This window comes from Kitasatospora setae KM-6054, from assembly GCF_000269985.1.
GTDB classification, from domain to species: domain Bacteria; phylum Actinomycetota; class Actinomycetes; order Streptomycetales; family Streptomycetaceae; genus Kitasatospora; species Kitasatospora setae.
The window spans coordinates 744,972-972,502 of the sequence record NC_016109.1 but is presented as its reverse complement, the minus strand read 5'-3'; the positions used below and the strand labels follow the sequence as shown (position 1 = coordinate 972,502).

Annotated in this window: 199 protein-coding genes and 3 pseudogenes (2 of these 202 cut by a window edge); 69 read left to right on the top strand and 133 right to left on the bottom strand. The window is 74.7% G+C overall.

Annotation, left to right across the window (positions count from 1 at the left end):
- Both KSE_RS04245 and KSE_RS04240 read right to left on the bottom strand, forming a co-directional pair.
- Positions 1 to 161 carry the 5' end (the start) of a type 1 glutamine amidotransferase domain-containing protein gene (locus KSE_RS04245; RefSeq protein ID WP_014134037.1) on the bottom strand. Its footprint begins 550 nt before the window's first position, so 161 of the gene's 711 nt are visible here — the first part of the coding sequence; its start codon is at positions 159 to 161; the stop codon falls past the left edge of the window.
- A 152-nt stretch (positions 162 to 313) separates the two neighbouring features.
- On the bottom strand, positions 314 to 1,555 hold the full coding sequence (locus KSE_RS04240; RefSeq protein WP_014134036.1) for an NADH:flavin oxidoreductase/NADH oxidase family protein: 1,242 nt from the start codon (positions 1,553 to 1,555) through the stop codon (positions 314 to 316).
- Positions 1,556 to 1,646: 91 nt separating this feature from the next.
- Between KSE_RS04240 and KSE_RS04235 the strand changes: the two genes are divergently transcribed.
- Both KSE_RS04235 and KSE_RS04230 read left to right on the top strand, forming a co-directional pair.
- Positions 1,647 to 2,255, top strand: coding sequence for a TetR/AcrR family transcriptional regulator (locus KSE_RS04235; protein WP_014134035.1), 609 nt, complete (start codon positions 1,647 to 1,649; stop codon positions 2,253 to 2,255).
- Positions 2,256 to 2,350: 95 nt separating this feature from the next.
- Positions 2,351 to 2,973 (top strand): annotated as a pseudogene (locus KSE_RS04230) (GNAT family N-acetyltransferase).
- On the opposite strand, the gene KSE_RS04225 reads toward KSE_RS04230, so the two are convergent.
- The 6 genes from KSE_RS04225 to srmL form a co-directional block, all read right to left on the bottom strand.
- Positions 2,961 to 4,778, bottom strand: a complete 1,818-nt coding sequence (locus KSE_RS04225) for a tetratricopeptide repeat protein (RefSeq protein ID WP_014134033.1) — start codon at positions 4,776 to 4,778, stop codon at positions 2,961 to 2,963. The pseudogene KSE_RS04230 and the gene KSE_RS04225 overlap by 13 nt on opposite strands.
- A 94-nt stretch (positions 4,779 to 4,872) precedes the next feature.
- Positions 4,873 to 6,048, bottom strand: coding sequence for a Wadjet anti-phage system protein JetD domain-containing protein (locus KSE_RS04220; protein ID WP_157850062.1), 1,176 nt, complete (start codon positions 6,046 to 6,048; stop codon positions 4,873 to 4,875).
- Positions 6,032 to 10,498, bottom strand: a complete 4,467-nt coding sequence (locus tag KSE_RS42680) for a coiled-coil domain-containing protein (protein WP_014134031.1) — start codon at positions 10,496 to 10,498, stop codon at positions 6,032 to 6,034. The genes KSE_RS04220 and KSE_RS42680 overlap by 17 nt, the downstream gene beginning before the upstream one ends.
- Positions 10,491 to 11,327 carry a membrane protein gene (locus KSE_RS04210; protein WP_014134030.1) on the bottom strand — a complete coding sequence of 279 codons (837 nt, stop codon included), beginning with the start codon at positions 11,325 to 11,327 and terminating at the stop codon, positions 10,491 to 10,493. Before KSE_RS04210 ends, KSE_RS42680 begins: the two co-directional genes overlap by 8 nt.
- Entirely contained in the window at positions 11,324 to 12,775 is a 1,452-nt protein-coding gene (locus KSE_RS04205) for a hypothetical protein (protein WP_051055691.1), read from the bottom strand. The genes KSE_RS04210 and KSE_RS04205 overlap by 4 nt, the downstream gene beginning before the upstream one ends.
- A 495-nt stretch (positions 12,776 to 13,270) precedes the next feature.
- Positions 13,271 to 14,455, bottom strand: coding sequence for a PheS-related mystery ligase SrmL (srmL, locus tag KSE_RS04200; protein ID WP_014134028.1), 1,185 nt, complete (start codon positions 14,453 to 14,455; stop codon positions 13,271 to 13,273).
- 352 nt (positions 14,456 to 14,807) lie between these two features.
- Here srmL and KSE_RS04195 point away from each other — a divergent pair, with 352 nt between their 5' ends.
- Entirely contained in the window at positions 14,808 to 15,494 is a 687-nt protein-coding gene (locus KSE_RS04195) for a class I SAM-dependent methyltransferase (protein ID WP_269450285.1), read from the top strand.
- A gap of 119 nt (positions 15,495 to 15,613) precedes the next feature.
- Here the strand turns inward: KSE_RS04195 and KSE_RS04190 are convergent, their stop codons facing one another.
- Together KSE_RS04190 and KSE_RS04185 are read right to left on the bottom strand one after the other, a co-directional pair.
- Positions 15,614 to 16,267 carry a hypothetical protein gene (locus KSE_RS04190; protein ID WP_014134026.1) on the bottom strand — a complete coding sequence of 218 codons (654 nt, stop codon included), beginning with the start codon at positions 16,265 to 16,267 and terminating at the stop codon, positions 15,614 to 15,616.
- Between the two features lie 148 nt (positions 16,268 to 16,415).
- Positions 16,416 to 17,228, bottom strand: coding sequence for an alpha/beta fold hydrolase (locus tag KSE_RS04185; protein WP_033258694.1), 813 nt, complete (start codon positions 17,226 to 17,228; stop codon positions 16,416 to 16,418).
- 155 nt (positions 17,229 to 17,383) lie between these two features.
- Between KSE_RS04185 and KSE_RS04180 the strand changes: the two genes are divergently transcribed.
- Positions 17,384 to 17,965, top strand: a complete 582-nt coding sequence (locus KSE_RS04180; protein WP_014134024.1) for a hypothetical protein — start codon at positions 17,384 to 17,386, stop codon at positions 17,963 to 17,965.
- 72 nt (positions 17,966 to 18,037) lie between these two features.
- Here the strand turns inward: KSE_RS04180 and KSE_RS04175 are convergent, their stop codons facing one another.
- Positions 18,038 to 18,664 carry a helix-turn-helix domain-containing protein gene (locus KSE_RS04175; protein ID WP_014134023.1) on the bottom strand — a complete coding sequence of 209 codons (627 nt, stop codon included), beginning with the start codon at positions 18,662 to 18,664 and terminating at the stop codon, positions 18,038 to 18,040.
- A 167-nt stretch (positions 18,665 to 18,831) separates the two neighbouring features.
- Here KSE_RS04175 and KSE_RS04170 point away from each other — a divergent pair, with 167 nt between their 5' ends.
- Complete coding sequence (locus KSE_RS04170) at positions 18,832 to 19,320, top strand: YbaK/EbsC family protein (RefSeq protein WP_014134022.1); 489 nt, start codon at positions 18,832 to 18,834, stop codon at positions 19,318 to 19,320.
- Positions 19,321 to 19,417: 97 nt separating this feature from the next.
- On the opposite strand, the gene KSE_RS04165 is transcribed toward KSE_RS04170, so the two are convergent.
- Positions 19,418 to 20,044 carry a MarR family winged helix-turn-helix transcriptional regulator gene (locus tag KSE_RS04165; RefSeq protein WP_014134021.1) on the bottom strand — a complete coding sequence of 209 codons (627 nt, stop codon included), beginning with the start codon at positions 20,042 to 20,044 and terminating at the stop codon, positions 19,418 to 19,420.
- A gap of 68 nt (positions 20,045 to 20,112) precedes the next feature.
- On the opposite strand from KSE_RS04165, the pseudogene KSE_RS04160 reads away from it, so the two are divergent.
- Positions 20,113 to 20,732, top strand: a pseudogene (locus KSE_RS04160) (SDR family NAD(P)-dependent oxidoreductase).
- A gap of 17 nt (positions 20,733 to 20,749) precedes the next feature.
- Here KSE_RS04160 and KSE_RS04155 read toward each other — a convergent pair.
- Positions 20,750 to 21,046, bottom strand: a complete 297-nt coding sequence (locus KSE_RS04155; RefSeq protein WP_014134019.1) for a hypothetical protein — start codon at positions 21,044 to 21,046, stop codon at positions 20,750 to 20,752.
- Positions 21,047 to 21,185: 139 nt separating this feature from the next.
- On the opposite strand from KSE_RS04155, the gene KSE_RS04150 reads away from it, so the two are divergent.
- Positions 21,186 to 22,622 (top strand): DUF2254 domain-containing protein, encoded by a 1,437-nt coding sequence (locus tag KSE_RS04150; RefSeq protein WP_014134018.1) that lies wholly within the window; start codon positions 21,186 to 21,188, stop codon positions 22,620 to 22,622.
- A 96-nt stretch (positions 22,623 to 22,718) separates the two neighbouring features.
- On the opposite strand, the gene KSE_RS04145 is transcribed toward KSE_RS04150, so the two are convergent.
- The 16 genes and pseudogenes from KSE_RS04145 to KSE_RS04065 all read right to left on the bottom strand — a co-directional run bounded on the left by KSE_RS04145 (position 22,719) and on the right by KSE_RS04065 (position 40,087).
- The gene (locus KSE_RS04145) at positions 22,719 to 23,675 is read right to left on the bottom strand and encodes a cytochrome c oxidase assembly protein (protein ID WP_014134017.1); all 957 of its coding nucleotides are present in this window, start codon (positions 23,673 to 23,675) and stop codon (positions 22,719 to 22,721) included.
- A 207-nt stretch (positions 23,676 to 23,882) separates the two neighbouring features.
- Positions 23,883 to 24,056, bottom strand: coding sequence for a hypothetical protein (locus tag KSE_RS42675; RefSeq protein ID WP_014134016.1), 174 nt, complete (start codon positions 24,054 to 24,056; stop codon positions 23,883 to 23,885).
- Positions 24,057 to 24,180: 124 nt separating this feature from the next.
- Positions 24,181 to 24,681, bottom strand: coding sequence for a DUF5709 domain-containing protein (locus KSE_RS04140; protein WP_014134015.1), 501 nt, complete (start codon positions 24,679 to 24,681; stop codon positions 24,181 to 24,183).
- Between the two features lie 54 nt (positions 24,682 to 24,735).
- Positions 24,736 to 25,845 (bottom strand): annotated as a pseudogene (locus tag KSE_RS04135) (peroxidase family protein); the annotation flags it as partial.
- Positions 25,846 to 25,857: 12 nt separating this feature from the next.
- Positions 25,858 to 26,685 (bottom strand): alpha/beta fold hydrolase, encoded by an 828-nt coding sequence (locus KSE_RS04130; RefSeq protein WP_014134013.1) that lies wholly within the window; start codon positions 26,683 to 26,685, stop codon positions 25,858 to 25,860.
- A gap of 740 nt (positions 26,686 to 27,425) precedes the next feature.
- Positions 27,426 to 27,953: an AfsA-related hotdog domain-containing protein gene (locus tag KSE_RS04125; RefSeq protein WP_014134012.1), complete on the bottom strand. Its 528-nt coding sequence runs from the start codon at positions 27,951 to 27,953 to the stop codon at positions 27,426 to 27,428.
- A gap of 115 nt (positions 27,954 to 28,068) precedes the next feature.
- Positions 28,069 to 28,605, bottom strand: coding sequence for a hypothetical protein (locus KSE_RS04120; RefSeq protein WP_014134011.1), 537 nt, complete (start codon positions 28,603 to 28,605; stop codon positions 28,069 to 28,071).
- Between the two features lie 174 nt (positions 28,606 to 28,779).
- Positions 28,780 to 29,964 carry a hypothetical protein gene (locus KSE_RS38105; RefSeq protein WP_148283056.1) on the bottom strand — a complete coding sequence of 395 codons (1,185 nt, stop codon included), beginning with the start codon at positions 29,962 to 29,964 and terminating at the stop codon, positions 28,780 to 28,782.
- 215 nt (positions 29,965 to 30,179) lie between these two features.
- Complete coding sequence (locus KSE_RS04110; RefSeq protein WP_051055097.1) at positions 30,180 to 30,503, bottom strand: hypothetical protein; 324 nt, start codon at positions 30,501 to 30,503, stop codon at positions 30,180 to 30,182.
- A 403-nt stretch (positions 30,504 to 30,906) separates the two neighbouring features.
- Positions 30,907 to 31,899 carry a 2-hydroxyacid dehydrogenase gene (locus tag KSE_RS04100; protein WP_014134008.1) on the bottom strand — a complete coding sequence of 331 codons (993 nt, stop codon included), beginning with the start codon at positions 31,897 to 31,899 and terminating at the stop codon, positions 30,907 to 30,909.
- Positions 31,900 to 32,126: 227 nt separating this feature from the next.
- Positions 32,127 to 33,152: a 6-phosphofructokinase gene (locus tag KSE_RS04095; RefSeq protein ID WP_014134007.1), complete on the bottom strand. Its 1,026-nt coding sequence runs from the start codon at positions 33,150 to 33,152 to the stop codon at positions 32,127 to 32,129.
- 335 nt (positions 33,153 to 33,487) lie between these two features.
- Positions 33,488 to 34,213 (bottom strand): type 1 glutamine amidotransferase, encoded by a 726-nt coding sequence (locus KSE_RS04090; protein ID WP_033259030.1) that lies wholly within the window; start codon positions 34,211 to 34,213, stop codon positions 33,488 to 33,490.
- Between the two features lie 284 nt (positions 34,214 to 34,497).
- On the bottom strand, positions 34,498 to 35,754 hold the full coding sequence (locus KSE_RS04080) for a Mur ligase family protein (protein WP_014134005.1): 1,257 nt from the start codon (positions 35,752 to 35,754) through the stop codon (positions 34,498 to 34,500).
- Between the two features lie 237 nt (positions 35,755 to 35,991).
- On the bottom strand, positions 35,992 to 37,362 hold the full coding sequence (locus KSE_RS04075; RefSeq protein WP_014134004.1) for a GNAT family N-acetyltransferase: 1,371 nt from the start codon (positions 37,360 to 37,362) through the stop codon (positions 35,992 to 35,994).
- Between the two features lie 106 nt (positions 37,363 to 37,468).
- Positions 37,469 to 38,917, bottom strand: a complete 1,449-nt coding sequence (locus KSE_RS04070; RefSeq protein WP_106437587.1) for a pyridoxal phosphate-dependent decarboxylase family protein — start codon at positions 38,915 to 38,917, stop codon at positions 37,469 to 37,471.
- A gap of 48 nt (positions 38,918 to 38,965) precedes the next feature.
- Positions 38,966 to 40,087 carry a hypothetical protein gene (locus tag KSE_RS04065; RefSeq protein WP_033259032.1) on the bottom strand — a complete coding sequence of 374 codons (1,122 nt, stop codon included), beginning with the start codon at positions 40,085 to 40,087 and terminating at the stop codon, positions 38,966 to 38,968.
- A 321-nt stretch (positions 40,088 to 40,408) separates the two neighbouring features.
- Between KSE_RS04065 and KSE_RS04060 the strand changes: the two genes are divergently transcribed.
- Positions 40,409 to 40,684, top strand: a complete 276-nt coding sequence (locus KSE_RS04060) for a hypothetical protein (protein ID WP_014134001.1) — start codon at positions 40,409 to 40,411, stop codon at positions 40,682 to 40,684.
- A 55-nt stretch (positions 40,685 to 40,739) separates the two neighbouring features.
- The gene (gene glmS, locus KSE_RS04055; RefSeq protein WP_014134000.1) at positions 40,740 to 42,581 is read left to right on the top strand and encodes a glutamine--fructose-6-phosphate transaminase (isomerizing); all 1,842 of its coding nucleotides are present in this window, start codon (positions 40,740 to 40,742) and stop codon (positions 42,579 to 42,581) included.
- A gap of 20 nt (positions 42,582 to 42,601) precedes the next feature.
- Here the strand turns inward: glmS and KSE_RS04050 are convergent, their stop codons facing one another.
- From KSE_RS04050 to KSE_RS04035, 4 genes are all read right to left on the bottom strand, one after another.
- Positions 42,602 to 43,054, bottom strand: coding sequence for a hypothetical protein (locus KSE_RS04050; RefSeq protein ID WP_014133999.1), 453 nt, complete (start codon positions 43,052 to 43,054; stop codon positions 42,602 to 42,604).
- On the bottom strand, positions 43,051 to 44,652 hold the full coding sequence (locus KSE_RS04045; RefSeq protein WP_014133998.1) for an alpha/beta hydrolase: 1,602 nt from the start codon (positions 44,650 to 44,652) through the stop codon (positions 43,051 to 43,053). The genes KSE_RS04050 and KSE_RS04045 overlap by 4 nt, the downstream gene beginning before the upstream one ends.
- The gene (locus KSE_RS38095; RefSeq protein WP_014133997.1) at positions 44,649 to 44,981 is read right to left on the bottom strand and encodes a hypothetical protein; all 333 of its coding nucleotides are present in this window, start codon (positions 44,979 to 44,981) and stop codon (positions 44,649 to 44,651) included. Before KSE_RS38095 ends, KSE_RS04045 begins: the two co-directional genes overlap by 4 nt.
- A 180-nt stretch (positions 44,982 to 45,161) precedes the next feature.
- Positions 45,162 to 46,265, bottom strand: coding sequence for a calcium:proton antiporter (locus KSE_RS04035; RefSeq protein WP_014133996.1), 1,104 nt, complete (start codon positions 46,263 to 46,265; stop codon positions 45,162 to 45,164).
- Positions 46,266 to 46,361: 96 nt separating this feature from the next.
- Between KSE_RS04035 and KSE_RS04030 the strand changes: the two genes are divergently transcribed.
- Positions 46,362 to 47,198, top strand: coding sequence for a polysaccharide deacetylase family protein (locus KSE_RS04030; RefSeq protein ID WP_014133995.1), 837 nt, complete (start codon positions 46,362 to 46,364; stop codon positions 47,196 to 47,198).
- Between the two features lie 79 nt (positions 47,199 to 47,277).
- Here KSE_RS04030 and KSE_RS04025 read toward each other — a convergent pair whose 3' ends face one another.
- From KSE_RS04025 to KSE_RS04005, 5 genes are all read right to left on the bottom strand, one after another.
- Positions 47,278 to 48,390 (bottom strand): serine hydrolase domain-containing protein, encoded by a 1,113-nt coding sequence (locus KSE_RS04025; RefSeq protein ID WP_014133994.1) that lies wholly within the window; start codon positions 48,388 to 48,390, stop codon positions 47,278 to 47,280.
- On the bottom strand, positions 48,387 to 49,319 hold the full coding sequence (locus tag KSE_RS04020; protein WP_014133993.1) for a DUF6895 family protein: 933 nt from the start codon (positions 49,317 to 49,319) through the stop codon (positions 48,387 to 48,389). Before KSE_RS04020 ends, KSE_RS04025 begins: the two co-directional genes overlap by 4 nt.
- Positions 49,316 to 50,071, bottom strand: a complete 756-nt coding sequence (locus KSE_RS04015; protein WP_014133992.1) for a hypothetical protein — start codon at positions 50,069 to 50,071, stop codon at positions 49,316 to 49,318. Before KSE_RS04015 ends, KSE_RS04020 begins: the two co-directional genes overlap by 4 nt.
- Positions 50,072 to 50,142: 71 nt before the next feature.
- Positions 50,143 to 50,352: a hypothetical protein gene (locus KSE_RS04010; protein ID WP_014133991.1), complete on the bottom strand. Its 210-nt coding sequence runs from the start codon at positions 50,350 to 50,352 to the stop codon at positions 50,143 to 50,145.
- 153 nt (positions 50,353 to 50,505) lie between these two features.
- Entirely contained in the window at positions 50,506 to 51,774 is a 1,269-nt protein-coding gene (locus tag KSE_RS04005) for an MFS transporter (RefSeq protein WP_014133990.1), read from the bottom strand.
- Between the two features lie 106 nt (positions 51,775 to 51,880).
- On the opposite strand from KSE_RS04005, the gene KSE_RS04000 reads away from it, so the two are divergent.
- On the top strand, positions 51,881 to 52,780 hold the full coding sequence (locus KSE_RS04000; protein ID WP_014133989.1) for a winged helix-turn-helix transcriptional regulator: 900 nt from the start codon (positions 51,881 to 51,883) through the stop codon (positions 52,778 to 52,780).
- On the opposite strand, the gene KSE_RS03995 is transcribed toward KSE_RS04000, so the two are convergent.
- Together KSE_RS03995 and KSE_RS03990 are read right to left on the bottom strand one after the other, a co-directional pair.
- Entirely contained in the window at positions 52,702 to 53,343 is a 642-nt protein-coding gene (locus KSE_RS03995; RefSeq protein ID WP_014133988.1) for a DUF6629 family protein, read from the bottom strand. The two genes, KSE_RS04000 and KSE_RS03995, sit on opposite strands and share 79 nt — an antisense overlap.
- A gap of 61 nt (positions 53,344 to 53,404) precedes the next feature.
- A complete protein-coding gene (locus tag KSE_RS03990) occupies positions 53,405 to 53,794 on the bottom strand; it encodes a VOC family protein (protein ID WP_014133987.1) in 390 nt (129 codons plus the stop codon).
- Between the two features lie 60 nt (positions 53,795 to 53,854).
- On the opposite strand from KSE_RS03990, the gene KSE_RS03985 reads away from it, so the two are divergent.
- From KSE_RS03985 to KSE_RS03965, 5 genes are all read left to right on the top strand, one after another.
- Positions 53,855 to 54,310, top strand: a complete 456-nt coding sequence (locus KSE_RS03985) for a MarR family winged helix-turn-helix transcriptional regulator (RefSeq protein WP_014133986.1) — start codon at positions 53,855 to 53,857, stop codon at positions 54,308 to 54,310.
- A gap of 167 nt (positions 54,311 to 54,477) precedes the next feature.
- Entirely contained in the window at positions 54,478 to 55,134 is a 657-nt protein-coding gene (locus tag KSE_RS03980; protein ID WP_014133985.1) for an NADPH-dependent F420 reductase, read from the top strand.
- Positions 55,135 to 55,204: 70 nt separating this feature from the next.
- Positions 55,205 to 55,966, top strand: a complete 762-nt coding sequence (locus KSE_RS03975) for a PIG-L deacetylase family protein (RefSeq protein WP_014133984.1) — start codon at positions 55,205 to 55,207, stop codon at positions 55,964 to 55,966.
- A gap of 100 nt (positions 55,967 to 56,066) precedes the next feature.
- Positions 56,067 to 56,669, top strand: coding sequence for a hypothetical protein (locus tag KSE_RS03970; protein WP_148283055.1), 603 nt, complete (start codon positions 56,067 to 56,069; stop codon positions 56,667 to 56,669).
- A gap of 81 nt (positions 56,670 to 56,750) precedes the next feature.
- Complete coding sequence (locus tag KSE_RS03965; protein WP_014133982.1) at positions 56,751 to 57,215, top strand: hypothetical protein; 465 nt, start codon at positions 56,751 to 56,753, stop codon at positions 57,213 to 57,215.
- Between the two features lie 30 nt (positions 57,216 to 57,245).
- Here the strand turns inward: KSE_RS03965 and KSE_RS03960 are convergent, their stop codons facing one another.
- From KSE_RS03960 to KSE_RS03950, 3 genes are all read right to left on the bottom strand, one after another.
- Entirely contained in the window at positions 57,246 to 57,968 is a 723-nt protein-coding gene (locus tag KSE_RS03960; RefSeq protein ID WP_014133981.1) for a DedA family protein, read from the bottom strand.
- 54 nt (positions 57,969 to 58,022) lie between these two features.
- Positions 58,023 to 58,214 carry a DUF1918 domain-containing protein gene (locus KSE_RS03955; RefSeq protein ID WP_331457811.1) on the bottom strand — a complete coding sequence of 64 codons (192 nt, stop codon included), beginning with the start codon at positions 58,212 to 58,214 and terminating at the stop codon, positions 58,023 to 58,025.
- A gap of 110 nt (positions 58,215 to 58,324) precedes the next feature.
- A complete protein-coding gene (locus KSE_RS03950) occupies positions 58,325 to 58,999 on the bottom strand; it encodes a TetR family transcriptional regulator (RefSeq protein ID WP_014133979.1) in 675 nt (224 codons plus the stop codon).
- 71 nt (positions 59,000 to 59,070) lie between these two features.
- On the opposite strand from KSE_RS03950, the gene KSE_RS03945 reads away from it, so the two are divergent.
- Positions 59,071 to 59,871, top strand: a complete 801-nt coding sequence (locus KSE_RS03945) for an adenosylcobinamide amidohydrolase (protein ID WP_033259033.1) — start codon at positions 59,071 to 59,073, stop codon at positions 59,869 to 59,871.
- A gap of 41 nt (positions 59,872 to 59,912) precedes the next feature.
- Here KSE_RS03945 and KSE_RS03940 read toward each other — a convergent pair whose 3' ends face one another.
- Complete coding sequence (locus KSE_RS03940) at positions 59,913 to 60,119, bottom strand: DUF6011 domain-containing protein (RefSeq protein WP_014133977.1); 207 nt, start codon at positions 60,117 to 60,119, stop codon at positions 59,913 to 59,915.
- A 239-nt stretch (positions 60,120 to 60,358) separates the two neighbouring features.
- Between KSE_RS03940 and KSE_RS03935 the strand changes: the two genes are divergently transcribed.
- The 8 genes from KSE_RS03935 (at position 60,359) to asnB (ending at position 69,729) form a co-directional block, all read left to right on the top strand.
- Entirely contained in the window at positions 60,359 to 62,041 is a 1,683-nt protein-coding gene (locus KSE_RS03935; protein ID WP_331457810.1) for a purple acid phosphatase family protein, read from the top strand.
- A gap of 118 nt (positions 62,042 to 62,159) precedes the next feature.
- A complete protein-coding gene (wecB, locus tag KSE_RS03930; protein ID WP_014133975.1) occupies positions 62,160 to 63,323 on the top strand; it encodes a non-hydrolyzing UDP-N-acetylglucosamine 2-epimerase in 1,164 nt (387 codons plus the stop codon).
- Positions 63,323 to 63,967, top strand: a complete 645-nt coding sequence (locus KSE_RS03925; protein ID WP_014133974.1) for a PIG-L deacetylase family protein — start codon at positions 63,323 to 63,325, stop codon at positions 63,965 to 63,967. The genes wecB and KSE_RS03925 overlap by 1 nt, the downstream gene beginning before the upstream one ends.
- Complete coding sequence (locus KSE_RS03920) at positions 63,964 to 64,668, top strand: HAD family hydrolase (protein ID WP_014133973.1); 705 nt, start codon at positions 63,964 to 63,966, stop codon at positions 64,666 to 64,668. Before KSE_RS03925 ends, KSE_RS03920 begins: the two co-directional genes overlap by 4 nt.
- A complete protein-coding gene (locus KSE_RS03915) occupies positions 64,665 to 66,005 on the top strand; it encodes a glycosyltransferase (protein WP_014133972.1) in 1,341 nt (446 codons plus the stop codon). The genes KSE_RS03920 and KSE_RS03915 overlap by 4 nt, the downstream gene beginning before the upstream one ends.
- A gap of 14 nt (positions 66,006 to 66,019) precedes the next feature.
- Complete coding sequence (locus tag KSE_RS03910) at positions 66,020 to 66,598, top strand: exosortase/archaeosortase family protein (protein WP_014133971.1); 579 nt, start codon at positions 66,020 to 66,022, stop codon at positions 66,596 to 66,598.
- A 35-nt stretch (positions 66,599 to 66,633) separates the two neighbouring features.
- Positions 66,634 to 67,569, top strand: coding sequence for an ATP-grasp domain-containing protein (locus KSE_RS03905; protein ID WP_014133970.1), 936 nt, complete (start codon positions 66,634 to 66,636; stop codon positions 67,567 to 67,569).
- Between the two features lie 306 nt (positions 67,570 to 67,875).
- Positions 67,876 to 69,729: an asparagine synthase (glutamine-hydrolyzing) gene (asnB, locus tag KSE_RS03900; RefSeq protein WP_014133969.1), complete on the top strand. Its 1,854-nt coding sequence runs from the start codon at positions 67,876 to 67,878 to the stop codon at positions 69,727 to 69,729.
- A 41-nt stretch (positions 69,730 to 69,770) separates the two neighbouring features.
- Here the strand turns inward: asnB and KSE_RS45600 are convergent, their stop codons facing one another.
- Positions 69,771 to 73,634 (bottom strand): nSTAND1 domain-containing NTPase, encoded by a 3,864-nt coding sequence (locus KSE_RS45600; protein ID WP_014133968.1) that lies wholly within the window; start codon positions 73,632 to 73,634, stop codon positions 69,771 to 69,773.
- 352 nt (positions 73,635 to 73,986) lie between these two features.
- Between KSE_RS45600 and KSE_RS03890 the strand changes: the two genes are divergently transcribed.
- The 4 genes from KSE_RS03890 to KSE_RS03875 all read left to right on the top strand — a co-directional run bounded on the left by KSE_RS03890 (position 73,987) and on the right by KSE_RS03875 (position 78,485).
- Entirely contained in the window at positions 73,987 to 74,802 is an 816-nt protein-coding gene (locus KSE_RS03890) for a glycoside hydrolase family 25 protein (RefSeq protein WP_014133967.1), read from the top strand.
- A gap of 53 nt (positions 74,803 to 74,855) precedes the next feature.
- Positions 74,856 to 75,446: an NlpC/P60 family protein gene (locus KSE_RS03885; RefSeq protein ID WP_014133966.1), complete on the top strand. Its 591-nt coding sequence runs from the start codon at positions 74,856 to 74,858 to the stop codon at positions 75,444 to 75,446.
- A 251-nt stretch (positions 75,447 to 75,697) separates the two neighbouring features.
- Entirely contained in the window at positions 75,698 to 77,761 is a 2,064-nt protein-coding gene (locus KSE_RS03880) for an alpha-galactosidase (protein WP_014133965.1), read from the top strand.
- 103 nt (positions 77,762 to 77,864) lie between these two features.
- Positions 77,865 to 78,485 (top strand): response regulator transcription factor, encoded by a 621-nt coding sequence (locus KSE_RS03875; protein ID WP_014133964.1) that lies wholly within the window; start codon positions 77,865 to 77,867, stop codon positions 78,483 to 78,485.
- A 7-nt stretch (positions 78,486 to 78,492) separates the two neighbouring features.
- Here the strand turns inward: KSE_RS03875 and KSE_RS03870 are convergent, their stop codons facing one another.
- Positions 78,493 to 80,298 (bottom strand): histidine kinase, encoded by a 1,806-nt coding sequence (locus KSE_RS03870; RefSeq protein WP_148283054.1) that lies wholly within the window; start codon positions 80,296 to 80,298, stop codon positions 78,493 to 78,495.
- Between the two features lie 117 nt (positions 80,299 to 80,415).
- Here KSE_RS03870 and KSE_RS03865 point away from each other — a divergent pair, with 117 nt between their 5' ends.
- The 3 genes from KSE_RS03865 to KSE_RS03855 all read left to right on the top strand — a co-directional run bounded on the left by KSE_RS03865 (position 80,416) and on the right by KSE_RS03855 (position 85,312).
- A complete protein-coding gene (locus KSE_RS03865) occupies positions 80,416 to 82,368 on the top strand; it encodes a serine hydrolase domain-containing protein (protein WP_014133962.1) in 1,953 nt (650 codons plus the stop codon).
- A gap of 147 nt (positions 82,369 to 82,515) precedes the next feature.
- Positions 82,516 to 84,054 carry an alkaline phosphatase D family protein gene (locus KSE_RS03860; protein WP_014133961.1) on the top strand — a complete coding sequence of 513 codons (1,539 nt, stop codon included), beginning with the start codon at positions 82,516 to 82,518 and terminating at the stop codon, positions 84,052 to 84,054.
- Positions 84,047 to 85,312, top strand: coding sequence for a hypothetical protein (locus KSE_RS03855; protein ID WP_014133960.1), 1,266 nt, complete (start codon positions 84,047 to 84,049; stop codon positions 85,310 to 85,312). The genes KSE_RS03860 and KSE_RS03855 overlap by 8 nt, the downstream gene beginning before the upstream one ends.
- Before the next feature lie 55 nt (positions 85,313 to 85,367).
- On the opposite strand, the gene KSE_RS03850 is transcribed toward KSE_RS03855, so the two are convergent.
- Entirely contained in the window at positions 85,368 to 86,072 is a 705-nt protein-coding gene (locus tag KSE_RS03850) for a LamG domain-containing protein (RefSeq protein WP_033259035.1), read from the bottom strand.
- Positions 86,073 to 86,204: 132 nt separating this feature from the next.
- Positions 86,205 to 87,230, bottom strand: a complete 1,026-nt coding sequence (locus tag KSE_RS03845) for a HEAT repeat domain-containing protein (RefSeq protein ID WP_014133958.1) — start codon at positions 87,228 to 87,230, stop codon at positions 86,205 to 86,207.
- Between the two features lie 79 nt (positions 87,231 to 87,309).
- Between KSE_RS03845 and KSE_RS03840 the strand changes: the two genes are divergently transcribed.
- Positions 87,310 to 88,371, top strand: a complete 1,062-nt coding sequence (locus KSE_RS03840) for a helix-turn-helix transcriptional regulator (RefSeq protein WP_014133957.1) — start codon at positions 87,310 to 87,312, stop codon at positions 88,369 to 88,371.
- On the opposite strand, the gene KSE_RS03835 is transcribed toward KSE_RS03840, so the two are convergent.
- A complete protein-coding gene (locus tag KSE_RS03835; protein ID WP_014133956.1) occupies positions 88,362 to 89,321 on the bottom strand; it encodes an SDR family oxidoreductase in 960 nt (319 codons plus the stop codon). The two genes, KSE_RS03840 and KSE_RS03835, sit on opposite strands and share 10 nt — an antisense overlap.
- 397 nt (positions 89,322 to 89,718) lie before the next feature.
- On the opposite strand from KSE_RS03835, the gene KSE_RS03830 reads away from it, so the two are divergent.
- Complete coding sequence (locus KSE_RS03830) at positions 89,719 to 90,891, top strand: magnesium and cobalt transport protein CorA (RefSeq protein ID WP_033259036.1); 1,173 nt, start codon at positions 89,719 to 89,721, stop codon at positions 90,889 to 90,891.
- 52 nt (positions 90,892 to 90,943) lie between these two features.
- On the opposite strand, the gene KSE_RS03825 is transcribed toward KSE_RS03830, so the two are convergent.
- From KSE_RS03825 to KSE_RS03815, 3 genes are read right to left on the bottom strand one after another with little or no spacing between them, the layout of a single operon-like run.
- The gene (locus tag KSE_RS03825; RefSeq protein ID WP_014133954.1) at positions 90,944 to 92,074 is read right to left on the bottom strand and encodes a hypothetical protein; all 1,131 of its coding nucleotides are present in this window, start codon (positions 92,072 to 92,074) and stop codon (positions 90,944 to 90,946) included.
- The gene (locus tag KSE_RS03820; RefSeq protein WP_033259037.1) at positions 92,071 to 92,370 is read right to left on the bottom strand and encodes a helix-turn-helix domain-containing protein; all 300 of its coding nucleotides are present in this window, start codon (positions 92,368 to 92,370) and stop codon (positions 92,071 to 92,073) included. The genes KSE_RS03825 and KSE_RS03820 overlap by 4 nt, the downstream gene beginning before the upstream one ends.
- Positions 92,367 to 93,119: a hypothetical protein gene (locus tag KSE_RS03815; RefSeq protein ID WP_014133952.1), complete on the bottom strand. Its 753-nt coding sequence runs from the start codon at positions 93,117 to 93,119 to the stop codon at positions 92,367 to 92,369. The genes KSE_RS03820 and KSE_RS03815 overlap by 4 nt, the downstream gene beginning before the upstream one ends.
- A 212-nt stretch (positions 93,120 to 93,331) precedes the next feature.
- Here KSE_RS03815 and KSE_RS03810 point away from each other — a divergent pair, with 212 nt between their 5' ends.
- The gene (locus tag KSE_RS03810) at positions 93,332 to 94,531 is read left to right on the top strand and encodes an IS110 family RNA-guided transposase (protein WP_014133951.1); all 1,200 of its coding nucleotides are present in this window, start codon (positions 93,332 to 93,334) and stop codon (positions 94,529 to 94,531) included.
- 5 nt (positions 94,532 to 94,536) lie between these two features.
- Here KSE_RS03810 and KSE_RS03805 read toward each other — a convergent pair whose 3' ends face one another.
- The 8 genes from KSE_RS03805 to KSE_RS03770 all read right to left on the bottom strand — a co-directional run bounded on the left by KSE_RS03805 (position 94,537) and on the right by KSE_RS03770 (position 104,140).
- A complete protein-coding gene (locus tag KSE_RS03805; protein WP_014133950.1) occupies positions 94,537 to 94,830 on the bottom strand; it encodes a hypothetical protein in 294 nt (97 codons plus the stop codon).
- On the bottom strand, positions 94,827 to 95,618 hold the full coding sequence (locus tag KSE_RS38085; RefSeq protein WP_014133949.1) for a hypothetical protein: 792 nt from the start codon (positions 95,616 to 95,618) through the stop codon (positions 94,827 to 94,829). Before KSE_RS38085 ends, KSE_RS03805 begins: the two co-directional genes overlap by 4 nt.
- Before the next feature lie 85 nt (positions 95,619 to 95,703).
- A complete protein-coding gene (locus KSE_RS03795; protein ID WP_014133948.1) occupies positions 95,704 to 96,444 on the bottom strand; it encodes a Crp/Fnr family transcriptional regulator in 741 nt (246 codons plus the stop codon).
- Between the two features lie 106 nt (positions 96,445 to 96,550).
- A complete protein-coding gene (locus KSE_RS03790; RefSeq protein WP_014133947.1) occupies positions 96,551 to 100,996 on the bottom strand; it encodes an ATP-binding protein in 4,446 nt (1,481 codons plus the stop codon).
- Positions 100,997 to 101,138: 142 nt separating this feature from the next.
- Positions 101,139 to 101,852, bottom strand: a complete 714-nt coding sequence (locus tag KSE_RS03785) for a hypothetical protein (RefSeq protein WP_014133946.1) — start codon at positions 101,850 to 101,852, stop codon at positions 101,139 to 101,141.
- Positions 101,853 to 101,923: 71 nt separating this feature from the next.
- The gene (locus tag KSE_RS03780) at positions 101,924 to 102,667 is read right to left on the bottom strand and encodes a sigma 54 modulation/S30EA ribosomal C-terminal domain-containing protein (RefSeq protein WP_014133945.1); all 744 of its coding nucleotides are present in this window, start codon (positions 102,665 to 102,667) and stop codon (positions 101,924 to 101,926) included.
- A 42-nt stretch (positions 102,668 to 102,709) separates the two neighbouring features.
- Positions 102,710 to 103,267: a hypothetical protein gene (locus tag KSE_RS43545; RefSeq protein ID WP_014133944.1), complete on the bottom strand. Its 558-nt coding sequence runs from the start codon at positions 103,265 to 103,267 to the stop codon at positions 102,710 to 102,712.
- Positions 103,268 to 103,651: 384 nt separating this feature from the next.
- The gene (locus tag KSE_RS03770; RefSeq protein WP_014133943.1) at positions 103,652 to 104,140 is read right to left on the bottom strand and encodes a hypothetical protein; all 489 of its coding nucleotides are present in this window, start codon (positions 104,138 to 104,140) and stop codon (positions 103,652 to 103,654) included.
- Positions 104,141 to 104,449: 309 nt separating this feature from the next.
- Between KSE_RS03770 and KSE_RS03765 the strand changes: the two genes are divergently transcribed.
- Complete coding sequence (locus tag KSE_RS03765) at positions 104,450 to 105,790, top strand: GH1 family beta-glucosidase (RefSeq protein ID WP_014133942.1); 1,341 nt, start codon at positions 104,450 to 104,452, stop codon at positions 105,788 to 105,790.
- A gap of 196 nt (positions 105,791 to 105,986) precedes the next feature.
- On the opposite strand, the gene KSE_RS03760 is transcribed toward KSE_RS03765, so the two are convergent.
- Positions 105,987 to 106,775: a response regulator gene (locus tag KSE_RS03760; RefSeq protein ID WP_014133941.1), complete on the bottom strand. Its 789-nt coding sequence runs from the start codon at positions 106,773 to 106,775 to the stop codon at positions 105,987 to 105,989.
- A gap of 114 nt (positions 106,776 to 106,889) precedes the next feature.
- Between KSE_RS03760 and KSE_RS03755 the strand changes: the two genes are divergently transcribed.
- The 3 genes from KSE_RS03755 (at position 106,890) to KSE_RS03745 (ending at position 111,330) form a co-directional block, all read left to right on the top strand.
- Entirely contained in the window at positions 106,890 to 108,527 is a 1,638-nt protein-coding gene (locus KSE_RS03755) for a sensor histidine kinase (protein ID WP_014133940.1), read from the top strand.
- Entirely contained in the window at positions 108,524 to 109,735 is a 1,212-nt protein-coding gene (locus KSE_RS03750) for a PP2C family protein-serine/threonine phosphatase (protein WP_014133939.1), read from the top strand. Before KSE_RS03755 ends, KSE_RS03750 begins: the two co-directional genes overlap by 4 nt.
- Positions 109,736 to 110,082: 347 nt before the next feature.
- Positions 110,083 to 111,330 carry a serine/threonine-protein kinase gene (locus KSE_RS03745; protein WP_014133938.1) on the top strand — a complete coding sequence of 416 codons (1,248 nt, stop codon included), beginning with the start codon at positions 110,083 to 110,085 and terminating at the stop codon, positions 111,328 to 111,330.
- Positions 111,331 to 111,435: 105 nt separating this feature from the next.
- Here the strand turns inward: KSE_RS03745 and pcaB are convergent, their stop codons facing one another.
- The 3 genes from pcaB to KSE_RS03730 all read right to left on the bottom strand — a co-directional run bounded on the left by pcaB (position 111,436) and on the right by KSE_RS03730 (position 116,392).
- A complete protein-coding gene (pcaB, locus tag KSE_RS03740) occupies positions 111,436 to 112,890 on the bottom strand; it encodes a 3-carboxy-cis,cis-muconate cycloisomerase (RefSeq protein WP_014133937.1) in 1,455 nt (484 codons plus the stop codon).
- Positions 112,887 to 114,782: an FAD/NAD(P)-binding protein gene (locus KSE_RS03735; protein ID WP_014133936.1), complete on the bottom strand. Its 1,896-nt coding sequence runs from the start codon at positions 114,780 to 114,782 to the stop codon at positions 112,887 to 112,889. Before KSE_RS03735 ends, pcaB begins: the two co-directional genes overlap by 4 nt.
- Before the next feature lie 368 nt (positions 114,783 to 115,150).
- Positions 115,151 to 116,392 (bottom strand): cytochrome P450, encoded by a 1,242-nt coding sequence (locus tag KSE_RS03730; RefSeq protein ID WP_014133935.1) that lies wholly within the window; start codon positions 116,390 to 116,392, stop codon positions 115,151 to 115,153.
- A gap of 332 nt (positions 116,393 to 116,724) precedes the next feature.
- On the opposite strand from KSE_RS03730, the gene KSE_RS03725 reads away from it, so the two are divergent.
- Positions 116,725 to 118,188 carry an MFS transporter gene (locus tag KSE_RS03725; protein ID WP_014133934.1) on the top strand — a complete coding sequence of 488 codons (1,464 nt, stop codon included), beginning with the start codon at positions 116,725 to 116,727 and terminating at the stop codon, positions 118,186 to 118,188.
- A 71-nt stretch (positions 118,189 to 118,259) separates the two neighbouring features.
- Here KSE_RS03725 and KSE_RS45595 read toward each other — a convergent pair whose 3' ends face one another.
- The gene (locus KSE_RS45595) at positions 118,260 to 118,868 is read right to left on the bottom strand and encodes a TetR/AcrR family transcriptional regulator (RefSeq protein ID WP_014133933.1); all 609 of its coding nucleotides are present in this window, start codon (positions 118,866 to 118,868) and stop codon (positions 118,260 to 118,262) included.
- Between the two features lie 232 nt (positions 118,869 to 119,100).
- Here KSE_RS45595 and KSE_RS03715 point away from each other — a divergent pair, with 232 nt between their 5' ends.
- A complete protein-coding gene (locus tag KSE_RS03715) occupies positions 119,101 to 120,285 on the top strand; it encodes an acetyl-CoA C-acetyltransferase (protein ID WP_014133932.1) in 1,185 nt (394 codons plus the stop codon).
- Between the two features lie 39 nt (positions 120,286 to 120,324).
- On the opposite strand, the gene KSE_RS03710 is transcribed toward KSE_RS03715, so the two are convergent.
- From KSE_RS03710 to KSE_RS03700, 3 genes are all read right to left on the bottom strand, one after another.
- The gene (locus KSE_RS03710; protein ID WP_014133931.1) at positions 120,325 to 120,777 is read right to left on the bottom strand and encodes a hypothetical protein; all 453 of its coding nucleotides are present in this window, start codon (positions 120,775 to 120,777) and stop codon (positions 120,325 to 120,327) included.
- Between the two features lie 142 nt (positions 120,778 to 120,919).
- Complete coding sequence (locus tag KSE_RS03705) at positions 120,920 to 122,083, bottom strand: NADH:flavin oxidoreductase (RefSeq protein WP_014133930.1); 1,164 nt, start codon at positions 122,081 to 122,083, stop codon at positions 120,920 to 120,922.
- A 232-nt stretch (positions 122,084 to 122,315) separates the two neighbouring features.
- Positions 122,316 to 122,957 (bottom strand): carbonic anhydrase, encoded by a 642-nt coding sequence (locus KSE_RS03700; RefSeq protein WP_014133929.1) that lies wholly within the window; start codon positions 122,955 to 122,957, stop codon positions 122,316 to 122,318.
- A gap of 224 nt (positions 122,958 to 123,181) precedes the next feature.
- Here KSE_RS03700 and KSE_RS03695 point away from each other — a divergent pair, with 224 nt between their 5' ends.
- On the top strand, positions 123,182 to 123,856 hold the full coding sequence (locus KSE_RS03695) for an HAD-IA family hydrolase (RefSeq protein ID WP_014133928.1): 675 nt from the start codon (positions 123,182 to 123,184) through the stop codon (positions 123,854 to 123,856).
- A gap of 39 nt (positions 123,857 to 123,895) precedes the next feature.
- Here KSE_RS03695 and KSE_RS03690 read toward each other — a convergent pair whose 3' ends face one another.
- From KSE_RS03690 to KSE_RS03640, 11 genes are all read right to left on the bottom strand, one after another.
- Positions 123,896 to 124,987 carry a hypothetical protein gene (locus tag KSE_RS03690; RefSeq protein WP_014133927.1) on the bottom strand — a complete coding sequence of 364 codons (1,092 nt, stop codon included), beginning with the start codon at positions 124,985 to 124,987 and terminating at the stop codon, positions 123,896 to 123,898.
- A gap of 150 nt (positions 124,988 to 125,137) precedes the next feature.
- Positions 125,138 to 125,416 carry a hypothetical protein gene (locus tag KSE_RS41940; protein ID WP_014133926.1) on the bottom strand — a complete coding sequence of 93 codons (279 nt, stop codon included), beginning with the start codon at positions 125,414 to 125,416 and terminating at the stop codon, positions 125,138 to 125,140.
- Between the two features lie 242 nt (positions 125,417 to 125,658).
- On the bottom strand, positions 125,659 to 125,940 hold the full coding sequence (locus KSE_RS03680; RefSeq protein WP_014133925.1) for a hypothetical protein: 282 nt from the start codon (positions 125,938 to 125,940) through the stop codon (positions 125,659 to 125,661).
- An 85-nt stretch (positions 125,941 to 126,025) separates the two neighbouring features.
- Complete coding sequence (locus KSE_RS03675) at positions 126,026 to 126,307, bottom strand: hypothetical protein (RefSeq protein ID WP_014133924.1); 282 nt, start codon at positions 126,305 to 126,307, stop codon at positions 126,026 to 126,028.
- A gap of 104 nt (positions 126,308 to 126,411) precedes the next feature.
- A complete protein-coding gene (locus KSE_RS03670; RefSeq protein ID WP_014133923.1) occupies positions 126,412 to 126,702 on the bottom strand; it encodes a hypothetical protein in 291 nt (96 codons plus the stop codon).
- A 754-nt stretch (positions 126,703 to 127,456) separates the two neighbouring features.
- On the bottom strand, positions 127,457 to 128,095 hold the full coding sequence (locus KSE_RS03665) for a YoaK family protein (protein ID WP_014133922.1): 639 nt from the start codon (positions 128,093 to 128,095) through the stop codon (positions 127,457 to 127,459).
- 99 nt (positions 128,096 to 128,194) lie between these two features.
- The gene (locus KSE_RS03660) at positions 128,195 to 130,696 is read right to left on the bottom strand and encodes a DUF7507 domain-containing protein (RefSeq protein WP_014133921.1); all 2,502 of its coding nucleotides are present in this window, start codon (positions 130,694 to 130,696) and stop codon (positions 128,195 to 128,197) included.
- The gene (locus tag KSE_RS03655; RefSeq protein WP_014133920.1) at positions 130,693 to 131,346 is read right to left on the bottom strand and encodes a DUF6923 family protein; all 654 of its coding nucleotides are present in this window, start codon (positions 131,344 to 131,346) and stop codon (positions 130,693 to 130,695) included. The genes KSE_RS03660 and KSE_RS03655 overlap by 4 nt, the downstream gene beginning before the upstream one ends.
- 160 nt (positions 131,347 to 131,506) lie before the next feature.
- A complete protein-coding gene (locus tag KSE_RS03650) occupies positions 131,507 to 131,938 on the bottom strand; it encodes an HAD family hydrolase (RefSeq protein ID WP_014133919.1) in 432 nt (143 codons plus the stop codon).
- A 205-nt stretch (positions 131,939 to 132,143) separates the two neighbouring features.
- Positions 132,144 to 134,417, bottom strand: coding sequence for an MFS transporter (locus KSE_RS39655; RefSeq protein WP_014133918.1), 2,274 nt, complete (start codon positions 134,415 to 134,417; stop codon positions 132,144 to 132,146).
- Between the two features lie 141 nt (positions 134,418 to 134,558).
- Positions 134,559 to 136,007, bottom strand: coding sequence for an FAD-dependent monooxygenase (locus KSE_RS03640; protein WP_014133917.1), 1,449 nt, complete (start codon positions 136,005 to 136,007; stop codon positions 134,559 to 134,561).
- Between the two features lie 552 nt (positions 136,008 to 136,559).
- Here KSE_RS03640 and KSE_RS03635 point away from each other — a divergent pair.
- Positions 136,560 to 138,053: a SulP family inorganic anion transporter gene (locus KSE_RS03635; protein WP_014133916.1), complete on the top strand. Its 1,494-nt coding sequence runs from the start codon at positions 136,560 to 136,562 to the stop codon at positions 138,051 to 138,053.
- 72 nt (positions 138,054 to 138,125) lie between these two features.
- On the opposite strand, the gene KSE_RS03630 is transcribed toward KSE_RS03635, so the two are convergent.
- The 3 genes from KSE_RS03630 to KSE_RS03620 form a co-directional block, all read right to left on the bottom strand.
- On the bottom strand, positions 138,126 to 138,698 hold the full coding sequence (locus KSE_RS03630; RefSeq protein WP_014133915.1) for a dihydrofolate reductase family protein: 573 nt from the start codon (positions 138,696 to 138,698) through the stop codon (positions 138,126 to 138,128).
- 88 nt (positions 138,699 to 138,786) lie between these two features.
- On the bottom strand, positions 138,787 to 139,560 hold the full coding sequence (locus KSE_RS03625) for an SRPBCC family protein (protein WP_014133914.1): 774 nt from the start codon (positions 139,558 to 139,560) through the stop codon (positions 138,787 to 138,789).
- A 4-nt stretch (positions 139,561 to 139,564) separates the two neighbouring features.
- Positions 139,565 to 140,182 carry an ArsR/SmtB family transcription factor gene (locus KSE_RS03620; RefSeq protein ID WP_014133913.1) on the bottom strand — a complete coding sequence of 206 codons (618 nt, stop codon included), beginning with the start codon at positions 140,180 to 140,182 and terminating at the stop codon, positions 139,565 to 139,567.
- Positions 140,183 to 140,355: 173 nt separating this feature from the next.
- On the opposite strand from KSE_RS03620, the gene KSE_RS03615 reads away from it, so the two are divergent.
- The gene (locus KSE_RS03615; protein ID WP_014133912.1) at positions 140,356 to 141,375 is read left to right on the top strand and encodes a helix-turn-helix domain-containing protein; all 1,020 of its coding nucleotides are present in this window, start codon (positions 140,356 to 140,358) and stop codon (positions 141,373 to 141,375) included.
- Between the two features lie 126 nt (positions 141,376 to 141,501).
- On the opposite strand, the gene KSE_RS03610 is transcribed toward KSE_RS03615, so the two are convergent.
- The 4 genes from KSE_RS03610 to KSE_RS03595 all read right to left on the bottom strand — a co-directional run bounded on the left by KSE_RS03610 (position 141,502) and on the right by KSE_RS03595 (position 146,115).
- Positions 141,502 to 141,819 (bottom strand): hypothetical protein, encoded by a 318-nt coding sequence (locus KSE_RS03610; RefSeq protein WP_014133911.1) that lies wholly within the window; start codon positions 141,817 to 141,819, stop codon positions 141,502 to 141,504.
- Positions 141,820 to 142,232: 413 nt separating this feature from the next.
- Positions 142,233 to 143,441, bottom strand: a complete 1,209-nt coding sequence (locus tag KSE_RS03605; protein WP_014133910.1) for an LLM class flavin-dependent oxidoreductase — start codon at positions 143,439 to 143,441, stop codon at positions 142,233 to 142,235.
- Positions 143,438 to 144,868 carry an NtaA/DmoA family FMN-dependent monooxygenase gene (locus tag KSE_RS03600; protein WP_014133909.1) on the bottom strand — a complete coding sequence of 477 codons (1,431 nt, stop codon included), beginning with the start codon at positions 144,866 to 144,868 and terminating at the stop codon, positions 143,438 to 143,440. The genes KSE_RS03605 and KSE_RS03600 overlap by 4 nt, the downstream gene beginning before the upstream one ends.
- 29 nt (positions 144,869 to 144,897) lie before the next feature.
- The gene (locus tag KSE_RS03595; RefSeq protein WP_014133908.1) at positions 144,898 to 146,115 is read right to left on the bottom strand and encodes an MFS transporter; all 1,218 of its coding nucleotides are present in this window, start codon (positions 146,113 to 146,115) and stop codon (positions 144,898 to 144,900) included.
- A 75-nt stretch (positions 146,116 to 146,190) separates the two neighbouring features.
- Here KSE_RS03595 and KSE_RS03590 point away from each other — a divergent pair, with 75 nt between their 5' ends.
- The 3 genes from KSE_RS03590 (at position 146,191) to KSE_RS03580 (ending at position 147,296) form a co-directional block, all read left to right on the top strand.
- The gene (locus KSE_RS03590; protein ID WP_033258801.1) at positions 146,191 to 146,568 is read left to right on the top strand and encodes a MerR family transcriptional regulator; all 378 of its coding nucleotides are present in this window, start codon (positions 146,191 to 146,193) and stop codon (positions 146,566 to 146,568) included.
- A 93-nt stretch (positions 146,569 to 146,661) separates the two neighbouring features.
- Positions 146,662 to 146,952: a DUF427 domain-containing protein gene (locus tag KSE_RS03585; protein WP_014133906.1), complete on the top strand. Its 291-nt coding sequence runs from the start codon at positions 146,662 to 146,664 to the stop codon at positions 146,950 to 146,952.
- Between the two features lie 107 nt (positions 146,953 to 147,059).
- Positions 147,060 to 147,296: a DUF6296 family protein gene (locus KSE_RS03580; protein ID WP_014133905.1), complete on the top strand. Its 237-nt coding sequence runs from the start codon at positions 147,060 to 147,062 to the stop codon at positions 147,294 to 147,296.
- A 45-nt stretch (positions 147,297 to 147,341) separates the two neighbouring features.
- Here the strand turns inward: KSE_RS03580 and KSE_RS03575 are convergent, their stop codons facing one another.
- Positions 147,342 to 147,875: a type 1 glutamine amidotransferase domain-containing protein gene (locus KSE_RS03575; RefSeq protein ID WP_033258802.1), complete on the bottom strand. Its 534-nt coding sequence runs from the start codon at positions 147,873 to 147,875 to the stop codon at positions 147,342 to 147,344.
- 200 nt (positions 147,876 to 148,075) lie between these two features.
- Between KSE_RS03575 and KSE_RS03570 the strand changes: the two genes are divergently transcribed.
- Positions 148,076 to 150,598: a SpoIIE family protein phosphatase gene (locus tag KSE_RS03570; RefSeq protein ID WP_148283053.1), complete on the top strand. Its 2,523-nt coding sequence runs from the start codon at positions 148,076 to 148,078 to the stop codon at positions 150,596 to 150,598.
- Between the two features lie 147 nt (positions 150,599 to 150,745).
- Here the strand turns inward: KSE_RS03570 and KSE_RS03565 are convergent, their stop codons facing one another.
- The 7 genes from KSE_RS03565 to ddaH form a co-directional block, all read right to left on the bottom strand.
- The gene (locus KSE_RS03565; RefSeq protein WP_014133902.1) at positions 150,746 to 150,976 is read right to left on the bottom strand and encodes a DUF6213 family protein; all 231 of its coding nucleotides are present in this window, start codon (positions 150,974 to 150,976) and stop codon (positions 150,746 to 150,748) included.
- 46 nt (positions 150,977 to 151,022) lie between these two features.
- Positions 151,023 to 151,340, bottom strand: coding sequence for a CDGSH iron-sulfur domain-containing protein (locus tag KSE_RS03560; protein ID WP_014133901.1), 318 nt, complete (start codon positions 151,338 to 151,340; stop codon positions 151,023 to 151,025).
- Entirely contained in the window at positions 151,327 to 151,992 is a 666-nt protein-coding gene (locus tag KSE_RS03555; RefSeq protein WP_014133900.1) for a methyltransferase, read from the bottom strand. The genes KSE_RS03560 and KSE_RS03555 overlap by 14 nt, the downstream gene beginning before the upstream one ends.
- A gap of 127 nt (positions 151,993 to 152,119) precedes the next feature.
- A complete protein-coding gene (locus KSE_RS03550; RefSeq protein ID WP_014133899.1) occupies positions 152,120 to 153,313 on the bottom strand; it encodes a carboxylate-amine ligase in 1,194 nt (397 codons plus the stop codon).
- Positions 153,310 to 153,906 (bottom strand): flavin reductase family protein, encoded by a 597-nt coding sequence (locus KSE_RS03545; protein ID WP_014133898.1) that lies wholly within the window; start codon positions 153,904 to 153,906, stop codon positions 153,310 to 153,312. Before KSE_RS03545 ends, KSE_RS03550 begins: the two co-directional genes overlap by 4 nt.
- A complete protein-coding gene (locus tag KSE_RS03540; RefSeq protein WP_014133897.1) occupies positions 153,903 to 155,015 on the bottom strand; it encodes an iron-containing redox enzyme family protein in 1,113 nt (370 codons plus the stop codon). The genes KSE_RS03545 and KSE_RS03540 overlap by 4 nt, the downstream gene beginning before the upstream one ends.
- A complete protein-coding gene (gene ddaH, locus KSE_RS03535; RefSeq protein WP_014133896.1) occupies positions 155,005 to 155,913 on the bottom strand; it encodes a dimethylargininase in 909 nt (302 codons plus the stop codon). Before ddaH ends, KSE_RS03540 begins: the two co-directional genes overlap by 11 nt.
- A gap of 221 nt (positions 155,914 to 156,134) precedes the next feature.
- On the opposite strand from ddaH, the gene KSE_RS03530 reads away from it, so the two are divergent.
- On the top strand, positions 156,135 to 157,274 hold the full coding sequence (locus KSE_RS03530) for an AI-2E family transporter (RefSeq protein ID WP_014133895.1): 1,140 nt from the start codon (positions 156,135 to 156,137) through the stop codon (positions 157,272 to 157,274).
- 70 nt (positions 157,275 to 157,344) lie between these two features.
- On the opposite strand, the gene KSE_RS03525 is transcribed toward KSE_RS03530, so the two are convergent.
- Genes KSE_RS03525 through KSE_RS03515 form a run of 3 tightly spaced genes read right to left on the bottom strand, consistent with a single transcriptional unit; the run spans position 157,345 to position 158,605 of the window.
- On the bottom strand, positions 157,345 to 157,689 hold the full coding sequence (locus KSE_RS03525; RefSeq protein WP_014133894.1) for a hypothetical protein: 345 nt from the start codon (positions 157,687 to 157,689) through the stop codon (positions 157,345 to 157,347).
- A gap of 5 nt (positions 157,690 to 157,694) precedes the next feature.
- The gene (locus tag KSE_RS03520) at positions 157,695 to 157,895 is read right to left on the bottom strand and encodes a hypothetical protein (protein ID WP_148283052.1); all 201 of its coding nucleotides are present in this window, start codon (positions 157,893 to 157,895) and stop codon (positions 157,695 to 157,697) included.
- 23 nt (positions 157,896 to 157,918) lie between these two features.
- A complete protein-coding gene (locus tag KSE_RS03515; protein ID WP_014133892.1) occupies positions 157,919 to 158,605 on the bottom strand; it encodes an HAD family hydrolase in 687 nt (228 codons plus the stop codon).
- A 178-nt stretch (positions 158,606 to 158,783) separates the two neighbouring features.
- On the opposite strand from KSE_RS03515, the gene KSE_RS03510 reads away from it, so the two are divergent.
- Complete coding sequence (locus tag KSE_RS03510) at positions 158,784 to 159,353, top strand: DUF6328 family protein (RefSeq protein ID WP_014133891.1); 570 nt, start codon at positions 158,784 to 158,786, stop codon at positions 159,351 to 159,353.
- Positions 159,354 to 159,769: 416 nt separating this feature from the next.
- Here the strand turns inward: KSE_RS03510 and KSE_RS44180 are convergent, their stop codons facing one another.
- The 3 genes from KSE_RS44180 to KSE_RS03495 all read right to left on the bottom strand — a co-directional run bounded on the left by KSE_RS44180 (position 159,770) and on the right by KSE_RS03495 (position 164,729).
- Entirely contained in the window at positions 159,770 to 160,159 is a 390-nt protein-coding gene (locus tag KSE_RS44180) for a hypothetical protein (protein WP_014133890.1), read from the bottom strand.
- 497 nt (positions 160,160 to 160,656) lie between these two features.
- On the bottom strand, positions 160,657 to 163,716 hold the full coding sequence (locus tag KSE_RS03500) for a hypothetical protein (RefSeq protein ID WP_014133889.1): 3,060 nt from the start codon (positions 163,714 to 163,716) through the stop codon (positions 160,657 to 160,659).
- A gap of 254 nt (positions 163,717 to 163,970) precedes the next feature.
- Positions 163,971 to 164,729 (bottom strand): hypothetical protein, encoded by a 759-nt coding sequence (locus tag KSE_RS03495; RefSeq protein ID WP_014133888.1) that lies wholly within the window; start codon positions 164,727 to 164,729, stop codon positions 163,971 to 163,973.
- A 164-nt stretch (positions 164,730 to 164,893) separates the two neighbouring features.
- Here KSE_RS03495 and KSE_RS03490 point away from each other — a divergent pair, with 164 nt between their 5' ends.
- Together KSE_RS03490 and KSE_RS03485 are read left to right on the top strand one after the other, a co-directional pair.
- Positions 164,894 to 166,243 (top strand): sensor histidine kinase, encoded by a 1,350-nt coding sequence (locus KSE_RS03490; RefSeq protein WP_081539301.1) that lies wholly within the window; start codon positions 164,894 to 164,896, stop codon positions 166,241 to 166,243.
- On the top strand, positions 166,236 to 166,937 hold the full coding sequence (locus KSE_RS03485; protein WP_014133886.1) for a response regulator: 702 nt from the start codon (positions 166,236 to 166,238) through the stop codon (positions 166,935 to 166,937). Before KSE_RS03490 ends, KSE_RS03485 begins: the two co-directional genes overlap by 8 nt.
- A gap of 40 nt (positions 166,938 to 166,977) precedes the next feature.
- Here KSE_RS03485 and KSE_RS03480 read toward each other — a convergent pair whose 3' ends face one another.
- Positions 166,978 to 167,388 carry an SgcJ/EcaC family oxidoreductase gene (locus KSE_RS03480; protein ID WP_014133885.1) on the bottom strand — a complete coding sequence of 137 codons (411 nt, stop codon included), beginning with the start codon at positions 167,386 to 167,388 and terminating at the stop codon, positions 166,978 to 166,980.
- Between the two features lie 1,059 nt (positions 167,389 to 168,447).
- Here KSE_RS03480 and KSE_RS03465 point away from each other — a divergent pair.
- Positions 168,448 to 168,699 carry a GntR family transcriptional regulator gene (locus tag KSE_RS03465; RefSeq protein WP_106437847.1) on the top strand — a complete coding sequence of 84 codons (252 nt, stop codon included), beginning with the start codon at positions 168,448 to 168,450 and terminating at the stop codon, positions 168,697 to 168,699.
- A gap of 109 nt (positions 168,700 to 168,808) precedes the next feature.
- Here the strand turns inward: KSE_RS03465 and tgmC are convergent, their stop codons facing one another.
- The 9 genes from tgmC to KSE_RS03415 form a co-directional block, all read right to left on the bottom strand.
- Complete coding sequence (tgmC, locus tag KSE_RS03460) at positions 168,809 to 169,942, bottom strand: ATP-grasp peptide maturase system methyltransferase (RefSeq protein WP_014133881.1); 1,134 nt, start codon at positions 169,940 to 169,942, stop codon at positions 168,809 to 168,811.
- Positions 169,939 to 170,907: an ATP-grasp ribosomal peptide maturase gene (tgmB, locus tag KSE_RS03455; RefSeq protein ID WP_033258789.1), complete on the bottom strand. Its 969-nt coding sequence runs from the start codon at positions 170,905 to 170,907 to the stop codon at positions 169,939 to 169,941. Before tgmB ends, tgmC begins: the two co-directional genes overlap by 4 nt.
- Positions 170,907 to 171,185, bottom strand: a complete 279-nt coding sequence (tgmA, locus tag KSE_RS03450; RefSeq protein ID WP_014133879.1) for a putative ATP-grasp-modified RiPP — start codon at positions 171,183 to 171,185, stop codon at positions 170,907 to 170,909. The genes tgmB and tgmA overlap by 1 nt, the downstream gene beginning before the upstream one ends.
- 962 nt (positions 171,186 to 172,147) lie before the next feature.
- On the bottom strand, positions 172,148 to 172,408 hold the full coding sequence (locus KSE_RS03440; protein WP_014133876.1) for a hypothetical protein: 261 nt from the start codon (positions 172,406 to 172,408) through the stop codon (positions 172,148 to 172,150).
- A gap of 306 nt (positions 172,409 to 172,714) precedes the next feature.
- Positions 172,715 to 173,938, bottom strand: a complete 1,224-nt coding sequence (locus KSE_RS03435; RefSeq protein WP_014133875.1) for a helix-turn-helix domain-containing protein — start codon at positions 173,936 to 173,938, stop codon at positions 172,715 to 172,717.
- A gap of 620 nt (positions 173,939 to 174,558) precedes the next feature.
- Entirely contained in the window at positions 174,559 to 175,056 is a 498-nt protein-coding gene (locus tag KSE_RS03430) for a hypothetical protein (RefSeq protein ID WP_014133874.1), read from the bottom strand.
- Positions 175,057 to 175,058: 2 nt separating this feature from the next.
- Positions 175,059 to 175,214: a hypothetical protein gene (locus tag KSE_RS42670; RefSeq protein WP_157850065.1), complete on the bottom strand. Its 156-nt coding sequence runs from the start codon at positions 175,212 to 175,214 to the stop codon at positions 175,059 to 175,061.
- Positions 175,215 to 175,637: 423 nt separating this feature from the next.
- On the bottom strand, positions 175,638 to 177,278 hold the full coding sequence (locus tag KSE_RS03420) for a recombinase family protein (RefSeq protein ID WP_158413047.1): 1,641 nt from the start codon (positions 177,276 to 177,278) through the stop codon (positions 175,638 to 175,640).
- An 80-nt stretch (positions 177,279 to 177,358) separates the two neighbouring features.
- Positions 177,359 to 177,787 carry a VOC family protein gene (locus tag KSE_RS03415; protein ID WP_014133871.1) on the bottom strand — a complete coding sequence of 143 codons (429 nt, stop codon included), beginning with the start codon at positions 177,785 to 177,787 and terminating at the stop codon, positions 177,359 to 177,361.
- A 322-nt stretch (positions 177,788 to 178,109) separates the two neighbouring features.
- On the opposite strand from KSE_RS03415, the gene KSE_RS38070 reads away from it, so the two are divergent.
- Entirely contained in the window at positions 178,110 to 178,631 is a 522-nt protein-coding gene (locus tag KSE_RS38070) for a cupin domain-containing protein (protein ID WP_051055094.1), read from the top strand.
- Positions 178,632 to 178,682: 51 nt separating this feature from the next.
- Here KSE_RS38070 and KSE_RS03405 read toward each other — a convergent pair whose 3' ends face one another.
- The 3 genes from KSE_RS03405 to KSE_RS03395 form a co-directional block, all read right to left on the bottom strand.
- On the bottom strand, positions 178,683 to 179,234 hold the full coding sequence (locus KSE_RS03405) for a hypothetical protein (protein WP_041293878.1): 552 nt from the start codon (positions 179,232 to 179,234) through the stop codon (positions 178,683 to 178,685).
- A 135-nt stretch (positions 179,235 to 179,369) separates the two neighbouring features.
- Complete coding sequence (locus KSE_RS03400; RefSeq protein WP_051055093.1) at positions 179,370 to 179,750, bottom strand: hypothetical protein; 381 nt, start codon at positions 179,748 to 179,750, stop codon at positions 179,370 to 179,372.
- A 5-nt stretch (positions 179,751 to 179,755) separates the two neighbouring features.
- Positions 179,756 to 180,079 carry a hypothetical protein gene (locus KSE_RS03395; protein ID WP_014133867.1) on the bottom strand — a complete coding sequence of 108 codons (324 nt, stop codon included), beginning with the start codon at positions 180,077 to 180,079 and terminating at the stop codon, positions 179,756 to 179,758.
- 562 nt (positions 180,080 to 180,641) lie between these two features.
- Between KSE_RS03395 and KSE_RS03390 the strand changes: the two genes are divergently transcribed.
- The 7 genes from KSE_RS03390 (at position 180,642) to KSE_RS03360 (ending at position 191,077) form a co-directional block, all read left to right on the top strand.
- Complete coding sequence (locus KSE_RS03390; RefSeq protein ID WP_014133866.1) at positions 180,642 to 181,487, top strand: SigB/SigF/SigG family RNA polymerase sigma factor; 846 nt, start codon at positions 180,642 to 180,644, stop codon at positions 181,485 to 181,487.
- An 84-nt stretch (positions 181,488 to 181,571) separates the two neighbouring features.
- Positions 181,572 to 182,063 carry an STAS domain-containing protein gene (locus KSE_RS39285; protein ID WP_063747440.1) on the top strand — a complete coding sequence of 164 codons (492 nt, stop codon included), beginning with the start codon at positions 181,572 to 181,574 and terminating at the stop codon, positions 182,061 to 182,063.
- Positions 182,063 to 182,572 carry an ATP-binding protein gene (locus KSE_RS03380; protein ID WP_014133864.1) on the top strand — a complete coding sequence of 170 codons (510 nt, stop codon included), beginning with the start codon at positions 182,063 to 182,065 and terminating at the stop codon, positions 182,570 to 182,572. Before KSE_RS39285 ends, KSE_RS03380 begins: the two co-directional genes overlap by 1 nt.
- A 143-nt stretch (positions 182,573 to 182,715) precedes the next feature.
- Positions 182,716 to 186,684, top strand: a complete 3,969-nt coding sequence (locus KSE_RS03375; RefSeq protein WP_014133863.1) for a HAMP domain-containing protein — start codon at positions 182,716 to 182,718, stop codon at positions 186,682 to 186,684.
- Positions 186,685 to 186,688: 4 nt separating this feature from the next.
- Entirely contained in the window at positions 186,689 to 189,043 is a 2,355-nt protein-coding gene (locus tag KSE_RS03370) for a SpoIIE family protein phosphatase (RefSeq protein ID WP_014133862.1), read from the top strand.
- 88 nt (positions 189,044 to 189,131) lie between these two features.
- A complete protein-coding gene (locus KSE_RS03365; protein WP_014133861.1) occupies positions 189,132 to 189,311 on the top strand; it encodes a hypothetical protein in 180 nt (59 codons plus the stop codon).
- A gap of 242 nt (positions 189,312 to 189,553) precedes the next feature.
- Positions 189,554 to 191,077: an MFS transporter gene (locus tag KSE_RS03360; protein ID WP_014133860.1), complete on the top strand. Its 1,524-nt coding sequence runs from the start codon at positions 189,554 to 189,556 to the stop codon at positions 191,075 to 191,077.
- Between the two features lie 116 nt (positions 191,078 to 191,193).
- On the opposite strand, the gene KSE_RS03355 is transcribed toward KSE_RS03360, so the two are convergent.
- From KSE_RS03355 to KSE_RS03340, 4 genes are all read right to left on the bottom strand, one after another.
- Positions 191,194 to 192,081: a spherulation-specific family 4 protein gene (locus KSE_RS03355; protein ID WP_014133859.1), complete on the bottom strand. Its 888-nt coding sequence runs from the start codon at positions 192,079 to 192,081 to the stop codon at positions 191,194 to 191,196.
- Between the two features lie 409 nt (positions 192,082 to 192,490).
- A complete protein-coding gene (locus KSE_RS03350) occupies positions 192,491 to 194,248 on the bottom strand; it encodes a glycoside hydrolase family 64 protein (protein ID WP_014133858.1) in 1,758 nt (585 codons plus the stop codon).
- Between the two features lie 414 nt (positions 194,249 to 194,662).
- The gene (locus KSE_RS03345; RefSeq protein WP_033258790.1) at positions 194,663 to 195,976 is read right to left on the bottom strand and encodes a glycoside hydrolase family 16 protein; all 1,314 of its coding nucleotides are present in this window, start codon (positions 195,974 to 195,976) and stop codon (positions 194,663 to 194,665) included.
- Positions 195,977 to 196,231: 255 nt separating this feature from the next.
- Positions 196,232 to 197,146 carry an amidohydrolase family protein gene (locus KSE_RS03340; protein WP_014133856.1) on the bottom strand — a complete coding sequence of 305 codons (915 nt, stop codon included), beginning with the start codon at positions 197,144 to 197,146 and terminating at the stop codon, positions 196,232 to 196,234.
- Between the two features lie 162 nt (positions 197,147 to 197,308).
- Here KSE_RS03340 and KSE_RS03335 point away from each other — a divergent pair, with 162 nt between their 5' ends.
- The gene (locus KSE_RS03335; RefSeq protein WP_033258819.1) at positions 197,309 to 197,821 is read left to right on the top strand and encodes a hypothetical protein; all 513 of its coding nucleotides are present in this window, start codon (positions 197,309 to 197,311) and stop codon (positions 197,819 to 197,821) included.
- Between the two features lie 60 nt (positions 197,822 to 197,881).
- On the opposite strand, the gene KSE_RS03330 is transcribed toward KSE_RS03335, so the two are convergent.
- Entirely contained in the window at positions 197,882 to 198,499 is a 618-nt protein-coding gene (locus KSE_RS03330) for a GNAT family N-acetyltransferase (protein ID WP_014133854.1), read from the bottom strand.
- 163 nt (positions 198,500 to 198,662) lie between these two features.
- On the opposite strand from KSE_RS03330, the gene KSE_RS03325 reads away from it, so the two are divergent.
- From KSE_RS03325 to KSE_RS03305, 5 genes are all read left to right on the top strand, one after another.
- Positions 198,663 to 198,965 carry a hypothetical protein gene (locus KSE_RS03325; RefSeq protein ID WP_014133853.1) on the top strand — a complete coding sequence of 101 codons (303 nt, stop codon included), beginning with the start codon at positions 198,663 to 198,665 and terminating at the stop codon, positions 198,963 to 198,965.
- Positions 198,966 to 199,117: 152 nt separating this feature from the next.
- Positions 199,118 to 200,806 carry an AMP-binding protein gene (locus KSE_RS03320; protein WP_014133852.1) on the top strand — a complete coding sequence of 563 codons (1,689 nt, stop codon included), beginning with the start codon at positions 199,118 to 199,120 and terminating at the stop codon, positions 200,804 to 200,806.
- A gap of 236 nt (positions 200,807 to 201,042) precedes the next feature.
- Positions 201,043 to 202,881 (top strand): pectate lyase family protein, encoded by a 1,839-nt coding sequence (locus KSE_RS03315; RefSeq protein WP_014133851.1) that lies wholly within the window; start codon positions 201,043 to 201,045, stop codon positions 202,879 to 202,881.
- 363 nt (positions 202,882 to 203,244) lie between these two features.
- Positions 203,245 to 205,179, top strand: coding sequence for a discoidin domain-containing protein (locus KSE_RS03310; protein WP_014133850.1), 1,935 nt, complete (start codon positions 203,245 to 203,247; stop codon positions 205,177 to 205,179).
- Positions 205,180 to 205,329: 150 nt separating this feature from the next.
- Positions 205,330 to 206,637 carry a hypothetical protein gene (locus KSE_RS03305; RefSeq protein ID WP_014133849.1) on the top strand — a complete coding sequence of 436 codons (1,308 nt, stop codon included), beginning with the start codon at positions 205,330 to 205,332 and terminating at the stop codon, positions 206,635 to 206,637.
- 63 nt (positions 206,638 to 206,700) lie between these two features.
- Here KSE_RS03305 and KSE_RS03300 read toward each other — a convergent pair whose 3' ends face one another.
- The 14 genes from KSE_RS03300 to KSE_RS03235 all read right to left on the bottom strand — a co-directional run bounded on the left by KSE_RS03300 (position 206,701) and on the right by KSE_RS03235 (position 222,716).
- Complete coding sequence (locus tag KSE_RS03300; RefSeq protein ID WP_014133848.1) at positions 206,701 to 207,570, bottom strand: hypothetical protein; 870 nt, start codon at positions 207,568 to 207,570, stop codon at positions 206,701 to 206,703.
- A 168-nt stretch (positions 207,571 to 207,738) separates the two neighbouring features.
- Entirely contained in the window at positions 207,739 to 208,839 is a 1,101-nt protein-coding gene (locus KSE_RS03295) for an LLM class flavin-dependent oxidoreductase (protein ID WP_014133847.1), read from the bottom strand.
- A complete protein-coding gene (locus tag KSE_RS03290; RefSeq protein WP_014133846.1) occupies positions 208,830 to 209,345 on the bottom strand; it encodes a flavin reductase family protein in 516 nt (171 codons plus the stop codon). The genes KSE_RS03295 and KSE_RS03290 overlap by 10 nt, the downstream gene beginning before the upstream one ends.
- Before the next feature lie 48 nt (positions 209,346 to 209,393).
- Positions 209,394 to 210,299: an alpha/beta fold hydrolase gene (locus tag KSE_RS03285; RefSeq protein ID WP_014133845.1), complete on the bottom strand. Its 906-nt coding sequence runs from the start codon at positions 210,297 to 210,299 to the stop codon at positions 209,394 to 209,396.
- Positions 210,296 to 211,432: an LLM class flavin-dependent oxidoreductase gene (locus KSE_RS03280; protein ID WP_014133844.1), complete on the bottom strand. Its 1,137-nt coding sequence runs from the start codon at positions 211,430 to 211,432 to the stop codon at positions 210,296 to 210,298. Before KSE_RS03280 ends, KSE_RS03285 begins: the two co-directional genes overlap by 4 nt.
- Before the next feature lie 64 nt (positions 211,433 to 211,496).
- Positions 211,497 to 212,675: an acyl-CoA dehydrogenase family protein gene (locus KSE_RS03275; protein ID WP_014133843.1), complete on the bottom strand. Its 1,179-nt coding sequence runs from the start codon at positions 212,673 to 212,675 to the stop codon at positions 211,497 to 211,499.
- Complete coding sequence (locus KSE_RS03270; protein WP_014133842.1) at positions 212,672 to 215,098, bottom strand: molybdopterin-dependent oxidoreductase; 2,427 nt, start codon at positions 215,096 to 215,098, stop codon at positions 212,672 to 212,674. The genes KSE_RS03275 and KSE_RS03270 overlap by 4 nt, the downstream gene beginning before the upstream one ends.
- 29 nt (positions 215,099 to 215,127) lie before the next feature.
- Positions 215,128 to 216,084, bottom strand: a complete 957-nt coding sequence (locus KSE_RS03265) for an ABC transporter ATP-binding protein (RefSeq protein ID WP_014133841.1) — start codon at positions 216,082 to 216,084, stop codon at positions 215,128 to 215,130.
- 117 nt (positions 216,085 to 216,201) lie between these two features.
- The gene (locus KSE_RS03260; RefSeq protein ID WP_033260197.1) at positions 216,202 to 217,263 is read right to left on the bottom strand and encodes an ABC transporter ATP-binding protein; all 1,062 of its coding nucleotides are present in this window, start codon (positions 217,261 to 217,263) and stop codon (positions 216,202 to 216,204) included.
- A complete protein-coding gene (locus KSE_RS03255) occupies positions 217,241 to 218,170 on the bottom strand; it encodes an ABC transporter permease (RefSeq protein WP_014133839.1) in 930 nt (309 codons plus the stop codon). The genes KSE_RS03260 and KSE_RS03255 overlap by 23 nt, the downstream gene beginning before the upstream one ends.
- On the bottom strand, positions 218,167 to 219,261 hold the full coding sequence (locus KSE_RS03250) for an ABC transporter permease (protein ID WP_014133838.1): 1,095 nt from the start codon (positions 219,259 to 219,261) through the stop codon (positions 218,167 to 218,169). Before KSE_RS03250 ends, KSE_RS03255 begins: the two co-directional genes overlap by 4 nt.
- The gene (locus KSE_RS03245; protein ID WP_014133837.1) at positions 219,258 to 220,814 is read right to left on the bottom strand and encodes an ABC transporter substrate-binding protein; all 1,557 of its coding nucleotides are present in this window, start codon (positions 220,812 to 220,814) and stop codon (positions 219,258 to 219,260) included. The genes KSE_RS03250 and KSE_RS03245 overlap by 4 nt, the downstream gene beginning before the upstream one ends.
- Positions 220,815 to 221,334: 520 nt before the next feature.
- On the bottom strand, positions 221,335 to 222,282 hold the full coding sequence (locus KSE_RS03240) for a DsbA family protein (protein ID WP_014133836.1): 948 nt from the start codon (positions 222,280 to 222,282) through the stop codon (positions 221,335 to 221,337).
- Positions 222,279 to 222,716, bottom strand: a complete 438-nt coding sequence (locus KSE_RS03235; RefSeq protein WP_014133835.1) for an RrF2 family transcriptional regulator — start codon at positions 222,714 to 222,716, stop codon at positions 222,279 to 222,281. The genes KSE_RS03240 and KSE_RS03235 overlap by 4 nt, the downstream gene beginning before the upstream one ends.
- A gap of 213 nt (positions 222,717 to 222,929) precedes the next feature.
- Here KSE_RS03235 and KSE_RS03230 point away from each other — a divergent pair, with 213 nt between their 5' ends.
- Entirely contained in the window at positions 222,930 to 223,469 is a 540-nt protein-coding gene (locus tag KSE_RS03230; RefSeq protein WP_014133834.1) for a cupin domain-containing protein, read from the top strand.
- Between the two features lie 63 nt (positions 223,470 to 223,532).
- Here KSE_RS03230 and KSE_RS03225 read toward each other — a convergent pair whose 3' ends face one another.
- A complete protein-coding gene (locus KSE_RS03225; RefSeq protein ID WP_014133833.1) occupies positions 223,533 to 225,737 on the bottom strand; it encodes a M4 family metallopeptidase in 2,205 nt (734 codons plus the stop codon).
- A 208-nt stretch (positions 225,738 to 225,945) separates the two neighbouring features.
- On the opposite strand from KSE_RS03225, the gene KSE_RS03220 reads away from it, so the two are divergent.
- On the top strand, positions 225,946 to 227,531 hold the 5' portion of the coding sequence (locus KSE_RS03220) for a helix-turn-helix transcriptional regulator (RefSeq protein ID WP_269450283.1). 1,150 nt of this gene lie beyond the right edge of the window; only the first 1,586 of its 2,736 coding nucleotides appear in the window; the start codon lies at positions 225,946 to 225,948; its stop codon lies off the right edge, out of view.

The following is a 227,531-nucleotide window of genomic DNA, read 5'->3' as shown; positions in this document are numbered from 1 at the left end:
CCCGGGGTGGCCAGTGTGATCCGCCAGCCCGCCGCCGCGAACTCCCGGTGCGGAACGGCGAGTTCCTCACCCCAGAAGCCGGACGGGTGGCGGGTGCCGTCGCGCAGCGTCCAGTGGTCGGCGGCGGAGACGACGAAGAGGGCGCGGCCGGGTGCGGTCATGTCCGGAGACTCCAGGGATGCGGGTGCGGGTGCGGTGGCGGGTGCGCCGACGAGCCTGTCGGCACCGAAGCTACGGCCGCCGGGAGCGGAACCGGCCGACGGCGCGCCGGGCGTCGCGGGACGCCGGGCCGGGGGCGGGGCCGGGTGCGGGTTCAGGCGGCGGGCCGGGCGGCGAGCCACTCGCGGTAGCGGCGCAGCGCCCTGTGCTGCTGCACCTGCTCGGCGAGCAGCGCCACGGCCGGGCGGGTGCGGGGCGCGGGGGAGCGGCCGTCGGCGAGGCGGCGCAACTGGTGCCGGACGAGGGCCATGCTCGCGGCGGACGCCAGCGCCTTGTCCGACCAGGTGACCGGCCGCAGCGCGCCCGCCGCCTCGGCGCCGGCGCCCCAGCGGTGCGGCAGGTCGGGGGTGACGGCGAGCGCGGTGCCCAGGCCGACCACGGCGACGCCGTCCGCGAGGACCTGTTCGGCGCTCGGGCGCCGGGTGATGCCGCCGGTGAGCATCAGCGGCAGCGGGCTGGTGCGGACCAGGTCGGCGGCCAGGTCGAGGAAGTACGCCTCGCGGGAGCGGGTGCGCGCGTCGGCCGGGCGGCCGGTCATCGCGGGGCTCTCGTAGCTGCCGCCGGAGAGCTCGACCAGGTCGACGCCGAGCGGGGCGAGCAGCGCGATCACCTCGCGGGCGTCGTCGGTGTCGAAGCCGCCGCGCTGGAAGTCCGCCGAGTTGAGCTTGACCGCGACGGCGAACGCGGCCGGCACGGCGTCCCGGACGGCGCGCACCACGTCCAGCAGCAGCCTGGCGCGCCCGGCGGGGGAGCCGCCCCAGGCGTCGGTGCGGGTGTTGACCAGCGGGGAGAGGAACTGCGAGAGCAGGTAGCCGTGCGCGGCGTGGATCTCCACCCCGTCGAACCCGGCCTCGGCGGCGCGCCGCGCGGTGGTGGCGAAGCGCTCGACGGTCGCGGCGATCTGCGCGGGCGTCATGGCGGTGGGGCGGCCGAAGCGCCCGCTGTGCCGCCCGAGGTCGACGCCCCGGTCGGTGGGGCCCCACACCACGCCCGGGAGCCCGGACGGGACCTGCCGGCCCGGGTGGTTGATCTGCATCCAGGCCGCGCTGCCGCCGGACTTCGCGGCCCGGGCCCATGCGGCGAACGGCTCCAGCGGCGCGGCGGCGTCCAGCACCACGCCGCCGGGGCCGGTCAGCGCCTCGGCGTGCACCATCACGTTGCCGGTGATCAGCAGCCCGCTGCCGCCCGCCGACCAGGCCCGGTAGAGGTCGAACAGCCGCCGGTCGGGGAGCTGCCCGGGGCCGGCCAGGTTCTCCTCCATTGCGGCCTTCGCGATCCGGTTCGGCAGGGTCGCGCCCGAGGCCAGGCGCAGCGGGGCGAACAGTTCGTCGCTCATCGAAGGGTGTTCCTCGTCCTCGACTAGAATGTTTACACCACTCACATTAGGTGGGTGATGTAAGCACCGCAAATATCAGGATGGGTGACGCATGCCACAGCAGACCGGCCCCTACCACCACGGCGACCTGCGCGCCGCCTGCCTGCGCGCCGCCCACGACCTGCTGGAACGGGACGGCAGCGGCTCCCTCTCGCTGCGTGCCGTCGCCCGCGAGGCCGGCGTCTCGGCCACCGCCCCCTACCGCCACTTCGCCGACCGCGACGCGCTGCTCTCCGCCGTCGCCGCCCAGGGCTACCGGGCCCTCGCCGCCCAACTCGCCGCCACCCACCCGGCCCCCCGTGACCCCGACGACCTGGCCGCCGTCGCCGCCGCGTACGTCCGCTTCGCGGTCGACCGGCCCGCGCTGTTCCGGGTCATGTTCGCCGAACCCTGCGACCCCGCCGACCCCGAGCGCGCCGCCGCCACCGCCGCGATGTGGGACTACGTCGGCGCGATCGTCCGCGAGGTCTTCCCCGGCGCCGACCCCGACCCGATGGCCACCGCCGTCTGGGGCCTGGTCCACGGCCTCGCCTTCCTCCACCTCGACGGCAAACTCGACCCCACCGACCCCGCCGCCACCGACACCCGCGTCCGCACCGCCGTCCGCGCCCTGCTCGGCGCCGGCACCCGACCGGCGCCCGCCCGGACGTCCACGGAGTGAAAAGGCTTTGACGCCGCGTCAGCCCGGCCGGTTCGCTGCTGCCCACGAAGATCCCGAACGGATCCCGGGACGGATCCGGAGCGAACGGAGCGGACATGGGTTACCGGCTGGAAGGCCCCGTGCTGGAGGGCACCCGGGTGCGGCTGGAGCCGCTGGAGCAGCGGCACGCGCCCGACTTGGCGCGGGCGGCAGAGGAGAGCCGCGACAGTTACGGGTTCACCTGGGTGCCGCGCGCCGACGAGGTCGCCGACTACATCACCACCCAGCACGGGCGCGTCGCCACCGGCCGGCTCGCCCCGTACGCGCAGATCTCGCTGGCCACCGGCCGGGCCGTCGGCGCCACCGCGTTCTGGGAGCCGCGCACCCTGCCCGACACCGACGTGCTGTACGCCGTCGAGGTCGGCTTCAGCTGGCTCGCGGCCTCCGCGCAGGGCACCGGCATCAACGCCGAGTCGAAGCTGCTGCTGTTCCGGCACGCCTTCGAGCAGTGGAACGTCCGCCGGGTCGACCTCAAGACCGACGCCCGCAACGAGCGCTCCCGCGCCGCCATCGCCTCCGTCGGCGCCCGCTTCGAGGGCGTCCTGCGCAACTGGTCGCGCTCCTGGGCCCCGGCGAGGACGGCGCCCTGCGGGACGCGGCGATCTTCTCGATCACCGACGACGAGTGGCCGCAGGTGAGCACCGCCCTCCAGGAGCGCGTCGCCCGCTACCAGAACTGACGGCGGGCGGGTGGGGGCGCTCCCCGGAAGTGGGCCTCCAAGGCGTCCGCGCTGGCCAGGGTGTCCGGGTGCCGCACGCCGAGCGCGGCCGTCCGACCTGCAACGGCCGCCTCGAAATGCTGCTTCGCCAATGCGTCCTGACCGCTCTCCGCGTAGGCGAAGGCAAGCCGGTCCAGGGTGGAGAGCGCGTCGGGATGATCGGCGCCCAGAGAGTCGGCCTGGGCGTCGAGGAGCCGCAGCAGGTCGTTCACCGGTTTCACCGGATGGTGGAAGGCCAGCTGCACCGCAGCCTTGAGGGAGCGGATCCGAAGCGCCAGCTGGTCGTGCTGTCCGGCCTCGGCGCTTTTCTGCAGCGTGGTCAGGTCGGCGAGGAGGGTCCGGCCGTCGTCGGTGTGAGGGCTGGCCAAAAGCATGTTCAGCGCGCTGGAGATGGCGTCGCGGTGGTGCTCGGCCTGGTGCCGTCGACGCCATCGGTGGGCGGTGGCGGCGTAGCGCCAAGCTCGCGGGTCCCCGATCCGGCGGGCGGCCTGGGAGAGGAGGTCGAGCAGGCGCAGCCGAAGCTGCAGCGGCACGCTGGGTGAGTTCACCCGGCCCGGCTGCCAACTGGCGCGGAGGGCCGACAGCCGCTCGTGGGCCTCTTGGTAGCGGCCGTGGAGCAGCAAGTAGCTGGCGGCCCCGAGCAGGCAGTAACGGCCCTGGAGAGAGAGCACGTTCGCCGGGTCCACCGCCAGGAGCGACTCCAGGCACTTCGCCCAGCAGGCTCGATCAGACCACCTGGCTTCACCTTCGTTGAGGGGGAGGCTGTTCAACAGCATGGACTCGGCCAGCTCGGAAAACCGGGGGAGGGGGCCCGGGCCGAACAGGAACAGCGTCAGATCGCCTTTCAGCGGTGTCATCTCGAATCGATCGCCACGCTCTTGGACGAGACCGCGCTGCCCCAGGGATCGGTACTCCTTGCGTACTTGGTAAGGGGGAGGCGGTTGCCGGTTCGCCGGCAGCGTGAGGGCCGCCGGGCGCCACAGGGAGCGCTGCGGCTGCATGCTCGTGCCCGGAACCGTCAGCGGCCCGCCACGTAGGACGGCGAGTGCTCCCAGGAGGTCGTGCGCCAACGGACTGACGGACGATGCCAGGGCCGCGAGGTCCTTCTCGATTTCGGCCAGCAGCGATGACGGGTGATCGTCCGGGCCCTCGCCGCCGAACACCACGTGAGGGTACTGCCTGGCGGTGCGGAGGAAGCTTTCGATGGGCAGGTCCCGGCGGAGGCGACGGAGGAACGCGACGGCGTGCCTGAGTGCCAACGGCGTGTCGTCGAGGTATTCGGCGGCCTGTCCGGCGTCCCTGCCGGACAGACCCCTGACGGAGTGTGTCAGGTACTCGACGGACTGAGAGCGGGTGAAAACTCCGACCGGTACGACGAGATCCGGCAGCGCCCACTGAGTGCCGTGGCGGGAGGTGGCGACGACCTGGACTCCGGAGTCCCGCAGGATGTCCGGAATATCGTCGGGACCGAGATCGACGGTGGGCAGCAGGACGACGGGCCGGGGCAGCCGGGGGAGCTTCGTCGCCACGAAATTTTCCAACTGCCATGCCAGATCCCCGACCGGCTCGGGAGCCCAGGTGTAAGGCCACAGCTGTCTGGCAGCGAGCGCGGCGGACAACTCCTGGCGGACCAGGGAGCTCTTTCCGACTCCGATTCCCCCGACCAGTACCACCACGCATGCGTGTTCGAGATAGGACAGCACCTGGGACACGAGCTGCGGGCGATCGATCCGGATCCGGACTTGATGCGCTCTGGTCGGCGTCATGCGGTGCGTTCCTCCGTGGCTCTGGCAGTCGGCACGCTGGTGATTCCCGCAGGGCCGGATGAATGATGAACGAGGCCGGAGGGCCGGGGTTACGTCAACGCACGTCCGCGTACCAACTCGTTTCAGTACTGAGGTAGTCGAGGCTGACCCACTCCTGAGCGAGCCGCTCGCCTCGAAGTAGTAGGGCTTCGGCTTTCGCACGGTGCTGAGGAGCCAGCCAGTCGGTGATCCGACGGGCCTCCGCGGGAGTGATCCGGGCCTCCTTGGGCATGGCTTTCCCGGGATGGCCGTGGCGTAGCAGCATGTCGTAGAGGCCGACCGCGGGCCGGATGGAGTCCAGCCAGGGAAGCCTCCGTCGGAGCGCTCCCAGTGGAATGCGCAGACCGGTGGCATCGAGGTCGCCGAAATACACCACGTGGGATATTCCGTCCTGCGGGCCGATGCTGCCGACGGAGGCGGTGAAGGTGTTTCCGATGCCCCAGGCCACGTGTCCGATGCCGTGGTCGATGTGCTTGAGCATGTGGGAGAGCGACCAGTAGGTCGTGGCGTTCTCGATCACCAGGAGGCCGCGTCCCGGTCCGGTCCGGTGGTATCCGCTCTCCTCGTCCAGAGGGACGGTGTCGAATGCGCGGGTGAGTAGCGGAGGGTCCACGTGGAAGGCGTTGATCAGTGGCATCAGTTCGGCCGGGTCGGACAGCATCGGCTTGGGCTTCAAATCATCGAAGACCTTCTCCCCGGGGTGCTTGGCCTGCTGGAAGAAGGGATCCCGGCCGAAGATCTTCAACGCCCGCTCGCGGACGGGCAGGGCGAGCCCGCTCTGCCCGCCGAGGAACCAGCTGTTCATCGCCGAATAGGCGGCACGGATGGGAGGAGTGGTGTAGTGCATCCCCCAGTAACGGGAGGCCCACGACATGAAGCTGTGCCACACCGGCTCCGGCGGAACGATTCGTACGGTGGAACGGAACGGCATCAGGTGCGTCCGGAGCGGCAGCGATGACTTCTCCCGGTCCGTCCTGGAAGCGGAGTAGACCACCTTCTCATGGGCCTTGAGCTCTTCCAGGTACTCCATGAGGGGATCCCGGCGGTAGCTGCGTTGGAGCTCGGGCGGGAGGGAGAGTTTCCGGGCGGCGGCGAGGAGGTCGTTGGTCGTCAGGGTCGTGCGCCGGGTACCGGCCCATCCGGCTTCCGCGGCCCGGGTGCGCAGCGCCTCCAGCAACTCCGCCGCTTGTCTGCTCAGTTCCTCCTGAGAGTGGTCACTCTGCTCCGCCATCACCGACGCTCTTTTCCTTGGAGAAGTACCGGGCCGCGCTGATGATGCTGTGCCCGTCGGATCGGATGAGTTGGTCGTCCAGGTAGCGGCCGAAGACGTCCTCCACGGAGAGGTACTTCCGTTTGGCGCGGAGGTCCGCGTCGTTCCGCATCCTGATGACCAGAGGAAAAGCATTCAGCACGGTGGTGTCGAAAATCCCGGTGGTGTAGACGAGTTGAACGCCGAGGGAAGTCGCGATCGACTGCTGCAGGCGTAGCAGGTAGGCGGCGGAGGCCCGTCCGATCGGATTGTCCAGGAAGAGCGTGCCGGAGTGGTGGTTCCCCAATCGGCCACGGTCGTTCGCGCGGAGCGCCGCCATGGTGCAGTAGAGGATGATCGCGGTGGTGAGGATCTGCCCGCCGGAGAACACCGACCGGATCTCCGAGACGGGAACCCGCTCGGCCCGCAGCACCGCGTCCGGTTTGAGGATGGATACCGTGAACCCCTCCGGAGCGGCGGCACTCGCCACCCCGCGGAGAATCATGGAGGTGCCGGAGCGGCGTAGCTCACGGCCCGACTCGAGGGCCTTCACCGTCTCCTGGGCGAGGTCGTCGACGATCTCGCCCATGCGGTCGTGGAGCACTGCTTCGTTCGGTTCCTTGAACCTGATCTGCAGGAACTGCTGTCCGGACCAGTCCCCCAATCCCTTGGGCAGACGGGAGAACCGCTGGGCGCGCTTCAGGATCTGCAGTGCTTCGCGGACCTGCTGCGCGAACTGGTTGACGATCTGGGTGCGGTGCCGGTCGATCTTCGACAGGTCGTCGGTCAGCGATCGGAGCCGGCGGGTCATGGCGGCGGCCCACTCCGCGGCGAAACCGGGCAGTTCGCCGCGATCCGTGTTCAGCATGATCTGGTGGCTGGCTGTCCCCAGCAGGAGGAACCGCTGCTGCCCGGCATGCCGGGCGAGGCTGTCGGCCTGCTTCCGCTCGGCCTCCTGTGCGACGGCCGCCCGCCGCTTGGCCTCGTCGTAAACTCCCCGGACCGTACGGTGCCGCGACTGCGCGACTTCCAACTCCCCTTCGAAGGGGTGCGCGTCGATCAACTCGGCAGGCTCGGCGGCAGCGAACTCGGGCCACTCCGCGTGGAACACGGTGAACGACCGATGAGACTCCTTGGCCGCGGCCAACGCATGCCCCAACTGGATCCGATGGGCCTCCATCTCCCGTAGGGTCTGAGCGGCCGCGTCGCGCGCGGACTTCGCTTCGGTGATCTGCCGAACGCCGTGGGAGATGTGCCGCGGTTGCTCGAACGGGGAGAGGTCGACTGCCTCGGCGGGAACCGGGAAGCGCTCGTACTCCTCGCGGCGGATGGTCAGTTTGGCCTGCAACTCGGCGGCGCGTTTGGCGAGTTCCGGAGCGGCCAGCTCGGCGAGCCGGTACGCGGCCTCCCGGGAAGCATGGTCGGTGCCTTCGGGCGAGGCCAGTAGTTCATGGGCGCGTTTCCGTACATCGGCCGGTCGGCGCTTGAGTTTGCTTTCCAGCTCCGTGCTCTCCTGCTCCGCCCGACGGAGATCCACCAGCAACTGATCGCCGACAGAAGCCCGCAGGTACGTCTCGGCGGCGCTCGCATGGATGCTCCGCAATACCTCCAGCGGCTCGGTGGGTTGCTGGTCCGCAGGAACGGGGGCAACCGTTCCGAGAGTCGTCGACTCTTCGGTGAGCCGGCTCACCGAAGCGCGGTGTCCGTCGGCCTGGCGCACCAGGTCGGCGGCCCGGGCGCGGAACCGTACGGCGGACTCCTCGGCCGCGCGGGCGATGCCGCGTTCTTGCTCGGCTGCGGTCTTCTCCCGTACGACGACCTCCTGCCAGGCGGGGATTTTCGTTTCCCGGGCGGCGAGTTCCGCGAGTTGAGCGGCCGTCTTCTCCAAGCCGGGTTGAGCCGACCGCAGTGGTTTGACAGCGGCTTTCACCGCGGTGCGCCGCTCGCCGATCTGGTCGAGGGTTCCCTGCAGCGTCTTCACCTCGAGTTCGCCGGAGGCAGCCTGTTCGGTGGCCGTATCCAGTTCCGCCTGCAACTCGGTGAGCCGCCCCGGGGGGAAGGTCTTTCGCCACTCCCGGAGCCTGACCAGGAGGGCGGCGGCGGAGTCCCGGTACGTCGAGCGTTCGGCCAACAACTGCTGTCGGTGGGCATGCTGCTGCTGTAGCCGCCGGCGCTCGGCGTCTGCGGCCTGCTCGTCGTAGAGCGCGGGGTGCGGAGGAACGACGAAGTCCACGCCGCCGGGGGGCGAAAACTCCGCGGCCATGGCCGCGGTGGTGCTGACCGGCAGATAGCCGATCGGGTGCAGTTCGCTCGCTCCGAGCAGTTCCTGGGCCCTGGGCAACTGCGCCGGATCGTTGAGCAGTACACCGACGGCGAGGTGCGGCAGTTTCTCGGCCAGGGCGCGGCGCCGGCCCACATCGGGAATCGCGGCCAGGTACTGCCACCCCGTCCAGGCGGTGATTCCCTCGTCCGCCAGGGCACTCCGTGCCTGCACGGTGTCCGGTCCGGCGGGCAGCAGTTCGTTGGTCTCCAACGCGGTGCGCCGGGGTTCGTCCTGCTCGTCGGCAACCTGGAGCTTGACGATCGTTTGGGCGGCTCTGCCGTGCGCTTCGACGAGTGCGGTGATCAGGGTGTCGGCCGCCGTGTCCAGCGCATCCGCAGGGTATCCGAGCAACTCGGTGAACGCCGGGTCGGTGCGGAGCGCGTCGGTGCGGGCGCTCGCATCGCGGAAATCGCGGTCCGCGTTGTCACGGCGCCGCACTTGTTCGGCGTGCCGGGCCTGGCCGGCTTGCAGGGCGAGGAGCGCCTGCCGGTGGTCCTGTTCCAGCTGGTCGTCCTCGGCCTCCAGCACGGAGATCCGGACGGCGTTGGCCTCTGCCGCCGCTGTCGCCTGCTCCAGGGCGGCCGAGACCGGAGTGGCGACCGGGAGCAGCCCCGACGCGGTGGCGGCGTCAATGGCCTCCCGCACTTCGCGGATGAGCTTCTCGGTCGCCGCGACTGCCGAGTCGTGCCTGGCAGCCCGAGCGACAGCCTGGTTGTGGCTTTCCTGAGCGGTCCCCGCCTGCTCGATGCTCTCTGCTGCCGACTTCTCAGCGGTTTCGGCCTGGCGAGCCAACGTCCGCGTAGCGGTGTCCAGTGCTGCGGCGAGCCGGGATGCGGCGTGGTCACGGGCGATCAGGGCAGGTCGGGCGGCTTCCTCGGCGGCCTCGACCACGGCGCGCATGTCCTTGAGGCGCTGTGCGGAGGCGAGGTGGTCGAGCAGCGTGGGCATGACCTCCCAGGCTTTGACGGTCCGCGCGGCCAGTGCGGCGTCCTGTTCGGCCTTTGCGCAGTCGCCGACCGCCTCTTCCAACCGCAGACCCGCGACCAGGCGTTCCAGTTCCGCCGTCACCGCGCAGAGCCCGGAGTGCTCCCGTTGCTCCTGGGCGAGGTCGACGACGAGTTGCCCGATCTCGGTGTCCAGCCTCCGGACTGTCTCGGCTTCGGCTGCGGCCCGTGCCTCCAGCCCCTTCAGGAGTACGGCCATCTCCCGGGCCGCGCCGCGTTTGTGCCGTCTGGCTTCTTCGGCATCGCTCCGGGTCTGGGCCAGTTCAGCGAGGATGCCGACCGATCCCTCGACGAACTCGCGTTCCAGAACGAGTTGGCCGCGTTGGCTCACCTGTCCCGCGTAGGTGTCGAGCAACTCCGCGAGGTGGCGAGGCGGGTCGGTAGGCAGCACGGCGTTCAGCAGGAACGTGACGAACGCGGCGCTGCTGGTGAAGGAGAACGCCTCGGCGGCTTCGCCCTCGTCGGCGTTCATGCTGCGTTGGTAGCGGAACAGCTCCGGGTCGAGCCCGAGGTCGGTGAGGCGGTCCGTCCACTCGCGGTGCCGGTCGAACTGGTCGTACTCCATTCCTGGATCACTGTCGGCGATCTTGAGCGCCTCCAGGTAGGAGGTCAAACGGAGGTAACGGTTGTCGTCGGCAGTGGGCAGGTTCTCCAGGCCGAGGGCGGCAGTGGGGCGGAAGTGGTACCACCGTTCGACGAGGTTGCGGGAATCGGAGCTGGGCCTCAGGTCCCTCCATTCGGAAACCTTGCCAGTGATCAGTCGCCGCCCGCTCCGCACGTGGGTCCACTCGAGCACGACGTGGGCGGTGTCGCCTTCCAGGACGAATCGCTCCAGGACGCCGCCGGCCGCCGAGCCCAGAGCGTTCCGGCGCCCGGGCAGGACGACGGAGAAGATCAGCTTCAGCAGGACCGATTTGCCGCCGCCGTTCTCGAGGAACAGCACGGTCGCGGGTGAGGGGCGTCTGGCGGTCGTCCCGGTTCCGAAGAACGCCAACTGGTCGTCCGCCACCGGGCGGCCGACTCCGCTGAGGTCGAGCAGCACGTCCTGGTAGCGGGCTCCGGCCGGTCCGACGGATTTGAGCAGGACGCGGGAGAGTTCATACATCGGTGGTCACCTGCGCCGAACTGTCGATCGTGGTGTCGGGGAGCGTGCCGATCCGCAAGGTCCCTTCCGGCTCGGTGATGGCGGGTACGACTTCCAGGTTCAGCAGCTCCTGGAAGGCCGAAGTGGAAGCCAGTTCGCGGATCTGGACGGTGTAGCGAGGCGTGCTGCGGTAGACGATCTCACCGTCGACTTCCGCGAGTTCCACCAGCAGACCCTGTTCGGTGAGAAACTTCAGCACACGGCCGATGATGCTGGTGGTGGAGTTCAACGATGCACGCTTGTCCTTGGTGCTGGACACCGGAGGCCGCCGCGAGTACGCGCGCCAGGCACGCTCCAGTTCGGGGGTGTCGGTGGGAGCGTCGAGGGAGTGCTCGACCTGTTCGGAGCGGGCCTTGAGCTTGCGGCAGATCTCTCGGACGGTCTGGTCCACGACGCGTGCGGTGACCCGTCCGGTGTACTCGTCATCGGCCAGATCGGCGGGGCGCGGATAGACCAGCGCCGCCACAGCGAGGTGGATGATGCCATGGAGGACCCGCTCATTGGGTTTCTGTGCCGCTACCGAGCGGGAGTAGTCCTCCATCCGGATCTCGAACACGGAGCCTTCGGTGGAGGCGAGTACCACGCCGGTCTCGGGGGACACCTTGACCACGCGCAGGCCGAGGCCGGCCGCGATCCGCGTGGTCAGGAGCTGGAAGCCCTCGTCCTCGCGGTGCCGCCTCACCAGGTCCTGGTAGTCGGTGTCCTGAGTGGGGTGATACCTCGGCCTCAGGCCGAAGCCGATCAACTGCGCGGCTTCCTCAGCGGTGTACGCGGTCGTGCTGTCGATCATGAGGGGTTCTCCTCGTCGGCGAGGCCGTCGGTGTCGTGCGAGTCCGCGTCGTCCGGGAGGCCCAACAGTGCGATCTGAAGCAGCAGGTCGTCCCCGCCGAACCGTGGAGTGTCGAACTCGTCCCCGGTCCGGACGGCGATCAGCGCATGAGGGTCTCCTCGGTCGACGTGCTGGCCGATCTGGGGACTGAACGCGTGAACCGCGCGGTGGAGCAGGAGGGCGGCGGCAGCGGGAGAGATCTCCTCGGCCTCGGCCAGTAGTCGGCTCAGCCGACGGGGCCGGCGGTGCAGGCTGAGGAGCGCATCGGTGGTGTTCCAGTCGTCCACCGAGAACGGCGCGTGGTCCTCGGTGCGTTGGATCTCCGGGTCAGGGATCTCGATTCCGAGGTGCTGTCGCTCGGGTGCGGGCCGGAGCAGCCGGGTGACGAACGAGGGGAGGCCGAGTGCGGACGTCCGCTTCAAACCCCCGGCATCACGGAAGAAACTGGTCCCGAGCTCCACCGCGTCCCGGATCGGGAGGCCGAGCATCGGAGTCAGCAACTGTCCGTGCAGGTCGATCGTGGCGGTCCGGGGAGGCTCGACGAACTGCTGCCTGTCCTGTTCCGAACGGAACAGCTCACCGGCCGTGAGCAGCCGTTTCTGCAACTGCATGTGGCGCCGGATGCAGTCACGGACGATCACCACCAGCTCGGCGGCCCGCTGCTTGTGCTGCTCGTCGTCCGACCGGTCGCGCGCCTCGCTGATGTTGGTCAGGATGTGGTGCTCGGCGTGGTAGCGCTGCTCGATGTGGTCGAGGGCCTCGCCGAGCAGCAGCGGAACCTCGTGCTCCCAGTCCACGGCCCTGACGTTGCGGGTGGTGGCCTCGAGGAGCTGGCGGAGCATCTCTCCGTACTGCACGGTACGGTACCTGGCTTGCTCGGCAGCCATCTTGGCCTCTGCCAGCCGGCCGCGTTTGATCAAGTTATCGAGCTTGACCTCGGCCGCGACCTGAGCGGATTGCACATCGGTGTCGAGCGCCCCGACCAGGACGTTGATGGCTTCGTCGGTGGCGCGAAGGTAGATCCTGTTGTCGGAGCCGGCCCGTTCCACCAGGAGGTTGAACTCGAAGGTGAAGCGTTGGTAGACACCGTTGTTGTCCACCGTGCCGTAGACCTGACTGAAGCTGCGGTCCACTGTCCCGACGTTGATCAGGCGTTGCAGGACGTGTAGGGCGATCTTGTGGTGTTCGTCGTCCGACCGGTCAGGAGCTTGAAGCGCGACGAAGCGTGAGGTCTGACTCAGTACACGATCCTGATCGGCGCCGGAGTCGAAGTCCATCGAGACGGTAACCTGGTCGATGGTGTGCAGTGCGACTTCGGCAAGCTGGTAGATCTCTGCATCGGCCCAGCGCAGGCTGCCCTTGTTCTCGTCCAGGGCCTGCAACGGGGCCGTGCAGGCAAGCGCCTTCATGCGGCGCGCCAAGCCCTCGTCCCACGAGTTCTTCGGTGAGGGGTTCTTGCTGTCGAACACAGAACGACACGTTAGTCACACGGTTGGGCTGCTGGTGCTGGAGATGCGGAAAATTCAGGCTTGCAGGCGAAATTGGCAACAGGAAACCCGATCAATTTAGGTGTAAAGGGGAACCCGGAGCCGCTGGATCGGCATGGTGCTCCAGTAATCGACAGGCAGGTGGGTGAAGGATCGCTCCGGGGAAGCGGCGTCGGCGGAGAGACCGGCTCACTTCCCGTGCGGGGGAGGGGGGTTGGCCGGGCCGGGCGGCGGCGGGGGCGCCCCGCCGATCCCGGTCGGCTTGCCGGACGGAGCCTTCTGCGGTGCCACGGTGCCCCTCCTCGGTGCGCGCGGCCGGCGGGGTGGTCCGCCGGTCACCGGCTGAATGCCCACCCCGCGCCCGTCTGATGCGGCAGTGCCCCCGCGCGCCGCCCCGCCCCCGCCCCCGCCGCACGCTCAGGGGGTGGCGGCCCACTGGTGCGCCGCGCCCTGGTGCAGGGCCGCGTAGACGCGGTCGCGCAGCACGTTGGCGTCCGCGTCGGTGAGGGTGCTGCCCAGCGGGCGCAGGACCACCTTGACCAGCAGGTTCTGCTGCTCGGGCCGGGCCCCGAGGCGGGCCAGGGCCTGCGGCGGGAGGTCGCGGCAGGGGGTGGCGCTGAGGATCTCCACGCTCTCCACGCACTCGGCGTCCGCGCCCAGCGCGTCCCGGACGCGGTCACCGAGGTCCTCGGCGAGGTCGGCGCCGTCCACCGCCACCGACAGGTCCCGCCGGACGGCGGGCAGCGCCGAGACCGGACGGTACGGGGCCAGGTCGGTCAGCTGGGCGGCGACCGCGGGCACGGTGGAGCGCAGCAGCCGGATGTCCGGGACGCCCTTGAGCAGCATCAGCACCCGGTCCAGCCCCATGCCGAGCGCCAGCCCGCTCCACTCCGGCCCCAGCCCGGCCCCGGCCAGCACCCCGGGGTGCGCGACCCCGCACTCGGCGACCTCCACCCACCCGTCGTCCCCGCCGGCCGCACCGCCCCCGTCGACCGGACCGCCCCCGCCCGCCGCGACGTCCAACTGCCGCCCCGCCAGCGTGTACGGGTGGACCCGCTCCTCGGTGCGGTACGCCGCGCCCGGCAGCAGCGCCGCCACCAGCGCCGCGATCATCCCGGTCAGGTCGTCCGGCCCGGTGGGGGACGGGCGCCGGGTCAGGTACCACAGGTCCAGCTGGTGCGGGGTGCCGCTGTGCAGCCGGTCGATGCTGTCGCGCCGGTACACCAGCCCCGGGCAGACCAGCAGCACGCTCTCCGGCGCCCCCGCCCCCTCGGCCGCCAGTGCCCGCAGCGCGCCCGGCACCAGCGCGCTGGAGTGGCTGCGCAGCATCCGCCGGTCGTCGACGTACCGGGTGTAGCGGGCGTCCCGAGTGACGTCGTCCGCACGGTAGTTGAGGTGGTCGTAGTTGTCGGCGACGGTCACCGCGCGCTCGCCCCGGTGCACCCGCACCGGGCAGGACCAGCGCTCGGCCAGCGCCGTCGCGGCGCGCTCGACGAGCAGTTGCAGGGCGTGCGGACCGGCCGCCGGGTCGGTCAGGTCGCGGACGGCGAGGTCACGGGCGAGCTGCTCGGCGGACAGGTGACGGACGGGGGAGCGGGACATGGCGGCCTCCGGGCCAGAGCGGAAGGGACGAACGAGGGGGGAACACCACACCCCCCCGGCCCCTGGGCACGACCCGCCACCGGGGCCGACCCGCTCCGCCGGACGCGAACTTCCTACCGGCGCGACGGAACCCGCCCCCTGCGGCACCCATCGGGAGCCGGGGGGCCGGTAAATCGGCGAGAGATCGTCACGACGGCCATGCCCGGAGTCTAGACACCCCACCGGCCCCGCCCGCAACGCGTTTTCGCGCCCCGGCCCACCACCGGGCTCCGGCTCCTGTGGTTGGTTGGGCCCCGGCCCGACAGGCCCGACAGGCCCGACAGGCGCGACGGGCACGACGGACGCGACGGGCATGACGGGCACGAGGGGTGCGATGGGCGCGAGGACGGGGGCCGGACCGATGGCGGACGGCGGGATCGGGGCCGCGTACGACGCGGTGGCGGAGCTGTACGCCGACCTCTTCCGGGGCGAACTCGCCAGGAAGGAAGCGGAGTTGGCGGCCATCCGGCAGCTGGTCGCGGGGCCGGCGGTGGCGGTGCGCGGACTGCCGGTCGGCGACCTCGGCTGCGGGCCGGGGGAGGCGACCGCACTCCTCGCCGGGCTCGGCGTCCGCGCGTTCGGACTGGACCTCTCGGCCGGCATGCTGGCCCAGGCCCGCCGGGACCGCCCGCGACTGCCCTTCCTGCGGGGCACCCTGGCGGCGCTCCCGCTCGCCGACGGCAGTCTCGGCGCGATCCTCGCCCGCTACTCGCTGATCCACCTGTCGCCACCCGAACTCCCCGGCGCACTGGCCGAGTTGCACCGGGTGCTGGCCCCGGGCGGGCTGCTGCTGACTGGCTTCTTCGCCGCCGACCCCGCGCTCGGCGACACCGACCGCCCCACCCCCTTCGACCACAAGGTGGCCACCGCCCACCGCTGGCCGGTCGACACCCTCGCCGCGCTCCTCCGCCAGGCCGGCTTCACCGAGAACGCCCGCACCCTGCGCCCCCCACTGCCCGGCGAACGCTTCCCGCAGGCCACCCTGCTGTGCGCCGCCTGAGCACCACCGCCACGGCCCGCTACCCGCACCGGCAGCACCCATGCGTACGCCGTACGCGACCGACGCGCGGACGGTAGCGCTCCCGTCCGCCCGCCTCGGCCCGTCGGCCGGACGGTCCGTCAGCTCGCCAGCCAGGGCGCGAACTGCTCCGCCACCAGCGCGGCCACCGCCGGGGCGTCCCGGCTGCCGTCCACCTCGATCACCGGCACGCCGAGCCGGCGGGCGGTGCGGGCCGCGTCCTCGGCCACCAGCCGGTCCCGGGCGACCCGGTTGGCCTGCCCGCGGGCCGGGTCGCGGAGCGGGACGTCCAGCCTCCCGGCGCGCGGCACGGTGCGCAGCTGGTGCTGCCGGAACTCCTCGGTGGGGACCAGGACGACCATCCGGCGCGGCGAGTCGACCAGTGGCGCGACCAGTTCCGGCCGCAGCCCCCAGCCCTCGGCGATCACCGGGCGGGCGGCGAACAGCCCGCGCAGGTCGTCCAGCACCCACGCGAACCGGGTCGGGAACCCGGCCAGCGTCTCGGCCGCCATCTGCGCCGGCTCGTGCTCCGACCAGAACAGGTCGGGCGCCGGGTCCGCGACCGGCGCGCCCTCGGCGACCCGCCGCGCGACGCGGCGGTCGTGGTGCCCGCGTGAGTCGTGCCAGTCGTAGTGGTACACCGTCAACCCGTGGGCCTCGGCCACGAGTTCCGCGACGGTGCTCTTGCCGGCCCACTGCGCGCCGCCGATCCACAGCGCGCGGCGCAGGGTGCCGTGCGGGTCCTTGGAATCCACTGCTCGTTCCTCCCCATCCGGCCCGGCGTCCGCCGTGGCCACGGTCAAGAGTGTCCGGGCCGGAGCAGTGAAATTGCAGTCTTGTTCTGGCGGCCCGGGTGATGGAGAGTGGACTCAAGGGGGAGTGGATCCAAGGGGGAAGCCGGCCTCAGCGGCGCTCCAGCTCGGACAGGAACCCGGCGAACAGGCGGTGCAGTTCGGCCGGGCGCTCCAGGTGCAGGTCGTGGCCGGTGCCCGGCACGCTGACCGCGCGGATCCCGGGGCGCAGCGCCAGCATCCGGTCGACCTCGGCGGGCGGGATGATGCCGCCCTGGCCGAGCACCAGCAGGGTCGGGCAGTCGATCGCCGCCCAGTCGTCCCAGTGGTCGCGGGCGCTCAGCGGGGCCAGCGAGGCGACCATCAGCTCCACGTCGAAGCTCGGCCACCAGCCGTCCGGGCGCCGCTCCAGTCCGTCCGCCCAGACCTCGCCGACCGGGCCGCCGCCGAAGAAGCCGACCGCCGCCGCCCGGTCCGGGAACGGCAGCGGCCAGCCGCGCAGCATCGCGCCGACCTGCTCCGGGCCGTCCGCGTTCCGTCCGGCGGCGGCCTCCAGGAGCACTAGTGCACCGAACCGGTCCGGGTGCGCGGCGGCGGCCAGCAGCGCGGTGTGCCCGCCGAGCGACTGCCCGGCCAGCAGCGGCCGCTCCAGCCCGAGCGCGTCCGCGACGGCGAGCACGTCGGCGACGTACGCGGCCCGCTCCACGCTCGCCGGACGGCGGGTCGAGCGCCCGTGCCCGCGCTGGTCGACCGCCACCACCCGGCGCCCGGGCGCCAGCGCCCCGGCCAGCGCGTCCCACTCGCCCGCGTGCCCCGCCAGCCCGTGCAGCAGCAGCACCGGCCGCCCGGCCGGATCCCCCGCCCAGTCCCGGCAGTGCAGTTCCACGTCCTCGCGCGCCACCGTCCGCGCCGTCCAACCGGCCATCCGCACCCCCGCCTTCCGTCACGTCGACGGCCGAGGATCGCACACGAACCCGACCATGATCAACGGGCGGGCGCAGATCCTCCTCCGGGCGTACGAAACCGCCCGGCCGGGCCGGAAGCATGAGGGGGATCCGACAACCGTACGCGGGAGGCACGATGAGACGACGGACGCTGCTGGGGATCGGGCTGGCGGGAGCGGTCGGCGTCGCCGTCGGCCCGCGGGTGCTGGGCGCCGCGCTCGCGGTGGCGCTGCCGAGCGACAGCGGCGTGGGCGAACGGGTCGCCGACGAGCGGCAGTTCGAGGAGACCGGTTCGAGCTACGTCTCCAGCGGGGTCCGCACCGAGACCGACCCGATGGCCCGGCTGTTCGACCGGTTCGGGCCGATCGAGCAGGCCCACTGGGTCCTGGAGGGCCCCGGCCCCGCCCACCGGCCGCTGCGGGCCGGCGACGCCGCCGTGTACGCGCTGCTCCGACTGCCCGCCGGGGCGGTCGCCGGGCTGCTGCTCGGCCGCCCGACCGAGCCGGCCGGTCCGCTCCCGGCCCGCGACCACGACCGCCCCGTCGCCGACGACCGCGCCCCGCACGCGCTGGCCGCCCTCGCCCCGGCCGGCGCGGCCTGGGAGACCGCGCCCGGCTACCCCCGGACGGCGAACGCCGAGAGCGCGTCCGTCCGGTTCGACCGGGCCACCGACACCCTCTACGCCCGGGCGATCCGGCCGCAGGTGCCGATCGGCTGACGGGTCGTCGCGCCGGTCAGCGCCGGTCAGCGCCGGTCAGTTCGGTTCCCCGGGGCCGGCGGGGTCGCGCTGTCACCCGTGCGGGTGGCGCACCACCAGCACCGCTTCGACGTCCGGGCCCACCGCCTCGTAGTGGTGCGGCACGTCCGCCGCCCAGGTGTGGTGCCCGCCCGGGCCGACCGTGACCGGGGACGCCGCCGTGCCGACCAGCGCGGTGCCCGACAGCACGACCAGGTGCTCCACCGTCCCCGCCGGGTGGGCGGCCGAACGCCGGGCCCCGCCCGGCCGGATCCGGATCCGGTACGTCTCCGACACCGCCGCCGCGTCCTCGAACCGCTCCAGCAGCACCGCGTCCAGCACCCGCCCGGACACCCCGACCCCTGGAGCGCCGCCAGAAGCCACCGCCGCCCGGTCCGCCGCCGCCCGCTCCAGCGCCCGGCCGGTCGCGGCCTCCCGGACGGCCTGCTCGGGGGCCTGTAGCGCGGCGCTCAGCGGGAGGCCGAGCGCGGTGGTCAGCGCGTACAGCGTCTCCAGGGTCGGGTTGCGGGTCCCCGACTCCAGGCCCGACAGGGTGGCCTTGCCGACGCCCGACCGGCGGGCCAGCTCGGAGAGCGAGAGGCCGCGGGCCACGCGCAGCTCCCTCAGCCGTAGGCCGACCCGGGCCGCCAGCTCGGCACTCGCCACCGGCGCGGGGCCCACCGGTGCGGGGCCCACCGGCGCGGGGCTGGCCGGCGCGGGGCCGGAGGGAGCGGCGTCCGGGGGAGCGGTATCCGGCGAATCCGGTTGATCCGTTGCTCGCATGCGGTCTATCGTTCCACACACGGAACGTTCCATATACGGAACGCAGACCCCTCGAGGAGCCCCCTGTGGAACCCGCCGTCACCGCTCTCCCCGCCCGTACCGCCCAGGTCGCGGACGCCCTCGCCGCCGCCGGAGCCACCGGCGCGGTCCGCGTCCTGGCCGACTCCACCCGCACCGCCGCCGAGGCCGCCGCCGCGCTCGGCTGCGAGGTCGGCGCGATCGCCAACAGCCTGGTCTTCCTCTCCGACGGCGAGCCGGTCCTGGTCCTCACCAGCGGCCGCCACCGCGTCGACACCGCCGCCCTCGCCGCCCGCTGGGGCCGGGGCCCGCTGCGCCGCGCCACGCCCGAGCAGGTCCGCGAGGCCACCGGTCAGGCGATCGGCGGGGTGGCCCCCGTCGGCCACCCCCGCCCGCTGCCCACCGTCGTCGACCTGGCCCTCACCGACTACCCCCGCCTCTGGGCCGCCGCCGGCACCCCGCACGCGGTGTTCCCCACCACCGCCGAAGAACTGCTCCGCCTCACCGGCGGCACCCTCCTCCCGGTCGGCCCCTGAGCCCACCCGCCCCCTGAGACTGCCCGCTCCCTCGACCCGCCCGCTCCCTGGGCCCATCCGGCGCCCGCCCGCCCACGCGGCGCCCGCCCGTACGGGCTCAGTCGGTGGGGCCGATCCGTCCGCGCAGGTCGGTCAGCAGGCGGTCCAACAGTCCGGAGAGCTCGCCGCGTTCGGTCGCGGACAGTCCGGTGACCAGCGCCGCCTCCCGCCCCAGGACGGCGTCCACCGAGCGCTCCACCAGGGCGTGCCCGTCCGGGGTGAGCGCGACCAGCACGGCCCGCCCGCCCGCCGGGTCGGGGCAGCGGCGGACCAGCCCCTCCCGCTCGGCGCGGGCCACCCGCTGCGAGATCGCCCCTGCCGTGACCAGCGTCCGCCGGGTCAGCTCACGCGTCGTCAGCTCGTACGGCGCCCCGGCGCGGCGCAGTACCGCCAGCAGGTCCAGCGTCGCCGCGTCGATGCCGGCCGCCCGCAGCACCCGGTTGCGGTCGTCCGCGAAGAGCTTGGCGAGCCGCCAGATCGGTGTGACGATCTCGATCGAGTCGGTCGGCGTCCCCGGCCGCTCCCGCTGCCACGCGGCCGCGATGCCCGCCGCGGAACGCTCGCCCGCCGCCGACGCCTCGTCCGCCGCCGCGCCGTCGCCCCCGTCCGCCGCACCGCCGTCGTCCGCCGCGCCGACGCCGTCCTCGGGTGGTTCCGCTCCGGTGCGGTCTCCCGGTTCGGCCATGGGATTGCCTCCTGCTCCTGGTCTATGTTTAGCTCTAAACGTATCAGTCGGATCCAGAGGGGGACACCGTGAGCCGCACCACGACCCGCACCGTGCTCGTCACCGGAGGCACCAGCGGCATCGGCCGCGCCGTCGCCGCCCGGTTCGCCGCCGACGGTGCCGAGGTGCACCTGACCGGCCGCCAGCCCGACGCGGTGGAGCGGGCGGCCCGCGAGCTCGGGGTGCGCGGAGCGGTCTGCGACGCCACCGATCCAGTGGCGACCGCCGCCCTGGCGACCCGCTTCGACACGCTGGACGTGCTGGTCAACGCGGCCGGCGGGCTGCCCGCGAGCCCCGCCACCGGCACCCCGCTGGGCGACCTGCTGGCGGCCTGGCAGGCCGGCCTCGCGCAGAACCTGCTCGGCGCCGTCCTCACCACCGAGGCCGTGCGCGGCGCGCTGGCCCCCGGCGGCAGCGTGATCAGCCTCGGCTCGATCGGCGCGGAACGGCGCGGCGGGGCGTACGGGGCCGCGAAGGCCGCGCTCGCCGCCTGGAGCGCCGCCGCGCGCTGATCGAGGAGACCCACGACAAGCGCCCCGGCACCGTCGAGGACATCGCCGCCACCGCGTACTTCCTCGCCTCGCCCGGGGCCCGTCACCTCACCGGCCAGACCCTGCACGTCAACGGCGGTGCGTACACCACTCGTTGACGTGCGGGAGGGCGGCGTCAGTCGTCCGAGCGGATCTTCCGCTCGGTGCCGCGCAGCAGTTGGGCGGTGGCGCCGAGCTGCCTGGTCACGTCGCTCAGGGTCCCCCCGGCCTCGGGGGTGTGGCGGCGGTCGCCCGCGACCTCGGTGAGCTCCTGCACCGACTCCACCAGCCCGGCGATCGCCCCCAGCAACTGGTGCTCGTCCGCCAACGGGACCCGTCGGCGCCGGCTCCGGAGCGGGGCCAGGGCGTCCTCGCGGAGCGTGGTCCGGCTCTCCGCCAGCCCGGTGACGACCTTCTGCAGCTCGGCGTCCATGCCCGCTCCTCTCCGCCCCGAACGGTTCGGACACCGTCCGGCTCCACTGCGATCTACCCGTTGGTGGATCATCGCACCCCCTCCAACGCACGCCGCGTCCTTCCCGTGCCCGGCCACCACCCACGGCTAGCCTGACCCGATGAGCAGCGAACGCGACGGCGGACCGGACGGCGGACCGGGCGGCGAGGGCGGGAACGGCGGGCGCGGCAACGAGCTGGCGGGGGCAGGGCCGGCGGGGGCAGGGCCGGACGCCGACCGCCACCACCGGAGCCGCGGCCGGGTTCGGCGCCCGCGCTACCGCGCGCTCTCGCCGCTGCGCGAGCACCTGCGCGAGGCGTTCTGGTTCGCCCCGCTGCTGACCTGCGTCGGCGCGGTGCTGCTGGCCGGCCTGACCGACCTCCTCGACCAGGAGATCTTCGCCGAGGCGTCCGCCGCGCAGACCGCCGACACCCTGCTCTCGTTCAGCTCGGCGGCCAAGAGCGTGGTCTCCACGGTCAGTTCGGCGATGCTGACGTTCATCGGCGTGGTCTTCTCGATCTCGCTGGTCTCGCTGCAGATGGGCGCCAGCCAGTTCAGCCCCCGGGTGCTGCGCCTGTACGTGCGCAGCCGCCTGATCAAGGCGACGTTCGCGACCTGCCTGGCGACCTTCGTCTACACCCTGCTCGTCCAACTCGGCTACGACGACACCACCGACCCGTCCCGCGCGGTCTCGGTGCCGATCGTCTCCACCATCGTCGCGCTCGCGATGGTGATGCTCAGCCTGGCCCTGTTCGTGCTGTACGTGCAGGCGACGATGCGCCTGCTGCGGGTGCCGCACGTCATCGACCGGGTCACCCGGGAGTCGCTGCAGGTGCTGCAGGACTACCGCTGGCTGTCCCCCGAGACCGGCCCGACGCCCGGCGCGGCGGTCACCGGGCCGACCCTGCTGCACGAGGGACGCGGCGGCGTGCTGCGGGACGTCAACATCCGCTGGCTGCTCCGGGTCGCCCGGCGGCACGACACGGTGCTGTACCTGGTGCCCCGGATCGGCGACTTCATCGCCCCCGGCACCCCGACCGTGGTGGTGGTCGGCGGCACCCCGCCCCGGCCGCGCCGGATCACCACCGCGCTGAACGTCGGCGTGGACCGCACCATGCACCAGGACCTCAGCTTCGGCTTCCGGCAGCTCGTCGACATCGCGATCCGCGCGCTGTCGCCCGCCGTCAACGACCCGACCACCGCCGTCCAGGCCGTCGACCGGATCCACCAGCTGCTCGCCGTCCTCGCCCCCGTCCCGCTCGGCGAACTGCGCCACCGCGACAAGGACGGCGCCGTCCGGCTGGTCCAGCCGGTGCCGGGCTGGGAGGCCACCGTCGACCTGGCGTTCACCGAGATCCGGATCTGCGGCGCCGGCCAGCCCCAGGTCACCCGCCGGCTGGTCGCCGCCCTCGACGACCTGCTCCGGATCACCCCCGAACCGCGCCGCCCCCCGCTGCTGCTCCAGCGCCACCTGCTCACCCGCGCCGTCGCCGAGTCCGTCCGCGACGACGACAACCGCGCCTTCGCCCTCGCCCCCGACCGCCAGGGCATCGGCTGACCGGCAGGCCCCGCGCACGACGAACCGCCCGGAACGGGAGGCCGTTCCGGGCGGTTCGCTGTCGTAGGAGGACGGGGGACGAACGAGGACGGGGGCTCAGCCCGCCGTGCGGTTGGCGGCCTTGTCGAGCGAGGCCAGGTACTGGTTGTACGCCACCAGCTCGGCGTCGCCGTCCCGGTCCGCGGCCCGGTCGCGGCGGCGGGCCTGCCGCTCCTCGGACTTGGCCCACTGCAGGGTCAGCGCGATCAGCACGATCGCGGTCGGGATCTCGCCGAACGCCCAGGTGATGCCGCCGGCCAACTGCTGGTCGTCGTGCAGGTTGGTGCCGAGCGGCGCCGTCTCGGCGCTGAAGGTGGAGACCAGCTGCCCGGAGGCCATCATCACCGCGACGCCGAAGAACGCGTGGAACGGCATGCCCATGAACAGCTCGATGATCCGCATCACGAAGCCGGGGCGGTGCGGGCCGGGGTCGACGCCCATGATCGGCCAGAAGAACAGCATGCCGACGGCGAGGAAGTGCAGCATCATCGCCAGGTGCCCGAGCCGGTACTGCATCAGGAAGTCGAACAGCGGCGTGAAGTACAGCACGTACAGGCTGGCGATGAACGCCGGGATGGTGAACGCCGGGTGCGAGACGATCCGCACGTAGGTGGAGTGCAGCAGCGCCACCAGCAGTTCGCGCGGCCCCTTCCCGCTGCCCTTCCGGGCCGGGCGCAGGGAGCGCAGCGCGAGGGTGATCGGGGCGCCCAGCAGCAGCAGGATCGGCGACAGCATGGAGAGCACCATGTGCTGCGTCATGTGCGCGCTGAACAGCACCATGCCGTAGTCGTTCAGCCCGGTGTTGGTGACCAGCAGGATGGTGCCGACACCGGCGGTCCAGGCGACCACCCGGCCGGCCGGCCACTTGTCGCCGCGCCGCCACAGCCGGACCGCCCCCGCCAGGTACAGGCCGAGGGCGAGCGCGCAGAACACCAGGTAGGGCCAGTCCGGAGACCACTCCAGGGCGCGGGAGAAGGAGAAGGGGGGGAGTGGTCCGCCTCCGTGGTGGTGCATCCCCGTCATGCCGTCGCCCATCGGGCGGCCCCGCTTTCGTCCATGCCGCCCGGCGCCGCCCGAGCGGCGGCCCGGGGCGGCCCGGTGTGGCCCGGTCCGGTTTGGTCCGGTTTCGTTCGGGCCCCAGCCTAAGCCGCGCTTACCGCGCCCGGGCGGGCGCCCCCGCCGCCCGGGCCCGCGCCCCCGCCGCCCGGGCCCGGCCCGGGGTCAGCTCTTCGGCACCAGGGTGTTCCCGCTGGTGCGGCCGGCGGCGTAGTCGTCGATGTTGCGGGCGGTGGCGTCGATGATCCGGCCGACCACGGCCCGGTGGTAGCAGCGCTGGGAGTCCTCGGCGCACTCGTCACTGACCTGCTGGACGGGACGACGCAGCGACAGGTCCATCGCGATCCCGATCGGGTGGGGGTGCGACGTGGCCGCCGTGGCGGTGCGCCGCAGCTCCCGTGAAAGGCCGGGTCCCGCGGTGCCGCACGTCGGTCCGCAGCCCGGCGGACCCGAGGACCGGGAGTCAGCGGTAGTCGTCCCCGGCGTCCGGGTCGGCGTCGCGCAGGTCGTCCGCCGCCGTGAACCGCAGCGCGTCGGCCAGGGACTCCTCGTCGTCGCCGTCGTCGAACTCGGCGGCCTCGTCGGCGTCCTCGTCGGTGAGGTGGACGGCGGCCTCCTCGGCGCCCGCCGCGCCGCCGTCCGCGCCGCCGTCCTCGGCGAACAGGTCCGTCCCCGCCTCCACCAGCCGTCCGGCCCGGGGGCCCGGGCCGCCGGACCAGCGGTCGTCGACGTCTGGGGCAGGCGTGTCGGGCTCCTCCTCGGCGAGCAGCCGGTCCAGGGACTCCCCGGTGGCGGCCTCGGCGGCGGTGGTGCCGTACTCGGTGGCGCCGCGGTAGCCGTCGGCGGTGACGATGCCGGTCTCCAACGGGTCGTCGTCCAAATCGTCGGTCTCCAGCGAGTCCGCCGGGTCGAGGACGCCGTCGTCCTCGGCGGGCAGCGGGTCCTGGGCGTCGGGATCGGTCACGGCACTCCCTTTCGGAACGGAACGGGTGGGCGCCCCGGAGAGGGGCAACCGCGGTCAGCTGTGGTGGCTGGGCAGGTCGTAGCGGTCGAGGTCCATGACCTTGGCCCAGGCCGCGGCGAAGTCGGTGGCGAACTGCTGCTCGCCGCCGGCGGAGGCGTAGACCTCGGCGAGGGCCCGCAGTTCGGCGTTCGACCCGAAGACGAGGTCGGTGCGGCTGGCGGTCCAGCGCAGGGAGCCCCGGGCGTCGCGGCCCTCGAAGAGGGCGGGGTCGTGGGCGGTGGGTGTCCAGGTGGTGTCCTGGTCGAGGAGGTTGACGTACCAGTCGTTGGTCAGGACGCCGGGGCGGGCGGTGAGCACGCCCAGGTCGCTGCTCTGGTAGGTCGCGCCGAGCGTGCGCAGGCCGCCGACCAGCGCGGTCAGTTCCCGGGCGCTCAGCCCGAGCAGGTCGGCGCGGTCGACCAGGCGGTACTCGGCGGGCAGGGTGTCGTCCTTGCCGAGGTGGTTGCGGAAGCCGTCGGCGGTCGGCTCCAGGTGGGAGAAGCCGTCGATGTCGGTGTGCTCCCGGGTCGCGTCGACCCGGCCGGGGGTGAACGGCACCCGCAGCTCGTGCCCGGCGTCGGCGGCGGCCTTCTCCACGGCGGCGGTGCCCGCCAGCACGATCAGGTCGGCGAGTGAGACGCCGTGGCCGGCGGGCCGGGAGGAGGCGAACGCGGTGCGGATCTCCTCCAGCCGGGCGAGCAGGCCGGCCAGCCGGTGGGGCTCGTTGACCTCCCAGCCGTTCTGCGGCTCCAGCCGGATCCGGGCGCCGTTGGCGCCGCCGCGCTTGTCGCTGCGGCGGAAGGTCGACGCGCAGGACCAGGCGAGCCACACCAGGTCGGCGACCGGGATCCCGGCGGCCAGCACGCGGGACTTGAGCTGTCCGACGGCGTCGGCGTCGAGCGGGGCCTCGGCGGGCTCGGGGAGGGGGTCCTGCCAGATCAGGTGCTCGGCGGCGACCTCGGGGCCGAGGTAGCGGGTGATCGGGCCCATGTCGCGGTGGGTGAGTTTGTACCAGGCGCGGGCGAAGGCGTCGGCGAACTCCTCGGGGTGTTGGAGGAAGCGGTGGCAGATGCGGGCGTAGTCGGGGTCGACGCGCATCGCGACGTCGGTGGTCAGCATCGCCGGGGTCCGGCGGGGTCAGGTCTTGAGGAAGTCGAGCAGGTCCTGGTTGAAGCGCTCCTTGTCGCCGGGGACGACGGCGATGCCGTGCGAGCCGCCCTCGTAGACCTTGAGGACGGCGCCGGGGACGAGCTTGGCGGTCTTGCGGCCGGTGGCGTCGATCGGGACGACCTGGTCGTCGTCGCCGTGGACGACCAGCAGCGGGATGTCGAACTTCTTCAGGTCCTCGTGGAAGTCGGTGTACGCGAAGGCGTCGACGCAGGCGACGCCGCCCTGGATGGTCTCGGCCATCGCCATGTACCAGAAGGCGTCCTTGTTGCCCTCGGTGGCCTTGGTGCCGGGCCGGTTCGCGGACAGGAACCCGACCGCGGTGTCCTTCCAGAACTGCGAGCGCTCGTTGACGATCCCGGCCTTGATGCCGTCGAAGACGGACTCCGGGACGCCCTCGGGGTTGTCCGGGCCCTGGAGCATCAGCGGCGGGATGGCGGAGAGCAGCACGGCGGAGCGGACCCGGCCGGTGCCGTGCCGGCCGATGTAGCGGGCCAGCTCGCCGCCGCCCATCGAGTGCGCGACGAGCGTGACGTCGCGCAGGTCGAGGCTGGTCAGCAGGTCGTTCAGGTCGTCGGCGAAGGTGTCGAAGTCGTAGCCGTCCCAGACCGGGGTGGAGCGGCCGTGGCCGCGCCGGTCGTGGGCGATGCCGCGGTAGCCGGCGTCGGCGACGGCCTTCAGCTGGTCCTGCCAGGCGTCGCCGTTCAGCGGCCAGCCGTGGATGAAGACGACCGGGCGGCCGCTCCCCCAGTCCTTGTAGAAAATCTCCACGCCGTCGCGGGTGGTGCAGTGGGGCATGAGTGACTCCGGATTCGGTCTCGGGAACGGCCGGACGTGCCGACCGGAAGCCGCACCGGCCCCCGTGCAGTACGGAGGCGGAACGGGGGTCGACGCGGGACCCAGCCAACCCCACGACCGCTACGCCCTGCATCCGACACACCGCGCCACTGCGCCGACAGGGTGTCCCCCGGGGGACCGGGCGACGACCCTGCGTGTTCACGGGGCGGCTCGGCGGCTTTCCCGCCCCGCGCCCCCGCCACTACCGCACCGCCTCCGAGGGGAGGCGGCCACGGGTACGGTGCGCCCACTCGCCAGAACCCTCGCACCGGGTCCCCGGAGACCCACCCGCGAGGGCCTGGAGGCCCGGCCGGGCTCAGTCGGCCGGGCCCCGGATGTGCGGAACGACGCGGGTGAGGACCAGGACGCCGGCCCCGATCAGCCCCGGCCCCGATCAGCCCCGGCCCCGATCAGCCCGGGAACGAGGTACCGGCCGGCGAGCGGGCTTGCGGGGCGTTCTCCAGCAGCGTGAGCGCCGCGATGCCGGTGAGCGCGAAGCTCCGTACGGTCCTCGGCTGGCCACGGCCGCGGGGCCGGCGGCGGGTCCGCCGTGATGTGCCGGCGCTCCGGTCGGCACACCACGCCGTGTTCGGGCCCCGCAGGGCCACGTCCGGGGCGGGCAGCCGACCGACACGGTGACGCGGGCCGCGCGCTTCGGGTTCCGGCCGCACGGGAACGCTCGCGCCGCACCTGCGCGTCGGTCAGACCCCCGTCTCGACGCGCCCGGTGCACACGGTGGCGCCCGCCTGGGAGAAGAGGACGCGCCATCGGGCGGACGCCGGTGACCGCGGGCACGGAACGGCGCGCACCCGCACGGGGGCGTCCAGGGTGCACAGCCGGGGGAACGACAGGTGCAGCGTTCGCACTCCGTTGCCGTCCGGCGCGCACGCACCGAGCACGAGCTGCCGGGTCGCCTCCGCGAACAGCCGCCCGGTCACGTGGTCGGCGGACGCGGGCAGCAGGTAGGGGTGCGGACCGGACAGGCGCAGCACGGCATGGGCGCCCCCGTCCTCCCGCCCGATCCGAGCCAGGACCTGGTTCTCCGGCCGGGACCTGACCCGCCCCGCGCGGGCACGGGGTTCGCCCGGGGCGGTCGGCAGCTGTCCGGCCCGGACGACTCCGGCTCCCCGCCAGTTCCGGTAGAGGGTGCCCTCCAGGACCCCCGCGGTCGTCTCGCCGTCCGCCACCACCCGTCCGTCCGGCGCCCGGAGGACGCAGGAGGCGATCACGCGCCGGGTGCGTCCCGTCCGGCTCGTCCGGAGCTGTTCGACAAGGCAGGTCGCCAGCAGTCCCCCGGGGAGGGGGCGCAGGGGCCGGCCCGTCCCGCGCGGGACGGGCGACGGCTCAGAAGGGCTGGGTGAGCGTGAGGACCAGCTCTCCCTGGCTGGACGTGACCCCCTGGGGGGTCGCACAGGCGAGCGGGTCCGATCCGGGGTACGTGCCGACGAGATGGACGAGGTAGCCGTTGAACTGGCCCGCCGTCACCGTGCCGACGGAGGTCCCCACGGTCTGGCCCGCGGGCCTGGTGACCACGAAGGTGGAGGTGATCTCGGAGTCGGGCCCCTCGTTCCAGTCCAGGACGCTGATCCCGGTCGTCACCGGGGACGAGGTCGGAAGGCAGCCGGCGTCCACGGTGTAGTCGAAGCCGAGCCGGGCCGTGTCCACCGAACCGGCGCCCGTGCAGGCGTAGGTGGCGCTCGCCGTGATGCGTGTCGGGCGGGAGACGAGCGTGAGCCCGGGACTGTAGTGCTGCGTGGCGGTGGTCGTGCAGACGACGGCCGGCGGGTCGGCGGCCCGGGCCGAACCGCCGGAGGTCACGAGCGCCCCGAGCGACACGAGGCTCAGCGCGAGCGGCGGGACGAGGCGGCGGAAACCGGTCACGGCTTCTCCAGGAGGGAGTGGGGAGCACACCGGGCGCGGGGGCGCACCCTCCCCTCCTCGACCGCCCCGTCGAACCCGGGGCTCCGACCAGCGCTGCCCCAGAGACCCGGTCCACCTCCGGTGGAACACCATCGGCATCCGGAGCCCCCTGGGGAGCTGTGACGCGTGGTCAGTTCACGTCGGTGGTGCCCCGCCGCCAACGCCTCCGCGGTCCTCCGAATCGCCGACCCGCCTCCTGCTGCGCCCGCCGTCCGGACCGCTCGCGCTGATCGGCTCCGAGGGTTCGTCCGCGCCACCCCGGGCACCGGGTGAGTGCTGCTCCCGCGACGGCCGGTGAGGGTGGATCAGGGCCATCCGGCGTTCCGACATCTGGCGCACGACAGCCGCCGCCGCGCTGGTGCTGCTCCCGTCCTTGTGGTGCGCCTCCATGAGGAGGCTGGGCTTGGTCTCACCGCCGAACTTGGCGCAGACGAACTCGTGCGCCGCGAAGAGCCGCTCGGCGGCGGATTTGAAGCTGTCGTAGGGATAGCGTGCGCGGTCGATCGAGCCGAAGACCGGGCGCAGCGCGCGGAGCACCTCGACAAGCACCTGGTGATCGCGACCTTGTACGCCGCTGAACCCGGGTTCCACGTGCGGCGGCATCATGCTGGGTCTGACGTCGTTCTCGTAGTGCGCCGGGGAGAAGTCGGCGGTGAACCGCAACGCGGCAGCGGCTGCGGTCATCAAGGAGGTGGCCAGTTCGAGTGAGTCCGCGGATTCGGCCTCGTCCCTCCGTGCCGTCGCCGCGGCGAAGCAGGACAGGGCCGTGGTGATGCTCTGGGTGAGGGAGAAGAAGAGACGGTGACCCACCTCCCAGCGGATTCCGGGGCGTTCTTCCCCGTTCCCCGTTCCCGTTCGCGGCTGCTCGGGCGTCGGGCCGTCAGCGGAGAGAGCCCGCCCGGAAGAGAAGCGGATCATTTCGGTCGGGCCTCGGAACAGGTCCCGCCAGTCCTGTTCCGACAGCGAGCAGCCGGTCGCCCGGGAGTGCTCGACGGCCTCGACGTAGGAGAGCAGGACGCCGCCGAGCAGGATGCCGCCAGCATCTCCCGTTGCCCGCACCACGCCGAAGAAGCGGTCCTGTTCACGGGCCGGCGCACTCCATCCTCGACCGGCCGGATGGAGCAGGAGCTCGACCAGTGAACCCTCGTACAGAGCCGTGATCTTTCCCCGGGCGCGGCGTAGGTCCTGGCCGGGCCCGCTCAGCAGGTCGACCTCCAGTCCGGCCGCGGCCATCAGCCGTGCTGCCTCTCGGAACTCGGCCCGGCCCCGCGGTAGGAGTTCGGGTAATGGGAGGACGATCCGCTCGGTCATCTTGCTCATGATCATGAGGACTCTTCATCTTGCTGTTGCTGTCCGGTTCGTGCCCGGGGTCCGTCCGGTGACGGTGAAGACGCTGCTGGGCACGTTGCCGACTGTCCGTGTGCACGGGAGCGGGGGATGGCTCCTCGGGCGCCGGAAGGACATTCTCATGGTTGCCCCGTGAGGGGCCGACGACCAGAAGCCAGGGTGGGATTCTCGCTAAGTTTCAGAGGGCGTTAAGTCCGTTTCCAGTAGCGGCTTCGTCCGGGCTGGTCGAGGAGTTCGTGTACTTCACCGACTCGGAAGACCTGCCGGGGATCCTCGTTGAAGGCGGTCACGATGCGCTGGTGGACGGGGGCGGTCTCCGCAGTGGCCGGTTCGTTGTCGAGCAGGCCGAGGCCGTCGATGACCTTGCCGCTGGTGACCATCCCCGCGAGGCGGGCCTCGACCTCGGCCGGCGCACTGGTGAGTTGGTCGATCTGTTCGCGCAGGTGATCGGCGCGTGCGGCGCTCTCGTCGTGTTCGGCCTGCGGCAGCCGCAGCAGTTCGGGGACGTTCACGCGGCCGGCTCGGCCTCGTCGCGCCAGGCGGGGGTGGGGGTGGTGAGGTGGCGGAGCATGCCGGCGGTGGAGCATGGGAGTGGAACACCGCCGACCAGACCGGTGAGTACCGGTGAGTCATGCGGTGGGAGCCGCCGCTGGCAGCCCGTCCGGCTCCGGTACAGCAGCGCGTTCACGACCTCGCGCAGATCGCACGAGCCCGGGTCCCCGGTCGCCGAGCACAACACCCGCTTCTGCTTCCAGGCGGTGACCAACGGCTCGACCAAGGGCCCGCTGTTCGTCGGACGAGTCCGTCGAGTACGGCATCCATTCCCTGGGCTTGAACCGGTTCGACGGGCGGGGGGTCCGGCCGCTGGACACCCCCGGGGAGCGAGGTGGGGCCGTTGGCCGGACGGGTGCTGGGTCAGCTCTTCGGCACCAGGGTGTTCTCGCTGGTGCGGCCGGCGGCGAAGTCGTCGATGTTGCGGGCGGTGGCGTCGATGATCTGGCCGACGGCGGTGCGGGTGTAGTAGGCCTGGTGGCTGGTGACCAGGACCTGGGGGAAGGTGACGAGGCGGGCGAGGGTGTCGTCGGTGACGCCCTGGATCGACTGGTCGGTGAAGAAGACGCCGGTCTCCTCCTCGTAGACGTCGAGGCCGACGCCGGAGAGGCGGCCGGCGCGCAGGGTCTCGACCAGGGCGGTGCTGTCGACCAGGCCGCCGCGGCTGGAGTTGACCAGGATCGCGTCGTCCTTCATCCGGGCCAGCGCGGCGGCGTCGATCAGGTGGTGGGTGGCCGGCAGCAGGGGGACGTGCAGGCTCACCAGGTCGGCGCGGGAGAGGAGTTCGGGGAGTTCGGTGTAGGTCATGCCGAGTTCCAGGCAGGCGGGGTTCTCCGCGACGTCCCAGCCGAGGAGTTCGGTGCCGAAGCCCGCCGCGATCCGGGCGAAGCACTCGCCGATCTTACCGGTGCCGATCACGCCGACGGTCATGCCGTGGATGTCGCGGCCCATCAGGCCGTCGAGCCGGAAGTCGAACTCGCGGGAGCGGGTGGTGGCCCGGGTGAGCCGGCGGTTGACGGCGAGGGCGAGGGTCCAGGCGTGCTCGGCGACCGCGTACGGGCTGTAGTAGGAGACCCGGGCGACGGTCAGGCCGAGTTCGGCGGCCGCGGTCAGGTCGATGTTGTTGAAACCGGTGGACCGCTGGGCGATCAGCTTGGTGCCGCCGGCCGCGAGCAGCGACAGCACCCCGGCGTCCAGGGTGTCGTTGACGCTGCTGGAGACGACCGGGAAGCCGGCGGCCAGCGGGGCGGTGTCGGCGGTGAGGAAGACGTCCAGCATGCGCAGCCGGTGCTGTTCCAGCGCGTCCTGGAGCAGCGGGCGTTCGTCGGACAGGACGCCGTAGGCGAGGATCTCCATGCCGCGAGGCTATCGCCGGGGGCGTGCGCCGCCGGGCGCGACGCGCCCCGGGCGGGGGAGGCGAAGAGGTCCGGGAAAGCGAAGATCCGATCATCACAGGATGACGGTCCGATGATCGACGGGCGATACATCGTTCCATCATCTTGTGATGATCGGATCATTCACTGCGACCGCTGCAAGCAGTGCGGCCACTGCGGCCACTGCGACCGCTCGGCCGACCGCGCCCGTCAGATGACGGTCTCGGCCTCCTTGTAGCGCTCCGCCGGAACGGTCTTCAGCTCGGCCACGGCCTCGCCGAGCGGGACCAGCTTGATCTCGGTGCCCTGCAGCGCCGTGATGTGCCCGAAGGCGCCCTTGTGGGCGGCCTCCACCGCGTGCCAGCCGAAGCGGGTGGCCAGGACGCGGTCGTACGCGGTCGGGGTGCCGCCGCGCTGGGTGTGGCCGAGGATGACCGGGCGGGCCTCCTTGCCGAGGCGGTGCTCCAGCTCGCGGGAGAGCTGGGTGGCGATGCCGGTGAAACGCTCGTGGCCGTACATGTCCTTGGTGCCCTCCTCCCACGGCATGGTGCCGGGCTCGGGCTTCGCGCCCTCGGCGCAGACCACGATCGCGAACTTCTTCTGCCGGTCGAAGCGCTCGCGCACGACCTCGGTCAGCTTGTCGATGTGGAACGGCCGCTCCGGCACGATGATGGCGTGCGCACCGGCCGCCATGCCCGCGTTGAGCGCGATCCAGCCGGTGTGCCGGCCCATCACCTCGACGACCATCACCCGCTGGTGCGACTCGGCGGTGGTCTTCAGCCGGTCCAGCGCCTCGGTGGCCACCGAGACGGCGGTGTCGAAGCCGAAGGTGACGTCGGTGCAGGCGATGTCGTTGTCGATGGTCTTCGGCACGCCGACCACCGGCAGGCCCGCGTCGCTCATCAGCTTCGCGGCCTTCAGGGTGCCCTCGCCGCCGATCGGGATGACCGCGTCGATGCCGAGGTCCGCGCAGTGCTGCTTGGCGCGCTCCACGCCGTCGCGCAGGTGGCTGGGCTGGACCCGCGAGGAGCCCAGGATCGTGCCGCCCTGGGCGAGGATGCCGCTCACCGAGTCGAGCGTCAGCGGACGGTGCACGCCCTCCAGGAGACCGCGCCAACCGTCCTCGAAGCCGATGATCTCGTCGCCGTGGTCGACCACCCCCCGGTGGACCACGGAACGGATGACGGCGTTCAGGCCGGGGCAGTCACCGCCGCTGGTCAGGACACCAATACGCATTGCTTTGCCAACTCCCGAGCAGATCGGACGGCCGGACTGGTGGGTGTGAATCGGACATAAAGCCCGAAACTGACCTGCTGCACAGCATACGGTTCCTGCGTCCGGCCGGGCCGAAACCGACGCGGGGGCGGCGTCCTCGACGCACCACGCGTAACTGCGGCCCGACCGCCGAGGAGGGTGTTGCGCCCGGGCTCTCCTATTCTCCTATGAAGTTGTCCCGCGACGGGACGGCTGACCACATGGCGGTCAGCCGTCCACCGTCGTGACCTCGGATGACGCGCCGATGAACGCGTGTCGAGGAATCCGGGGACCGCCACGGGCCCCCGGGGCTCCGGCTACGCCGGGCGGGCCGCGGCGATCCGCTCCGCGCGCAGCGCGTCGTACCAGGTGGTGTCGGCCGGCGGGAGCGCGTTCACGTCCAGCGCCAGCTTGATCAGCATGTCGGCGACGGCGGGGTTGCGGGCCATCACCGGGCCGTGCAGGTAGGTGCCGAACACCGTGTCGCGCCAGGCGCCCTCGGTGCCGTCGCCGGTGCCGTTGCCCCGGCCGACCTGCACGGTGGCGAACGGGCTGACGCCCTCGCCCAGGTGCGTGACGCCCTGGTGGTTCTCGAAACCGGTCAGCTGCGGCAGGTTGAGCTGCGGGTTGACGTCCGCCAGCACGTCGCCGACGCAGCGCGCGCCCTCGCCCCGGACGGTCCACACGTCCAACAGGCCCAGGCCCGCCTCGCGCTCGCCCAGGTCGTTGACGAACTCGTGGCCCAGGATCTGGAAGCCCGCGCAGACCGAGAAGATGATCGCGCCGTTCTCGGCCGCCCGGACCAGCCCGCCGTCGTTGCGCAGCCGCTCCGCCGCCAGCCGCTGCGGGCGGTCCTCGCCGCCGCCGATCAGGTAGATGTCCCCGCTGGTCGGCACCGACTGGTCGGAGCGCACGTCGATCCGCTGCACCCCGAGGCCGCGCTGCTGCGCCCGCCGCTCCACCACCAGCGCGTTGCCCCGGTCGCCGTACGTCGACAGCAGGTCCGGGTACACCCAGACCACCCGCAGGCTGCTCTCGCTCATCCTCGAAGACCTCCCGAACTGCTGCTGGGGCGCGGGCGGCTGCGCGGCCTCCCCGCCGTACTGCTGCTGGTGCTGCTGCGGTTCGCCGTACGCCGGCTGCTGCGGCTGTGGCTGCTCGTACTGGCCGTACTGCTGCTGCTGCGGCTGCCCGTACTGCTGGGGCTGGGGCTGCTGCGACGGCTGCCCGTACTGGTCGTACTGCGGCTGCTGGCCGTAGCCGCCCTGCCCCGGCCCCTGGCCCTGGTCGCCGAACTGCGGCTGCTGCCCGTAGTACTGGTCGCTCATCAGGCCACCACGGCCTTGCGCAGCTGCTGGAAGGCGGTGTAGTTGGCGATGGCCTCGATCCGGCCGCCGGGGGCGGCGTCGACCGCCTGGGCGAGCGAGTCGACGACCTGGAACTGGAGGTTGGCGACCTCCAGGCGGACCGCCAGGTCGAGCTTGCGCTGGCCCATCACGAAGATCGGGTGCCCGGCGAGGCGCTCGTAGTCGACGTCCCACAGCCAGGAGGTGTCGGTGCCGTCGGCGTCCATCGCGTTCACCGAGAGGATCACCGGGGCGGGCGGGCCGTCGATCAGCGAGAAGGTCTCCAGCCAGCCGGCCGGGTTCTTGGCCAGCAGCAGCCGGATGTCCCGGCCGCGGTACTGCACCACGTCGTAGCGGCCGGCCACCGCCGCCACCGACTGCATCCGCTGCAGCGCGACCTGCGGGGCGACCCCGAAGACCGCGGCGACGGCGGCCGAGCTGGTGGCGTTCGCCAGGTTGGCGCGGCCGGGCAGCTGGAGCTGGATCGGCCAGGCGCCGCGGTGCGGGTCGATCACGTGGGTGCCCTGGAGGGCCCAGTGCGGGTTCGGGCGGCGGAAGCCGCACTCGCCGCAGAACCAGTCGTCGCCCGGGCGCTGCATCACGCCGCCGCAGGACGGGCACGACCAGGCGTCCTCCTTCCACGCCTGCCCGGCGGCCACCCAGACCACCTTCTTGCAGGAGGAGGCGGCCCAGGTCACCAGCGGGTCGTCCGCGTTGGCGATGATCACCGCTTCGGTGTCCCTGAGGCCCTCGCGCCACTTCTCGGCCATCATCCGGGTCTCCGCCGCGCGGTCCAGCTGGTCGCGGGAGAGGTTCAGCAGCGCTATGGCCTTCGGCCGGGTGTCCCGGGCGACCATCGGCAGGTACTTCTCGTCCACCTCGATGACGCCGAACCGGGCGCCGGTGCCGCCGGCCAGCGCGCCGGTGATGCCGGCGGGCATGTTCGCGCCCAGGGCGTTGGAGACCACCGGGCCGGCCGCCCGCAGCGCCTCCGCGATCAGCCGGGTGGTGGTGGTCTTGCCGTTGGTGGCGCTGACCAGGACCACGTCCAGGTGCTCGGTGAGGGTCGCCAGCAGGTCCGGGTCGAGCTTGAGCGCGACCTTGCCGCCGATCACCGAGCCACTGCCGCGGCCCGCCTTCTGGGACAGCGCGGCGGCCATCTTGCCCGCCGTCACGGCGATCTTCGCGCGAGCGGGCAGCGAGGCGTCGCGCGGGGCTTCCGAATCGGTGCCTGGCATGCTCAGGGGTTCCTCCTTGCTGCGGCACCGCCCGGGCCGTTCGACGACCCACGGGCGGCGGGGACGGGCTCAGCCTACCGACTCCCGCCCGCACACTTGAGCAGGGGCGACAAGCTGCGCCGCGAGCCCCCGCCCCGGGCGGAGGAACGGGCGGAGGAACGAGCGGAGGAACGGGCGGAGCAACGACAAGGCGCCCGCCGGGGACGGCGGGCGCCGGAACGCGGGTCGGGTCCTTCCTCAGCGGGTGGTCGGCCAGGGGGTGGGCAGCTTCTCGGTGGCTTCGGCCAGGTGGGCGGTGATGACCAGGGTGCCGTCCTCGACCTGGTAGTCGAGCGGGGCGGAGAGCCGGCGCATGGTGGAGATCAGGCCGGTGTTGGCGGCGGTGGTGACGGCGTAGACGGTGCGGACGCCGGCCTCCAGGGCCAGCGCGGCCATCCGGCGGACCAGGTCGACGCCCAGGCCGCGGCGCTGCCAGGCGTCCTCGACCAGCAGGGCGATCTCGGCGCCCTCGTCGTCCCACATCAGGTGGGCCAGCGCGACCAGCCGGCCGTGCGCGGTCTCCACGGCGAGGGTCTGGCCGTGCCGGGGGTCGAGCAGGTGGTCGAGGTAGCGGTCGGCGTCCTTGACCGGGCCGTGGTAGCGGCGGCGCAGCGACTCCGCGGAGCAGCGGGCGTGCATGGCCAGCGCGGCGGGCTTGTCCTCGGGGGTGGCGCGGCGGACGGTGAGCTCGGCGCCGTCCGGGTGGCCGATCCGGGCGGCGACGGCGGGCACGCGCGGGCCGAGGACGGTGTCCAGCTCGACCAGGGCGCGGGCGCGGGCGAACTCGGTGGGCGTGAACGGGAGGTGCGGGCGGGAGAGTTCGAGCAGGTCGCCGCCCGGGAGGGGCAGTCGCATCAGGTGTCCTTCCACCCCGGCGGGGGTGCTGTCGCCGCGGCCGGGGTACTGCCGGATGGCGGCCCGTCCGAACAGCTGGCGCAGCGCGACCGGGAGCTCGGCGGCGTCCAGCGCGGTGCGGGTGGCCAGGGCGAGGACCTGGCGGGGGACGTCGACGAGTTCGTGGGCGTCGGCCCGGTCGGTCCAGATGTCCCAGCCGCCGCCGGCCGCGACGGCCGCGGCCAGCTCGGTGCGGGAGAGCGCCCCGGGGGCGCGGACGATGAACTCGTCGACGGTGTGGTCCGGCAGCGGGTGCGCCTGCATGGAGACGATGTTGACCCGCAGCTCGGCCAGGGCCGCGCACACCCGGGCCAGGCTGCCCGGGGCGTCCGAGACGCTGGTGCGCAGCCGCCACAGGGCGGTGGGCTCCTCGTCGGCGGGGGTCACCGCCGCACCGCCCGGCGGCGCGGCGGGGCCGGGCGGTCCGTGCGGGTGCCGGTGGGCGAGCCAGCCGCGGAACAGCGCGGTGGCGAGCATCGCGGCGGCCGAGGCGACCAGCAGCACCGGTCCGTCGTGGCCGTGCACGACGATGTTGGCGACCAGGTCGGCGGCCGCGACGGCGGCGAAGACCGCCGCGAGCTCGACCGTCTCCTTGCGCCAGCGGTGCCCCCGGCCGCCGCGCCGGGCCCGCCGCTCGTCGATGACTCTGTCGTGGGTGTACGCCATGTTGTCCATGCCTGCATGGTGGCGCTCCGCTGTTTCACGATCACGAATCCCCCGTGACCTGACGGTTAATGTCTCCGCGGGTCACCTTCGGATCGGCGCTGATCCGGGCCCGCGATCAGTTGGACGTACGGCACCGGTCCAGGAGTTCCGCGCCGGCCGACTTGACCTCGTCGAGCAGCAGCCGCAGGTCGGCCTCGGTGGTGGCGGAGTTCAGCAGGCAGGCCCGGAGCATCTCGCGGCCCCGGTACACGGCGCCGGTGACGAAGACCCGCCCGCGCCGCTGGAGGGCCACCGGGAGCAGCGAGTTGAGCTGCTGCAGGCCGGCCTCGTCGAGTCCGGCGGGGCGGTGGCGGAAGGCGACGATGGAGGTCTCGACCGGGGCGACCAGCTCCAACTCCGCGTCCCGCTCGATCCATTCGCCGAGCTGCCGGGCCTGGGCGGTGCAGTGCGCGATGTCCCGGGCGACGCCGGAGCGGCCGCGGTGGGCGATGGACGCCCAGACCTTCAGCGAGCGGAACGGGCGGGTCTGCTCGGTGCCGTACTCGGAGAACCAGCCGAGGTCGCCGGCCGCGTCGTCGCGCAGGTAGGACGGGACGAGGCTGAAGGTGCCGCGCAGCTCGTCGGCGTCGCGGACCAGCGCGCAGCCGCAGTCGACCGGCACGCCCAGCCACTTGTGCGGGTCGAGGGCGAGCGAGTCGGCCCGGTCCATCCCGGCGTAGCGGTGCGCGATCGCCTCGTCCAGGACGCCGAACGCGCCGTACGCGCCGTCGACGTGGAACCACAGGCCCTCGCGCTCGGCCAGGTCGGCGACCGGCTCGAACGGGTCGACGGCGCCGGTGCCGACGGTGCCGGCCGAGGCGACCACCAGGAACGGCAGCCGGCCGGCCGCCCGGTCCTCGGCGACCGCGGCCGCCAGGGCGTCCAGGACGAGGTGGCCGTCGGCGTCGGAGGCGACGGTGCGCAGGTTCCGGGAGCCGAGGCCGAGCAGTTCGGCGGCCTTGCGGACGCAGCTGTGCGCCTCGCCGGTGACGTAGCCGACCAGCGGGGGCATCCCGGCCAGGCCGTCCTCCCGGACGTCCCACCCGGCCCGGCGGGCGGCCCGGTTCCGGGCGGCGGCCAGGCAGACGATGGTGGCCATCGAGGTGCCGGAGGTGAGGAGGCCGCCGCCGGCCGGGTGCGGGAAGCCGACCAGTTCGGCGATCCAGCGGACCACGGCGCGCTCCAGGTGGACGTCGGCGTGGTCGCCGCCGGCCGAGCTGGGGTTCATCGCGCTCGCCGCCAGCGTGGCCAGCACCCCGGCGGGCTGCGGGGCGGAGTTGACCCAGCCGAAGAAGCGCGGGTTCCCGTTGCCCATCGGGTGCGGCATGATCCGCCGCTCGACGTCCGCCAGCAGCTCGGCCAGCGGGGCGCCGTGCTCGGGCAGCGGCAGGTCGAGCAGCGCGGCCCGCTCCGCCGGGTCCATCGGCTGCCAGACCGGGCGGTCGGGCAGCGCGTCGAGGTAGTCGGCCACCAGGTCTGCGGCCGCCCGTGCGGCCCCGCGGAAGTCGTCGTTCACACCGGGCATGGTATGCGCAGGTGGGCGCTGCCCGGCGGCGCCCACCTGCGGAAAGGGTCAGTCCAGGGTGCTGGAGAGGCCGCCGGCCGAGCGGCAGTAGCCCTGGATCTCCTTGTTGGTGATCTTGGCGCAGAGCCGGCCGGCCGCGCCCGCGTCGGTGTAGTTGACCGTGTAGTAGCTGACCAGGCCCTGCGCGCACGCCTTGCGCTGCCAGCCGTCCTTGGCGGTGGCGCACTGGTCGGCGGCCCAGTCCTCGCGGTCCAGGTTGTACTTCATGGTGCGCGAGCCGACGCCGCGCGAGCAGTCGTTGGCGCCGCCGCTGGCCTGCGCGTTCAGGCACCACTGGAGGGCCTGGGAGAACGCCTCGGGGTGGTTGGCGTAGTCGTGCGAGGAGAGGAAGAAGGTCGGCGCGTAGAAGAAGCAGGCCGACTGGTAGAGCGCGGGCTGCTCGGGGCAGGGGTAGAGCGGCTCGGCGGCCAGCTTGTCGGCGGGGAGGTTGGCCTTGGCCTTCTCGTCCTCCTCGTCGGGCGCGAACAGCTGCATGAAGACGCCCTCGGAGCAGGTGATCCTGCGGTTCTGGCTGGGGAACTTGTCGCACAGGGCGCGGGCCGCCGGGATGTCCTGCTTGGTGACGAACATGATGCCGTGGCCGACGCCGTGGATGCACGGGCCGGTGTTGGACGGCGCGCACAGGGTGAGGATGTCGTGCTGCGGGTCCTTGGAGTTGGCCAGCATCTCCTCGACCGCGCCGTGCAGGTAGCCCGCCGCGCAGGTCTCGTGCGGGAAGGAGATCACCTTCTGGAAGTCCTGGTGGTAGCGCTGCACCGCGGCGTGCCCGAGCTCGTGCGCGATCGGGTGGCAGAACCGCACGGTGTACGGCTTGTCCTTGGAGATCTTGTCGAGGTCGGCGAGGGCGACCCCGGGGTCGGTGGAGTCCATCTCCGCCATCAGCTTGTTGCGCAGCGTCGAACGGGTCCACACCGCCGGGTCGCCGGTGGGCGACGGTGACGCGGCCGGCGCGCCGCTGGTCGCGGGCACGGCGCCGGGGCGCTGGGCCCCGGCGGTCGGCGCGGTGGCCGCGCTCGCGGACTTCGGCGTCCAGTCGGTCACCAGGACCGACCCGAGGCCGAGCACGGCCAGCAGGACGGCGGTGACGACGGCGAACAGACGCGGTTGCATGACGGACGTTCCCCCTGAGATCGACACGGACAGTACGCGGCCCATCCTGCGGGGTGACCGCCGGAAACCCGGACATGGACACCGCCGACGGGGTCACGGGCCCGGAACGATCACCCGAACACCGTCCGCACACCGTCTTCCAACGACGGCCCCACATCATAGGTGCGTCCGCACCCCGGTGTTCGACCGCCGTCCATGAGGACGCCGCGGGCCCCCGAAAGGTCGCACCGGGCGCTCCGGCGGCGGCCGGAACGGGCGGGCCTGCCCGAAATCGGGCAGGATCTTTGGCAAATGGACACTCCACGCCTAGGCTCCCGATCCGTGCCTGCCTCACCGCACCCTCATGAGGACCTGCTCGCCCACCTCGCCAGGACCACGGCCCTGGCCCCACCGGACGCGGCGCGGGTCCTGGCGGAGGTGCTGGCGTACTTCGCGGAGACCACCGAGGAGTACGTCCGCCGCCGCCACGGCGAGCTGCAGGCCAGGGGCCTGACCAACGACCGGATCTTCGCCCGCCTCGACGGCGAGCTGGCCGCCCGCCGGGTGGCCGCCCCGCGGCTGTCCGCCCGGCAGCTGCGGCGGATCGTCTACGGCTGACCGGCCGGCCCCGCCCACCACCCCGGACGACCAGACAACGACAGGAGCCCGCGACATGTGCGGAATCGTGGCCTACATCGGCCCCAAGGACGCCACCCCCTTCCTGCTGGAAGGACTGCAGCGGCTGGAGTACCGCGGCTACGACTCGGCCGGCGTCGCGGTGCTCGCGCCCGGCACCAAGGCCGCCCCCGGCCGGCTCCGGGTCCGCAAGGTCAAGGGCCGGGTCGCCGACCTCGCCGCCGCGCTCCCCGCCCGCTTCAAGGGCACCGTCGGCATCGGCCACACCCGCTGGGCCACCCACGGCGTCCCCTCCGACGCCAACGCCCACCCGCACACCGACAACGCGGACCGGATCGCCGTCGTCCACAACGGCATCATCGAGAACGCCGACGAGCTGCGCGCCAAGCTCGCCGCCGACGGCGCCGTCTTCCGCTCCGAGACCGACACCGAGGTGCTCGCCCACCTGATCGCCGCGCACCGCGCCGACGGCGGCGAGCTGGAGGACGCGGTGCGGGCCGCGCTCAAGCTGGTCGTCGGCACCTACGGCATCGCCGTGCTGGACGCCGAGCAGACCGACCGGATCGTGGTCGCCCGCAACGGCAGCCCGATCGTGCTCGGCATCGGCGAGAAGGAGATGTTCGCCGCCTCCGACGTCTCCGCGCTGGTCCGCTACACCCGCCAGGTCGTCCACCTGGAGGACGGCGAGCTCGCCACCGTCCGCGCCGACGGCTTCCGCACCTTCACCGAGGACGCCCGCACCGTCACCCGCCAACCCTCCACCGTCGACTGGGAGGTCGGCTCCTACGACACCGGCGGCTACGCGCACTACCTGCTCAAGGAGATCCACGAGCAGCCCGGCGCCGTCGAGCGCACCCTGTCCGGCCGGCTCGACGAGCGGTTCGCCACCGCGCACCTCGGCGGCCTCAACCTGGACGCCCGGGAGCTGCGCGAGATCCGCCGGGTGAAGATCCTCGGCTGCGGATCGGCCTACTACGCGGGCGAGATGGGCGCCCAGCTGATCGAGGAGCTGGCCCGGATCCCGGCCCACTCCGAGCCCGCCTCCGAGTTCCGCTACCGCAACCCCGTCATCGAGGCCGACACCCTGTACGTCGCCGTCAGCCAGTCCGGCGAGACGTACGACACGCTGGCCGCCGTCCAGGAGGTCAAGCGCAAGGGCGGCCGGGTCCTCGGCGTCGTCAACACCGTCGGCTCGGCGATCGCCCGCGAGTGCGACGGCGGCATCTACCTGCACGCCGGCCCGGAGATCTCGGTCGCCTCCACCAAGGCGTTCACCTCCACCGTGGTCGCCTTCGCGCTGCTCGCCCTGCACTTCGGCCGGATCCACGACCTCTCGCCCGCCGACGGCCGCCGCATCGTCGCCGCGCTCAAGGCCCTGCCCGACCAGATCCGGGCCGCGCTGGAGCAGGAGAAGGAGATCGAGGCGCTCGCCGCCGAGTACGCCCACAGCCAGGGCATGATGTACATCGGCCGGGTCCGGGGCTACCCCGTCGCCCGCGAGGGCGCGCAGAAGCTCAAGGAGATCTCGTACGTCCACGCCGAGGCGTACCCCGCGAGCGAGCTCAAGCACGGGCCGCTCGCCCTGATCTCCCCCGAGCTGCCGACCGTCGCCCTGGTGCCCGACGACGAACTGCTCGACAAGAACCTCACCGCCCTCGGCGAGATCAAGGCCCGCGAGGGCCGGGTGCTGGCCGTCGCCCACCGCCCGATCGAGGCCCGGCTCGCCGATCACTGCCTGGTCGTCCCCAAGAGCGAGCCCGAACTCGACCCGCTGCTGCTCAACATCCCGCTCCAACTCCTGGCCTACCACGCGGCGGTGGCCCTCGGCCGGGACGTCGACAAGCCGCGCAACCTGGCCAAGAGCGTGACGGTCGAGTAGCGGCCGCGGCCCCGGCGGCGTCACGGCGGGGGCAGCAGGACGGGGGTGCGGACGGTGAAGGTGAGGCGGTCCCCGCCGCCGCCGGTGCCGACGTCGAGGAAGTAGCCGCCCTCGGGGTGGCGGGCGTAGAGCAGGGCGTCGGGCTCGCCGCCGACGGTCTCCCGGTAGGCGGTGACGGTGAAGCCGTCCCGCTCCAGGGCGGCGCGCAGGGCCCGGACGGCGGCCGGGTGGCGGGGCGGCGGGACCGAGCCCTCGGCGTGCAGGGCCAGCGCGTAGCGGCCGTCCGCCGGGGGCCCGCCGCCCGGGGAGAAGAACGCCCGGGTGCGCTCCCCGGCGAGCGGGACGGCCGCCCGGTCGGCCAGGTACGCGGCGAGCCGCCGGGCCCAGTCCTCGGCGGCGGCCCGGGCCATCACCGGCAGCCACCCGTCCCGGCCCGCGTCCGGGCTCGTCTCCCGGCCCGCGCCCGGGCTCACGGCGCGTCCGCCGCGGTGGCCGGGGTGCGGCCGGCGATGATCCGGCCCTGGTTGGCCAGGCTCTCGCTGCCCGCCGCCCAGTAGCCGCTGTGGCCGGAGGTGTCGACGCCGAAGGTCCGCCCGCCGAAGTCGGCCCCGGTCGGATCGGCGCCCAGGGTGGTGCCGGTGGCCAGCCGGACCCGGTCGTCGGCCGCGGTGCCCGCCCACACGTGCGCCGGGTCGATGTGCAGGTCGGCGGCCCGGGCGGCGGTCATGCCCGGGCTGGCGACCGCGACGATGTCGTCCGCCCCCAGCCCCGCCCCGCCGGCCGCCGCCGCGCCGACCGTCGTCGTCCCGTAGCTGTGCCCGATCACCGTCAGGTGGCCGGGCCGCCCGCCCCGCGCGGTCCGCACGCCCTCGGTGAAGCGCCGCAGGTCCGCCGCGCCCTCCTCGGCCCGGGCCGCGGTCAGCACGCTGGCGTCGGCCTCCGGCGCGTCGTAGCCCAGCCAGGACACCACGGCGACCCGCTGCCCCGGACCGGCCTGTGCCGCCGCCGCGTCCCGCAGCCGGTCGATCCGCTCCACCTGCCCCGGCACCGAGGCCAGCGTCGTCGCGGTGCCCGGCACCAGGACGGCGGTGTGGTCGGCGCCGTCCGGATCGCCCGCCGCCACCACCGCCCGGCCGTCGCCGCGCGGGTCGAGCGCCAGCAGGAACAGCCGGTCCGCGCCGCCGCGGCCGTCCAGCCGCTCGCGCAGCGCGCGCAGGTCGCGCTGCTCCCGGTTCCACTCCTCGTAGGTGAGGCCCGAACCCGGGGGCGCGCCGCCCTCCAGGGCGTCCAGCCGCTGGTCCAGGGCCAGCCGGTTGGCCCGGTCGCGGACGGCGGCGGGCAGGCCGTCGAGCCGGCCGACCCGCTCCGGGGCCAGGGTCAGCAGGCTCTGCCGCTCCGCCGGGGAGAGCGCCTCCCACCAGGCCGCGGACGCCCGCGGGTCGGTGTTCTCCGGGACGTACGGGACGGCCAGGCCGAGCGCCAGGGCCGCCGACCGGGCGTTCGCACCCGACCCGTCCAGCGTGCCGGGCGCGCCGAACGTCCGGGGCAGCACGTCCGCGCCGAGCCGGCCGAGCGCCCCGGCCCCCTGCTCGGCGGCCTCGCGGGCGGCGGCCAGCGCCGCGTCCACCCGCTGCTGGAGCTGCCCGCGCAGCACCGAGCGCCGCTGCCGCTCGGCCGGGGCGTCCGGGTCGTGCCGGTCGGCGGCGGACAGCGCGGGCAGGCCGACCGCGCCCCCGTCCGACACCGGCAGGCCCCACTCCTCGGCCCGGCGCAGGGCGTTCAGCAGGTTGGTGGCGGCCTGCTCCATCCGCCCCGCGACGGTCTCCAGCACCACCGCGACCGACCCGGCCTCGACCCGGACCGCCTCCAGCCGCCGCTCGGTGCCCGCGAACGCCGCGAACGCGGCCTCGGCGTCCCGCCCCCGCCAGGGCCCGTGCAGCGGACCGCCGACCCGCAGCCGGTGCCCGTCGCACGCCTCCTCGGCCGCCGCCGAGAGCCGCCGCCAGGCCCCGGCCGCCCCGCGCAGCCCCTCCGGGTCGAAGCGCCGCAGCAGCGCGAACGCGTCACTCACCGCCAACTCCCGGCCAGCCGCCCGTCGTTGCGCTCGTGCCCGCACGCCGACGCCTCCAGCGCGTCCGCGCTCGCGGCCGGCTCCGCCGCGAGCGCGCGCAGCACCGGCTCCCACCCGTGCGCGAGCGCCGCCAGCGCGGGGCCCAGCGGCCACCCCGCCAGCTCGCCGGCCGCGCCGAGGGCGGCGGCCGGAGCGGCGGCCGACGGCGGGCCGAACTCCTCGGCGAGGGTCCGCGCGGCGGCGGCGGAGGCGCGCAGCTCGTTCGGGTCGACGCTGAGCAGCGGACCCGCCGGTTCCGGTTCGGCGACCGGTTCGATGATCGTGGACACGGAGGGTGACCCTAGTGCGGCGCCCGGGTGGGCCGTACCCGCACGGCCGCCCGCGGACGGGGTCACCCGGACGGGGAACGGGCCGTGCGGACAAGCGGCGGGCCCCGGCCGCCCGGGCAGCCGGGGCGGGGGCGCGGACGGGCGCCGCCTTCACGCTTTCGGGCGGAAGCGCCCCGGCCCTCAGGGGCTGACCGCGAGCACCAGGTAGGCGCCGAGGATGGCGAGGTGGACGCCGCCCTGGAGGGGCGTGGCGCGCTTCGGGATCACGGTCAGGGTGCCGACCGCGACGGTGAGCGCCAGCAGGATCATGTGGTTCGCGCCCAGGCCGAGTTCGAGCGGCCCGGACAGCCAGGTGGAGGCCACGGCCACGGCCGGGATGGTCAGCCCGATGGAGGCGAGGGCGGAGCCGAGCGCCAGGTTGAGGCTGATCTGCACCCGGTTGCGGACGGCGGCGCGGACGGCGGCGATCGACTCCGGCAGCAGCACCAGCAGCGCGATCACCACGCCCACCACCGCGTTGGGCAGGTCGGCGGCGGCGACCCCGCGCTCGATGGTCGGGGAGACGCCCTTGGCCAGGCCGACGACCGAGACCAGGGCGACCGAGAGCAGCGCCACGCTGGTCATCGTCTGCCGCAGGGTCGGCGGCTCGGAGTGGTCGTCCATCGGGTCGACGATCTCCCCCGCCGGGGTGACCGGCAGGAAGTAGTCGCGGTGGCGGACCGTCAGGGTGGAGACGAACAGGCCGTAGATGACGATCGAGGCGGTCGCCGCGAAGACCAGCTGGGTGGTGGAGAACTGCGGGCCGGGCTGCGAGGTGGTGAAGGTCGGCAGCACCAGGCTGAGGGTGGCCAGGGTGGCGATCGCGCCGAACGCCGCGCCGGTGCCCTCCGCGTTGAAGACGGCGACGCGGTACTTCAACGCGCCGACCAGGATGGACAGTCCGAGGATCCCGTTGCAGGTGATCATGACGGCGGCGAACACCGTGTCGCGGGCCAGCCCGGCGCTCTTGTCGCCGCCGTCGGCCATCAGCGTCACGATCAGCGCGACCTCGATGATGGTGACGGCCACCGCCAGGACCAGCGAGCCGTACGGTTCGCCGACCCGGTGCGCGATGAGCTCCGCGTGGTGCACGGCCGCCACCACCGACACCGCCAGGAAGCAGGCCACCAGCGCCACCACCGGCCACGGCAGGTCGCGGTGCCAGGTCGCCAGGAGCAGCAGGAACGCCAGCACCGGGGCGACGGTCGTCCACTGCAGGTAGTGCGGTCGAGGGGAGGAAGCCATACGGCCGAGCTTCGCAGATGGCACCGGCCGGGCCCGGAAGTGACACTCGTGGCGGTGGTCACGAAGAACGGCGAAGAACGGCGAGGAGCGGCGGAGATGATCGGACGGCGGACGGCCCTGGCGGCGGCGCTCGGACTCGCGGCGGGCTGCGCGGCCCCCGCCCGCCCGGCCCCGCCGGCCCCGCCGGGCACCCCGCCCGGACCGACCGGCACCCCGCCTGCGGCCCGGCCGCCCGCGCAGCCGACCCGCGAACAGGTGCTGGCGCGCTACGCCGACCAGTCGCCGCACGCCTGGGGGACGGACCTGCCCGGCGTGCGGGCGACCGTCCCGGACGGGGCGCTGGCGCTGACCTTCGACGCGTGCGGCGGACCGGGCGGCGACGGCTACGACGCGGCACTGATCGGCATCCTGCGCCGGCTCCGGGTGCCCGCCACGCTGTTCCTGAACGCCCGCTGGGTGGACGCCAACCCGGGCCCGGCCGGCGAGCTGGCCGCCGACCCGCTGTTCGAGATCGGCAACCACGGCACCGCGCACCGCCCGCTCTCGGTGACCGGCCGCCCCGCCTACGGCATCACCGGAACGGCCGACCCGGCCGCCGCCTACGACGAGGTGGCCGGCAACCGGGCGAAACTGACGGCCCTGCTCGGCGGCCGGGCCCCGGGCTGGTTCCGCTCCGGGACGGCGCACTACGACGAGGTCGCGCTGCGCCTGGTGGGTGAACTGGGCGAGCGGGTCGCCGGGTTCGCGGTCAACGCGGACGGCGGCGCCACGTTCACCCCCGCCCAGGTCGCCGGGGAGGTGGCCGCCGCCCCGCCCGGCTCGGTGCTGATCAGCCACTTCAACCACCCGGCCGCGGGCACCGCCGAGGGCTACGCCCGGGCGCTGCCCGCCCTGCTGGACGCCGGGCGGCGGTTCGTCCGACTGTCCGACTGACGGGCGGTCCGACTGCCGGGCTGCCGGGCTGCCGGGTCAAGGGCAGCTGACCAGGACGGCGGGGGCCTTTGCGCCCCCCTCAGCACGTCCCGCCCCAGGCCCGCAGCAGGTCGTAACCGGCCTGCACGAAGCGGCCGTTCACGGACGGGCCGGTGTTGGTCAGGGCGGCGACCGCGACCGGGGCGCGGGAGGCGGTGGCGGGGGAGAAGCCGACGAAGGAGGTGCAGCCGCGGGTGCCGCCGGAGTGGAAGTAGACGTCCCGGTCGGCGGCGTGGCGGCGGGTCCAGACCAGGGCGAGCAGGTCGGCGGAGCCGGGCAGCCGCAGCCGGGGGTGCCGGACGTCCGCCAGGGCGGCGGCGAGGACGGCGTCGGCGGCGGGCGGGGCGAGGTGGGCCCCGAGGTAGCGCAGCAGGTCGGCGCCGGAGGAGCGGACCGCGCCGGCCGCCGGGAGGGCGGGGATCCGCCAGGGCGGCAGCGGGCGGCCGTGCCGGTGGCCGGTCGCCCGGTGCGGCGGGTCCGGGGCGCAGGTGGTGGCGGTCAGGCCGAGCGGGGCCAGCACCCGGTCGGCGAGCAGCGCGCCGTAGGGCAGCCCGGCGCGCTCGGCCAGCGCCCGGCCGAGCAGGCCGACGCCGTAGTTGGAGTACCGGTAGTGCCGGCCCGGCTCGGTGCGCACGGTGGTCGCGGCCAGCGCGGCGCGCAGCCGCGCCTCGTCGAAGGCCGCGTACGGGTTGCTGTTCCAGGCGGGGAGGGCGGAGGCGAGCAGGCCCGGCGGGAGGCGGGGCAGCCCGGAGGTGTGGGTGGCCAGGTGCAGCAGCCGGATCGGCTCGGCGGAACGCACGGCCGGGGCCGGCCAGTCGGCGGGCAGCAGCCCCCGCAGCGGTTCGGACAGGGCGAGTTCGCCGCGGGCGGCCATCGCGGCGAGCAGCAGCGCGGTGAACGTCTTGCTGACCGAGCCGAGCTCGAAGACGGTGTCCGGGGTGCAGGCGGGCGCCCGCCCGCGCCCGGTCCGCCCGAAGCAGTGGACCTCGGCGCGGCCGCCGGCCAGCACCGCCACCGTGACGGCGGTCGCGGACGCGTCCCGGGCCGCCCGGACCGCCGCCGCGAGGGCGCGCTCCGCCGGGGCCTCCACGCGGTTCTCCGCCGGGGCGGCGCGGCGCTCGGCCACGGCGGCGCGGCCCTCCGCCGGGTTCACGCGGCCGCCGTCGCCCGGAGCGCCCGGGCGAGCGTGACGTCGCCGGCCACCACCGCGACGACCGCGGTGTGCTGGTGGTCCAGGAAGGCCCGCTCGCGGTCCTCCTCGTCGACCGGGTCGCTGTCGCGCGGCAGCAGCCCGTCCGGGTGCTGGGCGGCGGCCAGCGCGTCCCAGCCCTGCCGGCCGGTGGTCGGCTCGCCGAAGCAGGCGTCCACCACCAGCAGTTCCGCGACCAGGTCCCACTGGCCGACCTCGGCCCAGGCGTCCAGCCAGACCGGCAGCCAGTCCCGGACGTAGTCGCGCATCGGCTCGGGCAGGCCGTCCGGGCGGGCGCCCCAGTCGGTGAGGTGGAAGACGGTGTGGGTGATGTCGTAGCCGGTCATCCAGTTCACCGCCCAGGGTTCGGGCCGGGCGCCCAGCCAGGTGCCGAGGGCGAGCGCCTCCCAGTCCGGCCGGTGGCCGAGCCCGACCACCCGGCGGGCGTTGGCGACGCCCAGGCGCCGGTTGGCCCGGATCTCCTCGGCGTGCGCGGCGCGCGTCCGGCTGAGCGAGTCGAGCAGTTCCTCCAGCGGCGGGTGCCGGTAGCCGGCCCGGGCGAAGTGGCCGTAGGTCTCCAGCGGGTCGGTCATGGTGAAGTGGTGCAGCTGCCGCTCGTACAGCAGGTCGCCGCCGCGCAGCTGCGTCCAGCAGCCGTCGATCAGCTCGCGGGCGGCCCGGGTGTCGGCGGGGCCGCTGACGCCGTCGCGCAGGACCAGCGAGGTGGCCAGGGCGACCTCGCCGAGCGGCTTGTAGGCGTTGTCGGCGTCGCCGAAGTCGATCACGGTGTTGTCGGGGATCCGGCCCAGGCCGTCGCGGTGGGCGGCGTGCAGCCAGGAGAGCGCGCGGGAGCCGAGCCGCTGGGCGGTGGCGAGGACGTGGGTGTCGATCACGCGGCCCGCCTCCCGCCGCTGGTGCCGGTGCCGCCGCCGGTGCCGGGGACGCGCTCGGCGAGGCGGTGGGTGATGGCGAGGGTGAGCGCGGTGCGGGCGCTGCCGTCGCCGGCCAGCCGGATCCGGTCCAGGACGGGCGCGGTCTCCAGGTGCGGGGGCAGGCCCTGGGACTCGGTCCAGGCCAGCCAGCGGGTGAGGCGGGCGGCGGTGGCGGGGTCGCGGCGGAGCAGCGCGCGGGCGGTGCCGCGGGCGAGCGGCAGCGGGTGGGCGCGGGCGGTGTCGTGCAGCGGGCCGTCCAGCCTGGGCAGGGCCAGCGCGGCGAGCTGGGACATCCGTACCGACCAGGTCTGCCAGCCGAGTTCCGCCGGGTCCGGCGGGGCGGGCGGTGGCGGGGCGTCGCCGAGCAGCCGTCCGGTGGCCCAGTCCTGCCAGGCGATCACCAGGGCCGCGCCCGGGGTCGGGGCGGCCGGGGCGGGCAGGACGCGGCGGGCCTCGGCGAGCAGCGCGGCGGTAGGGGCGTCGGGTGCGGCGCCGGCCAGCAGCCGGGGGGCGAAGAGGTCGGCGCCCAGGACGCGGGCCGCGGCCAGCAGCGGCCGGTCGGCTCCGGCGGCTCCGGCCGGGCCCGCGGCGGTGGTTCCGGCTTCGGCGGGCGGGGGCGCGGTGCCGTCCTGGAGGGCGTCCAGGACGCGGCGCGCCAGGCGGTCGACGGCGGCGGCGTACTCGTCACGCAGCGGAGTCTCGGCGAACGGCATGGCCAGGTTCCTCCTGGTGCGGTGCCGGGCCGGTCCGCGCGCGGACCGGCCCGGTCGGGAGACCTTCCCGGTCAGCGGGTCGGCTTCGCTTCCTTCGGGGGCTTCGGCGACAGCAGCAGGCCGAGCACCAGCAGTCCGATGCCGGCGGCCTCGGGCGAGTACGTGGGCGCGTCGGACACGGCGGCCTCGTCCTCCACCATCAGGCTCGCCAAGTCGGCGGCTTCGGTCGACGTCGCGGTGTGTGACCGCGGCGCCGTTTCGGTCCGGAACTGAGTAAGCATCAGGTGTGCCTCCTCGTCTGGATTTCATCGCCCGTTCGGGTGACGCCCCCTCTTTCGACGGTACGAGCACGAAGGGATCCGTGCACCCGCTGGGGGCGGATTTCCCGAAGTCGGGCCGTTCGGGCGGTGACGTCGGTCGGGCGGTGCTGTCGGTCAGGCGGCGACGTCGGTCAGGTCGCGGGCGCCGCGCAGCTTCGAGGCGAACAGCAGGGCGGGGGAGAGCGCGGTCAGCGCGCAGGCCAGGGCGAGCGCGGTGCGCGGGCCCCAGAGCGAGGCGGCGGCGCCGGCCGCCAGCGCGCCGACCGGGATGGCGCCCCAGGAGACGAACCGGACGGTGGCCATCACCCGGGGGAGCAGCGCGGCGGGGGTGGTGGACTGGCGGTGGGTGCGGGTCAGGATGCTGAGCACCACCACGGAGGCGCCGAAGCCGGCGTTGCCGAGCGCGAACAGCAGCAGGCCGGGGCCGCCGGGGGCGAGGGCCATCAGCGGGGCGGTCAGCACGCCGAACAGCGAGCCGTACCGCAGCGCGCGGGCGGTGCCCAGGCGGGCGGCCAGCCGGGGGGTGAGGGCGGCGCCGACCAGGCTGCCGACGCCCTCGGCGGCCATCAGCAGGCCGACCAGGCCGGCCGGGGCGTGCGCGGTGCGGACCAGGAACAGCGGGATGACGGCCATCAGCGCGCCGCAGACGAAGTTGACGCAGGTCGCCTCGGCCAGGCACGGCCCGACCACCGGGTGCCGGGTGCAGTACCGCCAGCCCTCGCGGATCTGCGCGCCGAAGGACGGCCGGTCGGCGGCGGGCGCCGGGCGCTCGGCGGCGGACCGGGGCAGGGTGCGCAGCAGTGCGGCGGAGCACAGGAAGCTGACCGCGTCGACGACCAGGGCGGTGGCGGCGCCCAGCAGTTGGACCAGCAGGCCGCCGAGCGAGGGCCCGGCGAGCTGGTTCACCGCGTGGGTGGCGGAGGTCAGGCTGTTGCGGGCGGTGAGCTGCCCGGGCGGGACGACGCTGGGCAGGAAGGTCGCGTTGCCGACGTCGAAGACCACGCTGGCGAAGCTCAGCACCAGCGCGGCCGCGACCAGCTGCGGCAGGCCGAGGACGCCGAACGCGGCGGCCAGCGGGACGGAGGCGATCGCGGCGGCGCGCGCCAGGTCCATCGCGATCTGGGTGCCGCGCAGCGGCAGGCGCTGCACCAGGACGCCGGCCGGCAGGCCGATCACCAGCCAGGCGACGTACCCGGCGGCGGTGACCAGGCCGACCTGGAGGCCGCTGGCGTGCAGCACGGTGACGGCGGTCAGCGGCAGCGCGATCTGGGTGACGCAGTCGCCGAGGCCGCTGGTGGTGGAGGCGGCCCAGTAGCGCCAGAACGCGGAGGCGGGCGCGGCCGCCGGGGCCCGCAGGGGGCGGTCGGTGCTGGTGGTGCTCATGTGGTGTTCCCCCTGGTGGCGGGCGGTGGCAGGTGTCGCCGACGAGTGAGTTCCTTTTGGGAACTCACTATAGGCGGTGCGGCGACGGCAGTGGCAAGGTGGTGCCATGCGCTACACCGACGTCGGCGACACCGACTGCTCCATCGCCCAGGCGCTGTCCGTGGTCGGCGACTGGTGGACCCTGCTGCTGGTGCGCGACCTCGCCGGCGGCACCCACCAGTTCGACGCCCTGCACGAGTCGCTCGGCATCAGCCGCAAGGTGCTCACCGCCCGGCTGCGCGCCCTGGTCGACGACGGCGTGGTCGAGAAGCGCCTCTACCTGGCCCACCCGCCGCGCTACGCCTACCACCTGACCGAGCGCGGCTGGGGCCTGCTGCCGGTGCTGGTCGCCCTCCAGGACTGGGGCGGCCGCCACCTGCTCGGCGACGGCACGCTCACCGCCACCGCCGACGCCGACTCCGCCGAGGCCCGCCGGGTGCACGCCCTGGTCGGCACCCGCGTCCCCGAACTCGCCCTGCCCGCCGCCTCCGCCGGCCCCCGCCCGCCGCTCGCCGACCCGGTCGGCGCCACCCCCTGGACGGTGCTGTACTGCTTCCCCGGCGCGTACGCCCCCGGCACCCAGGGCTACCCGCCCGGCTGGGACGACATCCCCGGCACCGTCGGCTGCACGCTGGAGTCCTGCACCTACCGCGACCGGCTGGACGCGTTCACCGCGCGCGGCGCCACCGTGCACGGCGTCTCCACCCAGCGCCCCGACCAGCAGGCCGCGTTCGCCGAGCACCAGCGGATCCCGTTCCCGCTGCTCTCGGACGCCGGACTGCGGCTGGCCGGCGCCCTGCGGCTGCCCACCTTCCGGGCCGGCGGCGCCGAGCGGCTCAAGCGGCTCACCCTGGTCGTCGACGCCGACCGGACCGTGCGCGGCGTGCTCTACCCCGTCCCGGACCCGGGCGGCTCGGTGGCCGAGGCCCTGGCGCTGCTCGACGCGCTGACGTCCGCCCAGCGGTAGAGCAGCACCGAGGCCACGGCGGCCAGCGCGCACCAGGTCGACACGAACGCCAGCCGCCACAGCAGCCCGCACACCAGCGCGCCCAGCCCCGCGATCCAGCCCAGCAGCCGCAGCCGCCGGTCACCCGAGCACAGCAGCGCGCCCAGCACCGCCACCAGGTACCCCGCCAGCAGCGGGCCGGACGCCGGCACCCCGACCGCGTACACCAGGGTGTGGCCGTGCGGGCGCGCCGCCACCGGCCGCCGGGCCAGCGCGACCGCCAGCGGCACCGCGACCGCCGCGCCCAGCAGGGTGAACCGGGCGGCCGCGCGGCGGCGGGTCGCGCACCACACCGCCGCCGGGACGTACAGCGGCAGCAGCGGCAGCGCGACCACCGCCCACACCGTCCGGGCCCAGCCCCAGCCCGCCCAGACACCCGCCTCCACCAGCTGGTGCGCGCCCAGCAGCAGCGGCAGCGCCGCCAGCGGCAGCCGCCGCGACCACCCGGCGCGCAGCGCCGCGCCGACGCCGACCGCCGCCACCGCGCCGCCCGCGACCAGGTCGGCCTCCGCGCTCCAGCACATCCGGCCAGCGTACGAGCGGACCGGCCGTCAGCACGACCGGAACGTCAGCACGACTGGAACGTCAGTACGACTGGAACTCGATCAGCCGGCCCTCCGGGTCGCGCAGGTGGGCGGTGCGCAGCCCGGCGCCCCACTCCGGCCGGTCGGCGGGCGGCAGCACCGAGACGCCCCCGGCGCGGACGGCCAGCGCGTGCGCCGCCGCCACGTCCGCGACCCGGCAGACCGTCATGTCGCCCGCGGGGGCGGGGATCCGGTCGCCCAGCGCCCCGGCCATCGCGGCGCGGTCGAACAGGACCAGCACGGCCTGGCCGTCGACGTCCCAGTGCGCGTAGGGCCCGCCCGCCGAGCCCTGGACCAGCCGGGCGCCGAGCAGCGGCGGCAGGACCGCGTCGTAGAAGGCGAAGCAGGCCGCGAAGTCGGCGACCAGCAGGCGGGGGTGGAGCGCGTCCACGGAGCACCTCCGAAATGATGGGTTGTCACCCACTATAGGGGGTGACCTATGATTGTCGGCATGGTCGACCCCGCCCAGGCCCCGCCCTCCCTCCTCGAACTCACCGCCTACCTGCTCTCCCGCACCGGCAAGGACGCCCGCACCCGGGTCGCCGACCGCCTCGCCGCCGACGGCCTGCGCCTGCACCACCACGCCGCGCTCGCCGCGCTCGCCGACTTCGGCCCGCACACCCAGCGCGAACTCGCCGCCCGGCTGCGCCTCGACCCCAGCGACCTGGCCAAGGCCGCCGACCTGCTCGACGCCGCCGGCTGGATCGACCGCACCCGCGACCCCGCCGACCGGCGCCGCCTCACCCTCACCCTCACCCCCGCCGGCCGCACCCGCCTCGCCGAACTCCAGGCCGGGGCCCGCGCCGCCCAGGACGAGCTGCTCGCCCCCCTCGACCCCGCCGAACGCACCACCCTGCACGTCCTGCTGCTCCGCCTGCACGCCGGGGCGGCGGAGCAGCAGGGCTGAACCCTCCCCACCGCCCGTCCCCACCGCCCGTCCCCGGCGGGGCGCGGAACGGAAACCGGTGCCCAGGAGTTGATCACCCGTCACGATGCCCTCTTGTAGGGTGCGTTCGGATCACCGGGCCCGCCCGGCGGTCCGCCACGAACGGACACGGGGACGGAGCAGCAGGAATGCGCATCGGAATCATCGGCACCGGAGCGGTCGGCCAGACCCTGGGCGGCAAGCTGGTCGCCCTCGGCCACGAGGTCACCCTCGGCTCGCGCAGCAAGGGCAACGCCGCCGCCGAGGACTGGGCGGCCCGCACCGGCCCGCTCGCCCACCCCGGCACCTTCGCCGAGGCCGCGGCCTTCGGCGAACTCGTCATCAACGCCACCAGCGGCACCGTCGCCCTCGCCGCCGTCGAACTCGCCGGCGCCGACAACCTGGCCGGCAAGACCCTGCTGGACGTCTCCAACCCGCTGGTCTTCGGCCCGGACGGCCAGGTCACCCTCGATCCCGTCAACGACGACAGCGTCGGCGAGCGCCTCCAGCGCGCCCTGCCCGACACCAAGGTCGTCAAGGCGCTCAACACCGTCAACAACGAGGTCATGGTCGACCCCGGCCGCGTCCCCGGCGAGCACCAGCTGTTCATCGCCGGCGACGACGCCGACGCCAAGGCCCGGGTCACCGCCCTGCTCGGCGAGTTCGGCTGGCCCGCCGACGCCGTCCTCGACCTCGGCGGCATCGACGGCGCCCGCGCCCTGGAGATGCTGATGCCGTTCTGGCTGCGCCTGATGCGCCACTACGGCCACGCCGACTTCAACTACGCGATCCGCACCGCGCGCTGACCCTCCCCGCGCACCGGCCCCGCCCCCGGCGACCGGGGGCGGGACCCGACCGAAAGGCACCACCCGCACCATGAGCAGCGACCCGACCGAGCAGGCCCCGCCCCCGTACCGGCACCTCGACGAGGACTGGCGGACCGCGCTCGCGATCATCCCGCACCCCGACGACATGGAGTACGGCGCCGCCGCCGCCATCGCCCGCTGGACCGGCCAGGGCAAGCGGATCAGCTACCTGATGGTCACCAGCGGCGAGGCCGGCATCGACGGCATGGCCCCCGAGCAGTGCCGCCCCGTCCGGGAGCGCGAGCAGGTCGAGTCGGCCCGGATCGTCGGCGTCGACACCGTCGAGTTCCTCGGCTACCCCGACGGCGTCGTCGAGTACGGGCTGCCGCTCCGCCGCGACCTGGCCCGGGCGATCCGCCGGCACCGCCCCGACATCGTCATCACCGCCAACTACCGGGAGACCTACGGCGGCGTCTTCCCCAACCAGGCCGACCACATCGCCGTCGGCCGGGCCGCCCTCGACGCCGTCCGCGACGCCGGCAACCGCTGGATCTTCCGCGAACTCACCGCCGAGGGCCACCAGCCCTGGAACGGCGTCCGCCAACTCTGGGCCGCCGCCTCCCCCGACGGCCGGCACGCCGCCGACATCACCGACACCTTCGACACCGGCGTCGCCTCGCTGGAGGCCCACCGCGCCTACCTCGACGGCCTCGGCGCCTCAGGCGGCGAGATGGCCGACGCCGCCGAGTTCCTGGAGGGCGTCGGCCGCGAGGCCGGCGCCCGGCTCGGCACCCGGTACGCGGCCGCCTTCGAGGTGGTCCCGCTCGGCTGACCCGCGATGGCGGCTTCAACTTCCTTTGCCGGCGGCGTGGTTGGGGGTCGATCCGGGTACGGTGGGAGTGACGTCCGGGCGGTGAGGGGGTGTGCCGGGGATGCGTCGGCAGGTGACGTGGTGGCTGGCGGCGGTCGTGGCGCTGGGGGCGGCGGGGTGCACGGCGGACCCGCCCGGGCCCCCGCCCCCCGCCGGGCCGTGGGCACTGCGGGCGCTGCCGGCGCTGGAGGACGACCCGGGGCAGCGGGAGTACGTCGGCACCGGCTTCGCGCCCGTGCACGGCCGTACGCTCGGCGGCGCCGACATCGCGGGCACCAAGCTGGTGATCATGGTCGGTGACGACACCTGCACGGTGACCGTCGATCCCCGGCCGGGCGCCTCCTCCCCGGCCGGGCCGAGCGGGGAGGTGCCCGGTTCGTTCGGGTACGGCGCCGCCCGCCCGCACAGCACGGACCGGGGGCCGACGAACCCGGCGTACGCCAGGCCGTTCCCGGGCGACACCCTGGTCGGCCCCTACACGGTGGGCGCCGGGAACGCCCGGCCCGACTTCGACTACATCACCGTCGGCTGCGGGGAGGACGGCCTCGCCGTCAAGGTCGAGGGCGTCCCGGCGGACGCCGGGGTCAGGCTCGCGCCGGGCGGCCTCCGGAGCCGGCGCGAGGGCACCGACCTCTACCTCACGGTCGGCCGGGTCCGCGACTGAGCGGCCGGCGGCGGCGCCTTGACCTCAAGCGGACTCGACTTCCTACGGTGGTCGCGTTCCGTCGGACCGGAGGAGGGGCACATGGGCGCCGCGCTCAAGGAGTACTCGCAGCGGGAACTGGCCGCGCAACCCATCGGGGCGTGGGCCGGCACGGCGGCCCGGCTGGTGGTCGGGGCGCTGCGGGAGCGGTTGGCGGTGGAGGGCCTCACCCAGCCGCACTGGTGGACGCTCAACCACGTCGCCGGGGCGCCGGGCCGGTGGACCAGGGCCGCGCTGGTCGACCGGCTGGCGAAGTGGGACGACCTCGGCACCGACTTCGACGCCGTCTTCGACGACCTCGTCCGGCGCGGCTGGATCCGGGAGGACGCGGGGACGATGACCCTCACCGACGCCGGGGAGGCCGGACGGCTCCGCGCCCGGGACCGCAACCTGGAGGTGCACCGGCAGGCGCACGAAGGCGTCGACACCGCCGACTTCGTGACCGCGGTCAACGTGCTGCGCCGCATCGTCGCCAACCTGGGCGGCGACGGCAACCTGCCCGACTGACGGCACGGCGCCGGCGGCGCGGCTCAGGGCTCAGGCCCGGTCCGGCCCGTCGGTGTCGCGGTCGGTGTCGCGGTCCGTGCTCCGGTCGTTCTGGTCCTCCTGCCCGGGCTGGTGCGGGATGCGGGCGGCCGGGGTCCTCCGGTGGCGGCGGCGCAGCCAGGTGCGGACGGCGAACAGGGCCAGCAGGACGGCGACGACGGCGAACAGCAGCACCTGGTAGCGGACGGCCTGGCGGTAGAGGGCGTCGATGTTGTCGCCGGCGAAGTAGCCGACCGCCGTCCAGACGCCCGCCCACAGCGCCGCGCCCAGCGCGTTGGCGGGCAGGAAGCGCCGCCAGGGCATCTCGGTGGTGCCCGCGATCAGCCCGTTGGTCTGGCGCAGGCCGTCGACGAAGCGGGCGCCGGTGACGACCAGCGCGCCGCGGTGGCGGAAGAAGGACTCGGCGCGTTCCATCCGCTCCGGGGTGAGCCGCACGTACCGGCCCCAGCGGTGGACGGCGGCGGTGCCGCCGGTGCGGCCCAGCACGTACGCCAGGGTGTTGCCCGCGAACGCCGCCGACACCGCGACCAGCAGCAGCGCGGCCGCCGACAGCTGCCCCGCGCCCGCGTACACGGCGGCCAGCACCAGGATGGTCTGGCCGGGCACCGGGATCAGGCAGCTGTCGAGGAAGACCAGCACCCCGACCGCGAGGTAGCCGTAGTCGTCGAGCAGCGGGGCGAGGTGGGCCAGCGGGCCGGGCAGCGGCGGCGACAAGGTCGGGTGTTCCTCCTGGTCCTGGCGGTCTCGCGGTCCCGGTCGGGACCGGGGTCAGTGCTGTCCGTCGCCGGTGCGGTGCTCGACGAGGCAGTCGGGGCCCGGGTAGACGAGGCCGGCGTGCCCGTCCTCGAAGCGGACCAGGTACGGCGGTTCGCCGTCGGTGCCGCGCACCTCGACGATCTCACCCCGGCGGTCGGTCATGCCGACCGACCGGCTGTACATGTGGACGTGGTCTCCCACCATGGCGTGCATCGGACCCTCCCGCGGGCACAGGGGCGGAGGTGCGTGTGAGCTTCCCCCTCCACTGTGCGGCGGCCGCCCGGACGGCGCAAAAGCGGGCGGCCCGGTGCGGATCAGCCGGCGGGCGGGGCCGCCGCGAGGTAGCTGCGCAGCAGCCGCTTGCACTCGGCGACCAGCGCCGGGTCGCCCGCCGGGTCGGCCCGGAACGCCAGCTTGAGCACCGCGTCCGCGCACTCCATCGCCACCCGCAGGGCCAGCGCGTACCCGGGCGCGGCGAACAGCTCGCCGCCGATCGCGCGCAGCCGGGCGGCGACGGCCGCGTTGTTGTCGAGCTCGGCGTCCAGCAGGTGCGCGTCGTCGACCTCGGCGGGGACGGCGTCGACCAGGCCGAAGTCCAGGTGGCCGAAGCCGGGGACGGTGCGCTTCATCGCGACGAACTCGTCCACCGCGTGCTCGGTGAACGCGGCCACCGCGATCGGGCCGGGGGCGGCCGCGACCCGATCGGCCAGGCCGTCCAGGAAGCGGGCCAGGTTGCGTGCGGCGAGGGCGGCCAGCAGGCCCTCCCGGCCGTCGAAGAACTGGTACAGGGTGCCGATCGGCACCTCCGCGCGCAGCGCCACCTCCTTGGTGGTCAGCCCCGCCGGGCCGGCCTCGTCGAGCAGCCCCGCGCAGGCGTCCAGCAGCCGCTCGTACCGCTCCTGGCTGCGCTGCTGCACCGGCCGGCGGCGGGCCCCGGCGGCCGGGGCGCGGGAGGCGTGGGCGGCGGACGCGGCGCGCTGCGGGGTCATGGCGCCACTCTGCCGCATCCGGTCGGGGCGGGGCGAATCCCAGCCGGCCCGGTGTGGTTGGGTGTCGGACCATGGACGAGCAGCGGGCGGTGACGGTCGAGCGGGCCGGGCGGATCGAGGACGGGGCCTGCCGGCACCTGCTGCTCTGGCGGGCCGGACCGGGCTGGCGGATGGCCGGGTCGGGCGTCCTCGGCGGCGGGCTCGGCGAGCGGCACTGGGTGCTGAACGCGCAGGTCCGGGCCGGGTACGGGCGGATGGACCCGGCCGGGCACCTGGCCGAACTGGCCGCCGCGCAGGGCCTGACCGGGCCCGGCATGGGCCTGATGACAGCCGCCGAGGTCGACGCCTGCACTTGGGCCGAGGACGGCGGCGTCACCGCGCTGGCCACCACCGGCATCGGCGTCCCGACCTGGGCCGCCGCGCCCGAACCGGCCGCCGCCTACGCGCCCGGCACCATCAACGTGCTGGCCGTGGTGCCCGCCCCGGTCTCCGACGCCGGACTGGTCAACCTGCTGACCACCGCCACCGAGGCGAAGGTCCAGGCGCTGCTGGAGGCCGGGTACGACTGCTCCGGCACGCCCTCCGACGCGCTGTGCGTCGCCGTCCGGGCCGCCCGCCCCGGCGAGCCGGCCGAGCCGTTCGGCGGCCCCCGCTCGTCCTGGGGCTCCCGGCTGGCCCGGGCCGTGCACCGCGCCGTGCTGGCCGGGGCCCGCACCGACCGCGAGCGCCGCGCCGGCTGGGACGGGCCGCCGACCCACCCGGCGGCGCGGCCGGACTGCGCGTGCGACGACGTGCTGGGCGGCGGGTCGGGCGGCCGGCCGGGAGGCCGGCCGGCGGGGGAGCGGAGCGCGGGGGAGCCCTCGGCGGTGTGAGCGGGGCCTGTCGGCTGCGGGCGGCGGGCTTGAGGGGGGGCTCAGGTGCCCGGCAGGTGGTCCTGGTCGATGACGTAGACCCGGGTCGGGGCGGGGGCGTCGGCGCAGTGGCGGCCGAGCTTCTCCCAGCGGGACTCGGGGTTGCGCAGCGGGCGGTGGCAGCGGCGGCAGCGGACCACGGGCGCCGGGCGGCGGGCCACGGCGGTGCCGGGGATCGGGGGTTCGGTGCTGCCGTTCTGCTCGCTCACCGTTCAAGTTGACCATCGCGGGGTCGCGGTCGCGACAGGGGGGTGCCCGGCGGGTGGCCGGCGGGTGGCCGGCGACCACCAGCGTTCGTCCAGGTGATCTTCACCGGGCCGCCCGGTGCGATCGGACGACTGTTCACCGCACGTCTGCGAACAGGACATCTCCGGGGATGAACCTCCATCAGGCGAAGGCGAGGTTCCGCTTCCGCTTCCGCTCCACCAGACCACCGAAGGGGAAACCCGTGGACCTTCCCGGCTTCCGGGTGTCGCGCCGCCGGGCCGACGAGATGACCATCGCCGAGCAGTACGAGTACTGGCAGGACGTCCGCAAGGGCCTGTCCCGGCGCAGCGTGCTGCGGGCCGGCGTGTTCGGGGCCGCGGCCGTCGCCGCCGGACCGATGCTGCTCAGCCGCGCCGCGTACGCCGACACGCCCGGCTCGGCCGTGCTGCCGTTCGGCCGGCACCTCGCGTTCGGCAACGACCCGGCCACCCAGATGCGGGTCGGCTGGCAGCTGCCGTCCGCCGTCGCCAACCCCGTGCTGCGGGTGGGCACTTCGCCGACCGACCTGAGCCAGACCGTGCAGGCCGAGATCCGCAACCTGCGCAGCGACTACGGCACCGGGGCGCCGCTGGAGCAGTACTACGGGCACGCCGCGCTCGACCGGCTCGCCCCCGACACCACCTACTACTACGCGGTGGGCCACGAGGGCCTGGAGGCGGCGTCCGGCCCGGTCAACTCCTTCACCACCGGCCCGGCCGCCGGCGGCTCCGGCCGCAAGCCGTTCACCTTCACCGCGATGGGCGACCAGGGCGCCAGCGCCCAGGCCGCGCTGGAGAACGCGCAGATCACCGCGCAGAACCCGGCCTTCCACCTGCTGGCCGGCGACATCTGCTACGCCGACCCGAACGGCCAGGGCAAGCTGACCGACAGCTACAACCCGTCGGTCTGGGACAGCTACCTCAAGCAGATCGAACCGGTCGCCCAGTCCGTGCCGTGGATGGTCGCCACCGGCAACCACGACATGGAGGCCTGGTACTCGCCCAACGGCTACGGCGGCCACGCCAAGCGCCTCGACCTGCCCACCAGCGGCCCCGCCGAGTGCCCCAGCGTCTACGCCTTCACCTACGGCAACGTCGCCGTGCTGTCGCTCGACGCCAACGACGTCTCGTACGAGATCAAGGCCAACCAGGGCTACTCCGGCGGCGCGCAGACCACCTGGCTGGAGAAGACCCTCGCCGACCTGCGGGCCACCCCCGCGATCGACTTCATCATCGTGTTCTTCCACCACTGCGCCTACTCGGTGACCACCAGCCACGTCTCCGACGGCGGCGTGCGGGAGAAGTGGACCCCGCTGTTCGACAAGTACGACGTCGACCTGGTCATCAACGGCCACAACCACATGTACGAGCGCACCGACCCGATCCGCGGCGGCAAGCCGACCCGCGGCGCGGCCGTCGGCGACACCGTCAGCCCGGTCAGCGACGGCACCACCTACATCGTCGCGGGCGGCGGCGGCGCCGGCCTGTACAGCCTCCCCTCGAACGGGCCGGAGAGCTACGCGGGCAACGTCAAGGACGTCTCCGGCGTGGCCGGCGGCTACTTCGGGGCCGGCGGCAAGGTCACCGAGGCCGTCGACTGGTCGCGGGTCCGCTACCGCGGGCACAACCTGCTCGCCGTCGACGTCAAGCCCGCCGCCCCCGGCGGCACCGCCACCCTCACCGTGCGCGGCATCTCGGTCGAGGGCGCCAAGGCCGGCACCGAGATCGACCGGATCACCCTCGCCCGCACCGCCGCCACCGTCGACACCCCCGCGTTCGGCTCCGGCGCGCTGCTGGCCGGCGCCGCGCTCGCCGCCGGCGCCGGGTACGCGGGCTACGCCGGCTGGCAGAAGCACCGCAGCGGCCTCGACGTCCCCGTCGCCTGACGAACCGCGGCGCTGACGAAACGCAGCCCTGACGAACCGCAGCGCTGACGAACCGCAGCGCTGAGACCCGCGGCGCTGACGAAACGCAGCCCTGACGAACCGGAACCCTGACGCACCGATGAACGCCGCACCTCGGCGGACCCCGGCCGGGACCACCCGTCCCGGCCGGGCCCCGCAGCTCACCGTCTTCGCCGGCACCCGCCCCGAGATCGTCAAACTCGCCCCCGTCGTGCACGCCCTGCGCGCCGCCGGGGCGGACGTCCGGGTCGTCGCCACCGGCCAGCACCACGACCGGCGGATGGCCGGCGCCTTCTTCGCCGACCTCGGCGTCCCGCCGGACGCCGCCTGGGAGCTCGCCGGCGACGAGGCCGCCCGCACCGGCGGCCTGCTCGCCCACGCGCTCGCGCACTTCGCCGCGGGGCTGCGGCCCGACCTGGCGATCGTCCAGGGCGACACCTGGACGGTGCCGCTGGTCGCCCTCGCCGCCCGCCGGCACGGCGTCCCCGTCGCCCACGTCGAGGCCGGGCTGCGCTCGCGCAACCCGCTCTCGCCCGAGGAGAGCAACCGCACCGTCGCCGCCGGCCTCGCCACCCTGCACTTCGCCCCCACCGACGGCGCCCGCGACAACCTGCTGCGCGAGGGCGTCCCCGCCGACGCCGTGCACGTGGTCGGCAACACCGTCCTCGACGTGCTGCGCACCTCCGGCGTGGCCGCCGTGACGGTCGCCCGGCGGCGCGGCGTCCTGGTCACCGCGCACCGGCCCGGCACCGTCGACACGCCCGAGCGGCTGGCCGCCCTGGTGGCCACCGTCCGGGCGCTGGCGGAGGCCCACGGCCCGGTGGTGTTCCCGCTGCACCCGCGCACCGCCGACCGGCTGGCCGCACACGGCCTGCGCACCGCCCTGGAACACCCGGGAATCGACCTGCTGGAACCCCAACCGCACCGGCGGATGCTGGAGTTGACCGCCTCCTCGGCCCTGGTCGCCACCGACTCCGGCGGACTCCAGGAAGAGGCCGGCTGGTTCGGCGTCCCCGCCGTGGTGCTCCGCGAGAGCACCCCGCGCCCCGAAGGCGTCGCCCTCGGCCAGGCCGTGCTCACCGGCCTCGACCCGGACCGCGCGCTGGCCGCCGCCCGCCGACTGCTCGACCCCGCCGAACAGCACCGGATCGCCGCGCTCCGCTGCCCCTACGGAGACGGCCGCACCGGCGAACGGATCGCCCGACTCGTCCTCGACGCGCACCGGGCCGACCGGCTCGCACTGCGCGAACCCGGAGCGGCCTGATGCGGATCCTGGCGATCGGCTCGCACCCCGACGACATCGAACTCGGCTGCGGCGCCACCCTGTTGAAGGCCCGCGAGCAGGGCGCGCGGCTCGCCCTGCTGGTGCTCACCGACGGACGGCTCGGCCCCGGCGACCCCCACCTGCGCGACCGCGAACAGCAAGCCGCCGCGCGGCAGTTGGGCGCACGACTGTACCGGGGCGGTTTCCGCGACGGCGAGTTGGCGCACGACGCCGCGCTCACCCGCCGGATCGAGGACGTGCTCGCCGAGTTCCGGCCCGACCTCGTCCTCACCCACGCCCCCGCCGACTCGCACCAGGACCACCGCGCGGCCGCCCGGGCCACCGTCGCCGCCGCCCGCACCCACCCCCACCTGCTGCACTACGAAGGCCCCACCACCTTGGACTTCCAACCCACCGTCTACAGCGACGTCACCGGCCACGTGCCCGGCAAACTCGCCCTGCTGCGCCACCACCTCTCCCAGGTGGTCGGCTCCCGCCGGGTCGACCTCGACGCGCTCGCCGCCCAGGCCCGCTTCCGCGGCTTCCAGGGCCGACTGGAGGACGCCGAGGCGTTCACCGCCACCCGCAGCCTGCTCAGCCTCGGCGTCCCCGCCGCCGCCCTGCCCCGGCAGGTGACGGCGTGAGCGCCCGGACCCGCTGCCGGGGCGTGCTGCTCGACCTCGACGACACGCTCTACCCGCAGGCCGCCTTCCTCGCCGCCGCCTGGGACGCGGTCGCCGCCGCCGCGCCCGCCGACCTGCGGGCCCCGCTGCGGGCCGCGCTGGCGCGGGTCTGCGCGCGGGGCAGCGACCGGGGGCGGATCGTCGACCGGGCGCTGGAGCAACTCGGCCTCCCGGGAGACGAGTTGGCGGCAGAGCTGGTGGAGGCGTTCCGGGCGTTCCGGCCGGTGCGGCTCGACCCCTACCCCGGCGTCGCCGACCGGCTGGCCCGGCTCGCCGAGACCGTCCCGCTGGTGCTGCTCACCGACGGCAACCCCGCCCAGCAGCGCGCCAAACTCGCCGCGACCGGCCTCGCGCCGCTGCTGCCCCTGGTCGTCTGCACCGACGAGCTGCCCGGCGGCCGGGCCGCCCGCAAACCCGCCCCCGACGGCTTCCGGCGGGCGCTCGCCCTGCTCGGCCGCGACCCCGGCGGGGAACTGGCCCCCGGTGAGGTGCTGATGGTCGGCGACCGGCCGGACAAGGACGTGGCCGGCGCGGCCCGGCTGGGCATCCCGGTGATCCGGGTCCGGCAGGGCGAGTACCGCGAACGGCCGGACGAGGGGAGCGAGTTCGCCTCGGTGGCGAGCGTCGCGGAGGCGCTCGACCTGGTCCTGGAGGCGGTGTGAAGCGGCTCCGGCGGCTGCTCCGGCTGCCGTTCCGGCGGCTGCCGCTCCGGTGGCTGCTCCCGGCGGTCGCGGTGATCGGGCTGCTGTGCCGGCGCCCGGTCTGGGCGCACCACGCGCTGGCCGGGTTCCTGGCCGGGGTGTTCGGCCTCTACCTGCTGCGGCACCTGGTGCTGCTCGCCGGGGCGCTGCACGCGCGCCCCGAACCGCCGCGCCCCGCAGGGGAGTTGCCGAGCGTGACGGTGCTGGTGCCGTGCCACGACGAGGCGAAGGTCATCGACGGGCTGGTCCGGGCACTGGCCGCGCTCGACTACCCCGCCGACCGGCTGGACGTCGTCCTGGTCGACGACCGCTCCGCCGACGACACCGGCGAGCGGCTGGAGCGCGCGGCCCTGGGCCGCCCGAACTGGCGGGTGCTGCGCCGGAGCCCGGACGCGGTGGGCGGGAAGTCGGCCGCGCTGAACGAGGCGCTGGAACTCGTCCGCGGGGAGATCACCGTCGTCCTCGACGCCGACCACCAGCCCGAACCCGGCTGCCTGCGCGCCCTCGTCCGGGTCTTCGACGACCCCGGCACGGCCGCCGCGCAGGGCCGCTGCGTGGTGCGCAACCCCGGTGACGGCCTGATCGCCCGGCTGGTCGCGATCGACTACCTGTGCGGCTACCTGGTCAACATGGCCGGCCGGCGCAGCGCCTTCGGCCTCCCCGCGTACGGCGGCGCGAACTGCGCGGTGCGCACCCCGGTGCTGCGCGAACTCGGCGGCTGGAACACCGACTCCGTCACCGAGGACACCGACCTGACGCTGCGGGTCTGGCTCTCCGGCCGCCGGGTCGGCTACGCCGAGGACGCCGTCGACACCGAACTCGCCGTCACCACGCTGCGCGGCTACTGGCGCCAGCGCTACCGCTGGGCGCGCGGCCACCAGCAGGTCTGCGCCGACTACCGGGGCGCGCTGCTGCGCTCCCGGCACCTGGGCGTGCTCGGCAAGGCGGAGGCGCTGCTGTTCCTGTACCTGTACCACGTGCCGGTGCTGTGCGCGGTGGCGCTGCTGCTGGCCGGCGCCGAGGCGTCCTGGCCCGGGGCGGCGCTCACCGTGCCGCTGTGGCCGGTCGCGCCGCTGATGCTGGCCGGGCCGGTGCTGGAGATCGGCGGCGGGCTGGTCCGGGCCGGGACGCGGCGGCGCGAGGTGCTGTACCTGCTGCTGTTCCCCGCGCTGTTCGTCCTCTCCATGCTGCTGTGCACCCGCGCCCTGATCGACCGGCGGATCGGCTCCGCGTACTCCTGGGTGAAGACCGAGCGCACCGCCACGGCCCCCAACGCGGCGATCGGAGCCCGCCCGTGAAGCCCCGCCCGCCCGTGAGGCCCCGCCCGTCGGTCGGCCCGGCCCGGCCGCTCGCCCCGCTGCTGCGGGTCCTCGCCGTGATCGCCGCGACCCTCGCCCTCGGCCACTGGGCCGCCGGGCCGGTCACCCGGGCCGAGGCCGCCGCGACCGCGGCGGTCGCCCGCTGGTGCGGACTCGACATGGTCCGCCAGCTGCCCGGCACCGACCTGGTGCACGGCTTCCACGGCCACCAGCCGTTCTTCATCCGGATCAGCCCGTCCTGCTCCGCGCTCACCGTCGCCGCCGCCTGCGCGGGCGTCTCGCTGCTGATCCTCGGCGGGACGTGGCACCGCCGGCTGACCGGGGCGGCCGTCGCCGTCGCGGTGTTCGGCGCGGCGAACCTGGCCCGGCTGGTCGCGGTGCTGTGGGTCGGGCAGGGCTACGGCATCCCGGCGATGGTCGGGTTCCACGACTGGGGCGGGACGCTCTGGTCGTACCTGATGCTGCTGGTCGCGGTGCTGCTGATGGTCGCGCTGCGGATCCGGCGCGAACCGCCCTCGCCATCGGGGCCCGCGAGCGGGTCCGCGGGCGGGTCCGCGGGCGGGTTGCTGTGACGACCGATGATTCCTGCGATTCCTGGAGGCGTGTGATGGCGGTACGGGTGCTGGTGACCGGCGGCGGGGGGCCGGCCGGGGTGGTGGTGGCGCGGGAGGCGGCCCGGGCCGGGATGGTGCCGGTGGTGGGCGACGCCGACCCGGAGGGGGTGGGGCTGCACCTCGGCCACGAGGGCGTGGTGCTGCCCTCCGCCGGGGAGCCGGGGTTCGCGGCGGCGCTGCTGGACGCGGCGGTGGCGCACCGGTGCGGCGCGGTGGTGGTCACGGTCGGGGAGGAGCTGGAGCGGCTGGCCGGCCGGGAGGCGGCGTTCGCGGAGCGCGGCGTCGCGGCCTGGTTCCCGGCGCCGGAGACCGTCACCGGCTGCCTGGACAAGTGGGTGTTCGCGCGGGCGATCGGCGCCGTCGCCGCGCCCGGCACGGCGCTGGGCGGCCCGGGCGGGCTGCCGGGGCCGTGGGTGGTCAAGCCCCGGCGCGGGCGCGGCTCGCGGGACGTGCACGTGGTGACCGACCCGGCGGACTTCCCGACGCTGCTGCGGCGCGTCCCGGACCCGGTGGTGCAGACCCTGCTGCCGGGGCGGGAGTTCACCGCCGACTGCCTGATCGGCCGGGACGGCACCGTGCACGCGGCCGTCCCGCGCTGGCGGAGCCAGGTGCGCGGCGGGATCGCCACCCGGGGGACGACGTTCGCCGACCCGCGGGTGGACGTCCTGGTCGCGGAGCTGACGGCCGCGCTCGGCCTGACCGGGCTGGTCAACGTCCAGGGGTTCCTGGAGGCGGACGGCCCGGCCCGGGTGGTGGAGGTCAACCCGCGCTGCTCGGGCGGCCTGCCGATCTCGCTGGCGGCCGGCGCCGACCTGGTCGGCCAGTACCTGCGGCTGCTGCTCGGCGGCGAGGCCGACCCGGCGGCGCTGCGCTGGGAGCCGGGCGTGACGACGGCGCGCAGCTTCGCCGAGCACCGGGTGCTGGTCTGAGCGGGGGCCGGGCTGGCCCGTCCGGCCCCCGGGTTGGCCCGTCCGGCCCCCGGCGGGGGCGGGATCGGGCCACAAAAGTGGTGCGTGGAAGGTGAGTTGCACGGTGAGTCGGGCGGTGGAGGAGCAGGTCGGGGCGGTGCGGGCGGGTGGCCCGAAGTGGACGGCCATGACCAACGCTTGGTTGTCCAATGCACCTAACCCGCTTAGCGTCGTGCCGCCGACGCGGCCGTACGGGAGACGGCCCCGCCCCCGCCACCACCGGGGCGGCGCGGCGCCGGCCTCGTCCGTGGAAGGGCCACACCACGCATGTGCGGGATCACCGGATGGGTCTCGTTCGACCGGGACCTGAGCACCGAACACGCCACCCTCGCCGCGATGACCGCCACCATGGCCTGCCGCGGCCCCGACGCCGCCGGCGTCTGGCTCGACACCCACGTCGGCCTCGGCCACCGCCGGCTCGCCGTCATCGACCTCGACGGCGGCCGCCAGCCGATGGCCGCCGAGCACGACGGCCGCACCGTCCTGGTCACCACCTACAGCGGCGAGATCTACAACTACCGCGAACTGCGCGCCGAACTCCGCTCGCGCGGCCACCACTTCCGCACCGACAGCGACACCGAGGTGGCCCTGCGCGCCTACCTGGAGTGGGGCGAGTCCTTCGTCGAGCGGCTCAACGGCATGTACGCCTTCGCGCTCTGGGACCCGCGCACCGAGGAACTGCTGCTGGTCCGCGACCGGCTCGGCGTCAAACCGCTCTACTACTGGCCCACCGCCGACGGCGTGCTGTTCGGCTCCGAACCCAAGGCGATCCTGGCCCACCCCGAGGCGCACGCCGCCGTCGACGCCGAGGGCCTCGCCGAACTGCTCGCCTTCAGCAAGACACCCGGCCACGCCGTCTACCGCGGCATGCACGAGCTCAAGCCCGGCCACACCCTGCGCGTGCGCCGCGCGGGCCTGACCGAACGCCGCTACTGGGCGCTGGAGTCGTACGAGCACACCGACGACCTGCCGACCACCATCGCCACCGTCCGCGAACTGCTCGACGACATCGTCGGCCGCCAGCTGATCGCCGACGTGCCGCTCTGCACCCTGCTCTCCGGCGGCCTCGACTCCTCGGTGATCACCGCGCTCGCCGCCCGCGGCCTGGCCGACGCCGGACAGGGTCCGGTCCGCTCGTTCGCCGTCGACTTCGCCCGCCAGGCCGAGAACTTCACCCCCGACGCGCTGCGCCCCACCCTGGACGGCCCCTACGCGCACGCGCTCGCCGCGCACGTCGGCGCCGACCACCGCGACATCGTGCTCGACACCGCCGACCTGATCGACCGCGCCAACCGGGACGCCGTCCTCGCCGCCCGCGACCTGCCGCTCGGCCTCGGCGAAGGCGACACCTCGCTCTACCTGCTGTTCAAGGCCGTCCGCGAACACTCCACCGTCGCCCTCTCCGGCGAGTCCGCCGACGAGGTGTTCGGCGGCTACCTGTGGTTCCACGACCCCGCCGCCGTCGCCCACGACGGCTTCCCCTGGATGTACCTGATCGCCAAGGGCTTCTCCAGCGGCGCCAGCCGCCTCGGCCCGCACTCGCTGCTCGAACCCGGCCTGCTCGCCGCGCTCGACCTCCCCGGCTACCGCGACACCCGCTACCGCGAGGCGCTCGCCGAAGTCCCCCGGCTCGCCGGCGAGGAGGGCCACGAACGCCGGATGCGCGAGATCAGCCACCTGCACCTGACCCGCTTCGTCCAACAACTGCTCGACCGCAAGGACCGCACCTCGATGGCCGTCGGCCTGGAGGTCCGCGTCCCGTTCTGCGACCACCGCCTCGTCCAGTACGTCTTCAACACCCCCTGGGCGATGAAGAACTTCGACGGCCGGGAGAAGTCCCTGCTGCGCGCCGCCGCCCGCGACGTCCTCCCCGAAGCCGTCGCCCAACGCGTCAAGAGCCCCTACCCCTCCACCCAGGACCCCCGCTACGCCGAGGCCCTGCGCGGCGAACTGCGCACCCTGCTCGCCGACCCCGCCGCCCCCGCCCACGACCTGCTCGACCTCACCGCCGCCACCACCGCCGTCGCCGACGCCGCCGGCCCCGACCTGCGCAACGCCGGCGAGACCGTCCTGCTGCTGGACGGCTGGCTGCGCCGACACCGGGTCGACCTGAAGCTCTGACACCCCGGGGGCGCCCCGCCGGGCCGGCCCGGCGGGGCCGGTCAGCCGCAGGCGGGGCGGTAGGGGAGGGTGGGCAGCAGGCGCCGCCACTCGGCGGGGGGCAGTGGGGCGTGCACGACGGCGCAGGCCGCGGTGGTGGCGGCGGCGGGGTCGAGGGTCCAGACCGGGGCGGTGCCGTCGTCGCCGCCGAGCAGGGCGCGTCCGTCGGAGAGGAAGGCGAGGCCGCCGAAGGACCGGGCCGGGCCGGTCAGGGTGACCGGGGCCGACGGGGCCGTCGCGGACCACACCAGCAGGCGGCCCTCGTGGGTGGCGCCGGCGATCGAGCGGCCGTCCGGGCTGAAGGCCAGGCCCAGCAGGGTGTCCTCGGCGGTGGTCCGCTCGCCCTCGTCCTGCGGTCGGCCGGTGCCGGTGTCCCAGAGGCGGATCAGCCGGTCGTTGCCCGCCGTGGCGAGCAGTCGGCCGTCCGGGCTGAGCGCGACCCGGCGGACCAGGTCCTGGTGCAGGAGGTCGCTCTTCTCCATCGCGGGGTCCGGGGACGCGAGATCGAGCAAACCGACCCGCGGCGAGTCGTGGGCGCAGGCCAGCCGGGTGCCGTCGGGAAGGAAGACCATCGACTGGACGTGGTCGTGCCGGTCGCGCCAGCGCAGCCGCAGCGGCGTGCCGTCCGGGGCGCCGGCCAGCACGTCCCCGCCCGTCGTGCTGACAGCCAGCGCCGAGCCGTCCGGGCTCAGCGCGGCGGCCTCCGGCACGCCGTCGACCCGCTGGACTGCCCGCACCGAACCGTCCGCCGGATCGCGGACCAGGACCGACCCGTCCGCCAGCAGCTCGACCAGGGTGCGGCCGGCCCGGTCGAAGGCCAGCGCGGCGACGGGCACGCCGGACGGCACCCCGTCCGGCGTGCCCGTCGCGATCGGGCGCGGCTCCGGGCCCGCGACGTCCCAGAGCGCCAGCCGCCCGTCCGCGGTGCCGACCGCCGCCCGGTCCCCGGCCGCCGCGACGGCGGTGACCGGCGGGCGGCCCGGGGCCGGCGCCAGGTCGGTGCCGCGCCGCAGGTCCCAGAGCAGCACGGTGCCGGTCGGGGCGCTGATCCCCGCCGAGGTGACGACCGTCCGGCCGTCGCGGCCGATCGCCGCCCCCAGCACGAACGTCGGGTGGCCGCGCAGCTCGGCGGTGACCCGGCCGGTCGGCACGTCCCAGGCCAGCGCGCGGCCGTCGGCACCCGCCGAGACCAGGGTCGTGCCGTCCGGGGTCAGCGCCAGCGCGTTGACCGCGCCGCCGTGTCGGGGCGGCAGGTCGCTCACCGACCAGTCGGGCCGGGAGCCGGGGGAGTCGGGGGAGTCGGGGTCGGTGGCCGGGGGCCGCCAGAGCCGGATGCCGCCCCGCTCGTCGCCGACCGTCAGCAGCCGCCCGTCCGCCGCGAAGGCCAGCGAGCGCGGGGTCGGGGCATGCGCGGCGAGCAGCGCCGGGGCGCCGCCGGCGGCGGTCGGCGGGGCGTCCAGGTCGCGGAGCAGCACGCCGCCGTCGCTGTCGGCGGAGGCCAGCAGATGGCCCGGGCCGAAAGCCAGGCCCTGGATCGCCCCGGTGTGCTCCAGCAGGGTGCGCACCGGCGGGGCGGCGCCCGCGTCCGTCCGCCACACCCAGACCCGGCCCGGCAGGTCCGGGTCGCCGCTGCCCGCCGCGAGCAGCGCGCCGTCCGCGCTGAACGCCAGCCGCTTGGCCGAGGTCGGCTTCCCGGTGATGCTCGGCGGCATCACCGGGGAGGGCAGCGGCGCCCGGTCGGCGACCCGCCAGAGCAGGACGTGCCGGTCCTTGTCGTTGGTGAGGGTGACGGCCAGCACCGTGCCGTCCGGGCTGAACTCCACGTCCTGCACCGGGTGCCGGACCTCGCCCTGCAGCTCGGCGACCGGCGCGGTGGTGCGGGCGTCCCACAGCGAGACCCGGCCCTGCGCGTCGCCGGTGGCCACCAGCCGGCCGTCCGGGCTGAGCGCCAGCCCGTTGACGCCCCAGCGGAAACCCGGGATCCGGCCGGTCAGGTACTGCGCCTGGGTGCTCAGCACCGCGTCGTCGGCGGCCCGGCGCAGCTCCGGCACCCCGGCGTCGGCCGTCCGGTGGGCCTCCACCGACCAGAGCAGCGTCGCGAACGGGTTGCGGGCCGTGCCGAGCCGCGCGTCGGTGAGCAGGGTCAGCGCGGTCCGGCCCCGCTCGGCCGCCGTCGCGCGCCCGTGCTCCTGCCACAGCAGCCCGCCGGCCAGCCCGGCCGCGACCAGCACCAGCGCCAGCAGGCCCGCCAGCTGCCGTCGGGCGCGCAGCCGGCGCCGCTCTGTCCGCTGTTGCCGCTCCGCCCTGGCCACCGACGCGGCCAGGAACTCCCGTTCGACGGGCGTCAGTTCGGCCTCGCCGCCGGCCGCCGCCCAGTCCCGGGCGCCCGCCAGCCGACTGCCCCGGTACAGCAGCGCGTCCTCCTGCCCCGAACCCGCCCAGTGCCCGGCGTCCTGGGCCAACTGCTGGTGGGTCAGCAGCCCCGAGCGGCTCTCCTCGATCCAGCCGCGCAGCCGCGGCCAGGCCCGCAGCAGCGCCTCGTGCGAGAGCGCCGCCCCGCTGCCGTCCAGGGTGACCAGCCGGTCGGCCGCGAAGGACGCCAGCACCGCCGCGACCCGCCCCGGCTCGGCGTCCACCTCGGCCAGCCGGTCGAGTTCGGCGTGCCGCCGGGACGCCTGCCCGTCCGGCCCCAGGTGCACCAGCCGCAGCAGCACCCGGCGGGCCGTCGCCCGGGACGGCTCGTCCAACCGCGACCAGGCCCGCTCGGCGGTCAGCGCCACCGAACCGCGCAGCCCGCCGATCGCCCGGTAGCCCGCCAGCGACAGCGAACGCCCCGCCCGCTGCTGCCACACCGCGCGCAGGGTGTGCGCCAGCAGCGGCAGCGACCCCGGGTCGGCGGCCCGCGCGTCCGGTCCGCCGTGCGCGCCCAGATCGGCCAACAGGACGTCCAACAGGCCCGGTTCGAGCTCCAGTCGGGCCGTCCGGGCCGGCGCCGTGATCGCCTCGCCCAGCTCCTCCGCGCTCATCGGCCCCAGCGCGAACTGGCCCCGCCGCACCGCCCGCAGCATCCCCTCGTGCGCCAGCAACTCCCCGTACAGGTCGGCTCGCACCCCCAGCACCACCAGCCGCGACCCGTCCGGGCCGCCCTCCCGGCACAACCGGTCCAGGAACGACCGCCGCTCCTCCGGATCCGCGCACAGCGTGAACAGTTCCTCGGCCTGGTCGACCACCCAGACCGGCGCGGTCCCCGCCGCGACCGCCGCCAGCCGCTCCGACGGCTCGGCACCCGGCGCGAACACCTCGGCCGCCGCCGGCCCCAGCGCCGGCAACAGCCCGCGCCGCAGCGCCGGAGCCAGCCCCGCCCGCAGCAGCGAGGACTTCCCCGCGCCCGACGGGCCCACCACCACGACCGGACCGCCCCGGTCCGACCACCGCTCGCCGAGCAGCGCCAGCAACTCGGCCCTGGCCCGGTCACGGCCGTGGAACCAGCGCTCGTCCTCCGCCCGGAAACACGCCAGCCCCGGGTACGGGCACTGGCCGCGCACCGCCAACTCCGCCAGCGCGCCGCCGGTGCGCAACTCCCGGTCACAGGCCCGGGCGAACGCGGCGGTCGCCGGCTTGTCACCGTTCTCGACCTTGCTGATGTGGCTCTTGTCGTAGTGCACCAGCGCCGCCAGCTCGGCCTGCGACAGCCCGGCCGCCCGCCGCCGCTCGCGCAGCGCCGGGCCGAAGCCGGCCTCTTGACCGTCCGGCCGTTCCGGCTGTTCCGGCCGCGTCTGTCGTTCCGGTCGTGCCGGTCGTTCCTGGTGGTGCCTCTGCTGCCCGCTCTGCTCCGGGACCCGCTGTCGGTTGCGCTCCGTGTCCACCTGCCGCCCCTGTTCCGCTCGCCTCCCGGCAACGTAGAGGAGGCGGACCCGGCCCGGACCCGTTCGTCGCCCCGGGTCGCCCGAAAGAGCGAAGCCGCAGCTCGGAGGGGTTGTCGAGGTGCCCGCCGACGGCGACAACAGTCAACCGGTGTGCGCCCCCCGGCCGCCGGGCCATGCTTTCACCGGAGCCGATCACCGGCCGCTCCCGCCGCCGGACCCGACGCTCCGTCACCACCCGCCCCCCACCGCCAGGCCGCCTGTCGGCCGTCCGGTTCCGGGGCGCGCCACTCGGACGCCCGAGTGCCCGAGCGCCTGAACGTCCGAACGCTCGAACGCCTGAAGGAGAACCGCCATGAAGCCCTTCCCCCGCCCCGCCCGGGCCGGCCGCTCCCGGCCGCACCGCCGGGCCCCGCTCCGGGCGGCCGCCGTCCTCGCCACTGCCTGCGCGCTGGCACTGCCCGGACTCCTCCCGGCCGCCGGCACCGCCGGAGCCGCCGGCGGGCCGCAGACCTACCAGGTGCGCGGCTTCGACAGCTCGCACCACAACCACGAGACGAAGGACGCCGGGGACCGGCCCTACGACTGGCCGGCCGTCGTCCGGGGCGGGCAGGACTTCGTCTACCTCAAGGCCACCGACGGCCGCACCGGCCGGGACGGCTGGTTCTCCCGCGACCTGGCCGGGGCCCGCACGGCCGGGCTGATCCACGGCGCCTACCACTACTTCCAGGCCGGCCAGGACGGCGCCGCCCAGGCCGAGCACTTCCTCGACACGCTCCACGCGGCCGGCCACACCGGAGCCAAGCCCGGCGAACTGCCGCCCGCGCTCGACCTGGAGGAGTGCGAACGGGACGGCCACCGGCTGGAAATCGCCCAGGTCAAAGCCTTCCTCCAGCGGGTCGAGCGGGCCACCGGCAGCGCGCCCGTCGTCTACACCCGCCGCGACGTCGTCGACGACTGCCTCGGCGGCACGAAGGACCTCAGCGCCCACCCCGCCTGGCTCGCCCGCTACAGCACCACCGAGCCCCGCCCGCTGCCGGGCGCCACCGGCTGGGACTTCTGGCAGTACAGCGAGCAGACCAAGGTGCCGGGCACCGCCGGCCTGCCGATGGACGCCGACGTCTTCCACGGCGACCGCGCCGCGCTGCGCCGCCTCGCCCACCTCGACTGACCGTCACCCGTTCCTCCGCCCCGCACACCTTCCGTCCGAAAGGGAACACCGCCGTGAACCGCAACCGCCGCACCCTCCGCTGGACCGTCCCCGCCCTGGCCGCCACCGCCCTGCTCGGCTCGCTCACCCTCGCCGTCCCGGCCCCGGCCGCCGCGTTCGACCGACCCGCCGCCGTCAGCACGACGGACGCTGCCACCGCCGACGGTCCGCGGCCGCGGGTGGCCGCCCCGAAGATCAGCCGCGACGAGGAGATCCGCCGGGCCGAGGTCTGGCTGAAGGAGAAGGTGCCCTACAGCCAGGAGAAGACCTGGAAGGACGGCTACCGGCAGGACTGCTCCGGCTTCGTGTCGATGACGCTGGGGCTGCCCAAGCCCGGTCCGAACACGGTGGCGCTGAAGAACGACGGCTGGACCAAGCCGATCAAGATGTCCGAGCTGCGCCGGGGAGACCTGGTGATCAAGGCGAACAGCAGCAGTTCCAACGAGCGCCACGTGGTCATCTTCGACGGCTGGAAGGACGGCAGGAACTCCTACCTCGCCTACGAGCAGGCCGGCCACGTCGGCACCCGGCACACCGAGCACACCTACGGCCTGGAGAAGGGCGACGGCTACGCGGCCTACCGCCCGGTCAACCTCTCCGACTGACCGACTGACCGACTGACCAGTTGGCGAGCGCGGGGTGCGGGGTGCGGGGGCCGGGGAGCGGGGGCGCGCGGGTGTGCCGGGGATAGCACTTCGGTGGTGGCGGGGGAACGGGCTTCTGCGGTGTCGCATGTGACATTACACTCGCCTGCGGTCGGGCGGACCTGCACCCGCCCGGCCGTCCCCCACCCGACCGCGCGGCCCCCGGCCCACACCGGGGCGCGCCGCGTCACACCTCCGAGGAGAAGCACCGGATGGGCTCCCCACGCCGCCTGGTCCGCGCGTTCGCCGCGCTGGCCCTGGCCGCCCCCGCGCTGACCGCCGCCGGCCTCGCCGCCCCGACCCCCGCCGCCGCGCTCGGCAACGGCCTCGCCGCCACCCCGCCGATGGGCTGGAACTCCTGGAACACCTTCGGTCCCGACATCAGCCAGCAGGAGATCGTCGAGACCATCGACTTCATGTCCGCCAACGGACTGGTCGCCGCCGGCTACGACACCGTCACCGTCGACGACGGCTGGTCGCTCTGGCACCGCACCGACCAGACCGACGACATCGTGCGCGGCACCGGCGGCGCGATGCAGCTCTACGACGACGCCGGGAACCCGGTCAGCGGCACCGACGGCACCGGGAACGACCCCACCAGCGGCCACCTGATCCCCCGGCCCGACACCTTCCCGTCCCAGCAGTGGAACGGGAAGACCGTCAACGGCATCGAGTACCTCGCGAACTACGCCCACAGCAAGGGCATGAAGTTCGGCCTCTACGCCACCGACACCTACCTCACCTGCCAGATGCACCCCGGCAGTCTCGGCCACGAGGGCACCGACACCGCCGACTTCGTCTCCTGGGGCGTCGACTTCGTCAAGTACGACGACTGCCCCTACGGCCCCGCCATCACCGGCCCGGACGGCCACGACTACGGCACCCAGGGCGTCGGCAAGGAGCTCACCCGCTCCATCTACGCCCGCGTCCAGACCTTCCAGCGCGCCCTGGACGCCGCGTCCGCCGCCCAGGGCCGCGGAAAGGTCACGCTGTCGGTCTCCGCGCAGCCCGTGCACACCGGACTGCCCTACCTGCTCGACCCGAACGACCCCGCCCGCACCGACCCGGTCGTGCTGGCCGCCGGGACGCCGAAGTACCAGGCCCCCGGCTACGCGCCCACCGGCGTGTGGTGCGGGCAGGTCGCCCACCTGTGCCGGATCGGCGGCGACCGCAACAGCGACCTCAACGGGGTCCTGTACCAAGGGCAGTTGAGGACCGCGCTGGAGTACCGGGGCAACGTCCGGCCCGGCAGCTGGCACGACCTCGACATGAGCTTCGCCGGCTGGCAGGACCCGTACGGCCTGTGGGGGACCACCGACACCTGCGAGTGCCACAAGCCCTTCACCGACGACGAGAACCGCACCGAGCTCGGCATCCTCGCGATGACCGCCGCCCCGCTGATCTCCGGCGCCGACCTGCGCACCACCCAGCAGGCGCAGCGCAGTGGGGAAGGCGTCAGCTGGTCCACCGGCATCACCGACAGCGCGCTCGCCGCGCTCAAGAACCCCGGCATGATCGCCATCGACCAGGACCCGGCCGGCACCCCCGCCACCCTGGTCGGCACCCCGCCCACCTCCGCCACCGCCCCGCTGGTGCTCCGGCGCGCCCTCGCGGACGGCTCGACCGCCGTCCTGCTGGTCAACCAGGACCCCGCCAACTCCCGTACCGTCAGCGTGACTTCCGCCGCGCTCGGGCTGGCCGGCGAGCAGACCGCCACCGAGGTGTGGAGCGGCGAGCGCACCGCGCTCGGCGACCAGCTCGGCGCCACCCTCGCCCCGCACGCCTCCCGGCTCTACCGGATCACCGCCGGAGCCCCCGCCACCGGGCCGCTCGGCTTCGTCGACGACGGCCGCGCCCACCCGCTGGCCGGCGCCGAGACCGGCGGCGTCCTGCGGGCCGGCGACGGCTGCACCGCGCCGATCACCAGCCGGGCCGTGCTCGGCGGCGTCGTCCCCGGCGAACCGTCCGAGCAGTGGCGGTTCACCGGCAACCCCGACGGCACCGTCCGGATCACCTCCGCCTGCACCGGCACCGCCCTGGAGGGCAGCGTGCTCGCCGCCGGCAACAACCCCGGCGACCCCGCCTACCTGCTGCCGCCCAGCCCCGGAAACCCCTGGCAGGAGTGGCGGCTCGCCCAGGACCCGACCACCCACTACCTGACCGTCACCAACGCCGCCACCGGCCTGCGCCTGACCGCCGCCGCCAACGCGCCCGGCGCCGAGGTGCGCACCGACCCGGCCACCCCGGGCGCGATCCAGCGCTGGAACCTGGGCTGAGGACCCGGGAAGCCGGCGGGCACCGCCGTCCGACGGGCGGCGGTGCCCGCTTATCCTGGGCTCGCACGGTGTACGGGGAGTTCGGGTCGCGGGGGGCGTCGACGTGGTGAGAGTGCTGCTGGCCGAGGACATGCGCCTGGTGCGCGGCGCGCTGCGGGCGCTGCTCGCCGAGGCCGGCGACATCGAGGTGGTCGCCGAGACCGGCCACGGCGACCGGATCGTGCCCACCGCGCTCGCCCACCGGCCGGACGTCGCGGTGCTGGACGTCGACCTGCCCGGCGCCGACGGGATCGCCGGGACCGCCGCGCTGCGCGACGTCCTGCCCGGCTGCCGGGTGCTGATCCTCACCGCGCACCGCCGGGTCGAGGTGCTGCGGGCCGCGCTGGCCGCCGGAGCGGCCGGCTTCATGCCCAAGGACGCGCCGCCGGAACGGCTCGCCGACGCGATCCGCCGCGTCGCCGCCGGCGGCAGCGCGATCGACCCCGACCTGGCCGCCCGCGCCCTCACCGCCCCCGCCAGCCCGCTCACCGCGCGCGAGGCCCAGGCGCTGGCCCTCGCGGCGGACGGCTGCGAGCCCCGCGAGATCGCCCGACGCCTGCACCTGTCGGCCGGCACGGTCCGCAACTACCTGGCCGCCGCCCAGCTCAAGCTCGACGCCCGGACCCGCCTGGACGCCGTCCGGATCGCCCGCGAGGCGGGATGGCTGCCGCACCCGGAAGTCTGACGGTCCGTCATTTCGTCAGCTCTGTCTGTGAGTTGGCCAACGCGCTGGCGGGAAGCGAGAGTTCGATCGCCCAGCCGCCGTTGCCGTCGGGCGCGGAGGCGAAACCGGCCCGCCGGGCGGCCGCCCGGGCGGTCAGGTTGGGCGTGCCGCTGCCCGACCCCGCGGCCCCGGAACGGCCTTGCGGTGGAAGGGCGTTGTCGTTGGCCAGGCGCAGGCCGTGCGCGCCCAGGTCGAGTTCGCAGCGGGTGGCCCGGCTGTGCCGCAGCACGTTGGTGGTGCCCTCGCGCAGGACGGCGGCCAGCAGCGGGCGGTCCGCCGGCCGGACCTGCCGGACCTCGCCGGTCCGCCGCAGACCGATCCCGGCCGCCGCCAACAGGGCCTCGGCGGCGGCGAGTTCGCCGTCCAGGTCGAGCGCGGCCGCGTCCGCCGGGACGGCCCGCAGCTCGCCCAGGGTCCGTTCGGCGAGCCCGGCGGCCCGGGCCAGGTGCCCGGCGGACGGGTGCCGGACGGCGAGTTCGGCGGTCACCGCGACGGCGGCCAGGCCCGAACCCAGCAGGTCGTGCACGTCCCGGGCGATCCGCCGCCGCTCCCGGGCCACCGCCAGCTCGGCCAGCGCCCGCCGCGCCTCCCGGACCGACCGCACCATCGCGGTCAGCAGCGCCAGCCCGTAGCAGACCAGCGCGATGGTCACCACGTCCACCGCCGCCGCGCCGCTCACCCACCCCGCCGCGACCACCGCCCCCGCCAGCACCGGCCACCCGGCGGCGGGCGGCAGCAGCACCAGCGCCGACGCGGCCGCGAACGCCGGCAGTTGCGGATGCGGGCCGCCCGGACCGAACAGCACCGCCACCGCCACCACGCACTGCAGCGCCCACGTCCACCCGTACCCCGCCGGGCGCACCCCGGGCGGGCGGGGCAGCGAATGCCGCACCTGAAGGCCCGTCACGACCGCCAGCGCGCCCAGGGCCGCTGCCAGTTCGAACGGGGGGAGGCGGGACTCCGCCAGGTAGACCACGCCGACGGCCAGATAGCCCGCGTGCACCGCCAGCAGCACCGGCAGCACCGGCAGCACCGGCGCGGGCAGCGGACCGCCGTCCGGGCCGTCCGCGCTGTCCGGGCCGTCCGCGCTGTCCGGGCCGTCGCCGCCGTCGGCGCCGTCCGGGCCGTGCGCTTCGGTCGGCCCGGCGGTCGGCTCCGGGGCCCGCCGCACCCCGGCCGCCGCCCGCCGCGCCGTCGCCGCCACCCCCGCCGCGTCGCCCGCGGCCGCCAGCCGCAGCACCGCCGCCAGCGGCACGCCCAGCGCCGCGTCCAGGGCGCGGGCCGCCCGCCGCCGTTCCTCGGCCACCCGCGCGGACGCCAACCGGTCCAGCGCGGCGTGCAGTTCGGCGTACCGGTGGAACAGCCGGGTCAGCGCGTACACCGTCAGCCCCTGGGCGAGCGCGTTGCCCGCCCCGTTCGCCGCCCCGTACGGACTGTCCGCCGCGAGCGCCCCCGCCCCCGCCACCACCAGCGCGAACAGCACCCAGCGCGGCACCGGACGGCGGACCAGCAGCAGCACCGACGCCGCCGCGAACCCCGGCACGCCCGACCACGGCGCCAGCAGCAGCTGCGCCGCCAGCGTCCACGCCCCGCGCAGCCGGGCCGTCCACGGCAGGCAGTGCACCGCCTGCACCCCGAACGCCACCCACGCCACCGGCTCCGGCCACCACCCGCCGTCCGCGGGCGACGCCATCCCGAACATCGCCCCCAGCAGTACCAGTGACAGCACCACCGGCCCCGGCGGCCCCTCGTCCCCGTGATCTCCCCCGCGCATGCGGGCCATTGTGCCCGGTGGGGCGGGGCGGGGGTCGGCCTGGTGATGTGCAAAATGCACGTCGGCCGGTGCACCGCGCACTGCCGCCGCACCCCCGGCGGGGCGAAGGATCGAGCCATGAACGGTTCCCGCCCCGCCCCGCTCGGGCTCGCTCTCGCCGCCCTGCTGCCGCTCGCCTGCGCCGCCGCGCCCGCCTCGGTTGTGCCGGCCTCTGTCGCGCCCGCGTCGGCTGTGCCGTCCTCCGTCGCGCCCGCTTCGGTCGCCTCGGTCGCCGACCTCGGGGCGCTGGTCGACCGCACCGTCGCCGAGCAGCTGCGGCGCGACCGGATCCCCGGCGCGGCCGTCGCCGTGGTCCGCGGCGACGAGGTGCTGCTGCGCGGCTACGGGCTCGCCGACACCGCCGCGCGGACCCCCGTCGACCCCGAGCGGACCGGTTTCTACCTCGGCTCGCTGGCCAAGCTGTTCACCGCGCAGGCCGCCGCCGACCTGGTCGCGGCCGGCCGGATCGACCCCGACGCCGACGTCAACCGCTACCTGCCGCCCGCCAACCGGATCCCCGACACCTACCCCGGCCGTCCCGTCACCACCGACCGGCTGCTCACCCACACGGCCGGCTTCGACAGCGACCTGGTCGGCGTCAACTCGGCCACCCCCGACGGGATCCCCACCCTCGCCGACAGCCTCGCCGCGCACCGCCCGGCCCGGGTCCGCCCGCCCGGCACCCTCGCCGCGTACGACAACTACGGCGCCGCGCTGGCCGGCCTGGTGGTCGAGCGGGTCGCCGGCAAGCCGTACGCCGAGCACCTCCACGACACCGTCCTCGGGCCGCTCGGGATGACCCGCACCTCCTTCGCCCAGCCGCACCCCGCCGCGCTCACCCCCGCCCGCGGCTACCGCCCCGACGGCGCGGCCGACTGGACGGAGGAGCACGGCCAGTACGGCCCCTGGACGCCCAGCGGACCCGGCGGCCTCACCACCGCCGCCGACATGGCCCGCTGGCTGCGCGACCAGCTCGCCCCCGGCCCCGCCGCCCGCCTGATGCAGACCACCCACTACCGGCAGCACCCCCGGCTGCCCGGCCTGGGCTGGGCCTACGAGGGCTGGACCCGCGACGGCTTCACCGGCTGGTTCAAGGACGGCGACCTGCCCGGCTTCCACGGCAACCTGCTGGTCCTGCCCGAACAGCACCTCGGCGTGTACGTGGTCTACAACGGCGACGGCACCGACGGCACGGCCGGCTGGGACGGCAAACAGCTGATCCGGGCGATCGTCGACACCCTCCCCGGCGCGGCCGCGGTCACCGGCGGCGACACCGGACCCGTGGACGGCGGCGGGCGGTACGCCGGGACGTACCTGGCCGCCCGGGGCAGCCGGGACAGCATGATGCGCACCGAGGAACTGTTCGGCGCCGTCACCGTCACCACCGCGGACGCCGGGCTGCTGCGCACCGAAGGGCTCTCGCCCGACCCCCGCACCCCCGTCCAGTACTGGCGGCCGCTCGGCGACGGCCAGTACCTGGAACGCGACGGGCAGGCCCGGATCGCCTTCCGGGACGGGGTGCTCACCGCCTCCGACAACGCCTCCACCGCCTACCGCCGCCTCGGATGGTGCGAGCGGCCCGGCCCCCGGCTCGCCGTCCTCGGCGCCGCCCTCGCCGTCCTGCTCGGCGCGGCCGTCGCCGTCCCCGCCACCGCGCTCACCCGCCGGCTGCGCCGCTGCCCCGCCCACCCGCTCCCGGCCCGCGCCGCCCGGGCCGCCGCCGCCGTCACCGGACTGCTCGCCGCCGGGTTCCTGACCGCGTTGCTGGCCCTGGTCGCCGACGGCAACGCGATGATGGAGGCCGTCCCGCTCGGCACCCCGCTCGCCCTCGCCCCCACCTGGTGGGGCGCCGCACTCCCGCCCGCCGCCCTCGCCGTCACCGCCGGCGCCACCGCGGGCTGGCTGCGCGGCTGGTGGCGGCTGCCCGGCCGGATCGCGATGACCGCCACCGCGACGGCCGCCGCCGCGTTCACCGCCTTCCTCGCCGACTACCACCTGATCGCCGGCCCGCTCGGCACCCTGCTGGGCTGAGGAGGGCGGTGGCGAAGGCCCGAGCAGGCGGCGGGGGCTGCGGCCCAAGAGTGCGGAGAGCGTGGCAACTCAAGCCGCTGCCACGTCACTTGGCGGACTCCCGCCGAGGGGGCGGGAGTTCACCTCGGTCCGTGACGATGGCCGGTCATGAGCAACCTCAGTCGCCGCATCTTCCTGCTAGGCGGGCTCACCACCGCGGGCGCCGCCGCGCTCCAACTCGGCGCGGCAGCGCAGATCTCGGCCGCCGCCACCCCCTTCCCGTTCACGCTCGGCGTCGCCTCCGGGGAACCGGACGAGAGCAGCGTGGTGCTGTGGACCAGGCTGGCCCCCAGCCCGACCGACGCGGACGGCCAGGGCGGCATGCCCAACGCCGACGTCGCCGTCGACTGGCAGGTCTCCACCAGCGAGACCTTCGCCACCCTGGCCGGCTCCGGCACGGTCACCGCCCGCTACGCCCAGGCCCACTCGGTGCACGTGCTGGCCGGCGGCCTCGCCCCCGACGCCGAGTACTACTACCGGTTCCGCGCCCAGGGGTTCGTCTCCCCGGTCGGCCGGACCCGGACCGCGCCCGCCCCGACCACGGTCGGGCGCGACTTCACGATGGCCTTCGCCTCCTGCGCCCACTACGAGAGCGGCTACTACACCGCCTACCGGCGGATGGCCGACGACCGCCCCGACCTGATCCTGCACCTGGGCGACTACATCTACGAGGGCGGCGCCGGCACCGGCGGCGTGCGCCAGCACCTCGGCGGCGAGACCGTCTCGCTGGCCGACTACCGCCGCCGCCACGCGCTCTACCGCACCGACCCGGACCTCCAGGCCGCGCACGCGATCGCGCCCTGGCTGGTCGTCCCGGACGACCACGAGGTCGAGAACAACTACGCGGGCACGGTCCGCGCCGACAACAGCCCCGTGCTGACCGCCGCCCAGTGGACGGCCCGGCGCACCGCCGCCTACCAGGCGTACTACGAGAACATGCCGCTGCGCGCCGCCGCCGCGCCCGCCGGCAACAGCATCCAGCTCTACCGCCGGGTCCGCTGGGGCACCCTCGCCACCTTCCACATGCTCGACACCCGCCAGTTCCGCGACGACCAGGCGTGCGGCGACGGCAGCAAGGTCTGCGCCGACGCCGACCTGGCCACCCGGACGATCACCGGCAGCGCCCAGGAGGCGTGGCTGCTCGACGGGCTCGGCCAGCGCCTCGGCACCTGGGACCTGATCGGCCAGCAGGTGTTCTTCGCCCGCAACGTCAACGCGGCCGGCGCGATGAACATGGACGCCTGGGACGGCTACCGGGCCAGCCGGGCCCGGATCCAGCAGGGCATCGTCGACCGGGCCGTGCGCAACCCCGTCGTCCTCACCGGCGACGTGCACGCCTCCTGGGGCAACGACCTGAAGGCCGACTACGCCGACCCGTCCTCGGCCACCATCGGCTCCGAACTGGTCTGCACCTCGATCACCAGCGGCGGCAACGGCAGCGCCGCCACGGCCGTCCCGAACGGCGCGCTCAACCCGCACCTGCGCTTCTACTCCGACCGGCGCGGCTACGTCCGCACCCGGATCACCCCCGCGCAGATCACCGCCGACTTCCGCTCGGTGGCGACCGTCACCGAGCACGGCGCGGCGGCCACCACCGCCCGCACCTTCCACCTCCACGACGGACAACCGGGACTGGCCGATGCGTAAGACCGCCCTCCTCGCCACCGCCGCCGCCACCGGCCTCGCCGCGCTGCTCGCCCTGGCCGCCCCCGCCTCGGCGGCCGGCCCCACCACCTGGACCACCGCCAACAGCACCGCCACCGGGGACCAGGACACCTCCGCGATCGCCGCCAACCGGATCGGCGACACCGCCGTGGTCTGGGAGGACGACCGCGACACCACCGACCCCGCCGACGACGCCCACACCGACGTCTGGATCCGGACCTACCACAACGGCACCCCGGCCTACGAGCAGAAGCTCTCGGCCGGCGGCACCGCCGGCACCGCCTGGCGCCACCTCCAGCCCGACGTCGGCCTCGACGACCGCGGCAACGCCGTCGTCGTCTGGGCCGAGGACCCGGACGGCAACGGCTACGACAACATCGCCTACCGGGTGCTCTCCCCGACCGGCAGCGTCCTCGGCTCCGGCCGGGCCAACGCGAACACCGACGGCCAGCAGATCCACCCGCGAGTCGCCGTCGACCCGGACGGCGCGCCCGGCAGCACCACCGCCGTCGCGTTCACCGTCGTCTGGGAGGACGTCCAGGGCAGCGCGGCCGCCACCGTGAAGGCCGCCGGGTACACCGGGACCGCCACCAAGGCGTACGAGGTCACCGTCAACGCCACCGGCGGCGCCCACCACAACCCCGACGTCGCCACCTCCGCCTCCGGCGACGCCGTCGTGGTCTGGGACGAGGACACCGACGGCAACGGCTACTACCAGATCGGCCTGGTCAAGCTCGCCAAGGCCAACGGCGCCGTCACCCTGACCCGCCGCAGCGCCAACAGCCTCGGCGGCGGACAGCAGCGACACGCCGCCGTCGCAGCCGACTTCAACGGCGACTTCGCGGTCGCCTGGGAGTCCGACCACACCGGTACCCGCGGCGTCTGGGCCCGCTCCTTCACCGCCGTCGGCACCCCCGGCTCCGCCGAGACCGAGATCTCCACCGGCACCGGCGCGGGCACCCCGAGCATCGGCGTCGACGACCAGCGCCACGCCGTCGTCGGCTGGAACACCACCGGCACCGACCCCGCCGTGTGGGCCCGCGGCCTCAACCCCGACGGCACCTTCGCCGGCCGGCTGCCCGCCCAGTCCGTCAGCCAGACCGGCACCGGGCGGCAGGAGCAACTCGCGGTCGCCTCCTCGCCGTTCGGCACGCTCGCGCTGTCCTACACCGACGACAGCGACGGCAACGGCTTCGACCAGGTGCTGCTCGGACTGGGGGCGAGCAACTCCGACTGGTGAGCGCCCGCCGCCCGGCGCCCGCCGCCCTCGGCCCTCCCCGGCGCTCCGGCGGGGCTCAGGCCCCGCCGGAGCGCCGGACCGCCAGGTCGCGGCAACGCCAGGACAGGCGGCGGGAGTTGGCGCGCGGACGGCGGTGGTAGCGGCGGCCGGCCGACACCGACAGGTTCACGATGATCCAGGCCCGCCAGTCCGGGCCGACGCCCCGCCCGTCCGCGTACACCTCGCGGCCGTCCAGCTCCCAGCGCACCGAGTCCGCGCCGAACACGCAGGCGACGTCGAACCACCGGCCCGGCGCCACCAGCCCGTCCAGGTACGCCGGATCGCCCGGGCGGACGTGGTTGCTCAGCTCCAGCAGCCCCGGATGGTCGTCGTGGTACTCCAGCACGTCCACCTCGCCGTGCCCCGGCTGCGGACGCCCCGGCCCGACGTCCCGCCCCCAGGTCCAGATCGCCGGCCAGACCCCCTGGTCCGCCAGCACCTGGCAGCTCGCCTCCAGCCGGTCGCCCGGCCGCAGCTCGAACCCGCCCGCCGTGCCCTCCGTCGTCACCAGCGGCGTCCGCCAACTGCGCGAACTCTCCCGCAGCGCGGTGAACCTGTCCCCGTCCGGCCCGTAGCCCGGCACCAGGTGGTCCAGCTTGTCGTCCCCCGGATTCCGCCCGTTCGGCGGGTACGCCGACGAGACGCCGGCCGCCCACTGCGAACGGTCCGAGAAGGGCGCGTCGAACACGACGGGCGACTGCGGGGGAGTGGGACTGCTCACGGCTGCACGCTCCTGGGATACGCCGACGGACGGGGCAACCCGGGGCATTCCCGGCGAAACCCGCACTCCACCCTCCGGCCGCCCGGCGCGCGGGGGCGCGGCACGGGCGCGTGGACGGGCGCGTGGTCGGTTTCAGCGCGAGACGGCGGCGGGCGGGTGGTCGGCGTCGACCAGGGCGGCCGCGGCGGCCGGGTCGTCGTCCGCGCGGCGGAGCAGGGCCGCCGCGCAGTAGCCGCCGTCCCGGCCGGGGCGGGGGCCGACGCGCAGGGTGAGCTCGGTGGTGAAGCGGGTCCGGGAGAGCGCCGCGTCCAGGTCCGGCCGGCGGGCGTGCAGGGCCGTCAGCACCTCCCAGGCCAGCGCGTCGAGCCGCCCGGTCCGCTCCGGGTCGCAGGCGGCCAGCGCCTCGCCGACCCGCTCGTCCGCAGCGTCGGCCGCCGCCAACTCGGCTAGCGCGGGCAGCAGTTCGGGCTGGCCCAGGACGGCGGCGGCGGACAGCGTCAGCGGGTGCGGGCCGTCCGCCCCGGCGGCCTCCGCCCGCAGCAGGGCGAGCAGCCGGGGCACGACGGCGGCGCCCCGGCGGCGGGCCAGCCCGCGGACCGCCTCCGCCGCGACGTCCGGGTCCGCGTCGGCCAGCCGCTCGCGCAGCGCGTCCGGCACCGCCGGGTCGGGCGACTCCTCCAGCGTGCCGAGCGAGAACACCGCCGCCCCGCGCACGTCCGGGTCCTCGTCCCGGGACAGCGCCAGCAGCGCGCGCACCCGCCGCGGGCCCGACTCCTCCCCGCCCAGGAACGGCAGCCCCCGGGCGACCGCCTCCCGCACCTCCCACGCCGGGTGCCCGGCCAGCCCCAGCAACACCGGCAGCGCCCGCCCGTCCTGCGTCGACTCCAGCGCCCGCACCAGCGCGGGCAGCACGCCGGCGTCCCGCTCGTCCGCCGCCAGGGCCAGCACGGCGTCCGCGACCCACGCCCGCACCTCGTCCACCCCGACCTGGGCGCGCCGCCCCAACCGCAGGTGGCCCGCGGCCCGAACGGCCGGATCGGCGGCGCCCGCCATCGCCCCGGCGGCCCGCAGCGCGTCGTCGACCGGCGCGGACCGGGCGGCCGCCACGTGCCGGCCGTCCGCCGTGGTCGGGCCGGTTCCCGGGTCGCTGTCGATCATGCGTCGAGTGTGGCCGACCGGGGGCGGCCGGGGCCAGCGGATTGTCCGGCCGGGGCGCGGATCGGCGATGCTGGGACGCATGCGCGCCGCCCGTCTGATCCGCATGGCCCTGCTGCTCCAGTCCAGCCCCGGCCGCACCGCCGCCGAGCTCGGCCGGGAGCTCGGGGTCTCCGAACGGACCGTCATCCGCGACGTCCAGGCGCTCCAGGAGGCCGGGATCCCGGTCCGCTCCGAACGCGGCCGGGCCGGCGGCTACCGGCTCGCCCCCGGCCACCGCACCCGCCTCACCACGCTGGACCCGACCGAGGCCGAGACCCTCTACCTCTCCGGCCTGCCCACCGCGCTGCGCGACCTCGGCCTCTCCGACGCCGCCGACACCGCCCGGCTCAAGCTCTCCGCGACCCTGCTGCCCTCGCTGCGGGCCGCCGCCGAGTCCTCGGCCCGGCGCTTCCACCTGGACGCCCCCGCCTGGTTCCGCGAACCGTCCACCCCCGAGCTGCTGCCGGAACTCGCCCGCGCCCTCTGGGCCGACCGCGCCGTCGAACTCGCCTACGCCCGCCCCGGCCGCGAACCCGGACCGGCAAGGGAGGTCGAACCGTACGGGCTGGTCCTGAAGGCGGGCGTCTGGTACCTGGTCGCCCGGGTCCCGGACGCGGCCGCCTACCGCACCTACCGGGCCGACCGGATCAGCGCGCTGCGCACCCCGCCCGGCGAACCGTTCAGCCGCGACGCGGCCTTCGAGCTGGCGGCGTACTGGCAGGAGCACAGCGCCCGGTTCGCCCGCACCCTGCTGCGCGCCACCGTCACCCTCCGGCTCACCCCGGAGGGCGCGCGCCGCCTGCCCGAGGTCACCGACCGGACGGCGGCCGAGGCCGCACTGGCCGCGAGCTCCCCGGAACCCGGCGGCCGGACCGTCCTCGAACTGGCCGTGGAGAGCGAGGAGATCGCGTTCGCCGAACTCGTCCGGCTCGGCGCCGAGGCCGAGGTGCTGGCCCCGCCCGCGCTCCGCGCCCGGTTCGCCCGGCACGCCCGGGACCTCGCCGCGCTCTACCCGGAGGAGGACGCCGACGAGAACCCGGGCGGTCGGGTTCCAGACGGTCGGGCCCCGGACGGTCGGACCCCGGGCGGGGCTCAGCGGTAGTCGTCCGCCGAGACCGCCGCCGCCCCCCGCTCCTCCAGCGCGTCGAAGTACCCCCAGGCGTCCGGCCGGCTGCCGTCCGCGTCCGTGACGCCGTAGACCCGGGCCAGCTCGGCGCTGGAGGTCGACTTCCGGTTCCACCGCTCGGCCCGCCGCGGGTCGGCGGCCAGCGCCGCGACCCCGCGCGCCAGGTAGCGGGGCGACTCCGCGATCGCGAAGGTCGGCTCGACGGCGATGACGTCCCGCCAGGTCTGCTCGGTCGCGCCGAAGTGGGTGAGCATCTGCTCCGAGCGCAGGAAACCCGGCGTCACGCAGACCGCCGCGCCGCCGTACTCCGCGAGCTCCGACCCCAGCCCGAAGGCCATCCGGATCGGCGCGTTCTTCGCCAGGTCGTAGTAGAGGTTCTCCCGGTACCTGCGGTTGTACGCCGCCGTGCCGTCGGTGACCTCCACCAGCAGCGGCCCGTCCGAACGCACCAGCAGCGGCAGGCCGAGCGCCGCCGTCACCACGTGCGAGCGGACGCCCAGTTCCAGCACCCGCAGCCCGTCGGCGAGCGGCGTCTCCCAGCTCTTCTTCCCGAAGATCGACCCGGCGGTCAGGTGCTCCCCGCCCCACAGGTCGTTCACCAGGACGTCCAGGCGCCCGTGCGCCGCCTCGATCCGCTCGAACAGCGCCCGCACCTGCGCCTCGTCCAGGTGGTCGGTGGGCACCGCGACGCCCGTCCCGCCGGCCGCCGTCACCAACTCCCCGGTCTCCTCGATCGTCTCGCTCGCCCGGCCCACCTCGCTCACCCGGGTCCGGGTCGTCCGCCCGGTCACGTAGACCGTCGCCCCCGCCCGGCCCAGCTCCACCGCCAGCGCCCGGCCCGCGCCCCGGGTCGCGCCCGCGACCAGGGCGATCCGGCCGGCCAGCGGCTGTTCGGTACGGACACCGTCATCGTTCGTGTTCTCCATGCCTCAAGCATCGACGCCAAAGGTGACAGACCACGTCACCTTTCATCTTCGCCCCGCCGACAGCCGCGAACGGCCCCGACCGGTGTCCCTCCCCGAGGCCCGGCGGAGGGGCCCGGGAACGGGCCGGTAGACTGGGCAGCGGTCAGGGCCGCCCCAGGGCGCCCGGAACGTACAGGAGGTGAGAGCAGTGGAGTGCAGTAGTCCGGGCCGAAGTCGGCCCCGCTCCGGGATGTTCCCACCCGTTCCCGGTCTCCGCCGCGCCCCGCGTCCGCGCCGCACCGCCCGCTGAACCCCGCGTTCGGCCCCGCGCCGCGGCCCCGCGCCCGGCGTCCAGCGGGGCCCGCCGCCCCGCCCGCCCGACCGGGCCCGGCGGCACCAGACCCGTGGAGGTACCGCCGTGTCCGACTGGCGTGTGCGCGCCGTGCGCGCGAGCAGGCGACCCTTCGGCCGGACCGCCCAGCGGCCCGCCGACCGCACCGCCGCCCCCGAACACTCCATGGACCCGCGCTCCGAGCAGCACGACGGCGTCCGCGAACCCGACGCGCTGGAACGCTCCGTCGTCGACGCCGCCGTCTACCACGACGGCCGCCGGACAGAGACCCCCGCCAGCCTCGCCGAGATCTACCGCGACCTCCCCGGCAAGCCCGGCACCATGGCCTGGATCGGCCTCTACCGCCCCGCCGAAGCCCAACTCGTCGAAGCCGCAGAGAAGTTCGACCTCCACGAACTCGCCCTCGAAGACGCCATCGTCGCCCACCAGCGCCCCAAACTCGAACGCTACGGCGACACCCTCTTCGTCGTGCTGCGCGCCGCCCGCTACCTCGACGACGTCGAGGAAGTCGACTTCGGCGAGATCCACCTCTTCGTCGGCCCCGACTTCGTCCTCACCGTCCGGCACTCCCAGTCGCCCGACATCTCGATGGTCCGCAGCCGCCTCGAAGCCGACCCCGAACTCCTCGCCCTCGGCCCCGAAGCCGTCCTCTACGCCGTCCTCGACGCCGTCGTCGACGGCTACGCCCCCGTCATCGCCGGCCTCCAGCACGACATCGACGAGATCGAGACCGAGGTCTTCGGCGGCGACCCCCAGGTCTCCCGCCGCATCTACGAACTCTCCCGCGAGGTCATCGAGTTCCAGCGCGCCACCGGCCCCCTGCTGGAGATCCTCCGCGCCCTGGAAGGCGGCTTCCAGAAGTACGGCACCGACGAGGAACTCCAGCGCTACCTCCGCGACGTCGCCGACCACGCCACCTACGCCGCCGAACGCGTCGACGGCTTCCGCCAGATGCTCCAGAACATCCTCACCGTCAACGCCACCCTGGTCTCCCAGCGCCAGAACGAGGAGATGAAGCAACTCGCCGAAGCCGGCCACGCCCAGAACGACGAGATCAAGAAGATCTCCTCCTGGGCCGCCATCCTCTTCGCCCCCACCCTCATCGGCACCGTCTACGGCATGAACTTCGAGGAGATGCCGGAACTCCACTGGGCCTTCGGCTACCCCTTCGCGATCGGCCTGATGGGCGTGGTCTGCGTCAGCCTCTACCTGATCTTCAAGCGCCGCAACTGGCTGTAGCCGGCGCCGACGGGTCCGGGCCCGTGGTGGGTCCGGACCCGTCGGCCGGGTGCTATCCGGTGCCGACCGGCAGCAGTCCGCGGGCCCGGTCGGCCCAAGCGTTCACGCGGGTGACGACTGCGTGCAACCGCTGCAACGCGCCGGAGATGGCCTTCGCCGGCCCGCGCAGCCGCCGGCTCATCAGGTGCATGCGGCCGACTGCTGTGATCAGCGTGCTGAGCTCGGAGAAGCCGGCCCTGACGCCTTCGTCCAGCGAGACGAGCTGTTCGAGGAATTCGAGAGCATCCTGGTCGAGTTCCTCGGGTGCCGTCGTCTCGATGATCTCCAGCGCCGTTCGTATCCCGCTGTCCAAGACGGCCATTCCGGCGGAGAACTCCTGTGCGGTGGTGTGCATTTCAGTAGCAGGGGCGATGAGCGCGTCGGCGAGCCGCGCCACTGCCGCGAACCGTGCACTCGCCGGCGCGTTGGCCTGGACGAGGTCGAGCATCTCGGCGTTGTGTCGCGCGGTCAGCGTGCCGACGGTTTCCACCGCTCCCGCCAACGTGCCCAGTTGCCCGGTCAGTTCGGCCAGCCCCTGCTCGACGGCCGCGAAGTCGTCGAGCAGGCCCGGCCGGTCGTCGTCCTCTTCCGGGGGCGGGTCGGTGGACCGATCCGGTGCGGGGTTGCTGTCGAGCTGGATCGCCCGCAACACGCGTGCGGGCGTGAGGAGTTCGAAGCCGTGCTGGATGCCGGCCGCCAAGGCGTCCTCGATCCGGCGCCGGGTTCCGGCGAGCGAAGTGCGGGTCCGCTGGTACCTGATGATCCGCACCGACGCGATGTCGAAAGGCAGTTGGCCGTCCTCGCCGATGTGGATGATCGGACGGCCGCCGAGATGGCGGAGCCCCAACTCGTACATCACGTTGGGGTTGCCCCCGCTGACGTCCGCGACGACCAGATCGGAGTTGATGACGTGCCGGCAGATCTGCTCGTTGATGTCGCCCGGGCTGGCGATGCCGTCCGCGCGCAGGGCGGCGATGGCGAACTTCGCGCAGGCCGGGGCGATCACTTCCTCGAACACCTCCAAGTGGTGCTCGTAAGCGGCGCGTTCGGGACTTCCGTGGGTGGCGTGGGGATTGCCGATCGGGCCGATCACGAAGCACTGTCGGGGCCGGTCGGGGTGCCGCTCAGGGGACGGCGAGGTCATTCGAACTCCTCCGTTCCGAGCCCGTCGAGCCGGTCGGCGATCTCGGCGCCTGCGGCCAAGTCGGACGCGTACACCGGGAGTTCCGCGATGCCGAGCGAGCGCAGCAGGTCGGCGGTGGGGATGCGGTACTGCCCGCCGACCCGGAGTACGGAGCACGGGAAGGCGTTCCGGCGGATGAGCTTGTACGCGGTGCCGGGGCAGACGCCGATCGCGCGGGCGGCGGTGCGCAGGTCGATGCTCAGGGGCAGGTCGAAGGCTTCGGCGAACCCCATCGGCGGGTCGGAGCGGGGACTCATCGCGGCCTCCGGGCGGGTCCGAGCGCGAGGGTGCCGACGAGCCAGCCCCCCTGGTGGCGGCGGGCCCGGAGAACCAGCTCGGACAGGCCCGTGTTGTGAGCGAGCGCGCCGAGCCGTTCGCCCTCCACCCGGCGCTGCGCCTCGGTGAACCGGAGTGTGCCGGGTAGCCCCGCCGGACGCGGGGGCGGGACGGTCCGCAGCCGCCACCGGCCGGAGCGGAGCGGGCGGGCGACCGGTGGCGGCACGGTGTTCCGAGCCCGGGCGAAGCGGCCGAGGTCGACGACCGGGACCTCCTTCCTGACCCGGGAGGCGTACGTCCACATCTGCCTGACGCCGCCCCTGATCAGCAGGCCGCCGACCCCGGGCGTGTCCGGATCGGCGGTGGAGAGGGCGGTGAGCACTCCCAGGACGGCTTCCGCCTCCAGGTCGGGGCGTTCGAGCCGCCAGAGGTCCAGGAGCCGGTACAGGTGCCGGTTCATTCCCGGCAGGGTCAGCCAGACGAGCAGCAGCGTGCGGGTGCCGGGCCCCTCCCGGGGCTCGGAGCGGGCGTCGGACACCGCCTGGCGCCAGATCTCCGGCCGCAGGGCGTCGTCGCGGTGCGGCCGGTAGAGGGCCCGGCGGCACTCTGCGGGGGAGAGCCGCCGGTCGCCGTCCTCCGTGCGGACGGCCAGGTGGGGTTGGCTGCCCTCCGGGTCGGTCAGCAGGGCGCGGCTGATGCGCTTGAAGGTGAACGGGGCCGTCCAGCTCATCGGTTCTCCGTAAGGTGTTAAGCGGCCCGGGAGGGCCGGATGTGGCTGATCGGTTCTTGTCTTCAGTGGCTCCCGAGGAGTGGCCGTCCGGTTCTCCGGGGCGCCCTGGCCGCTGATTGAGATGTGCGCGCTGTGTGCGGTCGCTGTTTACGGAGACGACGGCGGGGTGTTCCTCGGGCCGACGGGACTCGGGCGGATCCGAGGAGGGACACGTGAGCGAGCGACGAACCCTGGCCTGGGCCGGCGTCGACGCCGGCAAGGGCCACCACTGGGCGGCCGTGGTCGACGGGGCCGGCACCACCCTGTGGTCGAAGAAGGTCGACAACGACGAGTCGGCGATCCTGACCGCGCTCGGCGAGATCCTGGAACTCGCCGACGAGGTCCGCTGGGCGGTGGACATCTGCGGCACCGCCTCGGCACTGCTGCTGGCGATGCTCGCCGCCCACGGCCAGCAGGTCGTCTACGTGCCGGGCCGGACCGTCAACCGCATGTCCGGCGCCTACCGGGGCGAGGCGAAGACCGACGCCCGCGACGCCTACGTCATCGCCGAGACCGCCCGCCACCGCCGCGACTTCACCACCATCGACGTTCCCGCCCAGTTGGCGGCCGACTTGGCGCTGCTGACCTCGCACCGCTCCGACCTGGTCGCCGACCGCGTGCGGATGATCAACCGGCTCCGCGACGTGCTGACCGGCGTCTTCCCCGCCCTGGAACGGGCCTTCGACTACTCCGCCCACAAGGGCGCCCTGGTCCTGCTGACGGGCTACCAGACCCCCGCCGCCCTCCGGGGCAGGGGTCCGGCCCGCCTCACCGCCTGGCTCGCCAAGCGCGGCGTCCGCAATCCCGGCACAGTGGCTTCCGTCGCGGCGGAGGCCGCCGCCGCCCAGCACACCGTGCTGCCCGGCGAGGACGTCGCCGCCGCGATCGTCGCCGACCTTGCCACGCAGATCCTGGCCCTGGACGAGAGGATCAAACGGGTCGACAAGCAGATCGCAGAGGTCTTCCGCACCCATCCGCAGGCCGGGATCATCGAGTCGATGCCCGGCATCGGACCGATCCTCGGGGCGGAGCTCGTCGTCGCGGCCGGCGACCTGGCGGCCTACGCGGACGCCGGCCACCTCGCCTCCGCAGCCGGGCTGGTGCCCGTCCCCCGCGACTCCGGACGCCGCACCGGCAACATGCACCGACCCAAACGCTACAGCCGCCGCCTGCGACGGGTGTTCTACATGTCCGCCCAGACCAGCATCGTCAACGACGGTCCCAACCGGGACTTCTACCTCAAGAAACGCGCCGAGGGCTGCAGACACGTCCAAGCCGTCATCGCCCTCGCCCGACGCCGCGTCAGCGTCCTGTGGGCACTCCTGCGCGACGGCAGACTCTTCACCCCCGTCCCAGCCACACAGGCGGCTTGACTTCGTCATTGAGACTCCTCTCCGGCCGGGGCGGGCCCGGCGGTCGACAGGGCCTGGGCGGCGTGCGCGCAGGCGAGGGAAAGGCGGTGGAGTGCGGATCGGAGTTCGGCGGTGCGCAGCGTCGGCAGCGGGACGGGGAGCGCTGGTGCCGGGTACCGGCCGGACGGTGCGGCCGGCACCGGGGCGGAGTGGATGTGGATGCCGCCGTAGACCGCGTGTCCGACGTTCACCCCGTGCTCCAGCCACTGGACCCGGTGGTTCTCGCCGGTCTGCGGCGTGTTCTCCGGGCCGGCCGTCATCCGAGGTGCAGGGCGGCGCTGTCCGAGGGGGAGGGGGCCGGCCCGATGGTGATCGCCCCGTGCACGTCCCGTCCGACGGCGGCGCCGTGGCGCACGTGCTGGGCGAGCTTGAACGGGAACCCGTCCGCCGGAGCCGGGGGCGGCGGCGGATTGAGCGGACCGTCCGCGAACGCGCGCAGGTCGTCCGGGCCGTGGCCGGGGACCCGGATCCAGCCGTAGGAGAGGAACTCCTTGATCCGGACGTGGACGCGCAGGTACTGGGCGGGGTCGAGGCCGGGATGGCCGGAGCGGACCACGTCCTGGTAGAGCCGGTCGGAGATGATGACGGCCAGATCGGCGGACGGGAGGCCGGCCAGGGCCGCCTTCAGCTGGTGCGCGTTGACGTACCGGGCCACGGCGACCGGTCCTGGTCCCGCGTGGCCCAGTGCGGCGGTCGTGGCGACGCCGGAGTCGATCGCCAACCGCATCCGCAGCCGCGGCCCGTCCGTCCGGGCGTTGAGCAGGTGCAGGCAGGTCGAGAGGTGGTGGACGAACGGCCCCAGGACGACCGTTTCCGGAACGCCCTCCGGGAGGACGTCGAACTCGGCGTCGCCCTGGGGCTGGCGCTCCCAGGCCGTGCGGTCCAGCCCGGAGCGCCGGGCCGCCTCGTCCAGCAGCCGGACCAGGTCCGTCTGGACGGCGAGCTGGGTCAGGGTGTCGAGGCGGCTGTACCGTGCCACGTCCACCGTCATGCACAGCCGGCGGCGCGGAGTGCTGCCCGGAGGCAGCGGGCAGAGTTGCTCGGTCATGGCAACTGACCACCTTTCCAAGGGTGTCGGGTGCGGTGCACGCCAACTATTGGGCAAGCGGCCGTGGTTGCCGACTATCACGCATTCATGCGGAATACTTGACAAGGGACCGCTCCGCGCCCTCGTCCAGAAGCGCGATCGCGCGCAGGCGGTCCATGTCGGAGACGTGGGGCAGCCGTTCGTTCGTGGTGACCAACTCCAGTCGGCGGAGTTCGGCGAACGCCTGGTGCACGGCGCGCTCCTTCACCCCGGTGAGCGAGGCGTACTCGAGCTGCGTCAGGGCCACGTCGATGCGGTACACCTTCCGGGGCGGGGTCCCGCGGTCGGGGAGCCTGGTCCCGCACGACTCCGCGAGGTCGACCAGTACCCGGGCCAGCCGGATCAGGACCGGATACGCCCCGAACTCCAGCCGCCTGCGGTCGGAGCTGCGCAGACGGGCGCCGAGCACCCGGTGCAGGGCGATCATCGCCTCGGGGTGCTCGCGGAGGAAGGACAGCAGGTCGGGCCAGGCGATGACGCGGGCCAAGCCGTCGCGGCAGGCCGTGACGGTGGCGGTCCGCGGCCCGCAGTCCATGGCGGCGATCTCGCCCAGCAGTTCGCCGGAGACCTTGAAGTCCACGAGCGACGCCTTGCCGTCGCTGATCAGGCGGGTGACCTTCGCCGATCCCCGGAGGAGTAACCACACCTCCTGCCGGTCGTCCCCCTCCTCGATGAGGACCTGCCCGGAGGCGAACCGCCGGGTGCGGCCGATCCGCTCCAGGGCGCGCCGGGCCTCGGCGGAGAGGGCGTGGAAGAACGGGGTGCGAGGTGTCCGCGAGTCGTCCATGCGCCCAGCACAGCACGGCCCACCCGGCCGGAACAGGCGTTTCCCGCCCCCGGTCGTAGGTGCGCCGGGGGCGTGCGGCAGCATGCGGACGGGCGTCCGCGGCGGGTCAGTCCCGGTCGGCCTCGGTGATCGCTTGGGTGACTCCGAAGGCTCCGGTGAGCAGCAACTCGTCCATTAGATCGAGGATTTCGGCGCGTCGGCTCCTCGGCGTCGCCCGGGCGTGGGCCCTGACCAGGAGTTCGCCGATCCGGTGGGCGTCGGCGGCCGCCCCCGTCCGCAGGTCCGCCGCGTCCTTGCCGAACACCTTGAGGAAGCGGCGGACACAGGTCAGGGCCAGTTCGTCGATCCGGTCCGGGGCATCGTCGAGGGTGATCAGCAGCTGGGGCAGGGCCGGCTCGAACGCGCGCGACTCCATCAGGGCGGTCAGCGTCGCGCGGACCGGGGCCAGGCGGTGTCCGCGCAGCGCCGCGGCGACGGTGGCGGCGGCCTCCCGGACCTCCTCGTCGGGGTGGTGGAAGAAGCGGACCAGCGCGTGGTGGGAGATGGCCGCGTCCCCGGTGCGGGTGAGGCGCTGGGCGCACACTTCCGCGGCGCCCTGCATCCGGGGGCCGTCATCGCCGCCGAGGACCGCGGCCAGGAATTCGTTCGTCTCCCAATCCATCGCCGCGAGGGCGGCGACCTGCCCACCGGCCCTCCGCACCGCGGCGAACTCGGAGCGCAGCATGCGGTCGATCACCGGGTGCCCCGCCGCCGGGTCCCCGTCGCACAGGGCCACGAACAGGCGCAGCACGGTGCGCGAGGCCAGCAGCGGATCAGGGGCCTGAACCAGCACGTCGAACGCGCGGGCCACGGTGGCCCGGTCGTGGCGCAGCGCGGCGTGCAGCAGGTGCGCCACGCAGGTCCGGACCGCGGGGGAGGGGTCGGCGGCGAGCTGCTCCACGTGCGGCAGGAGCAGGGCGGCGCGAGTGCCGTCCGGGTCGGAGAGGAGGAGGTCGCCCAGGAACTCGGCGGCGGTGCCGCGCACGGTGTTGATGCCCGAGGTGAACAGGTCCCCGTCGCTGTCCTCCAGCGTCGTGGCGGTCCTGGCGGGGGTGGGATCGTCGGACTCCAGGGCACAGCGCAGGAGGGCCTCCACCAGGTCGATCGGAACGGCGTCCAGGTGCCGGCGGACCGCCCAGCCCAGCCAGCGGTCGTGGGCGGGCCTGCGCTGGCCGGCGAAGTGGCGGACCGCGGCGAAGAGCGGTTCGGGGTCGTCGAGCCGCTCGGTGTCGCCGAGGCCCCGGAGCAGCGCGGAGCCGTAGGCCGGGTGCGTCCCGGCGTCGATCCGCAGCGCGAGCCGGGCGAACCGGACGGGCTCCCGCTCCGTCATGCCCTGCAGCACCAGGGCGAGTTCGTGGGCGCCGCCGGTACCGGTCGACCAGTCGGTGCGGTCCTGGCTGTGCTTCTTCAACGCGGCCAGCCACTGGTCGTCGCTCATCTGCCGGGCCGATTCCGAGGGGATCGGCGACCGGGCGAAGCCGGCCGTGATCGCCTGCGGCGCATCCGGTTCCGCCCGGTCGAGCAGCCGGCGGAGTTCGCCCAGCCGCCGTCCCGCCGGGGCGGAGAGCCGGTCCTCGGGGAGCGCCGAGAGGAGGGAGAACTCGTGCCAGGGCGACAGTTCGCCGTTGTGCGGGAGGCGCAGGTGGAGGATCAGCCGCTCCAGGTCCGCGAGCGTGGTGTCGGGCAGTGCGCCGCCGATGGCGACCAGCACGTCACGCGCTCCCCAGGTGGAGTGCGAGGCGTAGCCCACGAACAGCCGGTGCCTCCCCTCCAGCAGGAGCGCGGCCGCCCAGGGCGCGAGAGCTTCACCGGTCGAGGCCAGCGTCCGGTACACCAGCCAGACCGCGGCCTCGAACGGGGCGGCGGCCAGTTGCGCCAGCAACTCGCGAGCCCCGGCGGGATCCGCCGCCGCCACCGCCCGCAGCGCGGCGGCCGCACCGTGGTAGAGCGCTTCGGCCAGGTCGCCGGGCTGCTCCTCGGGAGACCGGAGGGAGAAGTGGCGGTCATAGGCCGGGCCTGCCCACTTCCGGGGCATGGCGGTCGCGGCCATGACCCGCACCAGTGCCGGGAGGACCCGCAGGCAGTACTCCGCCGGGGCGCCGAGCGCGGCAGCGGTGATCACCTTCACCCCGAAGTGGTCCCGGCTTTCCAGGGCGGCCACCCTGCCCCGCTTGTCCAGCCGGAGCGCGTCGGGCCCGTCGATGAGCTGGGCGCCGATCAACTCGACCGCCCACGCAGGCTGTTCGTCGGCGAATTCGTCCACCGCCACCCAGAGGTCGCGATCGTGGCCGGCCAGGCGGCCCGCCCGTACGGCGCCCAGCAGGAGGTCGAAGAGCGGTCGGCTCTCGCCGATCCTGGCGAAGCGGATGATCCAGGCCAGCCAGGAGCCGAACTGCGGGTGCGCGGTGTGCGGTTCCAGCAACTGGGCCACCCGGTCCGGGAGTTCGTCGGACGCCGCACCCAACAGCTGGATCGCCCAGTCCCGTTCCCGGCTGTCCGCGCCGGCCAGCCAGTCGGCGACCACGCCTTCGTCGTCCGCGCGGCGGAACCAGGCCGGGCTTCGGACCGCGTTCACCACCTGGTCCATGAACGGGGGGCGGCCCGCCAGGACCCGGGAGACCGCGCCCCACTCCGCGGCGGTCGGATCCGGCAGGCCGCGCAGGACGGCGAGTACCACCTCCTTCAGGTGGTACCGGATCCCCGGGGCGGTGAGCAGCGCCTCGACCTCCTCGGCGAAGCGCTCCTCGTCCTGCTCCCGCAGGTGGTCGAGGACCTGCCGCAGCTGCCCGCGCCGGAACAGCTCCTGCTCCGCGCCGGTGAGGAACTCCACCAGGCCGTCGTTCCGCCGGAGCCAGTCCCGGGCGAAGGCGTAGTCGAAGAAGCTCTCGTGGAAGAACGCGAGCTTCCGGCCGTCCCGGACCAGGACGTTCTCCGACACCAGGACCCGTCCGCTCGCGGCGAGGTCGTCCGTGTCCAGCACGCTGTCCGGAACGAAGAGCTGCTGGCGCTCGCTCATGGTCGCGGCGACTGCGGAGACCGCTCGGTGGAAACGCGTCGAAGGAAGCCGCACATCGCACTGGCCCCGTTTGAACTCCCAGAAAGCGTCCAGGAGTTGCCGACGGGAACGGAGCCCGGTGAGCACGTCCGGGCGGTCCGCGAGCTGGGCCAGCAGGAACAGGTGCAGCGGGGAGCCGAGCAGCGCGCGCTGCGAGGACGTCAGCCGCCCCGGATCCAGGCCCATGCCGACGAGCGCGGCATTCACCTGGGCGCTGGCCAGCGATCCCACTTCCAGCCGTACCGAATCGTCGGCGGAGGCCAGTTCACGGATCCGCGGGTCGGCCTTGGCGTCGAAGGCCCGGCAGACGAGGACGACCCGCATCGCCGGGAAGGCGGCGGCCTCGCCGATCAGGTCGGCCACCGGGCCGAACGCCTGCGAGCTGCGCCCCGACACCAGGCTCACGGCGTCCAACTGGTCCACCACCAGCACGCAGGGCCGCCCGGCCGCGGCGGTGGCCAGCGCGCCGACCGGCGACATGGCCAGCTTGACGTGCCGGCCGAGCCGGTGGGTCGAGTCGAAGGGGGCGAGCCGGTCCAGGCGGAAGGCGAGCACCGGCGTCCCCGATGCCGTGAGCGCTCCGACCGCCTGGTGCAGCACGGCGCTCTTCCCGCTGCCCGCCGTACCGGTCAGCAGGGTGAGCCGCGGGCCGTCGGCCGTGACCCGTTCGACCAGCAGGTCCGCCTCCGCCCGCGCGATGACCGGCCGGAGCAGGCCGGGCTCGACGGTCGCCGCCCAGCTCCGGGTCGCCGCGGCGACCGACTCGGCCACCGCGGCGCCCTCCGCCCGGCCGGCCGGCCGGAGCCCGTGCACCGCCAGGCGGGACGTGAGCGCGGGGGCGTCGAGCGTGCTGCCGAGGCCGGCCAGCAGGACGTCCCCCAGGGTCAGCGCGGCCGGGTGGCCCGGCGCGCCGGTGAGGACCTGCTCGGCGAGCACCGCGTTGGTGTCGATCAGTTCCCGCTCGTTGTGCCACTCCACCCACAGCCCGCGCAGCATGCGCCAGGCCACCTCGGCCGAGCCGTAGACGGCGGCGGAGGCGAGGGCGTCGAACTGGTCCCCGAGGCCGTCCGACAGCCACTCCCGCCGGAAGGCCGCGGCGTCGTCGGAACGGCGCGCGCGGTCGGTGAGCTCCTCGACCGCCCGGGCGGGCACCGTCGACACGAAGTGGAAGGTGCGGCCGCCCTCGACGTGGAACCGCAGCGCGTCCCAGACGCCCTTCTCGCGGAGCGAGTGCACACTCCAGCTGTTCGCGTTCCGGTGCTGCCGCTTCACCTGGTGGGCCTGCGTCACGCCGTCGCGCCGGTACAGGAACTCGACGCCGTCGCCCAGCGGGGAAGCCGGTTCGAGGACGATCGACTCACCCCTGCCCAGGAGCACGTTCAGAGCCTGGCGGACCGTCCAGGCCCCCTCGTAGCGGTTGCCGAACTTGTCGGACTCCCCTCCCGGTCGTGGTGCCACCGTGTCCTCCTGTCGACGTGTGCGGAGCCGGGACCGCAGCGGGCCCGGGGCGGACCGTACGGGCCCGGGCGGCGGCGCGGAGGCGGGTGTCCGAAGTTGGGCCGGATGTGAGCGAGGGGTTTCCCGATGCGGCGCTTGGTGATCAGTACGCCCATTCCGGGCAGTACTGCACGTGCAGCATGCCCGGGAGGAAAGGGCCGTGGAGGTCGCCGTGGCGGGTGGGGGCGGTGGAGAGCTCGACGCACACGTGCTGGTAGACGGGGACCTCGGGGAGGTCGGGGTGCCGGCGGTAGTGGCGGTGGTGGACGGCCGGGGCGTCGGCGAGGAGGGAGCGCAGTTCGGCGCCGGCGTCGCGGAAGGCCGGGGCGCTGGCGGTCACGAAGAGGGTTCCGGCGGCGGTGGCGAAGTGCAGGTGGTCGCGGAACTCGGCGTGGTGGAAGCGCTCGGCGCGCCCGGACCGGACGGTGAACTCGGTGTCGGGGGTGCCGGTGCGCTGCGGCCGGCCCGGGCCGAGGCGGGCGCGGACCTCCTTCCAGGCGCTCGGGCGGAAACCCAGCGAGTGGTGGGCCAGGACGAGGTCCAGCCCGGGCTGCCCGGCCTCGGACACCGGCCCCGGGAGCGGACCGTCGGGCATCGGCCGACCACGCAGCGGCAGGTACAGCAGGGTGTGCGGGGAACGGGCGGCCAGCGACCAGAGCGCCAGCAGCCGCGCCAGGCCCGGCCGGTCGGCGTACAGCGTCATCCAGTGGTGCTCGTCCCGCAGCACCAGCCGCCCCGGACCCGGGGCCGAGCGGACGACGCGGTACTCGCGCGCGCCGGAGCGGATGCGGTGCACGGTGATCGGCTGTTCTTCCACGGAGCGCGACTCTAGCGGGCAGGTCAGCGGCCGTTCACCCGGGTTTCCCGGGCCGAAGTGTCCAAGGCCGCTCAGGGCGCGCCGGTGAGCAGGGCGAGGTGGCCGTCCAGGCGGCGGTAGAGGACGCGGCCGCGGCGGGTGGCCGGGTCGGCGAAGAAGAGGTACGGGAGGTCGGCGGTGGTGAGGCGGGCGGCGGCCTGCCGGTCGGTCAGCGGCGGGGCCGGCAGCGGGCTGAGGGTGAGCGGGGTGGCGGGCCGGTGCGGCGGGCCGGCCGGGAGGGTGCGGGCCAGGCGGTAGCCGGTCGGGCCGATCCGGTGGACGACGGCGTCGGTCTCGGTGGCCGGGTCGGTGAACAGGTGGATGTCGTAGTCCATCGCGTCCAGGGTGCGGACCGCCGCGTCGGGCGAACACCACACCAGGGCGGGCGACTTGACGCGGACGATCCGCCCCGAGCGGGCGGCGGCGGGTCCGGTGCCCGGCTCGGCGGCCGGCTCGGCGGACGGCCAGGGCCGGGGCCGCCAGCTCGCGGAGACGGCGCGCACCCGCCGGCGCAGCCCGTCCGCGAGCCGTTCGGCGGCCTCTCCCGCGGTGCGGGCGGCGAGCTGCACGCGCACCCGCCGCCCGTCGACCTCCGCGTTGACCTGGGCGAGGACGCGTCCGGGCGCGGCGGTGAGGCGGACCCGCACGGCCTCGACCAGCGCGGAGGCGTCCCGCGCGGCAGCGGCAGCGGCGGCGGCGACCCGGGCCCGGGCGAGCGCGAGCGCGTCCCCGGGGAGGGGAGGGGCGGCGGGGGAGGCGGAGGGGGAGGCGGGCATGGCGGGCTCCTCGGGCGTGGCGGCGGGCGGCGGTCAGCGGGGTCAGCGGGGGCCGGGGCGGTGCAGCGCGACCAGCACGATCAGCAGGCACAGCCCCGCCGAGGCGGCGACCGTCAGCACCGCCGACCCGGCCGGTCCCGGCCGCCCGGCCAGCAGCGTCGCGGCCGCCCCCGCCGCGACGGCGGCCAGTCCGGTGGTGAGCCAGCCCACCGCCGGGGCGTGCCGGGGCGGGACGGCGGCCGGCAGCTCGTACGGGAGGGCGCACGGGAGGGCGGGCCCCGGCGCGCCCCAGAGCCGTGCCTGTTCGCGGCGCGCGGCGCGGCGTTCCGCGCCGGCGGCGGCGCGCAGCGCGAGGGCGCCGAGCGTGCCGGTCAGCGCGGCGCCGAGCGGGACGGGCCAGGGCAGCGGGGTGGTGAGCAGCAGGGCGGTCGCGGCCAGGGCGCCCCACCAGGCGAGGCAGCCGGCAGCGGTGAGGCGGGCGGCGCGCGGCCGGTCCGGTCCGGCCCGCAGGTCGAGCAGGGCGGGCAAGGCGGGCAGGGACCAGGCACTGCCGGTGGCGGTCAGCGCGGCGGTGCCGAGGGCGAGGACGGGGTGGGCCATGGCGGTTCGACCTCCGGTCGGTCCGTGCGGGAAGGGGAGCGTCGGCGGCGCACCGGCAGGTCGTGGCGGGCCGGGGCGGTGTCCACCGGGTGCGCGCCGCCCGGGGGCGACTCGGGCCCCGCCCGGCGGCGCGTGCCGGACCGCCCGGCGGGGGAGGCGTCCGGGGAGAGCGGCACCACCCCGCCGAGCGGTGGCGCTCCATGGTGGTCCGCCGCCGGCCCGCCGCCCCAGGGCCGATGGTCCCGCCGGCAGCGGCCCGACGGCCCCGCTCCCGCCCCCGCTCCGGCGCCGAAAGGCCCTGCTCGGCGGGGGCCTGACGGGCTGACGGCATGTCCGGCGAGCGGTCCTGGCCGTGACGGGCGGATCAGGCCCGTGACGGGCGGATCAGGCCGCGACGGGCCGCTGCCGTACGGATGCCGGGTGCGGCTGCGGCTGCGCGTGGGGGTGCGCGTGTGCGGCGCCGCAGTGCAGTGCGTGCAGGCCGGCGGCCAGGCGCTCCGGGTCCTGTCGCAGCCAGAGCCGCAGGGCGGTGCCCAGCGCGGCGCACGGGGTGAGCGGCGCGGGGGAGCCCGTGGCGGCCGCCCGTCCGGCCAGCCGGGCGGCGAGCGCGGGCAGCAGTTCGGCGAGCTCCGGCGGCAGCCAGACCGTCACCGCGCACGGGGCGAACGGGCTCGGCGGGGCGGTGAACTTGCTTGTATGCCAAGGAAATTGGTCTTCGCGGCCCGGTGGTGTGAGCAGCATCGGCAGGACGTCCAGCAGCGCGTCCGCGACCACCTCGGACACGTCGCCCCGGTGTCCGCGCGCCAGCCGCCGCAGCAGCGTCCGCTCCGCGGTGGTGAGCCGGACAGCCAGCATGACCTCGTCGGTTTCCATCGCACGGCCTTCCCTGGGCGCCCGCGCCCACCCGATCGGCCCCGCAGTCGGAGCCGGACACCTCGCTGACCTCGGCTCACTGTCCACAGCGGCCCCGGACGCCCGGAAGGGCCGAACGGCCCCGGCTCCCGGGGCCGTTCGGCGGGGCCGACCGTGGGGGCGTGACCCGGCCGCACCCCCCCGCAGGCCGTCCGCAGGCCGTCTGCCGGGCGTTCGCGGGGTGATCGGCGCCGGGCTCTGGATCTCTCCCGCCCCACTCCCTAACATGAGCACTCCTCATGTTCATTCGCCGCTCGTCAGGAGGCACCCGTGCCGGACCGCTACGACCTGCCCGCCGGATTCCGCTGGGGTGTCTCCACCGCCGCCTACCAGATCGAGGGCGCCGTCGACGCGGACGGCCGCGGCCCGTCCGTCTGGGACACCTTCACCGCCCGCCCCGGCGCGATCCGCGACGGCCACACCGGGCGCACCGCCTGCGACCACTACCACCGCTGGCCGCAGGACGTGGAGTTGATGCGGGACCTGGGCGTGGACGGGTACCGCTTCTCGATCGCCTGGCCGCGCGTCCAGCCGGCCGGGCGGGGGCCGGTGAACACCGCGGGGCTGGACTTCTACGACCGCCTGGTCGACGGCCTCCTCGACGCCGGGATCACCCCGCTCCCCACCCTCTTCCACTGGGACCTCCCGCAGGCCCTGGAGGACACCGGCGGCTGGCTCGACCGCGACACCGCCCACCGCTTCGCCGAGTACGCGAGCGTCACGGCCGACCGGCTGGGTGATCGAGTGCCTGCCTGGACCACCCTCAACGAGCCGTTCGTGCACATGGTCTACGGCTACGCCCTCGGCATCCACGCCCCGGGCCGGACCCTGATGCTGGACGCGCTGCCCGCCGCCCACCACCAGCTCCTCGCCCACGGCCTGGCCGCCGCGGCACTGCGGACCCGCGGCCGCGAGGTCCTGATCGCCAACAACCTCACCCCGGTGCGGCCCGCGAGCGACGCCCCCGAGGACCGGGCCGCCGCCGAGGCGTACGACGCGCTGCACAACCGGCTGTTCACCGACCCCCTGCTGCTGGGACGCTACCCGGACCTCTCCGCGTACGGCGTCGGACCGGACCTGCACGGCGCCGTCCACGACGGCGACCTGGCCCTGATCTCCCGGGGCGGCCTGGACGGGCTGGGCGTCAACTACTACAACCCGACCCGGATCGCCGCCCCCACCGACCCGGGCCTGCCGTTCGCCGAAGCGCCGATCGAAGGCGTCCCGCGCACCCACTTCGGCTGGCCCGTCGTCCCCGAGGGCCTGTACGAACTCCTGCTCACCCTGCGCGGGCGCTACGGCGACGCGCTGCCCCCGATCACCGTCACCGAGAACGGCTGCTCCACCGACGCCACCCTCGACGACACGCCCCGCATCGACTACCTGGCCGGCCACCTCGACGCCCTCGCGCGCGCCGCCACCGCCGGCATCGACGTCCGCGGCTACTACACGTGGTCGCTGCTCGACAATTTCGAATGGGGAGAGGGGTTCGGCGAGCGCTTCGGCCTGGTGCACGTCGACTTCGCCACCCAGCGGCGGACCCCGAAGGCGTCGTTCGCCTGGTACCGCGACCTGATCGCGGCCCAGCGGGCGAAGTCGGCCGCCTCGTAGCGGCCGTCCTGGGTGCGGCGGCGAGGCCACCGCCGGAGATTCCGCGTCCCCGCTGGTGCCGATGCCGGTACCGGTGTCGACCGGCAGTGGTGCGACGGCCTGCGGGAGCGCCGCCGCCGGAACAGCCCGACCCGTGCTTTCGCCGCACCCGCCGGCGTCGCGGCACCGGGTCCCGGCGGCTCAGCGGCTCAGCGCTTCAGCGGCGGGGCGGGCGGGTCGCGGTGTCGAGGTAGAAGGCGTCGATGCTCTGGACGGCCTGCTCGAACTCCGCCAGGTTGACCGGCTTGGTGACGTAGGCGTTGGCGTGGCTGCTGTAGGCGCCGGCGACGTCGTCAGGGGCGGCGGAGGTGGTGAGCACGACGACGGGGATCGTCCGCAGGTCCTCGTCGGACTTGAGGACCCGCAGCAGGTCGCGGCCGTTCATCCGGGGCATGTTGAGGTCCAGGACGATCAGGTCGGGGCGGGGCGAGTCCGGCGCGCGCAGGTGTTCCAGGGCGGCGAGACCGTCGGTGACCTGGACGAGGTTGCGGGCGCCGCGTTCGGCCAGCGCCTCCTCGATCAGCATGGCGTCGGCCGCGTCGTCCTCCACCAGCAGCACGTCGAAGGCGTGGGCGGGGCTGGTCATGATCGGGGTCTCCGTAGGTTCTTCGTCGGAATGGTCGTAGAGGCCCGGCCAGCGCTGCCGGGCTCCCTGGCGGGTCAGCCCGCAGGCCGAGCCGAGCTGGGGGTAGCCGGCTCCGGTCCGGGCCGCCGTCCTGGCCGCGTCCGCCCGGAGGCGCTCCGCGGCCCGCTGCAGCTGGTCCAGGATGTGCAGCATCCCCAGGGCCCGTCCCATCGGGTCCTCCGGGAGCCCGGGGGGACGGAGCGGACCGTTCCCCGTCAGCAGCCGGTCGGCGAGGTGCCGCGCCGTGCGCGCCACCGCGGCGTCCATGATCTCGGACGTCTCCCGCGCGGTGGCCCGGAGGAGGAAGTCGTTGCCGGGCATGACTGGAACCATAGGCCCTCACCTCACCCCCGACAACAACGCTTGTCCTCCGGCCTCTACAGTGAGCGCTGCGCCGTCCCACCGGACGGCCGCCAGCGGAGAGGTACAGGGACCATGCAGGACGAACCGAGGACACCGCGCCGGGGCCCGTTCTCCGCATGGACCACCAGACGCTGGCTGCGGGCGGGTGCCGGGCTCTCCCTGGTGGTCCTGGTCCTGCTGGGCGTCCTGGGGTTCTGGGTGCTGGACCGCTCCCAGACCATCAGCACCCAGCTCGTGGACGTCCGTTCGCCCGCGCTGTCCACCGCGTTCCGCCTGGAGTCGGTCCTGCTCAACCAGGAGACCGGGATCCGCGGGTACGGCATCACCGGCAACCCGGAGTTCCTCCAGCCCTACCGGCAGGGCCTGGCCGACGAGAAGGCGCACGTCGCCACCCTGACCCGGCTCCTGCACGGCGACGCCGACGCGCTCGCGGACCTCGCCGCCGTCGAGGACGCCGCCGCCCGGTGGCGGCAGGAGACCGCCGAGCCGATCGCCGCCGCTCCCCCCGGGGCGCCCTCCCCGCAGACCGCCGCCCTGGCCGACACCGGCAAGGCCGCGTTCGACCGCCTCCGGGCCGCCCTGGCCGGCGAGCAGGACCACCTGCGGGCCGACCGCGCCGCCGCCCGGGCCGACCTGCTCTCCACCACGCGGATCCGCAACTGGGTGTTCACCGCCATCGCGGTCGTCATCGCCGTCCTGACCGCGCTGGTCTTCGAAGGGCTGCGCCGCGGCATCAACCGGCCCCTGGAACGGCTCGGCGCGGACGCCCGCCGGATCGCCGCGGGCGACTTCGAGCACCCCATCGTCCCCACCGGCCCCGCCGACCTGCGCCGGCTCAGCGCCGAGATCGACTCCATGCGCCGGCGGCTGACGCGGGAGCTGGCGTTCACCGAGCAGGCCCGGCTGCGCCTGGACGCCCAGGCCGCCGACCTCCAGCGCTCCAACACCGAGCTGGAGCAGTTCGCCTACGTGGCCTCGCACGACCTCCAGGAGCCGCTGCGCAAGGTCTCCAGCTTCACGCAGCTGCTCCGGCGCCGCTACGGCGGCCAACTCGACGCCAAGGCCGACCAGTACATCGACTTCGCGGTCGACGGCGCCAACCGGATGCAGGTCATGATCAACGACCTGCTCGACTTCTCCCGGGTCGGACGGGTCCACCACAACCACCAGGAAGTCGACCTGGAGCACGTCCTGGAACGCACCCTGGAGACCCTCAGCATCGGCATCGAGGAGGTGCGGGGGGAGATCACCCACGACTCCCTGCCCACCCTGGTCGCCGACCCCACCCAGATGGGGATGCTCTGGCAGAACCTGATAGGCAACGCGGTCAAGTTCCGCCGCCCCGGAGTCCCCCCGCGCGTCCACGTCAGCGCCGAGCGGGAGGGCGGGCTGTGGCGCTTCGCCGTCACGGACAACGGCATCGGCATCCCCGCCCAGTTCGCCGTCAAGGTCTTCGTCATCTTCCAGCGCCTGCACACCAAGGAGGAGTACGCGGGCAGCGGCATCGGCCTGGCCATGTGCAAGAAGATCGTCGAGTTCCACGGCGGCACCATCGAGGTCGACCCGACCCGCACCGACGGCACCCGCATCACCTTCACCCTCGCCGCGGAACCCCCGGAACTCCCGGAGTCCCCGGATTCCCCGGAGGATCCCGCCGCCCCGAGCACCGAACAGGTCGGCCCCGCCGCACCGGAGCGGCAGCCGCGGTGACCCTCCCCCTCACCGCCGTGTCCGGGCGCGCGGAAGAAGAACAGACCTACCGCATCCTGCTCGTCGAGGACGACGACGCGGACGCCCTCCTGGTCGAGGAACTGCTCTACGACACCGGGCTGAGCTTCGAACTCACCGTCGAACCCACCGTCGCCGGCGCCAGAGCCGTCCTGGCCGAACGGCAGATCGACTGCATCCTGCTCGACCTGCACCTGCCCGACGCGGCCGGCACCGCGGCCGTCACGGCGGTGCGCGACCTCGCACCGCACAACGCCGTCATCGTCCTGACCGGACTCGCGGAGAGCCGGGCCGGCGCCGAGGCGATGGCCGCCGGAGCCCAGGACTACCTGGTCAAGGGCAAGGTCGAAGCCGAACTGCTGCGCCGCACCCTGCGCTACGCCGTCTACCGCAGCCGGACGGAGCACGCCGCCATCCAGGCCCAGGCCAGCCGCCTGCGCGCGGAGGAGAACGCCCGCCTGGAACGCGGCCTGCTCCCGCCCCCCATGCTCGGCACCTCGACCGTCACGGTGACCAGCCGCTACATACCCGGTGCCCCGACGGCGCTGCTCGGCGGCGACTTCCTCGACGTCGTCGAGGGCGATGACGGCCTCCTGCACGCCGTCGTCGGCGACGTCAGCGGCCACGGACCCGACGCCGCCGCCCTCGGCGTCCTGCTGCGGATCGCCTGGCGCTCGCTCGTCCTCGGCGGTCACCGGGACGGCGACCTGCTGAACCTGATGGAACGCGTCCTGGTCGCCGAACGCGACGACGCCTCGCTCTTCGCCACCTGCACCCTGCTCACCCTCCAGCAGGAGAGCGGCACCGCCACGCTCCACCTCGCCGGGCACCACGAGCCCCTGATGACCACCGACCGGGGGACCCGGCCGGTCAGTGCCGCCCCCGGCATCGCCCTGGGCATCATGCCGGGCCTGTGCCACTGGCCCCCCACGGTCGTCCCGCTCCCCGCCAGCGGCGCCCTGACCCTCTACACCGACGGACTGGTCGAGGGCTACGACGGCGACACCGGCCGACGGCTCGGCACTGACGGGCTGCTCTCCCTGATCGCCGCCTCCGCTGCCTCCGACACCTCCGACCCGGCCGGACCCGCCGCCCGGATCGACCGGATCATCGAGCAGGCCCAAGCCCTCAACGCGGGCCGCCACACCGACGACCTCGCCGTCCTGCACCTCGCCTGGGGACGCAGGTAGCCGGACGGCCGCCGCCGGGAGCGGCCGGCGGCGGCGGGGGTGCGGCGACCCGCCCGCGCGGCTCGGGTGATCGTGCCGCGAGCCCTCCGGCGGGCCCGGCCGCCCCGGGCGGAGGGGACGGAAGTCCGACGGCGGGCCCGTGTCCGCAACGTCGACGGCGGTTGCCGCTTCGAGACCGCCCTCTCCGCGGGGCGCAGTGCCCGGAGCGGCCCGCCCGGGCGTCCGTCGTGGAAGTCGTGGCACACGCCCCGCCCGGATCGGGCATCGCGTCGCGCATCGGGGGTACGCGTCGGCGGACCACGGCCCATCCGCACGGTGAGGTCGGCCGGCCGGCAACGGAGAGTGGCATGAGCGTGACAGCAGAGAGCATCCACGGCACGGCCCTGTTCGCCGACCGGTACCGGGTCGAGGGCACCCTGGGGCGAGGGAGCGCCGCCGAAGTGCTGCGCGCCGTCGACCTGCGCCTGGGCCGGGAGGTCGCGCTGAAGGTGCTGCGCTGCGGCGCCCCCGAGGACTTCGCCCGCCGGTTCACCGCCGAGGCGCGGACGCTGGCCCGGCTCCGGCACCCCGGCGTGGTCGAGGTCTACGACCACGGGAGCGCCGATGACCGCCCCTACCTCGTCCTGGAGCTCGTGGACGGACCGACGCTGGCCGACGTGCTGCGCACGTCACCGCTGTCCGTCTCCGCCACGCTCCGGCTGGGCCGGGAACTCGCCGGCACCCTCGCGTTCGTCCACGAACAGGGCGTCGTCCACCGCGACGTCAAACCGTCCAACGTGCTGATCGACGCCTCGGGCAGCCCCCGCCTCACGGACTTCGGCATCGCCCGCCACCCCCTCGACGAGTGCACGCAGGACGCCGAGGCGACCCGGACGGGCTTCGTCGTCGGCACCCCCGCCTACCTGGCGCCGGAGCAGGTCCGCGGCGAGGGCGCCCGCCCGCCCGTCGACGTCTACGCGCTGGGCCTGCTGCTGATCGAGTGCCTCACCGGACAGCGCGCCTACCCCGGCGGCCCGATGGAAGCGACGCTGGCCCGCCTGCTGCACTCTCCCGCCATCCCGCCGGGCGCGCCCGCGCCGCTCGCCCGGGCCCTGCGCGCGATGACCCGGACGGACCCCGCCGCCCGCCCCTCCGCCGCCGCGTGCGCGGACCTGCTCGACCCGCGGACGCCGGAGCCCCCGGCCTCCCGATCCGAGGCCCCGGCGGGCCGGAGCGTCGCCCGTCGCAAGCGCGTGGCGCTGTCCGCGGGAACGGTCGGGCTGCTGCTCGCGGCCGGAGCCGGAAGCATGGCCTTCGGCACCGAACGCCCTGCGGCCCCGCCCGCGCCACGACCCGCGGTCACCTCCACCCCCGCCCCGGCGCCCACGCCCTCCGCCCCGCCGGCCGCCCCGCCCGCCGCCGCGCCGGTGCAGGCGCCGGTGCAGGCGCCGTCGGCGAGCGCCGCCGGCGGCAGCGCGCCCGCCCGGTCGGTCCCGCAGGACACGGCCGGGCCCGGTTCCGGCCCGGCGGAAGCCCCCCGGGCCGGCGACGGGAAGAAAAAGGGGGAGCGGGGCGAGAAGGACGGGAGAACGCCCGGGAAGGGGCCGAAGCGCTGACGGCCGCTGGTCGAGGCACCCCGGGGCGACGCCCCGGACGCCCGCCCGGCGCGCCCGCCCGCCCCGCGCCGCACCGCCCCGGTGCGAGGCGGTGCGGCGCGGGGGTCAGGGCCGGAGGGCCCGGTCGACCAGCGGGACGGCCGCGCCGAGGTAGTCCTCGGGGCGGCAGAGCGCCGCCAGCGCCTCGGGGGTGAACAGTCCCTTCAGCTCGGGGAGTTCGGCGAGCACGTCGGCGAGCTCCCGGCCGGTGGCGGCGGCGGTCCCGGCGGCCCGGGTGGCGAGGGCGCGGGCCGGGGCCCGGCCGAGCAGGGGGACGAGGACGGCGGAGACGCGTTCGGAGACGATCTGGCTGCCGGTCAGGGCGAGGTTGGCCGCCATCCGGTCGGGCCGCACCTGGAGGCCGGCGGCGAGTTCCACCGCGGTGTGCGCGGCGCCGCCGGTCAGCCGGAGCGCCTCGCGCAGCAGTTGCCACTCGGCGTGCCAGACGCCGCCGGAGCGCTCGTCCTCGGTGACCAGGCACTGGGTCAGGCCCGCCGCGATGACCGGTACCTGGAGCGCGGCGCTGCGGATCAGCGTCGAGTGCACCGGGTTCTGCTTGTGCGGCATGGCCGAGGAGGCGCCGCGTCCGGCCACCGGCCGCTCGCCGACCTCGCCGATCTCGGTCCGGGTCAGGGTCTGCACGTCGATCGCGATCTTCCCGAGCGCCCCGGTGGTGAAGGCGAGCGCGGCGGCCAGGTCGGCGAGCGGGGTCCGCAGCGCGTGCCAGGGCAGGACCGGCCGGGCCAGGCCGGTCTCGGCGGCGAAGGCGTCGACCAGGCGCTCCAGGTAGGCGGCCGGGTCGTCGCCGGTCGCCGGGTCGGCCGCGAGGGCGTTCTCCAGGTACCCGGCCAGGGTGCCGGCCGCGCCGCCCAGCGAGACCGGCAGGCCGGTCCGCTCGACCAGCGCCAGCCGGTGGTCGGCGTCCAGCACCAACTGCCGCCATCCGGCGGCCTTCAGGCCGAAAGTGGTCGGCACGGCCTGGAGGGCGAGGGTGCGCCCCGCCATCGGGGTGGAGCGGTGCGCCGCGGCCAGGGCGGCGAGCGACTCGGCCACCCGGCCCAGGTCCGCCCGGATGATCCGCAGCGCGCGGGAGGCGACCAGCATCGCCCCGGTGTCCAGGATGTCCTGACTGGTCGAGCCGGAGTGGACGTACTCCGCCGCCTCCGGGTGCTCGGCCGCCACCAGCGCGGTCAGCGCCCGGACCAGGCCGACCACCGGGTTGGCGGTCTCCCGGGAAGCCAGGGCGAGCGCCCGGACGTCGAAGTTCTCGACCCGGGCGAGGGCGGTGATCGCCTCGGCCGCCGGGCCCGGCACCACGCCGAGTCCGGCCTGCGTCCGGGCCAGCGCCGCCTCGGCGTCCAGCATCGCCTGGAGCCAGGCGCGGTCGCCGACGGCGGCCTCGACCGGGGTGCCGGCCCGGACCGGCGAGAGCAGCCCGGTGTCCGCCTCCGCCTCCGCCGGGGCCTCGGACGGCGGGGCCTCCGGCGTCGTGCTCTCGGATGCCACGTTCTCGGATGTCACGCGCTGGCTCCTATCCTGTCGGCGTCCCGGTGCTCCACGGGTCGGAGCGCAAGTATCGCGCGGGCGATCGCGTCCGAGTCGCCCAGGGTCACCGAGTCCACCCCGGGGCGGATGCCGGCGGCGGTGACCCAGTGCACGCCCTCGGTGGGCACGCCGTAGGCGAACCGGCGCGGGTGCGCCCGCCCTTCGGCGTCGACCACCCGGTACGGGCGGGCGGTGACGTGCAGTCCGCCGGTCTCGTGGCCGCAGGTCCCCGGCGTCCGGTAGGGGGCGATCCCGCCGGCGTCCAGCAGGCTCCGCAGCAGCGGGTCGGCGGTCCGGCGCAGGTCGGGTTCGGGCAGCCGGGCCTCGATCAGCACCGTGGCCAGGACCGGCGGCCCGGGCACCCGGCCGGAGCGGGCGACGAACGCCCGCCGCTCGGCGTCGACGCTCACCGTGGTTCCCGGGCCGGTGAGTTCGAGCACGCCCGCCTCGATCAGCGCGATCATCTGCTCGATCCGGGCGGCCGGCGGGCCGATCGACAGGAAGCCGTTGAGCGGGGTGTACCAGCCCTCCAGGTCGTCGCGGTGCGAGCCGCCGTCCAGGCCGCCGTGGTCGACGGCGAGCCGGATCTCGTTGCGCAGGTCGCGCAGCACGTCCAGGGCGGCCTTCAGCGGGCCCCGGACGTTGCCGGCCCGGGCCTCCCGCAGGTCCTCGGCCAGGTACCCCAGCAGCCAGGACCGGAACTCCGCCCGGTCGCCGAACTCCCGCCCCGCGCACGGCTGGGCCAGCCGCTCCCAGTCCCAGTGGTCCGCCCGGTCGATGCCGTACGCGTGCAGCAGTTCGGCCCGCCGCTCCGGTGCCCCGGCGGCCAGGTAGAGCTCGGTGAACGGCTCCCGGTCGGCCGGGCGGCCGCGGGCGTCCAGCAGCGTCCCGTAGTACACGCTCTCCACCTCCAGGGCGATCAGCGGCCACAGGTCGCGGCGGAAGTCGAGCGGGGTGCCGCGCCGGCGGAGGGCGTCGACGTGCTCGGCGGTGAGCAGCCGGGGGAAGTACCGCCCGTAGGCGCCCTTCTGGTTCTCGCCGCGGGCCTGGTAGGGCACGCCGCGCCGTGAACTCGCGTACAGCACCGGCTCCTTGCCGGAGGCGCGGTAGACCAGTCGGCCGTCCTCGCGGGCGTAGGAGCCGCCCCGGCCCTCGGTCAGCAGCGTCAGGTGGTCGAAGAAGTTCAGCCCGAGCCCGCGCAGCAGGACGTGCTCGCCCGGCCGCACGGCGCCCAGGTCGGCGTCGGCCGGGTTGCCCGGCGGCAGGTAGCCGAGGCCGAGCGCCGCCGCCGAGTCGGCCAGCCGCTGCTCCTCCGGGCCCGGTACGGCCGGTACGTGCCCGGTGGCCAGCACCACGGCGTCCAGCGCGTCGACCGTGCCGCCGTCCGCCAGCCGGACCCGCTGGAGCTCCTCCCCGTCGAGGCCCACGGCCCGGGAGCGGTGCACCCGGACCGTGACGTGCCGCGGCGCGCGCTCCACCAGCCGCCCGAACACCGCCCGCAGGTAGGCGCCGTAGAAGGCCCGGCTGGGGTAGTCGTCGGGCCCCAGCACGGCTGCCTCGGCGAGCACGTCGGCCTCGTCCTCGGCCCCGACCCCGAACGGCGACCGGGCCCACTCGTACAGGCTCGGCCCGGGTTCGACCGGGCCGTCGATCCGCACGCTGTCGTCGGTGAACACGCTGACCTGGGAGGCCACCGTGTTCATCAGCAGGTGCCGCGACTGGTCGGTGCGCCAGACCGCGCCCGCCCCCGGCGGGTCGGGGTCGATCAGGTGCACGGTCAGCGGCTGCGCGGACGGGTCGGCCCGCTCGTTGGCGCAGAGCCGCTCCAGCACGGACAGCGCGCGCGGGCCCGCGCCGATCAGGGCCACCTGTCTGCGGGTCCCTGCCGTTCCCGGTGCCACCGGTCTCGCCGGGGTCGCCGGGGTGGGCCGGGGCGTGTCGTGCGAAAGCGTCCGAGTCGGGCGGATGCTCTCCATGGGGACTCCCTCCTGTCCTTGTGCGTCTGCGGTGGAGATCCTGCGAATTCCGGGTGGAGAGAGTACGTTGTCGACCGGGAATGGTCTGGACCAATGGGATCATGCCCAGTGCGCGCCGCCGGCGTCAACGGAATCTCGAACTTCCATGCCCAAAAGGGCATTTGACGTGCACGGACGATAGGGCACCCGAGACCCCCGGCCCGGCCGGATCCGCGTCCTTCGCCGCCCCGCGCCGCGCCGTCTCGCGCCGTGCCCGCCGCCTAGTGCCCGTCGAGCCGGACCGGGACGGCGACCCGCCCGTTGAGCATCAGCGACGGGAAGCGCTCCAGCTCGTCGTCGGGGACGGCCAGCCGGATCCCGGGGAAACGCGCGAAGAGGGCGGGCAGCGCGCTGACCGCCTCCAGCCGGGCGAGCTGCGCGCCCGGGCACGCGTGCGGCCCGTACCCGAAACTGGTGTGGCCCCCGACCGGGCAGCGGGCCGCGTCGAACGCGCCGGCGTCGTCCCCGTACCGGCCCGGATCGCGGCCCATCGCCAGGTAGTTGAGCAGCAGCGGGTCCCCGACCCGCACGTCCGCGTCCCCGATCCGCACGTCCGCGGCGGCGTACCGGGCGAAGAACGTGGCCACGGGCGCGTCGTAGCGCAGCAGTTCCTCCACCGCGGCCGGCCACAGCCCGGGCCGGGCGGCGAGCAGCGCGCGCTGCTCGGGGTGGCGCAGCAGCGCCCGCAGGCCGTGCACCAGGAGGTGCACGGTGGTCTCGTGGCCGGCACCGATCAGGACCAGCAGGGTCCCGATCAACTCCTCGTCGGTGTACGGGTCGTCCGCGACGGCGGTGAGCAGCGCGCCGACCAGGTCGTCGCCCGGCTCGCTCCGGCGCCGGGCGATCAGCTCGGCGATCAGCCCGCGGATGCCGAGCACCGCCGCGAGCTTGCGCTCCACGTCGACGGCCTCACTGAAGAAGTCGTCGAACAGCACCCGCAGCCTCCCGTACCACTGGGCGGGGATGCCCAGCAGCAGGCCGAGCACCTCCATCGGGACCGGGAAGGCGAACAGCACGCGGTAGTCGACCGTCCCGTCCGGGGACAGCCGGGCCGCGGCGGCGAGCGCGTCGAGGCGGCCCGCGACGATCGCCCCGACCGGTCCGCGCAGCGCCGCCACCCGCGCGGGCGTCAGGGCGCGGGCGAGCGGCGCCCGGAGCCGCCGGTGCTCGGCGCCGTCGACGGTGATCAGGCTGCGGGGCGTGTCCACCACCGGCCGCAGCGGCCAGTCGGCCGGCACCTCGCCCCGCCGCCAGGCGTGCCAAGTGTTCACGTCCTTCACGAAACGGCGGTCCACCAGCAACTCCCGCCCCAGCACGTCGGACGTCACCACCCAGGCCGCGAGCCCGCCCGGCAACTCGACCGGCACCAGCGGCCCCACCGCCCGCAGGCGCTCCGCCTGGCGGTGCAGGTCGCCGTCCTCCGCGCTGATCCGCTGGACGGGACGGCGCAGCGACAGATCCACGGGGACTCCGATCGGGCGGGGACGAGGGGATGAGGAGGAGCGGGGGGGCGGGGGCGGCCGGGCCGGTGCGCCGACCGGGAGTTCCGAGCTCCGACGACCCGCGCGTGCCGCGACCGTGGTGTGGATACCCGGCCCCGGCCCCGCGGAACCACCGCCCCGGAGGTTCCCCGCGGCGGAGGACGGGGCGGCGGGCGGGCCGTCCCGGGGTGGGGCGGCACCACACCGCTGCCGCCGAAACTGTGGACGATTCCCACATAGGCCGGTGACCTGTGCGTTCCTACGGTGTGGCGACGTCCCTCCCCGACCCTCACTCCACGCGGAATCGGTGACCCATGGTCAACTCCACCCTCGCCGGGAACGACACGCCCCCCGCTCCCCGACCGGCGGCGCTGCGCCGGGTCGTGGCGGCCTCGCTGATCGGCACCACCATCGAGTGGTACGACTACTTCCTGTACGGCTCGGCCGCGGCCCTGGTCTTCGGGCACGTGTTCTTCCCGAAGGCCGACCCGCTGACCGGCACCCTGCTCTCCTTCCTCACCTACGCGATCGGCTTCGCCGCCCGCCCGCTCGGCGCCCTGGTGTTCGGCCACTTCGGCGACCGGATCGGCCGCAAGAAGCTGCTGGTGCTGAGCCTGCTGCTGATGGGCGGCGCGACCGCGCTGATCGGCTGCGTCCCGGGCTACGACAGCATCGGCGTCGCGGCGCCGGTCATCCTGACCTTCCTGCGCCTGGTGCAGGGCTTCGCGCTGGGCGGCGAGTGGGGCGGCGCGGTGCTGCTGGTCTCCGAGCACGGCGACCCGGAGCGGCGCGGCTTCTGGGCGTCCTGGCCGCAGGGCGGCGCCCCGGCCGGCAACCTGCTGGCGGTCGGCGTGCTCGACCTGATGACCTTCGTCCAGAGCGACGAGCAGTTCCTCGCCTGGGGCTGGCGCGTCCCGTTCCTGCTCTCCGCGGTGCTGGTGATGGTCGGCCTGTGGATCCGGCTCGCCGTCGACGAGTCCCCGGTCTTCCAGGACGCCCTCGCCAAGGCCGAGGCCCGCAAGGCGGAGGCGACCCGCGCGGCGGAGGCGGCCCGCGCGGCGGAGGCGACTCGCGGGGCGGGGCAGGGGAAGGCCGAGCAGCCGCCGCTGCTGGCCGTGCTGCGCCACCACTGGCGCGAGGTGCTGGTCGCGATGGGCGCCCGGATGGCCGAGAACATCTCGTACTACGTGCTGACCACCTTCGTGCTGGCGTACTGCGTGGGCCACCTCAAGCTCGACAAGCAGACCGCGCTGAACGCCGTACTGATCGCCTCCGCCGTGCAGTTCGCGCTGATCCCGCTGTTCGGCGCGCTCTCCGACCGGGTCGGCCGCCGGCCGGTCTACCTGGCCGGGGCCGCGGGCGTCGGGGTGTGGGCGTGGGCCTTCTTCGGGCTGCTGGACACCAGGTCGTTCCCGCTGATCCTGCTGGCGGTCACCGTCGGCCTGGTCTTCCACAGCGCGATGTACGCGCCGCAGGCCGCGTTCTTCTCCGAGATGTTCGCGACCCGGATGCGCTACTCCGGGGCCTCGATCGGCGCCCAGTTCGCCTCCGTCGCGGCCGGCGCGCCCGCGCCGCTGATCGCCACCGCGCTGCTGAAGGACTACGGCGGCTCCACTCCGATCTCGGTGTACGTCACCCTCGCCGCCGTCGTCACCCTGGTCGCCGTGCTCTGCGCCCGCGAGACCCGCGGCCGCGACCTCGCCGCCCTGGACGCGGACGGGACGGACCCGGCGGCCGGAACGGACGGAGCCGCCGCGGCGAAGGCGGCCCGCGTCTAGCGGAGCCAACGGAGCAGCCCCCCAGGCCAGGCCCGGCCCGGACCCGTCCGTTCCGCCGCGCCCCATCCCCGCTACGCGCGGGGCGTCGCGGCCAACGCGTCGAGCAGGCGGACGAGTTCGGCCAGGACGGCCTCCAGGGTGGCCGCCGGGTCCGGGGCGCAGGCCACCGCCACGGCGCCCTCGCACAGCGCGCCGTGCAGCAGCGAGGCGAGTGCCTCGACCTGGCGGTCCGCGATGCTGCCGGCGCGGACCGCCCGGCTCACCCCGATCCGCATCATGTGCCGGCAGTCCTCGCGGACCGCCCGGACCGCGTCCCAGCCCAGCGCGCTCGGCGCGTCGATGATGGTGATCCGCTGGACGGCCGGTTCGTGCGCGCGGACCAGGAAGACCCGGCAGCCGGCGATCAGGCCCTCCCACGGGTCCAGGTGGCGGCCGAACTCCTCGGCGATGGCGGCGGCCAGGGCGCGCTGCTCGCGTTCGTACACCGCGAGGAACAGCGCCTCCTTGTTGCGGAAGTGGTGGTACAGCGCCCCGCGCGACACCCCGGCCCGCTCGCAGACGGCGTCGAGGGAGGTGGTGGCGTAGCCGTCGGCGGCGAACAGGTGCCGGGCGGCGGAGAGGAGGTCGGCGGTGGTCGCCTCGGAGCGCTGCTGCTGGGTCCTGCGGCCGGGTGGTGTCACCTGCGGGATCCTACGCGGGGCTCCGGCCCGAACCGCACCCGGCGCTGGGTCCGAGCCGCGCCCGGTGGGGCGGTCGTCGCCAAGTTACCGACCGATGGTCGGCAAATCCAGTGGCAGAAGATCGGCAATCCTCCGCACGCGGTGGCCTGCGACACATTGACGGCCGACCGCGGGCGGAAGATACATTCCATCCGTCGGTTTCCTTCGATGCGTCAGAAGGCAGGCAGCGCAGATGACAACCTCGGTGATCGTCGCCGGAGCCCGCACCCCGATCGGCCGGCTCGGCGGCGCGCTGGCCCCGCTCGGCGCCGTCGAACTCGGCGCGCACGCCGTCAAGGCGGCCCTCGCCCGGGCCGGAGTCGCCCCCGAACAGGTCGAGTACGTGCTGATGGGCCAGGTGCTGCAGGCCGGGCTCGGCCAACTCCCGGCCCGGCAGGCCGCCGTGGCGGCCGGCATCCCGCTGGACGTGCCGGCGGTCAACGTGAACAAGGTCTGCCTGTCCGGCATCGACGCGATCGCCACCGCCGACCTGCTGATCCGCTCCGGCGCGTACGAGGTCGTCGTCGCGGGCGGCATGGAGTCGATGACCAACGCGCCCCTGCTGCTGCCCGGCCTGCGCGCCGGCTACCGGGGCGCCCCGCCGCAGCTGCTCGACAGCGCCACCCACGACGGCCTCACCGACGCCTTCCAGCACATCCCGATGGGCGCCGCCACCGACCGCCGGGGCCCCGCGCTCGGCCTCACCCGCGCCGAACAGGACGCCTACGCCCTGGAGTCGCACCGGCGCGCCGCCGAGGCGCAGCGGGCCGGCCGCCTCGACGCCGAGATCGCCCCGATCCCCGTCCCCCAGCGCCGGGGCGCCCCCCTGCTGGTCAGCGCCGACGAGGGCGTCCGGGCCGACAGCACCCCCGAGCAGCTCGCCCGCCTCGCCCCGTCCTTCGACCCCGGCGGCACCATCACCGCCGCCAGCTCCTCACCGCTCTCGGACGGCGCCTGCGCGCTCGTCCTGACCAGCGCGCGCAAGGCGGCCGAACTCGGCCTGGAGCCGCTCGCCGAGGTCGGCCCGCACGCCAGCGTGGCCGGGCCCGACACCTCCCTGCACTCCCAGCCCAGCCGGGCGATCCGGCGGCTGCTCGACCGGACCGGGCTCGCCGTCGCCGACCTCGACCTGATCGAGATCAACGAGGCGTTCTCCGCCGTCGCCCTGAAGTCCATGAAAGACCTGGGCATCGACTCCGGCCGGGTCAACACCGACGGCGGCGCCCTCGCCCTCGGCCACCCGATCGGCATGTCCGGAGCCCGCCTGGTGCTCCACCTCGCCCACGCCCTCAAGCGGCGCGGCGGCGGCACCGGCGCGGCCGCCCTCTGCGGCGGCGGCGGACAGGGCGACGCCCTGCTGCTCACCGTCCCGCGCTGACGCCCCGCCTCCGGGCCGCCCCGTCGGCCTCCGGGGCGGTCAGGGCCGCTTCGACGTCCGGGTCCGCTTCGACGTCCGGATCCGCGGCGCCGCCGGGCGCCGACGGCGCACCGACACGAGGCCGGGCTGGTCCCGCAGCCGCGGCGGGACCAGGAAGCGCGGCCGGTTGAACCAGGCGATCGCCAGGATCGTCCAACCGCTGGCGGTGACGCCGAGCAGGAGCAGCACCAGCGGGGCCACCAGCGCTACGGGCAGCCGTGACGAGCCGCCCATGACCCCGGTGGCGTTCAGCGCGTCGACCAGGCCGACCAGGGCGCCGAGGAAGTACTGGAACACCCCCACCACCAGCAGGGCGCGGGTCGTTTCGGGTTCCAGCCTCGCCCGCCAGGGCGCGTACGCCACCGGGCTCCGCCAGCTCCGCAGCTCGCCCCGGACGCACACCGTCCCGAACCACAGCAGCCCCAGTGCCACCAACCCGGTGACGACGATCATCCTCTCGGCCCCCGCCCGCTACGCCCACCCGCCAAGTCGCCCCCACCGTACGCGATCACACCCCGCCGGGGGAGGCCCCGGCCCCGGACGCGGTGCTCTCCGGGGCCGGAGCCGGAGCCGGGGCCGAACCCGGCGGCGCGGCTCAGTGCAGGGTCTGCAGCGAGGCCGCGTCGTACGGCTGCAGTTCGGTGTGGCGGCCGGCCAGGACCTTGGCGGCCCACTGCGGGTCCTGGAGGAGGGCGCGGCCGACGGCGACCAGGTCGAACTCGTCGCGCTCCAGGCGGTCGAGGAGGTCGTCGAGGCCGCGCGCCGGGGCGCCCTCGCCCGCGAAGGCGCGGAGGAAGTCGCCGTCCAGGCCGACCGAGCCGACGGTGACGGTGGGCAGGCCGGTGAGCTTCCTGGTCCAACCGGCCAGGTTGAGGTCGGAGCCGGCGAACTCGGGCGTCCAGTAGCGGCGGGTGGAGGCGTGGAAGGCGTCGACGCCGGCCGCGGCGAGCGGGGCCAGCACCGCCTCCAGCTCCTGCGGGGTCTCGGCGAGGCGGGCGTCGTAGCCGTCCGTCTTCCACTGCGAGAAGCGGAACAGCACCGGGAAACGCGGCGAGACGGCCGCGCGCACCGCCGCGACCAGCTCGGCCGCGAACCTGGTCCGGGCGACCGGGTCGCCGCCGTACGCGTCGGTGCGGCGGTTGGTGCCCGCCCACAGGAACTGGTCGATCAGGTAGCCGTGCGCGCCGTGCAGCTCGACGCCGTCGAAACCGGTCCGCTCGGCGGCCGCGGCGGCCTCGGCGAACGCGCCGATGACGGCGTCCAGGTCGGCGCGGGTCATCGCCCGGCCGGCCCCCTCGGTGCCGTCCGGCCGGATCCCGGACGGCCCGACCGCCGGGGCCTCCGGGAACGGCGGCTCGCCCGCCCGGCGGACCATCCCGATGTGCCACAGCTGCGGCACGATCGTCCCGCCCGCCGCGTGCACCTCCTCGGCGACCTTGGCCCACCCGGCCAGCTGCTCCTCGCCGTGGAACCGCGGGATGCTGTCGCTCTGGCCCGCCGACTCGTGGCCGACGTACGTGCCTTCGGTGACGATCAGCCCGACCCCGGCGGCGGCCCGGCGCGCGTAGTACGCCCGGACGTCCGCGCCGGGCACGCCGCCGGGCGAGTGCTTGCGGGTCATCGGCGCCATCACGATCCGGTTGGGCACGGTCAGCCCGTTGATCGCGACCGGACGGGACAGCACCGCGGCGGCCCGCTCGGCGGCCCGGTCGGCGGCGGGAGAAGCGGCGGCGGCGGGGGAGGGGACGGGATCGGTCACGGGAGCTCCTCGGGATCGGCGGCGAACGTCCGTACCCGGACGGCCACCCGGGTCAACGACCCCGCGCCCCGGCGCATTTCGCCGACCACCGCACTCCCCGCTGTGATCCGTGTCACGCGCGGGCACCGCCCTTGGCGCGGAAGGGAGTTGGCGGAACGTCGGGGAGGACGCCGCAGCCCCGGCCGCCCGTCGGGGCGCGACCGGGGCCGGGGCCGTGCGTGGTGGAACGGGGTCAGACGGCGGCGGGGGCCGGCAGGTCGAGTCCCCGGGTGGTGACCAGGTGGGCGGTGCCGTCGACGAGCCGGTAGGAGAGGCCGACGACGGCGGTGGTACCCGCGGCCACCGCCGAGGCGATGGTGTGCGAGCGCTCCACCAGCAGGCTGACGGTGTGCCGTATGTGCTCGTCGATGAAGTCGGAGTTGTCGGTGTAGCCGGCGGCGTTGGCGGCCAGGACGCTCGGGGTGACCCGCTCGATCACGTCGCGGACGAAGCCCTCGCCGCTGGCACCCGCCGCGACCGCCTCCCGGGTGGCGCCGACCGCGCCGCAGGAGTCGTGCCCGAGCACGATCACCAGCGGCGTGCCCAGCACGCTCACCCCGTACTCGATGCTGCCCAGCACCTCGGTGCCCAGCACGTGCCCGGCGGTGCGGACCACGAACAGGTCGCCCAGGCCCTGGTCGAAGATGATCTCGGCGGCGAGCCGGGAGTCGGAGCAGCCGAACAGCACCGCGAACGGCGCCTGGGACGGGGCGGTCTGGGCGCGGCGGGCGGCGTCCTGGTTCGGGTGCTGCGGGGAACCGGCGACGAACCTGCCGTTGCCCGCCAGCAGCAATTCGAAAGCGGCCTGGGGAGTGAGGTGCGTGGCGTCAGTCATGCCCGCAGACTACGTCCCCGCCCCGCCGCCGGTCGCGCCCGGGCCACGTCCTGGACCTTCCCACAACGGGAGCAAAACATGATCAAACCGCTGATCCCGGCCGAAATCGTCCGGATATCGGTGCTATGGCGGCGATAATCGCCCCCCGACCGGGCCGATGCTACGAATACCATCGGTCCGGGCCGGACGGCCGGCCCGGACCGACGGAGCCGAAGGGACGGGGCATGGGGGCGGAGACGGGGACGGGGACCACGGGTGGCGGCGGCGGGTACCGGGCCGTGCTGTTCGACGTGGACGGCGTCCTGCTGGACTCGCTGCCCGCCTACCGCCGGATCTGGGACGCCTGGGCCCGGCTGCGCGGCCTCGACACCGCGCACGTCTGGGACCGCACCTTCGGCCGCCGCCCCGAGGACACCGTCCGCGACGTCGCCCCCGCGCTCGACCCGGACGCCGAACGGCTCGTCCTCAACGCGCTGATGCACGAGCAGGGCGACGCCTTCCCGGCCGCGGACGGCGCCGCCGAACTGCTCACCGCGCTGCGCCCCGACCGCTGGGCGCTGGTCACCTCGGGCAGCCGCGGCCCGGTGCACCGCCGCTTCGCGCTGGGCGGGCTGCCGCTGCCCGGCGTGCAGGTCTACGGCGAGGACGTGCGGGAGTCCAAGCCGCACCCCGAGGGGTACCTGCTGGCCGCGCGCCGGCTCGGCGTCGACCCGCGGCACTGCCTGGTGGTGGAGGACGCCCCCGCCGGGGCCGCGGCGGGCGCGGCGGCCGGCTGCGCGGTGATCGCCCTGACCCTCTCCCACCCGCCCGGGGCCTTCCCCGGCGCGACGCTGCACGCCCCGTCGCTGCGGGCCGCCCACGCCGCGATCACCGGGATGCTGGCGGCGGACGAAGCGTAGGGCGGTCGGGCGCGGGGCGGGGTCGGGCGCGAGGCGCGGTCAGTCCGGCCCGGTGTACCGGTCGGGGGCGAAGGCGCGCAGCGCGGCGGGCACCTCGCGGCCGCGGTCGGGGAGGCGGTCCAGGGGCAGCAGGGCGTAGCCCCGGTGGCCGCGGTCGACGAACATCCGCGGGAACGGCAGGTCGGCGCCGGGCGCGGCGTACACCACCAGGTGCGGGCCGGTCCCGACGGTGTGCGGGAGGGGGCTGGTGCTGACGGCGGAGACGTCGGCCCAGCGGGCGAACCACTCGGGACCGGCCGGTTCGCGCAGGCCGATGCCGTCCGGACCGATCCGCAGGCGCAGCGGGCGCAGGTGCCGCCGGGTCGCGCGGACGCTCAGCCAGCCGAACAGGGCGGCCGGCAGCGCGAAGAGGCCGTAGCGCGGTTCGGAGTCGAGCGTGCCGCCGCAGGCCGCGCCGACGGCGAGCGGGGCGGCGCAGAGCGCGGTGGCGGCCGGCGCGAGGGCCAGCCGGGCGCGGGCGCGGGCGCCCGGCCGGGCGGTGAACTGCCGTTCCACGCCGCCGCGTTCGGGGGTGTGGCGGTCGCGGGGGCCGGGCGGCAGTACCTGCCGGGGCGCGGTCTCCAGCCGGTGCCCGGCGAACTCCCGGAGCGCTTCGACGAGTTGGTGCAGCGGCTGGTCGAGGTCGGTGCTGTCGAGCAGGACGTGCTCGTCCGGGTCGGCCCCGTGCCCGCCGGCCCCGCGCCCGGTGCTCCCGCCGGTCCGGGGCAGTTCGGCGCCCGGGGCGAGCCGCAGCACCAGTCGGGGCGGGGGCGCGCTGGAGGAGTCGTCCTCGGCGGACTTCGGCGGGTGCCGCAGTGCGATCGACTCGACGGCGCTCCAAGGGAGTTCGGCGTCGTGCAGGGTGATCCCGGCGTCGTCCAGGCGGAGCCGGAACGGCTTGCGCAGCCGCCGCAGTTCGCCGACGCCGCGCAGCAGCAGCCCGGCGGACAGGGCGAGCAGCGCCAGCGCCCCGTTGCGCCGGTCGCCCGTCGAGGCGGCGGCCCAGCCCGCGAAGCCCAGCACCCCCGGCGCGGACCAGCCGACCAGCCGCAGTCCGCGTCGCCGGATGCGCCCGCTGATGGTGAACTCCATGGCCCCGCCGCCCTCTTGGATCCGCCCGGTAGGGGCATCCTGCCCGCCGCCCGGACGGCCGGCCATCGGCGGGCGGGGCTGTGGCGGGGTCGTGACCGCCCGTTCACCCGGCGGTGGCCGGGCGGAGGTCGGACGGTGGCCGGACGGCGGTCAGCAGAAGTAGTCGGTGCTGTTCTGGTAGCGGTTGCCGGACCAGTTGACGAAGTAGATGTCGTAGGTGCCGTGCTTGAGGCCGTTCCCGGCGATGTAGGTGGAGGTGCGGTACTGCTGGAACTGGCCGTCGCCGTAGTTGTTGGTGTAACTGGACGGGCAGCCCATCCAGTTGAGGTTGGTGGCCGCGGCGGCGGAGGCGGTGCCGGTGAAGGTCAGGGCGAGGGTGCCGGCGACGGCGGTGGTGGTGACGGCGCGCGCGGTGCGACGGAGGGCCATGCGGACTCCTGGAGGGTCGTCGGGGAACGGCCGGGCGGACGGAGGGCGTTGGCGGTCCCGGCGCGAACGAGATCATGCCAAGTTGATTTGTTCAGGTCAATGGTATGGACCTTTCGGTGGCTTCGGCGGTCGATCGGTGCTGTCCGGGGCGACGCGCGAACGCCCGTGCCCGACAGGTGGGTTGGACCCACCGGCCGGGCACGGGCGCCAGCGCTTCGAAGGCCGCGGAGCGGCCGGGGCGATCAGTAGCAGCGGTAGTCCGCGGACCCCTGGTAGGCGTTGCCGGACCAGTTGGTGAAGTAGACGTCGTAGTGGCCGTACTTGTAGCCGTTGCCGGCGATGTAGGTGTAGGACAGGTACTGCTTGAACTGCCCGTCGCCGTAGTTGTTGACGTAGCTGTCCGGGCAGCCCATGCCGGTCAGGTTGGTCGCGTTGGCCGCGGCGGCGACGCCGGCCACGCCGAGGGTGAGGGCGCCGGCGAGGGCGGTGACGGCAAGTGCCTTGGCGGTGCGGCGGAAGGCCATCGGAACTCCTGGGAGGGATCGGCGGATCGGTGTCGGGAAGAGTCGCCCGGGCGCGGCGGTCACCACGGGGGGACCGGCGGGCCGGTCAGTAGCAGCGGTACTCCTTGATGCCCTCGTTCGACAGGCTGCCGGCCGGGGTGCGGAAGGTGACCTTGTAGTCGCCGTACTGGAAGCCGTTCGGGGCGATGAACTTCTTGGTGAGGGTCTGCGTCCAGGTGCCGCCGTCGGCGTTGTTGACGTACGAGGACGGGCAGCCCTTGCCGGTCAGGTTGGTGGGCGCGGCGAACGCGACACCGGCCACGGCGACGGTCAGGCCGCCGGCGATGGCGAGGGTGGTGGCGGCCTTGGCCGCGGTGCGGAAGCGCATGGGGACTCCTCAGGACGGGGTGCGGTGGAAGGGGAAGGGGAAGGGGAGAGGAAGCGGGGTGGCGCGGTCGGCGGGGCGGCCCCGGCGGGCCGCCGGACCGGTCATCAGTAGCAGCGGTACTCGCGGGTCCCCTCGTTCACCAAGGTGCCGGCCGAGGTGCGGAAGGTGACCTTGTAGTCGCCGTACTGGAAGCCGTTCGGCGCGACGAACTTCTTGGTGAGGGTCTGTGTCCAGGTGCCGCCGTTGGCGTAGTTGACGTACGAGGACGGGCAGCCCTTGCCGGTCAGGCTGGTCGGACCGTCGGGGACGGCGAACGCGGCGCCGGGGAGGCCGAGGGCCAGGCCGCCGGCGACGGCGAGGGTGGTGGCGGCCTTGGCGGCGGTGCGGATGCGCATGGGGACTCCTTGCTGAGGTGCCTGTGGTGCGGTTGGTGCCTGGCGGTGCGAGTGGTGCCGGTGGTGCGGTGGGCGGCGCACGCGTCGCCCACCGAAGGGGGGTGGAAGGGGGCCCGGCCGGGGATGGCCGGCGCCGCCGACCCGGGGTAGCGGGTCGGGGGCGCCGCGTCGGAGGTGCCGGGGCCTGGACGGCCCGGACGGCGCGGTGCCGGGCGGCGCGGCCCCGGTGGGGGTCGGGCCGGACGGCCGCGCGGTGGCGGCAGCGGGATGCCCGGGAGCCGGGCGGCGAGGTGGCGGCGGGGGCCGGGAGCGGCGGGGCGACGGGCGGGCGGCGGTGCTAGCCGCGGTGCGGCCGCCGGGGGGTGGCGGCGGCGTGGGTGGCGGCGGTGGCGGTGTGGGCACGCATGCGGGGTGGGGCTCCTTGCTTCGGTCGGAATCGTGGGGGACGCCGAGGGAGGAGGAGGCGGTCCGGAGCGGGTGGGGTCCGTTCCGGGCCGGTGCCAGTGATCCTCGGGCCGCCGCCCGAGGATCGTCAATGGTCTGTACCAGTTCAGGTAAATCATGGCCGGATGGCGCCGGTTCGGACACCCCCCAACTGCGCGAACGGTCCGCGCCGCGGCCCGCTGGCCGAATTCGATCGTCTGCCGAGCGAATCGCGACCGATCATCAGAAAGCAGGCGCAGCAGGGAGGTTGACGGAGATGCCGGGCGAACCGACCCGCATCGGCCCCGTCCGCCGTCCCCCGGCGGACGGGTCAGCCCCGGTAGAGCGCCGCGGTCGCGGCCGTGAGCGCGGCCGCGGCGAGCAGCGCCCAGCCGGCCTGGTCGTGCAGGACCAGCACCGAGCCGGGGACGACCCCGGCGATCATGGTCAGCGCGGCCAGCACCCGGCGGCGCCGGCGCGGGGAGCGGGGTTCGGCGGCGAGGCCGGTCAGCGTCATGGTCAGCACGGTGGTGGTCAGGTCGGGCACGCCCAGGCTGCGCACCGTCGCGTTGCGCAGGCCCATCGCCAGCGCCAGCAGCGCGATCACCCCGTACTGGACCGCCCCGTCGCGGCCCGCGGCGAAGAGCACGGCGGCCGCCACCAGGTGCAGTGCGCTCTCGGCGGCCAGCGCGGGCCGCAGCCGCCCGGCGGTCAGCCGGCCGGCCAGGGCGGCGCCGAGCAGGAACGCGGCCAGCGCGGTGGTCGACCCGATCACCGAGAAGCCCGGCGCGCCGGCCAGCGCGAAGCCGATGACGACGACGTTGCCGGTCATGTTGGCGGCGAAGACGTGCCCGAGCCCCAGGTAGCTGACGGCGTCGATCAGCCCGCTGACCACGGTCAGTCCGAACAGGGCGAGCGCCAGCGGGTCGCCGTCCGCGGTGTCCGCCCCGACGGCCTTCGGTGTGCTCAACGCGTGCCTCCCACGGGGCTGTCACAGGGCTTTTCAGCGGTCTGCCGGACCCGCGGCGGTGGCGGGTCCGGCAGACCGGGGTGCTCCTCGGGCCTCGGGTCAGGCCCGGCGGCGGCGGGCCCGGAGCAGCAGCAGTCCGCCGGTCAGCAGCAGGGCGGCGAGCCCGCCGGCGGCCGGCGCGGTGCTGCCGGTGTCCGGGAGCGGCGGGCGCGGGTGCGGCCCGGGGTGCGGCGGCACGGGCTCGGGCGACGGCTTCGGCGTCGGCGTGGGCGCCGTCGTGGGCGTGGGCGTCGGGCTGGGGGACGGGCTGGGGGACGGGCTGGGGGACGGCGCGGGCACCGGGACGCTGGCCTTCGCCGGGTCGGAGTCGACCGGCCCGCCCCCCGAACTGCCGTGCGCGGTCGCGGTGTTGTCGACCCTCCCGGCGGCCCGTTCGGCAGCGGTGACGGTGTGCGGGGCGGCGGTGCAGGTGAGCGAGGCGCCGGCCGCCAGCACGGTCGCGGGGCAGCTGACCGGGCCCGCCGTCGGGTCGTCCACGGTCAGCTCGGTGACCTGCTGCCCGCCGGTGTTGCGCACGGTGAACGTCCAGCGGACCTGCTCGCCGTCCAGCACGCCGGTCTTGGCGAGTTCGAGCCGGCCCGGCGCGGCCGGCCCGGGGGTGGTGACCTCGGCGTCGGCGGGCGGTGAGGTGGTCTGGCGGCCGTCGGGGGTGCGGCCGCCGGCCGTCGCGGTGTTGTCGATCCTCCCGGCGGCCAGGTCGGCGGCGGTGACGGTGTACGTGGCGGTGCACTTCATCGCGGTGCCGCTGGCCAGCGTGCCGGTCGGGCAGCTGACGGCGGGCCGGGTGCCGGTGCCGGTGAACGCGGTCTCGTCGACCGAGACCTGGTCGAGCGGCACGGTGCCGGTGTTGGTCACGGTGAAGGTGTACGTCACCGTGCTGCCCACGGTGTCGACGCTGCCCGGCGCAGCGGTCTTGGCGAGCGTCAGCGAGCCGCTGCCGACGCCGACGACGGCGCTGGACGGCGGCGAGGTGACGCTCGCCTCGTTCGCGGCCCGGCCGGTCGCGGTCGCCGTGTTGGTGAGCGCCTCCAGTGCCAGGTCGGCGGCGGCCACCGTGTACGTCGCGGTACAGCGGGTGGTGGCCTGCGGGGCGAGCTCGGTGGCCGGGCAGTCGACCGCCGACAGGGTGCCGTTGCGGTTGGCCGCGGTCTCCCGCACGGCCAGCGAACGCACCGTGGTGTTACCGGTGTTGGTGACCTCGAAGACGTACGTGACGGTGCTGCCGGCGGCGGTGACGCTGGTCGGCGTCGCGGTCTTGGCCAGGCTCAGCGCGGGCGTCCGGTTCGCGCCGACGACCGCCTCGGACGGGCCGGAGGCGGTCTCCGCCCCGCCGTACGTGCCGCGCGCGGTCGCGGTGTTGGTGAACCCGCCGCGGTCGATGTCGGCCTGCGTGACGGTGTACGTCGCGGTGCAGACGGTGCCGACCGCCGGGGCCAGCTCGGTGACCGGGCAGCTGACCGCCGACACCGTGCCGCTGCCGGTGAACGCCGCCGGGTCGTCGACCACCCGCACCGCGGTCAGCGGCACGTTGCCGGTGTTGGTCACCGCGTAGGAGTAGGTGACGTCCTGCCCGGCGGCGCTGACCGTCGTGGGGGCGGCGCTCTTGACGATGCCCAGCCCGGGCGCGGGCGCGGCCGGCAGTTCCGCGCTGGACGGCGGGGAGACGGCGGGCGGCCCGCTCGGCGGGGTGCCGGTGGCGGTCGCGGTGTTGCGCAGCGAGCCGCGCAGCACGTCCGCCGCGGTGATCGTGTACGCCGCGGTGCAGGTGGTCTGCGCGCCGGGCGCCAGCGGGGCCGCCGGGCAGGTCGGGGCGGGCAGCGGGCCGGTGCCGGTGAACGCGGCGGCGTCCTCGGTGATGGCCAGGGCGGTCAGCGGCACGGTGCCGGTGTTGGTCACCACGTACGTGTAGGTGACGCTCTGCCCGGCGGTGAACGCGGCCGGGTCGATCGGTGCGGCCGTCTTGGCGAGCGCCAGCGAGGGCTGGGCGTTCGGCGTGTTGGTGACGGTGCAGAGGAAGTCGTCGCCGTCGGGCACCGTGAACGTCCACTGCGGGCGGGCGCCGCCGGTCGGGATCGCGGTGCCCCGGGTCTGGTCGCGGCACTCCACCGTCGCGGTGTAGCCCGAGATCGGGGAGGCCGAGCCGTCCGCCGTCCGCTCGCTGATCTGGTAGTCGGCGCCGATCCGGGCGGGCCAGTTCGCCGAGGTCGCCGAGGTGCCGGTGCCGGAGGTGGTGGCCGAGGTCAGCTCGGTCCCGGCCGAGTCCGCCAGGGCCACGGTGAACTGGTCGGCGGCCTGCAGCCGGCCCGCCACCGACTTGGCGACCGTCACGGTCGGCGTCCGGGCGGTCAGGCAGCGCGCGCCGTCGTTCTGGGTGGCCTTCGGACCGTTCGCCAGGCGCAGCACGGTCCGGGCGGCCGGGTCGATCCGGTAGACCACCCCGGTGGCGTTGTCCGACACGTACACGTAGCCGTTGGCGTCCGAGTACGAGGCGCCGAACGCCGACGTCGACGGCAGGCCCGGCAGCGCCCCCAGGTCGGTCATCGCCTTCGCGGCCGGGTCGAACCGGAACAGGTGCGCGTCGCCCCGCCCGGTGGCGGTCGGCCCCGCGCCGTAGAACCCGGCCGGCGCCGGGCCCGCGACGTACGACCAGTCGGACGGGAAGTCCCCCCCGCCGAAGGGGTCAGCGTCCCCGAGCCGATCACCTGGCCGTACGTCGGCGAGCCCGGCGCGAAGTCGACCTCCCGCCAGAGGGCGGGCGTCGCGTTGCCGTTCGCCGCGAAGTAGTGGCCCGCCTGGTCGAAGTCGCCGATGTTGACGTCGGTGTTCGGGAAGCCGGTCGGGCGGCCCAGCTGCTTCAGCGTCAGGTCGGCGTTGACCCGGGCCAGCTGGCTGGTGGTGAAGTCCCAGGCGTAGAAGTAGTTGTCCAGGGTGTTGTAGCCGACGCCGTTCAGCGAGTCCGCCGTCGTGCCGAGCAGCGAGTTCGCCCCCGTCACCAGGTCGACCCGCTGGACGGTGAACGGCTTGGTGCCGCGCCCGTTCGGCGACTGGAACAGGTAGCCGGACGCGTCGCACGTCCAGGGGACGGCCGCCGCGGCCGCCGGCTGCGCACCACCCGCCAGCGGGAGCAGCGCCCCCGTGAGAACCGCTGCCGCGAGCAGCCGCCACGGCCGCCGTCTGTGACGCTCTGTCATGCCCCGCACCTCGATCGTCTCCGGACCGGCGGCCGGACCACCGCCGTCTCCACTGAAACCGACGGTCCGTCAGCCCGCGCGCCGGATCATGCGCCCGGGGGGTGCGGACCACCCGCCGGGCGGTACCCGCCGGACACGGCGTTGGGCGCGGGCCGGGGCACTAGGTGCGGGCCGGGGTGGCCGGGAGGCCGATCGCGTGGTGGGCCTGGGCGAGGGTGGCCGTCCAGTCGCCGGTGAAGCGCAGGGCGCGGTCGTCGATGTACACGGCGGCGCCGAGCTTCTTGTTGGTGACGAGCAGGCAGTCGCCCTGCCAGTAGGCGCGCTCGGGGTCCTCGTCGACCAGCGTCTCCAGGCCGGAGTGCTCGCGCAGCCAGCCCGCCACGGCGGCGTGGAAGCGGCGGGGGCGGGCGGTCATGATGAACACCGAGCGGAGCCGCTTCAGGGCGTGCAGCGACTCGATCGCCCCCGGGACGGGCTTGCCGTAGATCCGGCCGTCCTGCCAGCCGTCGTCGTGCGCGACCAGCGTCTGGTCGAAGTCGATGCCGACGGCGTGCGAGGCGGGCGAGGCGGGGTCGAGCGGTACGACGGTCATGGGTCCTGTTCCTTCGGACGCGGTCCCGCCGGGGTCCCGGCGGGTTCGAAGGAGAGGAGTCGCCCGGGCCGGTCCGCTTACCGGGTTCGGCGACGTTTGGTGATCAGTTCACTCCGGAGGGTGAAGGTTGGGATCAAGTGCCGCCTGCGTGCCGAGAGTTGGCCGCGGCCCCCGGCGGGCGGGGCGGCGCCGGGTTGCCAGGGCGTCACTCCGGAGTGAGCGCGACCAGGGCGATGTCGTCGGTCAACTGGTGGCTCCAGTCCCGCACGTCCCGCTCCAGGAAGGACAGCAGCGCCGCCGGCTCGCGCCGCCCGGACGCGGCCAGCCGCTCCACCGCCGGATAGAACTCGCGGGACGCGTTGCGCGCCTCGGTCAGCCCGTCCGTGTACAGCAGCAGCGACTCCCCGGCCGGCAGCGGCACCCGCCGCGGCACCGGCACGTCCCCGCCCAGGGCGCCGAAGCCCAGCGGCAGCAGCGCCGGGGCCGCCGCCTCGCGCACCCCCGCCGGGCCCAGTGCCAGCGGCGCCAGGTGGCCGCAGTTCACCACCTCGACGTACCCGTCGCCCGGGCGGTGCTGGAGCAGCAGCGCCGTCGCGAACAGCTCCTCGTCGCCGCGGGCCGCCGCGCTGCGCGCCGTGTGCCGGTCCAGCCGGGCTGCCAGCTCGCCCAGGTCGGCCGTCTCGTGCGCCTGCGAGCGGAAGCAGCCCAGCAGGTCCGTCACGGTCTGCACCGCCTGCAAGCCCTTGCCCCGGACGTCCCCGATCAGCAGCCGCGTCCCGTGCGGGGTCTCCACCGCGTCCAGGAAGTCCCCGCCGATGCCCGTCCCCGTCGTGGCCGCCTGGTACCGGGACGCCAGCCGCAGGCCGCCCAGCCGCTCCGGGACCGGGTGCAGCACCGCCTCCTGGAGCGCCGCCGCGCTCGCCCGGCTCGCCGCCAGCCGCTCGCTCCGCTGCCGCCGCCCCCACACCGCCAGCCCCGTCACCACCCCCACCGCCAGCGCCGCGCCCTGCGCCAGCGGGCGCTGCGCCAGCTCCGCCCCGGCCAGCGCCCGCACCAGCAGCCACTCGCCGGCCGCCGCCACCACCACGCCCAGCACCACCGCCGGCAGCCCCGCGATCAGCGCCCCCGCCGCGACCACCGCCGCCGCCACCCACAGCACGCCCTCCGCCTGCCGCCCGCTCGCCCCCAGGCTGACCGCCGAGGTCGACGGCAGCGCCTGCGCCGCCGCCGTCCCCAGCAGCACCGACACCGGGTGGAACGCCGCCGCCGTCCCCATCCGGCCGCGCGGCAGCGCCGACAGGAACCACGCCATCTGCGGCACCTGCGCCATCATCACGCCCAGCCCGGTCAGCAGCGCCGCCAGCGTGCCCAGCGCCATCCCGGTGGCCGGGCCGGTCGGCAGCACGTGGCACAGCGACAGCCCGATCACCGCCAGCGGCAGCCCCAGCGAGCAGCCCGTCACCGGCGAGATCCGCCGGGCCCGCACCAGCAGGCAGCCCGCCACCCCGCCGGCCCCGTACGCCGAGACCATCAGCGCCGTCGCCGGCACCCCGATGCCCGACTGGGCGGTCAGCACCGGCAGCGCCAGCAGCAGCGCGACCTGGGTGAAGCCCACCGCCACGCCGGTGGCCAGCGCCATCGACGCGATCCGCGGCGGCATCGTGAACCGCCGGCGCCGCCAGCGCCGGCCCGCCACCGCCGCCGCGACCGGCAGCAGCGCCAGCAGCGCCACCGTCCGCGGATCCGACCAGCCCCAGACCGGGCCGACCTGCAGCCCGGTCACCACGGCGGCCAGCGCCAGCGCCAGCGCGAGCAGGAACACCCGGTCCAGCGGCGTCGGCGGATCGCCCGCCTCCGGCAGCCGCCGCCGCGCCACCACCAGCAGCACCACCGCCAGCACCGCGCCCAGGCCCGCGCTCACCCGCAGGCCCGGCATCGACGGGGCGCGCGGGATCAGGTTCGCCGCGACGAAGAACGACGCCGACATCACCGCCAGCCAGCCGCCCAGCGCCTGCGGCATCCGGCCCGGCGCGTTCAGTGCCGCCACCGAGGCCAGGCAGCCCGCGAAGACCGCCGACACCCCGGCGATCACCACCGACCGCCCCAGCAGGTACGACCAGTCCGAGAACGCCACCGCCTCGACCGCCAGCCCCGCCGCCAGCACCCCCAGCGACCAGGCCAGCACCCGGCGCCGCCCCCACGCGTCGCCCGCCCGGCCCGCCGCGAACAGCGACAGCACCATCAGCGCGCCGCCGCCCACCTTCATCCCCACCACCTGCTGGGCGCTCAGCCCGAACCGGACCCGCACCGCCGGCAGCGCCGCGCCCTGCAGCACCGGCGACACCACGTAGAACACCGCGGCCGCCGCCAGCAGCACCCCGACCGACCGCCCCGCCCCCACCCGCCCCAGCACGGACGGGCCGCTCAGCGGCACGGGCGCGGGGGAGGGGGCGGGGGAGGCCGTGGGGTTCGCGGCCATCGGGTACCTCGATCTGCTCGGCGGGGGTGGGAAGGACCTCCCCACTCTGCCAGGTCGAATCCGCCAAACATGAACAAAAGGGACAAAACTCCGAGGTGAGGGCGCCGGGGTGAACAGGACCAGGCGCCCACCCCCCTCCCGCTACCCCGCCGCGCCGAACCAGCGCGCCAGCGCCCGCGCCAGCCCCTCCCCGCCGCCCGGCTCGGCGCCGACCCACGCCACGTGCCCGTCCGGACGCAGCAGCACCGCCGGCGCCGACAGCTCCGGACAGCCGTCCACCAGCACGTCCACCCGGTCCCGCCAGCCCGCCACCTCGGCCGACAGCAGCCCCGACCGGTCCAGCAGCACGCCCCGGCCCGCCCGCGTCCGCTCGTACAACCGCCCCGCCGACGGCGCGTCGACCAGTCGCACGTCCCGCAGCCGGCGCCCCAGCAGGGCCGGGCCCGGGCCGAAGTCGTACCGGACGTCCACCCCCGAGACCACGCCCGTGATGTACCGGTTCACCTCCGGGAAGTCCATCAGCCGGGCGAACACCCCGCGCAGCGCCACCGGGCCGGGACCGGTGCCCAGCAGCGTCATCTGCGCCCGGGTGTGCGCGATCACCGCCGCGCCCACCGGGTGCCGCTCCGCGTGGTACGAGTCCAGCAGGCCCGGCGGCGCCCAGCCCGCCACCTCGGCCGCCAGCTTCCAGCCCAGGTTGAACGCGTCCTGCACGCCCAGGTTCAACCCCTGGCCGCCGGTCGGCGGATGGACGTGCGCCGCGTCGCCCGCCAGCAGGACCCGGCCCGTCCGGTACCGCTCCGCCTGGCGCGTCGCGTCCCCGAAGCGGGACAGCCAGCGCGGCGAGTGCACCCCGAAGTCGGTGCCCGCCACCGCCCGCAGCCGGGCCCGGAACTCCTCCAGCGTCGGCGCCGCCCGGTCCTCCGACACGCCCTCCGCCGGAACGATCACCCGGTACAGCCCGCCGCCCTCGTGGTGCAGCCCGAACCGCAGCTGCGTCCGCCGGACCTCCGCCACCACCTCGGCGATCCGCTCCGGAGCCTCCGCCGCCTCCATCTGCCCCAGCAGCGTCTGCACCGTCGCCGGCTCGCCCGGGAACGCCACACCCGCCAGCCGGCGCACCGTACTGCGCCCGCCGTCGCACCCCACCAGCCAGCGCGCCCGCAGCCGCGCCCCGTCCGCCAGCGATACCTCCACCCCCTCCTCGTCCTGGACCAGCCCGACCACCTCGCGGCCGCGCCGCAGATCCGCGCCCAACTCCTCCGCCCGCTCCCACAGCAGGCGCTCCGTCACCGGCTGCGGCGTCGCCAGCCCGTACGGATGCGCCGTGTCCATCCCCTCCGGCCACGCCCGCGCCTCACCCGCGAACAGCCCGCCGACCCGGAACTCCTCACTCACCGCCCGGAACCGCTCCAACAGCCCGCGCTGATCCATCACCTCCACACTGCGCGCGTGCAACCCCTGCCCCCGGGACTCCCCGGTCGGCGCCGCCAGCCGTTCGAGAACCACCACCTCCACCCCGTGCAGCCGCAGCTCGCACGCCAGCATCAACCCGGTCGGCCCGCCGCCGACCACCAGCACGTCGATCATCAACCCTCCGAAAACGCCCGCCAAATGATTTTCCGCGCACCTGTGGACAAAACCCCCGCTACCCACCCGTTCACCGCTCCGAGCGGACATTCTGGGGCACCCACCGGCCCTTGCGGCAAGGCCCCCCAGGCGCGATACCTTGGAAGCGGCGGGAAGGGCAGCGAAAGGCGCCAGGGGCACGCGGGGCGGAAGGGGCCGACGGGGCCCGACGGGGTCGGGCCGGAGCGGGCCGGGGGCAGGGCCGCACCGCGGCGGGGCGGCGGTCACGCCGAGTGGGGCGTGCGCGGCCGGGAACCGGACAAAAGCCGGCCGAGAGCGCCGCCCGGAGTCGCCGGGTGTGTACGCAGCGTGAGCGCGTCGATAGGGTGACCTGACACCGGTTCCGCCGGGGCCCGGAGGACGAGGACGTCCCGCACCGCGCCGCGACCGGACCGGCCCCGCCGCCCCCGCCCACACCGGCGGCCCCGCGACGGCCCGGCCCCCCGCCGGCCCGCGGACTTTCCGAACATCCCTTTGGACGCCCCCCGACGATCCCAGCCGGAGGACCCCGCCATGCCCTGGAACACCACCCGGGTGCGCGCCGCGCTGCGCACCGACCTGCCCGCCTCGATCACCGTCTTCCTGGTCGCCGTCCCGCTCTGCGTCGGCGTCTCCGTCGCCTCCGGCGCCCCCGCCGAACTCGGCCTGGTCACCGGCATCGTCGGCGGCCTGGTGGCCGGCGCCCTGCCCGGCAGCAGCCTCCAGGTCAGCGGCCCCGCCGCCGGCCTCACCGTCCTCGTCCACTCCGCCGTCACCACCCACGGACTGCCCGCCCTCGGCGTCATCGTGCTCACCGCCGGACTGCTCCAGGTCCTGCTCGGCCTGCTGCGCCTGGGCCGCTGCTTCCGCGCCGTCTCCTCCGCCGTGGTCGAGGGCATGCTCAGCGGCATCGGCCTGGTCCTGATCGCCTCCCAGGCGTACGTGCTGCTGGCCGGCCGCGCGCACGGGGACGCGCTCGCCGACCTGGCCGGCCTGCCCGCCACCGCGCTGCGCGCCGTCCGGACCGGCGCCGGCGGGACGTCGCTGGCCGTCGGCGCGGGCGTGATCGCCGTCCTCGCGCTGTGGAAGCGCGCCCCGCGTCGGCTCGCCGCGCTGCCCGGTCCGCTCGTCGCGGTCGTCCTCGCCGCGGCCGCCGTCCGGCTGCTGCGCCTGCCGGTGCCGACCGTCGGCGTCGGCGGCCTGCTCGGCGCGCTGCGGCCGCCCGGCGTCGAACAGCTCGGCCTGCTCGCCCGGGCCGGGATCTGGGGCACCGTGCTCGCGTTCGCGCTGATCGCCTCCGCCGAGAGCCTGTTCAGCGCCTCCGCCGTCGACCACATGCACGCCGGGCCGCGCACCCACTACAACCGCGAACTGATCGCCCAGGGCATCGGCAACACCGTCGCGGGCGCGCTCGGCGCCCTCCCGATGACCGCCGTCATCGTCCGCAGCGCCGCCAACGTGCAGGCCGGGGCCCGCACCAAGGCGTCCCGGATCCTGCACGGCGGCTGGCTGCTGCTGTTCACCCTCGCCCTGCCCGGCCTGCTCGAACTCGTCCCGCTCGCCGCCCTCGCCGGACTGCTGCTGCACGCCGGGGCCAAACTCGCCGCCCCGCGCGAACGCCTCCGGCTGTGGCGCGCCGACCGCTCCGAAGCGCTGGTGCTGGCCGCCACCACCGTCGGCATCGTCACCACCAACCTGCTGGAGGGCGTCGTCATCGGCCTGGTCGCCGCGCTCGCCAAGACCGCCTGGGACGTCACCCACATCCGGCTGCACGTCGAACAGACCCCCGCCGCGACCCTGGTGCGCGTCCACGGCAACGCGACCTTCCTCAAACTCCCCACCCTGGTCGACCGGTTGGAGGAGGTCACCCCGACCGGCCCGGTCGAACTCGACCTCTCCGCCCTCACCCACCTCGACGCCGCCTGCCGCCAGGCCCTCACCGCCTGGGCCGAACGCCACCGCCGCCTGGGCCTCCTTGTCAACGTCACCCCGGCCCGGACGAAGTCCGAACTGGCGAAAGCGAACTGACGATCCGCCAGAACGCCGGAGCCTCCCGCTGGGGGGCGGGAGGCTCCGGCCGTACGGACGCGGACGCGCGGGTCAGCGGACCACGTCGAAGACGTTCTTCTGCACGCCGTTGGAGAACGCCGCGAACTCCACCAGCTCCAGCTTCTGCGTGTCCTTGTCGGTGTCGCTGAACAGGCGCAGGCCCGCGCCCAGCAGCAGCGGGAACACCAGCAGGTGGTAGCGGTCGATCAGCCCCGCGTCCGACAGCGCGTGGTTCAGCCGGGCGCTGCCGTGCACGATGATCGGCCCGCCCTCGGTCTCCTTCAGCGCCGCCACCTCGTCCACCGAGCGCAGCAGCGTGGTCGGCCCCCAGTCGGAGACCAGGTCGTCCTCGCCGAGCGTGGTCGACACCACGTACTTCGGCAGCCCCTTGTACCGGGCGAACTCCGCCATCCCCGGCCACACCGGGCTGAACGCCTGGTAGCTGACCCGGCCCAGCAGCATCGCGCCGGCCTCCTCCTGCTCCCGGCCCTTGATCTCGAACGCCTCCGGGACGAAGTCGATGTCCTTGAACGTCCAGCCGGAGTTCCGGTAGCCCGGCTCCCCGCCGGGGCCCTCCATCACGCCGTCCAGGGAGACGAAGGCGGAGCTGATCAGCGTACGCATCGGTGGTACCTCGTTCTCGGTGGTGATTCGGTGGTGATATTGCGGCAGTTGCCGGTTGACGGGACAGCAGGAAAAAAAGTGGATGACCTCAGGCGGCGAGCAGCGCTGACAACCAGCGCTGCCAGGCGGTTTCGGCCGTTTCCACCGCAGCGTCCGGGGCCGGGGCCGGGGCCGGGGTCGGTTCGGCGAACAGGTGGTGGAACAGCAGCACCACGCCCGCCGGGTGCAGGAAGGAGTACAGCCCGTCGGCGGTGCGGACCTCGAAGCGCTCGCCGTCCGACCACACCAACTCGCCGTCCAGCCGAGGCAGTCCGGCCGGCTCGGCGCGCACCCGGCTCCCGGCTGGCGGGTCGGCCGGGAGGGCCAGCGCGGCCGTCAGCACGGACCGGACCTCGGCCGCCGGACGGCCCGCGGTCGGCTGCACCGCGAACACCGGGACGCCGGTGCGCCCCGCGAAGTGCGTCAGGTACTCGCGCAGCGTGTGCAGGTGGAACGGCCAGCCGCTGCGCAGCGCGTCGTACTCGTCCTCCCAGTCGTCGCCCAGCATGCCGCTGTGCGCCACCCGCAGCACGGTGCTGCCGCCGTCGCGGCCCTCGACCAGGTACTCGAAGGCCATGAACCGGCCGTCCGGGCCCGGCTCGGTCCGGGTCGCGAAGCGCTTGCCCGGGTCGTACGCGGTGACCGTCGAGGTCTCCGGGCGGCCGCCGAGCTCCATCGAGGCCGTGCCGCCGACCCGCGGGTCGACCGTGTTGCGGCCCATGAACCAGGAGTCGATCCCAGGGCCGGTTGCTATCGCCTCCCAGACCTGCTCCGGGTCGGCCGGCAGGGCCAGCTCGAACTCCAACTCGAAGGGGTGCGGCATGGTGTCAGTTCTCCTGTGCGGGGGGCTGGTCGGCCGGGGCCGGGGTGGTGGGGATCTGGTGCAGGCCGACGATCAGCCGGTGCTCGCGGCCCTGCGGGGCGGACTCGTCGTGGTAGCGGCCGACCAGGTCGGTGACCGCCCGCGAGAGCTCGTCGGCGAACGCCGCCCGGTCGGCCGCCGAGGCGAAACGCACCCGGGCGTCGATCCCGAACGAGGCCACCCGCTGCCGGGCCCGGGCCGCGCCGGTCAGCAGCGTGCCGACCTCCTGCACCATCCGGGCGCCGAGGGCCAGCAGCCAGCGCGCCGAGAGCTGGTCCGGCGAACGCGCCGGATCCGGGCTGACCGCCGCGAGCGCGACCGGTGAGATCACGTACGAGGCGGCCGTCGCCCGGTACACCCGCTCCGTCACGTTCCCCTTGCGGCGCTCCTCGGCCAGCACGACCAGGCCGTGCCGCTCCAGCTCCTTCACGTGGTAGTTGACCTTCTGCCGGGGCATCCCCAGCCGGGCCGCCAGCATGGCGGCCGAGGCCGGCTCGGCCAGCGCGGCCAGCAGCCGGGCCCGCATCGGGTCCAGCGAGGCCGCCGCGGCGGCGGGTTCTTCGATCACAGCGACGTCCAGCACTCCTCCAGGATCACACCGACAAATTTTTTTGTCAAGGAGGGAGAAGTTGTCGGAGGGGAGTGGCGCCGAGCTGATTGTCGGAAGTTCGAACACTCGCAGGTCGGAGTCCCTAGCATTACGCATGGTGTTTGGAAAAATGACACAGGGTGACGGAACTGGAACTCATGGGAACCATGTCGATACCGACGGACGGCGCAGCCGGCCACGGGGGAACGTCGGAGCGCGTGTGCTTCGCGTCCTGGCGGGACCTGCTCGCCCGCACCCGGGACGCCGAGATGACCTGCGACGCGGCCGGTGAGTTCACGGCGGCGATACGCGGCGGCGAACTGGGGCCGGTGGTCCTGCTGTGGACGTCGTGCCCGTCCGTCCGGGTCCGGCGGACCGAGCGGATGATCCGGCGCTCGGACGAGGAGTGGTACCACCTCACCGTGGTGACGTCCGGCACCGCCCGGGTCCGCGACGGAGCCACCGGCCGGGAGGAGGCGCTCGCCGCCGGAGACCTCCACCTGGCGAGCAGCTCCCACCCCTACGAGTCGTGGTTCCTCGCCCCGCCCGGCACCGGTCCGGGGCGGCCGCGGGTCGAGGGGATGGGCCTCGATCTGCCGGCCGCCCTGCTGCCCGTCCCCCCGCACCGCCTGCGCAGCCTGTTCGGCCGCGGGCTGCCCGGCCGGGAGGGGGCCGCCCTGCTGCTGACCCAGTTCCTGGCCGGCCTGCACCGGCAGGTCGACACGCTGCGGCCCGCCGAGGCGTCCCGGTTGGGGGCGGCCGTGGTCGACCTGCTGGCGGCCGTGGTCGCCAGGGAGCTCGACGCCGAGGAGGTGCTGGAGCCCGAGGCCGGACAGCGGGTCCTGGTGGAGCGGATCCGGGCCTACGTCCGCGCCCACCTCCACGACCCCGGGCTGACGCCGCCGGCGGTCGCCGCCGCCCACCACCTCTCGCTCAGCCACCTGCACAGCGTGTTCACCCGCTGCTCGCAGGGGGAGACCGTCGCGGCGTTCATCCGCCGCCAGCGGTTGCGGAAAGCCTGCCGGGAACTCGCCGATCCCGCCCTCCAGGCGCTGCCGATCCAGGCCGTCGCCGCGCGCTGCGGCATGCCCCGGCCCTCGGACTTCGCCCGCGCGTTCAAGGCCGTCTACGGGCTCACCCCGCGCGACTACCGGTACCTGGCGCTCGCGAGCCCCGGGGCCGGGTAGCCGCGGCGCACCGGACGCGGACGCGGCGCGGCGCCGCAGGGCCCCGGGGTCGGGGCCCCACGGCGCCGGATCCGTGCCGTCGCGGCGTGCCTCCCCGGCGGTCGGCCGCCGGGGAGGGGGAGGGTGCTACCGGAAGCTGTACTCGCTGTTGCCGCTGTAGGAGGAGCCCACGCTCCCGCAGGAGGCGTAGCTCCAGGCCCCGGTGCCGATGCGGGCCCAGGAGCCCAGCGCCCAGGAGCCGTTGGCGCACCGGGCGGCGGCCCGGACGTAGCTGTACTGGTTGTACTGCGAGCAGGTGATGCCGTAGGTGGACTGGTCGGAGTACTCGGTGCAGGTCGCGGGCACCGGGTCGGACGCCGCCGAGGCGGGGGTCGCGACCCCCACGCCGAGCGCGAGCGTGGCGATGGCGGCGCCGGCGGCGGCCAGCGTGCGGATCTTGCGCATGAGTTCTCCTTGGAGCGGGGGGATGGGACGAGGACGCGGTCTTCCCGGCGGCACGGAGCTCGGGGCCCGGGGCCCGGGGTGCGGAGCCCGCAGCGTGCAGCGCGCAGCACAGGGCCCGGCTGGACGGCTGGGCGGCTGGGTAGCTGGATGGCTGGGCGGCCGGGCGGCTGAGTGGTCGAACGGCAGGTTCGACGGTCAGGCCCGTGCGGCCGGGGGATTCGTTCCTCGGTGGCCCACCGTAGGTTCCCCGGAGGCCCGTTCGAAGGGGATCCGCCGGTGAGTGGACGCTGTGCATGGAGCCCGCGACGCAGTGCGCGGAGTCGCGCTGCACATGCCAGCCGGGGGCCGGCGGCTTGCCCCGGCGGCCGGCCCGGCGCTTCCCCGGGGCCGGGCCTGGCCGGACCGGACGGGGCCTACCGCCGTCCGGCGGACGCGTAGCGGTTGGCCGGGCGGGGCAGGTGGAGCAGGCCGCGCAGGGTGTCCGCGGTGTAGGCGGTGCGGAAGGCGGCGCGGCGCCGGAGTTCGGGCACCAGGCCGGTGGTGATCGCGGTGAGGTCGTGCGGGAGGGCGCCGGGGCGCAGCCGGTAGCCGTCCAGGCCGGCTTCGCGCCAGTCCAGCAGCAGGTCGGCGAGTTCGCCCGGGGTGCCGGTGAAGACCTCCGCGTCGGAGGTGTACGCGGCGCCGTCCAGGTCGTCCAGGCGGCGCTTGCGGGCGGCGGCCCGGCCCGGGCGGTCGTCCAGGAAGACCACCAGGTCGGCGAAGACCTTCAGCGGCCGGAGCAGCGGCCGGGGGCGGGCGGCGGTGGCCGCGGCGAGGGCGTCGAGGCGGGCGGTGGCGTCGGCGCGGGAGTGCGGGGTCAGGTAGACCAGGTCGGCTCCGGCGGCGGCGAGTTCGTACGGGGTGCTCGCGTGGGCGAGGACGGTCACCAGCGGCTGGCCCTGCGGCGGGCGGGGCGTGATGGACGGGCCGCGGACGGCGAAGTGCGCGCCCGCGAAGTCGACGTGGTGCAGCCGGTCGCGGTCGATGAAACGGCCGGTCGCGGCGTCCCGGATCTCCGCGTCGTCCTCCCAGCTGTCCCAGAGCCGGCGGACCGCCTCGACCACCTCGTGCGCCTCGTCGAAGAGTTCGCGCAGCCGGGCGGCGATCAGCTCGGAGTCGAGCACGTCGGCGTCGGTCAGCTGCGGGGTGGTGCGGCGGCCGAAGTGCGCGGCGTCGGCGGCCCGCGAGGTGATCTGCGGGCGCCAGCCGGCCCGGCCCAGGCTCGCGTGGTCGAGCGAGGCGATGCCGGTGGCCAGGTGGAACGGCTCGGTGTGGGTGACGTTGGTGGTCGGGACCAGGCCGATGTGCGAGGTCAGCGGGGCGAGTGCGGCCGCCAGCAGGACGGCGTCCAGCCGGCCGCGGACCTGGTCGGTGCGGGTGTCCGGTCGGTGGAAGGCGGCGGACTGGAGGCCGAGCGCGTCCTCGAAGGTGACGAAGTCGAGCAGGCCGCGTTCGGCCTCGCGGACCAGCCCGGCCCAGTGGCGGGCGGTGAACAGCTCCTCCGGCCGGGCGTCCGGCTCCCGCCAGGCGGCGGGGTGCCAGCCGGCGCCGTCCAGGGCGACCGCCAGGTGCAGGTGGGTCACGGGGTCTCCTCCTGAAGGGAGTCGGCGCGCAGCACGCGCGGTTCGCGGGGTTCACGCGGCCCGCCGGGTTCGCGGGGTTCGCGCGGGGCGTTCAGGCCGAGGTGGTCGCGGAGGGTGGGGCCGGTGTAGTCGGCGCGGTGCACGCCCATCTCCTGGAGCAGCGGCACCACCCGGTCCACCAGGTCGTCCAGCCCGCCCGGAGTCAGGTGCGGGACGAAGATGAACCCGTCGGCCGCATCGGTCTGGACGAACTCGTTGATGGCGTCCGCGACTTGGCGGGGCGTGCCGACGAAGTCGGGCCGGCCGGCGAACTCGATCGCGAGTTCGCGGATGCTCAGCCCGCGCGCCTCGGCCGACTCCCGCCAGCGGCGCACCGTTTCGGCCCGGCCGGCCCGGAACTGGGTGTGCCCCCGGGTGACGACGGCGTCCGGCAGCGGTTCGACGTCCGGCAGCGGACCGTCCGGGTCGTAGCCCGACAGGTCGCGGCCCCAGAGCGCCTCCAGCAGCATCAGCGCGGTCTGCGGCCCGACTTGGGCGCGGGCGATCTCGGCGGCGTGCTCGGCGGCCTCGGCCGGGGTGTCGCCCAGCGCGTAGGTCACCGACGGGATGATCTTCAACTCATCCGGTGTGCGGCCGTACTTGGCCAGCCGGCCCTTCACGTCCCGGTAGAAGGCCCGCCCGCCGGCCAGGTCGCTGTGCCGGCTGAAGATCACGTCGGCGTCGGCGGCGGCGAACTCGCGGCCCTGCGGGGAGTCGCCCGCCTGGATCACCACCGGGTGCCCCTGCGGCGGGCGCGGGGTGGCGAACCGGCCGGCGATGTCGAAGTGCCGTCCCCGGTAGGAGAATCGGCCGGCGTCGGCGCGGGTGAACGTCCCGCCGGCGGCGTCGGCGCGGACGTCGCCGGGGCGCCAGCTGTCCCAGAGCGCGCGTGCGGCGTGCAGGAACTCGGCGGCCCGGGTGTAGCGGTCCGCCTCGTCCAGGAAGCCGCCGCGCCGGAAGTTCTCGCCGGTGAACGCGTCCCAGCTGGTCACCACGTTCCAGGCGGCGCGCCCGCCGCTCAGGTGGTCCAGGGTGGCCAGCCGCCGCGCCACCTCGTACGGCTCGTTGAAGGTCGAGTTGACCGTCGCGGCCAGCCCGATCCGGGAGGTGACGGCGGACAGCGCGCTCAGCACGGTCAGCGACTCGGGACGGCCGACCACGTCCAAGTCGTGCAGGCGGCCCTTGTGTTCGCGCAGCCGCAGGCCCTCGGAGAGGAAGAAGAAGTCGAACTTGCCGCGCTCGGCGGTGCGCGCGAGGCGCTCGAAGGAGTCGAAGGCGATCTGGCTGCCGGAGCGCGGGTCCGACCAGACGGTGGTGTGCTGCACGCTGGGGAGCTGCGCGGCGAGGTGGACCCGCTTCGGCGGGCGCCGGGAAGGGTGGTCTGGCATGGTTCAACCTCCTTGAGGGATGGGGGAGTTCAGGAGCTGCGGGCGGGGAAGCCGTGCCTCCGGGCGCCGATCACCACGGCCAGCACCGGGACCAGCAGGGCCAGCACGCTCCAGGGCAGCGACCCGGCGCCCGCCGTGTCCAGCAGCAGCCCGCCCAGCACGCCGCCGCCGGCCATCGCCACGTTCCAGAGCGTCACCAGCATCGCCTGCACCGCGTCCGCCCGGTCGCCGCCGGCCTCACCGCCCGCCGTCTGCAGGAGAGTCGGTACTCCGCCCCAGCCCAGGCCCCACATCGCCGCCGCCAGGTACACCAGCAGGTGCGTGCCCGACAGCAGGGCCAGCCCGGCCGCCGCGCCGGCCACCAGCGCGGCGCCCGCCACCGTCAGCGCGCGCAGCCGGCCGTGGATCAGCGCGCCCGTCACCCAGATGCTCAGCAGAGACGCCACGCCGAACACCAGCAGCACCAGATCGGTCGAACCGCCCAGCCCCAGATGGTCCAAGTAGCTTGCCACGTACGCGTACAGCACGGTGTGCGCCAGCACGAACACCAGCGTCACGAACAGCACCGGCACCACCCCCGGCACCGCCAGCGCGCCCAGCACCCGCGCCCGCCGCTCGGCCGGCTGCCCCGGCTGGTCCGGGACGGACAGCGCGATCCAGCCGATCACGCCCAGCGCGACCGCCGTCATCGCCAGGAACGCCGTCCGCCAGTCCGTCGCCCCCGCCAGGAACGTCCCGGCCGGAACCCCCAGCGAGAGCGCCACCGGGATGCCCGTCATCACGATCGCGATCGCCCGCCCCTGAAGGTGCGGCGGCGTCAACCGGCGTGCGTAGCCCGCCAGTAGCGCCCAGGCCAGGCCCGCCGCGACCCCCGCCAGGAACCGTGCGGCGAGGGTCAGCGGATAGGACGAGGACAGCGCGGTGGCGGTGTTGGCGACGGCGAAGGCGGCCATCGCGGTCAGCAGCAGCCGCTTGCGGCGCCACGCCGCGGTGGCGGCGGTCAGCGGGATCGCGGTCAGCGCCGTCCCCACCGCGTAGACCGTCACCGCCTGCCCCGCCGCCGACTCGCCCACCCCCAGCCCGGCCCCCATCGCGGGCAGGACGCCTGCGGGCAGCGTCTCGGTCAGACTGGTCACGAACACCGCCGTGGCCAGTGCCAGCAGCGCCGACAGCGGCAGTTCGCGACGGCGAACCCGCTGGCCGGGTAGGGTTTCTGAGGGATCGTGTACTGGTGAACGAGTGCTCATGGCCGCTATCGTGAAACCCTCACACCAATGTGAGGGTCAATGCGACTTGACGTGAGGCGGGTCACAGTGGGGCACCTGCGCATCGGGCAGCTGTCGGAACGCACCAACACCTCCCGGCGGCTGCTCCGCTACTACGAGGAACAGCAGTTGATCGTCGCCACCCGCGCCGCGAACGGCTACCGCGAGTACGACGAACGCCTGGCCGACCGCGTCCTGCAGATCCGCGGCCTGCTCGACGCCGGACTCCCCACCAGGATCATCAAACAGATCCTGCCCTGCCTCGACAAGCCCCGCACCATCCACTTCGCCGACGCCACACCCGAGATGATCGCCACCCTGACGGACGAGCGGGACCGGATCACGGAGCGGATCAACTGCCTGGTGCGCAACCGCGACGCGATGACGGAGTACCTGGAGGTGGTCTCGAACACCGAGAGCCGACAGGCGAGTTGACGGCCCCCGGCCCGGGGAGGAACGCCTTGGCGGCGGCGGGAGTTGTCTCGGGGACGGAGCGGTATCGGCGGAGTGCGGAAGGCGGTGGCGGGGATGGTGCGCGCGGTGTGGAACGGTGTGGTGCTGGCCGAGTCGGCGGACACGGTGGTGGTGGAGGGCAACCACTACTTCCCGCCGGAGGCGCTGAACCGGGAGTTCTTCGTGCCCAGCGGCACCACGACGGTCTGCTCGTGGAAGGGCACCGCCCACTACTGGACGGTGGCGGTGGGCGACGCCGAGAACCCGGACGCCGCCTGGTACTACCCGGAGCCGAAGCCCGAGGCCGAGCACGTCCGCGACCGGGTCGCGTTCTGGCGCGGGGTGGACGTCGTCGCGGGCGAGTAGCTGCGGCGGGGCGTCGGGGGCCTCGCGGGGCGGGTGGTTGGGGCGGGGGCTCGGGGGTATGCGCGGGGCGGCGGGGGCGTGGACGAGCAGGACGACGAGGTGGCGTCATGGACGGGTCGCACGGTTACCGGATCGCCGTTCCCGGGCAGCCGGGCGCGCACGCGCCGCAGGTGATGGTGGTGGTGTACCGCTCCGGGGAGACCACCCCCGACGGGCTCACCGTCTACCTGGGCGCGGGCGGCCTGCGGGTGACCGTGCACGGCTCGGTGGCCTGCTTCCTGGAGCCGTACCCGCCCGGCCTGGCCCACCCCTACGGGTACGCGTACCCGCTCGCCGAAGCCTGAGCGCCCCGGCGGGGGCGGGGCCGGGGCGCCCTGGGGCGACCGGCGTCAGGCGGCGAAGGCGGTGGTCAGGGCGCGGTCGAAGGCCGGGAGGTCGTCCGGGCGGCGGCTGGAGACCAGGGTGTTGGGGCCGTTCGTGCAGACCACCACCTCGCGGTCGACCCAGTGCGCGCCGGCGTTGCGCAGGTCGGTGCGGAGGCTGGGCCAGGAGGTGAGGGTGCGGTCGCGGACGACGTCGGCCTCCACCAGCGTCCACGGGCCGTGGCAGATCACCGCGACGGGCTTGCCGAGCGGGAAGAACCCGGCGGCGAACTCCACGGCCTTCGGGTCGGTGCGCAGGAAGTCCGGGTTGGCGACGCCGCCGGGCAGCACCAGGGCGTCGAAGTCGGCCGCCGAGACCTCCGCGACGAGCGCGTCCACCATGAACGGGTCGCCCCGGTCGAGGTGGTGGAACGCCCGGATCTCGCCCGGCTCGGTGGAGACCAGGCGCGGCGTGCCGCCGTGGTCGAGGACGGTCTGCCACGGCGAGGTCAGCTCGACCTGCTCGGTGCCCTCGGGCGCGGCCAGGAAGGCCACGGTCAGACCGGCCAGCGCGGCCGGGGCGTCCGGGGCGGCCTGGTCGGTGGCGGGGGCCGTGGCGGCGGTGTCGTTCATGGCGGGCTCCGTTCCCGGGTGGGTGTCTGCGTCCTCCCCGCGTCTGACCACTGGCCGGGCCGGGCAAACAGGTGCGTAACGGAGGAAACCGCGACATAGGGTGGGGGCGGACGGAGGAGGTGGAGCCGGTGGACGGCGAACGGCCCGCGCTGGAGGCCACGGTCGACCGGCTGCGCACCGAGCTGGAGGGCCTGCGCACCGCGATGCGCACCCGGGCGGTGATCGAGCAGGCCAAGGGCGTCCTGGTGGCACGGCTCGGCTGCTCGCCGGAGCGGGCCTTCGACGAACTGGTCCGCCGCTCGCAGGACGAGAACCGCAAGCTGGTGGGGCTCGCCGCCGACCTGGTCGCCTCGTCCGCGCCGCCCCCGTCCGCGCGCGCGGCAGCCGGGGCGGGAGCCGGCGGGAGCGGAGCCGGCGGGAGCGGAGCCGGCGGGACCGGCGCCGAGGACGAGGCCGGGCCGTCGACCGCCGCGCCCACCGCCGCTACGCCCACCCCCGTGGCCGCCGCCGCGACCGCACCGGACGGCGGCCCGGCGGACGAGGCCGCGCTGGCGTCCCGGTTCCACCTGGCCGCCGCCGCGCTCGCCACCGCCGCCGGCCCGGACGAGGCCGCCGAACGCCTGCACCGGGCCGCCCTCGGGCCGCTCGGCGCGCAGGCGCTGGTCCTCGCCGTGCGCGAACCGGACGGCGCGCTGCGGCTGGTCGGCGCGCACGGCGTGTCGGCGCGCCAGCTCAGCCAGTGGCAGCGGATCCCGCCGCACACCCGGGTGCCGCTCACCGAGGCCGCCCGCACCGGCCGGCCGGTCTGGGTCGTCGACCGGAGCGAGTTCGCCGCCCGCTACCCCGACCTGACCGGCGACGACCTGGTGCCCGGCACCACCGTCTGCGCCCTCCCGCTACGGGCCGGCGGACGGCTGCTCGGCGCCCTCAAGATCGGCTGGGCCGACCGCTACCGCCCCGCCCCCGCCGTCCAGGCGCACCTGGCCGCGCTCGCCGACCTCACCGCCGACACGCTGCTGCGCCTGCCCCCGGGCGTTCCGCCGCCCGGGGCGCCGGAGACCGTGCCCGACCCGGCGGGCGCCCCCTGGTTCCGGGCCGTGCTGGACGGCCTGCTCGACCCGGTGCTGCTGCTGCGCGCCGTCCGCGACGACGACGGCCGGGTCACCGACCTGCGGGTCGAGCACGCCAACGCGCCCACCCTCGACCTGGCCGGCCGCGCCGCCGCCGACCTGCGCGGACGCCTGCTGACCGAGCTGTACCCCGGCATGGTCGCCTCCGGGACGTTCGACCGCCTGCGCACCGCCACCGCCGACGGCACCCCCTACCGGGGCGAGGCCGAGCAGTACGTCGAGACCGTCGCGGGCAGCGCCCGGTCCAGCGCGATGACCGTCCACGCCGCCCCCCTCCAGGACGGCCTGCTGCTCACCTGGCGCGCCCACGACGAACACGACCGGCGGATCGCCCAGCTCGCCCAGACCGCCCGGCTGGCCCGGGTCGGCACCTGGGAGTGGCACCCCGGCGAGCGCCGGATCACCTGCTCGGACGGCGTCCCACAACTCTTCGGAGCCGGGAGCGGGAGCGGGGGCGGGGGAGGGCAGGCGGGCCCCGGCACCGCCCTCGACCCGCTCGCCGTGCTCGCCGCGATCGCCCCCGCCGACCGGGCCGCCGTCCGGGCCGCCGTCGAGGCGCTGCGGGACGGGCGCACCCCCGCCACCGTCGACTTCGCCGTCCGCTCGGCCGACGGCTACCGCAGCCTGCGCGCCCTCGGCGAGGCGGCCGTCGCCGCCGACGGCCGCCTGCTCGCGCTCAGCGGCGTCGTCCAGGACGTCACCCCCTGGCGGCGCGCCGAACAGGCGCTCAGCGACACCCGCGACCGCCTCGCCGACCAGCGCCGCCGCACCGGCGACGAACAGCGCGCCGTGCGCGCCCTCCAGCAGGCCCTGATGCGCGGCCCCGCCGGCCGCCCCGTTCCCGGCCTCGCCAGCGCGGCCCGCTACGTGCCCGCCGAACGCGCGCGCAAGGTCGGCGGCGACTGGTACGAACTGCTCGACCTGCCCGACGGCACCCTGCTGCTCGCCGTCGGCGACGTCTCCGGACACGGCCTGCCCGCCGCCACCGCGATGTCCCAACTCCGGTACGCGCTCAGGGGGATGGCCTACGACGACACCCCGCCCGGACAACTCCTCGACCGGCTCGACCGGATGCTCTGCCACCAGCGCGCCGACCACATCGCCGCCGTCACCGTCGCCCGGCTCGACCCCCGCACCGGACACCTCGCCTGGGCCCGGGCCGGCCAACTGCCCCCCGTCCTGCTCCACGACGGCACCGCCCGCACCCTCGACCCGCCCCCCGGCCTCGTCCTCGGCGTCACCCCCCGCGCCCACCGCCCCACCGCCGAACTCCGCCTCGCCCCCGACGACACCCTGCTGCTCTACACCGACGGCCTGACCGAGCGCCGCGGCACCGACCACGGCGCGGACGACGGCACCACCCGCCTGCTGCGCGCCTGCTCCGACTACCGCGCCACCCCCGACCCGGACGCCCTGCTCGACCACCTGCTGCGCCGCCTCGGCGCGCCCAACCCGTTCGACGACATCTGCGTGCTGGCCGTCCGCCGCACCGGCATCGACACCCACGCCGTCGACGGCTGAGCGGGCTGCGGCCGGACCGAGGTCAGTCCGCGCTGCCGCTGCCGCTGCCGTAGCCGTAGCCGTCGTCGGTTCGGTCGCCCCGGTGGCGCGTCGGGGAGGTGTGCGCGCGGAGCCGGTGGGGGCGAGTCGAGGCGCGAGGCGGTGGGGTCACTCCTCCTCGCTGGCGATCTCGATGCACGCGAGGTCGATCCGGTCGGCGAGTTGGCGCACCAGGTCGGCGAGCGTGCCGGTGGTCGCCGGGTCGAGACCGCTGCCCTCGCAGTCGGCCCACTCCTGCCACTCCTCGGGCAGCGCCCTCAGCAGTTCGACCACCTGGAGGGCCGGAATGGCCAGGCCGCCGGACAGCCCGCAGATCACCGGAACGCTGAGCCGTCCCATGACGTCCACCTCCTCCTGTGGTTCCCCCTGGGCTTTCCTTCCGCGCTCACCCGCGCGTCTGCCCGGGGTCGCCCCCCGGAAACGGAGCCGCGGTGCCGGTGGCGGACGTGGCATCCGGGGGTGGGCGGCGGCGGGCGCGGTGGCTGGTGTCGCACAGCGGGTAGCGGCGGCTGCGGCGGCAGGTGCAGACCGCGACGACCGGGCGGTCGCAGCGCAGCACCGTGCCGTCCGGCAGCAGCAGTTCCACCGGGCCGTCGACCAGCAGCGGGCCGCGTTCGGTCAGCCGGACCCGGGGCATCCGGCCGGACGCCGACGCGGACCCGGGGGAGCGGTCGGCGCCGGGGCCGGGATCAGGGGCGGACACCGCGGATCACCACCAACTCCTCCGTCCGGACGCCCGGTTCGATCAGCCCGGTGCGCTCGAACCACGGCGCGCGGGCGGTCATCACCGGGCCGAAGCCCTGGAGGCGCCGGGCGGCGACCGTCGTCCGCAGGCCGGCGGCACGCAACCTCCCTACGGTGAGCGCCGGTTGGGCCAGCGACGACTGGACGAGCAGCAGGGTCCCGCCCGGCGCCAGCAGCGGCGGCACCCGGCGGCACAGCCGGTCCAGCAGCAGGCGCCCGTCCGACCCCGCGTCCCAGGCCCGGGCGGCTCCGGGCGGCGGGCCGGGGGACGGGGCGGGGACGTACGGCGGGTTGCTCAGCACCAGGTCGTACCCGCCGCCGGGCCCGGGGCCGTCGCGGGGGCGGGCGGGCAGCAGGTCGGCGTGCCGGACGCGGAGCGGGAGGCGGTGCAGGCGGGCGTTCAGCCAGGCGGTGGCGAGCGACAGGCGGGACAGGTCCACGGCGGTCACCCGGCAGCCGCGCCGCGCGGCGGCCAGGGCGAGCGCGCCGCAGCCGGTGCCGATGTCCAGGCAGCGCGCGCCGGGCCGCAGCGGCTCCCGGCTCAGTACGTCCAGCAGCAGGGCGGTGTCCCCCTGGGCGGGGTACACGCCGGGCGGTCTCAGTAGCAGCATGGGCCCGCGTATGCCCGGCAGGGCGCGGGCGACACCTGCGGCGGGGCGGGCTCGTCGTTCGGTTCGTCGGGTGGTCGTCGGGTGGTCGTCGGGTGGTTCGGCGGGCGGGCCGGCGGGGGCGGGTGGCTCAGCGCGCGGCGGTGCGTTCGGCGAGGTCGTCGACGACGGCGCTGAGGTGGCCGTGCCGGGCGAGGGCGGCGCGCTGGCGGTCGGCGCCGCAACCGGTGGCCAGCAGGCCGCCGGTGAGGTCGCGGGCGAGCCCGAGCTCGTCGGTGCGGCGGAGCGCCCCGGCGGTGAACTCGACCAGCTCGGGCAGGAGACGGCGCACCGGCCGCAGCGCGCCGGTGAGCGGGTCCGGCAGCCGGGCGTCCAACCCGCCCACCGCCGCGCTGCGGTGGGCGCGGCGCAGCACCGGATCGGGCAGCAGCCGCGGCCTGGCCCGGACGTGCGGGTCGAGCAGGGTGTGGGCGAGGGCGCGCAGCAGGACGGCGAGCAGCAGGACGGTGTCCAGGTCGGCGCTGCTGTCGGCGATCCGCACCTCCAGGGTGGGCAGGTGCTCGGACGGACGGGCGTACCAGTACAGCATCCGGCGGTCGAGGATCACCCCGTCCGCGAGCAGCCGCTCCAGGGCGCTGCGGTAGCCCGGCTCGTCCAGTACGGGGGCCGGTCCGAAGGTGGGCCAACGGGCGTACCGGTCCGGCCGGTTGGACGCGTTGCCGCGATCGATCCCTTCGCAGAACGGCGAGTTGGCGCAGAACGCCTGGAACAGCGGCAGCCAGCCACGGATCCGGGCACTGAGGGAGAGTGCCTGACGATGCGTCAGATCACCCAAGTGGACGTGGCAGCCGCACAGTTCGGCGCCCACCTGGTCGGCGACGCCGTCGATCCGGTCGGCCAGCCGCAGGTAGCGGTCCTGCGGGGTGACCGGCAGCGGGTGGCGGCTGGGCAGGACGGCGGTGCCGGTGGCGACGATCCGGCAGTCGGCGCGGTCGGCGGCCGACTGCAACACGTCTCTGGTGTCGGCGAGTTCGGCGCGCAACTCGGCCGCGGTGGTGACCGGCCGGGTACAGCCCTCCACCTGGGTGGCGAGGAACTCGTGCTGGGCGCGCGGCCCGAGCGTCCGGGCGGCGTCCGCGACGACCTCCCCGGCGGCGGGCACGGTGACCCGGCTGCGCCGGCCGGTCAGCAGGAACTCCTCCTCGACGCCGAAGCGCAGCAGCGGCGGCAGCGGCGAGGTCGAGGTCGAGGGCGGCGGCAGCGGTGAGGGCGAGGGGCGCGGCGGGACGCGGCCGTTCGGCGGGGTGGTCGGCCGGGGGCTCATGCCGGGTGTCCAGGGTCGATGCCGTCCACGTCCCGCAGGGTGAGGGCCGTGACGTCCCGCCGTGCGGCGGGCGGGAGTGCGGCCGCGCCACCGGCCTGCGCCCCGTCCAGCGGGGAGAGCAGGAACCCGGTGTGGTCCCCGCCCTCGACCCGGCCGACCACCCGCCCGGCGAACCAGGCCACCGCCTCCGTGAGCACCGGCACCCCGGCGGGCCCCGGACGCCACCCGGCCCGGGCGAACTTGTCCACCTCGTCACCGGTCTCGCCGCCGAACAGCCGGGCCAGGGCCGCCCCCGCGTCGTCGGCCGGCAGCAGGTGGACGGCCAACACCGTTGACCGGCACGCCATCCGGTAGGTCCGGTTGGCGTGCGACAGCCACACCGCGAACCGGGCCGGGCGCAGCGAACAGGGCGAGCCGAAGCCGACCAGGCAGCCGGCCCGGTTCCCGTCGTCCCGGTCGTCCTGGTTGTCCTGGTCGTCGCCTTCGCCTCCGGCCGCTGTGGTGACGACGTACACGGGCTGGTCGAGCAGCTGCAGGAACGCCTCGAAGCCGGCGGCGGGTGCGTTCGGCGGCTGGTCAGCGGGCGGGTTCATCGCGGGGATCCTTCCAACTGCGTTCGGGTAGGAGCGAGTTCGGACGGCGGCGGGAGGGGTCGGCACAGGGAGCCGCGGCCGGAGCGCCAAGCCGTCATCAGGTGGTCGGCGAGGCGGTCCTCGACCCGGGTGTACGCCAGCGCGCCGAAGGCGATCTCGGCGGCGGGGCGGTCCGGTGCGCCGGGGCGGTCCGGCGTGCCGGTGAGCAGCGGCTCGATCACGGTGTGCCGCACCAACTGCTCGTGGACGGCGTCGGCGAGGACGTGCTCCCGGTAGAAGAGCGTCCCGCGCGGGGAGGCGCCGAGCCGTTCGAACGCGGCCGCGAGCCGGGCCGCGCCCGGCGGCGAGGTGATCTCCACGGCCGCGAACTGCCCGACCAGGGCGCCGCGCAGCGCCCGGTGCAGGCCGAACAGCGACATGGTGTTGACCACGGCCAGGGCGGGCGCGGGCACCACGTCCAGGTAGCCGCCGTACGCGGGGTCGAGGCCGAAGTCGGCCATCATCGCGGCGAACAGCTCGGCGTGCGCCCGTTCCGGCCGGCCCGCGCCGTACTCGTCGTACTGCACGGCGACCAGCGCCGCCTTCGCCGGGTTCGGCAGCCGGGGCACCGCCCACATCTGCGGGTCGGCCTCCTTCAGGTGGTACAGCGAGCGGTGCGCCAGGTACTCGCGGGCCTGCTGCCGGGTGCCCGCCGCCAGCAGGTGGTGCGAAGGCCCGTCGCCGTCCGGGGGTTCGGCCAGCAGGTCGGCCAACACCGCGGCGAGCGGCGGCGGTTCACCGACCTCCCGGCGCAGCGCGGCCAGGAACGCCCGCTCCAGCCGCCCGCGCAGCGCGAGCAGCGCCGGTGACCACTCCCAGCCGTCGTCGACGCCCGCGAAGCCCCGGTAGTGCAGCTCGTAGCAGACGTACAGCGCGAGTTGGGCGTCCTCGCCCCACGGGTCGGCGGACCGCGCGTCGGAGAGTCCGGCGGGCGGCCGGCTCGGTTCGGCGTGGCGCAGCGCGCCGAGGACGGCGGCCGAGAGCGGGCCGCGGTCGGCCGGGAGCGGCGGCGGGCCGGCGTCCGCGAGGGTGAGGGAGGGCGCTGGTGCGGCGTCCGGTTCAGGCGACACGGGGTGCCCCTCCGTCGACGCGTCCGCCCCGTTCGTCCGAACGCAGCTCCAGCACACAGCACTTGGGCCCGCCGCCGGCCTTCAGCAGCTCCGGGAGCGCGACCGGGACGGGCACGAAGCCCGCCGCCCGCACCTGTTCGGCCAGTCCGCGGGCGGCGGCCGGCAGCACCACGTGGCGGCCGTCGCTGATCGCGTTCAGGCCGAACGCGGCGGCGTCCGCCGGGTCGGCCAGGATCGCGTCCGGGTAGAGGCGGCGCAGCAGGCGGCGGGTGGGCGGGGCGAACGCCTCCGGGTGGTACATCACCCGGGAGTCGTCCAGGACGGCCAGCGCGGTGTCCAGGTGGTAGTAGCGCGGATCGGTCAACTCCAGTGACACCACCGGCAGTCCGAGCACCTGCTCGGCCTCCCGGTGGGCGGCGGGCGTGGTGCGGAAACCGCTGGCCGCGAGGATCCGCCGCCCGGCGACCAGCAGGTCGCCCTCGCCCTCGTTCACCTCGGCCGCCGTGCTGACCCGACCGAACCGGGCGGCCGCGAACCAGCGCCGGTGCGCCGCCGACTCGCCCGCGCGCTGCGGGTGCCGGAACCGCGCGACCAGCACCCGGCCGGCCACCACCGTCGCCCCGTTCGCGGTGAACACCATGTCGGGCAGCCCCGGCTCGGGCCCCAGCAGGTCGACCCGGTGCCCCAGACCGCGCAGCACCGCCGCCAGCTCCCGCCACTGCCGCAGCGCCGCCGCCCGGTCCACCGGACGGTCCGGGTCCATCCACGGGTTGATCGCGTACGTCACCGCGAAGTGCTCGGGCGGACACAGCAGGTACCGCCGCCGCCGGGCCCGCCGCGCGGAGCGGACGGGGCCGGCCGGGCCGGCAGGGCTGAGGGTGATCGGGACCGGGTTCATGCGGCGCGTCTGTCCGGGCCGGGCCGGGCCGAAACGGACTCCGGAGCGGCGGGCCCGGGCGGGGGTAGCGGGTGGGCGTCCGGGCAGACGGGAGGACCGGAGGTGGTGCCGTGATGTCCGGAGCCGGACGCCGTGCGGACGGCCGGGGCGGTGGCGTCCCCCGGCGGGGGCAGGTACGGGGGCAGGAGCGGGGACGGGGACAGGCGCGAGGACGGGGGCGGGTGCCGCTCGGGCCGAGGGCGTCGGGAGGGCGGTCGTACGCGACGCGGTCGTACCCCGCGCGGGGGTATGCGACGCGGTCGTACCCCGCGCGGGGCGTCCGGGCGGGGAGCGGCGGGCTGGAGCGGGCGGCGGGGCGGGCCTGGCGGCTGCTGGTGGTGGCGGCGGCCGGGTACGCGGGCTACCTGCTGGTGAGTCGGCTGCTGCTGCCGGTCGTCGCGGTGTTCGTCGCACTGGTGGTCACGGCCGTGCTGCGGCCGCCCGTCGACCTGCTGGCCCGCCGGATGCCGCGCGCGGTCGCCGTGCTGCTGGCGGTGCTGGGCGCGCTGGTGCTGCTCGCCGGGCTGGGGGTGCTGGTCGCGGTGGTGGTCCGGGCACAGGCCGGACAGCTCGGCGGGCAGGTGCGCGGCGGCATGGACCGGCTGGAGCACTGGCTGGAGGGCCCGCCGCTGCACGCCCGGCCCGGGACGCTCACCGACCTCCGGCACCGGCTGGCCGACCTGGTCGGCAGCCACCGGCAGGCCGTGCTCTCCACCGCGTTCACCGGTGCGGGCCGCCTGGTCGAGGCGGCCGCCGGGGCCGCGCTCGCGCTCTTCTGCGCGGTGTTCCTGGCCCACTCCGGAGAGCGGATGTGGGACTGGGCGAACGGCCTGCTGCCGGCCCGGACCGCGTCGCGCCGGCACCGGGCCGGTCGGGCCGCCTGGCGGACCTTCGCCGGGTACACCCGGGGACTGTTCCTGGTCGCGGGGACCAACGCCGTCCTGGTGGGCGTGGTGCTGGCGGTCCTGGGCGTGCCGTTGGCGGTGCCTCTCGCCGGGCTGGAGTTCGTGGCCGCGCTCGTTCCGCTGGTCGGTTCGCCGATCGCGCTGGCCGTCGCCTCGCTGGTCGCCCTCGCCACCCGGGGACCGGTCACCGCCCTGCTCGTGCTGGCCCTCATCGTGCTGATCGGCCAACTGGAGGGCCACGTCCTGCACCCCCTGGTGATGGGCTGGGCGGTCCGCCTGCACCCCGTCGCGGTCGCCCTCGCCGTGGCCGTCGGCGGCACCCTCGGCGGGATCGTCGGGGCGGCCGTGGCGGTGCCGGTGCTGTCGGTGGGCTGGGCGGTGTTCCGCGAGCTGCGTGACGGGGAGGAGGCGGGGTGAGGGGCGAGGGAGCGGGCGAGCCGTGAGGGCAGATGATCGGACCGGGGATGATCCGATCATCATGAGGTGATCATCGGATCCGCGACGTCGGACTCGTCGGATTGTCATCAGATGATGATCGGATCATCCTCGGCCCGGCGCTGGTCAGTACGGCCAGCACCACCGCCGTGACCGAGGCCACCGAGGCCGCAGCCGCCGTCGCCCCGACCCACCCCAGCCGCGCCACACCCGCGAGGACGGCCGGCAGGGTGAGCAGCGCGGCGAGCAGGACCCGGCAGGGCGGGCCCAGGACGGCGCGGACCTGGTGGCGGCGCATGGTGCGCAGGCGGAGGTCCAGTTCGAGGTCCACCCGGAGTTCGGCCTCCAGGGCCGCCAGCAGTTGGCGTTCCCTGGGGGAGAGCGTCGTGCCGTCCATCGGTCTCACCGCCAGTCGTCGGCCGTAGCCGTCCCGGGGAGTCCGCCCAGGCCCGAGCCCAGCACCGCGCACACCGCGCACAGGGCCGCCCAGACGGCCGTCCGCGCCCGGTAGCCCAGGCGGCGGAACCGGGAGCCGCCCCGCCGGGCCCGGCCGTCGGAGCCCGTGCCGGCCGCGTTCGTACCGCCCGCGCGCACATCGTTCACGTCGGGCGTCCCGTCCGTTCCGTTCATCGGGTACCCGCCCCCGGGCGGGCCAGCAGGCTGTCGTCCAGGTCGTCCAGCAGGGCGCCGACCGAGGAGTGCACTTCGGCGGCGCCCGCCGCGCGGAGTTCCGCCGCGGCGAAGCCGCCGGTCTCCACGCCCACGCACGGGGTGCCGGCCCGCTCGGCGGCCAGGGCGTCCCAGACGCTGTCGCCGACGAACACCGACCGCCCGGCCGGCGCGCCGACCTGTCGCAGGCCCAGTCGCACCAGGTCGGGGGCGGGCTTCGCGCTGTCCACCGCGTCCGCGTCGGTCACCGCGCGCACCGCGTCGTCGGCGTCCAGAACCCGGCGCAGTACGTCGAGTTCGCGGCCCGAGGCGGAGGTCGACAGTACTACCCGCCACCCCCGTCCGGCGCACTCCCGGAGCAGGTCCGCGGCGCCCGGGAAGGCCCGCAGGCCCGGCCAGTGCTGGGCGTACAGGGCGAGGTGCGCGGCGGCGACGTCGGCGTCCTCGTCGTGGTCCCGGTCGTCCCCGAGCAGGTGGTCGAGCAGTTGGTCGCCGCCCATGCCGATGGCCCGGTGGATCCGGGCGGCGTCCACGTGGTGGCCGTACTGCGCCAGCGCCTGCCACCAGGCGAGGGTGTGCAGGTAGGTGGTGTCCACCAAGGTGCCGTCCACGTCGAACAGCGCGGCCGCGACATCCGCTGCCATGCCGTCGCCTCCTCACGACCAGTGCTTCCGACCGGAGCCGTTCCGGTGCCTGTCCCCGTCTACCCCGGACGCCGTGCCCCACACCCCTCCGTTTCCGCGCCCGCCGCCCCGTTTCCGGGCCACCCCCGCGGACAGACGCCCCGGAGGAACGGGGGCCGAACGGAAGGGGGTCGCCACCATGCCCGCACCCGAGCAGCGCCGGGGCCGACACGAGACCCCGAACGAGCGGGCGGACCGGCGCTGGACCGAACTCCTCCAGGAGGTCCGGGTCGCCCAGACCGGTGCGCAGATCCTGTTCGGCTTCCTGCTGAGCGTGGTCTTCACGCCGCGCTTCACCACCCTCGACGGCTTCGAACGCGGCCTGTACGTGGTCACCGTCGTCCTCGGCGCCCTCGCGACCGGCGCGCTGATCGCCCCCGTCGCCTACCACCGGCTGCTGGCCGGCCGCCGCCTCAAGCCCCAACTCGTCGACGCCACCGGCCGGGTGGTCACCCTCGGCGTCGTCCTGCTCGCCCTCACCGTCGGCTCCGCCCTGCTCATGCTGCTGCACCTGGCCACCGGCGGCAGCCCGTACGCCTGGTTGATCGTGGCCGCCGTGATGGCCTGGTTCGGGCTCTGGTGGCTGCTGCTGCCCTGGCTGCTGCTGCACCGCAACGGAGACGGGAACGGGAAGGGGAACGGGAAGGGGAGGGGGAGGGAAGCGGAGGACGGGGACGGGGACGGGGACGGAGGGGGCGGCCGGAGTTGAGCGTCGGCCGCGCCGTGGCCCGCGCGTCCGCCGTCCGCGGTGACCGCCCCCTTCACCGAGAACACCCCCGCCGACTTCCGCCACGTCACCGAGGTCTCCCACCTCTACCTCGGCTACGTGTACGCCACCCGGGCCGCGCTGCGCCGGGTGCTGCCGCGCGACCGGGGCAGCGCGGTCCAGGCCGGCTCCGCGACCGCCTATCGGGGCCCGTTCCGTTGCAGCGCGCGTACAGCGGCGCCAAGCACGCCCTCCAGGGTCGCCCCGAGGCGCTGCGCTGCGAACTGCCGCACCAGGGAACGGCGGTGCGCTGCACGAAGGTGCAGCTACCCGCCGTCAACACCCCGCAGTTCCACTGGGTGCGCTCCCGGTCGCCCCGCCAGGGCCGTCCCCCGGCCCCGTCGGGGAACCTCGGAACCTCAGTGCGTGAAGCGGTGGCGCGGTCGGCCGGAGGTCGGCCGGGCGGTGGGGGGCTGGTTGGCGGCGGGCCGGTCGGCGGCCGGGGCGTCCGTCGGCGCGGCGGGGTCGGTGGTGCGGTCGAGCACGACGGGGTCGCCCTCCGGGGCGGTGGCGGCGGCTCGCCGGTGGCGGCGGTGCCAGCGCAGGCCGCCGCCCATCAGGGCGAGGCCGGCGCAGAAGAGCAGCGCCAGGGCCAGGCCGGCCAGGAAGGCGCCGAGGGTGCTGACGGTGGCGATCTGGTGGCCGAGCACGGTGACGCCCGTCTCGGGGCCGCCGCCGAGGTTGTCGGCGATCAGCAGGCCCGCGAACGCGCCGGTCGCGGCGAACAGCAGGAGTCCGAGCAGCAGCATGGTCCAGGTCCTTTCGCTTGGTCCGTGGCTTCGTGGTGCTCCGGGTCGGCGGGCGTCTGCCCACTGCGGCCGGGCCGAATCAGCGCGGTTCCGTCCCCGCCGGGCCGGGCCCTCCACCGCACGGGCCCGAGGCGCCCGGCCACGCCCGCGCGACGCCGAGCGGGCGTCAGGCGTCCACCCGGTAGGGCGCGGCGCGCCCCTCGGCGAGGGCCAGGCCGTGGCCGGGGGCGTTGTCCGCGCCGGGGGTGACGGTGCCGCCGGAGGGGTCGAGGATGCCGCCGAAGAGCAGCGACTCGACCCGGACGCGGTCGTGGAACCACTCCAGGTGCCGGACGCCGGAGCCCCGGGCGGCGGCCGCGTGGGCGTGCGCGTGCGCCGTCCAGGGCGCTCCGGTCGGTCTGCCCGACGATCGCCAGCACCGGAACGCGCCCGCCCCGCTCCCCGTCGGTGGACGGCGGGGAGCGGGGCGGGCGTGGACGGCGGGAACGGGCCGGGGGTCAGCCCCAGTTGCCGGTCAGCGGCCGGAGGCCGGAGGCGGTGCCGAGCTTGCGGGAGAAGATGTTCACCGCGTCGTCGTCACCGGCGTACAGCGTCTGGTCGCTCGGCCGGTAGACGCCGATGCCGTCGGTGCCGGACGCGTCCCAGTCGCCCTTGACCGGCAGGTCGCCGGGGTTGCCGTACTTGGCGCCGCGGTTCGGGACCGGCGCGGTGTTGGAGAAGCTCATGAAGAACTCCTGGGTGGACGGCCGGTAGATCGCCACCGTGCTGCGCCCGGTGCCGCTCCAGTTGCCGACCAGCGGCACGTCGCCCGGGTTGCCGAACTTCGGCGAGTAGGCGGGCGTCGCGTTGTCGTTGCTCAGGTAGAAGTGCTGGTCGTCGGGCCGGTACACGCCGATGGTGGTGCGTCCGGTGCCGTCCCAGTCGCCGACCAGCGGTACGTCGCCGGTGTTGCCGTAGGTGATGACGCGGGCGACGGTCGCGTTGTCGTCGCTGAGGAAGAACTGCCGGGTGGACGGCCGGTAGTAGCCGAGGGTGTCGGTGCCGGGGCCGTTCCAGTGGCCGGAGAGCAGGACGTCCCCGCTGGTCATGCCGAGGCCGCCGGCGCCGAGGTTCGCGGTGCCGAGCGGCTCGCCGCCCCGGCCGTACGCGGTGAACGCGCCGGTGGCCGGGTCGTAGCCGGCTGGGCCGGACGGGCGGGCGGTGTTCGTGGCACCGATGACCGCGCGGCCGATCGACTGCTGGGCGGCGACGGTCTTCGGGCTGCCGGTGTACTGGGCCTGGCCGATCCAGCGGAAGTTCATCAGGTAGGTGATCCGCGGGTCGGCGGCCGCGATCGCCCGGTAGTTCAGGTTCCCGGCCGCGATCGTGGCGTCGGTGGAGGTCCAGCAGCCGTCCGCGACGGGCTGGCCGACGCCGGCCGGGTTGGTCTCCGGGATCAGGAACAGGTGCTGGTCGGGCGAGGCGAGCTTGGCCTTCAGCTTGACCACGTTGGCCGCCGTCCGGGCCCGGCCGACGCAGTACTCGTCGTAGCCGACCAGTTCGACGCCGGCCGGCACCTTCTCGGGGGTGTTCAGCTCGCTGGCCACCAGCGTGAGGCCGATGCCCTTGCCCGGGAACTCGTGGGTGATCTGGCCGATCGCGGTGTTCTGGGCGGCCAGGTCCATGGCGTAGCCGGAGGGCTCGTCCACCATGTAGATCAGGCCGACCTTGCCCAGGTTGCCGTCGATCTTCTGCCGGAGCGCGGCCAGCCGGGCCGGCGTGTCCGGGAGCGGGGAGCCCTGGCCCCACACGGAGTTGTCCCAGACCAGGTTGCCGACGTCCAGCACGCACGCCTGCGGCAGGCAGTAGTCGAGGAAGCCGGAGCCCGGGTCCTGCCGGATGAACTGGCTGAAGTTGGTCCACGGCTGGACCTCGGGCAGGTGGTTGACCGAGTTCGGGTTGTTGTCCGGGTCCCAGGTGTCGAAGTACCCGTAGTAGTCCAGGCCGCCGAGCATGGACACCCGCAGGTCGTCCACGGCGGTCACCTGGCCGGCCGCCGACTGGTGGGTGCCCAGCAGCAGGTAGCCGTCCCGGGGCAGGTCGGCCGGGCTGTCCACCGGGAACGCGGTGCCGTTGACGGTGACCGTCGCGGTCCGCGCCGGGCCGGGCCGGACCGCGACCGACACCCGGTACGTCTCCGCCGCCGGGACGCTCCGCTCGGACGTCCACAGCGCCGTGCCGCCCTGGAACAGCTGCAACCGGCCGTCCGCCCGCACCCGCAGGCCCAGCGCGGCGTCCGCGCCCTCCACCCAGCCGGTCGACGCGGACGAGCCGCTCAGCACCAGCGAGGCCCAGTCCGCGGACGACGAGCTGCCGACCACCGGGGTCAGCGCCGCGCTCACGGTGTACGTGCCCGAGTCGAGGTCCGCGGTGGCGGGCTTGTTCAGCCGCACCGCCGCGTTCCCGCCGGACGCCGCGCTGCCGCCGGACAGCGCCAGCCGGTTCGGCTGGCCCGCGCCGTTGACCTTCGCGGCCCCCGCCGGCGGCGACACCGGCAGACCCGGCGCGCCGCTCACCAGCGAGTAGTTGGCCGACACCAGGGCCGGCTGGCGGGCGCTCAGCTCGCCGTTCAGGCCGTTGTCGGCCGCGCCGCCCGGCACCCCGTCGAAGGTGTCGACGAACGGGTGCGGGCCGGACGTCGCGGTGGTGTCCACCCGGCTGACCGTCAGGCCCCGGCCTGCACCGTTGCCGAAGGTGGTCGGCGACGCGTCGGTCGGGTCGTACGCGCCCAGGTACAGGTAGGCGCTGCTCGGCCAGCGGGTCACGTCCGCCGGTGCCACGGCCGAGAACGGGGTGCCGTTCACGGTCAGCCGCACCAGCCGGTCCGCGCCCGTCGACACGTCCACCGTGACGTCGAACGCGCCGCCCGGGCCCGGCGCCACGTGGCCGGACCAGAACGGCACCTCGCCGACCGACATGCCCTTGTGGAACAGACTGAGGTTGCCGTTCGAACTGACGGTCAGGCCGAGGTCGACGTCGTTCGAGGTGACGTAGCCGCTGCTGCGGTGGCTGCGCGCCAGCGAGATCGACGCCCAGTTGGCGCTCGACGTGTCGCCGGTCATCGGGTCGACGACCGTGCTGACCGTGTAGTGACCGCTCTCGTCGGCGATCACCGGGGCGTCCAGCATGATCGCCGACAGCCCGGTCATGAACGCCAGCCGGTTCGGCGTCGCCGCCTGCCCGACCCGGACGTAGCCGGACGCCGGCGCCGGGCTGCCGTCCCAGCTGCCCGACAGCCGGGTGTACCCGATGTCGCGCGCGGTGCCGCCCTGCTGACGCTGGCCCAGACCGACGTTCAGCCCGTACATCGGACCGGCGGCCGACGCCGACGGCAGCGCGAACGAGTCGGAGAAGCTCCCCGAGGCGTTCAGGGCGGCCGGCACGGGATAGCCGGCCGGGACCGGAGCGGCCGCGGCGGGCGGCGCGGCGGCCGTGGTCGCCGCGAGGGCGGCGGACAGCAGGCCCAGCGCGAGCGTGCTCGCGGCGAGCCGGCGTCCGGCGGTTCGGTGAAGTGGCACGGTGGTCGGTCCGTCCTCCGGTCGGGCCGCAGGGTGCGGCGGTGGGCGGCCGGGAGGAAGGCACGCGTGTTCGATCCACCCGACGGGGCGGCATCCTAAGGCATGGGCACGAACGTTCCGTGGGCGGTCGCGGCCTTCCCGGACAGGGCGGGGCGCCCCCTCGAACGCGCCCGCACCGAACCGGGGGCCCGGCGGGCCGGAAACCCCTGAAGCGGACCGGACTTCGACAGGGCGGCTCAGCGGGACGGGACGGGTCAGCGGGAGAACGACGGGACGGCGGTCGGGGGAGTGCTGGCCGGCGGCGCGGCGGGGGACGACGGGGCGGCGGTGGGGCGGGGCGGGAGCGGGGCGAGGTCGGCCGGGCGGACCCGGAAGCCGCCCTCGCGCACGGTGGTGAACGGGGCGAGGGCCATGCAGGTGCCGACGTCGCCCTTCGCCGGATCGGAGCTGCCGTGCTGCTCGTTGGCCACCGCCCAGGAGAAGCCCAGCCGGTCCGGCTCGTGGCCGTGGCCGTCCAGCACGCTCAGCCCGATCCGCTTGCCGACCCACCCCGCGACCTCCGGATCGGCCCGGGTGATCACCGCCGTCAGGGAGGCGGACGGCCCGCCGGTCACCAGGCAGTCGACCTGGCCCTCGGCCGTGACGGTGATGTCCAGGGCCTTGACGTGGTGCGAGATCCGGATCGTCCCGGTTGCGTCGGTCGGCATGCCGCCGAACGGCGAGCCGGGCAACGGCCGGGTCCAGGGCGCGGAGTGCGCGTCGATGCCGAACCGGATGTCGTCGTCCGGCGAGTACGCGAAGAAGATCCGCGCCGTACCCGTCACGCTCGCCGGGCCGGACGCGGAACCGCCCTTCGCCTCCGCCGCCGTCTCCGGCCGCGAGATCGGATCCAGGATCGGGTTCGGGCTGGTCGGGCTCTGGCCGGCCGCGCCGGCCGGGGCGGCCAGGCCGCCGCCGAGCAGACCGGTCAGGGCGAGGGTGGCGGTGAGGGCCGCGACGGTCCTGCGGGACATGGTGAACTCCTTTGCCCGGCAGCCCCGTCGGCCGCCGTTTCGACGTCCTCAGCCTGGCCTGCGGGGCCGGTCCGGGCCCATCTGCCGTTCGGGGGAGCCGGTGGGGGCGGTCCTCTGCCGTTCGGCGGAGACAGCGGGCGGTCGGCCTTCCGTAGAATCCCGCTATGGGTTGGCCGGCGAACCATCACGTCACCTGCTCGGTAGCGGGATTGGGTGCGGTCGCGGTCGGACTGGCGGCCGACCGCTGGTCCGCCGCGCCGGCCACCGCCGTCTCCACCGCCACCGCGGTCGGCGTGCTGGTGTGGGGGCTGCTGCGGCTGCCGGGGTCGGGCCGGCTGATCGGGCCGCCGACGGCGGCGGCCGGCGCGGTGTCGCTGCTGGCCACCGGGCTGTCCGCCTGGCCGTCCGGCCTGCCTTTCGCCTGGTCGTCGGCCGTGGCTTCCGGAGCGGCCGCGGCCCCCGGAATGGCCACGGCCTCCGGAGCGGCTGCCGAACGGGCCGACGCCGCCTGGAAGTTGCTGGGGGTCGGCGTCCTGCTGGCGCTGATCGCCGCCACCGTCCGCTGGGCGCCGCGCCGACCCGCGGTCGCCGCCGGGGCGACGGCGGGCGCCGCGTGCGGGCTCTGGGTGGTGCCCTACCTGGAGGCCGACCTGATGACCCGGATCGGCGCCTGCCTGTCCTGGCTGCTGATCGTCGCGGTGGTGGCCGCCGGCGGCGCCTACCCGCGCTGGACGGCCCAGCGCCAGCGCGAGGCGGTCGCGGCCGCCCGCCGCGAGCAGCAACTGGTGCTCGCCCGCGACCTGCACGACTTCGTCGCCCACGACATCAGCGGCATCGTGGTGCAGGCGCAGGCCGCCCGCTTCGTCGCCGCCGCGAACCCCGCGCAGGCACTGGCCGCGCTGGAACGGATCGAGGCCGCCGGACTGCACGCGCTGGCCGCGATGGACCGCACCGTGCAGATGCTGCACGAACGCGGACCGGCGGAGCGGCGGCAGCCGCCCACCGTCCCGGCGACCGCGTTCACCGGGCCGCCCGGTATCGCCCAACTGCCCGACCTGGTCGAGCGGTTCACCGCCGCCGGGGCGACCGTCGCCCGGCTGGACATCGCCCCCGGCGTGGCCGAGACGCTCTCGCCGGAGGCCGGGACGACGGCGTACCGGGTGGTGGTGGAGGCGCTGAACAACGTCCGGCGGCACGCGCCCGGGGCGAAGCTGGTGGAGGTCGAACTACGCTTGCTGGAAGGGGAATCGGTACAGGTGATGGTCGTCAACGGAGCGGGTGCGGGAGGGGCCCCGTCCGCCCCCGGGCTCGGACTCGGCCTCGGACTCGGGCGGCGTGAGCGCGGCCGGGGCGGGCGGGGGCTGCGCGAACTCGCCGCGCAAGTACGTTCCACCGGAGGGGAGTTCAGCGCAGGGCCGACGGGGCCGACGGGGACGACGGGACCGGGCGGGACGGGTGGGACGGGCGAGGCGGGCTGGCGGGTCGTGGCGGAGATCGGCGGGCGGCGTGGCTGAGACGTCGACCGCAGCGTCCGCCACGGCGTCGACCACGACCCGGATCCTGCTGGCCGACGACCAGGACGACATCCGCAGCGGCTTCCGGCTGATCCTCGACTCCCAGCCCGACATGACGGTGGTCGGCGAGGCCGCCGACGGCCTCCGGGCGATCGAGCAGGCCCGACTGCTGCGCCCCGACGTGCTGTTGGCGGACGTCCGGATGCCCGGCGCGGACGGGCTGGAGGTCACCCGGGTGCTGGCGGGCGGGCCGACCAGGGTGATCGTGGTGACCACCTTCGACGACGACGCGTACGTGCGGGCGGCGCTCGGCAGCGGCGCCTGCGGGTTCCTGCTGAAGCGCTCCGGGCCGAACCTGCTGATCGAGGCGGTCCGCGCCGCGATGGCGGGGGACACTCTGATCAGCCCGCAGATCACCGTCCGGCTGCTGCGCGACCTCGGCCACGGCCCCGCCGCACCCCGGCCGCCACAGCCTGCCGAGTCGGCGGTCGAGCCGCTGACCGAACGGGAGTGGGAGATCGTCGAGTTGGTGGCGCAGGGGCGGACCAACGCGGAGATCGGTGCCGGGCTGTTCATCTCGGCGGGTACGGTCAAAACCCATCTGGCCAACGTCCAGGGCAAGTTGGGCACCCGCAACCGGGTCGCGATCGCCGCCTGGGCCTGGCGGACCGGGCGGATCAGCCCGGAGCCGTGACGGCCCCGGAGCCGTGACGGCCCCGGGGCCGGGGCGGCTGTCAGGCGGTGGGCAGGTGCATCGGGCTGTTGTGGTAGGCAGCGATCAACCAGCGGCCGTCGCGCTTCTCCAACACCCAAGTGGCGTACACCTTGTGGGCGTCGGGGACCTCGGACGCGCCGCCGAACAGGATGCCCGACTCGTTGACGACCAGGGCGGCGTCGCGGCCGAGGAAGCGGATGCCGAGGGTGCGGTTCCAGGTGGAGGTGGACTTCAGCGGGCCGGCGAAGGCCAGGTCCATGCTCGCCCGGACGGCCTCGCGGCCGTCGCGCAGCGAGCCCGGCAGGATCGCGGTGGCGTCCTCGGTGTAGTCGGCGACCATGGCGGTCGCGTCGCCGGCCTCCCAGGCTCGGTAGGACTCGGCCAGTACCGCCCGGATCGCGGCGACGTCCGCCGCGCGAGTGTCCGACATCGGACTTCTCCCTTGCGCTCGTTCTCGATCGGCCCCACGGGTGCGGGGCCCACCCGTACGTACCGGCGGCGCGGCGGAAACTCATCGCGGCTCCCGGGAGGAATTCTCCGGGAACCGCGCGGACGGGGCCGGGGACGTCGGCGAGGGGCGGGGCGCGGAGCGGTCAGAGTTCCTTGATCCGGGCCTTGAGCAGGCAGAACACGTTGCCCTCCGGATCTCCGGAGAGGCGGTCTTAAGGGTTCTATGGCAGAGCCGAGAGAGCCCCGCCCGGATCGGTCTTGGACGGGGCGAGGGGGTTCTACTGCGCGGGGCGGACGCCCGTGCGGTGGTGCGGAACGGCCCAGCAGTCGCGCGACCAGTACCGCACCGCGCCATCGGTCCACGGTCGGCAGTCCTGCGGCGTACGCGGCTCGTAGCGGACCGCGTAGCGGGCTCCGGCGAGGATCTGCCACCCGTCCCGCTCACACTGCCGCAGTCCCCGCGTGTTGCCTCTGCGGGTGCCGTCCGGCAGAGCCTTGACGTAGGGCTTGGCCATTACGCCACCGGCCCGAGGGCGTGTGCACCGGGGAGGGCGTGCGCACCGGAGTAGGTGTACCCGGGGTCCGGCTGCCCCATCACGACTGCGCGCAGTGCTGCGCGGCGCTCCCGCTGGCGCTGCATCTCCTCGTACCGACGCTGCATTTCGTCCAGCTCGGCCCGCCATGCCGCGCGGTCGACGTAGGGACGTACCAGGGGGCCCGCGTACGGGTTCTCTTCCTCGACCCACGGGGCGGGGCGCTGTTCGGCACCCGTGGTCCGGATGGGTTCGGGGGTTGCCGGTACGGCGCGGTGCTGGCCCCGAGCTGGCAGAACCAGGCCGAGGGCAGTACGCAGGGCGCGGGCGATAAGGTGTCGCATGTTCGTTCAGCTCTCCCAAGTAGCTGTGCGGACATGCCCCCGGAGCCGGTCCTAAGCGGCCTCGGGGGCTCTTTCGGCTTCGACGGTAAGGCAACTCCTCTACCCTCGTCTACCTACGTATGCCGAAAGCTCGATATGTGGCCCGTTGTCTACGCTTGCCACATGGCCTCGGAAATCGACTACGACTCGCCCACTCCGCCGTACCAGCAGATTGCGGCAGAGATCATCCGCGACATTGAGTCCGGGGCCCTCGTGGTGAACCGCCCGATTCCGTCTGAGTCGGCTCTGATCCAGCGGTGGGGCGTGGCTCGGGACACGGCGAGGCGTGCGGTTCGGCATCTGCGCGAAGGTGGATACGTCTACACCGTGCCGCAGCGAGGGACGTACGTGGCTGATCGGACCGCCGAGAAGTAGTCGGCCCCGCCTTGCCGGATCACCAGCGGGACGGGGCCGAGTTGGGCGCGCGAGTCGGCAGGGGTCGTCTTCCCATTGGCGCCCAGCGCCCCGGCTACGGGTATCCGGCTCAGATCGGCAGGTTCCAACCCGGACCGGCCTCGCTGCCGATCCACACGCGCTGACCGTGGGGCGAGACCGTGATGCCAAACCCGTCCTGGTGGGGCACGCCGACTGCCTGCCAGGCTTCAACAGCGGTCTCCACCTGGTCCCACAGCCGGAGCGGCCCGCGCTGGACCACGGTCCACCCGCCGTCGGGATTGGGCATGGTTCGGGCCTGCGATCCGGTCGCCACGTCCGAGAGGATCTGTTGCCCGCCCGCGCCCATCCGCTCGGCCGAGGGCGCCGCGAGCTGAGCCACCCAACCGCCGGTCCACGTGCCGATGATCTCGGGGTCAATCCGGGTCGGCCGTTCGTCACCGGGCAGTAGCGCGAGATTTTGGCGGGGCGGCCGGTCGTGCGGCCGGGCGATCATGAAGGACGTGTAGCCGGGCAGGAACCGGCCCATGGCACTGCCGGGCTCGGTCACGGTGAGCAGCGCGAGGCCGAACCCGTACGACCAGCCGGAGAGGGTGACCAGGATCTTTCCGCCCGGCTTGACCTGGTAGAGCCACGGTTGCGGAATGTAGCGAACCGAACAGGTGGCAATCAGGCGGTCATACTCGCCCCCGTCGGGGTCGCCGAGTAGTCCGTCACCGATGATCAGCCGGGGAGCGTGTCCGGCGGACTTGAGTGCCGCGGCAGCCGCTTCCCCTACGGCCTGGTCGTACTCAATGCTGGTGACGTTGGCGTCCCCGAGGCGGTACGCGCCGAGGGCGGTCGAGTAGCCGGTTCCGGTGCCGATCTCCAACACTCTGTGCCCGGCCTCGGTGTCGAGCTGGTGCCACATGCGCAGCACCAGTGACGGCAGGGTGGACGACGAAGACGGCGAACCACTCGCCTTACCGTCCTCGGGCCGGGCGCGGCCGTCGAGTTGGGTAATCAGGGTCTGATTCGTGTAGACGCCCGCCAGCCAACCGGGCTCGCCCTCCTGCACGGGCCGGTACTCGGTCGGGACGCTCCCCTCTACGGGCAGGAAGTAGGACCCGACGAACAGTTCCCGGGGAACGGACTTGGCAGCGCGGTCCCACGCCGGATCGGTGACCATGTCGTCACCAGTGAACCCGTCCACCAGGGCGGCGCGAAGTTCGGCCGATGTGCTCACGTGTCGGAGCCTTTCTGTAGCTGGTCGGCGAGGGCATCGGCGACGGCGGCAGTCGTCTCCGTCGGCTGCCACGCCCATTGCCCGTTTGCGTTGCACTCAAAGAAGTACCAGGCGCCGTCAGGGGTCGCGGCGAAGTCGAACGCGCCGTAAACCAAACCGAGTTCGCCAAGGTAGGCAGCGACCGAACGCGCGACCGCCTCGGGAATCTCGATCGGCGTGCACGTCATCAGGTCTTGTCGGTAACGCCAGTCAAGATCGGGGCTGTCCACACGAACCCCGAACAGGCGGTCGCCGACGGCGGTCACCCGCACGTCGAACACCTTCGGCACCTTGGCTTGGAACAGGTGGGGACACAGGGACACGTCGTCGGTGATCTCTGCCGGGTCGACCCCCCTCACCCATACCTGTTGTGCGGCGCCCTCAGCGTCCCGGTAACGGCTGTCCCACAGCGGCTTGTAGACCGCGCCGCCGGGTTGGGCGGCGCAGAACTCCCGAGCTTCGTCCGGGTCCGCTGTGATGACCGTGTCCGGCACCAGGAACCCGCTCCGGAGCGCCACCGATAGCTGAGCCGGCTTGTACTCGGCATTGCGGATACGCCACGGATGATTGACGTAGTGCGCCCCCGGGAGCGAGGCCAGGATGCCGCCGGTGCCCCAAAACCCCTGTGCGGCAGCGAACTTGCCGTCATGCTCCGCCATGCCGGGCGGGGGGTCGTAGGGCGAGGGCCTACGGACCCACACGGACCGCACGTCGGTCAGATCGAGCGTCCGGCTTGCCGTGCGAAGGGTGCCCCGCTGTCCGCCCGTTCCATAATGGGCAGACAGCGAGGCACCCGTGTGCAGATCGGCGCCGGGGTCGACACGGACGACCGGCACCCGGCGGTCAGCCAGGCGGCGTAACACCAGGTCCGCGGTCACGTCGTACGGGTTGGTGAGGACCAGTACGGCCCCAGGCCGATCCGCCATCAGCCGGTGCCCTGGTCCTGGTCGTTCGCGGGCATGCTGTCCATGTCGGTGGGCGTGTTCTGCCCCCCGTTCTGCCCGTCGCCGCCCCCGGTGTTGGTGGGGGTGCTGGTGTTGGTGCTGGTGCCGTGAGCACCCATCTCGACCGTGCGCCCGTGCTCGTCCACGATCACGGCAATCTGCGTCTCGGGGTCGATCACGGGCGTGTACTGCGGAACGGTGGTGGTGGGCGCATACGGTGCCATGCGCCCCGTTCCCCACGGTGCGGGTGTCGTCGTCATCTGTGCTGTTCCTCCTTGTCGTGGTGGTGCCAAGTAGGTTCAATCTCCCTGCGGGATGGCAGGGTTCGGGACAAGCCCGCCCGGGTCGAGCACGGCCACGTGACGCCCGGGGCGGGAGTGATGCCCAGTCCTGGCGGGTGATTCCCTTTCCGTCCGCCAGGACGGGTGATCGTAGGGGCGCTAGCTTCCGCGCCCGAGGGGGTACACACGGCGGATCGGAGCCGGCTCGCCGGGCTTCGTCCACCCGAGGGGGAACAACTCCGGCTCGCCCGGGAACAGCTCGGCCCACTCGGCGGCGAGGAAGGCGCCCCACCTGCCGCACGTCAGACACCGCCAGACCGGCCCGCACGGACCGCTTTGCACGGCGCCCGAATCCTCGGCCCGCTCGACCTTGTGTCCGGCACCCTCGGGGCATTCGTACATCCGCTGCTCTCCGCCGCTAGCTCTCGGTTTGAGCCCCGCCCCGGTCGTCCGCCGATCCGAGTTGGCGTCACCGGGGCGAGGATTGTGCATCCCGAAGGGCGCAGGATCCGCCGGGAGTTGAGATCGGTAGCCCCGGTCCGATCTTCGACGGAGGAGCCAGAGCGACCGGCGTGAGCACCGCAGCACGCGCCTACCCGCCGACAGTCGGCGAGTCCTTCCCCACCCCGAGCCATGTCACGTGACGGTGGCAATGCTCGGGGCGGGTGTTGGTGCCCAGGGATGCCGCGGGGAGGAGAGCGGCAGCCCCGGGAGATCGGAGAGCTACCCCGCGGCGTCGATCCGCGCGAGGGTGTGCCGCCGCAGCGAACCGGCCCATACGTTCAGCTTCGGCCCGAGGCGAAGCCGGCGGACGTACGGCCCGTGGTGCTCGCGGCAGACCGCCATCTGTCTACGCCGAGGCGTGGACGGTATCTCGGTCACCTCGGCCTCGGACCCGCACGGCACGCACCAGCCGGCACGCCACCCGGACGGCTCACCGGTCACCGGGCTGCCCGCCGTTCTCCGGCCTCACGGCACAGTGCAGCCCGAACCCGAACCTGTGCCCGCCGACGGCGCTGCCATCCCTCGATCCAGTCGGGACCGTAAGACGTGGCGATGAGCGCGACCGCCAGGGCGACGAAGCAGCAGACCCAACGGCGACCGTCGTTCGGCACCAGCATGGCGAAGCCGAGCACCACGCCCGCGGGCAGGGTGCAGAGCCCGAGCGTCAGAAAACCGGTCACCAGCGTCAGCCGGGTCACGTCGGTTCCTCGCTTCCGTCCTCAACCGGAGCCAGGAGCGACCCATCCGCTGGTGAGGTCCACTCTTCGCCACCACCCTCGGGGCGAAGGTGATACGAGAACACACCTTCGCCAGGAACGTCGACCACCACGCCCGTTCGACGATTGGCCAAGTCTCTTGCCAGGTCGCCGAGTTGGGGCAACCAGCGATCATCCCTCCGAGAGGCGCCGCGAGGGGGATCACCCCCAGGAGTCTTACGTCGTCCGCTCATGCGACAGAAAGTATGCGGGCGACTACAGCTGAGTATGAATCAGCGGAATACAGCCCTACCCGTCCAGATGGAAGCGGTCAGACATGCGCCTCAACTTCTCCCGCGTAGAAGCCCGTTCGGCGTAAACGATCTTTCGGAGCGTGGCGCGAGCGATGGGGTGGTTGCGGATCAGTTGCGGGGCGATCCGCTCCGCCTTTTCGAGTTCCGCCAACGCCCGGTCGCGGTTTCCGTCCCAGAGCCAGGCCCGAGCCACATCCATGCAGTGGTGGCCGCGCCGCGAGTTCGGCAGCGCCTCAATCTGCGCCGCGTCGGATCGCTCGGCGAGCGTCAAAGCTTGTGAGTGGTCACCCATCTCCACCTGTACAGAGATGGCATGGATCAAGACATTCCCGGGCGAGAAGGTCAGAGAGTGCCGATCGAAGGCAGGTTGCCCAGTGAGTCGGCCCGCTGCCTCCCGAGCCTGCTGGATATGATCTTCGCAGACCGGAGGATCGCCAGCGCGAGCGGCAGAGACGGCGGCCCGCAGGTGCAGCGTCCCCCAAGCGCGCACGGCCAAGGGATCACCTGCGCGGTACTCCCCCTCGATGGAGCCCAACGCCCGATCCGACAGTGCGACGGCATCGGACCAGTCCGCGCTGGCCCACATGTCCCATACCCGCATCCAGTCGGCTACGGCGGGAAGCACGGGATCACCCGAGAGCCGAGCCGCCCAGGCTGCGCGCTCACAGGCCATCGTGACCAACTCCGGGTGCCCAAGAGCATGAGCCGACGTGTGGGCGAACTTGCAACACACCGCATAGACCGAGAACGCCTCCTCCCGCTCCCGCCCCGTGGACACCTCAGCCAGCGCACGTGCTTCGCGGAGCATGTCCGGCAGTACGCGCAGGATGGCAACGTTCGATGCTGTGTCGCGCAGTCGGTGAAGGCGCAGCGTGTCACGCCACAGCTCAGCGGACCGGCGCGGCGCACCGTCGAAAACTGGAGTCAAGTCGTAGCGGCGCAACTCACGCAAGATGCCCGAGGCTGACACCTGCCACTGATTCTCGGACGACTTGCCCGCCACGTACGGACGCTCGATCAGGTCGTTGGGGTGGCAGTGCAGGGCAGCCGCAAGCTGGTTGATGATGCTTGCTCTATCAAGTTCCACCTTGCCGTTTTCAACCTTGGATACCCACCCTTGGGTCCTGCCGATCGCCGCGGCTAGGTCAGCCTGCGGCATACCCAGCCGTAGGCGTTGGCGCTTCACGCGCTTGCCGATGGTCTCCCGTTCCTCCAGCACCGCTCACCCTCCCTCGTGACTACAGGGACCGTACCGTGTCAGCCGTGGCAAGCTGCGTGGCTACGGCCCTGCTGCCCTGCCACGGGGCGGCAAGGCTTCCTCCTGCCTAGGTCGCAAGCTCATCTAGGGTGCCACGCGAAAAACGGCCCCCACACCCACCGCCCACTAGGGAAGGGAGTATGGGGGCCGTTCGCGAATGTTCCTAGCGACCAGAGCCGTCATCGGCGCAGAAACGCCCGATTTCGCCATCAGACTTATCTGCCTCCCTGCCGCGCTTCTGGCTAGGAGAGGGGAGGCACCCGGGTGGGGTGGGCCCGGAGCTGCAACCCTGTGTCGGTCGGTCACACGTAGGACGTGTGCTTCATGCCGGAGCGGGCGGAGGAATCACCGGCGGGTTGATCGGTCGGCCGTCCGACTGCCTCGGTGTTACGTCCACGGCCAGCAGCCGGCCGGGGTGGCGGGGGTCGCGCGTCGGCTGGATACCTCTTGGCATCGGCGCCCCACCGTTGGCTACTGGTAGGCCAGTTGGAGAGTCTGACCATACGGGCCGTCCCTGCGCATCGCGGGGGAAGTGCGGATAGGTCCCTCCCGGGCCGGGGTCGAGTGCGTCAACGGCCATGTCAGTCCGTCGCTTCGATGTAGGCGGTTCGCTTGGCGTCCAGTTCCTCCGCGTAGGCTGCACCGATCTCGGCGGCCATGCGCTCGGTGGTCTCGATCAGGTCCTCTATCAGGCGCAGGTCATACATGCGAGGCTGCGGCACGGTGCCTGGCTGGCCAGTGGCGGACTGAGCACGCTGGGCGGCATACATGATCTTCTCCCGCTTGTGCCGCTCGGCCCGGGACTCCATGTAGGCCATGAACCACGGTTCCTCGGCGAGCAGTTCGACGAACCGTTCCCGGTTGGCCTTGTCGGCGTCACTGGCTTGCTGTGCGCGCTCACGCCACGAAGCGGCGAACGCACGGTCATACTCAGTGGCCCGCTCGGCACGACGGGCCTCCTCGGCCTCCTCGGCGACCGCCAGGGCGGCTTCGGCCTCGGCGAGTGGCGTAGCGTACTTGTCGGCCTGGGCGCGCAGCTTGGCGAGCTTGTCGGCAGCCTTGGAAACGTCGGGGTTCATGTTCAGGCCTCACGATCGGTGGGAGCGGAAACGCTGCGGCCGAGCTGCACGGCGGCAGCCTTCGCGATCTCGTAGTGGCCGAGCGAGATGCGGGAGAGCGGGTTCATCTGGTCGTACTGCTCGGGGCGGTCGCGCTTCATCTCGGCAAGGTGCTCCATAGCGGCGCTGTACCGGAAGGCATCGGCGCTCCGACGAAGCTTCGCAGTCTCCCGGTCCTCGTACGTGTAGGTGTAACTGCCAGGGTTGCTCACAGGGATACCTCCGGTGGGCCGTCTGTCGGCGACATGAAGAAGCCCCTGCCCCGGGCGACGGGGAGGGGCGGTGAAACTGGTCATGCCCCGAATGAATGGGGCAGGTCGTACGGGTATTAGGGGCAGCCACAGGGCTTGTCGGCGTCCTTCAGCGGTGTGCACGGTACGCCCGCCCCTACTGTTGTGGAGAGTGGACGGGATTCCTGGCACCTGCGGGGTGGTGGTGGGTGACGTTGGAGACGCAAAATCTAGGTTCTTCTATACACACGGGTGTCTAGATAAAACAGAAATCGGCCCTTCGAACGTCACCCATCACCACCCGCCGACGCCCTACGCTGCCGACGCCCCGACGGGCTCGGCGAGACGCATCCGGCTGCCTGCCGCGGGAGCGGTCTCGGGGGTCATGGTCAGTTCGTCCCGGAGCCCGGCCCACGACTCCACCGCGGGGTCAAGGTCCCCGGTCACCGTGAACGACACCCGGCGCGGGTCGAGCGTCCGCCAACCGCCCCGGACGCCCTTGCGGATCTCCAGCCGGGCCCCGGCGTCGAGCAGCAGTCGCCGGCGAGCGTCATCGTCCGACTTGCCCCACAGATCGGCGAACGTCTCATCCGTGGCGACCTTCTCGCGCGTCTCGGGGCGGGCCGGAGTGCTCTCCAACGTGGCCATGCGGTTGTCGAGCGCCGCAGCCCGCCGCTTCCATGCTGCCTTTGCCGCGGTGGACTTCTGCTCGCCCTTCTCCTCCTGGTGGGCTTCGTACTCGGCGAGGACGTGCGCGAGTTCCTGCGCCGGGTCGTACCCGGGCGTGATGATGGTCCGCTGAATCCGGATACGGCCCGTGAGTGCCAGGAACTCCCGCTCTACGTAGTCTTCGACCCAATCCGCCCGGATGGTCATCGGAGACGCGCACTTGACCCGCGTAAGGTGTCCGCCGCAGGTGTAGGCGCGCTGCTGCTTCTTGTTGGTCTGGTGGTACATGCGAGATCCGCACGTCCCGCAGTGGACGACCCGGAGCAACTTGGATGCGTCCGTGGGGATGGCACGGGGCTCGGTGATCTTGCGGTCATCGAAGAGCTTCCCGATCACGTCGAACTCTTCACGGGTCAGGATCGGCTGTTCGGTCGCCAGGATCGGCGCGCCCTCGGCATCCCGGATCGGGTCGCCGTTGTGCATCTTCCAGCCCAGCAGCGCAGGATTCGTCAGGATCTTCTTAAGGACCGTCGGCACCCACTTGAACACGTCCCGGACGTTGGTCTCACCCTTGGCGCCCCCGGTCTTGCCGCCGGTCTTCCTGCCCCGGCTGACGGACCAGTGGTCGCGCGGGGTCGGTACTTCGTCGTTCTCCAGCTCCTGGCATATCCGGGTGATGGTCTTGCCGTCCAACAGGTCCCGGATGATGCGGATGATGACCTTGACGGCGCTTTCGTCCTGCCCGAGCGTCTTACCGACCCCGCCGTGTTCCGCGGGCATGGGAATGATCTTGTACCCGTAGGACGGGCGACCGCCCTTGAACCGGAACGGCATCCGGCGCATGGCAGCCTGCGCCCCGGTGACGCGTTCCTTGATGGACCACGCTTCCATCTCGGCGGCGAACGCAAACTGATTGAGCATCATGCGCGTAACCGGGTCGAGCGGGTTGCGGAAGTCGAACGTCTGCTGACTGCCCCCGACGCCCTCGGCGAAGACGATCATCTTGCGGTGCTCGCTCGCCCACTCCGCGAGCTTGTGCATGTGCCCCTGCGACCGGACGGCACGGTCGAAGCGCCACCACACGATCACGTCGAAGCTGTCGGGGTCCGCGAGCCACTTGCCAAGCTCCGGACGTTCCCACGGAGCGGTCTTACTCGCCGACACGTCAAGGTCGACAGCCTCGCGGCGCTGGTCGCCCTCGCCGAAGTCGATGTTCAGCATCTCGGCGGTGCGGTCGTTGGCTTCGCGCTGCCGCTCGGGGCTGGTGGTCTCGTCGGTCAGCACCGACAGCCGGATGGCGGAGACACCCCGTAGGCGTCCCGTGAACACGGTGCCCTCGGTGCCTGCCAGGGGTGCAGTAGTGGTCATACTGCGTTGGGAGGGGGACGAATTCCCCTGGTCACGGGTAAGGGTGGCGGTCGACACCGGGCGTCACTCCAGAACTGTGAATCCGGAGTGTTCGGGTCGCTGAGGACGTGCCACGGCTCCTCGCCGGTCTGGCCGATCTCGGCGGGGCGGGCACCGAGGGCCAGCAGCCGCTCCAGTTCGGCGGCCTGGTCGCGGTCGGTCGGGTTGACGTCGATGTGCAGTCGGGGCAGGCCGGGCGCGGGCTCGGCCTCGGCGCTCAGGAACAGCGTCGGCTGCGCGCCGCCGAAGCCCTCGCGCGGGCCGATCTCGACGCTGCCGTCCGCCTCGCGGTCCAGGACCACGAAGTCCAGCACCTCGCACCAGAACCGTGCCAGGACCTCGGGCTCGCGGCAGCCCAGGACGAGTTCGCTGATTCGACTGGCCATCGACGAAACCTGCTTCCGGTGAGGGGCGTTGGCGGTCCGTCCACGCTCCGGGGCCCATCGGCCGCCGGGCCGCGCGCACGCCGCCGACCGTACCCGCCGGACCGCCCCGCCGTGAAGGGCCCGCCGACCGTCCGCGTGTCGCCCGACCCGCCCCGCGCGGGGCGGGTCGCGGGCGGGCCGATCGGCGAGTCGGGGTGGGGCTGGTGGGCTGGTGGGCGGGTGTTTCCGGAGTGCCGATCACCTGCGTGCATGATCGTTTGGCGGGGGTACGATCGAACCCGAGAACGGCAACGACTGCCGATTCGCGACGGGGGAGACACAGATGAACGCACGTCAGGGCGGCTTCGCCATGCCCGGTTACCGATCGATCGCACCGGAAGCGCCGCAGGCCGCGCCGGACCCGGCAGCGCCGTGCGCGCTGCTGACGGCGGCCGGGAGCGTAGGCACCGGAGGCGCGGCGGCGGTCGGGGTGATCGACGCCGCGCCCGTCCTCGCGGCGGGGTTCAGCGCCGGTCCGCTCGACCTCACCGCCGTCGGCCGACCGGGAGGGACGAGCCTGTCGCTGCGCCGGGTGGACATCGCGCCGGGGCAGAGCACCGGCTGGCACTACCACCCCGGGCCGATGGTCGTCATCGTCGGCTCCGGGACACTGACCCTCACCAGTGCGGAGGGGACGGTGGAACGGCCGACCGGCAGCGCGTTCGTGGAGGCCGCCGGGCCCGGCCACGTCCACAACGGCCACAACACGGGGAGCGAGACGGTCTCCCTGTTCACGCTCTCGTTCATGCCGCCGGGCGTGCCGATGTCCTTCCCCGTGCCCGCGCCCGACTGGGCACTCGGGTAAGGCCGTTGGCGCCGGCGGTTTGGTGCGCTGCCGGCCGTCGGCCGCCGACGGTCAGCCCCGGATGACGGCGAGCAGCCAGAACAGCGGCGTCAGGACGAGGCCGAGCAGGCCCGCGCCGAACAGGGTGCCGAGCCAGGCGAAGACGTAGCCCTCGCCGCTGCGGGCCCGCCCCCGGCGGGCGGAGGAGAGCAGCCAGAGCGCGGGCAGACCGAGGGTGGAGGCCGTCCAGCCGGCGAAGGCGACGTACTCGCCGGCCGTGACCGGCGAGGGCTCGTAGGCCCGGCCGCCGACCTCCCGGACGGCGCGCCGGGCGCCGGGGTGGTGCTGTTCGGCGGCCCCGCGCAACGTCATCGGCCGGGACTCCGCCCCGACCGGGGACGCGGGGGTGTACCGGCCCTCGCAGCTGACGTCGGTGCTCTCCGCCGCCTCGAAGCAGCCGGACACCGAGTAGCTCCCGGTCGGCCCGCTGACGCCGCTCAGCGCGAACAACTGCCCGCCGAACAGCAGCCAGACCAGCACCGCCGCCGCCGCCAGCCACAGCACGGCGAACGCACCGCCCACCCGCCAGGGCCACGTCCGGCCCAGCCGCTCCACCCCGCGCACGCGACGTCCCCCCGCTCCGGCCCGCAGCCGCCTTCGGAGGCTCTACCCGCCGCCAGGATCGAACAACCGGACGGGGTAGGGGAGTTGTGCGTCCCTGCCGGGCCAGGCCGGGGTGGCCCGGAGCGGGTGGGCCCGCTACGGGATCGGCTGCGTGGCGGGCTCGGGGTGCGGGTCGGGGTGGAACGGCGGGCCGTGGCGGTCCGGGGGCTCCAGCGGGTCCGGGGCGGGGACCGGCCGCTGCGGGTCCGGGTCCGGGTCCGGCGTCGGGTCGGGGCGGCCGGGGCCGGGCGGCCCGGGGTTCGGGGGTTGCGGGTCGTGCGGTATCGGCGGGGCGATCGGCGGATCCGGGTCGGGCTGCGGCGGGGTGGGGCCGAGCGGGTCGGGCGGATCGGTCGGGCGGGGCGGTGCGTCCGGCGGGTCGGGCGGGCGGACGTCCGGGTCGGCGGGCAGCGGCACGGTCAGCAGGGGCGTCGCGGTCGGGGGCGTCGGGGGCCGGGTGGGGGTCGTCGGGGTCATCGGGGTCACCGTCCCAGCGCGTGCGCGAGTTGGGCCTTGTTCATCTTCGAGCGGCCGGCGACGCCGCGCTGCCGCGCCTCGTTGTAGAGCTGCTGGTACGTCGGACCCCCGGCACCGCGGTGCGAGCGCTTGCCGCCCCGGTGTCCGGAGGAGACGTCGTGGGTGGAGCTGCGGCTGGCCGTCCGGCTCTCGCCGTGCCGGGCGCGTTCCTTGTTGACGGTGCGGGCGGCGATCTCCGTCGCGCGCTCCTCGCTCGCGCCGCGCTTCAGCTCGCTCTCCTTGATGTGCTCGTACTGGCGCTCCCGCTTGGGGCTCGAACCGGCAGGCATGGTCGGACTCCTCTCGTCGTCGCCGAACGGGGACCCGGCGCGCCTACCCGGTTCGCGGTGGATGAATCGGGTGAATCCGGCGAATCGGGTTGACGGCGCCCTGGGTGGGTAGGAGTAGGGCGCCACGCCGAGCGCGCACCGCCCGGCGCGGTCGGCCCGTGCAGGGCCGCAACGCCACGGCACGTGAGCCCAGGGCCGAGAAACCGAGAGCCACGAGTCACGTGCCGGGAGCCGTCGCCTGAAGAAGCCGGGTTTCACGGTTCTCCCACCCGTTCCACCGCCGTCCCGCCGTGTCGCGCGGCCGCCGGTCCCGGACGATCCGCCCCGATTCTGGTCGGGGTCCGACCGTCCGCCGCCCGGTGCGCCCGCCGCCGACCGGGATGCCGGAGCGGGCCCCACCGTACCCGGGAGATGACTCCCCGTGACCACCCGTACCACGACCCGTACCACCACCCGCCCCGCAGCCCGCCCCGCGGCCCCTCCTGCGGTCGACCGCGCTGCCGACCGGGCCGCCGGCGAGGTCGATCCGACCCGTCGGCCGTCTCCGCGCGAGATGCGTGCCATGGGCAAGTACGAGGCACGCCGGCTCAGCGACGCGCTGTTCCGCCGGCTGGCCGGGCTGAACCCCGAGGACCCGGTGCACAGTTACGTCCGGGGCACCGTGATCGAGCTGAACATGCCGCTGGTGCGGTTCGTCGCGTCCCGGTTCCGGCACCGTCCCGAGGAGCTCGACGACATCGTCCAGGTCGGCACCGTCGGGCTGATCAAGGCGGTCGACGGCTTCGACCCGGACCGCGGCGTCGAGTTCGTCACCTACGCGATCCCCACCATCTCCGGTGAGATCAAGCGGTTCTTCCGCGACACCTCGTGGCCGCTGCGCGTCCCGCGCAGTGTGCAGGAGCGCTACCTGGCGGCCGTGCGCGCCTCCGACCGGCTCGAACAGGCCCTCGGCCGGCTGCCCGACACCGCCGAACTCGCCGCCGAACTGCACGTCACCGAGGACGAGGCCGCCGAAGGGCTGGAAGCCGGCCGGCTCTGCCGCTGCGACTCCCTCGACTCGCTGCGCGACGACGGCTCCGACGACGCCGGCAGCGCCCTGATCAACCGGCTCGGCGGCTGCGACCCCGAACTGGAGGTCGCCGAACTCCGGGTGATGGCCACCCCGTTCCTCAGCCGGCTGCCCGAACGGGAACGCACCGTCCTGCTGCTGCGGTTCTGGGGCGGGCTCACCCAGAGTGAGATCGCCGCCCGGATCGGCGTCTCCCAGATGCACGTCTCCCGGATCCTCGCCGCGACCCTGGCCGGGCTGCGCGAACGGATCGAGCACGGCGGCGACGACGGCGGCGAGTCCGCTGGTGGGGACGGCGGCGAGGGCTGCGGCGACGGGGCCGGGGAGAGCGCCGGTTGAGCCCCGGCCGGTCGGGTAGCCGCGATCGGGTGCCCGCCCCAGGGTAGAAGGACCCGACGCCTTACGGCAGGAGGTGTTCGAACCGTGGAAGCACAGCCCCGCGCGGAACCAGGCGCCGCAACGGAGCCCGGAACGGAGCCCGGGCCGGGCGCCGAACCGGGCGCCCCGCTCGCCGTCGCGCTGCGTCGCCCGCCCGGCGCCCTCGTGGTGCGGCCCGAGGGCGAACTCGACCACGACAGCGTCGGACCGCTGCGCGACGTCCTGGAACGGGCCGTCGCCGACCCGCCCGGCCGGCTCGTGGTGGACTGCGGCGGCCTCGACTTCTGCGACTCCACCGGCCTCAACCTGCTGCTGCGCGCCCACGGAGCCGCCCGCCGGGCGGGCGTCCCGCTGCTGCTGGCCGCGCCCGGCCCGGTACTCGGCCGGATCCTGGAGATCACCGGCGCGGACGAGGTGCTGGACGTTCACCCCACCGTCGAGGACGCGCTCGCGGCCGAGGCGCCACCGCCCCCGGGGGCCGGTGGCGATCCCGGTGCTGGCCCGGGCGCGGGACCGGGCGCGTCCGGGGAGCCGTGATGGGCGCCCGTCCGTCCCGCCCCACCGGGCCCGCAGGTCCCGTCCGGGGCGGGCCGGAACGGCGCAGCCTGCCGCTGACCGGCGCACCCGGGACGGTCGCCCGGGGCCGGGAGTTCACCCGTCTGGCGCTACGCGCCTGGGGCTGGCTGCCCGCGCCGGACGACGACGGGCGAACCGCCGCCGAGGACGTGCTGCTGATGGCCGGCGAACTGGTCACCAACGCCTGCCAGCACGCCGCCGGCCCCTACCTGCTGGAACTGGCCAGCTACGGGCCGCTGCTCCGGGTCGCCGTCCGGGACGCCGACGACCGGCCGCCGGTGCTGCGCCCGGCCCGGGTGCCCGCCCGCCCCGGCGGCTACGGGCTGCGGGTGGTGGACCGGCTGGCCCTCGCCTGGGGGTGCGAGCCGGTGCCGGGCGGCGGGAAGACCGTGTGGCTGGAGGTGGTCCGCCCACCGGCGGCCGCCGCCGTCCCTTCCGCCCGCCCCGACCGTCCTCCGGCGGAACCTTGAACGAGGGAGTGCCACAGTGGAGGCAGGGAGCGGTCCCGCCCGCCGGGGCCGCGCGGCGTTCCCGGCGACCCGCGGCGGCGCGCGGCGGCGCGCGGAAGCCCGCGAAAGTTCCCGGAAGCTCTCGGAGCCGAGGTGATGGTCAGGTGGACAGCAGCACCCCCGACCCCGGGCGGCCGCAGCCGCAGCCGCACTCGCAGCCGCCCGCCGACGAGGCCCCGGAGGCCGTCGCCGCCCCCGACGGCGTCGCGCTGCGCCGCCTGCTCGCGGGCCTGACCGCCGTCCGGGACGGCGATCTCACGCTGCGGCTGCCGGACGCGCCCGGCGTGCTGGGCGAGATCTCCGGCGTCTACAACGACATGGCGGAGCGGCTGGCCCGGCTGAACGCCGAGGTCACCCGGGTCGCCCGGGAGGTCGGCACCGAGGGTGTGCTCGGCGGCCAGGCGGAGGTGCCGCAGGCGCACGGCGCGTGGCGGGAGCTGGCCGACTCGGTGAACGCGATGGCGGGCAACCTCACCACCCAGGTCCGGAACATCGCGCAGGTGACCACGGCGGTGGCGCGCGGTGACCTGACCCGGAAGATCGACGTGGACGCGCGGGGCGAGATCCTGGAGTTGAAGAACACCGTCAACACGATGGTGGAGCAGCTGAGTTCGTTCGCCGCCGAGGTGACCCGCGTCGCCCGCGAGGTCGGCACCGAGGGCATCCTGGGCGGGCAGGCGGACGTCCGGGGCGTCTCCGGGACGTGGCGCGACCTGACCGACAGCGTCAACTTCATGGCGGGCAACCTGACCGCGCAGGTCCGCTCGATCGCGCAGGTGGCCACCGCCGTGGCGCGCGGTGACCTGACCCGGAAGGCCGACGTGGTGGCCCGGGGTGAGATCCTGGAACTGAAGAGCACCGTCAACACGATGGTGGAGCAGCTGAGTTCGTTCGCCGGCGAGGTGACGCGGGTGGCCCGCGAGGTCGGCACCGAGGGCATCCTGGGCGGGCAGGCGGACGTCCGGGGCGTCTCCGGGACGTGGCGCGACCTGACCGACAACGTCAACGTGATGGCGTCCAACCTGACCGGCCAGGTCCGCTCGATCGCGCAGGTCGCCATCGCCGTCGCGCGCGGCGACCTGTCGCAGCGGGTGACCGTCGAGTCGGAGGGTGAAGTCGCCGCGCTCGCCGGGGCGTTGAACACCATGGTGGACACCCTGTCGGCGTTCGCCGCCGAGGTGACGCGGGTCGCCCGCGAGGTCGGCACGGACGGTCGGCTCGGCGGGCAGGCCCGGGTGCCGAACGTCGCGGGCACCTGGAAGGACCTCACCGACAGCGTCAACTTCATGGCGCACAACCTGACCTCGCAGGTCCGGAACATCGCGCAGGTGACCACGGCGGTGGCGCGCGGCGACCTGACCCGGAAGATCGACGTGGACGCGCGGGGTGAGATCCTGGAGTTGAAGAACACCGTCAACACCATGGTGGAGCAGCTGAGTTCGTTCGCCGCCGAGGTGACCCGCGTCGCCCGCGAGGTCGGCACCGAGGGCCGGCTCGGCGGCCAGGCCGAGGTGGAGGGCGTCTCCGGCACCTGGAAGCGCCTCACCGAGAACGTCAACGAGCTCGCCGGGAACCTCACCCGGCAGGTCCGCGCGATCGCCGAGGTCACCAGCGCCGTCACCGCCGGCGACCTGACCCGCTCGATCACCGTCGACGCGTCCGGCGAGGTCGCCGACCTCAAGGACAACGTCAACGTGATGGTGGAGTCGCTGCGCGAGACCACCCGTGCCAACCGCGAGCAGGACTGGCTGAAGACCCACCTGGCCCGGCTCACCGCGCTGATCCAGGGCCGCCGCGAACCCGCCGCCGTGGCCGAGCTGTTGATGGACGAGCTCTGCCCGCTGCTGGACGCCCAGTACGGCACCTGCTACCTCGCCGAGGAGACCGACGACGGCACCGTGCTGACCCGGGCCGCCGCCTACGGCCACCACTACGCCGACACCCCGCGCCGGTTCGGCCTCGGCGAGTCGCTGATCGGCCAGGCCGGCCGCAGCCGCCGCCCGATCGCGATCAGCCAACTCCCGCCCGGATACGCCGAGATCGGCTCCGGCCTGGGCTCCGCGACCCCCCGCGAACTGCTGATCCAGCCGATCGCCATGGAGGACCGGCTGCTCGGCGTGGTCGAGGTCGCCACCCTGCACCACTTCACCGACCTGCACCGCGACTTCCTGGAACGCCTCGCCCAGGACATCGGCACCACCCTGGCCACCCTGCTGGCCAACGCCCGGACCGACGAACTGCTCCGCGAGTCCCGCCGCCTCACCTCCGAACTCCGGGCCCGATCCGAGCAGTTGGTCGACGGCCAGGAGGAGCTGCGGCGCTCCAACGCCGAACTCGGCGAGAAGGCCGAACTGCTGGCCGCGCAGAACCGCGACATCGAGGCGAAGAACCTCCAGATCGAACAAGCCCGTCGCGAACTGGAGGAACGCGCCCAGCAGTTGACCCGCACCTCGATGTACAAGTCGGAGTTCCTGGCCAACATGAGCCACGAACTGCGCACCCCGCTGAACAGCCTGCTGATCCTGGCCCAACTGCTCGCCCAGAACACCGGGGGCAACCTCACCGGCAAGCAGGTCGAGTACGCCGAGGTGATCCGCTCGGCCGGCTCCGACCTGCTCCAGCTGATCAACGACATCCTGGACCTCTCCAAGGTCGAGGCCGGCAAACTCGACGTCACCGTCGAACCGTTCGAGCTGCGCGAACTCCTCGACTACGTCGACACCACCTTCCGCCCGCTGGCCGCGGAGAAGGGCCTCGACTTCCGGATCACCGCCGCCCCCGGCGCCCCCGAGCAGCTGTACACCGACCAGGCCAGGCTGCGGCAGATCCTGCGGAACCTGCTCTCCAACGCGGTGAAGTTCACCGACCGCGGCTTCGTCGAACTCGCCGTCGAACCCGCCCGCCCCGGCGAACTCCCCACCGAGCGCAGCGACCTGGCCGCCGTCGCGTTCCGCGTCCAGGACTCCGGCATCGGCATCGGCGCCGACCACCTGGAATCCATCTTCGGCGCCTTCCAACAGGCCGACGGCACCACCAGCCGCAAGTACGGCGGCACCGGCCTCGGCCTGTCCATCAGCCGCGAACTCGCCCGCCTGCTCGGCGGCGCGGTCAGCGCCGAATCCGCACCCGGCGAAGGCAGCCGCTTCACCCTGCTGCTCCCCGCCGCCCCCGCCCCCGCCACCGCCGCCCCCGCCGCCGACGGCACGGCGGACGGCACGCCGGAAGGCCGCCCGGACGGGGAACGGGCCGCCGCCGAACGCCGCATCCTGGTGGTCGAACCCGACCCGCCCGGCCTGCTCACCCTGCTCGCCCGCAGCGGCGTCACCGGCCGCGACCCCGCCACCACCGTCCACAGCGCGGGTGACCCCGACAGCGCCCTCACCGCCCTCGACCGGACCCCGTACGACCTGGTCGTCCTCGACCTCGGCCTGCCCGACGACGGCGCCCGCGCCCTGCTCACCGCCCTCGAACAGCGCGAGTCCCCCGTTCCCGTCCTCGGCCACACCGGCAGCGCCGGCAGCGCCGACAACGCCCTCCCGGCCGCCGAACGGCTGGAGACCACCACCGGCCTGGACGAACTGCGCGAACGCATCGCCAAGGCCGTCGCCGCGCCCGACACCCCCGCCGCAGCCCCGGCGCCACTCGTCGGACCCGCACCGGCCGGAACCTCGCAGGCCGGACCCGCGCCGACCGGGAGCCTCGCCGGGCGGACCGTCCTGGTCATCGACGACGACCCGCGCAACGTCTACGCCCTCAGCACCGCACTCGAACTGGAAGGCGCCACCGCCCTGCACGCGGCCAACGGCCGCACCGGCCTCGCCCTGCTGCGCACCCACCCCGAGACCGACCTCGTGCTGATGGACCTGATGATGCCCGAACTCGACGGCTACGCCGCCACCGCGGCGATCCGCGCGGGCACCGACCACCCCAACGTCCCGATCGTCGCCGTCACCGCCAAGGCCATGCCGGACGACCGCGCCCGCAGCCTCGCCGCAGGGGCCGACGACCACCTCACCAAACCCGTCGACGCCGCCGAACTGATCACCACCGTGCAGCGCTGGGTGGAGAGTTGACGCAATGGACCACCCGAAGGAGCAGCCCGAGAGCCGCCCGCGCCGCCCCGAGCGCCGGCCGCATCCCGCCGAGCCGCGCCCCGGCGTCCGCCACCTGCTGGCGCTGCGCCTGCGCCGCGCCCAGGACGAGACCGAGGAGCTGCGCGCCGCGCTCGCCACCCGCCCGCTCACCGCGCTGGCCACCGGCGTCCTCGCCGAACGGCTCGGCTGCGGGCCGGCCGAGGCCGGGGCGCAGCTGCTCGCGCTCGCCGAACGCGCCCACCTCGGCCCGCAGGAGCTCGCCGCCGACATCCTCACCACCCTGCCCGCCGCCGCCGACGGCGCCACCACCACCGGCCCGGGGCCCGCCCCGCCGGCGCCCCCGGCCGGGCCGTCCGGACGGCCGCCGCCGGTGGTCGAGGCCGCGCTCGCCCAGGTCGCCGGCATGCTCGGGGCCAGTGCCGCCGTGCTCTGGACCGTCCAGCCCGGCGGCGTCCTGCACGCCGCCGCCGCGCCGGGCTTCAGCGAGGGCGAGCGCGCCGCCTGGCAGCACGTCCCGCCCGGCGTCCCCACGCCCGCGCAGCAGGCCCTGGACCGCCGCGCCGAGCTGGGCCCGACCGGCCCGGTCACCGCCACGCTCGGCGCCGGCCGCGCCCCGTACCGCCTGGCCGTGCCGCTGCACCGCGCCGCCGGCCCCGCCGCCGTCCTCGAACTCGCCTGGCCGCGCCGCCCGGCCGAGCCCACCGCCGCCGAGCGCCGCCGGCTGCGGGTCGCCGCCGAGGTCAGCGCCCTGGCCCTGACCGACCGCCCCGACCCGATCGGCGCGGCGGTCGCCGACGAGCCCGACACCGCCGCGCTCGACGCCGCGCTCACCCCCGCCCTGCTGCTCGCGCCCGAACCCGCCACCGGCCCGCCCGCCGACTTCCGGATCGTCCGGGTCAACGCGGCCTTCACCGACCCGGCCGACCGGCCCCCGCACCGGGTCGAGGGCCGCACCCTCACCGCCGTCTACCCGCGCGCCTGCGCCGACGGCCTGCTCGACCTGCTGCTGCGGGTGCACGCCACCGGCCGCCCGTACCACGCCGACAGCCTCGCGCTGACCTTCCTCTCCGGGCAGACCCCCGTCCCGGTCCTGCTGGAGCTCGCCGCCGCCCGCCTCGCCGCCCCGCCCGGGCGCCTGCTGGTCGGCTGGCGGCCGGCCGGCGCCGACGACCGCGACGACCGGCTGCTGCGAACCGCCCAGCGGCTGACCCACCTCGCCGGGTTCGAGGAGGACCTGCGCACCGGCGAGATCCACTGGACGCCGCGCACCGCCGAACTGCTCGGCCTGCCCGCCGGCACCGCGCCGATCCCGCTCGCCGCGCTGCCCGCGCACGTCCACCCCGACGACGAGCAGAACGTCCGCCGGGTCGTCAACTCGGCGCTGGAGAACGGGCGTTCCGGCGCCGCGGTGTTCCGGATGCGGCACCTCAGCAGCTACACCCACTACGTCCGGCTGGTCGCCGAGCCGGTCCCCGACCCCGGCGGGCGCACCGCCGCCGTCCACGGCGCCTTCCAGGACGTCTCCGCCCAGCACTGGACCGAGACCGCGCTCGCCGCCACCACCGAGAGCCTCGCCGACAGCCGCCAGCAGTCCGCCGAACGCCACCTGCTCGCCCGGCGCCTGCAACAGGCCATCCTGCCGCCCGCCCCGCCCCCGCTGGAGAGCGCCGGACTGCGCGCCGCCGTCCGCTACCGCCCCTCCTCCCAGGAGGACCGGGTCGGCGGCGACTGGTACGACACCACCCTGCTGCCCGACCGCACCGCCCTGCTGGTCGTCGGCGACATGGCCGGCCACGGCGTCGAGGCCGCGCAGGGCATGGTCGCGCTGCGCCACGCCCTGCGCGGCCTCGCCTACACCGGCGCCGGACCGGGCCGGCTGCTCGGCTGGCTCAACCGGGCCACCACCGACCTCACCGGCGCCGCCACCGCCACCGCCGTCTGCGCCCGCTACCACCCCGACACCCGCACCCTGCACTGGGCCCGGGCCGGCCACCTCCCGCCCGTCCTGCTGCGCGACGGCACCGCCCGCCCGCTCCCGATGCCGCACGGCATCCTGCTCGGCGCCGCCGACGACCCCGACTACCAGGAGCACCACCTCGCGATGCGCCCCGGCGACGTCCTGCTGCTGTACACCGACGGCCTGATCGAACGCCGCGACCAGTCCGTCGAGGAACCCCTCGCGCACCTCACCCGGATCCTCGCCGAACCCGCCGCCGACCTCGACGCCCTGCTCGACCGCGCCCTCGCCACCAGCACCGCCGACACCGACGACGACACCTGCCTGATCGCCGTCGAGGTCCTCCCGGCCGCCGACACCGATCCGGGCGAAAGCGTTTGACCCGGGACGAACCGGTCAGACGCCCGGCACGACCGCAGCGGGCCGGCGCCCACCGCACCCGCTGCCGAACCGAGGAGGCGCGACCGTCGTGCTCGCGATGCTGTTGGTACTGCTGCTGATCATCGTCCTGTTCGGCGCCGGATTCGCCGTGAAGGTGCTGTGGTGGATCGCCCTCGCCGTGCTGGTCCTGTGGCTGATCGGCTTCGTCGCCCGGAGCAGCGGGACCGGCGCCGGGAGCGGCGGCCGCTCCCGCTGGTACCGCTGGTGACCCCACCCGACCCGACCGGGCCACCCCCTCTCCCTGTCCCTGCCCCTGGTCCTGCCCCGGCCCCGTTACCGGCACTCCCGACCCTGTGAGCGGCACTCCCGGCGCCGCCCCGCCCGTCCGGCGGGGCGGCGCCGCCGCGCGCTGCCCGGGCCCCGGGGGGTGTGCGCCCCGCCGCCCCGGGGCAGACGCGCCTGCGGCGCGCCCGGACCGCCCGGGCGGGCAGCCGGACGACGGAGGTCGAGATGTCCGCACCAGAACGCCGCCGCACCGAGCCCGCGGGAGCCGCGAGAGCCGCCGGGGCCACCGGAGCCGTCGGGCCCACCGTCGAGACCGACGTCCCGGGCCGGCTGGACCGGCTCCCGTGGTCGCCCTGGCACTGGCGGATCCTGATCGGCCTCGGCACCGTCTGGATCCTGGACGGCCTGGAAGTCACCATCGTCGGCAACCTGGCCGCCCGCCTCGCCGAACCCGGCAGCGGCATCGCGATCAGCACCGCCCAGGTCACCACCACCGCCGCCGCGCTCTACGTCGCCGGGGCCTGCTGCGGCGCGCTGTTCTTCGGCTGGCTGACCGACCGGCTGGGCCGCAAGAAGCTGTTCATGCTCACCCTGGCCGTCTACCTCGCCGCGACCGGCGTCACCGCGCTCTCCTGGACCCCCTGGTTCTTCTTCCTCTGCCGCTTCCTCACCGGCTTCGGCATCGGCGGCGAGTACGCGGCGATCAACTCGGCGATCGACGAACTGATCCCGGCCCGGGTGCGCGGCCGGGTCGACCTGATCGTCAACGGCAGCTTCTGGATCGGCGCCGCGCTCGGCGCGTTCGCCTCCATCGCGCTGCTGGACACCGCGCTGTTCGCGACCGACGTCGGCTGGCGGCTGGCCTTCGGCATCGGCGTGGTGCTCGGCCTGGTCATCCTGCTGGTGCGCCGGCACGTCCCGGAGAGCCCGCGCTGGCTGATCACGCACGGCAAGGGCGACGAGGCGGAGGAGATCGTCCGGGACGCCGAGGCGATCGTCGAGCGCGAGACCGGCGAACCGCTGCCGCCCGTCGAGGACCCGCCGATCCGGATCCGCGAGCGCGGACCGGTCGGCTTCGTCACCATCGCCCGCACCCTGGTCTCCAGCTACCCGCGCCGGACCGTCCTCGGCCTGTCGCTGTTCATCGGGCAGTCCTTCCTCTACAACTCGGTCACCTTCGGGTACGCGGCGATCCTCACCCAGTTCTTCGACGTCCCGGCGGGCGACACCGGCTACTACTTCGCGGTGATCGCCGTCGGCAACTTCCTCGGCCCGGTGCTGCTCGGCCACCTCTTCGACTCGGTCGGCCGCAAACCGATGATCGCCGGCAGCTACATCGGCTCCGGCGTCCTGCTGTTCGGCACCGCCTGGCTGTTCCAGCAGGGCGCGCTGAGCGCGGTCGGCATGACGGCCTGCTGGACGGCCGTGCTGTTCCTCGCCTCCGCCGGGGCCAGCGCCGCGTACCTCACCGTCAGCGAGATCTTCCCGCTGGAGACCCGCGCCCTGTGCATCGCCTTCTTCTACGCGGTCGGCACGGCGGCCGGCGGCATCTCCGGGCCGCTGCTCTTCAACGGCCTGGTCAGCAGCGGCGAGACCGGCGACGCCACGCTCGCGTTCTGCATCGGCGCGGCCCTGATGACGGCGGCGGGCCTGGTCGAGGCGTTCCTCGGCGTCCGGGCCGAACGCCGCAGCCTGGAGTCGCTGGCCGCCCCGCTCAGCCAGGTCGAACGGGCCGACGCCACGCCCTGACGGCCGCCGCCCCGCGCCGCCCCGTTTCGTCCCGCGCCGCCCCGCCCCGCGCCGCCCCGCGCCGTCCCGCGCCGTCGCCGGCCGGGGCGGCGCTTCGGGAGGAGGGTCAGCCGATGTCAGCCGATGGTCGCGGCGTACGAGGTCTCCGCGCCGAAACCCCAACCCGGGCTGGCGTCCCAGGGGTTGGGCAGGACGTCGTCGGTGGCGTACGCGTACCCGGCGCCGCGGGCGAACGCGGTGTCGAGGGCGGTGTGCAGGGCGGCGGTGTCCGGGACGGCGTGCACCAGGTGCCAGAACGAGGTGCCGTCCGGGTCGAACGAGGCGCCCGAGTAGTAGCCGGCGGTGAGGTTGAAGACGTTGCCGCCGAGCCAGCCGCCCCCGGTGTAGGCGGCGTAGGTGTTCTCGTAGGTGACGAAGGTGTCGGCGGTGCGCTTGCCGGGCTCCAGGAAGCAGTCGGCGACGGCGGTGCCCGGATTGTCGACGACCAGCTCCTCCGCGTCCGGGTCGATCGCGTGGACCAGCGACTGCACCTGCCGGCGCAGGTTCAGGTAGTAGTCGCGGTTGGCGTTGCCCGGGCCGCAGTCGCGGCTGGTGGTGTCGAAGAAGATGCCGTCGACGTGCAGCCTGCCGTCCCCGGTCACCAGGTAGTTGCGGACCGAGGCGAGCACCGCGTCCACGTCGCGGGTGGCGTTCTCGGTGTGCACGTAGCCGAGCACCCGGGTCTTCCCGCCGGCGGCGGTGGTCCGCCCGCGCAGCGCGTCGGCGCGGGCCTGCCAGGAGGCGTCGAACGGCACGTCGCCGTTGCCCGGGTTGAGGATGACGATGGACGGCGCCGGCTGGGCGGACTGCGCCGCGAGCAGCATCGGGTCGTTCGGGTAGACGTAGGCCGGGACGCCGATCTCCAGCCCGCGCACCGGGGCCGCGGAGGCCCCCGGGGCGGCGGCGGTGACGGCGAGCATCGAACCCAGCAGGAGGGCGGCGAGACCCTTGGCACGCGTGCGCATGCGATTCCCCCAAGCAGTCGGCGGGTGTCCCCCTGACGCCCGCTCGGCCCCGATGCTAACCGGCCGCGGTGAACCCCAAGACCGACGCCGCCGACCGGGCAGCCGAACGGTCATCGATCGTCAATCGGGGGTTTATCGCCCCGGCGCACAGTGGTGCCGCGGCCGCAGGAAAGTCCGCGGCCGACACCGGGGGCCTCTGACCCCGGACCAGTGACCAGAGCCCCGCGGCGGGAGAACGCGGCAGGGCTCTCCGAGCGGTGGACGACCGCGGCCGACGGACCCCGAACGTCCGGCCCGGCACCACCGCCGCGCGGAGCGCCCCGGAGGGGGACCGGGGCGCTCCGCGTGCACCACCCGACCGGCGGCGGGCCGTCCGGCTCTCCTTGTCCCTCCCCCGTCTCTCGGTCGGTCAGGAGAACACGAACCAGTTGAGGTTGACGAAGTCGGCGGGCTGACCGCTGCTGAAGGTCAGGTACACGGTCTGGACGCCGGTGATCCGCGCCAGGTCGGCCGGGACGGTCCGCCAGGACTGCCAGCCGCCGGTGCCCGCGACCGCGAAACTGCCGACGGGGGCGGCGGTGGGACTGCCCAGCCGGACCTGCACCAGCCCGCTGACCCCGGACGCCGCGCCGGACGCCACCCGGGCGTCGATCCGGGTCGCGCCGCTCGAACCGAAGTCCAGCGAGTAGCGCAGCCAGTCGCCGTCGGCCAGCCAGCCGACGTCCGTACCGCCACCGGTGTCCGAGCAGACCTCGGTCTGCGCGCCCGACTGGGCCGTGTACGACTCGGCCTGCACGGTGGCGAACGCGCTGCCGCCGCCGGGGGCGGGGGACGGAGTGGGCGTGGGAGACGGGGTGGAGGTGCCGCCGCCGGCCAGGCCGCCGACGGTGATCACCCAGCGGGCCGGGCTGCCGGACTGCACCTTGCCCTCGAAGTCGACGCCCGCCGGGTGCACGTCGTCGTAGGGGAAGGCGTAGCCCAGGCCGTCGGGCGTGGTGGAGTGCAGGATCCGGGCGTAGTGGTTGGTGCGGGCCTGCGTGTAGAAGGCGGCCGGGTTCTCGCCGGTGGGCTGGTTGGCGTTGCCCAGCAGGGTGGTGCGGTTGAACGCGGCGGCCAGCCGGGCGCTCAGGTTGCCCATCAGGTCGTTGCCGGTGGTGAACGGCGCGTCGCTGCAGGAGAAGATCGCCAGGGTCGACGGCTTGGCGAACGACCCGGCGCCGGGGAAGTTCAGGGTGCCGCCGCTGACCCGGCCGGTGAACGCGCCCCAGGTGTACTGGGTGTCGATCCGCAGGTCGGTGCCCGCGTACTTGCTCCACACCTGGTCGACGTAGGGCTCGAAGTACCCGCTGAACAGGGCGCTGTTGCCACGGATCGCCAGGTTGGGCGCGAGCACCCGCAGGTCGGCGCCGGAACGGTTGACCACCAGCCGGCTCCAGTCCGAACCGTCGGCGGCCGACTGGGCCCGCAGCGCGGACGCCACCCGCGCCAGGCCGTCGGACGGCAGGCCGCGCACCGTCTGGGTGGCGCCGCCGGAGACCTCCAACTGGAACGCGATCGGCAGGCACACCATGTCGACGAAGGTGATGTTGCCGAACAACTGGTCGTTGTTGAAGGTGAATTCGCAGAAGTCGTGCCGGACGTCGATGTTCGGGTCGCTCGGGTTCACCACCGACGGCAGCGCCAGCCCGCCGCCGCGGTTCATCAGGAAGGTCAGCTTGGCCCCGACCGAGAAGTAGATCCGCCCGCTGTCCAGGTGCGGCAGCGTCACCCGCCGCGCCGCCGCCCCGGAGGCGTTCAGCGCGATCGCGCAGTCCACCCCCAGCGGCGTCTGGTCGCCGGCCGGGTTCGGCGGGTGGTACAGGCTCGCCCCGTCCGCCTGCAGGAACGCCCACCCGCCCCCCGCCGCCGGGTCGCGGCCGACCACGTACGCGTAGACGGTCGCGCTGCCGGTGGTGTTCACCAGGTCCAGCGGCAGCGTCGCCGGCGTCTGCGCCTCGGCCCGCCCGCCGACGGCCAGGTACGAGGCGGGCAGCGCGAGCACGGCGGCGGCCAGCAGGGCTCGCCTGGAGACCCGCGAAGCCCGGGGGCCGGTGGGAGCGGAGCCGGGAGTGGGGACGGAGCCGGGGGTGAGGGCGGAGGCGGAGGCGGAGGTGGGAGGGGGTGTCATGGCGTGGGGGAGTCCTCTCGGGTGGGAGGGAAGCGGGGAGGGAGGCAGGGTGAGGGGCGCGGCCGACCGGGGATGGGGGCGAGGGACGGCCGGCCGCGCGGGGAAGGGGCCGGTGGGGGCGGCCCGTGGTCGGTGTCGCGTCATCAATGACGCGCCATGCGTGTTGCGTCATCGGTGACTGGTCATTCGTGTCGCGTCATCGATGACGCCGCATAGGTGTCGCGACATCAGTGTCGTGACATCGATGTCGTGACATTGGTGACGCCGCATCCATGTCGCAGCATCGATGCCGCGACAGTGGGTGGGCGATGCCGCATTGATGACACCTCACGGATGACGCGACATGGGTGTCACGTCATCCGTGCTGCGTCATCCGTGCTGCGTCATCGGTGTCGCGACATCAGTGACGTGACATCAGCCCAGCGTCCACTTCTGCGCGCCGCTCCCGTTGCAGGTCCACAGCTGCAGCCGGGTGCCGTCGGCCGCGGAGCCGTTGGGGGAGTCCAGGCACTTGCCGGAGCCGGGGTTCAGGAAGTCGTTGCCGGAGCGGTGGGTCCACTGCTGGGCGCTGGTGCCGTTGCAGGTGTAGAGCTGGATGACCGCGCCGTCGTTGTGCGAGGCGGCGGCGACGTCCAGGCACTTGCCGAGGGCGCGGACGGTGCCGTCGGTGCCGACGGTCCACTGCTGGGCGGCGTTGCCGGTGCAGTTGTGCAGCTGGATCGGGGTGCTGTCGGCGCTGGAGGCGCCCGCCACGTCCACGCACATGCCGCCGGGGCCGGTGATCCGGCCGGTGTAGTCGCCGCCGGTGCTGCCGCCCCAGGTGGTGGTGTGGACGTAGTCGACGGTCATGGTCTGCGGGTAGGTGGAGGAGCCGTCGGGGCTGCCGGGCCAGTCACCGCCGACCGCCAGGTTGAGGATCACGAAGAACGGGTGGTCGAACACCCAGCGGTTGCCGCCCAGGTCGGCGGGGGTGCGGGTCTGGTAGGCGGTGCCGTCCACGGACCAGGTGATGGCGGTGGGGCTCCAGTCGACCGCGAAGGTGTGGAAGGCGTCGGCGAAGGACTGTCCGGCGGGCAGGCTGTACGGTGCGCCGATGCCCGCCGCGCCCGAGTAGCCGGGGCCGTGGATGGTGCCGTGCACGGTGCCCGGTTCGCGGCCGATGTTCTCCATGATGTCGAGCTCGCCGCTGTTGGGCCAGCCCGCGGTGGAGAGGTCGTTGCCGAGCATCCAGAACGCGGGCCAGATGCCCTGTCCGCGCGGGATCTTGATCCGCGACTCGAAGTGCCCGTACGCCTGGGTGAAGGTGCGGGAGGTGTTCAGCCGGGCGGAGGTGTACTGGCAGGTGCCGTACCAACAGGACAGCCCGGCGTCGGTGTTGCGCTTGGCGGTGATGACCAGGTGGCCCTGGCCGTCCAGTGCGGCGTTCGCGGCGCCCGCCGTGTAGTACTGCAGTTCGTGGTTGCCGTTGCCCGAACCGCCGGTCTCCGGCGTCCACTTGGCGGGGTCGACGGCCGATCCGGCCGGTCCGTCGAAGTCGTCGCCCCAGTTCGAGGCGGCCAGCGGTGCGGCCGGCGGTGCGGCCGCCGGCGCGGCGGCGAGCGGGGTGGCGGCGGACGGGGCGGAACCGGTGGGGGTGGGGCCGAACGGTGCGGCGGCCACCAGGGCGGTGGTGACGAGGAGCACGAATCCGCCGAGGGACCAACGGCGCGTGCGTGGGGCAGCAGCCATGGGGGGAATCCTTTGCTTGAGAGCGCTCTCTGCGGCGGGGCGCCTCCGCCGGTAGACCCGAATCGTACGGACGGGCTATCGGCATGGCAATGTCAAAGAACAGGGGATTTTCTCGACCTTGGCGGCAACTCGCCTTCGCTTCTTGGAAGCTGCAGGGGGCCCAGTCCGGGCGATCTTCTGAGAGCGCTCTCTCACGAGTGTGTCGCAGGGCTCCACGCTGTCCCGGCAGGGCCCTGGCGCCGCCCGCGTCGATCCCTAGGCGGGCAGTTCGAACAGCCGGGCCGCGTTGTCGTGGCAGACCGCGCGCAGCCAGTCGGCGCCGAGGTCCAGCCGTTCCAGGCAGCGGAGTTGGTGCAGGTACGGGTAGGGGATGTTGGGGAAGTCGGTGCCGAGCAGCACGCGGTCGCCGTGCGCGGCCAGCCGGGGCAGCAGTTCGGGCGGGAAGGGCGCGAACTCCTCGGTGAAGTCGGTGAACGCCATGGTGGTGTCCAGGTGCACCCGCCGGTACCGGTCGGCGAGGTCGAGGAACTCGCGGTACTCCGGCATGCCCAAGTGGGCGACGATCAGCGCCAGTTGCGGATGCCGGGCGAGGACGCGGGCGATCGGCTCCGGCCCGGTGTGCCGGCCGGGTGCGGGGCCCGAGCCGCAGTGGATCACCACGGGCGTGCCGGCCTCCGCCAACATCCCCCACACGGCGTTCAGTTGCCGGTCCGCCGGGTCGTAGCCGCCGACCTGCACGTGTGCTTTGAACACCCGGGCCCCGGCGTCCAGCGCCTCCCGGACGTACCCGGCGACCCCGTCCTCCGGGAAGAACGTCGCGGTGTGCAGGCAGTCCGGCGTCCGGGCCGCGAACTCCGCCGCCCAGCCGTTCAGCCAACGGGCCATCCCCGCCTTGTGCGGGTACAGCATCGAGGTGAACGCCCGCACCCCGAACTGCCTTAGCAGCGCGGTGCGTTCATCCTCCCCGTGCCGGTAGGTGATCGGCCAGCCACGGGTGCCGACCAGTGGACCGTTCGCGTCGAAGTACTCCCAGACCTTGCGCAGCACCCGCTCCGGCATGAAGTGCGTGTGCACGTCCACCAGCCCGGGCAGCCCCAACGCGCCCCAGAAACCGCGTACTTCGCGGGTCTCGTCGCCCTCGGGGGCCGCTGCCTGCTGCGGGGAACTCATCGGGACTCCTCTCGTGCCGGGTTCGTCACGGGACGATCATGCCGCACGTCCGTTCGCTCACCAACGGCTGTGGCGGTGTGGCGGCGACGGCGGTAGCGGTCGCGGGATCGAATCCGCTGGCGTCCGGTGCGGGCGGCTGACAGGGTCGGCGTCGTGGACGACATGGGGATCAAGGGGTTCGACCGGGTGCCGCTGGTCGGCCTCGACGCGGTGCGGCGCGCGCACGGGGAAAGGCTGGCGGAGTTGGCGGGGCGGCGGCTGACCGGGTTCGCGGTGGTGCGGTTCGCCGAGGACGGCGACTGGTACGCGGACTGCCCGGTGGTGCTGGAGTTCGACGGTCGCCGGGTCGAGCTGTGCCACTGGCAGCTGGACGGGCTCTCGATCGACTGGGACGCGATCGACACCGCGGCGCCCATCACGGGCTGGGAGTGGGCGGAGTTCATCCCCGAGTGGTCGCGCCGGCACGACCTGCTGGACGACCTGCGCGGCCGCGAACTGCGCGAAGCCGCCCTGCTGGAGTGGCGCCCGTCCGATCGCCGGGACGTGGCGGCGGGCACCGTCGCGGTCGAGTTCGCCTTCGCCGACGGCGAGCGGCTGCGGATCGTCAACGGCCTCGACGAGAACCGGCTCGAACGCGGCCCGGCCCACCCCGAGTACGTCCGCCACCGGCTCTGAGCCCGACCGCCCCGCCGCTTGCCAGGAGGGCAGACGGGGCGGCAGGCGGGACGGAAGCGCTCAGCCGGTGCCCTCCGACGGTTCCAGCCCCGGCCCCGGTTCCAGGTCCAGCTCCCAGCGGACCTCGCCGTCGTGCCAGCGGTCGGTACGGGTGAGCCCGGCCGCGGCGGCGACGGCGGCGGACGCCGCGTGGTCGGGGTGGACGTGGGCGACGACCGTCCGGACCGGTCGCTGTCGGAGCCAGCCGACCAGGCCGAGGGCCGCCTCGCGGGCGATGCCGCGCCGCTGCCAGGGGGAGCCCAGCACCCAGGCGATCTCCGCGCTCGCCCCGGTCCGGCCGCCGGCGGTGACCGTGGCCTGGACGGTGCCGACCAGGCGGCCACCGTTCCCGTCGCCGTCATCGCCGCCGTCATCGCCGTCGCTGTCGCGCAGCAGGACCGCCCAGTTGCACCAGGTTTCGGCGGGGTCGGGCGAGCCGGCCGCCCAGCGCGCGTACCGGGCGCGCAGCGTGTCGGCGTCGTCCGGGGCGCCGCCGATGAAGGCGTGCAGGGCGGGGTCGGACAGTGCGGCGGCCAACTCGTCCGCGTGCTCGGCCCGCAGCGGCAGCAGGGTCAGCCGCTCGGTGCGGACGGTTTCGGGAGCGAACGCGGCCGCGCCGCCGTCTTCGGGTCGGAACATCGGACAAGTATGCCGGGCACGACGCCACCCAAGGACCCGGGCCCGCACCCTCCCCGCCGTCCCACGCCGTCCCTCGCCGTCCCGCATTGCGGCCTGCCCGGCCCGAGTGGACGCTGGACGCAGCGGGTGGGTCGCCCGCCCGCGTGAGCCGAGGAGGCCACCGGTGAGGTTCATCCAGATCATCGAGTACCGGACCGGGCGGATCGAGGAGTTCGACGAGCTGCTGGAGGAGTGGGCCGCCAAGAACGAGGGCCACCGCCTCGCCGTGCGCGCCCTGCAGACCAAGGACCGGGACGGCACCGACACCTACCTGAACATCGTGGAGTTCCCCTCGTACGAGGTGGCGATGGAGAACTCGCAGCGCCCCGAGACCACCGAGTTCGCGGCCCGCGCCGCCGCGCTGTGCGACGGGCCGCCGACGTTCCGCAACCTGGACGTGATCAGCGACCGCACCCTGCTCGACTGAACCCGGCCCGACTGGCCCCGGCCCGGCGGGCCCCCGCCCGACCGCTGGAACCCGAGGACGTCCGGCCCGGCGGGCGGGGCTTCCGTCCGCCCCCGGTCGCCGCCGTCCGGATGTCGGAGGGGGTCTGGTCAAGGCCGTCCGGGGTGCGCAGCATGGGTACCCGTCGGTACCGCCCGGTCCAGGAGGCCACCTTGTCGCACGATCCGCTCCCGCTCAGCCACGCCTCCGGCCCGTCCGGCACGCCGCTGCTGGACGACACCGTCGGTGCCGCCCTCGACCGCGCGGTGCGGTCCTTTCCCGAGCGGGAGGCGGTGGTCGAGCACGCCACCGGCCGGCGCTGGACGTACGCCCGGCTCGCCGCCGACGTGGACGCGGTGGCGCTCGGTCTGCGCGCCCGTGGGGTCGGGAAGGGCGACCGGGTCGGCATCTGGGCGCCGAACCGCGCCGAGTGGACGCTCGTCCAGTACGCCACCGCCCGGCTCGGCGCGATCCTGGTGACGATCAATCCGGCTTACCGCGCCCACGAGTTGGAGTACGTGCTGAACCAGGCGGGGGTGCGGCTGCTGGTCGCCGCCGAGCGGTTCAAGACCTCCGACTACGCGGCGATGATCGCCGAAGTGCGGCCGCGCTGCCCCGAGTTGGCGGACGTCGTGCTGCTGGACGGCCCGGACTGGCCCGCGCTGCTGGCGGCGGGGGAGGCCGCAGGCGCGGCGGGGGACGGTGGGCAGGCCGAACTCGCGCAGATCGAGCGGGGGTTGAGCGCCGACGACCCGATCAACATCCAGTACACCTCGGGCACCACCGGCTTCCCGAAGGGCGCCACCCTCTCGCACCGCAACATCCTGAACAACGGCTACTTCGTCGGCGAGCTGTGCAACTACACCGAGCGGGACCGCATCTGCATACCGGTGCCGTTCTACCACTGCTTCGGCATGGTGATGGGCAACCTCGCGGCCGTCTCGCACGGCGCCTGCACGGTCATCCCGGCCCCCGCCTTCGACGCCGCGACCACCCTGGCCGCAGTGGCCGCCGAGCGCTGCACCTCGCTGTACGGGGTGCCGACCATGTTCATCGCCGAGCTGGCCGACCCGGGCTTCGACGGGTACGACCTGTCCAGCCTGCGCACCGGCATCATGGCGGGCGCGCCGTGCCCGACCGAGGTGATGAAGGGCGTGATGGAGCGGATGGGCATGACGGAGGTCTCGATCTGCTACGGCATGACCGAGACCTCCCCGGTCTCCACCCAGACCCGGGCCGATGACTCGGTCGAGCGCCGGGTCTCCACCGTCGGCCGGGTCGGGCCGCACCTGGAGGTCAAGGTGGTCGACCCCGAGACCGGGCACACCGTGCCGCGCGGCGAGCCCGGCGAACTGTGCACCCGCGGCTACTCGGTGATGCTCGGCTACTGGGCCGAGCCCGTGAAGACCGCCGAGGCCGTCGACCCGGACGGCTGGATGCACACCGGCGACCTGGCGGTGATGGACGCGGACGGCTACCTCTCGATCACCGGCCGGATCAAGGACATGGTGATCCGCGGCGGCGAGAACGTGTACCCGCGCGAGGTCGAGGAGTTCCTGTACGCGCACCCGGACGTGCTCGACGTCCAGGTGATCGGGGTGCCCGACGCCAAGTACGGCGAGGAGCTGATGGCCTGGGTGCGGATGCGCGAGGGCGCGCGGCCGCTCACGGCCGAGGCGGTGCGCGCATTCTGCACCGGGCGGCTCGCCCACTTCAAGATCCCGCGCTACGTGCACGTGGTCGACGAGTTCCCGATGACGGTCACCGGCAAGGTCCGCAAGGTCGAGATGCGCGAGCGCGCGGCGGCCATCTTGGCCGGCTGAGCCGTCCTCGAAGCGCCGCCGACCTGCTGTTCCGCCGAGGCCGGACCCCGAACGGGGTCCGGCCTCGACGCGTGTCGGTGCGGACCGACTCTGCCGCAGGTCTTGACGCCCCTCTTTTCTCAGACGTTAAATCTCGCCGTGAAGTAAGCGGTCGGGGTCTGCGGCTGACGTGCGGTCAGCACGCACCCCGGGCCCGGCCGCCGTCCCCGGATCCCACCAGACGGGTGTGCACCCCCATGAACCGAGCTCCCCGGTCCCGCCGCTACGGCCTCGCGGCGGCTGCCGCGACCGCCCTCGTCGCGGCCCTCGTCACCCCCACCACCCAGGCCGCCGCCGCCCCCGTGCCGCCCGGCGGCGGCAGCCTCGGCGAGAACGTCGTCGTGCTCGACCCCGGCATGCCCAAGGCCCAGGTCCAGGACCGCCTGAACGCCCTCGCCCAGGCCCAGGCCGGCAACGAGTTCGGCCCCCAGCGCTACGCGATCCTGTTCAAGCCCGGCACCTACGGCACCGCCGCCGACCCGCTGGTCTTCCCGGTCGGCTTCTACGAGAGCGTGGCCGGCCTCGGCCGCAACCCCGGCGACGTGGTCATCAACGGCTCCGTCAACGTGTACAACCAGTGCGTCGGCGGCGACCAGTCGCAGTGCTACGCCACCACCAACTTCTGGCGCTCGCTGAGCAACCTCACCGTCAACGTCGCCGGCCAGAGCGGCTGTTACGGCGGCACCGACTTCTGGGCGGTCTCCCAGGCCGCACCGCTGCGCCGGGTCCGGATGAACGGCAACGTGACGCTGATGGACTACTGCACCGGCTCGCCCGCCTGGGCCAGCGGCGGCTTCATCGCCGACTCCGAGTTCACCGGCGGCACCGTGATCAACGGCTCCCAGCAGCAGTTCTTCACCCGCACCAGCACCCTGGACGGCTGGACCAACGGCGTCTGGAACCAGGTCTTCTGCGGAACCGAGGGCGCCCCCGCCCAGTCCTTCTCCACCGACCCGGCCGCCTCCCCCTACACCACCCTCGACAGCTGCCCGGTCACCCGCGAAGCCCCCTACCTCTACCTGGACGAGCACGGCGAGTACCGGGTCTTCGTGCCCGCCGCGCAGCGCGACTCCCGTGGCACCACCTGGAAGAACGGCCCCACCCCCGGCAACTCCCGCTCCCTGGACGACTTCTACCTGGTCCGCCCCGGCGCCACCGTCCAGCAGATCAACGCCGCCCTCCGGGCCGGCCGCGACCTGCTGCTCACCCCCGGCGTCTACCGGCTGCCCGAGGCGATCAAGGTCACCCGACCCGGCACCCAGGTCGTCGGCCTCGGCTTCGCCACCCTCGTCCCGACCGACGGCAACGCCGCGATCAAGGTCGACGACGTGGACGGCGTCAACGTCTCCGGCCTGATCATCGACGCCGGGGAGCAGAGGTCCCAGGTCCTGATGCAGGTCGGCAGCCGCGGCAGCAAGGCCGCGCACCGCGACGACCCGATCGCGCTCTCCGACGTGTTCTTCCGGGTCGGCGGCGCGCTGAACGGATCCGCGACCACCGCCCTGGAGATCAACAGCGACGACACCCTGATCGACGACGCCTGGATCTGGCGCGCCGACCACGGCACCGGCGGCGGCAACTGGACCAGCGCCCGCAGCGACACCGGCCTGGTCGTCAACGGCGACCGGGTCACCGCGACCGGCCTCGCCGTCGAGCACTTCCAGAAGACCGAGGTGCAGTGGAACGGCGAGCAGGGCCGGGTGGTCTTCTTCCAGAACGAGAACCCCTACGACGTGCCCAACCAGGCCGCGTGGATGGCGAGCAAGCAGCAGAAGGGCTACCCGGCGTTCGCCGTCGGCCCGAAGGTGAAGACCTTCGAGGGCTGGGGCATGGGCAGCTACTCCTACTTCAACCAGGGCGTCGACATCCGCAACTCGATGGCCTTCCAGGCCCCCGCGACCCCCGGCGTCAAGTTCCACGACCTGCTGACCGTCTTCCTGAACGGTTCCGGCGGCATCGACTCGGTGATCAACGGCACCGGCCGCGCGGTCGACCCGAGCTTCGGCGGGCCCAGCAACGTCGTCTCCTACCCGTGACACGTCATCGATGACGGGTCATCCGTGACGCGACATCTGTGATGGGACATCCGTGACGCGACATCCGTGATGGGACATCTGTGACGCGACACCCATGACGCGTCATCGGTGATGCCTCATCGATACCGGTGACGTGTCACCCAAATACGTGGCGTGTCACCGAAACCCGTGACGTGTCACCGAGCCGCCGAACCACCGAGCCCGGCCCGCCGCGCCCTCCGGCCCGAGGACGTGGCGGGCCGCACCACGCGGACCCCCGCCCCCGACCTGGGGGCCCGCGCCCCGCACCGCCACCCCACCCCCACCCCCACCCCACCCCCACCCCACCCCCACCCCCCACCCCCACTCGTAGCGGAGTCCCCCATGACCGAGCTCAGCCGCCGCAACGCCCTGCTCCTCGCCGCCCTCACCGCCGGCGCCACCGGCCTCCCCCTGTCCGGCCCCGCCCCTGCCCAAGCCGCCGCCCAAGCCGCCGCCCAAGCCGCGGCTCAAGGCGCTGCCCAAGGCGCCGGAGCCCCCAGCGGGTTGGCCTGGGACGCGGACTGGGCCGCCGCCGCGTACGCCGCCGATCCGGCGGCCGCCAGTGCCTCCGGGGCCGAGGGCGGGCCGTTCGGGGCGGGGGCGGCGTTCGACGGCAACGCCGGCTCGCGGTTCTCCAGCAACTTCGCCGACGACGCCTGGATCCGGATCGACCTGGGCAGCGTGATCCGGGTCAGCCAGGTGGTGCTGGTCTGGGAGGCCGCCTACGGCCTCAGGTACGTGGTCGAGGTCTCCCGGGACGGCGCCGCCTGGCAGTCGGTCTACACCGAGAACGCCGGGACCGGCGGCACCACCACCATCCACACCCACCCGCAGCCGGCCCTCGCCCGCTACGTCCGGATGCGCGGCCTGCAGCGCGCCACCCCGTACGGGTACTCGCTGTACGCGTTCCAGGTCTACGGCGGCGCGCCCGCTCCCGCCGCCACGAGCACCGCCGACCTGGCGCTGAACCACCCCGGTGACAGCAACTACTACCAGGACGCCGGCCACACCCCGCTGCACGCCTTCGACGGCGGCGTCCCCGCCGGGCTGACCGGTGACGCCACCCGCTGGGCCAGTGACTGGAACGACCACCGGTGGATCTCCGTCGACCTCGGCGCCCCCGCCCGGATCACCGCCTTCGACCTGCACTGGGAGTCCGCCTACGCGGTCGACTACCAGCTCCAGGTGTCCGACGACAACCAGAACTGGCGCACCGTCCACCAGCCGACCGCCGCCCAGGTCGCCGCCCGCGACGCCGACATCGGCACCCCCGGCAGCTCGGCCGGCCTGCACGACGCGGTCACGCTGCCCGCCGCCGTCACCGGCCGCTACGTCCGGATGCTCGGCCTGCGCCGCCGCCGGTTCTACAGCCCCGCCCCCTACACCGCCCAATTCGGCTACTCGCTCTACGCGTTCCAGGTCTGGGGCACCGGCGGCAGCGCCGCCGCCGAGTACCCGGCGCTGCCCGTCGACGGCACCGGCGCCTACCGCACCGTGTTCTTCGACGACTTCGCCGGCACCGCCCTGGACCGGAGCAAGTGGCGGGTGGTGGTCACCGGTTCCACCATGGGCTCGGTCAACGGCGAGTCGCAGGCGTACGTCGACGACCCCAGCACGCTGCGGATCTCCGACAGCCAACTCCTCATCACCCCCCGCCACCTGCCCGGCGGCTACACCGCCCCCGGCGGCGGCAGGTACGCGTTCACCTCCGCCCGGATCGACACCAGCGCCGCCGTCCGCTTCACCCACGGCCGGGTCAGCGCGCGGATGAAGCTGCCCGTCGGGCTCGGCCTGTGGCCCGCGTTCTGGCTGCTCGGCGCGAACGTCGACGACCCGGACGTCTCCTGGCCGGACTGCGGCGAGATCGACGTCATGGAGAACATCGGCTACCCGGACTGGACCAGCAGCTCCCTGCACGGCCCCGGCTACTCCGCCGACGGCAACATCGGCGGCCTGCGGCACTTCCCGGCGGGCCAGGACGTCACCGGCTGGCACGTGTACGCCGTCGAGTGGACGCCCGCCGGCATGCGGTTCAGCCTCGACGGCACCGCGTACCTGGAAGTTCCCCGACAGAAGACCCTCGCCACCCGCGGTGCCTGGGTGTTCGACCGCGACCAGTACGTGATCCTCAACTTCGCCCTCGGCGGCGCCTACCCGGCCGGCTGGAACAAGGTCACCACCCCGTACTGGGGCCTGCCGCAGGCCACCGTCGACCAGGTCGCGGCCGGCGCCGCGACCCTCGCCGTCGACTGGGTCCGGGTCGAACAGCGGGCCTGACCGTTCACCCTCCCGAATGGCGTCATTCTCAGCAAATAGTCAGGAATGCCGCCGTTCGGCCCAATACGCCGATCGACCGTCTGACGGATGGTCAGGTAGAAGTGCCTTCGCGGGAAGGCGTCTTGACCATTCGTCAGAGGAGTCCCCGACGTGTCCCGTCCCCAGCCCACCCCGTCCACCCAGCCCACCCCGTCCACCCAGCTCGCCCAGGCCGCCCGCCCTGCCCGTCTCACCCGCCCCACCCGGCGCGCACTGACCGCCACCGCCGCGTTCGTCGCCGCCGCGAGCGCGCTGGCCGTCCCCGCCGCGCACTCGGCCGGCGGCCGGGCCGCCACCGCGCACACCCGGGTCACCGCCGCGCACACCATCACCGAGAACCGGCTGCCGTTCACCACCCGCTTCCAGGGCGACTTCCACGGCGGCATCACCCACATCGGCAACACCCTGATGACCTGCGACGAGACCGAGCCGCCGGTCGACCCCGCCCAGGCCCCCTGCGAACAGGCCCGCAACGGCGACGGGCCGCGCCCGATCAACAACAACTTCCCGATGAAGTACATCAACATCGACGGCCCCGGCCACGTCGGCCCGCTCGGCGACGCCATCTACTCCTCCAGCTCCGCGGACCTCCTGATCCCCGAGGGCGCCACCGTCAAGTACGCCCGCCTCTACTGGGGCGGCACCCGCGGCATCGGCGACACCGTGCTGCCGGAGAGCCAGGTCGACGAGATCTACTTCAAGTTCCCCGGCGACGCCCAGTACACCAACATCGCCAACCAGCAGCCCTCCATCGGCTACATCACCACCGACGACGAGAGCAGCTACCAGGCCTCCGCCGACATCACCGACCAGGTCCGCGGCCACGGCTCCGGCACCTACGAGGCCGCCGACATGGACTCCGTCGTCAAGCCGCACAGCTGGGGCGGCTGGACGGTCGTCGTCGCCTACGAACGCGACTGCGAACCGCTGCGCCACCTCCACCTCTGGGACGGCTTCCAGCCCGAACTCCCCAACAGCCCCGCCCTCACCGGCACCCTGACCGGCCTCAAGACCCCCGCGACCGGTCCCGTCACCGGCCACCTCGGCTGGGTCGTCTACGACGGCGACCACAAGTGGACCGGCGACACGATGGACCTCAAGAGCACCAACGGCCCGCTCACCCGCTTCAGCGACGCCCTGCACCCCGCCAACGACGCCTTCACCTCCAACCTCGACAACGCCGACCCCGCCCAGCGCTTCCCGCGCAACCCCGCCTACCCCAACACCTTCGGCTACGACGCCAACCGCTGGGACGTCTCCCCGTACCTGCGCAACGGCGACACCGACATCAGCGTCACCGTCAACACCGAGGGCGACGGCTACAACCTCGGCGTCTTCTACGCGGACATCGACATCGACCCGGCCACCCTCCGCGGCGCCAAGTCCCAACCGCGCTCGGCCTGGACCGGACAGCAGTAGCGGCCGGCGGCCGTCGGGCCGCGCTCCCCGCCCTGGCGGCCGGGCGGGGAGCGCGGTGCCGGGTCACCGGACGGGGATGTCGACCTTGAGGACGAAGGCGTGCGGCGCGGGGTCGGCCGGGGCCTCGTAGGTCAGGGTGGCGGTGACCGTGCCGCCGTGCGGGGCGGTGGGGCTGATCCGGACGGCGAAGCCCCGGTTGAGCCAGGCCCAGGTGTTGCCGACGCCGTCCGGGCAGACCGCGGTCGTCGCGTCGTCCGAGTACGCGCACGGGGACGAGTCCGGCGCGGAGCTCAAGAAGGTCGAGCCGGGCGGCAGTTGGGCGACCAGGCGGCCGCGCCACGGGTAGTCGGTGGACGGGCCGAGGTTGCGCTCCTCCACCTCGAAGTCGGCCGGGTCGCCGGGCGCGGTGGGCAGCGGGGGCCGGGCCAGCGCGAGGTACGCGCCGGTGACCGGGGCGGAGATCTCCGAGGTCCAGGTGGCGAGGTTGTCGGCCGGGTTCTGCTCGCCGTCCCAGCTGACCTCTGCGGTTCCGCCGGGGTAGCTCCTGGGGCCGGGCAGGGTGCTGACGGTGCGCGAGCGCAGTTTGAGATAGCTGCACTGGTTCGGCCGGAGACCCTGGGCGACCGGGAGCCGGATCCAGTTCCAGCCGCCGCCGGTGGCCTCGACGGAGTCGGAGGAGAGCTGCATCCCCTCGTCCGGCGGCCCGTTGACCACCAGGGTGGCCGGGGTCTGCGGGGTCTCGGTGCCGTGGTTGCAGACCACGACGGTGAACGGCACGGTGGCGCCGGGCGGCGCGGCCGGGTCGGGGGCGGCGACGGTCACCGCCAGGTCGCGGGCGTAGGGCGGGGCGGACCGCTGGGACGGTGCGGCCAGGGCGGTGGTGGGGACGAGGGCGGCCGTCAGGGCGGCGGCCAGGATGCTGGGGATCCGCATGGGGACTCCATCGGGACGGGCGCGGGCGCTGCGGTTCGGCGCCCGCGTTCGTCCACGAAGCTAGCCCGCCCGGCCCGTTCCGCCCGGCCGACGCGACCGGGCCTTCATCCTCCCGGCGGGGCGCGCCCGCGACGACGGTGACCGGGCCGGGGCTCCGGGGCGGTCCGGTCAGCGGAGGCTCGGGAGCAGGCCGCGGGCGGCGAGGAGGGGGAGCAGGCCCTCGCCGACGCGGTACGCCTCTTCGAGGTGGGGGACGCCGGAGAGGACGAACTCGTCCACGCCCAGCCGGTGGTACTCCTCGATCCGGTCGGCGACCTCGGCGTGGCTGCCGACCAGCGCGGTGCCCGCGCCGCCGCGGACCAGGCCGAAGCCGGCCCACAGGTTCGGGTACACCTCCAGGCGGTCGGCCGATCCGCCGTGCAGCTCCCGCATCCGCCGCTGCCCCTCCGACTCGCTGCGGGCCAGGGCGAGTTGGGTCTCCCTGATCCGCTCGGCGCCCATGCCGGCCAGCAGCCGATCGGCCTCCGCCCAGGCCTGGGCGGAGGTGTCCCGGGTGATGGTGTGCAGGCGGACGCCGAACCGCGGCCGGCGTCCGTGCGCGGCGGCCAGCTCCCGGATCCGGCCGACCTTCGCGGCCACCAGCGGCGGCGGTTCGCCCCAGGTCAGGTACACGTCCGCGTGCCGGGCGGCGACCCGTTCCGCCGCCGCCGACGAGCCGCCGAAGTACACCGGGGGCACCGGAGCGGGCAGCCGGGTCAGCTCGGCGCCCTCCACCCGCAGGTGCCGGCCCGCGTGGTCGACCCGTTCGCCGCGCCACAGCCGTCCGGTCACCGAGAGGAACTCCCCGGCCCGCGCGTACCGTTCGTCCTTGTCGAGGAAGTCGCCGTACGCGCGCTGCTCGCGGGACTCGCCGCCGGTCACCACGTTCAGCGCCAGCCGGCCGCCGGACAGGTTCTGGTAGGTGGTCGCCATCTGGGCGGCCAGGGTCGGGGAGAGCAGGCCCGGCCGGAACGCCACCAGGAAGGACAGCCGCTCGGTCCGGGCGGCGAGCATCGCGGTGGTCAGCCAGGCGTCCTCGCACCACGGGCCGGTCGGGGTCAACACCCCGGCGAAGCCCAGCAGTTCGGCCGCCCGGGCGATCTGCCCCAGGTAGCCGAGGGACGGCGGCCGGTCGCCGCCGGACGCCCCCGGCACCGAGCCGTGGCCCCCGCCGACCACCTCGCGGCTGTCGCCGGTGGTCGGCAGGAACCAGTGCACGGTCAGCCCCACGGGCCCTCCCCGGCGCCCGGCGCGAACCCGCCGAACCCGCCGTCGTGGTGCAGCAGCGGCTCCCCGCCCCGGACGTCCGCCGCGAGCACCTCGCCCACCACCAGCAGGTGGTCACCGACCGGGTGCAGCCCCACCCGGCGGGCCGTCAGCCGGGCGGTGGCGCCCTCCAGCAGCGGAGTGCCGTGCGGGCCCTCCTGCCACGGCACCCCGGCGAACCGGTCGGTGCCGCTGCGGGCGAACGCCCGCGCCAACTCCTCCTGGCCGCGGTGCAGCACGTGCACGGTGAACACGTCGGCCGCCCGCACGGCCGGGGCCGTGGACGCCCCCGAGGCGAGGTAGAAGGAGACCAGCGCGGGCTCCAGGCTGACCGAGGTGAACGAGGTCGCGGTGAACCCGGCCGGTCCGGGCACGGTGATCACCACCACCCCGGACGCGTGCCGGCGCAGCGTGCGGCGCAGCAGTTCGGCGGGTGTCGCGGTCGGCGGGCGTTCGTCGAGGGTGGTCACGGAGGGGTCCTTTCGAAGGGGGCGGGCGAGGGGCGTCGGGGTGGGCGGTCAGCCGCCGGAGCCGGAGCCGGAGCCGGAGCCAGGGCCGGAGTCGGAGCCGGAGTCGAGCGGGACGAGCAGGGGCGGGGGCGGGACCGGCCGGCGGTCGAGGCCGGCCCGGAGACGCTCCAGCCACAGCACGGTGCGGGCCGCGACGCTGCGGTGCGCGGCGTCGTTGAACGCGTCGTGGCGCCCGTCCGCCACCGCGACCGCCTCCACCGACGGCAGCCGCCCGGCCAGCGCGCGCAGCGCCCCGACCGGGGCGACCGGGTCGGCCAGCCCGTGGAACGCCAGGACCGGAACCGCCGGACGGGCCGCAGCCGCCGCCCCCGCCAGCGCCGCGGGCACCGGGTCGAACAGGGCACCGGGCCGGAACCCGGGATCCGTCGCCAGCAGGCCCCGGTGGACGGGGCACGCCGTACGCGCGGACAACTCGTCCGCGACCGGCTCGTCCGCGACCGGCTCGTCCGCGACCGGCTCGTCCGCGACCGGCTCGTCCGCGACCGGCTCGTCCGCGACCGGCTCGGGCCGGTCGCCGTCCGGCAGGCCGGCCAGCAGCAGGCCGTCCGGTCCGAGTTCCCCGGCCAGGGCGAGGGCCAGCAGCGCACCGGTGTCCGAACCCGCCAGCACCACCGGCCCGCCGTCCGGCTGCCCGGACCGCGCCCGGGCGAACAGGGCGGACAGGGCGGTGGGGGCGGTGGAGTGGTCGGCGGGGACGAGGAGGCGGTAGCCGTCGAAGGCCAGTCGGCGGCCGAACCGGGCGTACAGGCCGGGGTGTTCGCCCCGGCCGGGCAGCAGCAGCACGGTGCCGCGGACGGCGACGCCGGGCGCCGGGTCCCAGCGGGCGTCCGCCCCGGCGTCCGGGGTGGTCGCGGTCGCCGGAACGGCCGCGGTCGTGGTCGCGGTCGCGGTCACCGGACACCGGCGGCGGCCGGGACGGCGGTGGCGGCGGCCGCGTCGCGGTGGGCGACCTCCTGGCGGACCAGCGGCAGCAGCTCGCGGCCGTAGTCGAGGGCGTCGTCCAGCGGGTCGTAGCCGCGGATCAGCAGCGTGGTCACGCCGATCTCGACGTAGTCCAGCAGGGCGCGCGCGACCGTCTCCGGCGAGCCCACCAGGGCGGTGGAGTTGCCGCCGGCGCCGGTGGCCTTCGCGGTGGCCGTCCACAGCGCCCGGTCGTGCAGGTCGCCCTTGGCGGCGGCGGCGAGCAGCCGCTGCGAGCCGACGTTCTGCGGCGTCGCGTCGGCGCCGTTCAGGGCCGTGCCCCGGCGCCAGCCGGGCGTGCTGCCGCGCTGCTCGATGGTGCCGAGGATGCCGCGGGCCCGCTCCCAGGCCGCCTCGTCGGTGCGGCCCAGGATCGGGCGGAACGAGACGCTGATGCCCGGCAGGTCGGTGCGCCCGGCGGCCTCGGCGGCGGCCCGGACCCGGGCGATCTGCTCGGCGGTCTCGGCCAGCGGCTCGCCCCACAGCGCGAAGGTGTCGGCGTGCTTGCCGCCGACCCGGTAGGCGGCCTCGGAGGAGCCGCCGAAGTACAGCGGGATCCGCGGCTCCTGCACCGGCCGCACGTCGGAGCGGAAGTCGGCCAGCCGGTAGTAGGGGCCGTCGTGGTCGAACGGGGCGTCCTCCGTCCAGGCCTTCTTCACCACCGTCAGGTAGTCGTCGGTGCGGGCGTAGCGCTCGTCCTTGGTCAGGTAGTCGCCGTCGCGGCGCTGCTCGGCGTCGTTGCCGCCGGTGATGACGTGCACCGCGACCCGGCCGCCGGAGAACTGGTCGAGGGTGGCGAAGGTGCGGGCCGCGACGGTCGGCGCGAGGAAGCCGGGGCGGTGCGCGACCAGCAGGCCCAGGCGCTCGGTGTGGGCGGCGGCGAACGCCGCGACCTGGTTCGGGTCGGGGCTGCCGGAGGACTGGGCGATCAGGATCCGGTCGAAGCCGGCCTCCTCGTGCGCCTGGGCGAAGCGGCGGGTGTAGCCGGGGTCGACCACCGGGCCGGTGGCCGGGCGGGTCTCGGAGACGTCGTGGGTGGAGATCATGCCGACGAACTCGACGGGCATGGCGGTGGTCCTTTCGGAAGGAGCGAACAGGAGGAGGGAAGAGCGCAGGCCGGAGGAGGAGGGGTCAGCGGGGGCGGACGCGGTCGAGGGCGGCCCGGCCCGCCGCGAGCAGGACCGAGTCGTCCTGCGGGGTGTGGACGCGGGCGCACAGCACGTCGCGCAGGTGGCGCTCCAGCGGGTGGTGGCGGGTCAGGCCGTGGTTGCCGACCAGGGCCACCGCCTGCTGGACGGCGTCGATCGCGGCCCGGGTGGCGAGCAGCTTCGCGCCGCCCGTCTGCTCGGCGGCGCCCGGCTCGCCCGCGTCGACGGCCGCGGCGAGGGCGTCGACCAGCCGGTCGGCCCCGGCCAGCGAGACCTCGATCTCGCCGACGGCGGCCTGGAAGCGGGGCAGCGAGGCCAGCGGCGCGCCGAGGGCGCTGGGGGTGCGCTCGTGCAGGAAGCCGAGCAGCCAGTCCCGGGCGGCGCCGGCGACGCCGAGGTACAGGGCGGCCAGGCCGAGGCCGTTCCAGGCGCCGCCGATCGAGTGGCGGCTGCCGTCGGCGCCGGGGAGGGCGAGTGGGCCGACCCGGTCGCCGGGCACCGGGACGGCGTTCAGGTGGACGTCGTCGCTGCGCGAGGCGCGCAGGCCGAGGTGGTCCCAGACCGGTTCGACGGTCAGGCCGGGGCTGCCGGCCCGGACCAGGAAGGAACCGACCCGGGGCCGCTCCTCGTCGGTCGCGGCCCAGACCAGCAGCCAGTCCAGCAGGTACGCGCCGGTCGAGTAGATCTTGTGGCCGGTCAGCTCCCAGCCGTCGCCGCGGCGGCGGGCGGTGGTCGCGGGCAGGCCGCCGCGCACCGGGCTGCCCAGCTCGGGCTCCACCCGCAGCGCGTTCACCAGGACCGGGCGCTGCGCGGACTCGGCGAGCAGTTCGGCGAGCGGGCCGGCCGGCCAGTACGGGGTGCGGGCCTCGGCGGCGTGCGTGAACAGCGTCATCGCGGTGACCAGTGCCACCGCCGGGTCGCCCGCGCCGAGCGCCCGCAGGATCCGCGCGGTGTCGGCCAGGCCGGCCCCGGGACCGCCGTGCCGGGTGGCCACCGTCGCGGTCAACAGGCCCGCACCGTGCAGGAGTTCGAAGTCCGCGAGCGGGAGTTCGGCGTCCCGGTCGTGCGCGGCGGCGCAGGCCGCCAGCGCGGCGGTCACGGCGGGCAGCCCGTCCAGTGCGGGGGCCGGGAAGCCGGGCGAGGCAGTGGTGGTGACGCTCATCGGACGGCCTCCGGGGGCGGTGCGTGCTCGGGACGGGGGACGGGCGCCGGCTCGGACGCCGGGTCGGGCGTTGCCTCGGACGTCGGGTCGGACGTCGGGGCGGGGAGCAGGACGGGCGGGTGGCGGACGGTCACCGGGGGCGGGTCGCCGCCGGTCCAGCGCTCCAGTTGGACCGGGGCGTGCTGGCCGGTGCAGCCCTGGGAGAGCCGGGAGCTGGGCAGGTCGGCGGTCAGCGCGTTGGGGTTGCCGTGCGCGCACAGCGGCGGCTCGGTGTCGGGGACGGGGTCGAACCAGGCGCCGGTGGGCAGCCGGACCACGCCGGGGCGCAGCCGGTCGCTGAGCCGGGCCCCGGCCAGGCAGGCGCCGCGGTCGTTGAAGATCCGCACCAGGTCGCCGTCGCCGATCGCGCGTTCCGCCGCGTCCGCGGGGTGCAGTTCGACGGCCTCGCGGTCGGCCACCTTGTCGGCCAGACTGGCGGCGCCGACGTCGAGTTGGCTGTGCAGCCGGGTGGCGGGCTGGTTGGCGATCAGCAGCAGCGGGTGCCGCCGGGCGGTGGCGGGGTCGGGGCGCGGGTCGAGCCAGGCGGGGTGGCCGGGGCAGTCGGGCAGGTCGAGGGCGGCGATCGCGGGGGAGTGCAGTTCGATCCGGCCGCTGGGGGTGGCCAGCGGGTGCCGGTCAGGGTCGGCCCGGAACTCGGCGAACAGGGTGCGTTCGGGGTGCTGCTCGGGCAGCCGCCACTCGCCGTCGGCCCAGAACCGGTCGAACGACGGCGGGCCGCCCGCGCTGCCGGTGCTGCCCGCGCCCTCCGCCCCGTCCGCGCGCAGCTGCTCGGCCCACTGCCCGTACAGGTGCTCCAGCCATTGGCGCGGGGTCCGGTTCTCGGTGAACTCCGCTGCGAAGCCGAGGCGTTCGGCGAGCGCGGCGAGGATCGCGTGGTCGTCGCGGGCCTCGCCGACCGGGTCGGCGGCGCGGTGCATGGCGATCAGGTGGGTGTCGCGCCGACCGCCGCCGAAGTCCTCGCGTTCCAGCGTCGTGGTGACGGGCAGCACGATGTCGGCGTGCCGCGCGGTGGCCGTCCAGTGCGGCTCGTGGACGATCACGGTCTCCGGGCGGGCGAAGGCCCGGCGCAGCCGTCCCAGGTCCTGGTGGTGGTGGAACGGGTTGCCGCCGGCCCAGTGCACCAGTCGGATGTCCGGGTAGCGGCGGGTGGTGCCGTCGTACGGGTACTCCTCGCCGGGGTGCAGCAGCAGGTCGGCGATCCGCGCGCAGGGGATGAACTCGTCGACGGGATTGGCCGGTTGGGGCAGGAACGGCAGGCGGAGCGCGGTCCCGGTGTCGCCGACGTCGCCCATCGAGCCGTAGCCGTGGCCGAACCCGCCTCCGGGCAGGCCGAGTTGGCCGAGTGCGCTGGCCAACGCGATGGCGGCCCAGACCGGTTGCTCGCCGTACCGGGCGCGCTGCAGCGACCAGGTGACGGTGACCAGGGTCCGGGTGCCGGCCATCTTCCGGGCCAGCGCGCGGATCCGCTCCGCCGCCAGCCCGCAGATCGGCGCGGCCCAGTCGGCGTCCTTCGGGGTGCCGTCGGCCCGGCCGTCCAGGTAGCGCTCCAGCACCGGCCAGCCGCTGGTGTAGCGGGCGAGGAACGCCCGGTCGTGCAGGTTCTCGGCGACCAGGGTGTGGGTGAGGGCCAGCATCAGCGCGGTGTCGGTGCCCGGGGCGACCGGCAGCCAGTCGGTGGCCGGCCCGTCCGGCAGGTCGTCGCGCAGCGGGGAGACCAGCGTCACCTCCGTTCCGGCGGCGGCGAGTTCGGCGAGGAAGCCGGGCGTGGTGTGCCGGGTCACGCCGCCCGGCGTGACGTACACGTTCTTCGCCGGGACGCCGCCGAACGCGACCAGCAGCCGGGTGTGCCGCACGATCGTCGGCCACGAGGAGGTGGCCCGCAGCACCGCCTCGGCGTCCCCCAGCACCCGGGGGAGCAGCACCAGCGAGGTGCCCAGGCTGTACGAGTTCCGGGAAGCGGTGTAGCCGCCGAACAGGGCCAGGAACCGGTGCAGTTGGCTCTGCGCGTGGTGGAACCGGCCCGCCGACGCCCAGCCGTACGACCCGCCGAACACCGCCTGCGGGCCGAACTCCCGCTTCACCCTTGCCAGTTCACCGGCGACCAGGTCGAGTGCCCGCTCCCAGGAGACCTCCACGAACGGCTCCCGCCCGCGCCCCGCGCCGGTCCCCGGCCCGCCGCGCAGCCAGCCCTCCCGGACGGCCGGCCGGCGCACCCGGGTGCGGTGCCGCAGCGAGCCGGGGACGCCCGCCAGCAGCGGGGAGGGCGCCGGGTCGTCCGGGTGCGGCTCGACCAGCACCCCGCCGGCGGGGTGCGGGCCGGCCCGGAAGGCGCCCCAGTGCGAGGTGGTGGGCAGCGTGGTCATGGTGGGCGGACTCCAGAGTTGACGGACCGTCAGGAAGCTTCAGTGTGGCGCCAGTCGGCGCTGCGGTGGCAGGCCACCGTCCGGCCCGGCAGCGGATCGGACTCCGCCGGGCGGCCCGCGCAGCCGGCGTCGGCGAACGCGCAGCGGTGCGCGAAGGCGCACCCGGAGGACTCCGGCCGGGCGGGCGCCGGGGCGCGCAGCCGCGCCAGCTCGGCCCGCCGCTCCGGCCCGCCGCCCGGCGCGGACGCCGCCAACAGCGCCGTGTACGGGTGCAGCGGCCGCTCCAGCACCTCCGCCGCCGGTCCGCTCTCCACGATCCGCCCCCGGTACAGCACCGCCAGCCGGTCCGCGACGCCCGCCAGCGACTCCAGGTCGTGCGAGATCAGCACGACGGCGAGGTCCAGCTCGCGGCGCAGCTCGTCGAGCAGCCGCAGCACGTGGTTGCGGTTCGAGGCGTCCAGCGCGGAGACCGGCTCGTCGGCGAGCAGCAGGCGCGGACGGGTCACGATCGCCCGGGCCAGCGCGACGCGCTGGCGCTGGCCGCCGGAGAGCAGGCCCGGGCGGCGCCCGGCCAGCGCGTGGTCCAGGCCGACCAGGTCCAGCGCCTCCAGCACCCGCCCCCGCCGCTCGCCGGCCGGGACGCCGGCCACCGCGAGCGGCTGGCCGACCAGCCGCAGCACCGTCAGGTCCGGGTCCAGCGACCGCAGCGGATCCTGGAACATGTACTGCACCGCCCCGGCCCGCCGCGCCTCCCGCAGCGCCCGCCCGCGCAGCCCGGTCCGCTCCCGGCCGTCCACCGTGATCCGCCCCGCCGCGACCGGCGCCAGCCCCACCACCGCCCGCGCCAGCGTGGTCTTCCCGGAGCCGGTCTCCCCGATCACGCCGAGGATCTCGCCGGCCCGCACCCGCACGTCCACACCGTCGAGCACGGGCGTGCCCCGGTCGAACTCGACCTGTAGCGAACGGACTTCGAGCAGAGCGGTCATGGGACGACACCTCCGGGGACTCGCGGACAGACAGAGTGGACGGGACGGGACGGGACGGGACGGGGCGGCGCGCGGCAGCGCGGCCGCTCCGGCCGGTACGAGACTGCGGGCGCCGCCTCAACGAGGCTTCAGGCAGCGGACCTTGCGGTCCCCGTCCCCGTCCGGGGCTGAGACCAGCGGGACCGGGGCGAGTGAGCACTCCGGCTCCGCGTAGGCGCAGCGCGGGGCGAAGCGGCAGCCGGCGGCGGCGGTGCCGGGGGCGGGGGGACGGCCGGGGATGACGGGGAAGCGGGTGCGGGCGCCGGGGCCGAGGCCCGCGACGGCGAGCAGCGCCTCGGTGTAGGGGTGGGCGGGGGCGGCGACCACGCTCGCGGTGGGGCCGTCCTCGACGACCTCCCCGGCGTACAGGACCAGCAGCCGGTCGGTGGCGTCGGCGACCACCGCGAGATCGTGGCTGACCAGCAGCAGGCCGAGGCCGCGTTCCTCCCGCAGCCGGGCCAGCAGGTCGAGCACCTCGGCCTGGACGACGGTGTCCAGCGCGGTGGTGGCCTCGTCGGCGACCAGCAGGTCCGGGTCGCCGCTGACCGCGATCGCGATCAGCACGCGCTGCAGCATGCCGCTGGACAGCTCGTGCGGGTAGCGCCCGTACACGGCCTCCGGGTCGCGCAGGCCGACCGAGTCGAGCAGTTCGACGGCGCGCCGGCGGGCGTCCGCCCGGGACAGGCCGCGGTGCACCCGCAGCGGTTCGGCGAGCTGGCGGCCGACGGTGAGCGCCGGGTTGAGGAAGGAACCGGGGTCCTGGAAGACCGCGCCGAGCCGGGCGCCGCGCAGCCGCTGCCAGCCGCGCGCGTCCAGGCCGAGCAGGTCGGTGCCGCCGAGGGCGAGGGTGCCGGCGTCGGACCGGACGCCGGGGGCGGCCAGCCCGAGGACGGCCCGGCAGGTCAGCGTCTTGCCGCTGCCGGACTCGCCGACCAGGCCGACGGACTGCCCGGCGAGGACGGTGAAGGACACCTCCCGGACGGCCTCGGCGGCGCCGTGGCCGACAGTCACCCGCAGGCCCTCGACCTCCAGGACGGTACCGCCGGGCGCGGGCCGGTCGGGCGCGCTGCCGCCGGACGAGGGGCGGTCGGACGAGGGGCGGTCGGACGAGGGGTGGTCAGACACGGACGCGGTGGTCATCGCGGGCCTCCTCCGGCGCTCGCAGCGGGTTCGGGACGGGCGCCCCGGGCGGGGCTTCGGGCGCGGGCCCGGCCGGCTCGGCGTCCCGCAGCGCGTCGGCCAGCAGGTTGAGCGCCCCGACGGTCAGCACGATCAGCGCGGTGGGGACGACCGGGGCCCACGGCTGCTGGGCGAGGAAGCCCAGGTCGCTGGCGAGCATCCCGCCCCAGGTCGGCGCGGGCGGCTGGACGCCGATGCCGAGGAAGGTCAGCGAGGCGACCGTGAGCAGCGCGGTGGCCAGCGCGTGCGCCGTGGTGACGGCGAGGGTCGGCAGCACCTTGCGCCACACGTGGGTGCGCAGCACGGTGAGCCGTCCGGCGCCCATCAGCTCGGCGGCCTCCACGTACTGAGCCCGGTCCAGGCCGAGCGCCGCGGCCCGGGAGACCCGGAAGAACAGCGGCGCGAGCAGCACGCCCAGGGCCAGCATCGCCTGGTGCAGCCCGTTGCCGAGGACGCCGACCGCCGCGATCGCGAACAGCGTGAACGGCAGCGTCATCAGGGCGTCCACGGCGCGCAGCGACACCCAGGCCAGCGGCGCGGAGAACCGCACCGAGGCCAGGCCCGGGAGCACGCCGAGCAGCAGGGCGGTGCCGACCGCCTCGGCGGCCGCGGCCACCGACAGGCCGGTGCCCGCGAGCAGCCGGCTGAGCACGTCCCGGCCCAGGTAGTCGGTGCCCAGCGGGTGGCCGGTGCCGGGGCCGTTCAGCAGCCGGGCGGTGTCCTGGGCGAGCGGGTCGAGCGGGGCGAGCCGGCCGCCGAACACGGCCAGCAGCGCGACCACGGCCAGCACCGCCAGCGAGGCCCGCACCACCGGTCGGCGGGCCACCGGACGACGCCGCGCCGCACCCGTCGCGTCCGCCGCGCTCATCGCGCACCCGCCGGGGCCGGGCGGCGGGTGGTGCGGCGGGCGTCACGGCGGCCGGTGCGGCGGGCGGCCGGGTTGAGCGCCAGCAGCCCGGCGTCCACCGCCAGGTTGGCGGCCAGCACCACGGCGACGGTCACCAGCAGGGTGCCCTGGATCACCGGGACGTCGTGCTGTTCGGCGGCCCGCAGCGACAGTTGGGCGATGCCCGGCAGGTTGAAGATCCGCTCGGTGACGACGGCGCCGCCGATCAGCATCGGCACGCTCATCCCGAGCACCGTCACGGCGGGCCCGGCGGCGTTGCGCAGCACGTGCCCGAACAGCACCCGGCGGTGGGACAGTCCGCGCATCGCGGCGCCGGTCGCCCAGTTCTCGCGCAGCGCGCCGACCAGCGAGGTGCGCAGCTGCCGGGCGATGCCCGCCGCCGCGTCCAGGCTCAGCGCCAGCGCGGGCAACAGGGCGAACCGCAGCCACTGGGCCGGGTCCTGGTCGAGCGGCACGTAGCCGCCCGAGGGCAGCAGCCGCAGTTGCACGGAGACCAGGGTGATCAGGCCGATCGCCACCACGAACGCGGGCAGCGTGCCGAGCAGGGTGCACAGCGCGGTGACCGACCGGTCCAGCCGGCTGCCGGGGCGCAGCGCGGCGGCGACGCCCCCGGCGGCGCCGAGCAGGACGGCCAGCAGCAGCGCCAGGCCGGCGATCGACAGGTCGACCGGCAGGGCGGCCGCGATCGAGTCGCCGACCGGCAGGGTGGTGAACCAGGACCGGCCCAGGTCGCCCTGGACGGCGTGCCCCAGCCAACTGCCGAACTGCGTCCACAGCGGCCGGTCGAGGCCGAACTCGTGGTCGAGGCGGGCGATGTCGGCGGGGGTCGCGGTCTCGCCGAGCACCGCGGCCGCCGGGTTGGCGTCGGAGACCGCGCCGAGCCCGAAGGTGAGCAGCGAGGAGAGCAGGAACACGGTGGCGGCCGAGGCCAGCACCCGGCCCAGCGAGCGGGGCGCCCGGGCGGCCCGCCGCAGCACCCACCCGGCGGTCCGCGACCCGGCGGTCCGCGATCCGGCGGTCCCCTCCCGCCCGGCCGGGGCTGCCGCGCTCACGCGACGCTCACCCCCTCGAAGCGCTGCACGACGGTGAACGCGGGGATCGGCGAGACCGACTTCCGGCGGGCCAGCAGCCGCGGCACGCTGTACAGGAACACGTTCGGCATGGTCCGCACCGCCAGCGCGGTCGCCGCCCGCAGCGCCTTCGGGTAGTCCGGCGAGTCCAGCGGGGTGCGCGAGACCTGCTGGACGGCGGCCTTCAGCTCCGGCGGGGTGGTGCGGCCGGGGTTCATCAGGCCCTGCTCGCCGAACAGCACCTGGAACGCCTGGGCGGCCGAGTCGCGGCCCGCGAACTGGTCGGTGAACAGCGTCTTGGAGTGCTGCACGTAGACGATCTGGGTGGCCTGCGCCGCCGGGATCACCTCGATGTTCACCCGGATGCCGACCTCCTTCAGCTGCGCCTGCAACTGCTCGGGCAGGCCCTGCGCGGTGGTGGTGGTCAGCGTCAGGTCGACGCCGTCCGGGTGTCCGGCCTTCGCCAGCAGCGCCCGGGCCTTGTCCGGGTCGTGCCGGAACAGGTCCTCCGAGGCCGGGTCGTGGCCGACGTAACCCTTCGGGAACGGCTGGTAGTTGACCTCGCCGTGGCCGAACAGCTGGGTCTTCACCAGGGCTTCGCGGTCGATCGCGTACTTCAGCGCCTCCACCACGTCCGGGTTGTCGAACGGCGCCTTGGTGGTGTTGACGTCCAGCACCGCCACCACCAGCGACGGGATCTCCTGCACCTCCAGCCCGGCCGCCTTGGCCGCCTCCACCTGGCTGCCGGGGATCTGCGCGACGTCGAACTGCCCGGACTGCAGGCCGCTGACCACGGTGGCGGCGTCCGGCAGCGGGTAGAGCTCGAAGTTCTCCAGCCTGATCGCCCCGGCATCCCAGTAGCGCGGGTTGCGGCGCAGCACCGCCTTGCTGTTCTGGACGTAGGAGACCAGGCTGAACGGGCCCGAGCCGGCCGGCTTGGCGGCCAGCGCGGCGGCGTCCGACTCGAACGCCTTCGGGTTCACCACCAGGCCGGTCTTGCCGGCCAGCAGGTTGGGCAACTGGTAGTCGGGGGAGGCGAGTTCGATCACCACGGTGGTGGCGTCCGGGGCCAGCACCTGCTTGACCTGGGTCAGCTGCGGGGCGACCAGCGACTTCGGCTCGGTGCGGCCGCGGTCCAGGCTCTTCTTCACCGCGGCGGCGTCCAGCGGGGTGCCGTCCTCGAAGACCAGGCCGGGGCGCAGGGTGAACGTCAGCCGGGTGCCGTCGGCGTCGTACGTCCAGCCGGTGGCCAGCGCCGGGACGGCCTTGCCGCTCTCGTCGAGCTTGGTCAGACCGGCGTACACCAGGGACAGCGCGTGCACGTCCCAGCCGGCCGAGGAGAACACCGGGTCCCACGAAGTGGGCAGCGCCCAGCCCCACTTGAGGGTGCCGGAGCTGCCGGACGAGCCGGTCTGCGCGACGGTGGCGCCGCCGCACGCGGCGAGGGCGAGCGCGGCGCCCGCCCCCAGGCCGAGGCCGAGGAACGAGCGTCTGGCGAGGGCGGAGGCGGTGGAGGGCAGGACGGAACTGGTCATGACGGGGCGTCACCTTTCACGGCGCGGCGGGTGCCCGGGCACGGGCGTCGACGCGGACGGGCCGCGGACGGCGGGAAACGGGCACGACGGCGCGGCGGGGCACCGGCGCGGAGGGGACCGGCGGGGGAGTGGGGCCGGCGGCCGCCGCCCGGTCGCGGGCGGGGCGGTTCACCGGGGGAGAGAGGTCCGGGGACGGCGGCCGGAGCCTGCCGTGCGGCGCGGGGAGGCCGCGTTCCGGGGGCCGCGGGCGGTCGGGTCCGCCGGCGGGAATGGGGGCGCTCAGCGACAGAGGTCGCTGCTGGTGCGCCGGAAGTCCACGTACCGGCACACCACGTTGGGGTGCGTCGAAAGCATGCCGCCATCCTGTCGGGCGGCCGGGCCCGGTGTCAATGGACACCAAAAGGTGTCTGTTTGATCGAGGGGCGGCCGCGCCACCGCTTCGCGGCCAATCCGTGCGCAGCGGAAGGAAAGTGACGGACCGTCAAGCCGGACGGACCGGATCGGGCGCGTCCGGAACGTCTCAGGATGCGGAGAGCAGCGGTGAGACGGCGGCCTCCCGCGGCGACAGGTACAGCGGGCCGCCCGCCGTCCCGACCGTCACCGCGCCGGGCGGCGGACCGTCCGGCGCCTCCGGAGCGGTCAGGCTCCCGTAACGGCACAGCAGTTCGGCCGGCCCGGGCCCGCCGTCCGCCGCCACGGCCAGCCCCGGGCACACCGCCCGCGCCGCGCCCAGGTACTCCGCCGGTGACCGCCAGCCCGGCACCACCCGGCACCCCGCCGGGCCGCGGAACAGCAGCGTGGGCAGGGCGTAGCGGTGCCCGGCCGCGATCTCCTTCGCCCCGCCCGGGTGCGGGCCCGGCCCGCGCAGCCCCACCACCTCCGGGCGCGGCGCCCGGGTCTCCGCCCGGTCCCGCGCCACCCGCGCGCGCACCGGCGCCGAGGCCGCGGCGGCCGCCAGCGCCGCCCCGTCCAGGCCGGGCACCCCGCGCAGCGCCGCCGCGATCCGCTCCGGCGTGTCGGCGGGCTCGCCCCGGACGAACGCCGACTCGCGCAGCCGCCGCAGCACCCGCTCGGCCACCTCGGGCCCCTGCCGCTCTGCGGCCGCGGCCGCCAGCGAGGCGGGCCAGCTGCTCGCCGCCACCCAGCGCAGCCGGGCCGCCCGCGGCGCCCCCGTGTGCCCCGACACCCGGGCCACGAACTCCCCGTACCAGGCGGCCTCCGCGTCCGGGTCCGGCGCCGGCTCCTCGTCGTCGTCGAAGAGGATCCCGAACACCCGCCGGTGCGCCGCCGCCCCGGCCAACGCCCGGCGCAGCCCGCGCAGCGCGGGCTCCGAGCCCCAGGCCCACGGGCAGAACGGGTCGGTGAACTCGACGACCTCCAGCGGCGGGCGAGTGCCTGGCGGGAGCGCGTCCGGCGGGAGCGCGTCCGGCGGGAGGCCGGTCGCCGGGGGCGTGTCCGGGCCGGTCACACCGCCTCCGGGAGCGGCCGGGGCGCCGGGCGCCGGGAGCGGCGCACCAGCGCGGCCACGGTGGTGCCCGCCAGCACCTCCCCGGCGCGCTCCTCGACCTCGCGCCAGATCCCCGGCAGCGCGTCGGCCGGCCCGGGGTAGGCGAGCCCGGTCAGCGGCTCGCCGCGGAGCGTGATCAGCTCGCCGTCCACGGCGCGCACCACGTCGAGCAGCGTGATCTCCGCGGCCGGGCGGCCCAGCCAGTAGCCGCCCTCGCAGCCGCGCTGACTGCGGACCAGTCCGGCCCGGCGCAGGTCGCCGACCACCGACTTCAGGAACCGGAACGGGATCTCCTGGGAGGAGGCGATCGCCTCGCAGGTGAGCGGACGCCCGGTGTCGCAGGCCAGTTCGACCAGTGCGCGGGCGGCGTAGTCCGCCTTCGCGGAAATATGCATACCCCGAAGTATCCACCGGGCCGGGCGATCATCAAGCCCCCGCCGGAGCGGCCGCCGCCACCCCCGGACGAAAAGACACCTCTTGACATCCTTTTCGGGCCGCGCCTAGCGTTCCCCACGATCCGCGCACCCCGCCGACGTGTTCCCGGCACCCCCGCCGCCGTCCGCGCGGCGCCCCCGCGCCAGCACCCGCCACCACCACCGGGAGAGCCCGTGTCCGCCGCACCGCACCACCCCGCCCCGGCGACCGACCGGACCGCCCCCACCTGCGCCGGCGAGGGCTTCCACCCGCACCTGCCCGCCCCGGACGCCGCCGCCCAGGACCCCGCCGCCCGGCTGCACCACGTCCGGGCCGGCGAACTCGACGGCGACACCGCGCAGAGCGGCGGCATGCGCAGGTTCGCGGCGATCAGCGGACGCACCGTCGGCTCGGAGAAGCTCTGGATGGGCCAGACCCACGTCGCCCCCGCCACCGCCTCCTCCGACCACCACCACGGCGAGTCGGAGACCGCGATCCACGTGGTCAGCGGCCACCCCGAGTTCGTCTTCCTCGACGACTCGTCCGGCGAACCCGTCGAGGTCAGGCTGCGCACCGGCCCCGGCGACTACGTCTTCGTGCCGCCCTACGTCCCGCACCGCGAGGAGAACCCCGACCCCGAGCACGAGGCCGTCGTGGTGATCGCCCGCAGCACCCAGGAGGCGATCGTGGTCAACCTCCCGAGCCTGCACACCCCGCCGCCGACCGCCTCCTGACCTTGCGGTTCCCGCCGCCGGACCCGTCCCACAACGGGCCCGGCGGCGGGAGTACGGGGTGGGTCAGCCGACGGCGATGTCGTCGAGCAGGAAGACGGTGGCCAGGTAGGTGTCCTCGGTGCCGGCGAACTCCAGCTTCACGCTCCGGCCCTTGTAGGCGGACAGGTCGACGGTCTTCTGGACGTATCCGGCGGATGCGTTGGCGTTGGAGTAGGTGGCCAGGGTGGTGCCGTTGACGTTGACCTTGAGGGTGTCGTAGGCGGTGGGGCCGGACTCCGCGGTGGTGACCTTGAGCCAGAAGGTGAGCTTGGGGCTGCCGTTGGCCGGGACGGCGATGTTCGACTGGGAGAGCGACTCGATCGCCGAGGTGCCGTAGCCCATCATCCAGGCGTACCAGGAGCCGCCGTGGGCGGCCTGGAGGGTGGAGTTGGTGATGTCGTTGTCGCTCTGGGTCCAGCCGGCGGCGCCCTGTTCGAAGGTGCCGTTGGCCAGCGCGTTGCCGGTCGGGGTCGACGAGGTCGAGGGGGAGGCCGAGGGGGAGGGCGAGGACGAGGGCGAGGACGAGGGGCTGGCGGAGGCGGAGGTCGAGGGGGTCGGGCTGGGGCTGCCCGTGCCGGGGTCGGGCAGGGCGGTGCCGACGCTGACGGCGGCCCACGCCTTGGAGATCAGGTACCGCTCCCGCGAGTTGGCGCCGTACAGGTCGGCGGCGGCCTGGAGGGTCGCGGTGCGGGCCGAGGCGTAGGTGGTGGTGGAGGTCATGTAGGTGGTCAGGGCGCGGTACCAGACGGCGGCGGCCTTGTCGCGGCCGATGCCGGTGAAGGTGTCGTTGTTGCAGGTGGTGCCGTTGTGGGCGAGGCCGCCGATGGTCTTCGCGCCGGTGCCCTCCGCCGCCAGGTAGAAGAAGTGGTTGCCGATGCCGGAGGAGTAGTGGACGTCGACCTGGCCGGCGCCGGAGGTCCAGCAGCCGAGGCTGTTCCCGTCGGAGGCGGGGTTGTCCATCCGGCGCAGCGAGCCGGCGGACATGTTGAGCTTCTCGCCGATGTAGTAGTCGCCGGGGTCCGACGGGTTGTTGGCGTAGAACTCGACCATGGTGCCGAAGATGTCGCTGGTGGCCTCGTTGAGGCCGCCGCTCTCGCCGGAGTAGGTGAGGTTGGCGGTGGCGGCGGTGACGCCGTGGCTCATCTCGTGGCCGGCGACGTCGAGCGCGGTGACCGGGGTGTTGCCGTTCTGCGAGGAGCCGTCGCCGAACGACATGCAGAAGCAGTTGTCGTCGTAGAAGGCGTTCAGCAGCTGGTTGTCGACGTGGACGTACGCCGGGGCGCCCCGGCCGTCGTTGCGGATGCCGGAGCGGTTGAAGGTGCTCTGGTAGAAGTCCCAGGTCTTCGCCAGGCCGTAGGAGGCGTCCACGGCGGCGCTCTCCCGGCTCGAAGTCGAGCCGTTGCCCCAGGAGTTGGACGACTTGGAGAACGTCCGGGCGTTCTGCTTCGGGTTGGACTGCGGGCTGTTGTACGAGTCGTAGACGATGGTGCCGCCGTGCGCCGCGTCGGTCAGCGTGTAGCCGCTGCCGCTCTGGCTGGTCTCGATGGTGACCTGGCCGGCGGTGACGCCGTTGCCGGTGCCGGTGACGCCCTGGTGCAGTTCGTACTGGTCGAGCGGCGCGCCGCTGGCCGCGTCGACGATCACCGCTTCGCGGGAGGCGGGGCCGCTCTCGCCGTCGCCGGTGACGGTGGAGCGGTAGGCCAGGACGGGGATCTTGCCGACCGCGTACACCACCAGGGTGCTGCCGTCCGCGCTGTCGGACTTGGCGTTCCTGACGTGCTTGGCGTGCTTGGCGGCCGCGGCCGAGGCGTCGGAGGCGCTGAGCTTCGGCGTCACCCCCGCCACCTTGATCGCGCCCTGGTGGGCCTGGTCGGAGCCGGTGGCCTTGCCGTTGCTGTCGTAGTGGACGACCAGGTCGCCGCCGATGACGGGCAGGTTGCGGTAGGTGCGGTCGTAGCGCACGTGCCGGGCGCCGTCGGTGTCCAGGAGCACGTCCTTGGCCACCAGGCGCTCGTCGGGGCCGAAGCCGAGCGACTTCGCGACGGCGGCGGCCTCCCGGTCGGCGGTGCGCAGCGCCTCGGCGCGGGCGTCGGCGCTCACCGCCCGGAAACCGGCGCCGGGCCGGGCGGTGGTGCCGGCGGCCGCGGTGGACTGGGTGGCCACCACGGTCAGGGTGCCCAGGGCGAGCGCCGCGGCGACGGCGGCGGCGAGGGCGTTCTTGCGGGACATCGTGTTCCTCCCGCCGAGCTGGGGTTGAGGGGGAGGAGGACGCCGGGCGTCGTCGTGGGGTGGGGGGCGTCCGGCGGCCGTGGACAGCTCGGCTGTGGCGATGAGGCTAGGGAAGGCCGGGGGCGGCCGACATCAGGGCGATCCCTTGTCCTGGCGCAGCGGGGCGTCGGGGGCGCACCATGGCCCGATGCCAGACTCCGCGACGTGGGTGAGTGAGCTTCGGGAACCGGCCGTGGCCGTGCTGCCGGTGGTGCCGGACGATCTGCCCGGCACCCGCCGGGTGGTGCTGTTCGGGCCGCCCGGCATCGGCAAGAGCACCGCGGCCGGCCTGCTGGCCCGACGCCTGGGCCGGCCCGTCCTGCGCCTGGCCCCGGGCCCGCAGGACGCCGGCGTCCCGTACACCGGGCTGCTCGAACTCGCCCTCGCGCTCCCGCCGTCGCCCACCGCGCGGGACCTGGCGGCGGCCCTGGACGAGGCCGCCGACCCGGCGGCCGCCCCCGACGGCACCGGGCCGGCCCTGCGACTGCGCCGGCTGACCGCCGCCGCGCTGCGGGACGCGCCGCCCGTGACCCTGGTCGCGGACAACGCCCAGTGGCTGGACCCGGCCAGCCGGGCCGTCCTGCGCTGGGCCCTGCGCCTGACCCCGGAGCTGCCCGTCATCACCGCCGAACGCACCTGGCGGCCGGGCAGCGGAGGCCACTGGAGCGGCGAGGACGCGTACGCGGTGCACGTCCCGCACCTGACGGAGCCCCAGCTCGCGGCGCTGCTGGCCCCGTACCGGCCCGCCCCCGGCGAGGTCGCCCGGGTGCACACCCGCAGCGGCGGCAACCCCGCCCTGGCCCTGGCCCTCGCCGAGGCCGGCGGCCGCACCCCCGGCCCGCCGACCGTCCGACGCCCCGCCGACGACGACCCCGTCCTGCCGCCCCGCGCCCGCCAACTGGTCGGCGAATGGCTCGACACCGTGCCGGACGACGTACGGGAACTCCTGACCCTGGCCGCCCTCGACGACCGGCCCGACCTCGACCTGCTCACCCGCCTCGCCGGCCCGGCCGCCGCACACCTGCTGGCCCAGGCCGAGACCGCCGGACTGCTCGACCCCGTACCCGCCGACGGGCGGGTGCGCTTCACCGCCACCGCGATCGCCGCCGAACTCACCACCAGGCTCCCCGCCGCCGCCCGCCGACTCCTGCACGCCCGCCTGGCCGGAGCCAGCCACGACAGCCTCCGCCGCGACCGCCACACCGCACTCGCCGCCGACCCCACCGACCCCCGCACCGCCCGGCACACCGCCCGCGCCGCCGGCCACGCCCGCCTGCGCGGCGAACACCCGCTGGCCGCCGAACTCTCCCTCCTCGCCGCCCAGCGCACCCCGCGCGAGGACCCCGGCCTGCTCGCCGAACGCGCCCTGACCGCCGTGCGCGACGCCAGCCACTGCGGCGACCTCCCCCGCGGCCGGGCCGCCGCCCGCCTCGTCCTCGAACACGACACCAGCCCCGCCCCGCGCGTCGGCGCCCTGCTCGCCCTGCTCGACGCCAGCGGACAGCGCCTGCACGGCGCCGACGAACTCTTCGCCGACGCGATCCACGAAGCGGCCGGCCGACCCGACCTGACCGCCCAGGTCCTGCTCCGCCAAGCCATCTGGGCCAACGTCAGCGAAGGCGCCCCCCACCGGGCCGCCGCCCTGGCCGAACGCGCCGCCCGACTCGCCCGCACCGCCGGCGACACCACCACCACCGCGCTCGCCCTGACCATGCTGGCCCGCGTCCAACGCGTCCTCGGCCACCCCGACGCCGA

Bases quoted from the DNA above. Each gene is read 5' to 3' on its own strand.
- KSE_RS04240 (WP_014134036.1), bottom strand. From the start codon at position 1,555: ATGAGCGACGAACTGTTCGCCCCGCTGCGCCTGGCCTCGGGCGCGACC.
- KSE_RS04235 (WP_014134035.1), top strand. From the start codon at position 1,647: ATGCCACAGCAGACCGGCCCCTACCACCACGGCGACCTGCGCGCCGCC.
- KSE_RS04225 (WP_014134033.1), bottom strand. From the start codon at position 4,778: ATGACGCCGACCAGAGCGCATCAAGTCCGGATCCGGATCGATCGCCCG.
- KSE_RS04220 (WP_157850062.1), bottom strand. From the start codon at position 6,048: ATGGCGGAGCAGAGTGACCACTCTCAGGAGGAACTGAGCAGACAAGCG.
- KSE_RS42680 (WP_014134031.1), bottom strand. From the start codon at position 10,498: ATGTATGAACTCTCCCGCGTCCTGCTCAAATCCGTCGGACCGGCCGGA.
- KSE_RS04210 (WP_014134030.1), bottom strand. From the start codon at position 11,327: ATGATCGACAGCACGACCGCGTACACCGCTGAGGAAGCCGCGCAGTTG.
- KSE_RS04205 (WP_051055691.1), bottom strand. From the start codon at position 12,775: ATGAAGGCGCTTGCCTGCACGGCCCCGTTGCAGGCCCTGGACGAGAAC.
- srmL (WP_014134028.1), bottom strand. From the start codon at position 14,455: ATGTCCCGCTCCCCCGTCCGTCACCTGTCCGCCGAGCAGCTCGCCCGT.
- KSE_RS04195 (WP_269450285.1), top strand. From the start codon at position 14,808: ATGACGGGCACGAGGGGTGCGATGGGCGCGAGGACGGGGGCCGGACCG.
- KSE_RS04185 (WP_033258694.1), bottom strand. From the start codon at position 17,228: ATGGCCGGTTGGACGGCGCGGACGGTGGCGCGCGAGGACGTGGAACTG.
- KSE_RS04180 (WP_014134024.1), top strand. From the start codon at position 17,384: ATGAGACGACGGACGCTGCTGGGGATCGGGCTGGCGGGAGCGGTCGGC.
- KSE_RS04165 (WP_014134021.1), bottom strand. From the start codon at position 20,044: ATGGCCGAACCGGGAGACCGCACCGGAGCGGAACCACCCGAGGACGGC.
- KSE_RS04155 (WP_014134019.1), bottom strand. From the start codon at position 21,046: ATGGACGCCGAGCTGCAGAAGGTCGTCACCGGGCTGGCGGAGAGCCGG.
- KSE_RS04150 (WP_014134018.1), top strand. From the start codon at position 21,186: ATGAGCAGCGAACGCGACGGCGGACCGGACGGCGGACCGGGCGGCGAG.
- KSE_RS04145 (WP_014134017.1), bottom strand. From the start codon at position 23,675: ATGCACCACCACGGAGGCGGACCACTCCCCCCCTTCTCCTTCTCCCGC.
- KSE_RS42675 (WP_014134016.1), bottom strand. From the start codon at position 24,056: ATGGACCTGTCGCTGCGTCGTCCCGTCCAGCAGGTCAGTGACGAGTGC.
- KSE_RS04130 (WP_014134013.1), bottom strand. From the start codon at position 26,685: ATGCCCCACTGCACCACCCGCGACGGCGTGGAGATTTTCTACAAGGAC.
- KSE_RS38105 (WP_148283056.1), bottom strand. From the start codon at position 29,964: ATGAGCAAGATGACCGAGCGGATCGTCCTCCCATTACCCGAACTCCTA.
- KSE_RS04100 (WP_014134008.1), bottom strand. From the start codon at position 31,899: ATGGAGATCCTCGCCTACGGCGTCCTGTCCGACGAACGCCCGCTGCTC.
- KSE_RS04095 (WP_014134007.1), bottom strand. From the start codon at position 33,152: ATGCGTATTGGTGTCCTGACCAGCGGCGGTGACTGCCCCGGCCTGAAC.
- KSE_RS04090 (WP_033259030.1), bottom strand. From the start codon at position 34,213: ATGAGCGAGAGCAGCCTGCGGGTGGTCTGGGTGTACCCGGACCTGCTG.
- KSE_RS04080 (WP_014134005.1), bottom strand. From the start codon at position 35,754: ATGCCAGGCACCGATTCGGAAGCCCCGCGCGACGCCTCGCTGCCCGCT.
- KSE_RS04075 (WP_014134004.1), bottom strand. From the start codon at position 37,362: ATGGACAACATGGCGTACACCCACGACAGAGTCATCGACGAGCGGCGG.
- KSE_RS04070 (WP_106437587.1), bottom strand. From the start codon at position 38,917: ATGCCCGGTGTGAACGACGACTTCCGCGGGGCCGCACGGGCGGCCGCA.
- KSE_RS04065 (WP_033259032.1), bottom strand. From the start codon at position 40,087: ATGCAACCGCGTCTGTTCGCCGTCGTCACCGCCGTCCTGCTGGCCGTG.
- glmS (WP_014134000.1), top strand. From the start codon at position 40,740: ATGTGCGGAATCGTGGCCTACATCGGCCCCAAGGACGCCACCCCCTTC.
- KSE_RS04035 (WP_014133996.1), bottom strand. From the start codon at position 46,265: ATGGCTTCCTCCCCTCGACCGCACTACCTGCAGTGGACGACCGTCGCC.
- KSE_RS04030 (WP_014133995.1), top strand. From the start codon at position 46,362: ATGATCGGACGGCGGACGGCCCTGGCGGCGGCGCTCGGACTCGCGGCG.
- KSE_RS04015 (WP_014133992.1), bottom strand. From the start codon at position 50,071: ATGCCGTTCGCCGAGACTCCGCTGCGTGACGAGTACGCCGCCGCCGTC.
- KSE_RS04010 (WP_014133991.1), bottom strand. From the start codon at position 50,352: ATGCTTACTCAGTTCCGGACCGAAACGGCGCCGCGGTCACACACCGCG.
- KSE_RS04005 (WP_014133990.1), bottom strand. From the start codon at position 51,774: ATGAGCACCACCAGCACCGACCGCCCCCTGCGGGCCCCGGCGGCCGCG.
- KSE_RS04000 (WP_014133989.1), top strand. From the start codon at position 51,881: ATGCGCTACACCGACGTCGGCGACACCGACTGCTCCATCGCCCAGGCG.
- KSE_RS03995 (WP_014133988.1), bottom strand. From the start codon at position 53,343: ATGTGCTGGAGCGCGGAGGCCGACCTGGTCGCGGGCGGCGCGGTGGCG.
- KSE_RS03985 (WP_014133986.1), top strand. From the start codon at position 53,855: ATGGTCGACCCCGCCCAGGCCCCGCCCTCCCTCCTCGAACTCACCGCC.
- KSE_RS03980 (WP_014133985.1), top strand. From the start codon at position 54,478: ATGCGCATCGGAATCATCGGCACCGGAGCGGTCGGCCAGACCCTGGGC.
- KSE_RS03975 (WP_014133984.1), top strand. From the start codon at position 55,205: ATGAGCAGCGACCCGACCGAGCAGGCCCCGCCCCCGTACCGGCACCTC.
- KSE_RS03970 (WP_148283055.1), top strand. From the start codon at position 56,067: ATGCGTCGGCAGGTGACGTGGTGGCTGGCGGCGGTCGTGGCGCTGGGG.
- KSE_RS03965 (WP_014133982.1), top strand. From the start codon at position 56,751: ATGGGCGCCGCGCTCAAGGAGTACTCGCAGCGGGAACTGGCCGCGCAA.
- KSE_RS03955 (WP_331457811.1), bottom strand. From the start codon at position 58,214: ATGGTGGGAGACCACGTCCACATGTACAGCCGGTCGGTCGGCATGACC.
- KSE_RS03950 (WP_014133979.1), bottom strand. From the start codon at position 58,999: ATGACCCCGCAGCGCGCCGCGTCCGCCGCCCACGCCTCCCGCGCCCCG.
- KSE_RS03945 (WP_033259033.1), top strand. From the start codon at position 59,071: ATGGACGAGCAGCGGGCGGTGACGGTCGAGCGGGCCGGGCGGATCGAG.
- wecB (WP_014133975.1), top strand. From the start codon at position 62,160: ATGAACGCCGCACCTCGGCGGACCCCGGCCGGGACCACCCGTCCCGGC.
- KSE_RS03925 (WP_014133974.1), top strand. From the start codon at position 63,323: ATGCGGATCCTGGCGATCGGCTCGCACCCCGACGACATCGAACTCGGC.
- KSE_RS03905 (WP_014133970.1), top strand. From the start codon at position 66,634: ATGGCGGTACGGGTGCTGGTGACCGGCGGCGGGGGGCCGGCCGGGGTG.
- asnB (WP_014133969.1), top strand. From the start codon at position 67,876: ATGTGCGGGATCACCGGATGGGTCTCGTTCGACCGGGACCTGAGCACC.
- KSE_RS03890 (WP_014133967.1), top strand. From the start codon at position 73,987: ATGAAGCCCTTCCCCCGCCCCGCCCGGGCCGGCCGCTCCCGGCCGCAC.
- KSE_RS03880 (WP_014133965.1), top strand. From the start codon at position 75,698: ATGGGCTCCCCACGCCGCCTGGTCCGCGCGTTCGCCGCGCTGGCCCTG.
- KSE_RS03870 (WP_148283054.1), bottom strand. From the start codon at position 80,298: ATGCGCGGGGGAGATCACGGGGACGAGGGGCCGCCGGGGCCGGTGGTG.
- KSE_RS03865 (WP_014133962.1), top strand. From the start codon at position 80,416: ATGAACGGTTCCCGCCCCGCCCCGCTCGGGCTCGCTCTCGCCGCCCTG.
- KSE_RS03860 (WP_014133961.1), top strand. From the start codon at position 82,516: ATGAGCAACCTCAGTCGCCGCATCTTCCTGCTAGGCGGGCTCACCACC.
- KSE_RS03855 (WP_014133960.1), top strand. From the start codon at position 84,047: ATGCGTAAGACCGCCCTCCTCGCCACCGCCGCCGCCACCGGCCTCGCC.
- KSE_RS03845 (WP_014133958.1), bottom strand. From the start codon at position 87,230: ATGATCGACAGCGACCCGGGAACCGGCCCGACCACGGCGGACGGCCGG.
- KSE_RS03840 (WP_014133957.1), top strand. From the start codon at position 87,310: ATGCGCGCCGCCCGTCTGATCCGCATGGCCCTGCTGCTCCAGTCCAGC.
- KSE_RS03835 (WP_014133956.1), bottom strand. From the start codon at position 89,321: ATGGAGAACACGAACGATGACGGTGTCCGTACCGAACAGCCGCTGGCC.
- KSE_RS03825 (WP_014133954.1), bottom strand. From the start codon at position 92,074: ATGACCTCGCCGTCCCCTGAGCGGCACCCCGACCGGCCCCGACAGTGC.
- KSE_RS03820 (WP_033259037.1), bottom strand. From the start codon at position 92,370: ATGAGTCCCCGCTCCGACCCGCCGATGGGGTTCGCCGAAGCCTTCGAC.
- KSE_RS03815 (WP_014133952.1), bottom strand. From the start codon at position 93,119: ATGAGCTGGACGGCCCCGTTCACCTTCAAGCGCATCAGCCGCGCCCTG.
- KSE_RS03805 (WP_014133950.1), bottom strand. From the start codon at position 94,830: ATGACGGCCGGCCCGGAGAACACGCCGCAGACCGGCGAGAACCACCGG.
- KSE_RS38085 (WP_014133949.1), bottom strand. From the start codon at position 95,618: ATGACCGAGCAACTCTGCCCGCTGCCTCCGGGCAGCACTCCGCGCCGC.
- KSE_RS03795 (WP_014133948.1), bottom strand. From the start codon at position 96,444: ATGGACGACTCGCGGACACCTCGCACCCCGTTCTTCCACGCCCTCTCC.
- KSE_RS03780 (WP_014133945.1), bottom strand. From the start codon at position 102,667: ATGCCCGCCTCCCCCTCCGCCTCCCCCGCCGCCCCTCCCCTCCCCGGG.
- KSE_RS43545 (WP_014133944.1), bottom strand. From the start codon at position 103,267: ATGGCCCACCCCGTCCTCGCCCTCGGCACCGCCGCGCTGACCGCCACC.
- KSE_RS03770 (WP_014133943.1), bottom strand. From the start codon at position 104,140: ATGGAAACCGACGAGGTCATGCTGGCTGTCCGGCTCACCACCGCGGAG.
- KSE_RS03760 (WP_014133941.1), bottom strand. From the start codon at position 106,775: ATGCCCGGCAACGACTTCCTCCTCCGGGCCACCGCGCGGGAGACGTCC.
- KSE_RS03755 (WP_014133940.1), top strand. From the start codon at position 106,890: ATGCAGGACGAACCGAGGACACCGCGCCGGGGCCCGTTCTCCGCATGG.
- KSE_RS03745 (WP_014133938.1), top strand. From the start codon at position 110,083: ATGAGCGTGACAGCAGAGAGCATCCACGGCACGGCCCTGTTCGCCGAC.
- KSE_RS03725 (WP_014133934.1), top strand. From the start codon at position 116,725: ATGGTCAACTCCACCCTCGCCGGGAACGACACGCCCCCCGCTCCCCGA.
- KSE_RS03715 (WP_014133932.1), top strand. From the start codon at position 119,101: ATGACAACCTCGGTGATCGTCGCCGGAGCCCGCACCCCGATCGGCCGG.
- KSE_RS03710 (WP_014133931.1), bottom strand. From the start codon at position 120,777: ATGATCGTCGTCACCGGGTTGGTGGCACTGGGGCTGCTGTGGTTCGGG.
- KSE_RS03700 (WP_014133929.1), bottom strand. From the start codon at position 122,957: ATGACTGACGCCACGCACCTCACTCCCCAGGCCGCTTTCGAATTGCTG.
- KSE_RS03695 (WP_014133928.1), top strand. From the start codon at position 123,182: ATGGGGGCGGAGACGGGGACGGGGACCACGGGTGGCGGCGGCGGGTAC.
- KSE_RS03690 (WP_014133927.1), bottom strand. From the start codon at position 124,987: ATGGAGTTCACCATCAGCGGGCGCATCCGGCGACGCGGACTGCGGCTG.
- KSE_RS41940 (WP_014133926.1), bottom strand. From the start codon at position 125,416: ATGGCCCTCCGTCGCACCGCGCGCGCCGTCACCACCACCGCCGTCGCC.
- KSE_RS03680 (WP_014133925.1), bottom strand. From the start codon at position 125,940: ATGGCCTTCCGCCGCACCGCCAAGGCACTTGCCGTCACCGCCCTCGCC.
- KSE_RS03675 (WP_014133924.1), bottom strand. From the start codon at position 126,307: ATGCGCTTCCGCACCGCGGCCAAGGCCGCCACCACCCTCGCCATCGCC.
- KSE_RS03670 (WP_014133923.1), bottom strand. From the start codon at position 126,702: ATGCGCATCCGCACCGCCGCCAAGGCCGCCACCACCCTCGCCGTCGCC.
- KSE_RS03660 (WP_014133921.1), bottom strand. From the start codon at position 130,696: ATGACCGACCTGGGGGCGCTGCCGGGCCTGCCGTCGACGTCGGCGTTC.
- KSE_RS03655 (WP_014133920.1), bottom strand. From the start codon at position 131,346: ATGACAGAGCGTCACAGACGGCGGCCGTGGCGGCTGCTCGCGGCAGCG.
- KSE_RS03650 (WP_014133919.1), bottom strand. From the start codon at position 131,938: ATGACCGTCGTACCGCTCGACCCCGCCTCGCCCGCCTCGCACGCCGTC.
- KSE_RS39655 (WP_014133918.1), bottom strand. From the start codon at position 134,417: ATGGCCGCGAACCCCACGGCCTCCCCCGCCCCCTCCCCCGCGCCCGTG.
- KSE_RS03640 (WP_014133917.1), bottom strand. From the start codon at position 136,007: ATGATCGACGTGCTGGTGGTCGGCGGCGGGCCGACCGGGTTGATGCTG.
- KSE_RS03635 (WP_014133916.1), top strand. From the start codon at position 136,560: ATGCCCTGGAACACCACCCGGGTGCGCGCCGCGCTGCGCACCGACCTG.
- KSE_RS03630 (WP_014133915.1), bottom strand. From the start codon at position 138,698: ATGCGTACGCTGATCAGCTCCGCCTTCGTCTCCCTGGACGGCGTGATG.
- KSE_RS03625 (WP_014133914.1), bottom strand. From the start codon at position 139,560: ATGCCGCACCCCTTCGAGTTGGAGTTCGAGCTGGCCCTGCCGGCCGAC.
- KSE_RS03615 (WP_014133912.1), top strand. From the start codon at position 140,356: ATGTCGATACCGACGGACGGCGCAGCCGGCCACGGGGGAACGTCGGAG.
- KSE_RS03610 (WP_014133911.1), bottom strand. From the start codon at position 141,819: ATGCGCAAGATCCGCACGCTGGCCGCCGCCGGCGCCGCCATCGCCACG.
- KSE_RS03600 (WP_014133909.1), bottom strand. From the start codon at position 144,868: ATGCCAGACCACCCTTCCCGGCGCCCGCCGAAGCGGGTCCACCTCGCC.
- KSE_RS03595 (WP_014133908.1), bottom strand. From the start codon at position 146,115: ATGAGCACTCGTTCACCAGTACACGATCCCTCAGAAACCCTACCCGGC.
- KSE_RS03585 (WP_014133906.1), top strand. From the start codon at position 146,662: ATGGTGCGCGCGGTGTGGAACGGTGTGGTGCTGGCCGAGTCGGCGGAC.
- KSE_RS03580 (WP_014133905.1), top strand. From the start codon at position 147,060: ATGGACGGGTCGCACGGTTACCGGATCGCCGTTCCCGGGCAGCCGGGC.
- KSE_RS03565 (WP_014133902.1), bottom strand. From the start codon at position 150,976: ATGGGACGGCTCAGCGTTCCGGTGATCTGCGGGCTGTCCGGCGGCCTG.
- KSE_RS03555 (WP_014133900.1), bottom strand. From the start codon at position 151,992: ATGCTGCTACTGAGACCGCCCGGCGTGTACCCCGCCCAGGGGGACACC.
- KSE_RS03550 (WP_014133899.1), bottom strand. From the start codon at position 153,313: ATGAGCCCCCGGCCGACCACCCCGCCGAACGGCCGCGTCCCGCCGCGC.
- KSE_RS03545 (WP_014133898.1), bottom strand. From the start codon at position 153,906: ATGAACCCGCCCGCTGACCAGCCGCCGAACGCACCCGCCGCCGGCTTC.
- ddaH (WP_014133896.1), bottom strand. From the start codon at position 155,913: ATGAACCCGGTCCCGATCACCCTCAGCCCTGCCGGCCCGGCCGGCCCC.
- KSE_RS03525 (WP_014133894.1), bottom strand. From the start codon at position 157,689: ATGGACGGCACGACGCTCTCCCCCAGGGAACGCCAACTGCTGGCGGCC.
- KSE_RS03515 (WP_014133892.1), bottom strand. From the start codon at position 158,605: ATGGCAGCGGATGTCGCGGCCGCGCTGTTCGACGTGGACGGCACCTTG.
- KSE_RS03510 (WP_014133891.1), top strand. From the start codon at position 158,784: ATGCCCGCACCCGAGCAGCGCCGGGGCCGACACGAGACCCCGAACGAG.
- KSE_RS44180 (WP_014133890.1), bottom strand. From the start codon at position 160,159: ATGCTGCTGCTCGGACTCCTGCTGTTCGCCGCGACCGGCGCGTTCGCG.
- KSE_RS03495 (WP_014133888.1), bottom strand. From the start codon at position 164,729: ATGTCCCGCAGGACCGTCGCGGCCCTCACCGCCACCCTCGCCCTGACC.
- KSE_RS03490 (WP_081539301.1), top strand. From the start codon at position 164,894: ATGGGTTGGCCGGCGAACCATCACGTCACCTGCTCGGTAGCGGGATTG.
- KSE_RS03480 (WP_014133885.1), bottom strand. From the start codon at position 167,388: ATGTCGGACACTCGCGCGGCGGACGTCGCCGCGATCCGGGCGGTACTG.
- KSE_RS03465 (WP_106437847.1), top strand. From the start codon at position 168,448: ATGGCCTCGGAAATCGACTACGACTCGCCCACTCCGCCGTACCAGCAG.
- tgmB (WP_033258789.1), bottom strand. From the start codon at position 170,907: ATGGCGGATCGGCCTGGGGCCGTACTGGTCCTCACCAACCCGTACGAC.
- tgmA (WP_014133879.1), bottom strand. From the start codon at position 171,185: ATGACGACGACACCCGCACCGTGGGGAACGGGGCGCATGGCACCGTAT.
- KSE_RS03430 (WP_014133874.1), bottom strand. From the start codon at position 175,056: ATGAACCCCGACGTTTCCAAGGCTGCCGACAAGCTCGCCAAGCTGCGC.
- KSE_RS42670 (WP_157850065.1), bottom strand. From the start codon at position 175,214: ATGGAGCACCTTGCCGAGATGAAGCGCGACCGCCCCGAGCAGTACGAC.
- KSE_RS03415 (WP_014133871.1), bottom strand. From the start codon at position 177,787: ATGGCCAGTCGAATCAGCGAACTCGTCCTGGGCTGCCGCGAGCCCGAG.
- KSE_RS38070 (WP_051055094.1), top strand. From the start codon at position 178,110: ATGAACGCACGTCAGGGCGGCTTCGCCATGCCCGGTTACCGATCGATC.
- KSE_RS03400 (WP_051055093.1), bottom strand. From the start codon at position 179,750: ATGACCCCGACGACCCCCACCCGGCCCCCGACGCCCCCGACCGCGACG.
- KSE_RS03395 (WP_014133867.1), bottom strand. From the start codon at position 180,079: ATGCCTGCCGGTTCGAGCCCCAAGCGGGAGCGCCAGTACGAGCACATC.
- KSE_RS03390 (WP_014133866.1), top strand. From the start codon at position 180,642: ATGGGCAAGTACGAGGCACGCCGGCTCAGCGACGCGCTGTTCCGCCGG.
- KSE_RS03380 (WP_014133864.1), top strand. From the start codon at position 182,063: ATGGGCGCCCGTCCGTCCCGCCCCACCGGGCCCGCAGGTCCCGTCCGG.
- KSE_RS03370 (WP_014133862.1), top strand. From the start codon at position 186,689: ATGGACCACCCGAAGGAGCAGCCCGAGAGCCGCCCGCGCCGCCCCGAG.
- KSE_RS03360 (WP_014133860.1), top strand. From the start codon at position 189,554: ATGTCCGCACCAGAACGCCGCCGCACCGAGCCCGCGGGAGCCGCGAGA.
- KSE_RS03355 (WP_014133859.1), bottom strand. From the start codon at position 192,081: ATGCGCACGCGTGCCAAGGGTCTCGCCGCCCTCCTGCTGGGTTCGATG.
- KSE_RS03350 (WP_014133858.1), bottom strand. From the start codon at position 194,248: ATGACACCCCCTCCCACCTCCGCCTCCGCCTCCGCCCTCACCCCCGGC.
- KSE_RS03345 (WP_033258790.1), bottom strand. From the start codon at position 195,976: ATGGCTGCTGCCCCACGCACGCGCCGTTGGTCCCTCGGCGGATTCGTG.
- KSE_RS03340 (WP_014133856.1), bottom strand. From the start codon at position 197,146: ATGAGTTCCCCGCAGCAGGCAGCGGCCCCCGAGGGCGACGAGACCCGC.
- KSE_RS03335 (WP_033258819.1), top strand. From the start codon at position 197,309: ATGGGGATCAAGGGGTTCGACCGGGTGCCGCTGGTCGGCCTCGACGCG.
- KSE_RS03330 (WP_014133854.1), bottom strand. From the start codon at position 198,499: ATGTTCCGACCCGAAGACGGCGGCGCGGCCGCGTTCGCTCCCGAAACC.
- KSE_RS03320 (WP_014133852.1), top strand. From the start codon at position 199,118: ATGGGTACCCGTCGGTACCGCCCGGTCCAGGAGGCCACCTTGTCGCAC.
- KSE_RS03315 (WP_014133851.1), top strand. From the start codon at position 201,043: ATGAACCGAGCTCCCCGGTCCCGCCGCTACGGCCTCGCGGCGGCTGCC.
- KSE_RS03310 (WP_014133850.1), top strand. From the start codon at position 203,245: ATGACCGAGCTCAGCCGCCGCAACGCCCTGCTCCTCGCCGCCCTCACC.
- KSE_RS03300 (WP_014133848.1), bottom strand. From the start codon at position 207,570: ATGCGGATCCCCAGCATCCTGGCCGCCGCCCTGACGGCCGCCCTCGTC.
- KSE_RS03280 (WP_014133844.1), bottom strand. From the start codon at position 211,432: ATGCCCGTCGAGTTCGTCGGCATGATCTCCACCCACGACGTCTCCGAG.
- KSE_RS03275 (WP_014133843.1), bottom strand. From the start codon at position 212,675: ATGAGCGTCACCACCACTGCCTCGCCCGGCTTCCCGGCCCCCGCACTG.
- KSE_RS03270 (WP_014133842.1), bottom strand. From the start codon at position 215,098: ATGACCACGCTGCCCACCACCTCGCACTGGGGCGCCTTCCGGGCCGGC.
- KSE_RS03265 (WP_014133841.1), bottom strand. From the start codon at position 216,084: ATGACCGCTCTGCTCGAAGTCCGTTCGCTACAGGTCGAGTTCGACCGG.
- KSE_RS03260 (WP_033260197.1), bottom strand. From the start codon at position 217,263: ATGACCACCGCGTCCGTGTCTGACCACCCCTCGTCCGACCGCCCCTCG.
- KSE_RS03255 (WP_014133839.1), bottom strand. From the start codon at position 218,170: ATGAGCGCGGCGGACGCGACGGGTGCGGCGCGGCGTCGTCCGGTGGCC.
- KSE_RS03245 (WP_014133837.1), bottom strand. From the start codon at position 220,814: ATGACCAGTTCCGTCCTGCCCTCCACCGCCTCCGCCCTCGCCAGACGC.
- KSE_RS03235 (WP_014133835.1), bottom strand. From the start codon at position 222,716: ATGCATATTTCCGCGAAGGCGGACTACGCCGCCCGCGCACTGGTCGAA.
- KSE_RS03225 (WP_014133833.1), bottom strand. From the start codon at position 225,737: ATGTCCCGCAAGAACGCCCTCGCCGCCGCCGTCGCCGCGGCGCTCGCC.